The sequence below is a fragment of the Agrobacterium sp. genome (assembly GCF_059499945.1).
The window spans coordinates 172,603-403,288 of sequence record NZ_JCABZP010000011.1 but is presented as its reverse complement, the minus strand read 5'-3'; the positions used below and the strand labels follow the sequence as shown (position 1 = coordinate 403,288).

Annotated in this window: 201 protein-coding genes and 1 riboswitch (2 of these 202 running past the window's edge); of the genes, 119 read left to right on the top strand and 82 right to left on the bottom strand. The window is 60.1% G+C overall.

Going from position 1 to position 230,686, the window contains the following annotated elements; all coding sequences use genetic code 11:
* Together AC5I5B_RS10780 and rhaI are read left to right on the top strand one after the other, a co-directional pair.
* A protein-coding gene (locus AC5I5B_RS10780; RefSeq protein ID WP_111833884.1) for a bifunctional rhamnulose-1-phosphate aldolase/short-chain dehydrogenase crosses the window boundary here: on the top strand, positions 1 to 2,067 show its 3' portion. The gene continues 30 nt to the left of window position 1, outside the view; the window shows 2,067 of its 2,097 coding nt (coding positions 31–2,097); its start codon lies off the left edge, out of view; the stop codon is at positions 2,065 to 2,067.
* Positions 2,068 to 2,255: 188 nt separating this feature from the next.
* Entirely contained in the window at positions 2,256 to 3,548 is a 1,293-nt protein-coding gene (rhaI, locus tag AC5I5B_RS10775) for an L-rhamnose catabolism isomerase (protein WP_111833930.1), read from the top strand.
* Positions 3,549 to 3,706: 158 nt separating this feature from the next.
* On the opposite strand, the gene panB is transcribed toward rhaI, so the two are convergent.
* From panB to AC5I5B_RS10735, 8 genes are all read right to left on the bottom strand, one after another.
* Positions 3,707 to 4,546, bottom strand: coding sequence for a 3-methyl-2-oxobutanoate hydroxymethyltransferase (gene panB / locus AC5I5B_RS10770; protein ID WP_111833883.1), 840 nt, complete (start codon positions 4,544 to 4,546; stop codon positions 3,707 to 3,709).
* The gene (panC, locus tag AC5I5B_RS10765; protein WP_060724892.1) at positions 4,543 to 5,421 is read right to left on the bottom strand and encodes a pantoate--beta-alanine ligase; all 879 of its coding nucleotides are present in this window, start codon (positions 5,419 to 5,421) and stop codon (positions 4,543 to 4,545) included. The genes panB and panC overlap by 4 nt, the downstream gene beginning before the upstream one ends.
* 151 nt (positions 5,422 to 5,572) lie before the next feature.
* On the bottom strand, positions 5,573 to 6,343 hold the full coding sequence (locus tag AC5I5B_RS10760; protein ID WP_111833882.1) for an enoyl-CoA hydratase-related protein: 771 nt from the start codon (positions 6,341 to 6,343) through the stop codon (positions 5,573 to 5,575).
* A gap of 5 nt (positions 6,344 to 6,348) precedes the next feature.
* The gene (locus AC5I5B_RS10755) at positions 6,349 to 7,260 is read right to left on the bottom strand and encodes a hydroxymethylglutaryl-CoA lyase (RefSeq protein WP_111833881.1); all 912 of its coding nucleotides are present in this window, start codon (positions 7,258 to 7,260) and stop codon (positions 6,349 to 6,351) included.
* A 1-nt stretch (position 7,261) separates the two neighbouring features.
* Positions 7,262 to 9,253 (bottom strand): acetyl/propionyl/methylcrotonyl-CoA carboxylase subunit alpha, encoded by a 1,992-nt coding sequence (locus AC5I5B_RS10750; protein WP_111833880.1) that lies wholly within the window; start codon positions 9,251 to 9,253, stop codon positions 7,262 to 7,264.
* Positions 9,254 to 9,260: 7 nt separating this feature from the next.
* On the bottom strand, positions 9,261 to 10,862 hold the full coding sequence (locus AC5I5B_RS10745; RefSeq protein WP_111833879.1) for a carboxyl transferase domain-containing protein: 1,602 nt from the start codon (positions 10,860 to 10,862) through the stop codon (positions 9,261 to 9,263).
* A gap of 8 nt (positions 10,863 to 10,870) precedes the next feature.
* Positions 10,871 to 12,043, bottom strand: a complete 1,173-nt coding sequence (locus AC5I5B_RS10740) for an isovaleryl-CoA dehydrogenase (protein WP_111833878.1) — start codon at positions 12,041 to 12,043, stop codon at positions 10,871 to 10,873.
* A gap of 81 nt (positions 12,044 to 12,124) precedes the next feature.
* Complete coding sequence (locus AC5I5B_RS10735) at positions 12,125 to 12,598, bottom strand: Lrp/AsnC family transcriptional regulator (RefSeq protein ID WP_003500312.1); 474 nt, start codon at positions 12,596 to 12,598, stop codon at positions 12,125 to 12,127.
* Between the two features lie 182 nt (positions 12,599 to 12,780).
* Between AC5I5B_RS10735 and AC5I5B_RS10730 the strand changes: the two genes are divergently transcribed.
* From AC5I5B_RS10730 to gpmI, 6 genes are all read left to right on the top strand, one after another.
* Positions 12,781 to 13,944, top strand: coding sequence for an acetyl-CoA C-acyltransferase (locus AC5I5B_RS10730; RefSeq protein WP_031234247.1), 1,164 nt, complete (start codon positions 12,781 to 12,783; stop codon positions 13,942 to 13,944).
* A gap of 12 nt (positions 13,945 to 13,956) precedes the next feature.
* On the top strand, positions 13,957 to 15,084 hold the full coding sequence (locus AC5I5B_RS10725; protein WP_111833877.1) for an acyl-CoA dehydrogenase family protein: 1,128 nt from the start codon (positions 13,957 to 13,959) through the stop codon (positions 15,082 to 15,084).
* Between the two features lie 44 nt (positions 15,085 to 15,128).
* Positions 15,129 to 16,367 carry a 3-methyl-2-oxobutanoate dehydrogenase (2-methylpropanoyl-transferring) subunit alpha gene (locus AC5I5B_RS10720; protein ID WP_111833876.1) on the top strand — a complete coding sequence of 413 codons (1,239 nt, stop codon included), beginning with the start codon at positions 15,129 to 15,131 and terminating at the stop codon, positions 16,365 to 16,367.
* A gap of 3 nt (positions 16,368 to 16,370) precedes the next feature.
* Complete coding sequence (locus tag AC5I5B_RS10715) at positions 16,371 to 17,384, top strand: alpha-ketoacid dehydrogenase subunit beta (RefSeq protein WP_065695100.1); 1,014 nt, start codon at positions 16,371 to 16,373, stop codon at positions 17,382 to 17,384.
* A gap of 2 nt (positions 17,385 to 17,386) precedes the next feature.
* Positions 17,387 to 18,658 (top strand): dihydrolipoamide acetyltransferase family protein, encoded by a 1,272-nt coding sequence (locus AC5I5B_RS10710; RefSeq protein ID WP_111833875.1) that lies wholly within the window; start codon positions 17,387 to 17,389, stop codon positions 18,656 to 18,658.
* Between the two features lie 344 nt (positions 18,659 to 19,002).
* On the top strand, positions 19,003 to 20,520 hold the full coding sequence (gene gpmI / locus AC5I5B_RS10705) for a 2,3-bisphosphoglycerate-independent phosphoglycerate mutase (protein ID WP_087745790.1): 1,518 nt from the start codon (positions 19,003 to 19,005) through the stop codon (positions 20,518 to 20,520).
* Between the two features lie 73 nt (positions 20,521 to 20,593).
* On the opposite strand, the gene AC5I5B_RS10700 is transcribed toward gpmI, so the two are convergent.
* The 7 genes from AC5I5B_RS10700 to AC5I5B_RS10670 all read right to left on the bottom strand — a co-directional run bounded on the left by AC5I5B_RS10700 (position 20,594) and on the right by AC5I5B_RS10670 (position 25,488).
* A complete protein-coding gene (locus AC5I5B_RS10700; protein WP_060724882.1) occupies positions 20,594 to 21,031 on the bottom strand; it encodes a YeeE/YedE family protein in 438 nt (145 codons plus the stop codon).
* Positions 21,028 to 21,435, bottom strand: a complete 408-nt coding sequence (locus AC5I5B_RS10695) for a YeeE/YedE family protein (protein WP_060724881.1) — start codon at positions 21,433 to 21,435, stop codon at positions 21,028 to 21,030. Before AC5I5B_RS10695 ends, AC5I5B_RS10700 begins: the two co-directional genes overlap by 4 nt.
* Entirely contained in the window at positions 21,432 to 21,788 is a 357-nt protein-coding gene (gene bigR, locus AC5I5B_RS10690; RefSeq protein WP_003506973.1) for a sulfite-sensing transcriptional repressor BigR, read from the bottom strand. Before bigR ends, AC5I5B_RS10695 begins: the two co-directional genes overlap by 4 nt.
* A complete protein-coding gene (gene blh, locus AC5I5B_RS10685) occupies positions 21,782 to 23,077 on the bottom strand; it encodes a bifunctional sulfur transferase/dioxygenase Blh (protein ID WP_060724880.1) in 1,296 nt (431 codons plus the stop codon). The genes bigR and blh overlap by 7 nt, the downstream gene beginning before the upstream one ends.
* Before the next feature lie 265 nt (positions 23,078 to 23,342).
* Positions 23,343 to 23,828 carry a hypothetical protein gene (locus tag AC5I5B_RS10680; RefSeq protein WP_003506968.1) on the bottom strand — a complete coding sequence of 162 codons (486 nt, stop codon included), beginning with the start codon at positions 23,826 to 23,828 and terminating at the stop codon, positions 23,343 to 23,345.
* Positions 23,829 to 23,841: 13 nt separating this feature from the next.
* A complete protein-coding gene (locus AC5I5B_RS10675) occupies positions 23,842 to 24,633 on the bottom strand; it encodes an SDR family NAD(P)-dependent oxidoreductase (protein WP_080866904.1) in 792 nt (263 codons plus the stop codon).
* Between the two features lie 27 nt (positions 24,634 to 24,660).
* Positions 24,661 to 25,488 carry an alpha/beta fold hydrolase gene (locus AC5I5B_RS10670; protein WP_003506964.1) on the bottom strand — a complete coding sequence of 276 codons (828 nt, stop codon included), beginning with the start codon at positions 25,486 to 25,488 and terminating at the stop codon, positions 24,661 to 24,663.
* Positions 25,489 to 25,618: 130 nt separating this feature from the next.
* Between AC5I5B_RS10670 and AC5I5B_RS10665 the strand changes: the two genes are divergently transcribed.
* Together AC5I5B_RS10665 and AC5I5B_RS10660 are read left to right on the top strand one after the other, a co-directional pair.
* Positions 25,619 to 26,605 (top strand): GlxA family transcriptional regulator, encoded by a 987-nt coding sequence (locus tag AC5I5B_RS10665; RefSeq protein ID WP_111833874.1) that lies wholly within the window; start codon positions 25,619 to 25,621, stop codon positions 26,603 to 26,605.
* A gap of 95 nt (positions 26,606 to 26,700) precedes the next feature.
* Positions 26,701 to 27,432, top strand: a complete 732-nt coding sequence (locus tag AC5I5B_RS10660) for a FadR/GntR family transcriptional regulator (RefSeq protein WP_003506962.1) — start codon at positions 26,701 to 26,703, stop codon at positions 27,430 to 27,432.
* Positions 27,433 to 27,459: 27 nt separating this feature from the next.
* On the opposite strand, the gene AC5I5B_RS10655 is transcribed toward AC5I5B_RS10660, so the two are convergent.
* The gene (locus AC5I5B_RS10655) at positions 27,460 to 28,095 is read right to left on the bottom strand and encodes a LysE family translocator (protein WP_003506960.1); all 636 of its coding nucleotides are present in this window, start codon (positions 28,093 to 28,095) and stop codon (positions 27,460 to 27,462) included.
* A 312-nt stretch (positions 28,096 to 28,407) separates the two neighbouring features.
* Between AC5I5B_RS10655 and AC5I5B_RS10650 the strand changes: the two genes are divergently transcribed.
* Genes AC5I5B_RS10650 through AC5I5B_RS10635 form a run of 4 tightly spaced genes read left to right on the top strand, consistent with a single transcriptional unit; the run spans position 28,408 to position 31,915 of the window.
* Positions 28,408 to 29,430, top strand: a complete 1,023-nt coding sequence (locus tag AC5I5B_RS10650; protein ID WP_003506959.1) for an ABC transporter permease — start codon at positions 28,408 to 28,410, stop codon at positions 29,428 to 29,430.
* Entirely contained in the window at positions 29,430 to 30,317 is an 888-nt protein-coding gene (locus AC5I5B_RS10645) for an ABC transporter permease (protein ID WP_003506957.1), read from the top strand. The genes AC5I5B_RS10650 and AC5I5B_RS10645 overlap by 1 nt, the downstream gene beginning before the upstream one ends.
* Positions 30,318 to 30,320: 3 nt before the next feature.
* A complete protein-coding gene (locus tag AC5I5B_RS10640) occupies positions 30,321 to 31,157 on the top strand; it encodes an ABC transporter ATP-binding protein (protein WP_020813146.1) in 837 nt (278 codons plus the stop codon).
* On the top strand, positions 31,157 to 31,915 hold the full coding sequence (locus AC5I5B_RS10635; RefSeq protein ID WP_003506952.1) for an ABC transporter ATP-binding protein: 759 nt from the start codon (positions 31,157 to 31,159) through the stop codon (positions 31,913 to 31,915). The genes AC5I5B_RS10640 and AC5I5B_RS10635 overlap by 1 nt, the downstream gene beginning before the upstream one ends.
* A 383-nt stretch (positions 31,916 to 32,298) precedes the next feature.
* Here AC5I5B_RS10635 and AC5I5B_RS10630 read toward each other — a convergent pair whose 3' ends face one another.
* The 3 genes from AC5I5B_RS10630 to AC5I5B_RS10620 all read right to left on the bottom strand — a co-directional run bounded on the left by AC5I5B_RS10630 (position 32,299) and on the right by AC5I5B_RS10620 (position 35,763).
* Entirely contained in the window at positions 32,299 to 33,897 is a 1,599-nt protein-coding gene (locus AC5I5B_RS10630) for an ABC transporter substrate-binding protein (protein ID WP_111833872.1), read from the bottom strand.
* A gap of 81 nt (positions 33,898 to 33,978) precedes the next feature.
* Positions 33,979 to 34,608, bottom strand: a complete 630-nt coding sequence (locus tag AC5I5B_RS10625) for an SGNH/GDSL hydrolase family protein (RefSeq protein WP_111833871.1) — start codon at positions 34,606 to 34,608, stop codon at positions 33,979 to 33,981.
* Between the two features lie 6 nt (positions 34,609 to 34,614).
* Positions 34,615 to 35,763 carry a mandelate racemase family protein gene (locus AC5I5B_RS10620; protein ID WP_003506947.1) on the bottom strand — a complete coding sequence of 383 codons (1,149 nt, stop codon included), beginning with the start codon at positions 35,761 to 35,763 and terminating at the stop codon, positions 34,615 to 34,617.
* A 424-nt stretch (positions 35,764 to 36,187) separates the two neighbouring features.
* Between AC5I5B_RS10620 and AC5I5B_RS10615 the strand changes: the two genes are divergently transcribed.
* Entirely contained in the window at positions 36,188 to 37,216 is a 1,029-nt protein-coding gene (locus AC5I5B_RS10615) for an LLM class flavin-dependent oxidoreductase (protein ID WP_060724872.1), read from the top strand.
* Positions 37,217 to 37,299: 83 nt separating this feature from the next.
* Here the strand turns inward: AC5I5B_RS10615 and AC5I5B_RS10610 are convergent, their stop codons facing one another.
* Positions 37,300 to 38,607 (bottom strand): NtaA/DmoA family FMN-dependent monooxygenase, encoded by a 1,308-nt coding sequence (locus AC5I5B_RS10610; RefSeq protein WP_020813150.1) that lies wholly within the window; start codon positions 38,605 to 38,607, stop codon positions 37,300 to 37,302.
* Positions 38,608 to 38,963: 356 nt separating this feature from the next.
* Between AC5I5B_RS10610 and AC5I5B_RS10605 the strand changes: the two genes are divergently transcribed.
* The 8 genes from AC5I5B_RS10605 (at position 38,964) to AC5I5B_RS10570 (ending at position 48,830) form a co-directional block, all read left to right on the top strand.
* Positions 38,964 to 40,031 (top strand): ABC transporter substrate-binding protein, encoded by a 1,068-nt coding sequence (locus AC5I5B_RS10605; RefSeq protein ID WP_111833870.1) that lies wholly within the window; start codon positions 38,964 to 38,966, stop codon positions 40,029 to 40,031.
* A gap of 7 nt (positions 40,032 to 40,038) precedes the next feature.
* Positions 40,039 to 40,935, top strand: coding sequence for an NmrA family NAD(P)-binding protein (locus AC5I5B_RS10600; protein WP_111833869.1), 897 nt, complete (start codon positions 40,039 to 40,041; stop codon positions 40,933 to 40,935).
* Complete coding sequence (locus AC5I5B_RS10595; protein WP_111833868.1) at positions 40,926 to 42,110, top strand: LLM class flavin-dependent oxidoreductase; 1,185 nt, start codon at positions 40,926 to 40,928, stop codon at positions 42,108 to 42,110. Before AC5I5B_RS10600 ends, AC5I5B_RS10595 begins: the two co-directional genes overlap by 10 nt.
* 91 nt (positions 42,111 to 42,201) lie before the next feature.
* Positions 42,202 to 43,401 (top strand): M20 aminoacylase family protein, encoded by a 1,200-nt coding sequence (locus tag AC5I5B_RS10590; RefSeq protein WP_112293274.1) that lies wholly within the window; start codon positions 42,202 to 42,204, stop codon positions 43,399 to 43,401.
* A 35-nt stretch (positions 43,402 to 43,436) separates the two neighbouring features.
* Positions 43,437 to 45,026: an ABC transporter substrate-binding protein gene (locus AC5I5B_RS10585; protein ID WP_060724867.1), complete on the top strand. Its 1,590-nt coding sequence runs from the start codon at positions 43,437 to 43,439 to the stop codon at positions 45,024 to 45,026.
* 419 nt (positions 45,027 to 45,445) lie between these two features.
* Positions 45,446 to 45,796, top strand: coding sequence for a DUF3088 domain-containing protein (locus AC5I5B_RS10580; RefSeq protein ID WP_003506929.1), 351 nt, complete (start codon positions 45,446 to 45,448; stop codon positions 45,794 to 45,796).
* 40 nt (positions 45,797 to 45,836) lie between these two features.
* Positions 45,837 to 47,432: an ABC transporter substrate-binding protein gene (locus AC5I5B_RS10575; protein ID WP_003506927.1), complete on the top strand. Its 1,596-nt coding sequence runs from the start codon at positions 45,837 to 45,839 to the stop codon at positions 47,430 to 47,432.
* 45 nt (positions 47,433 to 47,477) lie between these two features.
* Positions 47,478 to 48,830 carry an LLM class flavin-dependent oxidoreductase gene (locus AC5I5B_RS10570; protein ID WP_020813158.1) on the top strand — a complete coding sequence of 451 codons (1,353 nt, stop codon included), beginning with the start codon at positions 47,478 to 47,480 and terminating at the stop codon, positions 48,828 to 48,830.
* Positions 48,831 to 48,846: 16 nt separating this feature from the next.
* Here the strand turns inward: AC5I5B_RS10570 and AC5I5B_RS10565 are convergent, their stop codons facing one another.
* From AC5I5B_RS10565 to AC5I5B_RS10535, 7 genes are all read right to left on the bottom strand, one after another.
* Complete coding sequence (locus tag AC5I5B_RS10565; protein ID WP_080864820.1) at positions 48,847 to 49,818, bottom strand: LysR substrate-binding domain-containing protein; 972 nt, start codon at positions 49,816 to 49,818, stop codon at positions 48,847 to 48,849.
* Positions 49,819 to 49,855: 37 nt separating this feature from the next.
* The gene (locus AC5I5B_RS10560) at positions 49,856 to 51,094 is read right to left on the bottom strand and encodes an acyl-CoA dehydrogenase family protein (RefSeq protein WP_129566199.1); all 1,239 of its coding nucleotides are present in this window, start codon (positions 51,092 to 51,094) and stop codon (positions 49,856 to 49,858) included.
* A 71-nt stretch (positions 51,095 to 51,165) separates the two neighbouring features.
* Positions 51,166 to 52,221, bottom strand: coding sequence for an aldo/keto reductase (locus AC5I5B_RS10555; RefSeq protein WP_060724862.1), 1,056 nt, complete (start codon positions 52,219 to 52,221; stop codon positions 51,166 to 51,168).
* Between the two features lie 18 nt (positions 52,222 to 52,239).
* Positions 52,240 to 53,175, bottom strand: coding sequence for an ABC transporter ATP-binding protein (locus AC5I5B_RS10550; RefSeq protein ID WP_003506918.1), 936 nt, complete (start codon positions 53,173 to 53,175; stop codon positions 52,240 to 52,242).
* Positions 53,153 to 54,151, bottom strand: a complete 999-nt coding sequence (locus AC5I5B_RS10545; RefSeq protein WP_111833862.1) for an ABC transporter ATP-binding protein — start codon at positions 54,149 to 54,151, stop codon at positions 53,153 to 53,155. Before AC5I5B_RS10545 ends, AC5I5B_RS10550 begins: the two co-directional genes overlap by 23 nt.
* Positions 54,148 to 55,143, bottom strand: a complete 996-nt coding sequence (locus AC5I5B_RS10540) for an ABC transporter permease (RefSeq protein ID WP_111791662.1) — start codon at positions 55,141 to 55,143, stop codon at positions 54,148 to 54,150. The genes AC5I5B_RS10545 and AC5I5B_RS10540 overlap by 4 nt, the downstream gene beginning before the upstream one ends.
* Positions 55,140 to 56,129, bottom strand: coding sequence for an ABC transporter permease (locus tag AC5I5B_RS10535; RefSeq protein WP_020808993.1), 990 nt, complete (start codon positions 56,127 to 56,129; stop codon positions 55,140 to 55,142). Before AC5I5B_RS10535 ends, AC5I5B_RS10540 begins: the two co-directional genes overlap by 4 nt.
* 271 nt (positions 56,130 to 56,400) lie before the next feature.
* Between AC5I5B_RS10535 and AC5I5B_RS10530 the strand changes: the two genes are divergently transcribed.
* The 3 genes from AC5I5B_RS10530 (at position 56,401) to AC5I5B_RS10520 (ending at position 60,325) form a co-directional block, all read left to right on the top strand.
* Positions 56,401 to 58,008: an ABC transporter substrate-binding protein gene (locus tag AC5I5B_RS10530; RefSeq protein ID WP_020808992.1), complete on the top strand. Its 1,608-nt coding sequence runs from the start codon at positions 56,401 to 56,403 to the stop codon at positions 58,006 to 58,008.
* A 110-nt stretch (positions 58,009 to 58,118) separates the two neighbouring features.
* Complete coding sequence (locus AC5I5B_RS10525; RefSeq protein WP_111833929.1) at positions 58,119 to 59,150, top strand: ABC transporter substrate-binding protein; 1,032 nt, start codon at positions 58,119 to 58,121, stop codon at positions 59,148 to 59,150.
* The gene (locus tag AC5I5B_RS10520) at positions 59,147 to 60,325 is read left to right on the top strand and encodes an acyl-CoA dehydrogenase family protein (RefSeq protein WP_111833861.1); all 1,179 of its coding nucleotides are present in this window, start codon (positions 59,147 to 59,149) and stop codon (positions 60,323 to 60,325) included. The genes AC5I5B_RS10525 and AC5I5B_RS10520 overlap by 4 nt, the downstream gene beginning before the upstream one ends.
* A 60-nt stretch (positions 60,326 to 60,385) precedes the next feature.
* On the opposite strand, the gene AC5I5B_RS10515 is transcribed toward AC5I5B_RS10520, so the two are convergent.
* Entirely contained in the window at positions 60,386 to 61,456 is a 1,071-nt protein-coding gene (locus AC5I5B_RS10515; RefSeq protein WP_111833860.1) for an LLM class flavin-dependent oxidoreductase, read from the bottom strand.
* A gap of 399 nt (positions 61,457 to 61,855) precedes the next feature.
* Here AC5I5B_RS10515 and AC5I5B_RS10510 point away from each other — a divergent pair, with 399 nt between their 5' ends.
* The 7 genes from AC5I5B_RS10510 to AC5I5B_RS10480 all read left to right on the top strand — a co-directional run bounded on the left by AC5I5B_RS10510 (position 61,856) and on the right by AC5I5B_RS10480 (position 68,383).
* Positions 61,856 to 62,458 carry an alpha/beta hydrolase gene (locus AC5I5B_RS10510; protein ID WP_020808989.1) on the top strand — a complete coding sequence of 201 codons (603 nt, stop codon included), beginning with the start codon at positions 61,856 to 61,858 and terminating at the stop codon, positions 62,456 to 62,458.
* A 263-nt stretch (positions 62,459 to 62,721) separates the two neighbouring features.
* Positions 62,722 to 63,651, top strand: a complete 930-nt coding sequence (locus tag AC5I5B_RS10505; RefSeq protein ID WP_107677290.1) for a sulfurtransferase — start codon at positions 62,722 to 62,724, stop codon at positions 63,649 to 63,651.
* A gap of 78 nt (positions 63,652 to 63,729) precedes the next feature.
* Positions 63,730 to 64,911 carry a YeeE/YedE family protein gene (locus AC5I5B_RS10500; RefSeq protein WP_111833859.1) on the top strand — a complete coding sequence of 394 codons (1,182 nt, stop codon included), beginning with the start codon at positions 63,730 to 63,732 and terminating at the stop codon, positions 64,909 to 64,911.
* A gap of 206 nt (positions 64,912 to 65,117) precedes the next feature.
* On the top strand, positions 65,118 to 65,315 hold the full coding sequence (locus AC5I5B_RS10495) for a hypothetical protein (RefSeq protein WP_003506893.1): 198 nt from the start codon (positions 65,118 to 65,120) through the stop codon (positions 65,313 to 65,315).
* 168 nt (positions 65,316 to 65,483) lie between these two features.
* Positions 65,484 to 66,653, top strand: coding sequence for an FMNH2-dependent alkanesulfonate monooxygenase (ssuD, locus tag AC5I5B_RS10490; RefSeq protein ID WP_003506891.1), 1,170 nt, complete (start codon positions 65,484 to 65,486; stop codon positions 66,651 to 66,653).
* Between the two features lie 189 nt (positions 66,654 to 66,842).
* A complete protein-coding gene (locus tag AC5I5B_RS10485) occupies positions 66,843 to 67,388 on the top strand; it encodes a flavin reductase family protein (RefSeq protein ID WP_003506889.1) in 546 nt (181 codons plus the stop codon).
* A 50-nt stretch (positions 67,389 to 67,438) separates the two neighbouring features.
* Complete coding sequence (locus AC5I5B_RS10480) at positions 67,439 to 68,383, top strand: acyl-CoA dehydrogenase family protein (protein ID WP_060724854.1); 945 nt, start codon at positions 67,439 to 67,441, stop codon at positions 68,381 to 68,383.
* Positions 68,384 to 68,427: 44 nt separating this feature from the next.
* On the opposite strand, the gene AC5I5B_RS10475 is transcribed toward AC5I5B_RS10480, so the two are convergent.
* Complete coding sequence (locus AC5I5B_RS10475; RefSeq protein WP_003506886.1) at positions 68,428 to 68,877, bottom strand: RrF2 family transcriptional regulator; 450 nt, start codon at positions 68,875 to 68,877, stop codon at positions 68,428 to 68,430.
* Positions 68,878 to 69,166: 289 nt separating this feature from the next.
* Between AC5I5B_RS10475 and AC5I5B_RS10470 the strand changes: the two genes are divergently transcribed.
* The 7 genes from AC5I5B_RS10470 (at position 69,167) to AC5I5B_RS10440 (ending at position 77,214) form a co-directional block, all read left to right on the top strand.
* A complete protein-coding gene (locus AC5I5B_RS10470) occupies positions 69,167 to 70,171 on the top strand; it encodes an LLM class flavin-dependent oxidoreductase (RefSeq protein ID WP_174054545.1) in 1,005 nt (334 codons plus the stop codon).
* A 21-nt stretch (positions 70,172 to 70,192) separates the two neighbouring features.
* Positions 70,193 to 71,533: an LLM class flavin-dependent oxidoreductase gene (locus tag AC5I5B_RS10465; protein ID WP_107677294.1), complete on the top strand. Its 1,341-nt coding sequence runs from the start codon at positions 70,193 to 70,195 to the stop codon at positions 71,531 to 71,533.
* An 83-nt stretch (positions 71,534 to 71,616) separates the two neighbouring features.
* Positions 71,617 to 72,804: a M20 aminoacylase family protein gene (locus AC5I5B_RS10460; RefSeq protein ID WP_111833857.1), complete on the top strand. Its 1,188-nt coding sequence runs from the start codon at positions 71,617 to 71,619 to the stop codon at positions 72,802 to 72,804.
* A gap of 21 nt (positions 72,805 to 72,825) precedes the next feature.
* Positions 72,826 to 73,380 carry a GNAT family N-acetyltransferase gene (locus AC5I5B_RS10455; RefSeq protein ID WP_111833856.1) on the top strand — a complete coding sequence of 185 codons (555 nt, stop codon included), beginning with the start codon at positions 72,826 to 72,828 and terminating at the stop codon, positions 73,378 to 73,380.
* A gap of 13 nt (positions 73,381 to 73,393) precedes the next feature.
* Complete coding sequence (locus tag AC5I5B_RS10450) at positions 73,394 to 75,199, top strand: amino acid ABC transporter permease/ATP-binding protein (RefSeq protein ID WP_080868597.1); 1,806 nt, start codon at positions 73,394 to 73,396, stop codon at positions 75,197 to 75,199.
* Positions 75,200 to 75,222: 23 nt separating this feature from the next.
* Entirely contained in the window at positions 75,223 to 76,161 is a 939-nt protein-coding gene (locus tag AC5I5B_RS10445; protein ID WP_495752623.1) for an ABC transporter substrate-binding protein, read from the top strand.
* A 117-nt stretch (positions 76,162 to 76,278) separates the two neighbouring features.
* Positions 76,279 to 77,214: an ABC transporter substrate-binding protein gene (locus AC5I5B_RS10440; RefSeq protein ID WP_111780399.1), complete on the top strand. Its 936-nt coding sequence runs from the start codon at positions 76,279 to 76,281 to the stop codon at positions 77,212 to 77,214.
* Positions 77,215 to 77,281: 67 nt separating this feature from the next.
* Here the strand turns inward: AC5I5B_RS10440 and AC5I5B_RS10435 are convergent, their stop codons facing one another.
* Positions 77,282 to 78,205, bottom strand: coding sequence for a LysR family transcriptional regulator (locus AC5I5B_RS10435; protein WP_003506866.1), 924 nt, complete (start codon positions 78,203 to 78,205; stop codon positions 77,282 to 77,284).
* Positions 78,206 to 78,318: 113 nt separating this feature from the next.
* Between AC5I5B_RS10435 and AC5I5B_RS10430 the strand changes: the two genes are divergently transcribed.
* From AC5I5B_RS10430 to AC5I5B_RS10420, 3 genes are read left to right on the top strand one after another with little or no spacing between them, the layout of a single operon-like run.
* Complete coding sequence (locus tag AC5I5B_RS10430; RefSeq protein WP_003506864.1) at positions 78,319 to 78,630, top strand: (2Fe-2S)-binding protein; 312 nt, start codon at positions 78,319 to 78,321, stop codon at positions 78,628 to 78,630.
* Positions 78,609 to 79,991 (top strand): FAD/NAD(P)-dependent oxidoreductase, encoded by a 1,383-nt coding sequence (locus AC5I5B_RS10425; protein ID WP_111817650.1) that lies wholly within the window; start codon positions 78,609 to 78,611, stop codon positions 79,989 to 79,991. The genes AC5I5B_RS10430 and AC5I5B_RS10425 overlap by 22 nt, the downstream gene beginning before the upstream one ends.
* Positions 79,984 to 81,135, top strand: coding sequence for an NAD(P)/FAD-dependent oxidoreductase (locus tag AC5I5B_RS10420; protein WP_111817682.1), 1,152 nt, complete (start codon positions 79,984 to 79,986; stop codon positions 81,133 to 81,135). The genes AC5I5B_RS10425 and AC5I5B_RS10420 overlap by 8 nt, the downstream gene beginning before the upstream one ends.
* 7 nt (positions 81,136 to 81,142) lie before the next feature.
* On the opposite strand, the gene AC5I5B_RS10415 is transcribed toward AC5I5B_RS10420, so the two are convergent.
* Complete coding sequence (locus AC5I5B_RS10415) at positions 81,143 to 82,468, bottom strand: NAD(P)/FAD-dependent oxidoreductase (protein ID WP_020812190.1); 1,326 nt, start codon at positions 82,466 to 82,468, stop codon at positions 81,143 to 81,145.
* Between the two features lie 230 nt (positions 82,469 to 82,698).
* Between AC5I5B_RS10415 and AC5I5B_RS10410 the strand changes: the two genes are divergently transcribed.
* A complete protein-coding gene (locus AC5I5B_RS10410) occupies positions 82,699 to 83,175 on the top strand; it encodes an Lrp/AsnC family transcriptional regulator (protein ID WP_003506856.1) in 477 nt (158 codons plus the stop codon).
* A gap of 42 nt (positions 83,176 to 83,217) precedes the next feature.
* On the opposite strand, the gene AC5I5B_RS10405 is transcribed toward AC5I5B_RS10410, so the two are convergent.
* The 7 genes from AC5I5B_RS10405 to AC5I5B_RS10375 all read right to left on the bottom strand — a co-directional run bounded on the left by AC5I5B_RS10405 (position 83,218) and on the right by AC5I5B_RS10375 (position 91,666).
* Positions 83,218 to 84,873, bottom strand: a complete 1,656-nt coding sequence (locus AC5I5B_RS10405) for an ABC transporter ATP-binding protein (RefSeq protein WP_111833854.1) — start codon at positions 84,871 to 84,873, stop codon at positions 83,218 to 83,220.
* Entirely contained in the window at positions 84,873 to 85,724 is an 852-nt protein-coding gene (locus AC5I5B_RS10400; protein WP_111833853.1) for an ABC transporter permease, read from the bottom strand. Before AC5I5B_RS10400 ends, AC5I5B_RS10405 begins: the two co-directional genes overlap by 1 nt.
* A complete protein-coding gene (locus tag AC5I5B_RS10395) occupies positions 85,724 to 86,674 on the bottom strand; it encodes an ABC transporter permease (protein WP_020812187.1) in 951 nt (316 codons plus the stop codon). The genes AC5I5B_RS10400 and AC5I5B_RS10395 overlap by 1 nt, the downstream gene beginning before the upstream one ends.
* Before the next feature lie 93 nt (positions 86,675 to 86,767).
* Complete coding sequence (locus AC5I5B_RS10390) at positions 86,768 to 88,378, bottom strand: ABC transporter substrate-binding protein (RefSeq protein ID WP_003506850.1); 1,611 nt, start codon at positions 88,376 to 88,378, stop codon at positions 86,768 to 86,770.
* Positions 88,379 to 88,471: 93 nt separating this feature from the next.
* Entirely contained in the window at positions 88,472 to 89,185 is a 714-nt protein-coding gene (locus AC5I5B_RS10385; protein ID WP_099087207.1) for an HAD-IA family hydrolase, read from the bottom strand.
* 256 nt (positions 89,186 to 89,441) lie between these two features.
* Positions 89,442 to 90,815, bottom strand: coding sequence for an aspartate aminotransferase family protein (locus AC5I5B_RS10380; protein ID WP_087745710.1), 1,374 nt, complete (start codon positions 90,813 to 90,815; stop codon positions 89,442 to 89,444).
* Positions 90,816 to 90,829: 14 nt separating this feature from the next.
* Complete coding sequence (locus AC5I5B_RS10375; protein WP_087745708.1) at positions 90,830 to 91,666, bottom strand: GNAT family N-acetyltransferase; 837 nt, start codon at positions 91,664 to 91,666, stop codon at positions 90,830 to 90,832.
* Between the two features lie 323 nt (positions 91,667 to 91,989).
* Here AC5I5B_RS10375 and AC5I5B_RS10370 point away from each other — a divergent pair, with 323 nt between their 5' ends.
* Both AC5I5B_RS10370 and AC5I5B_RS10365 read left to right on the top strand, forming a co-directional pair.
* Positions 91,990 to 92,658, top strand: coding sequence for a haloacid dehalogenase type II (locus AC5I5B_RS10370; RefSeq protein ID WP_003506842.1), 669 nt, complete (start codon positions 91,990 to 91,992; stop codon positions 92,656 to 92,658).
* Positions 92,659 to 92,673: 15 nt separating this feature from the next.
* Entirely contained in the window at positions 92,674 to 93,948 is a 1,275-nt protein-coding gene (locus tag AC5I5B_RS10365; protein ID WP_080864838.1) for an NAD(P)/FAD-dependent oxidoreductase, read from the top strand.
* A 208-nt stretch (positions 93,949 to 94,156) separates the two neighbouring features.
* Here the strand turns inward: AC5I5B_RS10365 and AC5I5B_RS10360 are convergent, their stop codons facing one another.
* The 9 genes from AC5I5B_RS10360 to argE all read right to left on the bottom strand — a co-directional run bounded on the left by AC5I5B_RS10360 (position 94,157) and on the right by argE (position 105,340).
* Positions 94,157 to 95,614, bottom strand: a complete 1,458-nt coding sequence (locus AC5I5B_RS10360) for an NAD-dependent succinate-semialdehyde dehydrogenase (RefSeq protein WP_111833928.1) — start codon at positions 95,612 to 95,614, stop codon at positions 94,157 to 94,159.
* Between the two features lie 15 nt (positions 95,615 to 95,629).
* Positions 95,630 to 96,673, bottom strand: a complete 1,044-nt coding sequence (locus AC5I5B_RS10355) for a tartrate dehydrogenase (protein WP_111797135.1) — start codon at positions 96,671 to 96,673, stop codon at positions 95,630 to 95,632.
* Positions 96,674 to 96,686: 13 nt separating this feature from the next.
* Entirely contained in the window at positions 96,687 to 98,150 is a 1,464-nt protein-coding gene (locus AC5I5B_RS10350; RefSeq protein WP_111833852.1) for an aldehyde dehydrogenase family protein, read from the bottom strand.
* 141 nt (positions 98,151 to 98,291) lie between these two features.
* Positions 98,292 to 100,259 (bottom strand): hydantoinase B/oxoprolinase family protein, encoded by a 1,968-nt coding sequence (locus AC5I5B_RS10345; RefSeq protein WP_111833851.1) that lies wholly within the window; start codon positions 100,257 to 100,259, stop codon positions 98,292 to 98,294.
* A 3-nt stretch (positions 100,260 to 100,262) separates the two neighbouring features.
* Positions 100,263 to 102,305: a hydantoinase/oxoprolinase family protein gene (locus AC5I5B_RS10340; RefSeq protein WP_111833850.1), complete on the bottom strand. Its 2,043-nt coding sequence runs from the start codon at positions 102,303 to 102,305 to the stop codon at positions 100,263 to 100,265.
* A 128-nt stretch (positions 102,306 to 102,433) separates the two neighbouring features.
* Entirely contained in the window at positions 102,434 to 102,889 is a 456-nt protein-coding gene (locus AC5I5B_RS10335; RefSeq protein ID WP_111833849.1) for a GNAT family N-acetyltransferase, read from the bottom strand.
* Positions 102,886 to 103,242, bottom strand: coding sequence for a cupin domain-containing protein (locus AC5I5B_RS10330; RefSeq protein WP_111833848.1), 357 nt, complete (start codon positions 103,240 to 103,242; stop codon positions 102,886 to 102,888). The genes AC5I5B_RS10335 and AC5I5B_RS10330 overlap by 4 nt, the downstream gene beginning before the upstream one ends.
* Before the next feature lie 26 nt (positions 103,243 to 103,268).
* Positions 103,269 to 104,192: a 2-hydroxyacid dehydrogenase gene (locus AC5I5B_RS10325; RefSeq protein ID WP_003506824.1), complete on the bottom strand. Its 924-nt coding sequence runs from the start codon at positions 104,190 to 104,192 to the stop codon at positions 103,269 to 103,271.
* Between the two features lie 23 nt (positions 104,193 to 104,215).
* The gene (gene argE, locus AC5I5B_RS10320) at positions 104,216 to 105,340 is read right to left on the bottom strand and encodes an acetylornithine deacetylase (RefSeq protein WP_003506822.1); all 1,125 of its coding nucleotides are present in this window, start codon (positions 105,338 to 105,340) and stop codon (positions 104,216 to 104,218) included.
* Positions 105,341 to 105,543: 203 nt separating this feature from the next.
* Between argE and AC5I5B_RS10315 the strand changes: the two genes are divergently transcribed.
* The 5 genes from AC5I5B_RS10315 to AC5I5B_RS10295 all read left to right on the top strand — a co-directional run bounded on the left by AC5I5B_RS10315 (position 105,544) and on the right by AC5I5B_RS10295 (position 110,184).
* Entirely contained in the window at positions 105,544 to 106,422 is an 879-nt protein-coding gene (locus AC5I5B_RS10315; RefSeq protein ID WP_111833847.1) for a GNAT family N-acetyltransferase, read from the top strand.
* Between the two features lie 39 nt (positions 106,423 to 106,461).
* Positions 106,462 to 106,696: riboswitch (cobalamin riboswitch) on the top strand.
* A 158-nt stretch (positions 106,697 to 106,854) separates the two neighbouring features.
* Positions 106,855 to 107,886 carry an ABC transporter substrate-binding protein gene (locus tag AC5I5B_RS10310; RefSeq protein ID WP_111793850.1) on the top strand — a complete coding sequence of 344 codons (1,032 nt, stop codon included), beginning with the start codon at positions 106,855 to 106,857 and terminating at the stop codon, positions 107,884 to 107,886.
* The gene (locus AC5I5B_RS10305) at positions 107,883 to 108,911 is read left to right on the top strand and encodes a FecCD family ABC transporter permease (RefSeq protein ID WP_111793851.1); all 1,029 of its coding nucleotides are present in this window, start codon (positions 107,883 to 107,885) and stop codon (positions 108,909 to 108,911) included. Before AC5I5B_RS10310 ends, AC5I5B_RS10305 begins: the two co-directional genes overlap by 4 nt.
* Positions 108,908 to 109,708: an ABC transporter ATP-binding protein gene (locus AC5I5B_RS10300; RefSeq protein ID WP_099087199.1), complete on the top strand. Its 801-nt coding sequence runs from the start codon at positions 108,908 to 108,910 to the stop codon at positions 109,706 to 109,708. Before AC5I5B_RS10305 ends, AC5I5B_RS10300 begins: the two co-directional genes overlap by 4 nt.
* Positions 109,705 to 110,184 carry a pseudoazurin gene (locus AC5I5B_RS10295; RefSeq protein ID WP_111833846.1) on the top strand — a complete coding sequence of 160 codons (480 nt, stop codon included), beginning with the start codon at positions 109,705 to 109,707 and terminating at the stop codon, positions 110,182 to 110,184. Before AC5I5B_RS10300 ends, AC5I5B_RS10295 begins: the two co-directional genes overlap by 4 nt.
* A gap of 39 nt (positions 110,185 to 110,223) precedes the next feature.
* Here AC5I5B_RS10295 and AC5I5B_RS10290 read toward each other — a convergent pair whose 3' ends face one another.
* The gene (locus AC5I5B_RS10290; RefSeq protein ID WP_060726925.1) at positions 110,224 to 111,048 is read right to left on the bottom strand and encodes a class I SAM-dependent methyltransferase; all 825 of its coding nucleotides are present in this window, start codon (positions 111,046 to 111,048) and stop codon (positions 110,224 to 110,226) included.
* A 113-nt stretch (positions 111,049 to 111,161) separates the two neighbouring features.
* On the opposite strand from AC5I5B_RS10290, the gene AC5I5B_RS10285 reads away from it, so the two are divergent.
* The 10 genes from AC5I5B_RS10285 (at position 111,162) to AC5I5B_RS10240 (ending at position 124,119) form a co-directional block, all read left to right on the top strand.
* Entirely contained in the window at positions 111,162 to 112,295 is a 1,134-nt protein-coding gene (locus AC5I5B_RS10285; RefSeq protein ID WP_003506807.1) for an ABC transporter substrate-binding protein, read from the top strand.
* A gap of 96 nt (positions 112,296 to 112,391) precedes the next feature.
* Complete coding sequence (locus AC5I5B_RS10280) at positions 112,392 to 113,531, top strand: ABC transporter substrate-binding protein (RefSeq protein WP_111817661.1); 1,140 nt, start codon at positions 112,392 to 112,394, stop codon at positions 113,529 to 113,531.
* Positions 113,528 to 114,595 (top strand): FecCD family ABC transporter permease, encoded by a 1,068-nt coding sequence (locus tag AC5I5B_RS10275; RefSeq protein WP_003506805.1) that lies wholly within the window; start codon positions 113,528 to 113,530, stop codon positions 114,593 to 114,595. The genes AC5I5B_RS10280 and AC5I5B_RS10275 overlap by 4 nt, the downstream gene beginning before the upstream one ends.
* Entirely contained in the window at positions 114,589 to 115,341 is a 753-nt protein-coding gene (locus AC5I5B_RS10270) for an ABC transporter ATP-binding protein (protein ID WP_003506804.1), read from the top strand. The genes AC5I5B_RS10275 and AC5I5B_RS10270 overlap by 7 nt, the downstream gene beginning before the upstream one ends.
* A gap of 206 nt (positions 115,342 to 115,547) precedes the next feature.
* Positions 115,548 to 116,048, top strand: coding sequence for an RNA polymerase sigma factor (locus AC5I5B_RS10265; RefSeq protein WP_003506803.1), 501 nt, complete (start codon positions 115,548 to 115,550; stop codon positions 116,046 to 116,048).
* A 111-nt stretch (positions 116,049 to 116,159) separates the two neighbouring features.
* Positions 116,160 to 117,155, top strand: a complete 996-nt coding sequence (locus AC5I5B_RS10260; RefSeq protein WP_111833845.1) for a FecR family protein — start codon at positions 116,160 to 116,162, stop codon at positions 117,153 to 117,155.
* Between the two features lie 149 nt (positions 117,156 to 117,304).
* Positions 117,305 to 120,097, top strand: a complete 2,793-nt coding sequence (locus AC5I5B_RS10255; RefSeq protein ID WP_112958583.1) for a TonB-dependent receptor — start codon at positions 117,305 to 117,307, stop codon at positions 120,095 to 120,097.
* A gap of 104 nt (positions 120,098 to 120,201) precedes the next feature.
* On the top strand, positions 120,202 to 120,957 hold the full coding sequence (locus AC5I5B_RS10250; protein ID WP_003506796.1) for a hypothetical protein: 756 nt from the start codon (positions 120,202 to 120,204) through the stop codon (positions 120,955 to 120,957).
* A 14-nt stretch (positions 120,958 to 120,971) separates the two neighbouring features.
* Positions 120,972 to 122,819, top strand: a complete 1,848-nt coding sequence (locus AC5I5B_RS10245) for a type I secretion system permease/ATPase (RefSeq protein ID WP_111797143.1) — start codon at positions 120,972 to 120,974, stop codon at positions 122,817 to 122,819.
* Entirely contained in the window at positions 122,806 to 124,119 is a 1,314-nt protein-coding gene (locus AC5I5B_RS10240; RefSeq protein ID WP_003506792.1) for an HlyD family type I secretion periplasmic adaptor subunit, read from the top strand. Before AC5I5B_RS10245 ends, AC5I5B_RS10240 begins: the two co-directional genes overlap by 14 nt.
* A 24-nt stretch (positions 124,120 to 124,143) precedes the next feature.
* On the opposite strand, the gene AC5I5B_RS10235 is transcribed toward AC5I5B_RS10240, so the two are convergent.
* Both AC5I5B_RS10235 and AC5I5B_RS10230 read right to left on the bottom strand, forming a co-directional pair.
* Positions 124,144 to 125,064: an SMP-30/gluconolactonase/LRE family protein gene (locus tag AC5I5B_RS10235; protein WP_162691101.1), complete on the bottom strand. Its 921-nt coding sequence runs from the start codon at positions 125,062 to 125,064 to the stop codon at positions 124,144 to 124,146.
* A gap of 33 nt (positions 125,065 to 125,097) precedes the next feature.
* Complete coding sequence (locus AC5I5B_RS10230; RefSeq protein ID WP_020808676.1) at positions 125,098 to 125,811, bottom strand: GntR family transcriptional regulator; 714 nt, start codon at positions 125,809 to 125,811, stop codon at positions 125,098 to 125,100.
* Positions 125,812 to 125,914: 103 nt separating this feature from the next.
* Between AC5I5B_RS10230 and AC5I5B_RS10225 the strand changes: the two genes are divergently transcribed.
* From AC5I5B_RS10225 to AC5I5B_RS10180, 10 genes are read left to right on the top strand one after another with little or no spacing between them, the layout of a single operon-like run.
* Positions 125,915 to 126,967 carry a Gfo/Idh/MocA family protein gene (locus AC5I5B_RS10225; protein WP_111791754.1) on the top strand — a complete coding sequence of 351 codons (1,053 nt, stop codon included), beginning with the start codon at positions 125,915 to 125,917 and terminating at the stop codon, positions 126,965 to 126,967.
* Positions 126,960 to 127,976, top strand: coding sequence for a Gfo/Idh/MocA family protein (locus tag AC5I5B_RS10220; RefSeq protein WP_020808678.1), 1,017 nt, complete (start codon positions 126,960 to 126,962; stop codon positions 127,974 to 127,976). Before AC5I5B_RS10225 ends, AC5I5B_RS10220 begins: the two co-directional genes overlap by 8 nt.
* Complete coding sequence (locus AC5I5B_RS10215; protein WP_003506782.1) at positions 127,973 to 129,046, top strand: Gfo/Idh/MocA family protein; 1,074 nt, start codon at positions 127,973 to 127,975, stop codon at positions 129,044 to 129,046. The genes AC5I5B_RS10220 and AC5I5B_RS10215 overlap by 4 nt, the downstream gene beginning before the upstream one ends.
* Before the next feature lie 22 nt (positions 129,047 to 129,068).
* The gene (locus AC5I5B_RS10210; RefSeq protein WP_495752622.1) at positions 129,069 to 130,340 is read left to right on the top strand and encodes an ABC transporter substrate-binding protein; all 1,272 of its coding nucleotides are present in this window, start codon (positions 129,069 to 129,071) and stop codon (positions 130,338 to 130,340) included.
* Positions 130,341 to 130,397: 57 nt separating this feature from the next.
* Positions 130,398 to 131,366: a carbohydrate ABC transporter permease gene (locus AC5I5B_RS10205; protein ID WP_003506778.1), complete on the top strand. Its 969-nt coding sequence runs from the start codon at positions 130,398 to 130,400 to the stop codon at positions 131,364 to 131,366.
* On the top strand, positions 131,359 to 132,402 hold the full coding sequence (locus AC5I5B_RS10200) for a carbohydrate ABC transporter permease (protein WP_060724823.1): 1,044 nt from the start codon (positions 131,359 to 131,361) through the stop codon (positions 132,400 to 132,402). Before AC5I5B_RS10205 ends, AC5I5B_RS10200 begins: the two co-directional genes overlap by 8 nt.
* A 22-nt stretch (positions 132,403 to 132,424) precedes the next feature.
* On the top strand, positions 132,425 to 133,504 hold the full coding sequence (locus tag AC5I5B_RS10195) for an ABC transporter ATP-binding protein (RefSeq protein ID WP_112952805.1): 1,080 nt from the start codon (positions 132,425 to 132,427) through the stop codon (positions 133,502 to 133,504).
* A 37-nt stretch (positions 133,505 to 133,541) separates the two neighbouring features.
* Positions 133,542 to 135,266, top strand: coding sequence for an L-arabinonate dehydratase (araD, locus tag AC5I5B_RS10190; protein WP_060724821.1), 1,725 nt, complete (start codon positions 133,542 to 133,544; stop codon positions 135,264 to 135,266).
* An 11-nt stretch (positions 135,267 to 135,277) separates the two neighbouring features.
* Entirely contained in the window at positions 135,278 to 136,075 is a 798-nt protein-coding gene (locus tag AC5I5B_RS10185) for an NAD-dependent epimerase/dehydratase family protein (RefSeq protein WP_111780369.1), read from the top strand.
* A gap of 34 nt (positions 136,076 to 136,109) precedes the next feature.
* Entirely contained in the window at positions 136,110 to 136,820 is a 711-nt protein-coding gene (locus AC5I5B_RS10180; RefSeq protein WP_003506768.1) for a ribonuclease activity regulator RraA, read from the top strand.
* A 3-nt stretch (positions 136,821 to 136,823) separates the two neighbouring features.
* On the opposite strand, the gene AC5I5B_RS10175 is transcribed toward AC5I5B_RS10180, so the two are convergent.
* Positions 136,824 to 139,175: a helix-turn-helix transcriptional regulator gene (locus tag AC5I5B_RS10175; protein WP_162724166.1), complete on the bottom strand. Its 2,352-nt coding sequence runs from the start codon at positions 139,173 to 139,175 to the stop codon at positions 136,824 to 136,826.
* A 136-nt stretch (positions 139,176 to 139,311) separates the two neighbouring features.
* Here AC5I5B_RS10175 and AC5I5B_RS10170 point away from each other — a divergent pair, with 136 nt between their 5' ends.
* The 16 genes from AC5I5B_RS10170 (at position 139,312) to AC5I5B_RS10095 (ending at position 159,524) form a co-directional block, all read left to right on the top strand.
* Entirely contained in the window at positions 139,312 to 140,340 is a 1,029-nt protein-coding gene (locus tag AC5I5B_RS10170; protein WP_111797146.1) for an ABC transporter permease, read from the top strand.
* Entirely contained in the window at positions 140,340 to 141,221 is an 882-nt protein-coding gene (locus tag AC5I5B_RS10165) for an ABC transporter permease (protein WP_019564714.1), read from the top strand. The genes AC5I5B_RS10170 and AC5I5B_RS10165 overlap by 1 nt, the downstream gene beginning before the upstream one ends.
* A gap of 4 nt (positions 141,222 to 141,225) precedes the next feature.
* The gene (locus AC5I5B_RS10160; RefSeq protein WP_112958584.1) at positions 141,226 to 142,872 is read left to right on the top strand and encodes an ATP-binding cassette domain-containing protein; all 1,647 of its coding nucleotides are present in this window, start codon (positions 141,226 to 141,228) and stop codon (positions 142,870 to 142,872) included.
* 17 nt (positions 142,873 to 142,889) lie between these two features.
* A complete protein-coding gene (locus AC5I5B_RS10155) occupies positions 142,890 to 144,446 on the top strand; it encodes a hydantoinase/oxoprolinase N-terminal domain-containing protein (RefSeq protein ID WP_112958585.1) in 1,557 nt (518 codons plus the stop codon).
* Positions 144,439 to 145,572 carry an S-methyl thiohydantoin desulfurase family protein gene (locus AC5I5B_RS10150; RefSeq protein WP_112346558.1) on the top strand — a complete coding sequence of 378 codons (1,134 nt, stop codon included), beginning with the start codon at positions 144,439 to 144,441 and terminating at the stop codon, positions 145,570 to 145,572. The genes AC5I5B_RS10155 and AC5I5B_RS10150 overlap by 8 nt, the downstream gene beginning before the upstream one ends.
* A 44-nt stretch (positions 145,573 to 145,616) precedes the next feature.
* Positions 145,617 to 147,212 carry an ABC transporter substrate-binding protein gene (locus tag AC5I5B_RS10145; RefSeq protein WP_112958586.1) on the top strand — a complete coding sequence of 532 codons (1,596 nt, stop codon included), beginning with the start codon at positions 145,617 to 145,619 and terminating at the stop codon, positions 147,210 to 147,212.
* Positions 147,213 to 147,327: 115 nt separating this feature from the next.
* Positions 147,328 to 148,404: an S-methyl thiohydantoin desulfurase domain-containing protein gene (locus AC5I5B_RS10140; protein WP_112958587.1), complete on the top strand. Its 1,077-nt coding sequence runs from the start codon at positions 147,328 to 147,330 to the stop codon at positions 148,402 to 148,404.
* Complete coding sequence (locus tag AC5I5B_RS10135; RefSeq protein ID WP_495752621.1) at positions 148,401 to 149,939, top strand: hydantoinase/oxoprolinase N-terminal domain-containing protein; 1,539 nt, start codon at positions 148,401 to 148,403, stop codon at positions 149,937 to 149,939. Before AC5I5B_RS10140 ends, AC5I5B_RS10135 begins: the two co-directional genes overlap by 4 nt.
* 45 nt (positions 149,940 to 149,984) lie before the next feature.
* Positions 149,985 to 150,929 carry an isoaspartyl peptidase/L-asparaginase family protein gene (locus AC5I5B_RS10130; RefSeq protein WP_112958589.1) on the top strand — a complete coding sequence of 315 codons (945 nt, stop codon included), beginning with the start codon at positions 149,985 to 149,987 and terminating at the stop codon, positions 150,927 to 150,929.
* A gap of 117 nt (positions 150,930 to 151,046) precedes the next feature.
* Positions 151,047 to 151,952: a LysR family transcriptional regulator gene (locus AC5I5B_RS10125; RefSeq protein ID WP_112958590.1), complete on the top strand. Its 906-nt coding sequence runs from the start codon at positions 151,047 to 151,049 to the stop codon at positions 151,950 to 151,952.
* Between the two features lie 180 nt (positions 151,953 to 152,132).
* Entirely contained in the window at positions 152,133 to 153,077 is a 945-nt protein-coding gene (locus tag AC5I5B_RS10120) for an ABC transporter permease (protein WP_112958591.1), read from the top strand.
* Entirely contained in the window at positions 153,074 to 153,892 is an 819-nt protein-coding gene (locus AC5I5B_RS10115; protein ID WP_112958592.1) for an ABC transporter permease, read from the top strand. Before AC5I5B_RS10120 ends, AC5I5B_RS10115 begins: the two co-directional genes overlap by 4 nt.
* Entirely contained in the window at positions 153,889 to 155,523 is a 1,635-nt protein-coding gene (locus AC5I5B_RS10110; RefSeq protein WP_112958593.1) for a dipeptide ABC transporter ATP-binding protein, read from the top strand. Before AC5I5B_RS10115 ends, AC5I5B_RS10110 begins: the two co-directional genes overlap by 4 nt.
* 13 nt (positions 155,524 to 155,536) lie before the next feature.
* On the top strand, positions 155,537 to 156,373 hold the full coding sequence (locus AC5I5B_RS10105; RefSeq protein WP_162724167.1) for a serine hydrolase: 837 nt from the start codon (positions 155,537 to 155,539) through the stop codon (positions 156,371 to 156,373).
* A gap of 36 nt (positions 156,374 to 156,409) precedes the next feature.
* A complete protein-coding gene (locus tag AC5I5B_RS10100; protein WP_495752620.1) occupies positions 156,410 to 157,954 on the top strand; it encodes an ABC transporter substrate-binding protein in 1,545 nt (514 codons plus the stop codon).
* A 127-nt stretch (positions 157,955 to 158,081) separates the two neighbouring features.
* Positions 158,082 to 159,524 (top strand): M20 family metallopeptidase, encoded by a 1,443-nt coding sequence (locus AC5I5B_RS10095; RefSeq protein ID WP_112958596.1) that lies wholly within the window; start codon positions 158,082 to 158,084, stop codon positions 159,522 to 159,524.
* Positions 159,525 to 159,747: 223 nt separating this feature from the next.
* Here AC5I5B_RS10095 and AC5I5B_RS10090 read toward each other — a convergent pair whose 3' ends face one another.
* The gene (locus AC5I5B_RS10090; protein ID WP_087745769.1) at positions 159,748 to 160,059 is read right to left on the bottom strand and encodes a hypothetical protein; all 312 of its coding nucleotides are present in this window, start codon (positions 160,057 to 160,059) and stop codon (positions 159,748 to 159,750) included.
* On the opposite strand from AC5I5B_RS10090, the gene AC5I5B_RS10085 reads away from it, so the two are divergent.
* The 3 genes from AC5I5B_RS10085 to AC5I5B_RS10075 all read left to right on the top strand — a co-directional run bounded on the left by AC5I5B_RS10085 (position 160,031) and on the right by AC5I5B_RS10075 (position 163,805).
* Positions 160,031 to 160,960 (top strand): sugar ABC transporter substrate-binding protein, encoded by a 930-nt coding sequence (locus AC5I5B_RS10085; protein WP_060726909.1) that lies wholly within the window; start codon positions 160,031 to 160,033, stop codon positions 160,958 to 160,960. The genes AC5I5B_RS10090 and AC5I5B_RS10085 overlap by 29 nt on opposite strands.
* Positions 160,961 to 161,199: 239 nt before the next feature.
* Positions 161,200 to 162,741 carry a sugar ABC transporter ATP-binding protein gene (locus tag AC5I5B_RS10080; protein ID WP_111817678.1) on the top strand — a complete coding sequence of 514 codons (1,542 nt, stop codon included), beginning with the start codon at positions 161,200 to 161,202 and terminating at the stop codon, positions 162,739 to 162,741.
* A gap of 32 nt (positions 162,742 to 162,773) precedes the next feature.
* Positions 162,774 to 163,805 (top strand): ABC transporter permease, encoded by a 1,032-nt coding sequence (locus AC5I5B_RS10075; protein WP_003510336.1) that lies wholly within the window; start codon positions 162,774 to 162,776, stop codon positions 163,803 to 163,805.
* An 80-nt stretch (positions 163,806 to 163,885) separates the two neighbouring features.
* On the opposite strand, the gene AC5I5B_RS10070 is transcribed toward AC5I5B_RS10075, so the two are convergent.
* Positions 163,886 to 164,641, bottom strand: a complete 756-nt coding sequence (locus AC5I5B_RS10070) for a gamma-glutamyl-gamma-aminobutyrate hydrolase family protein (protein WP_060724803.1) — start codon at positions 164,639 to 164,641, stop codon at positions 163,886 to 163,888.
* 304 nt (positions 164,642 to 164,945) lie between these two features.
* On the opposite strand from AC5I5B_RS10070, the gene AC5I5B_RS10065 reads away from it, so the two are divergent.
* Positions 164,946 to 166,043 carry a TRAP transporter substrate-binding protein gene (locus AC5I5B_RS10065; protein ID WP_003510333.1) on the top strand — a complete coding sequence of 366 codons (1,098 nt, stop codon included), beginning with the start codon at positions 164,946 to 164,948 and terminating at the stop codon, positions 166,041 to 166,043.
* A 386-nt stretch (positions 166,044 to 166,429) separates the two neighbouring features.
* On the opposite strand, the gene AC5I5B_RS10060 is transcribed toward AC5I5B_RS10065, so the two are convergent.
* Complete coding sequence (locus tag AC5I5B_RS10060; RefSeq protein ID WP_060724802.1) at positions 166,430 to 167,899, bottom strand: TRAP transporter large permease; 1,470 nt, start codon at positions 167,897 to 167,899, stop codon at positions 166,430 to 166,432.
* 32 nt (positions 167,900 to 167,931) lie between these two features.
* Positions 167,932 to 168,471, bottom strand: coding sequence for a TRAP transporter small permease subunit (locus AC5I5B_RS10055; RefSeq protein WP_087745654.1), 540 nt, complete (start codon positions 168,469 to 168,471; stop codon positions 167,932 to 167,934).
* A gap of 416 nt (positions 168,472 to 168,887) precedes the next feature.
* Here AC5I5B_RS10055 and AC5I5B_RS10050 point away from each other — a divergent pair, with 416 nt between their 5' ends.
* Together AC5I5B_RS10050 and AC5I5B_RS10045 are read left to right on the top strand one after the other, a co-directional pair.
* On the top strand, positions 168,888 to 169,112 hold the full coding sequence (locus tag AC5I5B_RS10050) for an aa3-type cytochrome c oxidase subunit IV (RefSeq protein ID WP_003510326.1): 225 nt from the start codon (positions 168,888 to 168,890) through the stop codon (positions 169,110 to 169,112).
* 69 nt (positions 169,113 to 169,181) lie between these two features.
* A complete protein-coding gene (locus AC5I5B_RS10045; protein WP_174054792.1) occupies positions 169,182 to 169,715 on the top strand; it encodes a type 2 periplasmic-binding domain-containing protein in 534 nt (177 codons plus the stop codon).
* A gap of 15 nt (positions 169,716 to 169,730) precedes the next feature.
* On the opposite strand, the gene AC5I5B_RS10040 is transcribed toward AC5I5B_RS10045, so the two are convergent.
* Positions 169,731 to 170,984: an NAD(P)/FAD-dependent oxidoreductase gene (locus tag AC5I5B_RS10040; RefSeq protein ID WP_112958598.1), complete on the bottom strand. Its 1,254-nt coding sequence runs from the start codon at positions 170,982 to 170,984 to the stop codon at positions 169,731 to 169,733.
* Between the two features lie 319 nt (positions 170,985 to 171,303).
* Between AC5I5B_RS10040 and AC5I5B_RS10035 the strand changes: the two genes are divergently transcribed.
* On the top strand, positions 171,304 to 173,037 hold the full coding sequence (locus tag AC5I5B_RS10035; protein ID WP_112958599.1) for a methyl-accepting chemotaxis protein: 1,734 nt from the start codon (positions 171,304 to 171,306) through the stop codon (positions 173,035 to 173,037).
* Between the two features lie 78 nt (positions 173,038 to 173,115).
* On the opposite strand, the gene AC5I5B_RS10030 is transcribed toward AC5I5B_RS10035, so the two are convergent.
* The 8 genes from AC5I5B_RS10030 to AC5I5B_RS09995 form a co-directional block, all read right to left on the bottom strand.
* The gene (locus AC5I5B_RS10030; RefSeq protein WP_060726904.1) at positions 173,116 to 174,435 is read right to left on the bottom strand and encodes an LLM class flavin-dependent oxidoreductase; all 1,320 of its coding nucleotides are present in this window, start codon (positions 174,433 to 174,435) and stop codon (positions 173,116 to 173,118) included.
* Positions 174,436 to 174,453: 18 nt separating this feature from the next.
* Positions 174,454 to 175,800: an MmgE/PrpD family protein gene (locus tag AC5I5B_RS10025; protein WP_112958600.1), complete on the bottom strand. Its 1,347-nt coding sequence runs from the start codon at positions 175,798 to 175,800 to the stop codon at positions 174,454 to 174,456.
* 4 nt (positions 175,801 to 175,804) lie between these two features.
* Entirely contained in the window at positions 175,805 to 176,605 is an 801-nt protein-coding gene (locus tag AC5I5B_RS10020; protein WP_003510314.1) for an amino acid ABC transporter ATP-binding protein, read from the bottom strand.
* A gap of 12 nt (positions 176,606 to 176,617) precedes the next feature.
* Positions 176,618 to 177,400 carry an amino acid ABC transporter permease gene (locus AC5I5B_RS10015; protein ID WP_020811963.1) on the bottom strand — a complete coding sequence of 261 codons (783 nt, stop codon included), beginning with the start codon at positions 177,398 to 177,400 and terminating at the stop codon, positions 176,618 to 176,620.
* Positions 177,397 to 178,140, bottom strand: coding sequence for an amino acid ABC transporter permease (locus tag AC5I5B_RS10010; RefSeq protein WP_003510310.1), 744 nt, complete (start codon positions 178,138 to 178,140; stop codon positions 177,397 to 177,399). The genes AC5I5B_RS10015 and AC5I5B_RS10010 overlap by 4 nt, the downstream gene beginning before the upstream one ends.
* A 279-nt stretch (positions 178,141 to 178,419) precedes the next feature.
* A complete protein-coding gene (locus AC5I5B_RS10005) occupies positions 178,420 to 179,259 on the bottom strand; it encodes a transporter substrate-binding domain-containing protein (RefSeq protein ID WP_003510308.1) in 840 nt (279 codons plus the stop codon).
* Positions 179,260 to 179,565: 306 nt separating this feature from the next.
* Positions 179,566 to 181,854: an NADP-dependent malic enzyme gene (locus tag AC5I5B_RS10000; protein ID WP_003510306.1), complete on the bottom strand. Its 2,289-nt coding sequence runs from the start codon at positions 181,852 to 181,854 to the stop codon at positions 179,566 to 179,568.
* 159 nt (positions 181,855 to 182,013) lie between these two features.
* Positions 182,014 to 182,988 (bottom strand): LysR family transcriptional regulator, encoded by a 975-nt coding sequence (locus AC5I5B_RS09995; RefSeq protein WP_162692728.1) that lies wholly within the window; start codon positions 182,986 to 182,988, stop codon positions 182,014 to 182,016.
* Between the two features lie 325 nt (positions 182,989 to 183,313).
* On the opposite strand from AC5I5B_RS09995, the gene AC5I5B_RS09990 reads away from it, so the two are divergent.
* Positions 183,314 to 185,743: a glucose/quinate/shikimate family membrane-bound PQQ-dependent dehydrogenase gene (locus tag AC5I5B_RS09990; RefSeq protein WP_112958601.1), complete on the top strand. Its 2,430-nt coding sequence runs from the start codon at positions 183,314 to 183,316 to the stop codon at positions 185,741 to 185,743.
* A 279-nt stretch (positions 185,744 to 186,022) separates the two neighbouring features.
* A complete protein-coding gene (locus tag AC5I5B_RS09985) occupies positions 186,023 to 187,453 on the top strand; it encodes a mannose-1-phosphate guanylyltransferase/mannose-6-phosphate isomerase (protein ID WP_112346565.1) in 1,431 nt (476 codons plus the stop codon).
* Positions 187,454 to 187,518: 65 nt separating this feature from the next.
* On the opposite strand, the gene AC5I5B_RS09980 is transcribed toward AC5I5B_RS09985, so the two are convergent.
* Positions 187,519 to 188,241 (bottom strand): CPBP family glutamic-type intramembrane protease, encoded by a 723-nt coding sequence (locus AC5I5B_RS09980; protein ID WP_112958602.1) that lies wholly within the window; start codon positions 188,239 to 188,241, stop codon positions 187,519 to 187,521.
* Between the two features lie 222 nt (positions 188,242 to 188,463).
* On the opposite strand from AC5I5B_RS09980, the gene AC5I5B_RS09975 reads away from it, so the two are divergent.
* From AC5I5B_RS09975 to AC5I5B_RS09950, 6 genes are all read left to right on the top strand, one after another.
* Positions 188,464 to 189,696, top strand: coding sequence for an ABC transporter substrate-binding protein (locus tag AC5I5B_RS09975; RefSeq protein WP_020811968.1), 1,233 nt, complete (start codon positions 188,464 to 188,466; stop codon positions 189,694 to 189,696).
* A 144-nt stretch (positions 189,697 to 189,840) separates the two neighbouring features.
* Positions 189,841 to 190,743, top strand: a complete 903-nt coding sequence (locus tag AC5I5B_RS09970) for a carbohydrate ABC transporter permease (protein WP_003506291.1) — start codon at positions 189,841 to 189,843, stop codon at positions 190,741 to 190,743.
* A complete protein-coding gene (locus tag AC5I5B_RS09965) occupies positions 190,736 to 191,677 on the top strand; it encodes an ABC transporter permease subunit (RefSeq protein ID WP_112958603.1) in 942 nt (313 codons plus the stop codon). The genes AC5I5B_RS09970 and AC5I5B_RS09965 overlap by 8 nt, the downstream gene beginning before the upstream one ends.
* A 5-nt stretch (positions 191,678 to 191,682) precedes the next feature.
* The gene (locus AC5I5B_RS09960; RefSeq protein ID WP_003506294.1) at positions 191,683 to 192,771 is read left to right on the top strand and encodes an ABC transporter ATP-binding protein; all 1,089 of its coding nucleotides are present in this window, start codon (positions 191,683 to 191,685) and stop codon (positions 192,769 to 192,771) included.
* 57 nt (positions 192,772 to 192,828) lie between these two features.
* A complete protein-coding gene (locus tag AC5I5B_RS09955; RefSeq protein WP_003506296.1) occupies positions 192,829 to 193,593 on the top strand; it encodes a sugar phosphate isomerase/epimerase family protein in 765 nt (254 codons plus the stop codon).
* 24 nt (positions 193,594 to 193,617) lie between these two features.
* Positions 193,618 to 194,751, top strand: a complete 1,134-nt coding sequence (locus AC5I5B_RS09950) for a Gfo/Idh/MocA family protein (protein ID WP_003506298.1) — start codon at positions 193,618 to 193,620, stop codon at positions 194,749 to 194,751.
* A 100-nt stretch (positions 194,752 to 194,851) separates the two neighbouring features.
* Here the strand turns inward: AC5I5B_RS09950 and AC5I5B_RS09945 are convergent, their stop codons facing one another.
* Positions 194,852 to 195,022 carry a hypothetical protein gene (locus AC5I5B_RS09945; RefSeq protein ID WP_003506300.1) on the bottom strand — a complete coding sequence of 57 codons (171 nt, stop codon included), beginning with the start codon at positions 195,020 to 195,022 and terminating at the stop codon, positions 194,852 to 194,854.
* Positions 195,023 to 195,375: 353 nt separating this feature from the next.
* On the opposite strand from AC5I5B_RS09945, the gene queC reads away from it, so the two are divergent.
* The 3 genes from queC to queE are packed head-to-tail and all read left to right on the top strand — an operon-like array spanning position 195,376 to position 197,194.
* Positions 195,376 to 196,086: a 7-cyano-7-deazaguanine synthase QueC gene (gene queC / locus AC5I5B_RS09940; RefSeq protein ID WP_003506302.1), complete on the top strand. Its 711-nt coding sequence runs from the start codon at positions 195,376 to 195,378 to the stop codon at positions 196,084 to 196,086.
* Positions 196,086 to 196,442: a 6-carboxytetrahydropterin synthase QueD gene (gene queD / locus AC5I5B_RS09935; protein ID WP_003506304.1), complete on the top strand. Its 357-nt coding sequence runs from the start codon at positions 196,086 to 196,088 to the stop codon at positions 196,440 to 196,442. Before queC ends, queD begins: the two co-directional genes overlap by 1 nt.
* Entirely contained in the window at positions 196,439 to 197,194 is a 756-nt protein-coding gene (gene queE / locus AC5I5B_RS09930; RefSeq protein ID WP_060724790.1) for a 7-carboxy-7-deazaguanine synthase QueE, read from the top strand. The genes queD and queE overlap by 4 nt, the downstream gene beginning before the upstream one ends.
* Before the next feature lie 180 nt (positions 197,195 to 197,374).
* On the opposite strand, the gene AC5I5B_RS09925 is transcribed toward queE, so the two are convergent.
* The 6 genes from AC5I5B_RS09925 to AC5I5B_RS09900 form a co-directional block, all read right to left on the bottom strand.
* Entirely contained in the window at positions 197,375 to 198,424 is a 1,050-nt protein-coding gene (locus AC5I5B_RS09925) for a Gfo/Idh/MocA family protein (protein ID WP_112958604.1), read from the bottom strand.
* Between the two features lie 6 nt (positions 198,425 to 198,430).
* Complete coding sequence (locus tag AC5I5B_RS09920) at positions 198,431 to 199,216, bottom strand: ThuA domain-containing protein (protein WP_003510932.1); 786 nt, start codon at positions 199,214 to 199,216, stop codon at positions 198,431 to 198,433.
* Between the two features lie 56 nt (positions 199,217 to 199,272).
* The gene (locus tag AC5I5B_RS09915; RefSeq protein ID WP_112958605.1) at positions 199,273 to 200,301 is read right to left on the bottom strand and encodes an ABC transporter ATP-binding protein; all 1,029 of its coding nucleotides are present in this window, start codon (positions 200,299 to 200,301) and stop codon (positions 199,273 to 199,275) included.
* 10 nt (positions 200,302 to 200,311) lie between these two features.
* Positions 200,312 to 201,145, bottom strand: a complete 834-nt coding sequence (locus AC5I5B_RS09910) for a carbohydrate ABC transporter permease (protein ID WP_112958606.1) — start codon at positions 201,143 to 201,145, stop codon at positions 200,312 to 200,314.
* The gene (locus tag AC5I5B_RS09905) at positions 201,142 to 202,116 is read right to left on the bottom strand and encodes an ABC transporter permease subunit (protein ID WP_112958607.1); all 975 of its coding nucleotides are present in this window, start codon (positions 202,114 to 202,116) and stop codon (positions 201,142 to 201,144) included. Before AC5I5B_RS09905 ends, AC5I5B_RS09910 begins: the two co-directional genes overlap by 4 nt.
* A 64-nt stretch (positions 202,117 to 202,180) precedes the next feature.
* Positions 202,181 to 203,446: an ABC transporter substrate-binding protein gene (locus AC5I5B_RS09900; protein WP_099087177.1), complete on the bottom strand. Its 1,266-nt coding sequence runs from the start codon at positions 203,444 to 203,446 to the stop codon at positions 202,181 to 202,183.
* Between the two features lie 268 nt (positions 203,447 to 203,714).
* Between AC5I5B_RS09900 and AC5I5B_RS09895 the strand changes: the two genes are divergently transcribed.
* Both AC5I5B_RS09895 and AC5I5B_RS09890 read left to right on the top strand, forming a co-directional pair.
* Positions 203,715 to 204,728: a substrate-binding domain-containing protein gene (locus AC5I5B_RS09895; protein ID WP_003506318.1), complete on the top strand. Its 1,014-nt coding sequence runs from the start codon at positions 203,715 to 203,717 to the stop codon at positions 204,726 to 204,728.
* A gap of 174 nt (positions 204,729 to 204,902) precedes the next feature.
* Positions 204,903 to 205,100: a hypothetical protein gene (locus AC5I5B_RS09890; protein ID WP_003506320.1), complete on the top strand. Its 198-nt coding sequence runs from the start codon at positions 204,903 to 204,905 to the stop codon at positions 205,098 to 205,100.
* A gap of 214 nt (positions 205,101 to 205,314) precedes the next feature.
* On the opposite strand, the gene AC5I5B_RS09885 is transcribed toward AC5I5B_RS09890, so the two are convergent.
* Entirely contained in the window at positions 205,315 to 205,494 is a 180-nt protein-coding gene (locus AC5I5B_RS09885; RefSeq protein WP_174054540.1) for a hypothetical protein, read from the bottom strand.
* Complete coding sequence (locus AC5I5B_RS09880) at positions 205,491 to 206,072, bottom strand: DNA-3-methyladenine glycosylase (protein ID WP_112958608.1); 582 nt, start codon at positions 206,070 to 206,072, stop codon at positions 205,491 to 205,493. Before AC5I5B_RS09880 ends, AC5I5B_RS09885 begins: the two co-directional genes overlap by 4 nt.
* Before the next feature lie 93 nt (positions 206,073 to 206,165).
* Here AC5I5B_RS09880 and AC5I5B_RS09875 point away from each other — a divergent pair, with 93 nt between their 5' ends.
* The 4 genes from AC5I5B_RS09875 (at position 206,166) to AC5I5B_RS09860 (ending at position 209,367) form a co-directional block, all read left to right on the top strand.
* A complete protein-coding gene (locus tag AC5I5B_RS09875; RefSeq protein ID WP_031234233.1) occupies positions 206,166 to 206,549 on the top strand; it encodes a hypothetical protein in 384 nt (127 codons plus the stop codon).
* A 2-nt stretch (positions 206,550 to 206,551) separates the two neighbouring features.
* Complete coding sequence (locus AC5I5B_RS09870) at positions 206,552 to 207,331, top strand: SDR family oxidoreductase (RefSeq protein WP_099087176.1); 780 nt, start codon at positions 206,552 to 206,554, stop codon at positions 207,329 to 207,331.
* Between the two features lie 175 nt (positions 207,332 to 207,506).
* Positions 207,507 to 208,562: a L,D-transpeptidase family protein gene (locus AC5I5B_RS09865; RefSeq protein WP_003506328.1), complete on the top strand. Its 1,056-nt coding sequence runs from the start codon at positions 207,507 to 207,509 to the stop codon at positions 208,560 to 208,562.
* 19 nt (positions 208,563 to 208,581) lie between these two features.
* Positions 208,582 to 209,367 (top strand): L,D-transpeptidase, encoded by a 786-nt coding sequence (locus AC5I5B_RS09860; protein WP_003506330.1) that lies wholly within the window; start codon positions 208,582 to 208,584, stop codon positions 209,365 to 209,367.
* A gap of 98 nt (positions 209,368 to 209,465) precedes the next feature.
* On the opposite strand, the gene AC5I5B_RS09855 is transcribed toward AC5I5B_RS09860, so the two are convergent.
* Positions 209,466 to 211,286, bottom strand: a complete 1,821-nt coding sequence (locus AC5I5B_RS09855) for a methyl-accepting chemotaxis protein (RefSeq protein ID WP_111792900.1) — start codon at positions 211,284 to 211,286, stop codon at positions 209,466 to 209,468.
* Positions 211,287 to 211,429: 143 nt separating this feature from the next.
* Positions 211,430 to 212,764, bottom strand: a complete 1,335-nt coding sequence (gene aptA / locus AC5I5B_RS09850; RefSeq protein WP_112958609.1) for an omega-aminotransferase AptA — start codon at positions 212,762 to 212,764, stop codon at positions 211,430 to 211,432.
* Between the two features lie 145 nt (positions 212,765 to 212,909).
* On the opposite strand from aptA, the gene AC5I5B_RS09845 reads away from it, so the two are divergent.
* The 4 genes from AC5I5B_RS09845 to AC5I5B_RS09830 all read left to right on the top strand — a co-directional run bounded on the left by AC5I5B_RS09845 (position 212,910) and on the right by AC5I5B_RS09830 (position 217,487).
* The gene (locus tag AC5I5B_RS09845) at positions 212,910 to 213,458 is read left to right on the top strand and encodes a cupin domain-containing protein (protein WP_003506334.1); all 549 of its coding nucleotides are present in this window, start codon (positions 212,910 to 212,912) and stop codon (positions 213,456 to 213,458) included.
* A gap of 618 nt (positions 213,459 to 214,076) precedes the next feature.
* On the top strand, positions 214,077 to 214,757 hold the full coding sequence (locus AC5I5B_RS09840) for a sugar transferase (protein ID WP_003506336.1): 681 nt from the start codon (positions 214,077 to 214,079) through the stop codon (positions 214,755 to 214,757).
* A 194-nt stretch (positions 214,758 to 214,951) separates the two neighbouring features.
* A complete protein-coding gene (locus AC5I5B_RS09835) occupies positions 214,952 to 216,211 on the top strand; it encodes a polysaccharide biosynthesis/export family protein (protein WP_087745626.1) in 1,260 nt (419 codons plus the stop codon).
* Between the two features lie 7 nt (positions 216,212 to 216,218).
* Positions 216,219 to 217,487 (top strand): O-antigen ligase family protein, encoded by a 1,269-nt coding sequence (locus AC5I5B_RS09830; RefSeq protein WP_495752619.1) that lies wholly within the window; start codon positions 216,219 to 216,221, stop codon positions 217,485 to 217,487.
* Here the strand turns inward: AC5I5B_RS09830 and AC5I5B_RS09825 are convergent.
* From AC5I5B_RS09825 to AC5I5B_RS09805, 5 genes are all read right to left on the bottom strand, one after another.
* Complete coding sequence (locus AC5I5B_RS09825) at positions 217,484 to 217,978, bottom strand: hypothetical protein (RefSeq protein WP_003506345.1); 495 nt, start codon at positions 217,976 to 217,978, stop codon at positions 217,484 to 217,486. The two genes, AC5I5B_RS09830 and AC5I5B_RS09825, sit on opposite strands and share 4 nt — an antisense overlap.
* An 84-nt stretch (positions 217,979 to 218,062) precedes the next feature.
* On the bottom strand, positions 218,063 to 219,421 hold the full coding sequence (locus tag AC5I5B_RS09820) for an HlyD family type I secretion periplasmic adaptor subunit (RefSeq protein WP_003506347.1): 1,359 nt from the start codon (positions 219,419 to 219,421) through the stop codon (positions 218,063 to 218,065).
* Between the two features lie 8 nt (positions 219,422 to 219,429).
* Positions 219,430 to 221,634 (bottom strand): type I secretion system permease/ATPase, encoded by a 2,205-nt coding sequence (locus AC5I5B_RS09815; RefSeq protein ID WP_112958610.1) that lies wholly within the window; start codon positions 221,632 to 221,634, stop codon positions 219,430 to 219,432.
* 81 nt (positions 221,635 to 221,715) lie between these two features.
* Entirely contained in the window at positions 221,716 to 223,734 is a 2,019-nt protein-coding gene (locus AC5I5B_RS09810; RefSeq protein WP_111780236.1) for a hypothetical protein, read from the bottom strand.
* Positions 223,735 to 223,885: 151 nt separating this feature from the next.
* Positions 223,886 to 224,842, bottom strand: coding sequence for a hypothetical protein (locus tag AC5I5B_RS09805; RefSeq protein WP_003506352.1), 957 nt, complete (start codon positions 224,840 to 224,842; stop codon positions 223,886 to 223,888).
* A gap of 912 nt (positions 224,843 to 225,754) precedes the next feature.
* On the opposite strand from AC5I5B_RS09805, the gene AC5I5B_RS09800 reads away from it, so the two are divergent.
* Entirely contained in the window at positions 225,755 to 226,528 is a 774-nt protein-coding gene (locus tag AC5I5B_RS09800) for a helix-turn-helix domain-containing protein (RefSeq protein WP_495752618.1), read from the top strand.
* 59 nt (positions 226,529 to 226,587) lie between these two features.
* Here the strand turns inward: AC5I5B_RS09800 and AC5I5B_RS09795 are convergent, their stop codons facing one another.
* Positions 226,588 to 226,938 (bottom strand): hypothetical protein, encoded by a 351-nt coding sequence (locus AC5I5B_RS09795; RefSeq protein ID WP_020011870.1) that lies wholly within the window; start codon positions 226,936 to 226,938, stop codon positions 226,588 to 226,590.
* A gap of 394 nt (positions 226,939 to 227,332) precedes the next feature.
* On the opposite strand from AC5I5B_RS09795, the gene AC5I5B_RS09790 reads away from it, so the two are divergent.
* The 3 genes in view from AC5I5B_RS09790 to AC5I5B_RS09780 are tightly spaced (at most 1 nt apart) and all read left to right on the top strand, a layout consistent with a single transcriptional unit that may run on beyond the window.
* Positions 227,333 to 228,355, top strand: a complete 1,023-nt coding sequence (locus AC5I5B_RS09790; RefSeq protein WP_003506358.1) for a UDP-glucuronic acid decarboxylase family protein — start codon at positions 227,333 to 227,335, stop codon at positions 228,353 to 228,355.
* Position 228,356: 1 nt separating this feature from the next.
* Positions 228,357 to 229,340 carry a UDP-glucose 4-epimerase GalE gene (gene galE, locus AC5I5B_RS09785; protein ID WP_003506360.1) on the top strand — a complete coding sequence of 328 codons (984 nt, stop codon included), beginning with the start codon at positions 228,357 to 228,359 and terminating at the stop codon, positions 229,338 to 229,340.
* Positions 229,337 to 230,686: the 5' portion of a glycosyltransferase family 2 protein gene (locus tag AC5I5B_RS09780; RefSeq protein WP_112958612.1), read on the top strand. Its footprint extends 588 nt past the window's final position; 1,350 of the gene's 1,938 nt are visible here — the first part of the coding sequence; its start codon is at positions 229,337 to 229,339; its stop codon lies off the right edge, out of view. The genes galE and AC5I5B_RS09780 overlap by 4 nt, the downstream gene beginning before the upstream one ends.

Below are 230,686 nucleotides of genomic sequence, written 5' to 3'. Positions count from 1 at the left end.
CGTTGGGACGATGCTTACGCCAAGACGCTCGATGAGCCGGGCAAGCTGCTTTATCGCTCCAATCTGCTGGGTGCGGACAAGCGCATCACCAATTACGGTGGCGGCAACACATCCGCAAAGGTGCTCGAAACCGATCCGCTGACGGGCGAGAAGGTCCGTGTCATGTGGGTGAAGGGTTCCGGCGGCGATGTCGGCACCATCAAGCTCGACGGTTTTGCGACGCTTTATCTCGATAAGCTGGAAGCGCTGAAGGGCATTTACAAGGGTGTGGAGGACGAGGATCGCATGGTCGGCTTCCTGCCGCATTGCACCTTCAACCTCAATCCGCGCGCGGCCTCCATCGATACGCCGCTGCACGGTTTCGTACCTTATGATCATGTCGACCACATGCACCCCGATGCGATCATCGCGATTGCCGCCTCCAAAAACTCGAAAGAGCTGACGCAGCAGATCTTCGGCGATGACATTGGCTGGCTTCCCTGGCGCCGTCCGGGCTTTCAGCTCGGCCTCGACCTTGAGGCTTTCGTAAAAGCCAATCCCCAGGCCAAGGGCGTCGTGCTGGAAAGCCATGGCCTGTTCACCTGGGATAATGACGCCAAGGCGTGTTACGAACTGACGCTCGCCATCATCAACAAGGCGATCGAATGGTTTACGGCGCAGACCGAAGGCAAGACGATTTTCGGCGGTGCTGTGGCGAAAAGTCTGCCCGTTGCCGAGCGCCGCGCCATCGCTGCCCGACTAATGCCGGAAATCCGTGGCCGCATCGGCCGCGAGGAGCGCAAGCTCGGCCATTTCGACGATCAGGATCCGGTTCTCGAATTCGTCAATTCCAAGGATTTGAAGCCGCTCGGCGCGCTCGGCACCTCCTGCCCTGACCATTTCCTGCGCACGAAAATCCGCCCGCTGATCCTCGATCTCGATACCGCACATCCTGATGTGGACGCGTTGATGGCGGGTCTCGACGAGGCGCTGGAGGCTTACCGCGCCGATTATACGCGCTACTACGAAGCCTGCCGCCACGACAATTCACCTGATATGCGCGACCCGAACCCGGTGATTTTCCTGATCCCCGGTGTCGGCATGCTGTCGTTCGCCAAGGACAAGGCGACGGCCCGTATCGCCGGCGAATTCTACGTCAACGCCATCAACGTCATGCGCGGTGCTTCCACCGTGTCCGACTATCAGGGCCTTCCCGAGCAGGAAGCCTTTGATATCGAATATTGGCTGTTGGAAGAGGCAAAGCTGCAGCGCATGCCGAAGCCGAAGAGCCTTGCCGGTCGCGTGGCTTTTGTCACCGGTGGCGCCGGCGGCATCGGCCGTGCAACCGCCGAACGCCTGGCGGGCGAGGGCGCCTGCGTGGTGCTCGCCGATATTGACGAAGCGGCGCTGGATGCGGCCAAGGGCGATTTCGCCAAGCGTTACAGCACTGACGCGGTGCGTACCGTCAAGCTTGACGTGACGAAGGAAGATGCCGTGATTTCCGCCTTCGCGGAAGCGAGCGTGGAATTCGGCGGCGTGGATATTCTCGTCTCCAATGCCGGCATTGCCTCTTCCGCTCCGGTGGAAGACACGACACTTGCCATGTGGAACAAGAATATCGACATTCTCGCCACGGGCTATTTCCTCGTTTCGCGGGAAGCATTCCGGCTGCTGCGGCGTCAGAACCTCGGAGGCAACGTCGTTTTCGTTGCGTCCAAGAACGGCCTTGCATCCTCGCCCAATGCTTCCGCTTATTGCACGGCGAAGGCTGCGGAAATTCATCTGGCCCGTTGCCTCGCGCTGGAAGGGGCGGAAGCGGGTATTCGCGTCAACACCGTCAATCCCGATGCCGTGCTGCGTGGCTCGAAAATCTGGAACGGAGAGTGGCGCGAGCAGCGCGCGGCCTCGTCCAAGATCGAGGTGACCGATCTGGAGGAGCATTACCGCAAGCGCTCGATGCTGAAGCTCAATGTGTTCCCGGAAGACATCGCCGAAGCGATCTACTTCCTGGCGTCCGATGCTTCCGCCAAGTCGACCGGCAACATCATCAATGTCGATGCCGGCAACGCGCAGAGCTTTACGCGGTAGGACGTTCGGCACGTTCTCACTTCCGTCATTCCGGCCCTGAGCCGGAATCCAGCCAGCCCAAGTCCTTGGGCTGAAAAGACTCTCTCCGCCGCACAGACGTGCGTCGGCTGGATTCCGGCTCAAGGCCGGAATGACGGAGGTGAGCGCGATGAACTAGCATGCACTGGACCGATTCCCGGGAGGAAGAGATGACCGAGACGAAAATCGCCGCCGACATCATCGCGGCCGAAAACGAAAAACGCGCTGGCGCGCTGAAGGACGATTATCAGGCGCTTGGCAACCAGCTGGCCCGTCGCAATATCGATATCGACGCAGTCACGGCCAAGGTCGCGGAGTTTTTCGTTGCCGTGCCGTCCTGGGGCGTTGGCACCGGCGGCACCCGCTTTGCCCGTTTTCCCGGCGCGGGCGAGCCGCGCGGTATTTTCGACAAGCTGGATGATTGCGCTGTCATCAACCAGTTGACACGGGCGACGCCGAACGTCTCCCTTCACATTCCGTGGGACAAACAGGACCCGAAGCGTTTGAAGGCCCATGCCGCTGCGCTGGGTCTCGGCTTCGATGCCATGAATTCCAACACGTTTTCGGACGCGCCGGGTCAGAGCCATTCCTACAAATATGGTTCGCTCAGCCACACGGATGCCGCGACGCGCCGGCAGGCCGTCGAGCACAACATCGAATGTATCGAGATCGGTAACGCCATCGGCTCGAAGGCGCTGACGGTTTGGGTGGGCGATGGCTCCAATTTCCCGGGCCAGAGCAACTTCACCAGAAGTTTCGAGCGTTATCTTGCGGCCATGGCCGATATCTACAAGGCGCTGCCGGATGACTGGCGTATCTTTTCCGAACACAAGATGTATGAGCCGGCTTTCTATTCCACTGTCGTGCAGGACTGGGGCACCAATTACCTGATCGCCAATACGCTCGGTGAAAAGGCCTTCTGCCTCGTTGATCTCGGCCACCATGCGCCGAACACCAATATCGAGATGATCGTCGCCCGGCTCATCCAGTTCGGCAAGCTCGGTGGTTTCCACTTCAACGATAGCAAATACGGCGATGACGATCTGGATGCCGGCTCAATCGAGCCATATCGCCTGTTCCTCGTTTTCAACGAACTGGTGGATGCCGAATATCGCGGCGTGAAGGGTTTCCATCCCGCCCATATGATCGACCAGTCGCACAATGTGACGGACCCGATAGAAAGCCTGATTTCCAGCGCCAACGAAATCCGCCGCGCTTACGCGCAGGCGCTGCTGGTGGATCGCGCGGCTCTCGATGGCTATCAGCAGGATAATGATGCGCTGATGGCATCAGATATGCTGAAAAGGGCTTACCGTACCGATGTGGAGCCGATCCTCGCCAAGGCCCGGCAGCTGGCGGGCGGCGCTATCGATCCGGTGGCGACCTATCGGGCGAGTGGTTATCGCAAGCAGGTTGCGGCGGAGCGCCCGGCTTCGGTTGGCGGTAGTGGCGGGATTGTGTAGTCGTTCGCTTTGCTGGATGCAAAGCCTGCGATCAGGCCGAATATACCGCTGAGAGCTGACAGCGTCGCCTCAACCTCTCCTCCGTCATCCTCGGGCTTCACCCGAGGATGACACCGAGTTTTAGTCAGGGCGTTGTCCAGCAAGTCAGTCCGGATCCTTCAATCGCGCGAAGGCGATTGCCTGCGAACCTGAAACGTATGCTCCGGCCCCGGAAACACGCCGGAGCGCACCTCATCTGCATAACTTGCCGCCGCTTCCGAAACGGTCGAACCTAGATCGGCGAAACGCTTGACGAATTTCGGTTTGAAGTCAGTGAAAAGGCCGAGCATGTCGTCGGAAACGAGCACCTGCCCGTCGCAGGCCGGAGATGCGCCGATGCCGACCGTCGGCGCGGCGAGTTTTTCGGTCAGTTCCCGGGCCAGCGGCTCGACGGTGCCTTCCACGACGATGGCGAAGGCGCCGGCCTGATCGACTGCAATCGCGTCACGCCAGATTTTCTGCGTTTCCGCGTCCGAATGTCCGAGCGAGCGGAAGCCGCCGGCGGTGTGCACCAGCTGTGGCATCAGCCCGACATGGCCGAAGACGGGAATGCCGCGCGCCACCAGAAAGGCGATGGTCTCCGCCATCTCCTCGCCGCCCTCCAGCTTAACGCCGTCGCAGCCGGTTTCCTGCATCAGCCGCACGGCGTTGCGGAACGCCTGTTCCTTTGATTCCTGATAGGTCCCGAAGGGGAGATCGACGATGACGCAGGCGTGTTCGACACCACGCATCACGGCGCGGCCGTGGGCGATCATCATATCCAGGGTGACGCCGACCGTCGTGTCCATGCCATAAAGTACCATGCCGACTGAATCGCCAACCAGCAGCAGGTCGCAATGCGGATCGAGCAGGCGGGCAATCGGCGTCGTATAGGCGGTCAGGCAGACGATGCGCGCCTCGCCTTTCATCTGCCGGATGGAGGCTGTTGTCAGCCGCTTGTGTTTTCCATGGGCGCTCATTGGGCAGCCTCCCGTTGATCGATCTTGACGCGCCCGATGACGCGGTTGTCGAGGAGCCGTGTACTTCCGACCCTGACGAACAGCGCCACCAGCACCGGCCCCGCCTGCAATGAAGCAATGGGGGCGAGCGTATCGGGATCGCGCACGGCGACGACTTCCGGTGAGGCCAGCGGCTCGGCTGCGATGAGTTTTTCTATGGCTGCCTCGAATGCGGCTGGGTCGTCGAAGCCTTCAGCATAAAGCCGTTCAGCTTCGTCCAGCGCGCGCGGCACGATCACGGCGGCGGCGCGTTCTGCGGGGTTTAGATAAACGTTACGCGAGGAGCAGGCGAGCCCATCCGCCTCGCGCACGGTGGCGACGGGCACGACCCTGACCGGCTGGGCGAGGTCCTCGACCATGCGGCGGATCAGTGTCACCTGCTGATAGTCCTTCTCACCGAAATAGGCGGCATCCGGCTGGACGAGGTTAAAAAGCTTGGTCACGACGGTCGTGACGCCGGCGAAATGCCCCGGCCGCACCGCGCCTTCCAGTTGGCTACCCAGTTCGGGCACATCCACGACGGTCTGCATCGGGCGCGGATACATCTCGGAGACTTCGGGCGCGAAAAGAATGTCGACATCAGCCTCTTCCAGCAATGCGCTGTCGCGGGCGAGATCGCGCGGGTAACGGGCCAGATCCTCATTCGCGCCGAATTGAAGCGGGTTGACGAAGATCGAAACCACTGTCACGCCGTTTTCCGCTTTGGCTTGGGCAACGAGCGTCAGATGACCGATATGGAGAAAGCCCATGGTCGGCACGAAGCCGATGGTTTTGCCCGCACGGCGAAAGGCAGCGGTGGCATCCCGCAATTCGGCGACGGTTTTTACAAGCTGCATGGGTCTCCTCCGGCTCCCCCAATCGCGGTCCGGCGAAAGGTGCTGGATAGAACGCGATTTGCCCAACGGGGTCAACGCACGCATCGGGATTATATCGATTGACCCCAGGACGACTTTCGAAAAAATCTGTCCTCGGGCAGCGCGGCGGCGATCACTCCACCCAGTGCGGCTTCCTTTTTTCGACAAAGGCCAATCGCCCCTCCCGCGCCTCGTTGCTGCCGCTGATCGTGGCAATGACGCTTTCGGCAAAGGCAAGCCGCTCGGCGGACGACATATCGCGCATCTCTAGCAATGCCGCCTTTCCGGCCGCGATCGCGCCCGGCGCATTCTGCCGCAGCCGGGCGAGAACATCCACAACCACGCCGTCGAGTTCGGCCGACGGGACGGCCCGAGTGACGAGGCCAAGACGCTCCGCGTCAGCAGCGCTGATCGCGACGCCGAGATAGGCCATTTCCTGAAGCTGGCCCAGTGGCATCTTCGCCAGAAGCTTCGCCGCCACCATGGCCGGAAAAAGCCCAACGCGCACTTCCGGCAAACCGAATTCGGCATGAGCGGCGGCATAGGCAAGATCACAGGCGGCGACGATGCCAAGCCCGCCGGCCAGAACTTGGCCATTGATGCGGGCCATGACGATCTTGTTGCAGCCCTCGATGGCGCGCATCACATCGGCAATGGGGTTCGTTCCATCAGGCGAGAGGAACATACCCCCGGCGCTTTCCTTGAGGTCTGCCCCGGAGCAGAAACTGCGGTCTCCCGCGGCCGTTATCACCACGGCGCGCAGGCCACTATCACTCGATGCCGCGCGGATGGCCTTCGCCAGGGCGTCCGTCATCGCAGCATTCAACGCGTTGTGTACCTCCGGCCGGTTGAGCGTCAGCCAGAGAATGTCCTTGCGCCTTTCGCTCAGCAGCTCATTCGCCATGCGCGTCACCCTTCCTGTCTTGCCGCAAGCAGCGCCTTGCCGGCGCGGGCCGCATTCGGTCTGCCGAGATGCAGGCTGATCCAGTCGCCGGTTTTCGCCACTGCCATCAGGTCGATACCAGTTTTAATGCCAAGCCCCTGCAGCAGATAAACGACGTCTTCGGTGGCGACGTTGCCGCTGGCGCCCGGCGCGAAGGGGCAGCCGCCCAGCCCGGCGACGGAACTGTCGAAGACGGAGATACCTTCATCCAGCGAGGCCAGCACATTGGCGACGCCCTGGCCATAGGTATCGTGAAAATGCATGGCGATTTTTTTGCGCGGAATGTTGGCCGACACCCGTTCGATGATTTTGCGAATATGCGCGGCCGTGCCGATGCCGATCGTATCGCCGAGCGAGATTTCGTAACAGCCAAGCGCGATAAGCGCCTCGGCCATTGCCGCCACCTCATCGGGCGCGACCGCGCCGTCATAGGGGCAGCCGGCAATGCAGGAAACGTAACCGCGTATGAGGATGTTTCGCCCGCCCGCCGCCTCCGCGACATCGCGCAGGCGCTCGAGGCTTTCGGCGCGCGAGCAGCCTATATTGTGCTGGCTAAAGCCTTCGGAGGCGGACACAAAAACGGCGATTTCCGTCACGCCGGCTTCAATGGCGGCCTCGAAACCTTTCATATTGGGAACGAGCACCGGATAGGCGGTGCCGGATCGTCGTTCGAGGCCCTGAAATACCTCCTTCGAGTCAGCCATTTGCGGCACTTTTTTGGGCGAGACGAAAGCGCCCGCTTCCACCGCAGTCAATCCGGCTGCGGCCAGCCGCTCGATCAGCTCGATCTTGATGGCGGTTGGAACCTCGGCGCTTTCGTTCTGCAGGCCGTCGCGCGCGCCCACTTCGACGATTTTTACCGTTTGGGGCCAGCTCATCTCACGCCCCCTCCGGTTCGAAATCCACCAGCACCGCACCGGCCGCGACCATATCGCCCTCGACGCAATTGATGGCCGTGACCGTGCCTTTCGCTGGTGCACGGATCGTGTGCTCCATTTTCATCGCCTCCATCACCACTAGCGCCTCGCCGGCTTCAACCGCAGCACCGTTCCGGCTCAGCAAAGCACGGATAACGCCGGGCATGGGTGCTTCCAGACCGCCGGTGTGGGTGGAGGAATCCTCGATATCGACGGGATCAGGCTGGGCGATGCGATAATGCTCGCCATTCAGGAAAAGCGCGTAACTGCTGCCTTCTGCAAAAAAATGGCCCTGCCTTTTCCTGTCTTCCATGGTTGCACGGAATTTGCCGTCGTCCGAGAGGCTGCCATGGGCGCTGATCGTCCGCCCGTCGATGGCAAGCGACAAACCGTCCGCCTCATGCGTGACGCCGACGTTAAGCGGCTGGTTCTCAAAGGTGAAATACAGCGTTTCCCGCGACGGCGCGTTGAGGCGGAAGGCGGCTGCCGTGTTCCACGGGCTATAGGGATCGGCCTCTGAACCTGACTTTCCGTTTTTCTGCCGCGAGAGCAGCAGGCCAAGCGCGGCCGTGGCTATCTCGTTCCCATCCTTCGGGGCCGGGGCAAAAAGCACGACATCGCTGCGGGCTATGAAGCCCGTATCGAGTTCGGCTTTTGCGAAGGCCTCCAGTCCCGCAAGCCGGGTCAGAAAGGCGGCATTGCTGGCGACGCCACAGATCGCCAGATTTTCCAGCGCCAACCGCAGACGCCGCACCGCCGATGGGCGGTCACGATCCCAGACGATCAGCTTGGCGATCATCGGATCGTAATGCACGGTAATGGCGTCGCCGGCGCGGATGCCGCTGTCTATCCTGACGTGAGGACCTTGATCGGGAAAAACGAGATGGCTGACCGTGCCGATCGACGGCAGGAAATCGTGCGCCGGGTCTTCGGCATAAATCCGGGCCTCGATGGCGTGGCCGTTTATGTTGAGATCCTCCCAGCCCTCCGGCAGTGCCTCACCATCCGCAACACGGAGCTGCCATTCGACCAGATCCAGGCCGGTAATATATTCCGTCACCGGATGTTCGACCTGAAGCCTTGTATTCATTTCCATGAAATAGAACTCGCCGGAAGGGTCGAGCAGGAATTCCACGGTTCCCGCGCCGCGATAGTCGATGGCGCGGGCGGCGGCGACCGCCGCTTCATACATGCGTTGCCTGAGCGCATCGGGCAAGCCGGGGGCGGGGGCTTCCTCTATGACCTTCTGGTGCCTGCGCTGGATCGAGCAATCGCGCTCGAAAAGTGAGAAACAATTACCGTGGCCATCGGCAAAGACCTGCACTTCCACATGTCGCGGCCGCTCCAGATATTTTTCGATCAGCATGCGGTCATTGCCGAAGGCGGCCAGCGCCTCGCGTTTTGCGCCGGCAAGTTCCGCCGCAAATTCGCGTTTCTTCCGCACGATGCGCATGCCCTTGCCGCCGCCGCCGGCCGAGGCCTTGAGCAGAACGGGATAACCTATGGCGTCCGCTTCACTGCGAAGCCGCTCTTCCGCCTGATCCTCACCGTGAAAGCCGGGAACGACGGGAACGCCCGCCTTCGCCATCAGCGCTTTCGCCTCGCTTTTCCCGCCCATGGCGCGGATCGCTGCCGCCGGCGGGCCAATGAAAACAAGACCGGCGGCGGCACAGGCTTCGGCGAAACCGGCATTTTCCGAGAGGAAACCATAACCCGGATGGACCGCTTCCGCGCCGGTCGCTTTTGCGGCGGCGATGATTTTTTCGCCGTCGAGATAGGAGGCACGTGCGGGCGCGGGGCCAATGGCGATTGCCTCGTCGGCCAGTGCCACATGCATGGCGTCACGGTCGGCATCCGAATAGACGGCAACGGTGCGTATGCCCATCTTGGCGGCGGTGCGGATGATGCGGCAGGCGATTTCGCCCCTGTTGGCGATCAGTATTTTCGAGAACATCGTCGCCTCACATCCTGAATATGCCGAAACGGGTGGGTTCTATCGGTGCGTTGAGCGCGGCGGAGAGACCGAGGCCAAGCACGAGGCGGGTATCCCTGGGATCGATGATGCCGTCATCCCACAGCCTCGCGCTGGCATAATAGGGATGTCCTTCCCGCTCGTATTTTTCCCGGATCGGTTGCTTGAACGCCTCTTCGCCTTCCTTCGACCAGTGGCGGCCATCGGCCTCGATACCATCGCGGCGGATTTGTGCCAGAACAGAGGCCGCCTGTTCGCCGCCCATGACCGAAATGCGGGCGTTGGGCCACATCCACAAAAAGCGGGGCGAATAGGCGCGACCGCACATGCCGTAATTGCCCGCACCGAAGGAGCCGCCGATGATGACGGTGAATTTCGGCACTTTTGCCGATGCGACGGCGGTGACAAGCTTTGCGCCATCCTTGGCGATGCCGCCGGCCTCATAGGCCTTGCCGACCATGAAGCCGGTGATGTTCTGCAGGAAGACCAGCGGAATACCGCGCTGGCAGCAGAGTTCGATGAAATGTGCGCCCTTCAGCGCCGATTCCGAGAAGAGAATGCCATTATTGGCGATGATGCCTACGGGATAGCCATGAATATGGGCGAAACCGCAGACCAGCGTGGTGCCGTAAAGCGCCTTGAATTCGTCGAATTCGGAACCATCCGCCAGACGTGCGATGATCTCGCGGACCTCGAAGGGTTTTCGCGTATCGGCGGGAACGATGCCGTAAAGTTCATCCGGCGGATAAAGCGGCTCCATCGGTTCGCGAATGTCCAGCTCCACCTGTTTGCGGCGGTTGAGCGTGGAGACGATCCGCCGGGTCAGTGAAAGCGCGTGGCGGTCGTCATGGGCGTAATGATCGGTGACGCCCGATTGCCGCGAATGCACATCCGCGCCGCCCAGTTCCTCCGCGCTCACCACTTCACCAGTTGCAGCCTTCACCAGCGGCGGGCCGCCGAGAAAGATCGTGCCCTGATTTTTGACGATCACGGACTGGTCGCTCATGGCGGGCACATAGGCCCCGCCAGCCGTGCAGCTGCCCATCACCACGGCGATCTGCGCGATGCCCTCCGCAGACATATTGGCCTGATTGTAAAAGATACGGCCGAAATGATCGCGGTCGGGAAATACCTCGTCCTGATTGGGCAGGTTCGCACCGCCGGAATCCACCAGATAAATACAGGGCAGGCGGTTTTCAGCGGCGATTTCCTGCGCGCGCAGATGTTTCTTGACCGTTAGCGGATAATAGGTGCCGCCCTTCACCGTCGCATCATTGGCGACGATGACGCATTCACGGCCCGACACCCGGCCAATGCCGGTGACGATCCCGGCGGCGGGAACGGGTTCGTCATAGACCTCGTAAGCGGCGAATTGCGAGAATTCGAGAAATGGGCTGCCGGGATCGAGAAGCGCTTCGATCCGGTCGCGCGCCAGCAATTTGCCACGGGACAGATGCCGTTCGCGGGCCTTGTCGCCGCCACCCCGCGTGATTTTTTCGACGTGCTGCCTCAGGTCGTCCACCAGACCAGACATGAACGCGGTATTGGCGGTGAAGGTGGGATCGCGGTTCAGACTGGATGTAAGCTTCATCGCGTTCCTCACCCGTTGCCTTTGACCAGTTCGCGGCCGATCAGCATCCGGCGGATTTCGCTGGTGCCCGCGCCGATTTCATAAAGCTTGGCGTCGCGCAGCAGCCGTCCGGCCGGGCTTTCATTGACGTAGCCGGAACCGCCGAGAAGCTGGATCGCATCCAGCGCCACCTGCGTCGCCCGCTCGGCAGCAAAAAGAATCGCGCCTGCCGCATCCTGCCGCGTGATGCGGCCATTGTCGCAGGCGCGTGCCACGGCATAGACATAGGCGCGGGAGGCGTTCATGGCCGAATAGATATCGGCGAGCTTTCCCTGCACCAGCTGGAATTCACCGATCGGCTTGCCGAATTGCTTGCGCTCACGGGCGTAAGGCAACACCAGATCGATTGCCGCCTGCATGATGCCAACAGGGCCGGCGGCCAGCACGGCGCGCTCGTAATCCAGCCCGCTCATCAGCACCGTCACGCCGTCATTGAGACGCCCGAGGATGTTTTCCTCGGGCACCTCGCAATCCTCGAAAACCAGTTCCGAGGTGGGTGAACCGCGCATGCCGAGCTTGTCGAGTTTCTGGGCGGGGCGAAAACCCTTGAAGCCCTTCTCGATCAGAAAGGCCGTGATGCCGCGTGGGCCGGCGGACATATCCGTCTTGGCGTAGACAACCAGCGTATCGGCCTCGTGGCCGTTGGTGATCCACATCTTCGCGCCGTTCAGGAGATAGCGGTCGCCCCTGCGTTCCGCCTTCAGCCGCATCGAGACGACATCCGACCCGGCTTCCGTCTCGCTCATCGCGAGCGAACCGACATGCTCGCCGGAAACCAGCTTTGGCAGATATCGGCGTTTTTGCTCTTCCGTTCCCCAGCGATGAATCTGGTTGATGCACAGGTTGGAATGCGCGCCATAGGAAAGGCCGATGGAAGCCGATGCCCGGCTTATCTCCTCCATTGCCACGCAATGGGCGAGATAGCCCATGTCAGCACCGCCGAATTCCTCCGAAACGGTGATGCCGTGCAGGCCCAGTTCGCCCATCTGCGGCCAGAGCTTTCTTGGAAATTGGTCGTCGCGATCGATCTCCGCCGCTAGCGGGGCGATTTCATCGTCGGCGAATGCTCTCACGCTGTCGCGCAGCGCTGCGATTTCCGGGCCGAGATCGGCGTCGAAAATGGCGGCGAGGTTCAAACTCATCGCGTCTCCTCCTCCGGACGGCCGTTTATCTCCGTCCCTCTCGTCAGCGGCCAGCACCTCCTCCGTGCTGGCAACTCTCATTTATGGCGCGTCACCTCCGGTGAAGGCGGCGGAACGGCGAACGAATGTCTTGATGGCGAAATTGGACTGGATGCGCGACACACCGGGAACCGTGGTCAGGAAATCCAGAAGCTGCTGATAATGCGGTAGATCCCGCACCATGGCATGAATGAGATAGTCGGAACTGCCGCTCGTCTGGTAGCCGCCCACCACTTCCGGAATGGAGGCGACATGGTGCTCGAACGTCGTCAGCGCTTCCTTGATCTGCCGTTCCAGCGTGACGGAAATGAAGACGCCCATATTGCCGAGCAGCCGGTTCTCATCGAACACGGCGGTATAACCGCGAATGATGCCTTCCTCTTCCAGCTTGCGGACACGGCGCAGCGTCGGCGTGAAGGAAAGGCCGATCCGGGCCGCCAGATCGCGCCAGCTCACCCGCCCGTCATCGCCGAGCACATGGAGAATCTTCTGGTCGAAACTGTCGAGCTCAATCATGGATCATTTGCTCTATGATATGACTAATTGTTGGATCAAAGATATCGTCAATCAAAAAACTGTCAATCAAAATAGCTTTGAAATGAATTCGAGATAGTGATAGCGTTCACATCAGTCGCGGTCTGGAGGAGATTGCGATGATGGTCGTTCTCTCTGTGGGAGGATGGCCCAGGGAGGTGAATTTGGCTGCGCATGACCCTGTCGTTATCGTCGGGGCCGCCCGTACTGCTATGGGTGGGTTCCAGGGCGAATTCAAATCGGTAGCGGCGCCCGATCTCGGGGCGGCGGCGATCCGCGCGGCCGTCGAACGGGCCGCAATTTCACCCGCTGATATCGACGATGTGCTGATGGGCTGCGTGCTCTCGGCCGGACAGGGGCAGGCTCCGGCCAGACAGGCGGCCATTGCCGCCGGCATTCCCAACTCGGTTGGCGCGACGACCATCAACAAGATGTGCGGCTCGGGCATGAAGGCGATCATGCTGGCGCATGACCAGCTTGCTGCGGGAAGCTCTTCCATCGTGCTTGCGGGCGGCATGGAAAGCATGAGCAGCGCGCCCTATCTGCTGGATCGCGCCCGCAATGGCTATCGTCTCGGCCACGGCAAGCTCACCGACCACATGTTTCTCGACGGCCTTGAAGACGCTTATGACAAGGGCCGGCTGATGGGCACTTTCGCGGAAGATTGCGCGCAAGATTATCAGTTCACGCGCGCCATGCAGGATGATTACGCGTTGGCATCATTGGAACGCGCCCGACGCGCTATCGCGGAAGGGGCTTTCGAGGCGGAAATCATTTCTGTCGGCGATGTTGCCGTAGACGAGCAGCCGGGGAAGGCCCGCCCGGAAAAAATCCCACAACTGAAGCCCGCCTTTCGCGATGGTGGAACGGTGACGGCGGCCAATTCCAGCTCCATTTCGGATGGCGCGGCCGCTCTTGTTCTCATGCGCAGATCGGAAGCGGAAAGGCGGTGTCTTTCACCTCTGGCAACGATCATCGGCCAGACCTCCCATGCGGATGCGCCTGCAAAATTTCCGACGGCTCCCATCGGCGCGATGAAAAAGCTGTTCGAAAAAACCGGATGGGCGGCGAAGGATGTCGATCTGTTCGAAATCAACGAGGCCTTTGCCGTAGTCGCGATGGCGGCGATGCGCGATCTCGATCTGCCGCATGAGAAGGTGAATGTGCATGGCGGCGCCTGTGCGCTCGGCCATCCCATCGGGGCTTCGGGTGCACGCATCGTCGTCACCTTGCTGTCCGCCTTGCAGCGTCACGGGCTGAAGCGCGGCGTGGCCGCCGTCTGCATCGGCGGCGGCGAAGCGACCGCGCTCGGTATCGAGCTACATTGAGGGGAGGCGGCGATGATCCTGAATGAAGCCCAGCAGCAGATCAGGGACATGGCCCGCGATTTCGCCCGCGAGCGGCTCGCCCCCGGTGCTAGCGCGCGCGACCGGGAAAGCCGGTTCCCGAAAGACGAGCTGAAAGAAATGGGCGGGCTCGGTTTCCTCGGCATGCTGGTCTCGGAGGACTATGGCGGGTCGGAAACCGGTGCCGTCGCCTATGCCCTGGCGCTGGAGGAGATCGCCGCCGGTGACGGCGCCTGTTCCACCATCATGAGCGTCCACAATTCGGTTGGGTGCGTACCGATCCTGAAATTCGGCACGGAAGATCAGAAGCAGCGTTTCCTGCCCAAGCTCGCCGCCGGCGAATGGATCGGCGGTTTTGCGCTCACTGAACCGCAGGCTGGTTCCGACGCCTCCAATCTGAAGACACGCGCCCGGCGCGATGGCGACCGATACATTCTGGATGGCGCGAAACAGTTCATCACATCAGGCAAGAATGGCGACGTCGTCATCGTTTTTGCCGTCACCGATCCGGCGGCGGGAAAGAAGGGCATCAGCGCCTTCATCGTGCCGACTGATACACCGGGTTACGAGGTAATCAGGGTTGAGGAAAAACTCGGCCTGCATTCGTCCGATACCTGCCAGATCGCCTTCACCGACATGGCAGTCCCAGTCGAATTGCGGCTCGGCGAAGAGGGGCAGGGATATCGCATTGCGCTCGCCAATCTGGAAGGCGGCCGCATCGGTATCGCCGCGCAGGCGGTCGGCATGGCGCAGGCCGCTTTTGAGGCGGCGCGGGATTATGCCCGCGAGCGCAAGGCCTTCGGGCAGGCAATCATCGAGCATCAGGCGGTGGCGTTTCGGCTTGCGGATATGGCGACGCGGATTACGGCGGCGCGGCAGCTGGTGCTGCATGCGGCGGCGCTGAAGGAGGCGGGCGAACCCTGCCTTTCGGAAGCCTCGATGGCCAAGCTCTTTGCTTCCGAAATGGCCGAGCGTGTCTGCTCGGACGCCATCCAGATTCACGGCGGTTACGGCTACATGGCGGATTATCCGGTGGAGCGGATCTATCGCGATGTGCGCATCTGCCAGATTTACGAGGGAACCAGCGATGTCCAGCGGATGGTCATCGCGCGCAACCTCTGAAAATTGTTTCGTCGTCTGGAGGAGATGGCGATGGGAGGAGTAGAATGGATATTACCGAAACCACGCATCTCAGCCTGCATGTGCCGGAGCCAGCGGTGCGGCCCGGTGACCAGCCGGATTTCTCCAATGTGAAAATACCCAAGGCCGGCTCCGTGCCACGCCCGGAGGTGGATGCCGCCCCTGAAAGCATGCGCGATCTCGCCTATTCCATCATCCGTGTCCTCAATCATCAGGGTGAGGCCGTCGGGCCGTGGGCCGGGCTGCTCTCGGACGAGGAATTGCTGGTGGGCCTCAAAAACATGATGCGGCTGCGGGCTTTCGATGCCCGCATGCTGATGGCGCAGCGGCAGGGCAAGACGTCCTTCTACATGCAGCATCTGGGCGAAGAGGCTGTCAGTTGCGCCTTCCGCAAGGCGCTTTCCAAAGGCGACATGAATTTCCCGACCTACCGGCAGGCGGGACTGCTCATTGCCGATGACTATCCGCTCGTCACCATGATGAACCAGATTTACTCCAACGAGCTCGACCCGCTGCACGGGCGGCAATTGCCGGTTCTCTATTCCTCGAAGGAACACGGCTTCTTCACCGTGTCAGGCAATCTCGCCACGCAATATGTGCAGGCCGTCGGCTGGGCGATGGCATCTGCCATCAAGGGCGATACGAAAATCGCGGCCGCCTGGATCGGCGACGGTTCGACGGCGGAGTCGGATTTTCACTCGGCAATGGTCTTTGCCTCCACCTATAAGGCGCCGGTCATCCTCAACATCGTCAATAACCAATGGGCGATTTCCACCTTTCAGGGCATTGCGCGCGGCGGTTCTGGCACCTTTGCGGCGCGCGGGCTGGGTTTCGGCATTCCCGCACTCCGGGTCGATGGCAATGATTATCTCGCCGTTTATGCCGTTGCGCGCTGGGCCGTGGAACGGGCGCGCCGCAACCTCGGTCCGACGCTGATCGAATATGTCACCTATCGTGTCGGCGCCCATTCCACCTCGGATGATCCGAGCGCTTATCGCCCCAAGACGGAGTCCGAGGCGTGGCCCCTGGGCGACCCGGTTCTGAGGCTCAAGAAACATCTCGTCCTGCGCGGCGTCTGGTCGGATGAACGGCACCGGCAGGCGGAGGCGGAAATCGCCGATGAGGTGCTGGAAGCCCAGCGCGAGGCGGAAAGCCACGGTACGCTGCATGAGGGTGGAAAACCGCCGAAAAAGGATATTTTCGAAGGCGTCTACGCCGAGATGCCGCCGCATCTCGTCCGCCAGCGCCAGAAGGCAGGGTGGTGAGACATGACAAGAATGACGATGATCGAAGCCGTCCGCAGCGCCATGGATGTCTCCATGGAGCGCAGCGACGATGTCGTGGTTTTCGGTGAGGATGTGGGCTATTTTGGCGGCGTGTTCCGCGCCACTCAGGGGCTGCAGGGAAAATACGGCAAGACCCGCTGTTTCGACGCGCCGATCAGCGAATCCGGCATTGTCGGCACGGCGATCGGCATGGCCGCTTATGGTCTGCGGCCTTGCGTCGAAATCCAGTTCGCCGATTATATGTATCCCGCCTATGACCAGATCACCCAGGAAGCGGCGCGTATCCGGTATCGCTCCAATGGCGATTTCACCTGCCCGATCGTTCTCCGCATGCCCACCGGCGGCGGGATTTTTGGCGGGCAGACACACAGCCAGAGCCCGGAAGCCCTCTTCACCCATGTCTGCGGGCTGAAGGTGGTGGTCCCTTCCAATCCTTATGATGCCAAGGGGCTGCTGATCGCATCCATCGAAGACCCCGACCCCGTGATGTTTCTGGAGCCGAAGCGGCTTTATAATGGCCCCTTCGACGGGCACCATGACCGGCCGGTAACGCCCTGGTCCAAACACGAGATGGGCGAGGTGCCGGAAGGTCACTACACCATTCCCATCGGCAAAGCCGAAATCCGCCGCCCCGGAAATGGTGTCACCGTCATCGCTTATGGCACCATGGTGCATGTGGCGCTGGCGGCGGCGGAAGAGACCGGCGTGGATGCCGAGATTATCGACCTTCGCAGCCTCTTGCCGCTCGATCTCGATACCATCGTGAAATCGGTTTCGAAGACCGGCCGCTGCGTCATGGTGCATGAGGCAACGCTGACCTCCGGCTTCGGGGCGGAAGTCGTATCGCTGGTGCAGGAACATTGTTTTTATCATCTCGAGGCCCCCGTCGTCCGCGTCGCCGGCTGGGATACGCCTTATCCCCATGCGCAGGAATGGGACTATTTTCCGGGACCTGCCCGCGTCGGGCGAGCCCTTGTCGAAGTCATGGAGGCCTGATTATGGCGGAATTTGTTCTCACTATGCCTGATGTCGGTGAAGGTGTGGCGGAAGCCGAACTGGTGGAATGGAACGTCAAACCGGGTGATCTCGTCCATGAGGACATGGTGCTGGCCGCGGTGATGACGGACAAGGCGACGGTGGAAATCCCCTCACCCGTGGCGGGCGTGGTCACCTGGCTCGCCGTGACGGTTGGAAACACCGTGCCGGTGAAGGCGCCGCTCCTGCGCATTGAAACCGATGTCGCTGCCGTCGCGCTCAATGGCAGCGTGCCGGAAACGGAAGCGCCCGCCCAGATAACGGAAGCGCCTGCCGACATGACGGACACGCCGCCACCCGTTGAAACCCAGCCGACGGTGCGCCAGACCGAGGAGGGGCCACCGGCGCCCGCAGCCGAACTGCACCACAAACCGCTGGCATCCCCCGCCGTCCGCCAGCGCGCCGACGATCTCGATATCGATCTCGCACAGGTCAAGGGAACGGGCCCGGATGGGCATATTACCCATGCCGATCTCGATGGGTTTTTAACCGTGCGGGGGCGGCCGGAACGCCCCGAGCCGATAGCGCCCCACGATAGCGCCGTCGAGGAGGTGAAACTGACAGGGCTGCGGCGCAAGATTGCCGAGAAGATGGTGCTTTCCGCCTCCCGCATTCCCCACATCACCTATGTCGAGGAAGTCGACGTGACCGATCTGGAGGATTTGCGGGCGACCATGAACGGCAACCGCCGTTCCGGGCAACCGAAGCTGACGATCCTGCCGTTTCTGATGCGCGCGCTGGTGAAAGCCGTTGCGGATCATCCCGGCATGAATGCCACCTTTGATGACGAAAAAGGGGTCGTCAGCCACTATGAAGCCGTTCATATCGGCATCGCCACGCAGACGCCGTCGGGCCTGACGGTCCCGGTCGTACGCCACACGGAAACGCTCGGCCTCTGGGAATGCGCAGAGGAAGTCGCACGCGTTGCAGAAGCCGCCCGCACCGGCACGGCCCATCGGGAAGAACTGATCGGCTCCACCATCACCATCAGTTCGCTAGGAGCATTGGGCGGCGTGGTCTCGACGCCCATCATCAACCATCCCGAGGTGGCGATCATCGGCGTCAACAAGATCATGACGCGGCCGGTCTGGGATGGGATTCGCTTTGTGCCTCGCAAGATGATGAACCTGTCTTCCAGCTTCGACCACCGGGTCGTCGATGGCTGGGATGCGGCGGTCTTCATCCAGGCCCTCAAGGCTCTCTTGGAAAAGCCGGCGCTGATTTTCATCGAGTGAAGGCGACCCGTGCTCCCTCATCCCTGTGCCTGTCACAGGGATCCAGCCAGCCCAAGTCATTGGGCTGAAAGGACTCTCCCCGCCGCGCAGACGCGCGTAGGCCGGATTCCTGTGACGAGCACAGGAATGAGGGCGCATGCGTGTCATGACGGCATTTTTGAGCTCGCGTTTTCAACCTTCACGGAACTGTTTCGGTGTCGGTATAGGCTTGCGTTCGTCATCTTCGGGTATAGAAGAGAAGAACGAGAAGCATGTTTTCTCATCATGATCATAGTGGCGGAAGAGGGCGCTCCGGTGCCCGGCGGTCCGCCCTCCGCCGGCAACCGAACGAAGAAGGTCCTCCCATGCAAACTCCCAGACCCGTTGTCCTGACTATTCTCGATGGCTGGGGGCTGAGTGAGGATACATCCAGCAATGCGCCTGTTCTGGCGAACACGCCGACCATGGACCGGCTTTTTGCCACCTGCCCGAATGCGACGCTGACCACCTTCGGCCCGAATGTCGGCCTGCCCACCGGGCAGATGGGCAATTCTGAAGTGGGCCACACCAATATCGGCGCGGGCCGCATCGTTGCCATGGATCTCGGCCAGATCGATCTGGCGATCGAGGATGGCAGCTTTTTCCGCAATGCGGCGATGCTTGATTTCGCAGCCAGGGTAAAAGCCGCGGGCGGTGTGGCGCATCTGATGTGCGTGGTTTCCGATGGCGGCGTCCATGGCCATATCCTTCACGGCCAGGCGGCGGTGAGGTTGATGATCAGCCACGGCCTGAAGGTCGTGGTGCATGCCATCACCGATGGCCGCGACGTCGCGCCGCAATCGGCTGAAGATTTTGTGGCGGCGCTGGTAGCGAGCCTGCCGCAAGGCGCCAGCATCGGCACGGTAATCGGCCGTTATTATGCGATGGATCGCGACAATCGCTGGGAGCGCGTCGAGAAAGCCTATGACGCCATGGTTCTGGCGAAAGGCGAACACGCGCGGGATGCGGTGAGCGCCGTTGCCCAGAGCTACAAAAACAATGTCACCGACGAATTCATCCTGCCGACTGTGATCGATGGTTATGAAGGTTTCAAGGCTGGCGACGGCCTGTTTTGCCTGAATTTCCGCGCCGACCGTGCGCGTGAAATCCTGCTTGCCATTGGTGCCAATGATTTCGACGGTTTTCCGCGCGAAAAGCCCGTGCTTTCGGCGCTGCTCGGTATGGTCGAATATTCCACCCGCCACAGCCATTTCATGACGACGGCCTACCCCAAGCGCGATATCGTCAATACGCTCGGCGCCTGGGTGGCAAAACAGGGGCTCACGCAGTTTCGCCTCGCCGAGACGGAAAAATATCCGCATGTCACCTTCTTCCTGAATGGCGGCAAGGAAGAGCCGGAAGTCGGCGAAGACCGCTTCATGCCGAAATCGCCGAAGGTTGCGACCTACGACCTGCAGCCTGAGATGAGCGCGCCCGATGTGACGGAGAAATTCGTCGAGGCGATCGGCAAGGGTTACGATCTTATCGTTACCAATTACGCCAACCCTGACATGGTCGGCCATACCGGCGATCTGCAGGCCGCAATCAAGGCCTGCGAAGCCGTGGATCGCGGACTTGGTGCGGTCGTTGCCGCGCTCGAAAAAGTGGGTGGCGCGATGCTTGTCATTGCCGACCACGGCAATTGCGAAACCATGGTCGACCCGGTGACCGGCGGCCCGCATACGGCCCACACCACCAATCCGGTGCCGGTGATCCTTTTTGGCGGGCCGGAAGGTGCAAAGCTGCATGCCGGTATTCTCGCCGATGTCGCGCCCACCTTGCTGCAATTGATGAATGTGCCGCTGCCGCCGGAAATGACGGGCAAGAGCCTGATCGACCTCTAATCAAACGAGTCGCGCGGGAGCGTTCCAGCCCCGCGCGACTGCCCGTTTCCCGCGTTCGGGACGAGCGTCTTTGCTATGGCTGTTTTGCGTAGAGACGGTCGTGGACCAGCATGCCGGCAATCATGGCGCAGACGAAAAGAACGACCGGCATCAGCCCGAGGGCGAGAGCCGATAGTGCCGGGCCGGGGCAGAAACCGGCAAGCCCCCAACCGATGCCGAAAATGGCCGAGCCTGTTATGAGCGGCCGGTCGATGCGGGTTTTTGCGGGCAGGTTGAAATCCTCAGTGAGGACGGGCCTGGCAAGACGTCGGCTGAGCAGCACACCCGGCGCGGCGACCATCACAGCACCGCCGAGAACGAATATCAGGCTCGGGTCCCAATGGCCGCTTGCCACGTCGAGAAAGCCGGAAACACGGGCGGGATCGACCATGCCTGACAGCGAGAGGCCGAAGCCGAACAGCGCTCCTGCGGCCAATGCCAGGGCAACACGGGCCACGGCCGGATTTTTCATGACAGGGCTCCTGCTATCGTAGCGGCACAGATGCCTGATATCAGGAAGGTTACGGTCGCGGCGATGGAGCGCCGGGAAAATCGCGCCAGTCCCATGATGCCGTGGCCGGACGTGCAGCCGGAGCCCATGCGTGTGCCAAAACCCACCAGCAGGCCGGCAATGAGGATGAGCGGCCATGGTGCAACGAGGGTGATGGCAGGCAGCCGGCCGAATGCCGCGGCATAGATATAAGGTCCGGCCAGCAAGCCGGTGACGAAGGTGAGATCGGCAAGACGCCGCTCCTTGCCGAGCATTTTGCCCATGATCCCGCTGATGCCGGCAATACGGCCGTTAAAAAGAAACAGCATAATACTGGCAAGACCGAGCAACATGCCGCCGAAAAGAGAGGGCCAGTAGGGGCTCACAGGGTCTCCTCCTCCGGCGCGCAGAATATGGTGTAAAGGGCCTCGATCAGTTGCGCTGCTTTCGCTTCGCTCAGTTGGTAGAAGATTTGCTTGGCGTCGCGCCGGGTTTCGACCACGCCGGCTTCCCGCAGCACGCCCAGCTGCTGGGAAAGCGTCGGCTGGCGGATATCCAGCTTGACCTCCAGTTCGCCGACGGAAAATTCCCCCTGCGCCAGCGTGCAGGCGAGCATCAACCGCGCCGGGTGGGCAAGTGTTTTCAGAAGCAGCGCGACCTCGACAGCCCTCTCCTCCATGGCGGGAAGGGGAATTTCAGCAATGTGCGGAGTCTTTTCCAGCGCGTTTTCCTTTACCATGTGCTGCCCTCCAGCACGTCGAGCGGGAATTTCAGATAACGTTTGCCATTCGCTTCCGGCTCCGGCAGGCGGCCGCCGCGAATATTGACCTGCAGGGCGTGCAGAATGAGCTTTGGCATCGGCAATGTGCGATCCCGTGTTTCCCTGAGGCGGATGAAGCCCTCCTCCGTCATGCCGGCCAGATGCGGATTGCTGCGCTTCTGTTCGCCGACCGTGCTTTCCCATTTCGGAGCGCGGCCACCGGGCTGATAGTCATGGCCGGTGAAAATCCGTGTTTCGTCGGGAAGGGCGAGAATATCCTGAATAGACGCCCAGAGTTCTCTGGCGCTGCCGCCCGGAAAATCGGCGCGCGCAGTGCCTGAATCGGGCATGAAAAGCGTATCGTGCACAAAGGCGGCATCTCCCACCACATAGGTCACGGAGGCCAGCGTATGCCCGGGTGAAAACAGCACGCGCGCTTCCAGGGAGCCGATATCGAACCTGTCGCCCGCCTCGAACAGCCGGTCCCATTGCGAGCCGTCGGTTTCGAGATCCGGCCAGTTATATTTCTCCTGCCAGAGCCTCTGTACGCCGGTAACTTTCGCGCCGATCGCCGTCTGCGCACCGGTCTTCTGCTTCAGGTAATGGGCGGCGGAAAAATGGTCGGCATGGGGATGGGTATCGAGAATCCATTCCACCGACAGGCCCTGGCTCGCCACATAATCCAGAATGGCGTCGGCATTCATGGTTCCGGTTGCACCGGACTTCTCATCGAAATCATAGACCGGGTCGATAATGGCGCAGCGCTTGGTCGCAGGATCGGAAACGACATATTGCACGCTCCATGTGCGCGGATCGAAGAAGGCCTTGACGTGTGGAACCGCCGCCGCGCGTCGCTCCAGCCAGCGGGTGGCGCCGGAAAGGTCAAAGCCATGCGCCTTGCCGAAAGCCGCGATGTCGGCCCACTCGATGCGCCCATCCAGCGCTTCGCCGAGAACATGAAGCGTGAGTGCGCGCGTGCCGCCCTTGCAATGGGCAAAAACGGGGCCGTCCGCTTCCGCCATTTTCTGCTGGAAGGCGCGGATATCGGCTTCGGTGATGGCAGGGCCGCTGACCGGGATGAAGCCATATTCCATGCCTGCCGCGCTGGCGGCGCTTTTTTCCTGCACATTGCCTGGCTGACCGGGCTCTTCACCATCAGGCCGGGCATTGATGATGCTTTTATAGCCCTGGGCGGAGAGCGATTGGAAATCGGCGATCATCGGCTGGCCCGCAACGGTCAGACGCTCGTTGATCTTCACGGCATTCATCGGCATCTCCTGTTGTAATAAATTAATATATATTATTATATAATGTATATTGTTTGTTTGCAAGAGGCGAAAAGCGTCTTCGTTCCGGATATCTCCCGCTGGATTTCAAGAGAGATTCGGGAGGAAACCCTAGAGACGGGATTTCTTCGTTTTGTGACGGATGAGCGGAGATTGCCTGTATTCGGCATGCAAAAACATGCCTAGTGCCTGAAAGCACTCAGGCACAAGGCATTTCCCCGGAAGCCGGTTCGAACTTCGGCTCGTTTCAGACGGCGAGCCTGCGGCGTGTCGCTTTCCAGCCGAGACAGATGGCTGCAACAAGCAGAACCGTCTGGGCGACTACAAAGGGCGGTTCATTGCCGTTCGGTGCCAGGTTGTTGAGTGTTTCGACCTTGAGAAAGGCCTGAACGATCAACACAAACATATTGAGATAAAGGCTGATCGTGGCGGTGATCGTATAAATAATGCGCGCCCTGCCATTCAGACCGTATCCGTAAAGCGCAACCAGTGCGATTGCCAGAACGAGGGTCGAGATGATGCCGACGCCGAGTGCCGGTGTGAAATTTCCGATTGGAAACAGAAAGCCAGTGAGTGTGGTGGCGAGCGTGGTGACGAGGAAAAGCGCCATCATGCGCGGCATCCACCGCCCCGCCGCATAAGCGGGCAGGGCGATCAGTCCGGTTACGATGCCAATGAGGCTCAGGGCAACGTGCAATGTCGTGAATTGGGGAATGGTCAGTCCGAGGATCATGATGCGTCTCCCTCTATTCGGTTTGAGTTGCACGATACCGGCTGGCGGCAAGTGCATGCGACAGATTGGGCCTCAATGCTGCGCGGGCTGCAAGGAAATTTTCGAAATCGGCCGCATCCGGCAGCGAAGGAATGGTCAGGGTCTCGCCAAGATCGAGACCGGCAAGGGCCGCATCCACCATCTCGTAAACATCCATGACCATGGCGGCCGGAATGGCCTCGAGCCGCTCCTCTTCCCAGATCGCCGTGCGGGTAATACCCGGCAGGACACCCTGAACCCGCACGCCGGACGGGGAAAGCTGCGCCTGCAGCGCTTCGGTGAAGGCGAGCACAAAGGCCTTGGTTGCCGGATAGACGGCGGTAAATGCCGCCGGCATCAGGGCCGTTACCGATGTGATGTTGATGATCGTGCCTTTGCCATCGGCGGCAAGCCGCGGCGCGATCGCCGCTGCAAGCCGGGTGACGGCAAGGATATTGAGGTTGATCATCGTCGTGACATAGGCCGGGTCCAGCGCCGTGATGGCGCCTTCACCGGCAATACCGGCATTGTTGACGAGGCCTGTGATCCGCCGGTCATCGCGCAGTCGTGCCTCGACCTTTTCGAGGTCTTCTGCTCTGGAAAGGTCGGCGGAGAGAACCTCGACCGCGATATGGTGATCCTTCTCCAGTTGGGTTGCCAGTGTCTTCAGCTTTTCGGCGCGCCGCGCCACGAGGATGAGATCATGGCCGCGTTTTGCCAGACGTTCGGCATAGACCGCGCCGATGCCGTCGGATGCGCCGGTGATGAGAAATGTATTCTGTGTCATGTCCCGTGTCTCCTGTGTCCGGTGGTTTCAGGCGTTGATGAAGGCGAGGAGGTCGGCGTTGAAGCGGTCCTGATGGGTCTGCGTCAGGCCATGGTCGGCGCCTTCGTAGATTTTGAGGACCGCGTGTTTGACGATCTTGACCGTGGAGAGTGCCGAAGCGCCGACCGGCACGATCTGGTCGTCATCACCGTGCAGAACCAGCGTGGGTTTGTCGAAGGCCTTCAGATCCTGGTGGAAATCGCTTTCCGAGAAAGCGCGAATGCTGTCGAGCTGACCCTTGAGCCCGCCCATCATGCCCTGACGCCAGAATTCGTCGCGGATGCCTTGCGAAATCACGGCGCCTTCGCGGTTGTAACCGTAGAAGGGAATGGTCAAATCCTTGAAGAACTGGCTGCGATTGTCGTAGGTGCCCTTGCGGATGCCGTCGAAAACATCGATCGGCAGGCCGATGACATTGCTTTCCGTCTTCAGCATCAGCGGCGGCACCGCGCCGATGAGGGCGATCTTGGCGACGCGGGCCGTACCATGGCGACCGATATAGCGTGTGACCTCGCCGCCGCCGGTGGAATGGCCGACCAGAATGATGTCGTGAAGATCGAGCTGTTCGATCAGTTCGGCCAGATCGTCGGCATATTGATCCATGTTATTGTTATGCCAGACCTGGTCGGAGCGGCCGTGGCTGCGGCGGTCGTGGGCGATGGTGCGGAAACCGTTGTTGGCGAAGAACACCATCTGCGCATCCCATGTATCGGCGCTGAGCGGCCAGCCGTGGGAGAAGATGATGGGCTGGCCGTCTTTCGGACCCCAGTCCTTGTAGAAGATGTGCGTTCCGTCTCTGGTGGTGATCGTTGTCATGGCTCTCTCTCCTGTTGCAGGGAGCTTGCTTGCGTCCCGTGGGAATAGAGATACTCTGGAGGCAGCCGGGGCTGGATTGGCGCTTCTGACAGAAAGCGAGCCGAAACCGACAAAACGGGGGTGTGGGCGCATGGCGGGTGTAACGGGAAGCGCGCTGGAAGTCGGTCTGGTCCTCTATCGGGACTGTCAGATGGCCATGGTACATGGCATCACCGATCTTTTTGCCATCGCATCGGTATTTTCACAGGATCGCGGCGGGCCGAAATTGCGGGTCAGCCACTGGAGCATGGGCGAGGGTGGTGAATTTTCCCGCTGTCACGACACTCATTCCGGGCAGTCAGGACATCCCGACATTTTCGTTGTACCCGGCCGGTTGACGGGGCCCGCTGAGATCGAGGAAGCCGAGCCTTACGCCCGCTGGCTGCTGGATCGGCATGCGCAGGGGGCGACGCTCGCAGCCAGTTGCGGCGGCTCCTTCATGATTGCGGCCACGGGCCTCCTGTCTGGTCGCCCGGCCACCACCCACTGGCTGTTTGCCGAGCGGTTCCGCGAGCGTTTTCCCGATATCCGGCTGGAGATAGACAAGATCGTCATAGAGGATGGCGATATCATCACGGCTGGCGGGCTGATGGCGTGGACCGATCTTGGCCTGCGCATCGTCGACCGGCTGCTTGGACCTTCGGTGATGATCGAGACCGGCAAATTCCTGCTGATCGATCCCTCGGGGCGTGAACAGCGCCATTATAGCAGCTTCGCCCCAAGGCTGACGCATGGCGACGAGCCGATCCTGAAGGTGCAGCACTGGCTGCAGGCCCGCGCCGGGCGGGCGACGAGCGTTGCCGACATGGCCGGCCATGCCCGGCTGGAGGAGCGAACCTTCCTGCGCCGCTTCAAGGCCGCCACCGGCATGAAGCCCATCGAATATGTCCAGCATCTGCGGGTCGGGAAGGCGCGGGAATTGCTGGAATTCACCCGCCGTTCGGTCGATCAGATCGCATGGTCAGTGGGTTATGAGGATGCCGCCGCCTTCCGCCGGGTGTTCCACCGCATTCTCGGCCTCTCACCGGGTGAATATAGAAGCCGCTTTTCCAGCAGTTCGGCCATGGCTGCGGCGTGAGGGCGGCAACAGTCGCGGTGGTGCAGAGGTCCGGCCCTTGCAATGTGGCGGGTGTTTGCTAACATGCCAGACAAGTTTAAAACAGGTGGGCCGGAATGGACGTTGAGAGCAGCACGAAGCAGGGGGTATCGCTCGCGGCGAAAATCAGTTCGGCATTGCGGCGGGATCTGGCGGAAGGCGTTTTCCGCCCCGGTGATCGTCTTCCGAGCGAAAGCGCCCTGACGCGGGAATATTCCGTCAGCCGCACGGTGGTGCGCGAAGCCATCGCCATTCTGCGCGCCGATGGTCTCGTTGAAGCCCGCAAGGGCGCGGGCGTTTTCGCCGTTGAAGTGAAACCGGCCAAGGAACTGCCTTTTAACGATCTGGCCGTGGGGCGAATTTCCTCGGTGATCGAATTGCTGGAATTGCGCACTGTCTTCGAGGTCGAATCCGCCGGGCTTGCGGCATCGCGCCGTTCCGCCGTGCAGGTGGAGGCGATTGTGGATGCGCACCGGCGCGTCGGCGACTGTCTTGCCGCCGGGCTGCCGACGCGGGATGCTGATTTCGAGTTCCATCTGGCAATTGCGCAGGCGACGCAAAACAGGCGGTTTCCCGAGTTTCTTCAGCTCATTCGCTCCGGCATCATTCCCCGCGGCGAATTGCAGGGGGCAGCGCCCGGGTCGCGTCCGAAGGACTACAACCTGCATCTCCAGGAGGAGCATGCGAGGATTGTCGATGCCATCATCGAAGGTGATGCCGATGCCGCCCGTCAACATATGGCGGCGCATCTGCGCGGCAGTCTTGAGCGCTACAAGGTGCTTCTGCGCTCACGCACTGCCGCTGAATGAGCCGGAAATGGCCTAGAGGTCAATGGGTTACGCAGTCGCCCGCCGATAGAAGGCCAGGGAGGCGGCAAGCGTCAGAAGCGCGCCGCCGCAAATCCGGTCGAGCCACAGGGCTCCGGTTTTCCGCAACAGCCGGACGGCCTGCGAGCCGAGCAGGGCATATCCGAACATCACGATGAAATCGATGCCGGCGAAGATCAGCGCAAGCGCCGCATATTGCTGGATCTGCGGCGCGGCGGGATCGATGAATTGCGGCAGGAAAGCCGAAAAGAACAGATATCCCTTGGGGTTGGTGACCGCCACGAGAAAGCTCTTGAGGAAAATCGAGCGGGCGGAAGCGACCCCGTTGGCCTCCGCGGATTGAAGAGCACCATCGAGCGTGCCTCTTGAGCGCAAAAGCATGATGCCGAGGAAGGCTAGATAACAGACGCCCACCCATTTGACGACGCTGAACCAGAATTCGGAGGCGGCGAGCAAGGCACCCAATCCTAGTGCTACTGCGCCGATCAGGACGAAATCCGAGAGGACAGCGCCAGCCATGCCAATCATGGCGCGGCGTACTCCGAATCTTGAACCATTTGCAAGCGCGAGCAAGACGGTAGGGCCGGGCGTGGCAATGCCGATAAAGGCGACCACCGCAAACGCCAGAAGTGTCACGTCAGCCATATTTTCCTCCCCCTGTCGGCACGGATGTCATCGGTGCCACCGCCCAGCTAGCCTCCGCGCATTCCGCGAAGTCGGAGAATACAGGCTTTTACGGGTGCCGCAACACAAGTGCTTTTTCCCAAAGCAACACGAAAGCCGGATGATTTCAGCATGAGATTCCTCCTCGAGGCACGCCTTTCAGAGCCCTGGGCGATGCGGATTTCACAGTCACGCGCTTGACAGCTCTCAACACCTGTGACAACTTGCGAATAGTTGTCAGACAGGATTGCGCCTTGGTCACTTGCGCAGTCGATCTCTGGCAAGGGAGGAATCATGTCAAAAAGACGCCTTTCGCTTTATGGCCTGTCCGGCCAGATCGGAAGTATTGCCGTTACGCTGCTTGGATTGCTGCTACTGACCTTTTTTATCGGTCGCCTGATGCCGGCCGATCCAGTGCGGGCCATCGTTGGCGAGGATGCGACGCGCGAAACCTATGAACAGGTCTATCATGCGCTCGGTTTCGACCGTCCGCTGTGGCAGCAGTTCATCTATTATCTCGGTGATGTCTTCAGCGGCGATTTTGGAACCTCGATCCGCACCGGTCGTCCGGTCATCGAGGATATCATCAGGGTCATGCCGGCGACGATGGAGCTTGCGACCTTTGCGATCCTGATCGGTGCCGGCCTTGGCATTCCCATGGGTGTTTATGCCGCGGTCAATAAAGACCGCTGGCAGGATCATCTGGTACGTGTGCTCAGCCTGTTCGGCCATTCCATGCCGATCTTCTGGACCGGCATGATCGCGCTGATCGTTTTTTACGCCTATCTCGGCCTTGTCGGCGGCGGTGGCCGCATGGACCAATTCTATATCGGACTGGTTGAGGAGCGGACGGGCTTTCTGCTGATAGACAGCCTGCTTGCGGGCGATATGGAGGTTTTCTGGTCGGCCATCAACCACCTGATCCTTCCCGCCGCTTTGCTCGGTTATTCCTCCTCGGCCTATATCACCCGCATGACGCGCAGCTTCATGCTGGACCAGCTGGGCCAGGAATATGTGACGACAGCGCGCGTCAAAGGTCTGTCGCAGCGGCAGACGGTGTGGCTGCATGCCTTTGGCAATATCCGGGTGCAGCTCGTCACCATCATCGCCCTTGCCTATGGTTCGCTGCTGGAAGGCGCGGTTCTCATTGAGACCGTCTTCGCCTGGCCGGGTTTCGGGCAATATCTCACCAGCAATCTTATCATCGGCGACATGAATGCCGTGATGACCTGCGTGCTTATCGTCGGCGTCATCTTCATCGGGCTCAACCTCCTGTCCGACATTCTCTACCGCTTTTTCGATCCGAGGACCCGCTGATGACGGCCCGTGCAGAAACTTCCTCTCGCCTTCCCGTGCCCTTGAACGCGCTGAAGAACATCGTTGTTTTCCTGCTGAAAAGCCCGACATCGGCTTTCGGTCTGGCCGTCCTGCTGCTTCTCGTCATCGCCGCTGTTTTCGCGCCCTGGCTTGCGACGCATGACCCCTACGCGCAGGATCTCGCCAATACGCTGCAGGCGCCCGGCAACGGCCATGTCTTCGGCACGGATGAGCTGGGGCGCGACATCTATAGCCGCCTTCTCTGGGGCGCGCGCATCACGCTCACCATCATCTCGCTGGTATCGATCATTGTTGGTCCCGTCGGCCTTCTGGTCGGCACGGCCTCCGGTTATCTCGGCGGCAAGTTCGACACGGTGATGATGCGCATCACGGATATCTTCCTGTCGTTCCCGAGCCTCATCCTGTCGCTCGCCTTCGTCGCAGCGCTCGGCCCCAGCCTCAACAACGCGATCATTGCCATCGCGCTCACCTCATGGCCGCCGATCGCGCGCCTTGCGCGCGCCGAAGCCATGACCTTCCGCAAGGCGGATTATATTGCCGCTGCGCGGCTTCAGGGCGCGTCGCCTCTGCGCATCATCGTTAAATCGATCATGCCCATGTGTCTGCCCTCGGTCCTCATCCGCCTGACGCTGAACATGGCGACCGTCATTCTCACCGCCGCCGGCCTCGGCTTTCTCGGTCTCGGCGCGCAGCCGCCGCTGCCGGAATGGGGGGCGATGATCGCCACCGGCCGCCGTTACATGCTGGATAGCTGGTGGCTGGTGACCTTCCCCGGCGTTGCGATCCTGTCCGTCAGCCTCGCCTTCAACCTTCTGGGAGACGGCCTGCGGGATGCGCTCGACCCGAAGCAGATGAACCGGAGATAGGTCATGGAAAAACCAATTCTTGACGTCGAAAATCTCCGCATCCGTTATGGCGGCTCACCCACCGAGGCGGTGCGGGGCATTTCCTTCACCCTTGGCCGGGAACGGCTTGGTATCGTCGGTGAAAGCGGCTCGGGCAAATCCACCGTCGGCCGCGCCTTGCTGCGCCTTTTGCCATCGGCGACGATCACCGCCGACAGGCTGGATTTCGATGGCCTCGATCTTCTCTCGCTCGATGAGAAAGAGATGCTGAAGGTTCGCGGCCGGCGCATGTCGATGATCCTTCAGGATCCGAAATTCTCTCTCAATCCCATCCGTAGGGTCGGCGATCAGGTAACGGAAACCTATCTGCGCCACTTCAAGGCTTCGAAACAGGAGGCCCGGGAAAAGGCGCTTGCCATGCTCGATGCAGTGAAAATCCGCGATGCCGCCCGCGTTTACGAGCAATATCCGCATGAAATCTCCGGCGGCATGGGCCAGCGCGTCATGATCGCCATGATGCTGCTTGCCGATCCCGATCTCGTCATTGCCGATGAGCCGACGTCGGCGCTTGACGTGACGGTGCGGCTGCAGGTGCTGAATATTCTCGACGGTCTCGTGCGTGATCGCGGCATCGGCCTGATCATGATCAGTCACGACCTCAATCTCGTGCGCAATTTCTGCGACCGGGTGCTCATCATGTATTCCGGCCGTGTGGTGGAAACGCTGGCCGCGCGCGATCTCGATCAGGCGCAGCATCCCTATACGCGCGGCCTGCTGGCGGCACAGCCGCGCATCGGTGGCACACGCGCGCCGCTTGCGGTGCTGGACCGTCGCCCCGAATGGCTGGAGGAGAACGTATAATGGCCGTTTCCGTCGAAACCCGCGATCTCTCCATCACTTTCGGCAGCGGCCACACGGCGCTGAAAGTGCTGCCTTCCGTATCCTTCCGCGTCGAGCCGGGCGAGTGCTTCGGGCTGGTCGGCGAAAGCGGTTCGGGCAAATCCACCGTGCTTCGCTGCGTCTCCATGCTCAACGATTTCTGGACCGGCGATATCCTTATCGACGGCAGATCGGTGCGCGACATGCCGCTGATCGAGCGGTGCCGCATGCTGCAGATGGTGTTTCAGGACCCCTATGGTTCCCTGCATCCCCGCCAGTCGGTGCGCACCGTGCTTTCGGAATCGCTTGCGATCCACAAGCTTGGCGACCGCGAAGAGCGCATGCGCAAGGTCATCACCGATGTCGGCCTGCCCGTATCGTTTCTGGATCGTTTCCCGCACCAGCTTTCCGGCGGCCAGCGGCAGCGCGTGGCGATTGCGCGGGCGCTGATTCTCGAGCCGTCGCTGTTACTGCTCGATGAGCCGACGTCTGCGCTCGATGTCTCGGTGCAGGCGGAAATCCTCAACCTGCTGCAGCGGCTGCGCGAAGAGCGCGGCTTTACCTATATCATGGTGACCCATGACCTCGCCGTCGTCGATCACATGTGCGACCGGTTCGCGGTGATGCTGCGCGGCGAAATCACCGAAATCCTGCCGCGCGAGGCCATCGCCGACAATCGCGCGACGCATCCCTATGCGCGTGAATTGATCGGCGCTTCGCTGGAATATGAAGGCGCGTGACGGCTCCAAGAACGTGACCGTCCTCCTCCGGGGCGTCACGGATAATAACATCCTCCTTCCTTGCCCGGCCTCCCCGCCGGGCATTTTTTTGGAGGTAGCTAGGCGGGATGGCGGGCCGCCAACTGCGCCTAGGCTGCTGACATAGTGCGAGACCGGCCTTTCCGTCATGCCGGACTTGATCCGGCCTCCAGCCACGGCGCGTCTGCGCCGTGAACAGACTCTTTCGCGATCAAGGACTTGATCGCACTAGACCACGGATCTAGTCCGGGGTGACGGAGTGCGGAGGCTTCGCTTGCGCCTAACACATTGGGTGAGTGGGGCTTTGTTACAGCAAAAAGGCGCGGGGTTAGCCGCGCCTTTTTATTCGCAGATAGGACGGCCGATTACCGCTCCTTGCTCACCTCTTCAAACCGCGAAAGCCAGGGGCTGACGATCATGCCCTTGATGTCGCTGCGGAAGGCGGCGGTGTCGATGACTTCGGAGAAGGGCTGGATCGACATGACAGTCTCGTCCATATAGCCCTGCAGGTCCTCATAAAGCTTCGTCTGTTTTGCCACATCGCGCTCGACCAGCGCTTCCTCGATCATCTTGTTCAGTTTCTCATCGAAGAAACTGGTGCGCCAGCTCTGGTAATTGGTGAGCTTGGCATCGTCGGCATTGTTGGGGTTATAGGCGATCGAGCGCAGGTTGTTGTCCGGATGCGGCTGCTGGCCGCCGCCGCCGCGCCCGAGCAGCAGTTCGAAATTCCGTTCGCGCATTGCACCGTAAATCTGGTCGCCCGAGCCGCTGATCAATTCAGCCTGAATGCCGGCCTGGGCAAGCGTGTTCTGGATCGCCGTTGCCGCCTTCATGAAGGGATCTTCCGAAAGAACGCGCAGCGTGGTCTTGAAACCATTGGGATAACCAGCCTCGGCCAGAAGCGCCTTGGCTTTTTCGACATCGAGCTTGTAGCCCTGATCGGGCAGCGCGCCCATGACACCGGTGCTGAGGGAGCGCTGATGCAGCTTGCCGTAATAGGGCATGACCGCCTTGTCGAGGCCGTCGTAATCGATCAGGTAACGCAGGGCCTCGCGCACCTTCTTGTTCGCGAATTTCTCATCCTTCATCGAAACGCTGAGGTAATAAAAACCGGAGCCGGGCGTGGATTCGATGGTGACGGCCTTGTCGGCCTCAAGCGATTTCAGGTCCGGGGCCTGCAGGGAGTAGGCAACGTCGATATCGCCCTTTTCCAACATCAGGCGCTGCGACTGCGATTCCGGCAGATGGCGCATGAGGATGCGTTTCATCTTGGCCTTCTCACCCCAATAATCGTCGTTGCGGGTGAGGATGATATATTCGTTGGACTTCCATTGGGTGAGCTTGAAGGGACCGGAACCGGCGGAATTCAGCGTCAGCCATGCGCCGCCGAGATCGCCGTCCTTTTCATTGGCAAGCGCCGTCTGGCTGTCGATGATCGAGCCCGGACCATTCTGTGCAAGAATCATCAGCAGCAGATTGGGATCATCGGGCTTTGGAATATTGAGCACGAAGGTCTGGTCGTTTTCGGCAACGAAGAGCTTGTCGGCCTCTTCCAGCTTGAAACCGCGCGTTTTGAGGAAAGACGATTGCGCCAGATTACGGGCGAGCAGCCGCTTCAGGCTCCACGCTACATCCTTTGCCGTCACGGCGTTGCCGGAGGCGAATTTCGCATCGCGGCGCAGATGGAAACGGATGGATTTGCGATCTTCGGCAATTTCCCAGCGTTCGGCAAGACGTGGCTGGACGCTGCGATCTCTCGGTGAAAGCACGACCAGCGTGTCATAAACGTTGTTCAGAACCTGCACGGTCTCGCGGCCGGTAATGGCGGCGGGATCGAGGGTCAGAATATTGCTCATGGTCGTGGCGACAATGAGCTGGTCCTTCGGCGTTTCGGCAAAGGTGCTGAGCGGCATCGCGCCGATCAGCAAGGCGCCAAGCGCTGCGGTTGCAAGAAAATGTTTCATTTTTCCTCCCAATACGGCCGGTTCATACGGCCTTTCCACGTTTTGATCCACGCGCCTGGTTCCTCCACAGGCTTCGCATGATCAGCCAAGAATCTCTCTGACCGGGGCTGCGAGCGCCCGGCCGATTGCGGCCGTTGCCGGCGCATCCAGATGCACGCCATCCACCGGTGAAGCGCTGGCGACCGATCCGGCATCGAAGAAGGCGTGCCCCAGTTCGGCGGCGAGTTTGCGGTAAAGCGGCGCAAGCCGCAGCGATTGCCCGATATCCCGCCCGCCCGCCGGCTCTTCGCCCGGACCTGCAACGCAGGGCGGCGGGGCGACGATCAGCAGTTTCGGCACTGCCTCGCGTGGTTTGTAGATGAAGGTCTCGACGATCTGCGCCAGTCGCCGCATGCCGGAAACCGCCGTTTCCGCCCGCCCGCCATGCACCGGCTTGATGTCGTTGGTGCCGAGCATGATGATGACGAGATCGAGCGGCATATGGCAGGAGAGCGCGACTTCAAGCGCCCGTGCGCCATTGCGGCAGGCGGGGCCGGTATGGTCGTCATAACAGGTGGTGCGCCCGCCAAGGCCCTCGGGGTGAACCTTCGCCTTTCCCGCGAGCTCTGCCTCCAGTACCTCCGGCCAGCGGTGTTCGGCCGGGTGCCGGAGGCCCGTTGCCGGGTCTGCGCCCCAGGTGAGGCTATCTCCGAAGGCGAGCACGGTTTTCATCGCCCGTTACCTCACCCGGTTGTTGTCGATGAAGGTAAAATCGATGTCCTCGCCAAGGCCCGGCCGATCAGGGACATGCACGAAGCCGTCGCGATCCATCGGGTCGGACAGCGACTTCAGATAGTCGTGGCCGTCATCATATTCGAGGAAGGGGTGCAGCAGGCCGCGCTCGTACCAGCGGCAATTCTTGGTGGCGGCGACAACGTGCAGGTTCATGGCCGTGTTGCCATGCACTTCGCATTCCATGCCGAAAGCCTCGGCCAGATGCATGGTCTTGAGCGCCGGGGTGATGCCGCCGACATCGTTGACGCCGGTGCGCAGAATATCGCAGGCACCGGCCTTGATCCATTCTGCCCGATGCCAATGCTTGCCGGCCGCACTTTCAGGGCCGACGACGGGGATATCGAGATTGTCGGAGAGCCACTTGTAGGAGGACAGCGACTGCTCATCCATCGGCTCTTCGATCCAGTCGAAGCCGAGTTTTTCGAGACCGCGCCCGAGAGCCAGCGCGTCGGTGCGGGAATACCAGTGGAAGGCGTCGATCATCAGCCGAATATCAGGGCCGACCGCCTCACGCACGGCGGCGCAGGCCTTGAGGTCCATCTTCACATCCGGCGCCCAGCTGACTGGCGGCATCCAGGTGTGCAGCTTGATGCCCTTGTAGCCGCGTTTCACCAGCGTTTCGGCAAAGCGGCCGTAATCTTCAGGCGTCGCCAGCCCGCCTTCCAGCTCATCGCCGCACATGATGGAGCCATAGGCCAGCACCTTGTCGCGATAACCGCCGATCAACTTGTATACAGGTTGCCCGAGCGAGCGGCCGGCAAGGTCCCACAGCGCGCAATCCACCACCGCCAGCGTGCGGTCAGTCAGCTGTGCGGCCGAACCGCGCTGCCAGTGGGCAAGGTCCTGCCACAGCCGTTCCCGGTCGCGATGATCCTCACCGATCAGGACTTTCTTGACGAATTTTTCAATGACATGCGGGCGAACGATCTCCGGCGCGGTGAAGGAATGACCTTCCTGACCGTCTTCGGTGCGGATGGTCAGCATGGCCTGTTCCACCTGATGCGCCGGACCCGGATGCGCGTGACCGGCACTGTCCGAGTGGCGACGGGTCGTCGTGCGGAAAACACGGACCTCGACGTCGGTGATGATCATAATTCCTCCCTCATGCAGGTATGGCAGCGTTTGCGGCTGCTGCAATGTCATACATGTGTGCGATATTTGTCAACATGTATGATAATCTGTATTACATGTTGCCGCGAAAAATCAAGGCCATTTACAGGCGGTGTTGCACAGATCTTCGGTGAAGAGGGCGGTTGGGGAGATTTTGCCGCTTCGCAGAAGAAAATCGGGTGGGCGCGGCCTATGCTATCCGAGATTAATCTATAATTTTAGTAGACTATTAAATCGCGCAATGATCTTTCAACAATGACCGGGACTATAAACGAACATGCCGTGCCAGCCGTGCCTGTCATCATGCATTCTGCGTGAGCATGCGCCGCATTGAACGGCTGTCCCGCAACAAGGATGGCTGCGTCTGCGCCGCTGAGCTTCAACACTCGTTTCCGGATGCACAACCATGCCCCTTTCCCATATCTCCCACTTTGCTTTTCTCGTGCCCGGCAATTATCAGGACGACGATCCGGCGCAGGGGCTGGAAGAAACCCTGCAGCTTTTTGAAGCCGGGGAGGCGCTGGGGTATCACAGCGCCTGGGTTCGCCAGCGCCACCTGGAACGGGGCGTTTCCTCGGCGGCCACTTTTCTTGCAGCGGCATCGCAGCGCACTAAGCGGATCGGATTAGGCACCGCCGTCATTCAGCTTGGTTACGAAAATCCCTTCAGGCTGGCGGAAGATCTGGCCACCGTGGATGTGCTGTCGCGTGGGCGGCTGAATGTCGGGGTTTCCGTGGGCGCACCGCCCTTCGCCCATCTGATTTCGGATTATGTCGATACGGTTCCCGATGCGGATTACAGCCATGCCCGCGCCGAAAAGCTGGCGAGGGCTCTGAGATCGGAACCGCTGTCCAGCGAGACGGAAGCGGGCAATGCGGCCGGTGCGCAGGTGCCGCGCCTGCGGCCCGTCGCCGAAGGGTTGTCGGATCGGTTATGGTATGGCGGCGGATCTCAGAATTCCGCCCGCTGGGCGGGCAAGGCAGGGTTCAATCTTCTGACGGGCAATATCGTCAGCGGTGAAAATACCGATGATTTTCTGATTGCGCAGGCTGCTCTCGTTGCCCGCTTCCGGCAGGAATGGGCGCATGAGCGTCAACCGCGTGTTGCTCTCGGGCGCGTGATCCTGCCGACGGATAGCGCCAGCCCCGCGACCCGCCGCCGTTACGAGGAATTCGCCGCCGAGCGCGACAAGCGTACGACCACGGCGCATGGCGCGCGCCGCACGCTTTTCCTGCCCGATATCGTTGGGACGACGGACGAAATTCTGGAGAAACTGTCGCGCGATCCCGTTCTGCCGCTCGTCTCGGAGTTCCGTCTTGAACTACCCTATGAGTTCCAGCCGGAAGATTATCGCCAGATCGTCACGGATTTCGCTTCCGTCCTGCCGCAGCTTTCCGGCGGGCGGCCCGTTTTGAAAGTGGTGACCGGCCAATAATATTTCCCGTTCCCGCCACTCCCGCTTCCAGCGGGAAGCGGCGATAGATGGACGTGTGGCGCTTTACCTGCGCCACATCCTATTCAGTCGGGATAGGGCAGGCCATAGCGGTCGCGTATTGTCGCGCCTTCGTATTCGCGCGGGTAAACACCGCGATCCTGCAGCACCGGCACGACCTTTTCGACAAATTCAGCAATATCGTCTGGCGCGCGCGGCGGCTGCAGGGTGTAGCCGTCCACCGTGCCATCCTGCCAGAGATCGATAATGCCATCCGCCACATCTTCTGGCGTGCCGAGTAGCAACCGGTGGTGTCCCTCCGAACGGCGTACGGCCTCGCGGGCTGTGAGCTTTTCGTGGGTCAAAAGGTCGGAAAGGCCAAGCCCCATGCCCACCGCCCACTGCCGGTTCTGGTCCGGGATGAAACGCTCTGCATCGAGCTTTGCATCGGGATCAAAATCGCGGGGATCAATGCCGTTTTCCCTGGCGAAACGCGCCAGCAGCCCGTCTTCCGAACCGGCTCCACTGTATAGCTCGTGTTTGCGCAACGCTTCCTCCCGGGTCTCGCCGAGAATGACAACGAGGCCGGGAACGATGCGGATGCCGGAGGGATCGCGGCCGAGGGAGGCAGCGCGGTCGCGGACCTTTTTGCCGAAGGCCTGGCCCGCCGGCCGGGACAATATGTTGCAATAGATGATCTCGCCATGGCGTGCGGCGAGATCGATGCCACCTTCGGAGGCGCCGGCCTGCGCGATGACGGGATGCCCCTGTGGTCCGCGCGGAACATTGAGCGGCCCTTTTACATGGAAATATTGCCCCTCGTGATCGATGGTTTCGGCCGTCGCCGCATCCCAGAAACGCTCTTCCGGCACCTCGCCTTCGCGGCGCGGATCCCAGCTCGACCAGAGTTTTTTTGCAACATCGAGAAATTCGGTGGCCTTGGCATATCTCTCGTTGCGCGGCGGCAGCGGGTCGTTGCCGAAATTGGCGGCGACATTGGGATTGAAGGAGGAGACGATGTTGACGATCAGCCGTCCGCCGGTGACGAGATCGATGGATTGGGTCCGTCTGGCAAAGTTATAGGGCGAGTTATAGGTGGAGGATATCGTTGCCACAAAGCCGATATCCGGCACCTGCGCGGCAAGCGATGTGGAGAGAATGAGCGGATCGATGGTGTGAAACGGCCGGCTTGCCGGGTCGGTCAGCAATGCGGGATGGTCGGAAAGGAAAACGGCGTCAAAACGGCCCTTGTGGGCCAGTTCCGTCAGCCGCCGGTAATATCCGATCTCGTTGATGTCGTGCCGATCTCCGCTCCGGTATTTCCAGGCGTTGGCGAGGTATCCGGTCGTGTTGATGCCGACATTGAGATTGAGCCGGCGTTTGGTCTTGCTCATGCTTTTACTTTTTCTTCTCGGTCTGCTGGGATTTCCGGCCACGGCCGGTGCAATTGCATGAAAGCGTAACAGCCGGGGTTCGGCCCGCGAGTTAAAAATCCTTGCTGCTCGGAGAAGAAAAACTTTCATCAGTACGGCAGCCAAGCTGCAGTGGACTTAAAGAGCGGATAGAGTCCGGGCGATGATCCGACCCGAAATCCGGCCACCATCGAAAGGATATTCCGTCATCCCGGTGAAGACGTGACAAGATGGAAACGAATTTCCTCAATCGCACCTGAAATAGTACACTTTATCTATAGAAAATATCTCACGACGTGTAGCGTGCCGTTCAGATCGCAATTTCGAGGACGAACGCCATGGCTGATGCCGCCCTTCGCCAGGTAACCCAACCCGTAACCGTGTGGTATACACGCTGCCCGGCGCCCACCCCGCTTTCCATCGCGGCGCAACTCGGCTGGATTGAGGACAGTTTCGCCACCCATGGCATCTCCGTTTCCTCCATTCGTGATGCGGCCGACCCGGCCATTCGCCAGAGCCATTTCGACCATCGTCTGGACTGGTCCTTCCGTCAGGGCGGCAATATCCCGCCGATCTGGGCGAAATCCGGTGGCCGGAAAACCCGGCTGGTGGGGCTGACGAGAACCGATGAGTTCCAGGCCGTCATTGCCTTGCCCGCAAGCGGGATAAGCAAGGGCAGCGACCTGAAGGGGCGGCGCATCGGTTTGCCGAAGCGCCCGAACGAAACCATCGATTTCCAGCGCGCCACATCGCTCAAGGGCATCGTGTCGGCGCTGACGGTCTCGGGTCTCTCCGTCGCGGAGGTCGAGCTTGTCGATCTCACGGCTAAAGAACCGGTGTTGCTCGGCCCAGCGGATGAGCGGTTTCACGGTCTGCGCCGGCGGCTTCCCTATGGCGAAGAAATTGCAGCGCTGCACCGGGGCCAGATCGACGCGTTTTTCGTCAAGGGAGCGGAAGGCGTCACCGTCGCCAATCTCATCGGCGCGCAGGTCGTGGTGTCGACGGGGTTTCACCCCGATCCGAAAATCCGCATCAACAACGGCACCCCGCGTCCCTTAACGGTGGACGCCACCTTTGCCGATGAGCGGCCCGATCTGGTGGCGGAACTGGTGGCTACGGTTCAGCGTGTCGCCCAATGGGCAAATGACAATCGGGCCGAAGCCGTGCGTTTCATCGCCCGCGAGATCGGCGTCAGCGAGGAGGCGGTTCTGGCTGCGAATGGGGCGGATGTGCATCGCAATCTGAGGCTTGATCTCGATCCGACCGAGCTGGATGCGCTCAGCCACTTCAAGGATTTCCTGCTGGAATGGAAATTCATCCCCGAAGATTTCGACGCGCAGGAATGGGCTGATCCACGCGCCCTTTCTTTACTGCAAGACGCCACGCAACACAGCGCCGGAAAGTGAGGGAGCCATGGCATCCACCATTCTTGTGACAGGTGCAACCGGCAAGCTCGGGCAACGGGTCGTCAGCCGTCTTTTGCAAAATCACGCAGAGGTTCGCGTGCTGACCCGCCGGCGAGAAGATGCGCTGAAGCTCTGGGGCGACAGGGTCGATATTTCGGAAGGCAATTTTTCCGATCCTGCCAGCCTGAAAGAAGCTGTGCGGGGAATAGACCGGTTGTTCCTGCTTTCCCCCATCGGAGAGACGCTGGCGGCGGACCAGAAGGCGGTCATCGATGCCGCTCTTTCCGCCGGTGTGTCGCGGATCGTGAAAATATCCGGTTCCGACTGGACCATTAAAAATGCCGCACGCTCCATTTCGGGGGCGGCCCATGCAGAGGTGGAACAGCATCTGGCCGCAAGCGGCATCGCGCATGCGGTGCTGCGGCCGAACGCCTGGATGCAGGTTGCGCTGGAGCCCGTTGTCGCCGCGCTGCGCAAGGGGGAGGATGTGCCCGCCCGCTTTGGCGATGCGGCCGTCTCCTTCATTGATGCCGATGATATTGCCGATGTCGCCGTTCACGCCCTGACATCAAGCGCGCCGGTTTCCGGTACTTTTGTGCTGACTGGCGGCGAAGCCCTGACGGCGCTGGAAATCGCCCGCATCGCGGCGCGTATCCTGCATCGCCCTGTCGGGATTTCCCATCATGCCGCCCCGGCCCTTCCGCCCCATCTCGGTGCGTTTGAACAGACGGCGATCGGTGAATTCGGAGAGCTCATCCGCGAAGGTCTCGCCGCATCGGTCACCGATACCATCCACCAGATTACGGACCGGCTGCCCCGCGGCGTCGAAGATTATCTGCGCGCCCGGCTGGCGGCGACCGCCCCGCAGGGCGGCAATTCCGAGGGAGAAAAGACATGGCGCTGACTGTTCCATTGCCCGAAGGTCCCGAGCTGAAAGGTCTTGAACTGAAAAGCCCGGCCGATTTCGACGACAGCCCGCTCAGCCGCGCGGCGAAGCAGCCGCTGATGCTGGGCCTGTTCCTCAATCTGCAGGACATCAATTTCTCCAGCCTGCCGACCAGCAACAGCTGGACCTTCGATTACAACGTCGAACTGGTGAAGCGTGCGGAAGAGCTTGGTTTCGAAATTGCTTTCAGCCGAACGCAATGGCTGCCCAAGGGTGGTTATGATGGCGAATCCTCGCTCGACAGCTTCATTGCGCTCGGCGCCATGGCGGCGGTCACGAAGAGCATTTTGCTGATCTCCACCATCCATGTGCTCTATGGGCCTCTGCATCCGCTGCATCTCGCCAAATATGGCGCGACGCTGGATCACATTGCCAAAGGACGATGGGGCATCAACATCGTCACCGGCCACCGCGCCGTTGAGCATGAAATGTTCGGCTGGCAGCGCATCGACCATGACAAGCGTTACGATATGGCCGGAGAATTGTTCGATGTGCTTCATCGCCTGTGGGGCGAAACAGAAAACTTCTCCTATGAAGGCAAGCTCAATCCCTGGGCGATCAACAATGGCTGGATCACGCCGAAGCCCGCCTTTGGCCGCCCGCCGCTGGTGACGGCGACCGGTTCGCCCGCTGGTATCGATTTCGCCGCCCGTCATTCCGATCTGGTTTTCGTCACCTCGCCAGGTGGTGCGCATATAGACAGTGCGCTCGAAACGCTTCCCGATCATGTCGCCACCGTCAAGAACCGCGCCAAAGCCTATGGCCGGCAGGTGAAGACGATCATCAATCCGATCATCGTCAGCCGCGACACGAAGAAGGAAGCGATAGCCTATGCCGATGCCATCGAGGCCGGAAAACCGCAGCCCGGCACCCGCGCCTTCGCCACCAATAATTATGACAGCGATGCCCATGCCTGGCGCGGACGCGGCGATGCGCGCCACAAGCAGGGGCGCAATCTCGGCGGTAATATCGAAATCATCGGTTCGCCCGAGCAGGTGGTCGAGCAGCTTGTCGGTCTGAAAAAGGCAGGGATCGATGGCGTTCAGCTCAATTTCTACGATTTCCGCGAAGACCTCGACTATTTCGCCGAGCGCATTCTGCCCTTGATGAAGGAGGCTGGCCTGAGGCTCTGACGTCTTTCCAGCCCTGATTTTCCATATCCGAAGCCAACCCTTCGCAATCGCCCGATTGCGAAAACGATATTTTTTGCCCTGAGGAGATACCGTGAATATCGCCGTCGATCCCATCAAAACGCCTGCTCCTAAAATCCTTGATCGGATCGGGACTTATGTTCCCGAACTTGTCTCCATCCGCCACGATCTGCACCAGCATCCCGAAATCGGTTTCGAGGAGGTGCGCACTTCCGGCATCGTCGCCGAAAAGCTCGCTTCCTGGGGCATCGAGGTCCATCGCGGTTATGGCAAGACCGGTGTGGTCGGTGTGTTGCGCGGCCGGCATGCAGGCAACCGCTCCATCGGGCTGCGGGCCGATATGGATGCCCTGCCGATGCCGGAGGAAACCGGTCTGCCCTATGCGTCCGTCTATCCCGGAAAGTTCCACGGCTGCGGGCATGATGTGCACACCACCATCCTGCTCGGCACCGCCCGCTATCTGGCGGAAACCCGGGATTTTGCCGGTACGGTGGTGTTCATTTTCCAGCCGGCCGAGGAAGGGCTGGGCGGCGCACGCGCCATGATTGCCGACGGGCTGTTCAAGGATTTTCCCGTTGACGAGATTTACGGGCTGCACAATTCCACCCATGCCGCGCCCAATCACCTGAAGGTTTCGCCGGGCACCATTCTGGCAGGAGCGGATTTCTTCGATATCCGGTTGAAGGGCAGGGGCGCTCACGCTGCGCATCCCGATGTCTCTCGCGACCCGGTTCCGGCGACGGGCGAACTGATCCAGGCGCTGCAGACCATTGTCAGCCGAAACGTGTCGCCGACCGATCCCGCCGTGTTGTCGATCACGCGTATCGAGGCGGGATCAGCCTATAATGTCATTCCCGAAACGGCGGCGATTGCCGGGACGGTGCGGGCCTTCTCCGACAGCGTGCGCGAAACCATAAGGCAGCGCATCCGCACCATCTCGGATCACGTTGCTGCCGCCCATGGCCTTACCGCCGAGGTGGAGATTCGCGACATATTCTCGGTCCTGACCAATGATGACGCATCGGTGGATATCGTCGCCGGCGTGGCGCGCGAGGTTTTGGGAGATGAGCGCGTTTCCACGGAACCCGGCCGCTTCATGGGCAGCGAGGATTTCGCCGATCTCCTGAAACACGCACCCGGCGCATTTTTCACCCTCGGTCATTCCGGCACCGTGCCCGCCCATAATCCTGGTTTTATCGTTGACGACGACATCCTGCCCGTCGGCGCCACCTTGTTTGCCCGGCTGGTGGAGACCCGGCTGAGGGCTGCCTGAAAATTTTAAAAACAAGTCTGCAAGAGGAAACATCCATGGATATTACAAGACGTAAGACATTGCTTCTGAGTGCTGCCCTTGCCGGGGCCATGCTCCTGCCGTCCTTGCCGGTGCTGGCGGCGGAAACGCCGAAGAAAGGCGGGATCGTTACCCTTGCAGGCCTTGGCGAGCCGACGACGCTGGTGCCGCTTTCCGATTCCAACACACGAACCCGCGCCATCTCCACGAAAATCCTCGAAGGATTGGTACGGTTCGACAGCGAGTTCAAACCGCATCCGGTTCTGGCCGAAAGCTGGGAAACATCAGCCGATGGGCTGCGCTACACTTTCAAGCTGCGCAAGGGCGTCAAATGGCATGATGGCAAGGATTTCACGTCGCAGGACGTCAAATTTTCCCTGCTGGCCTTCAAGAAGGTTGGCCCGCGCGGACGCATCACCTTTGCCAATGTTGCCGATATCGAAACGCCCGATCCACTGACGGCCGTGGTGGTGCTTTCCAAACCCGCACCCTATCTCTTGAGGGCGCTGACGGGCGGCGAAACGCCCATTCTGCCGGCTCATGCCTATACCTCGGAAAAATACAATGAGAGCCCGAACGGCAACGCGCCTGTCGGCACCGGCCCCTTCGTGTTTGAGGAATGGAAACGCGGCAGCTATGTGAAGCTGAAGAAGAACCCGAATTACTGGCAGGCCGATCTGCCCTATCTCGACGGTTTCGTGGCGCGCTTCGTCGCCGATGCGGCCTCCACCACCATTTCGGTCGAAACCGGTGAGGCGGATTACACCGCCGATGTCTCCTACAGCGATCTGGAGCGGTTGCGGCAGAATCCGAAACTTGCGGTGGAGGTCTATACCGACGCCTATCTCAACAACGCCGCCATATTCGAGTTCAATCTGGAGAACCCGATCCTCGCGAAGAAGGAAGTCCGGCAGGCACTGGCCCATGCCGTTGATCGCGATTTCATCAACGATGCCATCTTTTTCGGAACGGCCAAACCAGCCGGTTCAAACATCCCGGCGGTCTTCACTGCCTATAATGACGAAAAGCCCTTCACCTATCCCTTTGATCTCGCCAAAGCGAATGAGTTGCTGGACAAGGCCGGTTATCCGAAGGGCGCGGATGGCACCCGCTTTTCGCTGCGGCTTGCCTTCCTGCCGTCAGACGTCTTCCGCAAGACCTCCGAATATCTGCGTTCATCCTTCGGCAAACTGGGCGTGAAGGTGGATATCGTCGAAGGCGATCTCGCCACCTTCATTAAGCGCGTTTATACGGAGCGCGGTTTTGACCTGACGGTGAACGGCATCAGCCGGCTGTTCGATCCGACGGCGGGCGTGCAGCGCCTCTACTGGTCCGATGGCATCAAGAACCCCGCTCCCTATGTCAACGCCGCCCACTACAACAACCCCAAGGTGGATGATCTCTTCCGTGCTGCTGCCATCGAGGTCGATGAAACGAAGCGGGCCGGGCAGTTTCACGACATCCAGAAAATCACCGGGGACGATCTGCCGAATTTCTCGATCGTCGCCCTGCCGACAGTCATTTTACGCAACACCAGTCTGCAGTCCCTCGTGACGACCATCGACATTGCCTATGGGGATCTGGCGACGGCCTGGAAGAAGGAGTGAGCGTTTTCATCCAAACTCCGTCACCCCGGACTGGATCCGGGATCCAGCCCGCTCAAGTCCTTGATCGCGAGAGACTTTCTTCACGGCACAGATGCGCCGTGGCTGGAGGCCGGGTCAAGCCCGGCGTGACGGAAGAGGGGGTCTGCGATCATCAACATTAACCCGGCAATTCTGCCGGGTTTTTTATTGTCGAAATTCGCCCTCCATCCTTTTTGCGCCTTCGCGCGGCACGCCCGTTTTCGAGAAAAACTTTGCGCATGAAACATGTCGGCCGAAACGGCGATGTCACCAGTGGAAATTTCGAAAAAATAAGTTTCATCAATAATTTAGCGCAAAGGAATTCTTCGTCTCAAAGCAAGAATTGCTTTCTGGACCCACGCTTTGGCCGCCTGCACTGTGCGCTGGAAATCTCACCGCAAATGATGGACGCCATGGCCAAGGATACGCTTTTTTTGATTGCCCCCGGTTTTGAGGACCCAAAGCACCCCGGTGTCCGCTTCGTCTGCCCGCATTGTAACCAGATCGAAGGTCTGCTTGCCGCCTTTCCGGATCTTGCCGCCGGCATCGATATCCACCGAGTCGATTTTCAGCGCCCGCGCGAGGCGGTCATCGCCGCCGTGGGTGAGGAAAACCAGTCGCTGCCGCTGCTCATCTTTGCTGGGGATGCACCCGGTGACGCGACCGCAAGGGGCGACACGCACTTCATTCAGGACACCAAACGTATTTTGCAAATCCTCGCCGAGCGCCACGGGTTCCCGCAGCTGCATTAAGCTGCCGCACCTCGCATATCGGATTTTTTCGGAGACAGACATGACCTTTTCCCGACGCCAGTTTCATAAAATTGCACTTGCCGCCGGCGCATTCGTGGCGCTTCCGGGCGGTTCTTTTGCCGCCGCCGAAGAGCCGGTTTCGGGCGGCACACTCAAGATTGTTTATTTTCCCGAGCCGACCCAGCTTGTGGCCATCAATACGAGCGCGGGCGGCCCGCAATTCATCGGCTCGAAGATCTATGACGGGCTTCTGACCTATGACTACGAGCTTTCGCCCAAGCCGAGCCTTGCCAGGGAATGGAGCGTTTCGGCCGACGGGCTGGAATATGTCTTTCACCTGCAGCCAAAGGCGAAATTCCATGATGGCAAACCGGTGACATCGGCGGATGTGGCATTTTCCATCCTGCGGCTGAAGGAGGCCCATCCGCGTGGCCGGGCGACTTTCGCAAATGTCGAGAGCGTCGATACCTCCGATCCGCTTGTTGCGAAGGTGAAACTTTCCAAGCCGGCGCCGGGTCTGATCACGGCGCTCGCCTCCTCGGAATCGCCTGTTGTGCCGAAGCACATCTTCGAGACCTTCAAACCGACTGATAATCCGAAGCCGGCGCAGATCATCGGTAGCGGTCCCTTCGTGCTGAAGGAATGGGTGCCGGGCAGCCATATTCTGCTGGAGAAAAATGCCGATTACTGGGATGCACCGCGCCCTTATCTCGACCGCGTCATCATCCGCCTCATCAATGATGCGGGCGCACGCGCGGCGGCGCTGGAAACCGGGGAAGGCGACATTGGCCCCAACCCGGTGGCTCTTGCCGATCTGGAACGGCTGAAATCCATCCCGACGCTGAAAGTGGATGACCGCATCTATGCCTATGCCGGCCAGCAGAACCAGCTGGTGATCAATCTTGAGAACGAATATCTGAAGGAATTGAAGGTCAGGCAGGCGATTGCCCATGCCATTGATGTTCCGGCGCTCATCGATACCGTGCTTTACGGTTATGCCGTGCCGTCGCCGACGCCGATCAGCCCCGGCCTTGCGAAGTTCCACAATTCCGATATCGGTTTTGCCAAATTCGATATAGCGCTGGCGGAAAAATTGCTGGATGAGGCAGGCTTTCCGCGCAAGGACGGCGGCAAGCGCTTCAAGCTCAGGGTCACCACCAACCCGTTCAATCCGCAGACCTATTCGGATTTCATCGCGCAGGCGCTGTCGAAGATTGGCATCGAGGCGGATATCCAGAAGTTCGATTTCGGCACCTATGTGAAGGTCGTTTATACCGACCGCGCCTGGGATCTTTCGGTGGAATCCCTCTCCAATACCTTCGATCCGACGGCCGGCGTGCAGCGTGTCTACTGGAGCAAGAATTTCAAGATCGGCCTGCCGTTCTCGAATGCCAGCCATTACGCCAATCCGGAAGTCGACCGGCTGCTGGAAGCGGCGGCGGTGGAGCCTGACATCGAGAAGCGCGCCGCCTTCTTCAAGGAATTTCAGGCCGTTGTCGCCAAGGATCTTCCCGTCATCAATCTGGTCTCACCCATCCAGCCGGTCGTCGGCAGCGTTCGCATCAAGGATTATGCGACCGGGGCGGAGGGGCTGAGCGGCAATCTCGCCAAGGCCTGGGTGACGAAGGAGGCGTGAGCCTCCTCACCTTTCGGTTCGTAGAGCGAAGAAGAGGTCATTTCCATGAGCAGAAAATCCGAAAAGCTGGTTCTCAATGCGTTCATCTATCCGGGCGGACATCATGAGGCGGCCTGGCGGCATCCGGACTCGGAGCCCCACCGCGTCACCGACATAAAGCTCTATCAGGATATTGCCCGCAAGGCCGAGGCAGCAAAGCTGGACGCCATCTTCTTTGCCGATGCGCCGGTGCTGGACGCCAATATCCGCTATGCCGCCCGCCACCGGCTGGAGCCTATCACCATGCTTTCGGCTCTCGCCGCCGTCACGGAAAAAATCGGCTTCATCGCCACGGCGTCCACTACCTATTATGAGCCGTATAATCTCGCCCGGCTGTTCGCTTCGGTCGATCATATCAGCGGCGGCCGCGTGGGCTGGAACATCGTGACGACTTCGGCCGATGCTGCGGCCGGCAACTTTAACCTCCAGAAGCACCCGCCGCATGCCGATCGATACCGTCAGGCCATTGAATTTGTCGACGTGGTAACGAAGCTCTGGGATAGCTGGGAAGATGACGCCATCGTCGCAGACAAGGAGAGCGGTCTGTTTGCCGAGACCGACCGCATCCATCCCGCCAATCACGACGGCGAATTTTACCGGGTGCGCGGCGCGCTGAACGTGCCCCGTTCACCGCAGGGACGGCCGGTTTACGTGCAGGCCGGCTCTTCGGAGGAAGGGCGCGGCTTTGCCGCCCATTATGCCGAAGCGATCTTTACCGCGCATCAGACTCTGGAGAGTGCGCGGTCTTTTTACTCCGATATCAAGCGGCGGGTTGCAGCCACCGGGCGTAACCCCGCCCATGTGAAAATCCTGCCGGGCATCAGCCCCTTCATCGCCTCCACGGAAGAGGAGGCGCGCAAGCTGGAGGCTTCGTTCAACGATCTCATCCAGCCGGCCTTTTCGCTCAAGCAATTGCAGCGCATCACCGGCATCGATCTCTCATCCGCCGATCTCGACAAGCCTTTGCCGAAAGAGGCAGTCGAGTCGACGCGGGCGCAGGCGGATAGCAGCCGCCATCAACTGGTTCTCGACGTCATCGACAGGGAGAACCCGACGATCCGGCAATTGCTGCACCGGCTTGCCGGCGGACGCGGGCACAAGGTGATTTCCGGAACGCCGGAACAGGTGGCGGATTGGATAGAAACCTGGTTCCGTGAGGGCGCGGCCGACGGCTTCAACATCATGCCGCCCTGGCTGAACGGCGGGTTCGATATCTTCGTGGACGAGGTGGTTCCGATCCTGAAACGGCGTGGTCTGTTCCGCGAGGAATATGAGGGTGATACGCTGCGTGACCACTATGGCCTGCCCCGACCGGAGAACATTTACGCGGCCAGAGAGTTGCAAAGGGAACGCGCCTGAGGTGGGACGGGCGTGTTCAGGCGGCGGCCTCAAGAGAGTGCATATCCTCGCGCAACAAAGCGAGTAGAGATGCAACCTCCGGCAGCCGCCGCCTGTCAGGACTGGTCAACAGGTGATAACGGCTGGCGGTCGGCTGTGGCGCGCCGAAGGGGGCGATCAGGCGCCCGGTTTTCAGGCCTTCGGAAATCAGCGAGTGACGCACAAGACCGATGCCGTGGCCGGAGGAGATCGCTTCTATCAGTGCGGTCTGGCGTGAAAAACGCGGACCCGTCGCCGACAGCCGGAGTGGAATGCGGCAGGCGCGAAGCCAGTTTGCCCATTCGAATGCCGGGTCCAGACCATTGCCGCGCAGCATCGCAAAACCGAGATCCCGCAATCGCTCCGGTTCGCCTGCAAGCCCATGGCGGGCTGCGAAGTCCGGAGTACAGACGGCGCTGACCGTGTCGGTGAAAAGTGGCTCATGGATGAAACCCGGAATTTGCGCAGAAGTAGCGACGATCGCGCAATCGGCGTCGAAATGGGTGAGGTCGATGGTTTCACCATCAAGGGATTCGATGGAAAGCTCGACGTCTCCCAGCGCCGGAACGATATTTCCCAGCCGCGGTGCCAGCCAGCGGGCGGCAAAGCAGCCCTCGGCCAGAACCTTCAGCTGCGGTCGGGCGTTCGAAACCATCAGGTCGGAAAGGCTGCCGATCATGGTCTCGAAGGCATCCGCAAGGCCGGGATAAAGCGCGCTGCCGGCATCAGTCAGCAGCAACTCTCCGCGCTGGCGGCTGAAAAGCGGCTGGCCGAGATGGGTTTCGAGAATGCGGACCTGCTGGCCGATGGCAGCGGTTGATACATGCAGTTCCTCCGCCGCCCGCGAGAAGCTGGCGTGGCGGGCGGCCACGACAAAGGCGCGCAAGGCCGTCAGCGGCGGCAGCCGGGAAAGTGTCGGCAGGCGAAAAGCCGTCCGGCTCCCGGCGGGAGCGACAAACTCCGTTCTCATTGCTGTTTCTCCTTTGCCGCCTGGACCTCCGGCATGGTCAGAATACCCGGCCTTCCCTAAGGTGCGTCGTGGTGCCGTTGAGGTAATAATCACCGATGACACGCGCCTTGTGGGCAAGCGGGTTGTGGTTGTAGACGGTGCGGATGTTGCGCCAGTGGCGATCGAAATTCCGATCGCTTGACGTCGCCGAGCCGCCGCCAAGTTCGTAGAGATTGGTGGCGACCGTCAGCGAAAGCTGCGAGGCGATGATCTGGGTGCGGGCGGTGGCGAGCGAGCCTTCCAGCAGGGCTGCCTCTATGGCCTCTTCGTCGCCGGTGGCAAACGCGATGGCGCTGCGGTCGAGCGTTCTGGCCGCTTCACGTATCAGGGTCTTGACGGCGAAAGCGCCGGCGCTGATTTCCCCGAGCATCTTCTGCACGAAGGGATCCTGATTGGCTGTTTCCGCGCTGCTGTGGAGCGTGGTGCGCGCCTGCCGCAAGACATAATCGACGCCGTCCTTGAGCGCGCCCTGAACGGCGCCGGCGGCGGAGGCGGCAAGGTGCAGCTGCCGCATGGCCGAGCTGTGGCGGCCGATCTGGCTGCCGAGCTTGCGGGCCGTCAGCTCATGCGGCAGCACTTCGACATTTTCCAGCAGGACGCCGCCGCTTGCCGTCATGCGCTGGCCCATGCTGTCCCAGTCGTCGAGAATGGTGATGCCGGCGCGATCGAGCGGAATGAGCACGCCGATCGGCTGGCCGTCGTCACCGATGGCGCTGAAGGTGCCGAAATCGGCAAAGGCCGTGCCGGTCGCATACCATTTGCGGCCGTTAAGGCGATAACGCTCACCATCGGCGCTGAGACGCGTGGTGATTTCGCCGGGGCGCTTGGTGCCCTGTTCGGTGCTGGCGCCCGCGAAGAGCTTGCCGGCGAGGACATGTTCGAGATGCCGCCGGTCCTCCAGTTCGATGGGGGAGAGAGCGAGGTTCTCGGTGAAATTGAAATGGCTGCGAAGTGCGTGCGGAATATTGCTGTCGGCTTCGCCAAGGATCATCAGCACCTCGATGTAGTCCGAAATCGAGCCGCCCGGGCCGCCCTTGGCTTCGGGAACGCGCAGCGTGCCGATCTTCGCCTCCTTGATAAGGGCGAAGATGTCGAAGGGAAGTTCCCGCTGGCGTTCGCGACGGGCGGCATCCTTTGCCGCAATAGCCGCAATGTCCTTTGCCCGGGCCAGAATCTCGTCCCGGCTCGGCACGCCGGCATTGTCGGTGGTGGTTGTCTGCAGTTTCGGATTGGACATTGCGGTTTTCCCTGAGCGGATGTGAAGGCCTGCGGCGCGGTCGCGCCGCAGGCATTTGTACTTCTGGACGATCAGGCGACCGCGCGCGGCTTGAGCGCCGGGCGGTGTGCCGGTTCGAGATTGCGCGGCACGCGGCCTTCGACGGGGTGGCTCGGATCGTTGAAGCCCGGCGTCGAGGGATGGCCTGTCGTGACGAGGCTATCGATAAGCGCCTCATCTTCCGCATCGATCTTCACATCGAGCGCACGGACGTAACCGTCCCAATGCTCCTCGGTGCGCGGGCCGGTGATCGCGGCGGTGACGAACTTGTTGTTCAGCACCCAGGCGAGCGCAAAATCCGCCGCCGAAACGCCCTTCGATGCGGCATGGGCCGCGACCTTCTGGGCGATTTCGACCGATTCCGGACGCCATTCCGTTTCCAGAACACGCTTGTCGCCACGGCCGACGCGGGTATCGGCGCCCGGCTGTTCGCCCGGCTGATATTTGCCTGTCAGCACGCCGCGTGCGAGCGGTGAATAGGACACCACGCCAAGGCCATAATGGTTGGCGGCCGGCAGCTGTTCGGCTTCCGCCGTGCGGTTGACGATATTGTAGAGCGGCTGGCTGGCAACGGGCCGGTCGATGCCGAGCTGGTCGGCCAGATGCGAAATTTCAGCGATGCGCCAGCCGCGGAAATTCGACACGCCGAAGTAACGCAGCTTGCCTGCATGGATGAGATCGGCGATGGCGCGCACCGGCTCTTCCAGCGGCGCATCGAAGACGGCGCGGTGGAAATAGAGGATATCGATATAGTCGGTGTTGAGACGGCGCAGCGAATTCTCGACGGTCTCGATCACCCACTTCCGGGAATGCCCACCGAGGTTGGGGCCCTTGGTGTGGGAATTGACGAATTTCGTTGCCAGAACCCAGTGATCGCGATTGGCCTTGATGCCGCGGCCGACGACTTCTTCCGACTTGCCGTCGTGATAGACATCAGCTGTGTCGATGAAGTTGATGCCCTGCTCGCGCGCCTTGTCGATGATGCGGAAGGCCACGTCATCCGGCGTCGGGCCTCCGAACATCATCGTGCCGAGGCTCAGCGGTGACACTTTCAGCGCGCTGCGTCCGAGATAGCGATAGTCGACCATTATGGTTGCTCCTTCAGTTTATTGGGCATGGTGGCAGGCCACGGCGTGGTTCTTGCCGAAGAGGGTGTAATCCGGCGCTTTTTCGCGACAGAGATCGGTGGCGAGCGGGCAGCGGGTGTGAAACCGGCAGCCGGATGGCGGATCGTGCGGGCTCGGCAGATCGCCGGAAATGGGGGCTGCCTGCTTGCGGCGCGCGGGATCGGGAACGGCTGCGAGAAGCGCGCGGGTATAGGGGTGTTTGGGTGAGGCCCAGAGTTCCGATGTCGGTGCGCTTTCCACGATCTTGCCAAGATACATGACCAGCACGCGGTCGGAGAAATAACGCACCACGGACAGATCGTGGGAAACGAAGAGATAGGAGAGCGAAAGCCGCTTCTTCATCTCCACCAGAAGGTTGAGAATCTGCGCCTGTATCGACAGATCGAGCGCTGAAACCGGCTCGTCGCAGACCACCAGTTCCGGTTCCAGAACCAGCGCGCGGGCAATGCCGATGCGCTGGCGCTGGCCGCCGGAAAATTCATGCGGATACCGGTCGAGCGAATCCGCCGGCAGACCGACCTGCGTGACGATGGCTTCGACGATTTCCCGCTGGCGCGCCCGGTCTCCGATACCGTGCACCTTCAGCGGCCCGGTCAGAATGGTGCGCACGGTCTGGCGCGGGTTGAGCGAGGCGAAGGGGTCCTGAAAGATCATCTGGATGCGGCGGCGGATGCCGCGCAGTTCGGACGATGTCATTGCCGTGACGTCGGCGCCCTTGAAGGTGATCCGGCCGGAAGATGGCTCAACCAGACGCATCAGCGACTTGCCGAGCGAAGACTTGCCGCAGCCGGATTCGCCCACCAGCGCGACGGTTTCGCCAGCCTCGATATCGAGCGAGACGTCATCGACGGCGCGCACGGTGCCGCGCCCTCCCGAATAGTGGGTGGACAGGCTATGCACTGACAAGAGCGCCATCGGGCACCTCCTGGGATGTGGGAGCAACGAAGGGGCAGGCAGCGTAACGGCCTTCCGAAACCTGCCTCAGCGGCGGTACGAATTGCCCGCAAAAGCCGCGGGCGCTCGGACAGCGCGGTCGGAAGGCGCAGCCGCGTTCCCCCGTGGCGGAAACGATGGAGCCTGGAATTTCAATGAGCGGCCCATCGCGATAATGCTGGCCGTCTTCCGCGCGCGGCGAGGCGGCAAGCAGGCCGCGCGTATAGGGATGGTAGGGATTGGAGAAAACCGGTTCCGGCAATCCCTCTTCCACCTTGCGGCCGGCATACATGACCATCACCCGGTCCGCCCATTGCGCCACGATGCCGAGATCGTGGGTGATGAGAATGACGGCCATGTTGAGATCGCGGCGCAGATTGTCGAGCAGTTGCAGGATTTGCGCCTGTATCGTCACGTCGAGCGCCGTCGTTGCCTCGTCGGCGATCAGCAGTTTCGGATTGCAGGCGACGCCGATGGCGATCATGACACGCTGGCGCATGCCGCCGGAAAGCTGGTGCGGATAATCATCCACACGGCGGGGGGCATCGGGAATATTGACCAGTTCCAGAAGCTCGATGGCACGTTTGCGCGCCTGGTGCCGGTCGATCTTTTCGTGGATGCGCAGTACCTCGATGATCTGCTCGCCGACCGTCAAAACCGGGTTCAGTGAGGTCATCGGCTCCTGAAAGATCATGCCGATATCGCGGCCGCGAATGCCGCGCCATTGCCGCTCGGAAAGCGGTAGCAGCTCGCGGCCTTCGAGCAGAACCCGCCCGCCGGTCTTGGCGTGTGATGGCAGGAGGCCGATCAGGCCGAGCGCTGTCAGGGATTTACCGGAGCCGCTTTCGCCGACGATTGCCAGCATCTCGCCCGGGCTGACATCGAAACTGACGCCTTTGACAGGCTGGGCCGAGCCGAAGCTGACGGACAGATCATGGACTTCAATCAGTTTGCTCATCGGCGTTCCTCCGAAAAGCGGGGGTTGAGCGCATCGTTGAGACCGTCGCTGATGAGGTTCAGCGAAATGACGGTGAAGACGATGGCAAGGCCGGGAAGGGCGGTCAGGTACCAGGCGGTGCGGATGACATCGCGGCCGGACCCGATCATCGATCCCCAGGAGACGCGGTTGGGATCGCCAAGCCCCATGAAGGAAAGGGCTGCTTCCATGAGGATTGCACCCGCCACCATGACGGAGGAAGTGACGATAATAGGCGGCAGCGCGTTGGGCAGGATTTCCTGAAAGACGATCCGCGCATGGCCGTAACCGAGGCTGCGGGCGGCGAGCACATAGTCCTTTTCGCGGATGGCGCGGAATTCCGCGCGGGTAAGGCGTGCCACCAGCGGCCATGTGATGATGCCGATAGCCGATGTGACCGTGGTGACGGAGGGCTGGGCGATGGCGACGAGCACGACGAGCAGCACGAAGTTCGGCAGGGTCTGGAAGATTTCGATCAGCTTCACGAGAATATCGTCGATGACGCCACCGAAATAACCGGCGAAGGCGCCGACGGCGATGCCGATGGTGAGCCCGATCAACGTCGCCACGACGCCGACGGTGAGCGAGATACGCGCGCCATGCACGATGCCGGCCAGAACATCCCGGCCCATGGAATCGGTGCCGAGCGGATAGGCGGCATTCTGGCCGGGCCAGAGGAACGGGCGGGCCACCATTTCCAAGGGATCACCGGGATAGATCAAGGGGGCGATCAGTGCGGTGATGATGACGGTGGCGAGAAACAGCAGGCCGACGATGGCGTTGGGATTGGTGAGGAAAATCTTCAGTTCCCGCCGCAGGCCGCGCCGCGGCACGGAGACGGAGCGGGCCGAAAGCGCATCCGGTGCGTGGATATAGGGCCAGACCTTTTCTTCCGGCTTTTTCGGTTTGGGATTGGTCTCTCCAGTGCCGAGTTCGGCCGTGTCGAGAACCGCTGACGTATGGGAGGAATTCATCGGCTTTCTCCGATGCGGGGATCAAGCCATGCCTGCAACAGGTCCACGGCCGCATTGACGATGATGACGACGAGGGAAGAGAGGAGCAGAATGCCGAGCAGCACGCTGAAATCGCGCGCCATGACGGCTTCGAAAGCTAGACGGCCAAGGCCGGGCCAGCTGAAGACGGTTTCAACCACGACAGCGCCGCCGAGCAGGCCGCCAATGTGCATGCCGGCCATGGTGGTGATGGGGATGAGCGCGTTGCGCAGGATATGGCGTGTGGTGAGCCTGATCGGCGAAACGCCCTTGGCGCGGGCCGTGCGCACATAATCCTGCGATTTCACTTCCAGCATCGCCGCGCGGGTGAGGCGGGCATAGATCGCCAGAAAATAAAGCGCCAGCGAAAGGGCGGGAAGAACGATGTAACGTAACCGGTCCAGCAGGGCGGAAAAACCGGTGAGGCTGCTGCCGATGGTGCTGTCGCCGCCCGAGGGAAGCCAGCCGAGCTTCACCGAAAAGGTCAGGATCAGCATCAGGCCGATCCAGAAGCCCGGCACGGAATAAAAGATCAGCGAGCCGATGGAAATGATCCGGTCCGGCAGCTTGCCTGAGAAAAGCGCCATGATGGAGCCGAGGAACACGCCCACGAAAATTGCTATGCCAAGCGCTGCTCCCATCAGCGCAAGCGTACCGGGCAGTCGCTGGCCGATGAGATCAGCAACCGGCATACCGTAACGGGGCGAAAAGCCGAGGCTGAACTGCGCGAGATTGCCGAGATAATTCATCAGCTGGTGCAGAACCGGCAGGTCCAGTCCGAAACGATTGCGGATTTCCGCCATGGTCTCGACCGTCGCCGAACCCGCTTCCGCGGCCAGCACATCGGCGGCATCGCCCGGCGCCAGCTGCAGCAGGAAAAAGTTCAGGATGACGATACCGAGAACCGTCGGAATGGCCTGAATGGCCACCCGCCTCGCCTGCGATAAAATCCTTTTCGAATTCGACATCGGCTCCAGTCCGTAAGCGTGAAATCAGGAAATCGGCCCCGCTGGGGCGTTGGTATTAGTTGACTAATTTTATGGAATTTGTCAAAGAGTAATAGAATTATTTTCTGAAATTTACGAAAATAAGCGCAATAAAGAAAAGATAATTCCTATTTATGAGAACGACTGGTTCTTCATGCCAAGCTCGCTCTCGTCTGCGGAACAAACTTCTTCCTAAGCGCAACTGTTGAGATTTGTCGGTTTTTCGCCGGTTCAATCAAGGAGAGGGTATCGCATGACTGTTTTCAACCAGACGACGCGGCGTGGATTTCTGCTGGCGTCGGTGGCGCTTGGCGTGGTGTCATTGCCGGGGCTGAAGCTAGAGGCTGCAGAGCCGGCCCGTGGCGGCACGGCCACGCTGCTGATCTCGTCAGAGCCGCCGGTGCTGACGACGATCGCGCACACGGCTTATAATTCCGTCTATATATCGCCCAAGGTCACAGAAGGGCTGCTGACCTATGGTTTCGATCTCAATCCCAAACCGCTGCTGGCCAAATCATGGGACGTGAGCGCAGATGGTCTTCGTTATACCTTCAAGCTGAGGCCCGGCGTGAAATGGCATGACGGCAAGCCCTTCACTTCCGCCGATGTGGCATTCTCCATAAACACCATCAAGGAAGTGCATCCGCGCGGCCGCAATACATTCCTGAACCTCACTGCTGTCGAGACGCCGGACGAGCTGACGGCGGTTCTGGTTCTTTCCAAACCCGCGCCGTACCTCATAACGGCGCTCGCGGCGGCCGAAACGCCAATCGTGCCGAAACATCTTTATGAGGGTACGAAGGTTACCGAAAACCCGGTCAATCTCGCGCCTGTGGGCACCGGCCCGTTCAAGTTCAAGGAGTGGGTGCGCGGCAGCCATATCGTTTTCGAGCGCAATGCCGATTATTGGGATGCGCCGCGCCCCTATCTCGACAAGCTCATCGTCCGCTTCATTCCTGACGCTTCTGCCCGCGCGATTGCCATAGAAACCGGCGAGATCGATCTCGCCCCCAGCACGCCGGTCGCCTATAGCGATCTCGACCGTCTCAAAGAACTGCCGAGCCTCGGCTTTGAGACCAACGGCTATCAATATACCAACTCGATCAGCCGCGTGGAATTCAACCTCGAAAAGGACGTATTCAAGGACGTGCGCGTTCGCCGCGCCTTCGCGCATGTGATTGACCGCAACGTCATCTTCAACACGGTCAATTACGGTTATGGCGCGACGATCACCGGCCCGATCAATCCGAAGCTGACGAAATGGTTCGTGGATGATCTGAAGACCTATCCGATCGATCTGAAGGCGGCGGAAGCGCTGCTGGATGAGGCCGGATACAAGCGCGGCGCGGATGGCATCCGTTTCAAGCTCAATCTGGATTACGTGCCGAGCACCGAAGCCTATCCGCGTGGTGCGGACTATATTCGCCAGGCGCTGGCGAAGGTCGGCGTGGATGTGACGGTGCGGACGCAGGATTTCGCCACCTATACCAAGCGCATCTACACGGATCGCGATTTCGATTTTGCCTATGAGGGCATGAGTAATCTCTTCGATCCGACCGTCGGCGTGCAGCGGCTTTACTGGTCCAAGAACTTCAAGAAGGGCGTGCCTTTCTCCAATGGCGCGGCTTACAGCAATCCCAAGGTGGATGCGCTTCTCGAAGCCGCCGCCATCGAGATTGATCCGGACAAGCGCGTCGCGCAATGGAAGGAAATCCAGCAGATCCTGGTTGAAGACGTGCCGGCCATCGACATCGTCGCGGCACCTGAGATTACCATCTTCAACAAGCGCATTTCCGATCACACCATCGGCGCAGAAGGCGTGGCGGGAAGCCTCGCTTTCGCGCATATCGCCGCATCCTGATCGTCTCGCCAAACCCGGCTCGCCCTTTGGTGCGGGCCGGGATGTCCCTTCAGTCGACAGGCGCCGCAGCATCGCTTTCCGGTGCCATCGTTTTCATCGAGGCCAAAGCCATGAGCACGAAACTTTCTGAAATCTGGTACACACGCTGCCCGGTGCCCACCCCAGTAGGGCTGGCGGCACAGCTCGGTTATCTTTCGCAGACCTTCGAGGAGGTCGGCATAGCGCTGAAATCCATCATCGATTCGCCTGACCGTTCCGTTCGCCAGAGCCATTTCAACCACACGCTGGAATGGTCGTTCCGCCACGGCGGCAATGTACCTCCCATCCGCGCCCGCTCGGAAGGGCGCAATACGCGTCTCATCGGGGTTACCTGGACGGACGAGTTTCAGGCAATCATCACCCTGCCGGAAACCGGTATCCGTTCGCTTGCCGATCTCGTCGGCCGCCGTTTCGGTGTGCCGCGCCGGCCGGAGGGCATCGTTGATTTCATGCGCGCGACGGCGCTGAAGGGTATCGTCTCGGCGCTTTCGCTGGAAGGGCTGAAGGTCGAGGATGTCGAGCTCAAGGATATTGTCATCAAGGATTCGGTGCTAGCCTCGCAGGAAGGGCCGTCGCTGTTCGGCCTGAAGCGCCGGCAATCCTTCGGCGAGGAAATCATCGCGCTGCTGCGTGGCGAGGTCGATGCGATTTTCATCAAGGGAACGGCCGGCATTGCCGCCGCGAACCTGATCGGTGCGGTGCAGGTGGCGGAGTTCGGTTTTCATGCCGATCCGAAAATACGCATCAATTCCGGTTCGCCCCGGGTGCTGACGGTCGACGGACGGCTTGCCGATGAGCGCCCCGATCTGGTGGAGCGGCTGGTTGACGCCATCGCCAGGGCCTCTCTCTGGGCGGAGCAACATCCGGAAGAAACGCGCCGTTTCATCGCGCGCGAGGCCGGCGCGACGGAGGAACAGGTTCTGGCTGCCAACGGAGCTGAGGTTCACCGTCATCTTGGTCTCGGCCTCGATGCCGATCTTGTTGGCGCTGTCGGCCATTACAAAGACTTCCTGCACCAATGGGGCTTCCTTGAAAACGACTTCGATCTTGGCGACTGGATTGACGATCGTTTCGTCACGGCAAATGAAAGGGCGGTGGCATGAGCGTTGCACTTTCCGCCGTTGCGAACACGCCGGCGCAGCGGCCCGATCCCGTTGCCATCGCAACCGCGCTGGCCGGGGATTTCAGCCTGACGGCTGCGGACCACGACAAGAGCGGCGAATTCGCCGCCGGTAATTTCGAGGCGCTTTTCAAATCAGGCCTGCTTGGTCTCGTCACGGCTGAAAAGGATGGCGGCTGGGGCGAGGGTATGGAAACGGCCCATGCCGTCATTACGGCCATCGCCAAGGGCGATCCGTCGACCGCTCTCATTCTCGCCATGCACTACAGCGTTCATGCCGCGATCCGGCGTGGCAAGTGGCCGGCAGCACTTGCTGCAAAGGTACTGGCCGCCAATAGCACGGAGCCGGCGCTTTTGAACAATGCGCAGGCGGAGCCGGGTGTCGGTTCGCCGGCCCATGGCGGCCTGCCGGAAACGACGGCGCGGATCGAGGGCGATGTCTGGGTGGTCAATGGCCGCAAGAGCTTCGTCACCGGCCTGCCGGGTCTGAAATGGGCGATCGTGCTTGCCGTGACGATGGAAGAGACGCCGCGCCTCGTCCAGCTTCTGGTGCCGCTCGATGCGGCTGGTATCGCCGAGGAAAAAGCGTGGGAAGCGACCGGCATGTACGCCACCGCCAGCCATGATCTGGTGCTGGAAGAGGTGAAGGTGCCGCTTGCCGACGTCGTTGCCGAACAGCCGGCGGATGAGCCGCTGCGGCGCGATGAGGCAGATGGTTATAATTTCTTCGTGCTGCTGGCTTCCGTCTACCACGGTGTCGCGCTTTCGGCGCGGGACGATCTGTTGAGCCATCTGAACGGCCATGTTCCGGCAAGCCTTGGCGCACCCCTGTCCTCCATTCCTCGGATTCAGGAAGGTCTCGGCCAGATCGAGGTGCTGCTGGCGGCGAACCGGCGCCTCCTTCTCTCCGTCGCCCGCGACGTCGATGCGGGCGAGAGGGTGGGAACCGATGCGCTCGCCGTTCGCCATGTGGTGATCGACAATGCGGTGGCGGTGACGGATCTGGCGCTGGAGCTTGGCGGCAATCGCGGCCTGCGCCGGGACTACAACCTTGAACGCCATCACCGCGATGCCATCACGGCAAGGGCACATGCGCCGCAGAGCCATATGATCCGTACGATTCTTGGCCGTCAGAGCATCAAGGCGGCGGGTGGCTGATCAATGAAGCAACAGGGCGGCCTTGTCTGGGGCGGGCCGCCCATGTTCAAGCCACGCCAATCAATCCCGCAACAGCGGCAGCAAGCTGTCGCCCTGCCTTTCGATTTCCTTGAGATAGGGCGTGTCGGAAAGCACGAAATGGGTGATGCCCAGCGCGCGGTATTTACGCAGTGACGCGGCGACATCCTCCGCCGAACCGACAAGCCATGTGGTTCCCGCACCGCCACCGCCGAATTTGCCCGGCGCGGTATAAAGATTGTCGTCCAGCACGTCGCTTTGACGGTGCAAATCCAGCAGACGGCGCTGGCCGACAGCTACGGCCTGAAGGTGGTCGTTCCAGCGTACGCCACTGTTTGCGGCCATCTCGGCAACTTTCGCTTCCGCATCGCGCCAAGCCTCGGCCGTGGTTTCGCGTACCAGCGTGGTGATCCGCAGGCCGAATTGCAGCGGCGGCAGATCGCGGCCGAGCTTTTCACTGAAGTGCCTGAGCCGCTCGATCCGTTCGCGCACGCCGGCGAGCGGTTCTCCCCAGAAAAGCTGCACATCGGCCTCGGTTGCGGCAACCTGCTCGGCTGCTTCGGAAGCGCCGCCGAAATAGAGTTTGGGATGCGGTCGGCCTTCGCGTGCGGTGATACGTGGTGAGACGGTGGAGTTCGTCACCCGGAAATGGTCGCCATTAAACGTGACGTTTTCCTCGGTCCAGAGCCGCCGTACCAGCCGCATGAATTCTTTCGTGCGCGCATAACGCTGCGCCTGATCATCTTCTTCGTCGCCATAGGCGGCAAGCTCATCCCTGCCGGAAACGATGTTGATCCGCACCCGGCCGGCGGAAAGCTGATCGAGGGTGGCAGCGGCCGATGCGAGGTTGGCCGGCTTCCAGTAGCCGGGACGGATAGCGATCAGCGGCTCGAATGTGGTGGTGCGCGCCGCAAGCGCCGCCGCCACCGTAAATGTATCCGGACGTCCCCAGCCGGTGCCGATCAGCGCGCCTTTCCAGCCATGGGTTTCAAGCGCCCTGGCATGGCTCGTCAATGTATCGAGACTGTTGTGGTTTTCGCTGACGGCGTCGCCCCGGTGGCCGGGTTTGATGTCATTGGGGATGTACCAGAGAAATTCGCTCGTGCTGCTCACATTATCCGCCTGAATTTTCGTTTTATGTTGCGGTGGAATGGCCCTGCCGACGCTTTGCCTTCACCACTTGGGGCTCGCGGAGGCGCAAGCCTCCGCTGGTGCGAGAATGGCAAAGCGGCGGCGGCCCGGCGAAGCAGCGACGTTTCTTTTGTCATCCGACAGAGGAAAAGCTTTCCGTCTGGAAAGACTATATTGCACATATTTTCTATATAAAAAATTTGAGGAAATGATTCCCTGCGATCGACATTATCTCCGTCGGTGGGAAAGCATTTTCTGCGCTACCGAAATTGTCTGGATTGATTTTTCTCGTGCGTCCGAAAGGTGAGCAAGGCAATAGTCGACTGGAATCGCGAAATTCACCATGCTTGCCACACACCGCCCACAACTCACGGAGCCGGCATGTGTACCACCTTGATTGTCCCTGGCCTGAATGGTTCGGATGAAGGACATTGGCAACGGCACTGGTTGCTGGATGATCCCGAAGCGCAACTGGTCGATCAGGACAATTGGCAATGCCCGGTTCTCGAGGACTGGCTCGACCGTCTCGAGGCAGCGCTGGCGACAGTCGACAGCGCTTATATCGTGGCCCACAGCCTCGGTTGCCTGCTGGTGGCGAATATGGGGGCTCGACCCTCTGCCGCCAAAATCAAGGGCGCGCTTCTTGTCGCACCCGCCCATCTCGACCGCGTAGAGGCGATGCATCCCTGCATCGTCAGGTTCGGTGCCTTTCCGCAGCAACCGCTTGCTTTCCCCAGCCTCGTCGTGGGCAGCATGAACGATCCCTATATGGATTCCGAAGAGCTCTCGCGCAGTGCGAGCCTGTGGGGCAGTGGCCTCATCAATCTCGGTCCCGTCGGACATATCAATATTGCCAGCGGTTACGGACGATGGCCTGAGGGTTATGCTCTTTTCGAGCGGTTGAAGGCAGATGGCGCACCTTCAAAGGCGGTGGCGGGATCGAGACTGCGCAGACTGACTGCCCTGGGCGACGCGCATTTTTAGAGAAAGATCGGGTTTTTCCAGCCTTCCTTGCTAAACGGGATGGATAGCGGTCGGTTTATCGCTCTTTTCGGTTTTGACATCATTTACAACCTTTGGGGGTTTTATTGGTAATTTTTATTGATGGAATTTTGAATTTCGCCTGAAGATTGTTTTTGAGTGGCCGCATTTATTTTCTACAGAAAATATAGAAAAGCGTTTCTTCGCTCCGGACGGTTTTGTCGTCACCTTTCATTGGTCATCAAATCAGGGAAAGGGGTAAGGAAATGTCCAGAATCAAGCTTGTAACGTCGGCTCTCGGCGGATTGTTTTTGTCGGCGATATCGTTGGCCACGGCTGGAGCATCGGAAGCGCTTGTCACGGCCGACTGGCTGAAGGAGAATCTCGACAATCCGAAAGTGCGGGTCTTTGAAGTCAGCGTCGATACGGGCGTCTATGAGCGCGGGCATATTCCGGGCGCAGTGAACCTCAACTGGCATACGGATCTCGTTGACAAGGAAAAACGCGACATTGCCGCGCGTGAGAATTTCCAGTCCCTGCTGCAGAAAGCCGGCGTGGGTGACGATACGACGATCGTTTTATATGGCGACAACAACAACTGGTTTGCCGCCTGGGGTGCGTGGATTTTCGAAACCTACGGTCTTGGCGACCGCGTAAAGCTGCTGGATGGTGGCCGCAAGCTTTGGGAGGCGCAGGGCCTGCCTTTCGACACATCCGCACCGGCAACGGCCGAAACGAAACTGAAACTCGCCGAGCCCGACACCTCGGTCCGGGCGCGCTTTGTCGACGTCGTTGCGGTGGCCGAGGGCAAGCACAACATCAAGCTGGTGGATATCCGTTCGGCGGATGAATATTCCGGCAAGATTTTCGCGCCGGATGGCGTCAAGGAGCTGTCCGTCCGTGCTGGCCACATTCCCGGCGCCGTCAATGTTCCGTGGGGCACAATCGTCAACAAGGATGGAACCTTCAAATCGGCAGAAGAGATCAAGGCGATCTATGCCGAGAAGGGCATCGACGGCTCGGCGCCCATCATCACCTATTGCCGCATCGGCGAGCGCTCCAGCCACACCTGGTTCGCGCTGAAGAAGATACTCGGTTACGACGTCCGCAATTATGACGGTTCCTGGACCGAGTACGGAAATGCGGTCGGTGTTCCCATCAGCAATCCGACGGGAACGGTCTGGACGGGCAAATAAGCCTCCACTGCCTTCACCATAGGGCCGGTGCGTCGGATGGCGCACCGGCATTTATTCTTCCGACATCGCCGGTATTCCATGCATTCGACCCTTTCCCGCCTCGCGGCGCTTGCCATTTTATGCGCCCTGACGGTCGCTGTTTATCAATTGGGGCTGCTTGAGAATGGCAGGCCGCTTGCCTTTTCCCTTCTGGCCGGCGCCGCTTTCGGCATCGTGATGCAGCGCGGACGGTTCTGCTTTCTCTGCAACTTTCGCGATTTCATCGACGACAGGCGTTCGGACGGTGTTGTGGCCATTCTTGTGGCATTGCTGGCGGGCGTGGTGTTTTACCAGGTCGTCACCGCGGCGTGGATGCCGGTGCCGCAACCCGGCCGCCTGCCGCCCAATGCGCATATCGGCCCCGTCGGCTGGATTCTGGCGTTGGCTGCGAGCGTCTTCGGTTTGGGCGCAGCGCTTTCCGGCTCCTGCCTGTCCGGGCATTTTTACCGGCTGGGCGAGGGGGCTTTCGGTTCCGTGCTTGCCATAGCCGGAGCGGGGCTTGGTTTCCTGCTGGCATTTCTCAGCTGGAATTTTCTCTATACGGTCAGCATTTTTGACGATCTGCCCATCTGGTTGCCGCATCATCTTGGATACGGCCCGGCGCTGCTGATTGCCTGCACTGTGTTGGTCATTCTGATCCTACTCGTTCTGTTTTTCGATAAAACCGAGCCCGCTTCATCGACTGCCGCCACGGCAAGCCGGCTGCAGCAGGCGCTCCGAAGCATTTTCGTCGAACGCTGGCCGCCCGTCATAACCGGCGTTCTTGTCGCGGCCATCAGCGCCTTTTCCTATTTCCGTGTCGCACCGCTCGGAGTGACGGCCGAACTCGGCAGCATCGTCAGAACGACGGGGGCTGCGGCGGGCTGGGTGCCGGAAACGCTTGCGGGACTAGACACGGTGCGGGGATGCATCAGCGCCGTTAAAACAACGATCCTGTCGCCGAACGGTGTTTTCGTCCTGGGACTGATGTTTGCGAGTCTGGCGTCCGCGCTTTCAGCGGGGAAATTTCAGCCCGCATGGCCTTCCGCCGGTGGGTTGGCGACACGGTTTGCCGGTGGCGTGCTGATGGGCTGGGGTGGCATGACCGCGCTTGGCTGCACCATTGGCGTGCTTTTGTCAGGCATCCACGCGGGCGCGCTTTCCGGCTGGGTATTTCTCGTTTTTTGCGGTTTAGGTGCATTTGCCGGCCTTTTTCTCAAGCGCCGGTTTGCCTTGCCATGAGGCCGGACGCTTGAAATTTACCACCATCGTTAGATGAGGCGGCGATGGCCCATTCTCGGCGGCCGGAAACGGATTTTTTCCCGTCGCCGCAACCTTAGTCCACATTTGCCGGTGATCCTCCAATTATAGAATAGTAATTTTATGGAAAATATTGACGATTTCGGGCCGTCGCCCGAGGATAAGGGAATTGAGCAAAGGAGGCGCACATGCCGCAGGGACTTCATGCGTTTACTTTCGATCTGTTCGGTTTGACCCGGCGCCAGCCGCGTAGCGAGGAACAGGTTAGTCTTCATCCTCTGGATCATTCCGGACGCATCAGGCAGGAGAAAAGCGATCTCGAACTCGAAAGGGAAGAGATCTGCGAAATGAACTTTGCGATGCTCGGCCTTTATCCGGTCTTCTGACGACCATTAACGAAGGCTCCTTTTCCTTTCGGAGCGCGGTTTATCGGGGAGAGAAACTCTCTTCGCCGGGTGGAAATTGGAACAAAATTTCTTAAACGCGCCGGGGAATTGGCTACCCTTTTATCATCAAGCCGCATTGCCCGAGGGCAGATTGCAAAGGACCTGCCGATGAGCACACCCGATAAGCCACTCGATTTTCTGTGGTTCATACCCACCTCAGGCGATGGCAGCTATCTCGGCTCAGACGATCTTTCGCGTCCTGCCGATCCCGGCTATTTCCGGGAAATAGCCCAGGCCGCTGATCGGCTCGGTTATTCAGGCGTGCTCATTCCCACCGGCGTTGCCTGTGAGGAATCCTTCATCCTTGCGGCCAATCTTGCCGCCTATACCGAAAAGTTGAAATTCCTGGTCGCCATCCGTCCGGGCGTCGCATCGCCCGCTTATTATGCGCGGCTCGCCTCCACGCTGGATCGCGTTTCCCATGGCCGGCTGCTGCTCAACATCGTGGTCGGCGGCAGCGCCCAGGAACTTGCCGGCGATGGCATTTTTCTGCCCCATGACGAGCGTTACGATCACGCCGGGGAGTTCTTCCAGGTGTTCAATTCGCTGATTGAAACCGGCAAGGGAAACCTCGACGGCAAATATATCAAGGCGGTGGACGCAAAACTCGGCCTGCCGCCGGTGCAGGAACCGCGACCGCCTATTTATTTCGGCGGCTCCTCCGATGCCGGCATCGAATTTTCGGCCGGTATCACCGACAAATACCTGACCTGGGGTGAACCGCCGGCGCAGGTAGCTGAAAAAATCGCCAAGGTGCGCGCCGCCGCCGCCAAAAAAGGGCGAGAGGTTACCTTCGGTATCCGGCTGCATTTCATCGTTCGAGAAACAGACGAGGAAGCGTGGGCCGATGCCGACCGGCTGATCTCGAAGCTTTCCGACGAAACCATCGCATCCGCTCAGGAGGTCTTCTCCAAGGCTTCGGATTCCGTTGGGCAGGCGAGAATGCAGGCGCTGCACAATGGCCGGCGCGACCGGCTGGAAGTCTCCCCGAATTTGTGGGCGGGCATCGGTCTTGTCCGTTCGGGTGCAGGCACGGCGCTGGTCGGTTCGCCGAAGACGGTGGCGGCGCGGCTCAGGGAATATCAGGCGCTGGGCATCGATACCGTCATCGCCTCGGGTTATCCGCATCTGGAAGAAGCCTATCGGCTATCCGAACTGCTGTTTCCGGAAATCGGGCTCGGTGGGCCCCGTAACCAGATACGGTCCTCTTTCGGCGCGAAACAGGTTTTCGGCGGCGGCGGTCATGGCGGTAACGTCAAGCTGGTGTCCGGATCCTGATTCATCGGCGGGAGGCGGCTTATGCCTTCTTCCGTTTCGGCAGACATCCTTGCGGCGCAATGAAATCAGGCAACGGCATATAAGACATTATTTCTATAGAATATTATCAATATGGAAAACGATGTCTATTTCACCCCCCGCCATCGCTGCTAGCTATTGAACAATTCAGCTGTTTTCAGGAGCAACCCGATGACATTGCAATATGCGGCCAAGGATCAACACTTCATCAATCTCCGCGACCCGGTTGGCGGCAAGTCGGCGGATGCCGACAGCCTCAAGGCGGCGTTGAGAACGCTGGGCGGCGGTGTCAGCGTGATTACGGCGGGTGAGGGTGACGAGCGAACGGGAGCGACCGTGACTTCGGCCACCGCTTTGTCGGTCGATCCGCCGCGCATTCTGGTAGCGCTCAACCGTTCCTCGTCAACGTGGCCGGTGGTGCAGCGTTTCGGTCATCTTGCCGTCAACATCATCGGAGCGAACCATCAGTTCATTGCCAATCAGTTTGCCGGCATCGGTGGCCTGAAGGGCCCGGATCGGTATCGCGGCGCTGAATGGACACGGCTGTCGAGCGGCGCGCCCATCCTCGAAGACGCGGTTGCCGCGATCGATTGCACCATCGAAGAAACGATCGAACGGCACAGTCATGTCATCGTCATCGGCAAGGTGGAGGCGATCCGCATCGGCTCCGGTCATTCGCTGCTCTATCAAAACGGGCGTTATCATTCTCTGGACTGAGCGCCGGCCATTCGGCGCTTTCACTTTGTCATTCTTTGAGGGAGTTGAGCATGGGATCCGTCACGCCTCTCGGCGAAAGACTTCGTTTCGTTCCTCCACGCCTCGGCGCGGATATCGATGTGCTGACCGTTGCCCGGACGATCGCCGAAAACTGCGCCGTTGAAAGTCCCGGGCAAATTCATGCGCGGATCGCCCGTTCCGGTCTTCTTGCTCTTTCCGTTCCAACGGAACTCGGCGGGGCGGATATCACAAATGACGTTCTGTCACAGGCGTTAGCCATCATTTCCGCAGCCGATGCGGGGGCGGCGCATGATCTCGTTGAACATTTCACCGCCCTGGAATTCATCAGGAACGCGGGTAGCGAAGACCAGCGCAAGGCGCTCTTCGCCCGTCTTGATCTTGGCGAGACCTTCGCGCTGGCAATATCTGCCGCTGATCTGGATCAGGCGGTTGTGGTGACGGAAGACGACTACGCCCTGCGGCTGCCCGATGAAGTTGCGGGGTCGGTCAAGGTCGATGCGGACTGGATCGTTGTGCCGGCTGTCAACACGGCCGGACAGCCCCTGCTTGTCGTCCTGCGCAATCGCCCCAATACGTCATGGGAGGGTCTCTTGCGCGCCGATCAGGTGGTGTTCCTTGCCCAGGGCGTAGGAAACCTGGCCGCTTCCGTTTCCGCCCTTTTGAAAGCCGCGGTGGCGCTGGGGCAGAAGCAGCGTGAGCTTTCCGTTCTGCTGATCGACAGACTGGCGGACGAGGGCGCAGCGCGGCCCGTGATAGGTGAAATATTTCTCGCCATCGAACTCCTGAAGGCGCAGATAACAAGCCTTGCGGCCAATATCGATGCGGCGCAGGTGGGGGCGGAGAACGTCACCTTTCGTTCGGTCCGCAACAATGCCATCACGCTTGAAATCCTGATGGCGCGCCTCGGTCTTGTCGAAGGCGTCAGCGAAGCCGGGCTGATCGCGTCGCTGGACAGTGATCTGCGCAGGCAATAAGCGACGCTCTGTCGTGGAACCCGAACGAAGGGCCGTGCGAAATCCTATTCGCCGGCCGGAATAGAACGGGCATCCTGCCCGTCCTTTGCCACGAACTGCGCAAGCGTCATATTGTCCAGAATGGTTGCGATGGCGTCACGCACGTCCGTCATCGAAACCCTGACCTGACAGGTCTCGGGATCATCACAGTCGTCACAGGCTTCAAAGGCCGTGCGACTTGCGCAGCGGATGGGAGCCAAGGGTCCATCCAGCGTACGGATAACCTGCCCGATCATGATTTCGGATGGCATTTTCGACAGTGAATAACCGCCATTCGGGCCCTTCTTGGAGCGCAGAATGCCGCTATTGCGTAGTTCCAGAAGAATAGTGTCCAGGAATTTTTTCGGGATGTTGTTGCGGGTCGCAATCTCCGTCACGAAGGCGGTCTCGCCCTGGGGCAACCGCGCCAGATCGACAAGAGCCTTTAATCCGTATTTGCCTTTTTTGGTCAACATCGCACGATCCGAAAAGAGAGTCGGCACAGTTTACAGTGCCGGGCCGTATTATTCCTTACTTACTAAGTAGTTTTTAGCGAATTCCGGCGCAAGCCCGTTTCGTCCGGGTTTGGTGCTGAAAGCGGCCTGTTGCAGCCTTTTTGAGACCAGGTCCCCCGTTTTGCCGGCACGGGCTTTCGAAAACATCACTGAAAACAATATTTTCTCTGATCGTGCTGCAACGTGGAACGATCATCCTTTATTAGAATATAAAATCGGTAGACAAAGTATGCATCAAAGACGCGAGGTGATGATGTATACGCTCAGTTTGCTGGACAAGAGCCCGGTTTCAACGGGGGAGGACGCCGCGAGCGCGTTCCGCGACACGATCAATCTTGCCAAACGCGCCGAAGAGTTGGGTTATCGCCGTTTCTGGGTGGCCGAACATCACAATTCGCCGGAGCTTGCCGGTTCCGCGCCGGAGGCGCTGGTTGCATGGATACTGGCGAAGACTTCCCGCATCCGTGTTGGCTCGGGCGGCGTCATGCTGCAGCACTATAGCCCTTACAAGGTTGCCGAGGTTTTCAACGTCCTGTCGTCGCTTGCACCCGGCCGGGTCGATCTCGGCATCGGCAAGACACCGGGCGGGTTGCCGCTTGCGACGTCGGCCTTGCAGCAGGCCCATGATCTCGGCCGCAAGCCGGATTTCGAAGCGGCCTTCGGTGAACTCACCACATTTTTATCGGGCGCTGCGCCGCAGGATCATGCACAGGCAGGGCTACAGGCAACACCTGCGCCGCCGGTCGCGGCAGAGAGATTTCTGCTCGGCGCCAGCCCGGAAAGCGCAAGGCTTGCGGCTTCAAGGGGATGGAATTTCGTCTTTGCCGGCCACCTCAATGGTGATGCGGAGGTTCTTCGCCGTAGCCTCTCGGCTTTCCGGGAGGAAAGCGGTGGAGCTGCCCCGATCCTTGCACTGTCGGCTTTTGCAGCCAGCGATCCCGCCCATGCCGCGAGACAGGTCGAAGGTCAACGCATCTACCGGGTATTCCTCAGCGACGGCAGGGCGTTCAACCTCGGCCGCCGCGAACAGGCGGAGGAATTCGCCCGCCAGTCCGGCGATGCCGACTATCGCATCGAAGAGCGCAAGCCCAACGTCCTGCATGGCGGGCCGGAGGATATTCACAAGGCGCTTCGTGCGCTTTCCGAAGAGCACGGCATCGAGGAATTCATCATCGAACCGCCCCATGTCGGGGCCGATCAGCGGCTTGCCTCGGTCGAACTCTTGGCCCCACATCGCCTTTCCCGGGCGGCATAATTTTCTCTCAGGAGGAATGACATGACGAGAAAGAAAATCCGTTTCGGCATCATGCTTCAAGGTCCCGGCGGGCACATGAATGCCTGGCGGCACCCCAAAAGCCCTGTTGATGCCAGCGTCAATTTCGACTTTTTCAGAAAGAACGCGCTGAAGGCGGAAGCAGCCGGCATCGCCTTCGCCTTCGTGGCGGATGGGCTTTACATCAACGACAAGTCCATTCCGCATTTCCTCAACCGGTTCGAGCCGCTGACGATCCTTTCGGCGCTCGCCGCCGTCACCTCCAAGATCGGTTTGGCGGGAACCGTTTCGACCTCCTATAGCGACCCCTTCACCATTGCCCGCCAGTTTGCCTCGCTCGATCTTTTGAGCGGCGGCCGTGCCGGGTGGAATGCCGTGACGACACCGCTCGAAGGCACGGCGAAAAATTACAGCCGTAATCACCCCGAACATGCGCTGCGTTACGAGATCGCCGACGAATACCTCGAGGTTATCAAGGGCCTGTGGGACAGCTGGGACGATGACGCTTTCCTGCGTAACCGCGAGACGGGACAGTTTTTCGACCGCGCCAAACTCCACACGCTCGGCCACAAGGGCCGCTTCTTCCAGGTGGAAGGCCCGCTGAACATCCAGCGTTCTCCACAGGGTCAGCCGGTGGTGTTCCAGGCAGGCTCGTCCGATGCCGGCATCGGTCTTGCTGGCAAACACGCGGATGCGGTCTTCACCAATTCCGCTTCGCTGGAGGAAAACCAGACCTTCCTCAAGCGTGTGAAGCAGAGCGCCGTTGCGCAGGGCCGGTCCGCTGCCGATGTGAAGATTTTCCCCGGCATCGGCCCGATCGTTGGCGAAACGCAGGAGGAAGCGGAGGCGAAATACGACGTCATCCGCAACCTCATCACTATCGAGGATGCGCTCGCCTATCTCGGTCGCTTCTTCGATCATCATGATTTCAGCGCCTATCCGCTGGATGAGCCTTTCCCCGAACTCGGCGAGATCGGCAAGAACAGTTTCCGCTCGACGACCGACCGCATCAAGCGGCGGGCCAAGGAAAAGAACCAGACGCTGCGCGAGGCGGCGCTGGAGGCTGCGACCCCGCGTGAAGGCTTCATCGGCACACCGGACAAGGTGGCCGACGAGATCATACGCTGGGTGGAACACGATGCGGCCGATGGCTTCATTCTGGGCTTTCCGGTGATTGCCGAGGGACTGGATGATTTCATCCGCCTCGTCATTCCGGTGCTGCAGCGGCGCGGTTATTTCGATCCGCATCTGGAAGGCGCGACATTGCGTGATCATCTCGGTCTGCCTTTCCGGGAAAGCGTCTATGCCGGCGGCGAAAACGCGTCTGACAAGGCCATCGCCTGAGCTTGCAGCCGGGCGGCGTTAATCGCTGCCCGGCGCATATTTCAAGACGCGGCGCGCAAAGGCCCCGCGCAGGAGACAGAACCATGAATATCCGCATTGACGGCGCGCGTCCGCAGGACGACGCCGAACGGGGAATCCTTGCCTTCATCGAAGAGAGCATCGCCATCCGGCATGATCTCCACCGGCATCCAGAGCTTTCGCTCAAGGAGACGCGTACGGCGGCGCTCATTGCCCGTTATCTCCTGTCTTTCGGATACGAGGTGACGGAGGGTGTCGGTGGTCACGGTGTCGTCGCCACGTTGAAGCGCGGTCATGGTGAAAAACGTCTCGGAATCCGCGCCGATATCGACGCCCTGCCCATTATCGAGGAAACCGGCCTTGCCTATGCCAGCCAGACGTCGGGCGTCATGCATGCCTGCGGTCATGATGGCCATACCACCATCCTGCTTTCAGCCGCCCGTTATCTTGCCGAAACATCGAATTTTTCCGGCACGCTGACACTGATCTTCCAACCGGCCGAGGAGATCGGTGCGGGTGCAAGGGCGATGATAAAGGACGGGCTGTTCGAGCGGTTTCCGGTCGATGCGGTCTTCGGCCTGCACAATTGGCCGGGTGTCGAAACCGGGCAGTTCGGCTTCGTCGAAGGTCCTGCCATGGCCTCCGTCGACAAGGCGAAGGTGCAGATCATCGGCAGGGGCGGGCATGGGGCGGCGCCGCATGAGACGGTCGATCCGGTTCTCGCCTCGGCAAGCTTCATCACCGCCCTGCAAAGCATCGTTTCGCGCAATGTCGATCCGCGCGAGATGGCGGTGCTGACGGTCGGCTCCATCCATGGCGGAACCGCCTCCAACGTCATTCCCGAGAGCGTCGAGCTGCAGATCACCGCCCGGGCTTTTTCGCCCGCCGTGCGTGACAGGCTGGAGGAGCGGCTTCCGGCGCTGGCCAGAGCGCAGGCGGAAAGTTTCGGCGCAAGGGCCGATGTCTCCTATTCCCGTGGTTTCCCGCCGGTCATCAATCACGCCCCGCAGACGGTCTTCGCCCGTGAGGTTGCCAAAAAGCATTTCCCGTCCGCGCAGATTGCCGAAGCGTTCCAGCCGCGCACGGCGAGCGAGGATTTTGCCTTCATGCTGCAGGAGCGGCCCGGCTCCTATCTCTTCGTCGGCAATGGCGACAGCGCGCCGCTGCACAGCCCCCACTATGATTTCAACGACGCGATCATCGCACCGGCAGCGCGCTTCTGGGTGCGTCTGGCGGAAGCATACCTCTCCTGACGCGAAATTTAGGACAAGGACATGAGCGACAGTTTTCTCTACACATCGGTCAAGAATCCGCTCGCAACGCCGCTTCTGGAGGAGTTGCTGTTTGAATATGACAGCCGTTACGGCACATTTTTCAACGCGGAAGGGGCGAAGGCCGAGCTGAACAAATATCCGCCGGAGGCCTTCAGCCCGCCATCGGGCAATTTCCTGCTGCTTTTGCGTGACGGTAAGGCGATCGCCGGCGGCGCCTTCATGCGCTACGACCACGAGACGGCCGAATTCAAGCGCGTCTGGACCCACTCGGCCCACCGCCGGCAGGGGCTTGCGAAAATCGTGCTTCAGGAACTGGAGCAGCAGGCGATCCGGCAGGGTTACGCCCGCGTTTATCTGACCACGGGTTTCCGCCAGCCGGAAGCGGTCGGCCTTTATCTCACCAATGGCTATCGCGCCCTGTTCGACACGGCGGCCGATCCCGAGACGATCCGGTCGCTGCCCTTCGAAAAATGGCTTTCCGACACTGCCGCCTCCATCCCGGATGGCGCGCCAGTACAGGCCGCCCGGCCGCAACTCTCTCCGGTTCATCCGTGAAAGGCTTTCTCCGATGACAATAGCCTCCGATTTTCCGCATGTTGCGGTGAACGAACAGAAGGGTGAGCCGGTCAAGGACGGTTACGCGCATTTTCGCGTCGTTCCCGCCCGTTATCCGCTGCGCACGGCGGGCACCGTTCTCTCGGTCCTCATCATCGCGGCCATTTTGCACTCCGTATTCGGCAATCCCCGCTGGGGCTGGAACGTGTTTGCGGAATGGTTCTTTGCCGAACCGGTGCTTGTGGGGCTCGGCCGGACGCTGTTGCTGACGGTGCTCGGGGCTTTTCTCGGTTTCGTGCTCGGCACGGTTCTGGCGCTTGCGCGCGTTTCAGGTTCGCCTTTGCTTGTCGCGATCTCCTGGACCTATATCTGGATATTCCGTTCCATTCCGCTGATCGTGCTTTTGCTGATCCTCAACAATCTCGGTTATCTCTACGAGACCGTGACGATCGGCGTGCCCTATACCGGCATCAATTTCTTCAGCTGGAATACCACGCAGCTGATGACGCCCTTTGCGGCTGCGGTGCTGGGGCTGACATTACATGCCGCAGCCTTTTCATCGGAAATCGTGCGCGGCGGTATTCTTTCGGTGGAACAGGGCCAGCTTGAGGCTGCGGCCTCACTCGGCCTGCCGCGGCGCAGACAGTTTTCACGCATCGTGCTGCCGCAGGCGATGCGCACCATTCTGCCGAATGGTTTCAACGAGATCATTCTGCTCGCAAAGGGCACCTCGCAGGTCTATATCCTCGCCCTGCCGGAGCTTTTTTATACGATCCAGATCATCTATCGCCGCAATCTGGAAGTGATCCCGCTGCTGATGGTCGCCACCGTCTGGTATCTGGTGATCCTGACGGCGCTTTCCATCGTGCAGCACCATATCGAACGGCACTTCTCGCGCGGCGCGCTGCGCAATCCGCCGCCCTCGCTGTTCGCCACGCTCTACCGCACCTTCCTGCCGCGCAAGCCCTTGCCTGAAGCGGTGGAGACGGCGACGCCTGCGGTTGCCGTGTCCCAACGCCCCGCCACAGTCAGGACGGGAAGTTTCCAGCTCGGAAATCGCGGCGGTTCGGTCAATATTCACGGTGTCTCGAAATCCTTCGGAACGCTGAAGGTGCTGGACGACGTCAGCCTTTCCATCCCGGCAGGCAGCGTCACCACCATTCTTGGCCAGTCCGGCTCCGGCAAGTCCACATTGCTTCGTTCCATCAACCATCTGGAGCGTGTCGATGACGGCTTTATCGCCATAGACGGCGAGCTGGTCGGTTATCGTCAGAAGGGCGATACGCTTTACGAACTGAAGGAACGGGAAATCCTGAAACGCCGCGTCGAAGTGGGCATGGTGTTCCAGAGCTTCAACCTGTTCCCGCATCTGACCGCACTTGAAAACATCGCCGAAGCGCCGGTCGTGGTTCGCGGCATATCGAAAGAGCAGGCCGAGGCCGAAGCACGCGATCTTCTGGCCCGTGTCGGCCTTGCCGAAAAAGCCGGCGCCTATCCGCGCCAGCTTTCCGGTGGGCAGCAGCAGCGCGTGGCGATTGCCCGGGCGCTGGCCTTGCGGCCGAAGGTGCTGCTCTTCGACGAGCCGACATCCGCTCTCGATCCTGAACTCGTCAACGAGGTGCTTGACGTCATCAAGGAGCTTTCCCGCTCCGGCGTCACCCTCATCATCGTCACCCATGAAATCGGTTTTGCCCGCGAAGTCTCCGACAGGGTCGTCTTTATGGAGCAGGGCCGCATCCTGGAAACGGGCACGCCGGAAAAGGTGTTCAACAACCCGGACCACCCGCGCACGGCCGAATTCCTCGCAAAAGTTCTCTAATCAACAACAAAGGAAACACTCGCATGGTATTTTCATCGAAATTATTGTCCCTGCTCGCCGGCGGTCTTTTCACCGCCACCGCCGCACTCATTCCGGCTGCGCATGCGCAGGAAGTGGACCTGTCGCCCGAACAGAAAGGCCGGGTGCGCGCCGAAAAGGTGGAAGAGGCGATCAAGCTTCTGCCCGCCAGCCACAAGTTCATCGCCGACGGAAAGCTGACGGTCGCGACCGTGCCCTTCCGTCTGCCGCTGGTGGATTATGCGAGCGACACCAAAACGCCGATCGGCGTGGAGCCGGATATCGCCCAGCTGGTGGCCGACAGCCTTGGCCTTGAGCTGCAACTTGTTCCCATCGCCTGGGCCGACTGGCCGCTCGGTCTCACCTCCGGCAAATACGACGCCGTCACCTCCAACATCACGGTTACGGAAGCCCGCAAGGAAAAATTCGATTTTTCCAGCTATCGCAACGATCTGCTCGGCTTTTACGTGGGCAATAACAGCAAGGTCACGTCAATCGGCAAGCCCGAGGATGTCGCCGGGCTGAAGGTGATCGTCGGCGCGGCAACCAATCAGGAGCAGATCCTGCCGAAATGGATCAAGGACAACAAGGCCAAGGGTTTGGCCGATACCGAGGTGCAATATTACGACGATCAGGCCGTGCTTGACGTTGCCCTGCAATCCGGTCGCGCGGATGCCTATCTCGGCCCTAACGCGACCTCTGCCTTTCAGGCGGCAAGCCAGAAGAAGACGAAGCTCGTCGGCACCTTCTCCGGCGGCTGGCCAGAGGCGGCGGAAATCGCCGTCGCTTCGAAAAAGGACGCGGGCATCGCCGAGGCCATCACCGCCGCGCTGAACGCCCAGATCAAGAACGGCAATTACGGCAAGGTTCTCGCCCGCTGGAATCTTGGATCGGAAGCCATCACCGAATCCCGCACCAATCCGCCCGGCCTTCCGAAGAGCTGAGTTCTGGTTTGCTTGCCAAAAAGCTGAGTTGAAGGTGGGACATCACTCAGCCGGTAGCGCGGGCATCCTCCCGCCCGCGCTACCTCCGTCCCGCAATCATTCTATCGGGAAACCACAATGACTTTCACCTCTCGTCTCGCCACGGCCACGCTCGGTGCTTTTCTGTCCGTTGCCGGTTTCGCACCGGCTTTTGCAACGGATGTCTTCGATCTGTCGCCGGACCAGCCAGGCCGCGTCAGGGTTGAAAAAGACCCCGGTGCTATTGCCGCTATTCCCAAGGATTTCAAATTCGTCACACCGGGCAAACTCACCGTCGCGGTCGCACCCGGTGGGCCACCGCTTGCGACCTATGCGACGGATGCAAAAACTGTGGTCGGCGCAGACCCTGATTACGCGCTTGCGGTGGCCGACAGCCTCGGCCTCGATCTGGAATTGGTGGCGGTGGCCTGGGCGGACTGGCCGCTGGGGCTTGCTTCCGGCAAATACGATGCGGTGATCTCGAATGTCGGTGTGACCGAACAGCGCAAGGAAAAGTTCGATTTCTCCACCTATCGTCAGGGCCTGCACGGATTTTTCGTCAAGTCGGATAGCGGTATAACCGCCATCCGCGAGCCGAAGGACGCGGCCGGCCTGAGGATCATCGTCGGCGCTGGCACCAATCAGGAGCGCATTCTGCTGAAATGGAGCGACGAGAATGTTGCCGCCGGGTTGAAGCCGATCGAGTTGCAATATTACGATGATGAAGCCACACGGTTTGTGGCGCTTTCTGCGGGGAGGGCGGATGTGATCGTCCAGCCGCATGCGCAGCTGGTTTTCATCGCCGCACGCGACAAGACGATCAAGCGCGTCGGAACCCTCTCCGCCGGCTGGCCGGAACGGTCCGATGTCGCCATCACCACCCGCAAGGGCTCGGGACTGGCCGATGCACTGACGCTTGCCACCAACGACCTGATCAAGAGCGGCGCTTACGCGAAGATCCTGGATCGCTGGCAGCTATCGGAAGAAGCCCTGCCGGAATCGCGCACCAACCCACCCGGCCTGCCAAAAAGCTGACCGGTCGAATAAATGCGGCGGACGACAATACCCGCAGGCTCAGGCCTTGCGGGTATTGTTTTGTCCGTCAGCCCTGGGCGGGAAGGGCGCGAAAGAGTTGTCGCAATTCGCCAACAAAGGGTTTGAAGAAACGTGAGAGCGGCCGCGCCGTGTTGGTGGAAACGGCGACATTCATCGTCACTTCAGGCATGAACGGGCGCACCGTCACTCCCTCGAAACTGTTCCACCGCACCAGGCCGTCGACAAGGGCGATGCCGATGCCGCCACGCACCAGCGGCACAGCGCCGACCGATGAGGTGACCTGCACCGAGACATCACGCATAAGCCCGTCGCGTTCGAAGACCTCGTTCAGCTGCGGGCCGATCTCGTCCGCCTGGTTGCCGTAGGAAATCAGCGGTCTGCCGGCGAGGTCGCGCGGCGTCACCGTCATCATCTCGGCCAGGGCATCATCATGCCGCATCACCGCCACAACAGGCACGGAGGCAAGAATTTCACTGCGCACTGTTGGTGCCTGAATGGTGGACAGCGTTACCGCAAAATCGATGTCTCCCAGCAGCAGCTGCTCGGCAATTTCCTTTTTGGGCAGGGCGTTGAGGTGGATTTTGACGGTCGGATGCGTCTGCCGGAAAGCGAGCAATGCTTCAGGCAGCACGGAATAGGTGACCGGCAGGCTGGCCCCGATGCGCAGAAGGCCAAGCTTGCGCTCGCCGATGGTGCGCGTCAGTTTTTTCAGCACTTCCAGTTCACGGAAAACCCGGTCGGCATCCTCGTAGATCAGATGCGCTTCCATCGTCGGCACCAGCCGCCCGCCGATGCGCTCGAACAGCTTGTAACCCAGCTGGCTTTCCAGATGGTGCAACACCTTGCTGACGCCGGGCTGGGAAACGGCAAGCGAATTGGCAGCCGCTGTCACGGAGCCGTCGCGCATGATGGCGCGGAAAATTTCAAGCTGTCGGGCGTTCATGGAAACCTCCGGCGTCATCTCTTCCATAACCCAAGGTTCTGTTCAAGCGACCATTTGCGATTGGTGAGAAACCTTCTGCCGTGGAAATCTGTGACGGTGCAGGAGAGGTGCCTGCGAAGGTTTTGGGAAAGGAAACGCGGATGCTTGCCAGATTCAGGCGCATCGCCGAAGAGCGACGCGCGGTTTGCTCTGTCCTGATCGACGGCATGCCGGTCGAGGCGCTGGAGGGAGACACGGTGCTGACGGCGCTGATGCTGTCGCGCGGGTTTGCCCGCCTTTCGGAATTCGCCGATGGCAAGCGCGCGGGGTTCTGTCTGATGGGCGCCTGTCAGGATTGCTGGGTCTGGACCGGGGAAGGGGAGCGGCTGCGCGCCTGTTCCACCGCCGTTCGCCCGGGCATGGATATCAGAACCGAGGTTCCGGAGGGGTTATGGCAGATTTGCGCGTCGTGATCGTGGGCGCCGGCCCCGCCGGTACGCGTGCCGCCGAGACGCTGGTGCGGGCTGGGCTTCGCCCCGTCGTCATTGATGAGGGAGATCGCAGCGGCGGCCAGATCTATCGCCGTCAGCCGCAGAATTTCAAGCGCTCATATACCGCTCTTTACGGCACGGAAGCGGATAAGGCGAAGGCTCTGCACGACACATTCGACGGGCTTTCAGACCATATCGATTACCGCCCGCAGACCCTGGCGTGGGCAATTCGCGACAATCGCATTCATATTCAGCGCGCAGAGACATCCGAAGCTCTGGATTTCGATGCCCTCATCATCGCATCGGGTGCGACCGACCGCATCATGCCCTTGCCGGGCTGGACGAGGCCGGGTTGTTTTTCGCTTGGCGCGGCGCAGATATCCCTGAAGGCGCAGGCCTGCGCGATAGGGCGACGGGTGGTTTTTATGGGCACGGGGCCTCTGCTTTATCTTGTGGCATATCAATATATGAAGGCAGGGGCGGCGCCTGTGGCGGTGCTGGATACCACATCATTCTTCACGCAGATCAAGGGCCTGCCGGGGATGGTGGCACGACCAATGCAGCTCCTCAAGGGCATGCGGCTTGTCGCGGCGCTGCTTGCGGGCGGCGTGAGGATCGAACGGGGCATCATGCCGATAGAGATTATCGGCGACGCTGAGAGTGGCGTGACCGGCATTCGCTATCGGGATGCGTCCGGTGAGGAAACACGCCTCGCCTGCGATGCCATTGGCATGGGCTATCATCTGCGGGCGGAAAGCCAGCTTGCCGACCTTGCCGGTTGCCGCTTCTCCTTTGATCCGCTGATCCGGCAATGGCTTCCGGATGTGGACAATATGGGACGCAGTTCCGTGCCTGATGTCTATCTGGCAGGCGATGGCGTGCGTATTCTCGGTGCAGATGGTGCGGAAGCCTCCGGCCGGCTCGCCGCGCTCGCGCTTCTTGAGGATCAAGGTTTGAAGCCATCCCGTGCGGAGATCGGCCGCTGCCGGAAATCGCTGAAAGCCGCGAGCCGCTTTGCGCAGGGAATGGCCCGGGCCTTCCCTTGGCCGCACCTGTTGGTGCGGTCACTTGCCGACGAGACGATTATCTGCCGCTGCGAGGTGGTGACGGCGGGCGAGTTGCGCGCAAGCGTGACCGAAAAGGGTGCGACGGAGGTCAACCGCTCGAAAGCTTTCTCGCGGGCTGGCATGGGCCGGTGTCAGGGCCGGTTCTGCGGGCAGGCGGGTCAGGAGATTGTCGCCGCCGCCTCTGGTATATCGGTGGAATTGGCCGGACGGCTGCGCGGGCAGGCGCCGGTGAAACCGCTGCCGCTGGCGATTGTGAAGGGAGGCGATGATGCGTAACACGCTTGCAGAGGCCGATGTCATTATCGTCGGCGGCGGCATTGTTGGAACCGCGACGGCGTTTTTCCTGCGGCATCGGGGTGTCAGCGTCATTCTGCTGGAGCGTTTCCTCGTCGGCCAGCAGGCGAGCGGCACCAATTTCGGCAATGTCCGCCGTCAGGGCCGTTATCTCGGGCAGCTTCCGCTCGCCAACAGATCGCGGGATATCTGGAGCCGGATCCCGCAACTGACCGGTGCGGATGTGGAATTCATGCCCGTCGGCCATATCCGGTTTCTCTGGGCGGAAGAACAGATCGCCGTGGTCGAGAAATACCGCGACGATGCCACGCAATATGGTCTGGAATTGCAGATACTCTCGCGCGAGGCTGTCAGGCAGAAATTCCCCTTCATCGGACCGGAGGCGGTTGCGGGATCATGGTCGCCGCATGATGGTCACGCCAATCCGCGCCTTGTCGCGCCCGCCTTTGCCCGCGCGGCGCGGCGGGATGGTGCAACCATCGTGGAAAATTGCGAAGTTCTGGCCATCGAAAAGGCGGGCGAGGATTTTCAGGTGACGACGGAGGAAGGGGAATATCGCGCGCCCTCGGTGCTGGTTGCCAACGGTGCATGGGGCGGCGGGTTTGCCGGCGCCCTGGGAGAGGCGGTGCCGCTGGAAGTGGCCGGCCCGCAAATGGGCGTGACGGAACCTTTGCCATGGTTCATTCACCCCGTCGTCGGCGTCTCCACCAAAATTCCCGGCGAGGTCATTTATATGCGGCAAATCCCGCGCGGAAACGTCATTTTCGGCGGGGTGAAACGATGCGCCGCCGCGCTGGACGAACGCCGGGCGAAATATGATCCCGCCGGGCTTGATGCTCAGCTGCGCCAGTTGCTGCGGCTGGCTCCCGCTTTGCGCCATGCCCGGCTGATCCGCACCTGGTCCGGTGTGGAAGGCTATATGGCCGACGATCTGCCGGTCATGGGGGGAAGTGCTGCGACCTCCGGCCTTTATTATGCCTTCGGCTTCAGCGGCCACGGTTTCCAGATCGGGCCGGGTGTTGGCGACGTGATGGCGGAGCTGATAGCAACCGGGAAGACTACGACGCCGATTGCGGATTTTCACATCGGCCGGTTCCATCGCGGTGAGTCTGTCGCATCCCATTAAGGGAGGGTCAGAAATCCGCGACCTTGCCCCAGGACGAATCGAGGAAGCGGCTGGGGTGATAGGGGGCGGCATCGACGATCGGGTTCGAGCCCGTCACGATATCGGCGATCAGATGGCCGGCACCCGGTCCGATGCCGAAACCGTGGCCGCTGAAGCCGGCGGCGAGGATGAAGCCGGGCAATTCGCTGGTTTCGCCAATGGCAGGCACGCCATCAGGCGTGCTGTCGATGAAGCCCGCCCAGGCGGCGGAAATCCGGGTTTTGCCGAGGGCCGGCAGAAGCTTCAGTGCCCTTTCATGGGTCTCGCGGATGGCGGCGGCATTGGGTTTCGGATCGAGAATACGAACCCGTTCCATCGGCGTCGGCGCATCGAGCCGCCAGCGTTTCAGCGTCTCGTGGCCGCCGCGAAGACCTTCCAGCCCGCCTGGCCGCAGGCTTCGCCAGCGCTTGAGAAACATCGGAACAAATTCACGGGCAAACCGCATCTGCTGCGCCGTCGGGTCGATTCGGCCCAGCCCGCTGATGGCGAGAGTATAACCGCCGTCTTTTCGCTTCGTGGCCGAGACGGCGGCGGTGTGCAGCGCATCCGGCAGCCCCTCCGCACCGGGCGTGACGGATAGAATGGAGGAGCGGACGGAGGCCTGCGGGAAACGAATGCCGAGCTGGCGGCAAAAGGACGACGCCCAGGCCCCGCCGGACATGATGGCGGTTTTGGTGCGGATCGTGCCTTTTTCGGTGACAACGGCGCTGACACGGCCGCCTTCCGTCTCAAGGCCGCGCGCGGCGCAATTCTGATGCACCGTGCCGCCCAGTTTGATGATGGCGCGCGCCACGGCGGGTGCCGCCATGGAAGGATCGGCCGTACCGTCTGTCGGTGAAAACACACCGCCCTTCCAGCGTTTGCCCGTAGATCGGCCGCGTTCGCTCGCCTCATCGGCGCTCAGCATATGGGTCGTCACGCCTGCGGTAATGGCAAAATCGCGCCAGCGCGCCCAGCCGGCAAGCTCGGCTTCATTGTCGCTCAGATAAAACAGCCCGCAGCGCCGAAAGCCCGTGTCCTCGCCGCTCTCTGCACCAAACTCTTCCCATAATGCCAGGCTCTTGGTGGAAATCGGCAATTCGCGGGCGTCGCGGTTCTGCTGGCGGCACCAGCCCCAGTTACGGCTGGATTGCTCCGCCCCGATCAGGCCCTTTTCGACCAGCGCCACCTTCAGACCGCGCCGGGCGAGGTAATAGGCGGCGAAGACACCGACGATGCCGCCGCCGATAATGACGGCGTCCGCAGATGTCGGCAGTTCCGGCGATGTCGTGATCTGTTGCAGCGGGGCGGGCATGGTCGGACTCCTTATATTCGTCCTAATTTACCTCAGCTGGCGTGTAAACGCTGCCAGACTGGGCGTCTTGCCGGAATCTCATGCTGTTGGTGGCCACGTCTGCAACTCTTTATGCTGCACCAAAAAAACATCTCCACGTCGACAGGGCGCACCCATGTGGTAAGATTTCCGATACCGCGCCAGAATTTTATGCCGCGTGTTCAAAAAACAAAAAAGGGGTTCCGCACGTGATGAAACTTGACCGGATCGATATCAAGATCCTCTATGAACTGCAGAAAAACGGTCGCATCACCAATGTCGAGCTGGCGGAGCTTGTCAATCTGTCGCCCAGCCCTTGCCTGATGCGGGTAAAGAAACTGCAGGCGGAAGGTTATATCGAGGGTTATTCGGCGCAGATCAACATCAACAAGCTCGGCCAGACGCTGACTGTTTTCACCGAGATTACGCTGAAGAACCACCGCCAGATCGATTTCGCCCGCTTCCTCGGCGTTGTCGAAAAGATCGACCAGGTGGTGGAGTGCCACCTCGTTTCCGGGGGTTACGACTACCTGCTGAAATTCGTCACCTCTGGCATCGTCGAATACCAGTCGATCATGGAGCGACTGACCGATATGGATGTCGGCATCGATAAATATTTCAGCTTCGTGGTGCTGAAATCACCGATCATCAAGTCGCATATGCCGCTGACCAGCCTGTTTCCGCTTTGAGGTGTGGGAAACGGCCCTTTGCAGGGCCGTACTATCTCGTTCTCACCGCTTCGAAAACGCCCGCACCAGCTCCGCATCCTGCTGCAGATTGTCGAGCCATTTCGGGTCGAGTTTCGGCACCGAGGAGAACAGCAGTTTCGAATAGGGGTGGGTCGGCGACTTGAGCGCTTCCGTCTCCAGATGCTCTACCTTCTGCCCGCCATACATCACGACGATTTCGTCACAAATGGTCTCCACCACCGAAAGATCATGGCTGATGAAGATGTAGGAGAGGTTCAGCTCCCGCTGCAGTTCCCCGAGAAGATCGATGATCGCGGCCGCGACCACGGTATCGAGCGCCGAGGTGATTTCATCGCAGATGATGAGCGATGGTTCGGCCGCAAGCGCCCGGGCGAAATTGACACGCTGCTTCTGCCCCCCGGAAAGGCCGGAAGGATGGCGATGGCGAACCGAGCGCGGCAGCTTCACCATATCGAGAAGCTGGTCGATCCGAGCATCGCGCGCCTTGCCCTTCATACCGTGATAAAAGGTCAGCGGCCGGCCGAGGATGTCCTCGATGGGTTTGGACGGGTTGAGTGCCGTGTCCGCATATTGGAACACGATCTGCATGCGGCGAAGCTGATCGCCGGCCCGTCGGCGTGCATCGGCATCCAGTTCCTTGCCTTCGAAGATCACATGGCCGCTTGCCGCCGGCAGAATGCCGGCAATGGCGCGCGCAAGTGTCGATTTTCCGCAGCCGGATTCGCCGATAATGCCGAGATTGCGGCCGGGATAGACTGAAAGACTGACGGAATCCACCGCACGCACTAGCGGCATCTTGTCTCCGCCCTTCGTTCCATATCCGGCGATCAGCTCCTCTATATCCAGGAGGGGCGTGGCCTGCTCCTGTTTGACGGGTGTGACAACGCGTGCCTTGTCGTGAAAAGCCGTCAGCAATTCCCTAGTATAGGGATGCTGCGCATTTTCGAGGATATCCGCCGTGGTGCCGGTTTCCTGCACCTCGCCGCCTTTCAGCACCACGATCCGGTCGGCTATCTGGGCGACGACGGCAAGATCATGCGAGACATAAACGCCGCCGATACCGCCCTTGCGCATTGCCGATTTGAAGGCGCGCAGCACCTCGATCTGGGTCGTGACATCAAGCGCCGTGGTCGGCTCGTCGAAGATCACCAGCTTCGGGTTGCCGATCAGCGCCATGGCGGCGGACAGGCGCTGAAGCTGGCCGCCGGACACCTGATGCGGGTAGCGCTCGCCGATGGTCTCAGGGTTGGGCAGCGACAGGGCCTTGAAGAGTTCTACCGCCCGCACCCGCGCCTCCTGCGGCGGCATCAGATGGTGGATGCGGGTGACTTCGATCACCTGGTCGATGATCCTCTGCGCAGGGTTAAAGGCGGCGGCCGCACTTTGGGGCACATAGGTCACCTTCGTGCCGCGGATCGTTGCTCGCTCGGCTTCGGAAAGCTGCACCATGTCGCGGCCCGCCACCTTGACGCTGCCGCTGGAAATGCGGCAGCCCGGGCGGGCATAGCCCATCAGCGTCAGCGCAATGGTGGTCTTGCCGGAACCGCTTTCGCCGATCAGCGCAACGATCTCGCCATCGGCGATGTCGATGTCCACACCCTTGATGATGTCGATGCGGCGGCCGGAATCGGTGGTGGCCTCGACTTTCAGTCCGCGGATTTCAACGAGATTGCTCATTATTCACTCCTGTCGCGGATTTTCTGCGGCAGATTGTCGATCAGCAGGTTGACGCTGATCGTCAGGCTGGCAATCGCCAGGGACGGGAAGATGACGGCGGGTGCCGCGAACGGCAGGCCGCCGATGTTTTCGCGCACCAGCGCACCCCAGTCCGCATTCGGCGGCTGCAGGCCAAGGCCAAGGAAGGAGAGGCCCGACAGCAGCAGCACGATGAAGACGAAGCGCACGCCAAGATCGGCCAACACGGGACGGACGATGTTCGGCAGGATTTCGGAACCGATGAGATAAAGCAGGCTTTCGCCGCGCACGCGGGCGACGGTGACGAAATCCATGGTGTTGACATTGACGGCGAGCGCCCGGGCGAAACGATAGGCGCCGGGCGTATAGATGACCGAGAGCGTGATGATCAGCACCGGAATGGACGAGCCGACGGCGGCGACGACGACGAGGCCGAAAAGCTTGCTCGGAATGGAATTCACCGCATCGAGAAACCGGCTCAATGCCGCATCGAACCAGCCGCCGATGACGGCGGCGCACATGCCGAGCACGACGCCGGAGGTGCAGGCGATGGTGACGGCTGCGAGCGATATGCCGACCGTGAAACGCGCGCCCATGAGAATGCGGGAAAACACGTCACGGCCGAGATAATCGGAACCGAGCCAGAGATCTGATGTCATCGGCCCGAAATAGTCGAGATCGACGATTTCACCGACTGGATGCGGTATGAGATAGGGCGCCAAGATTGCGACCATGGCCCAGGAAAAAATGATGAGAAAGCCGAAAACGCCGACTGCGTTGATCTTGTAACCCAAACGCGAAGTCCCCGAAGTTGTTTTGATATTGTCGGCCATCAGCGCAGCCTCGGATTGGACATGATGGCGATAATGTCAGCCGTCGTGATGAGGAGGAGATAACCGACGCAGAAGATCATCGCGCAGCTCTGGATCAGCGGCAGGTCGCGCGTCGCGACGCCATCCACCATCAGCTTGGCGATGCCAGGATAATTGAAGATCGTCTCGACGATGATGACGCCGCCGACGAGATAGGAAAGCGACAGCGCCACCGCATTGACGATGGGGCCGAGCGCATTGGGAAGCGCATGGCGAAGCACGATGCGCATGCGCGGTGCGCCCTTCAAAAGCGCCATTTCGACATAGGGCGTATCCAGCGTTTCGATGACGGCGGCGCGGCTCATGCGGATCATCTGCGCTGAGACGACGAAGGTCAGCGTGATGACCGGCATGGCATAGACCCGCAGTACATCGAAAAGCGTGTGAACCTCGCTGACCAGCGAAAGCGCCGGCAGCCATTTCAGGTAAACGGCGAAAAGCAGCACGGCGAGTGTGGCGATCATGAATTCCGGCACCGAGATGACACCGATGGTCAGCACGGTGACGGCCCGGTCATAAAGCGTTCCGCGCAGCATGGCGGAGCTGATGCCGAGGGTGAGCGCCAGCGGCACGGCGATGATGGTGGTAATGCCGGCAAGCTTCATGGAGTTGACGAAGCGTGGACCGATAAGATCGGCAATCGCCATGTTGTTGGCATAGGACGTGCCGAGCTCGCCATGCAGCAGGCCGAAGAGCCATCGGACGAAACGCAGCAGGGCAGGATCATCGAGATGCATGGCGGTCCGCAGGCCCGCCACGGCCTCCGGCGTTGCCGCCTGGCCGAGAAGGATCGTCGCCGTGTCGCCGGGCAGCAGGCTGGTGGCGGAAAAGACGATAAACGACACGATCAGCAGCGTCGTCAGCATGACGACCAGCCGCCTGGCGATAAGGGACAATATCCGGCTGTTCATTCACATGCTCCTGCGACCTGCCTGATTGTGGAGGCTTCCCGCATCCTGCGGAAAACGTGCCGGGCGCATTTTCGCGCCCGGCCCCATGGTCTATCAGGCTTCAAGCCAGACGTATTCCGCGAAGGAATAACCCATCATGCCGCCGAGCGGATTGGCTTCCAGCCCCTTCAGCTTGGAGGTGATGGCGTCGACATTCGAAATATAGGCGGGGATGATGGTGCCGGCTTCGTCGGCGATCATCGTTTGCAGTTCGAAGTAGATCTGCTTGCGCTTCTCCATATCGAGCATGCCGCGTGCTTCCAGCATCAGCTTGTCGAATTTCGGCGACTTGTACTGGCTTTCGTTCCACGGGGCGTCTGAAGCATAGAGCAGCGAGAACAGGATGTCCGGCGTCGGGCGCGGGTTGATGTTGCCGAAATGGACCGGCGCCTTCAGCCAGTAATTGCTCCAGTAACCGTCGGAGGGAACACGCTGCACATCCAGCTTCACGCCGATTTCGGCGGCCGAAGCCTGGATGATCATCGCCATGTCGACCGAAGAGCTTGCTGCATCCGATGCGATGACCGGAATGGACTGGCCGATGAGGCCTGCCTTCTGGAAGTGGAATTTCGCCTTCTCCGGATCGAAGGCTTTCGGCTTGAGATCCGGATTGTGATAGGGGTTCATCGGCGGAACCGGCTGGTCGTTGCCGACTTCACCGAGGCCGCGCAGGGCCGCCTTGACGATCTGCTCGCGATTGACGATCGACTTCATACCGGCAATGAAATCGGCATTGTTGCCGGGCGCCTGGTCGAGACGCATGTTGAGGTTGGTGTAGTTCCCCGATGTCGTCTTGGACAGAACGACACCTTCCTGCTTGTCGAGCAGGCGAAGCGCACGTGGGTTGATGGAGGCCGCGAGCTGGATATCACCCGAGAGAAGGGCGTTGACGCGGGCATTGTCGTCCGAAATCGCCATGAATTCGAAACTGTCGATGTGCGGCCCGCCGGACTTCCAGTAATTGGTGTTCTTGGCCATGATCGAACGGACGCCTGGCTCGAATTTCTCGAGCTTGAAGGCGCCGGTGCCGTTGCCCTTGGAGAAATCCGTGGTGCCGTCGGCAACGATCATGAAATGGTGCAGAGCCAGAATGGATGGCAGGTCGGCATTCGCGTTCGCCAGCGTGATTTCGACCGTGCTCTTGTCGAGAGCCTTGAAGCCGGTCATCTGCGCGGCAATCTTGGCGACCTTGGAGCCGACGGCCGGATCGAGATGGCGCTTCAGCGAATAGACCACGTCGTCGGCGGTCAGGGCCTTGCCGTCATGGAAGGTGACGCCGGAACGCAGCTTCACCGTCCAGGTCTTGGCGTCCTTCGTTTCGATGGCTTCGGCCAGCTCCAGCTGCGGCGTGCCGGAAACATCGAGGAAGCTCAAACGGTTGTAGAGCGCGCAGCAACGAACATAATCCGTCGAAAGCGAGGCTTTCGCCGGATCGAGCGTATCGGCGGTGGAGGAGGACCAGCCGGCGGCCTTTAGCGTGCCGCCGGAGACCGGCGTTGCGGCCACGGCATTTGAGGCGCGACCGAGAATGGCCGAACCGGCGGAAAGGGCGACACCACCCGCCAGCAGCATGTGAAGCAGCTCGCGCCGCGTTGCGCCGCGTCGGATCGCCTGTTCAACGGCGGCATCGTCGGAGCGGGTCCAGTTTGTAATCCTGTCACTCATGGTCTTCCCCTTTTGTATGATTTGTTGAAATGCATCTGAAGAAATTTCAGGCATGCCGCATCCCAGTTCGCGGCACGCCACTGGCGGTGCGGCTTAACCGCCCGCTTGCCTCGCGGCGTCGGCAAGGCCGGCCATTGAGGTAAAGTGATAGTCCGGCTCGGTGAAGTTTTCCGGTTCGATGGTGCCGCCATATCCCTTCTGGGCGTGACGCCGCTCGATCCAGCAATTGGTCATGCCCAGTTTCCGGGAAATGCCGATATCGTGATACTGGCTTTGCGCGACATGGAGAATGTCATCCTTCGATGCGCCTTCGCTCTCCACAAAAGCGAAAACCTTTTCGAAGAAGGCAGGATCGGGTTTTTCCGTGCCGGTATCATCCGCCGTGAAGGCCGCATGAAAGGGATTGCCGAGCTCCTTCGAGAAATATTCGAAGGCCCAGCGCTGGGCATTGGTCATGGCGATGAGGCGATGCGTCTTGGCAAGCTCGGCCATGGCGGCGCGGCTGTCTTCAAAGCCTTTCCAGCTTTTTGCCGCGTCGCGCAGGCGCTCGCCGAAAGCGCGTTCCGCCGGCAGTCCAAGTTGCGGAGCGATGATCAGGTAGACGCGGACGAGATCGTCAGGAAACAGGTCGGTCGCATCGGAGTAACGGGCTGCGCGATAAAGGGCGAGCGCCTTTTCACCATCGACCTCCACGCCGTTTTCCGCGCCGATTGCGGCCAGGGTCGATTTCAGGCCACCTTCGAAATCGATGAGAGTTCCCACCACATCGAAGCTCATATATTTGAAGTCGCTCAGTTTTTTGGGCAATGTCGGTCTCCGCTTTGCCGCCTCGGCCTCTTGGGGAGGCTGCGGCAGATTATTCTGTTCCCGGACGGGATCCTTGCCCCGTTCCCATTTGTAATTACGCCCTTTTTTATGGCGTTTAGTGCCTTTTGCATTAATAGTTTGGCACTTTCGGCACGCCGGATACGCCGAAATGGATCGGCTCTTCGGCAGAATATTGCGAATATGCGGTGCGTTGCGACATTTCGAGAGGGTGCCGCAACGCTGCCCTTCTATCGGCTCAGGCCATGGCGGCCCTGACGGCCGGGTCTTCGAGTGTCTGGTCGAGCGTCTTCAGCGTCCGCTCGATAATGGCGTCGATCTCACTATCGGTGCAGCAGAGCGGCGGCGCGTAACCGAGAATGCCGTTTGCAAAGGCGCGCACGATCAGGCCGTTTTCCCAGGCGCGGTCGAAAACCTTGCGTGCAGGGGCCGCTGCAGCCGGCAGCGGCGTCTTTTTGTCCTTGTCGGTCACAAGTTCGATGGCGGCAAGCATGCCGCGGCCGCGCACATCGCCAACAAGCGGATGGTTTTTCAGGCCTTCCAGGCCGGCCATCAGCCTTTGACCGGCACGGCGGCCGTTTTCCAGCAGTCCACCCTCGTAAAGTTTCAGCACTTCGAGACCGACGGCGGCGCTGACAGGGTGGGCGGAGTAGGTGTATCCATGCCCCACGGCGGCATCGCCGGCAAAGTCAGCTATTGTATCATAGACGTGATCCGCCATGAAGACAGCGCCCATCGGCACATAACCTGACGTCAGACCCTTTGCGGCCGTGATGAAATCAGGCACGATGTCCTCGTCGGTGCAGGCAAAGAGCGGTCCGGTGCGGCCGAAGCCGGTGATGACCTCATCGGCGACGAAGAGAATGCCGTAGGAACGGCAGAGGTCGCGCATGGCCTTGATCCAGCCCGGCGGCGGCACCAGAACGCCGCCCGAGCCCTGAATGGGTTCCGCATAAAATGCGGCGACCCGGTCCGGGCCGATGGCCTCGATCTTGTCTTTGAGAATTTGCAGGGAGGAGGCAACGATCGCGGCCGGATCGCTGCCGGCCGGATTGCGGTAGGCGTAGTGCGACGGAATTTTGTGCTGCCAGTCATAAGGCACACCGAAACCCGCATGGAAAGCGGGTAGCGCCGTGAGACCCGACCCAGCGGTAGTGGAGCCGTGATAACCCTGTTCGATGGAGATGAACTGGTCGCGTTGCGGCTGGCCTTTCGCGTGCCAGTAATAGCGGATGAAGCGGATGGTGCTGTCCACCGCATCGGAACCGCCAAGCGTGAAATAGACATGGTTGAGATCACCCGGCGCGCGGTCGGCGAGTTCGGAAGCAAGCCGGATCGCCGGTTCACTGCCGATATCGAAATAGGCAGTGGCATAGGGCAGCTCACGCATCTGTTTGGCTGCCGCTTCGACGATGCTGTCATGCCCGTAACCGGCATTGACGCACCAGAGGCCGGCAAAACCGTCGATGAGCTGGTGACCGGTCATGTCGGTGACCGTGGCGCCGCTTGCCGATTTCAGCACCCGCACACCAAGCTTCTCATGGCCGCGGAAGGAGGAGACGGGGTGCACCAGATGGGCGCGGTCCAGTTCGATCAGTGAATTGCTTAACATGGGTCTCTCCAGATTCAGCCCAGTGCCTGGCTGGTCAATGCGAATGTTTTCAGTTTTTTGTCGGCAGAGGTTTCCGTCTTCGCCCGGCGCATGGCGATGCCGCCGCCGACATGGGCAAGGCCACGTTCGGCAAGCCAGGGGCCAAGACCGGTATCGGCGGTGGTATCCACGCGCAGGAATGCGCCGGGGCGCTCGGAAACTCCAAAGGCGATCAAATCCCTAGCGATTTCAGCATTTTCCGCCACGACCGGGCCGATGACCTCGCCGCGCCCGAAGGTGCGAAGGGCGGCAAAACCCTTGATGACGCCCTGTTTCTCAACGATCGCGAAACGTGCCCTGTCGGCAAGCGCTGCAAAGAGCGCCGTGCGATCCGCGCCGAAAGCCTCCGCATCGAGTGCCGCAAGCGCGGCCGGATCAATGGTTTCGACCCAGATGACACCGGTTGGCCTGTCGGTCGTCACCGGAATTCCCTGATGTTGACGCACCTCGCCGCAGGCGACGAAGCCCAGTTTTTCGTAGAGCGGCAGGCCGTCGGCCGTGGCGACCAGACGGCATTCGCGGTCTTCTGCTGCGTCCATTGCCGCCTGCATCAGTTGACGCCCGAGGCCGCGGCCGCGCATGCTCTCATCCACGATCACCATATTGACGGTGGCGCAGCTTTCTCCGAGAAGCGTCGCCATGGCGGTGCCGACGACGCGTCCGTTCTCAAGGGCGACAAAACCCTTGCTCAGGGAAAGGACCAGCGCCCAGTCTTCCTTCCGGTGCGGCCAGCCGGCCTGGCGGGAAAGTTCAACGGCCGCGTCGAGGTGGTCCGGTTGAAACATTTGGATATCGATCAGGCTCGCCTGCATGCCGGAACTCCGTTTTTTCTTACTCTTCATTGATAGACTGACGCCGGAAGAAGATTGTCCCGACAAATGGGAAGGTTCGATATGTTTCGCTGTTGCTTTTATCCGCCGCCGCATCTTATGCCGCATCTTGTCCGCACCCGGTCGTAAAACCAGGGCGGGCGGCGGCTTTCGGTTGGGCTCAACGCAACTCTCTGCCAAACTGGCGGCTGCATACGCAACAATCTGCTTCCGCTGATGGCAATTGCGGTGCGCCGACCGGGCAAAGGCTTTCTATGATCAATTCATTCCGGCACGGCCGATCCCCAAGCAAGGATGACGACGATATGACCATCTTCCGCCCGAAATACATCTCCTTTGATTGCTACGGCACGCTGATCAATTTCCAGATGGCAGAGGCCGCCCGTGATCTCTATGGCGATCGCCTGGATGAAGCGCAGATGCAGCAGTTCATCAAGAATTTTGCGGCCTACCGTCTTGATGAGATCATGGGCGACTGGAAGCCCTATGCTCAGGTGGTCCACAATTCGCTTTCGCGCAGCTGCAAGCGCAATGGTGTCGCTTTCAAGGATGAAGATGCCACCTTCGTTTACGAGCGCGTTCCGACCTGGGGGCCGCATGCCGATGTTCCGGCCGGCCTCGCGAAGGTTGCGAAGGAAATTCCCCTCGTCATCCTGTCCAACGCCATGAATTCGCAGATCATGTCGAATGTCGAAAAGCTCGGCGCACCCTTCCATGCGGTCTATACCGCCGAGCAGGCACAGGCTTACAAGCCGCGTTTCAAGGCCTTCGAATATATGTTTGACATGCTCGGCTGCGGTCCGGAAGATATGCTGCATGTTTCCTCCTCGTTCCGTTACGATCTGATGTCGGCCCACGATCTCGGCATCAAGAACAAGGTCTGGGTCAATCGCGGCCACGAGCCCGCCAATCCCTATTATGGTTATGTCGAGATATCAGATATTTCCGGCCTGGCAGGCGTGGTTGGATTGTAAGGAAAGGTCGGGACCATGAAGTTCGTCTCCTATTGGCACGATACCGCGCCGCAATTTTCAGGTGCCGCGCAAGGTCCCGTCGAAGGTCATTATGATGTCGCCGTCATCGGCGGCGGCTTCACCGGTCTCGGGGCCGCGCGCCAGCTGGCCAAGGCGGGCGCGCGGGTGGTCGTTCTCGAAGGGGAGCGGGTCGGTTGGGGCGCCTCTGGCCGCAATGGCGGGCACCTCAACAATGGCCTTGCCCATTCCTATCTCTCCGCCAAGGCGGAACTGGGCAAGGAACGCGCGATCGCCCTCTACAAGGCGCTGGACGATTCAGTCGACACGCTGGAAGCACTGATCGCGGAGGAGGGGATTGATTGCAATTTCCGCCGTTCCGGCAAGCTGAAGCTCGCTTCCAAGCCGCAGCATTTCGAAGGTCTGGCAAGGAATTTCGAGGCGTTGCATGCCGAGGTTGATCCCGATACGGCTCTCTTGTCGGCTGCTGATCTCGAGGCGGAAATCGGCTCGCCCTTTTATGGCGCCATGCTCTCGAAGAAGAGCGCGATGATGCATATGGGCCGCTATGTGGCCGGCCTTGCCGAAGCCGCCAGCCGCCATGGCGCGGTGATCTTCGAAAAAGCGGCGGTGACGAAACACATCCAGAACGGCAAGCTCCATGAGCTGGAGACCGTCCGCGGTAAGGTCACGGCCAACAATGTGCTTGTTGCTACCGGGGCTTACACACCCTCCGGCTTCGGTTATTTCCGCCGCCGCATCATCGCGGTCGGCAGTTTCATCATCGCCACGCGGCCGCTGACGGATGCCGAAATCAAGGCTTCGGTTCCCGGCAACCGCACCTATGTCAACTCCATGAATATTGGCAATTATTTCCGGCTCTCGCCTGACAACCGGCTGATCTTTGGTGGCCGCGCCCGTTTTTCCGCAACTTCGGATCAGCGTTCGGACTCCAAAAGCGGTGCGATCCTGACGGAAAGCCTGCATCGCATTTTCCCGCAGCTTGCCCATGTGCCGATCGATTATTGCTGGGGCGGACTGGTTGACATGACCAAGGATCGTTATCCGCGCGCAGGTTTCCATGACGGCGTCTGGTACGCCATGGGCTATTCCGGCCACGGTGCGCAGCTTTCCACCCATCTCGGCATGATCATGGCCGACGCCATTCTCGGGCGGCCGGACAACAATCCGCTGAAGGGGCTGGACTGGCCGGCGGTGCCGGGTCATTTCGGCAAGCCCTGGTTCCTGCCGCTGGTGGGATTCTATTATAAGATGCTGGATAAGATTCAGTAGAAGGGCTGTTAGTTCTTCCGTCATGCCGGACTTGATCCGGCATCCAGCCACAACGCGGTGAAAGAATTTCTTGCGATCAATGACTTGATCGCACTGAATCCGGACTGTGTCCGGGGTGACGGCGTGTAAATGCTGCCGCTTTTTCAATCCCACGCTTCAAAAAAGAAGGGCCGCAGAGCGGCCCTTTAGGCGGGGATGAGAAAAAGGCTCAAGCGAGCCCACCGATATGGAAGGTCTTGATCTCCAGATATTCCTCGATACCGACCTGCGCGCCCTCGCGGCCGAGGCCGGATTGCTTGACGCCGCCGAAGGGGGCGACTTCGGTGGAGATGAGGCCGGTATTGAGGCCGACCATGCCGAATTCCAGCGCTTCGCCCACACGCCAGGCGCGCTTGAGGCTCTCGGTATAGAAATAGGCGGCGAGGCCGAAGGGCGTGCCATTGGCGATGGCGAGTGCTTCTTCTTCCGTCTCGAAGCGGAAGAGCGGTGCGACGGGCCCGAAGGTCTCTTCGCTTGCCAGAAGCATGCCGGTCGTGGCGTCCGTCAGCACCACCGGTGCCGTATATTGCGGACCTTCCGGCAGATTGCGCGGCTTGGTGATGATCGTCGCGCCCTTGGAAACGGCGTCGTCGATATGGGCGCGGATCTTGGCGATGGCCGGCTCGTTGATCATCGGGCCGATGGAGACCCCCGCTTCCGTGCCGGGGCCGACCCGCATGGCATCGACGCGATCCGCCAGTTTTTTCGCGAAGGCGTCGTAAACACCAGACTGGACGAGAATGCGGTTGGCGCAGACGCAGGTCTGGCCGCCATTGCGGAATTTCGAAATGAGGGCGCCTTCAATGGCGAGATCGAGATCGGCATCGTCGAAAACGATGAAGGGCGCATTGCCGCCCAGTTCCAGCGACAGTCGTTTTATGCTGTCGGCGGCGCCACGCATCAAAAGCGAACCGACGCGGGTGGAGCCGGTGAAGGAAATCTTGCGAACCGTCTCGTTGGCCATGATTTCGTTGCCGATTTCCGTCGGCATGCCGGTGACGATGTTGATGACACCTGCGGGAATGCCGGCCCGTTCGGCGAGCACGCCGAGCGCCAGAGCCGAATAGGGTGTGAATTCCGATGGCTTGATGACCACGGTACAGCCGGCTGCGAGTGCGGGCGCGACCTTGCGGGTGATCATGGCGTTCGGGAAGTTCCATGGCGTGATGATGCCGCAGACGCCGACAGCCTCCTTCAGCACCACGATGCGCCGGTCCGGCGTCGGCGAAGGAATGGTGCCGCCGCCGATGCGCCGCGCCTCTTCCGCAAACCATTTGACGAAGGATGCGCCATAGCGGATTTCGCCCTTTGCCTCATCGAGCGGCTTGCCCTGTTCCGTGGTCAGGATCAGGCCGAGATCGTCTATATGCTCGATCATCAGCGCGAACCATTTTTCGAGAAGTGCCGCACGCTCCGCATGGGTCTTCTTCTTCCACGGGCCGAAGGCGGCGTTGGCGGCCTCGATGGCCGCGCGCGTTTCCGCGCTCCCCATATCGGGAACGGTACCGATCACGGCCTGCGTCGCGGGGTCGATGACATCGACCGCCTTGCCCGACGCTGCCGTCTTCCATGCGCCGCCGATCAAGCCCGTCTGGCGAAAGAGTTCTTTGTCCTTCAAGCCCTGCATCATAATTCTCCGAAATCAGTCGAGTGCCGCAAGAATCGCGGCGGTGATGGCGTCTGTCTTGTCCTTACCCGGCACCGTGCCGATACCCCGGCCGGTCGCCTTTTCCAGCGCCGTCATGATGCGCACTGCTGCATCTTTTTCGCCGAGATGCTCGAGCATCATCGCGCCGGACCAGATGGCGGCAATGGGGTTGGCTATGCCGAGATGGGCGATATCGGGGGCCGAACCATGCACCGGCTCGAACATGGAAGGCGCGCTGCGGTCAGGGTTGATATTGGCGGAAGCGGCAAAACCAAGACCGCCCTGAATGGCCGCGCCGAGATCGGTCAAAATGTCGCCGAAGAGGTTGGAGGCGACCACGACATCAAGGCTTTCCGGGGCCATCACCATGCGTGCCGCCATGGCGTCGATGTGATAGCTGGAAACTTCGACATCGGGATATTCGGCAGCGAGCTTGTGTGTCACCTCATCCCAGAAGACCATCGAATATTTCTGGGCATTGGACTTGGTAATGGAAGCGAGCTTGCCGCGACGCTTCTGCGCCTGCTCGAAGCCGAAACGCAGGATACGTTCCACGCCCTTGCGGGTGAAGATCGAGGTTTCGACCGCAACTTCATCATCGGTGCCCTGATGCACGCGGCCGCCCGCGCCGGAATATTCGCCTTCCGTGTTTTCGCGGATGCAGAGAATGTCGAATCCATCGGCCTTCAAAGGTCCCTGCACGCCGGGCAGAAGCCGGTGAGGGCGGATATTGGCATATTGCACGAAGGCCTTGCGGATCGGCAGCAGCAGGCCGTGCAGCGAGACTGAGTCCGGCACTTCCGCCGGCCAGCCGACTGCGCCGAGCAGAATGGCGTCGAAGCCGCGCAGGGTTTCGATACCGTCCTTCGGCATCATCGCGCCGGTTTCCTTGTAGAAGGCGCAGGACCAGGGGAATTCCGTGCCTTCAAGTGCAAAACCGGAGGTTTGGGCGGCGGCGTTGAGCACTTGCCAGGCGGCATCAGTTACGCTTTTGCCGATGCCGTCTCCGGGAATGAGTGCGATGCGATGCGTTTTCAAGAGAATTCCCCTGTTACAGTCCAATCAGGACGCTTTTGCTCTTGCGGTTGGCGAGATAGGCCTCCCGTCCGAGATCCTTGCCGATGCCGGAGCGTTTGTAACCGCCTGTCGGCAATATGTGGTCGCGGGAGCGGCCGTAACGGTTGACCCAGATCGTTCCGGCCTGAATGGCGCGTGACAGGCGCATCACACGCGAGATATCACGGCTGAAAAGACCCGCCGCCAGACCGTAAGTCGGATGATCGGAAAGCGCCAGAGCCTCTTCTTCCGTCCGGAAGGACTGCAGCGTCAGCACCGGGCCGAAGATTTCCTCGGTGACGGCAGGAGAGGTCTGGTCGACATTGGCGATCAGCGTCGGCTGATAGAAATAGCCGGGGCCATCCATGATCGCGCCGCCCGTCAGGCATTCGCCGCCATGGGCGACGGCGGCCTGAACGATGCCGTCGATGCGCTTTCGCTGCACTTCGGAGATAATAGGCGAATATTGCGTCGTCTCGTCCCATGTCGGGCCGGGCTTCACCGCCTTCATGCGGGCGATGATCGCGGCGGAAAGGGCATCTGCCGCACTTTCTTCAACGATGATGCGGGAACCGGCCACGCAGGCCTGCCCGGCATTGGAGAGAATATTGCCGGCAATGGCCGCCGCCGCTTTTTCGATATCGGCATCGGCAAAGACCAGTTGCGGGCTCTTGCCGCCGAGCTCCAGCGTCATGGGCTTGATGCCGGTGCGGGCGATATTGGCCATGATGGCGGCGCCCGCGGCTGTGGAGCCGGTGAAGCTGACCTTGGAGATATCAGGGTGCCCGGTGATGGCATTGCCCGTCACAGGCCCGTCACCCAGTACGATATTTATGAGACCGGCGGGGAGCCCGGCCTTGATCGCCAGCTGTGCCATGAAAATGCTGGAGAAGGGCGTCATTTCCGAGGGTTTCAGCACCACGGCATTACCGGCGGCAAGCGCCGGGCCGAGCTTCCAGCCCGCCATGGAGACGGGGAAATTCCATGGCGTGATGGCGCCGACGACACCATAGGGTTCGGTCATGATCATGCCGAGGCTCGCATCGTCGGTCGGCACCAGATCGCCGCCTTCTTTGTCGGCGAATTCGGCAAAGAAACGGATTTGCTCGGCGGTGACGGCGATATCGCCGGCGATCAGCTGGCCCACGGGCCGCGTCGAGGAGAGCGCCTCGATTTTTGCCAGCGTCTCGGCTTCCTGTTCGATCAGGTCGGCCCAGCGCTGCAAGACCTTTGTACGCTCACGCGGGCGCACGCCGCCCCAGTTGCTGCTCTTCAACGCAGCCTTGGCAGTCTGCACCGCTTCATCGACCAGCGCTGCATCCGCCTTGGGACAACCGGCATATCCAACGCCATCGGATGGGCGGTGCATGTCGATGCCGTTTGCCGCCGTAATCAGCCGGTCGCCGATGAAGTGGCCGATCGGCAGGGACAAGCTGTCTGGATCGAAGCTGAGCGTCATGTGGAATCCTTTCTGGATATGCCCCAACGCTAATCCCTGACGGCAAGCAGCATCGACCGACTGCGGCGTGGGCGGTGAATGAAAATCCTGTTTTGCCACCGGCAGACAGCGCAATCTTCGGCGGCGAAGGCAGGCCGCCGGTCAAACGCCGTAGCGTGCACTTATCCGGTCGAAAATCCCGGCCATCCGCTCGCAAAGAGGCCGGGGATCGTCGCCTTCGTTTTCGACTGCTTCAAACACCCGGTGTTTCAGGAAGAAACGCCATCCCACGGGCGATTTTTGCAGAAATTGAGTCAACAGGTCATAACGTTCCCGGGTCCAGACCGCCTCGAAGGCGAGCCGCTCCGGTCCATAACTGATGATATCGTACGTCTTTCGGCGCGGTGTGGAGCGCAGGGCGGCCGTCGCTTCTTCATCGATCTCATCGCCGATGAGCGCGACCCCGTAGTGTCTTGCAGCATTTTCTGCCGAGACCGCACCACGCCGCACATCGCGAAGCACGGCCTGTTGCGGGCGGGTGAAGGGGTCGCCGTAACCGCCCGCTCCCGGTCCGATGACACGAATGACATCACCCGGGCCGCAATGGACGATATCGGTATTGCCGAGTGAGATTTCGCCCTCCGTATCGGGATTGCGGAGAAAGCGGGAAATCAGCCCCGGGCCCGCACCATTGACGCCCCAGCTTGCCATCAGCGAGCGATTGCGGTTGCGTGCCGTGACCACCGTTTCCGGCGAGGATATTTCAAACTCCATGATGGCCGAAAGCCCGCCGCGAAAATGGCCTGCCCCGCCGGTATCGCGTTGCAACCCATAACGACGGAAGAGGATCGGCACCTCCGCTTCGCTGATTTCGATCGGCGTGTTGCGCAGAAAGCCGGTGGCGCCGCCGGCGCCGTCGCTGCCGTCGCAGAAGGGCGTACCGCCGCCACCGCCGCCAACCGGGCCGATGGAGGCCATGACCGGGCGGCCGCTCCGGTCGCTGGTCTTGATGTTCATGATGGCGTTTCCGCCGGGGGAGGCAGCGGGAATAAGCTCGGGCAGGGCCTTTGCGAAAGCGCCGATGGTGACGATCTGGGTCATGGCGCAGGTGAGTGAGCGCATGCCGACAGCGGCCGGGCGTTGACAATTGACGATCGTGCCTTCCGGCAGCACGGCCCGTACCGGGCGCAGGGTCCCGGCGTTCAGAAGCAGGCTGTTATCGAGCGTATAAAGCACATAGGTCAGGCCGACCATGACGAGTGAATGTCGCTCGCGACCGCCGGTCGGCATATTCAGCGACGAGCCGAGCTGCGGATCGCTGCCGGTATAGTCGAGAACCGCCTCGCCGCCGCGGATTTTCAGCGTCAGCGCCACGCGGCATGGCCGGCCGCCAACGGAATCCTCGTCGGCATAGTCGGCAAAGAAGTAATCGCCATCGGGAACCCTGGTGAGGATTTGCCGGGTCTGCTCTTCCGCATAGTCGAAAATCTGGCGCACACCGTCCAGAAAATCGTCAAAGCCGAAACGGGCGACGATCTCCTGCATCTTGCGTTCGCCGATGTTGACGGAGGCGATCTGGGCGTGGAGGTCGCCGATATTCTGTTCCGGCATGCGAACATTGGCCTTCATCATGTCGATGATGAAGGGATCGAGCCTGCCTTTGCGAACGAGCTTGACTGGCGGGATGCGCAGGCCTTCCTGCTCGATTTCGGAAAGCGAGCGGGACAATGAGGCGGGAACCGCGCCGCCGACGTCGGTATTGTGAATGTGCCCGACCGCGAAACAGGCGATTTTGCCCTCGTGGAAGACCGGTTTCCAGATGTGGATATCCGGCGAGTGGGTGGCGACGAAACCGCTATAGGGATCGTTGGTGATGCAGATATCGCCGTCTTCATACTCCTCGAACATGGAAATCAGCGGCGCGTAATCGATGCCGCTATACCAGGGCGCGCCGAATTGCCGGGGATTGGCGAAGGCAAGCCCCTCGCGCGTCACCACCTGGCAGGAAAAATCCTCGGTTTCCTTGACGAAGGCGGAATGGGCGGTGCGCATCAGCGTGAAGGCCATGGCGTCGGCGGCGGCAGAGCAGAAATTGGCAAGGACCTTGAGGTTGCGGCGATCGATGGCCATGGATCAAAACTCCCTCTTGGTAATGACGAGATTGCCGAAATGGTCCACATGGACGGAGAAGTCGGGCGGCACCACGGTGGTGGTGTCGTCCTGAAGGATGATGGCGGGACCATCGAAATCGTGTCCGGCCGCCAGATCGGCACGATGATAGATAGCCATGTCGTGTTCCATGCCGCCAAACCAGCCTTTCGCGTGGAAGCGCGGTTTAGCGGGACCGGTGGCCATGCCTGTCTCCCGAAGAGGGGGCTTCGGTGTTCGGCCGGAAACGACGAGCCTGAGGTTGACCATCTGTACGGCCGCCCGTTCATCGGAATGGCCATAAAGACGGGCATGTTCTTCGTGGAAAGCCTTGTTGATGGCGCCGGCGTCACCTCTGCCCAGCCATTCCGGCTGCAGCGTGGTTTCGATTTCGTAGGACTGGCCGCGATAGCGCATGTCGGCGGAAAGCCGCATGTCGCAATCACCGTTAAAACCCTGTTCCTTCAGCCAGTTGCGGCCGGTCTCCTGCATTTCGGTGAGAAGGGGGGCGAGATCAGAGGCCGCCCTGTCGTCCACCTCGCAATAGGTGGTGCGGATGAAATCATTCTTGAGATCGGCAATCAGGCCGCCGAGCGCGGAAACGACACCGGGGGTGGGCGGCACCACCACACCTTTCATATCCAGTTCGCGGGCAAGGAAACAGGCGAGCATCGCGCCCGCGCCGCCGAAAGCGAAGAGGTGAAATTCGCGCGGGTCGATGGCGAAGCGGGAGGTCAGGGCGTTCACCTCCGCATACATGCCCGAGACGGCGATATCGACGATGTTGCCGGCGAGCGCCTCGACGGAAAGGCCGAGTTTTTCGGCAAGCGGCAAGAGGGCGGCGCGCGCTGCGGCGTGATCGACGGTCACTGCGCCATAACCGAGCGGCATGTGGCCGATGAGATTGGCGGCCGCCATGGCGTCCGTGATTGTCGGGCGGTCGCCGCCGCGTCCGTAACAGGCAGGCCCCGGCGTCGAACCGGCACTTTCCGGTCCGACCTGCAACAGGCCGAGACTATCCACCCACGCGACCGAGCCGCCGCCCTGGCCAACGGAACTGACGGAAACGGAGGGAACATGAATCTGGAAATCGCCGATCAGCTCACCGACCCCATATTGGGCCTCGCCATCAAGGATAACGGCCACATCGGCGCTGGTGCCGCCAATGTCCAGGCTCATCACCCGCTCAAAGCCGCTGGCCTTCGCCAGATAACCCGCGCCGATGACGCCGGAGGCGGTGCCCGACAGGATCATCTGCACACATTCGCGCCGCGCCTGATCGATGCCCATGACGCCGCCATTGGTCTTGGTGATGAGCAGCGGGCAGGCAATGCCTTGCCTGCGCAGCACCGTTTCAAAACGATCGAGGTAATGTGCGACGCGCGGCTGGACATAACCACTGATGACGGCGGTGACTGTGCGCTCATATTCGCGGATGATCGGCCATGTCTCGGCAGAGGAGACCACTGGCAATTGCGGTGCGATGCGCTCGATCATCGCCTTCACGGCCCGTTCGTTTTCGGGGTTACGGTAGGAATGCAGGAAGGCGAGAACGATGCCGTCGCAACCGGCTGCAATTGCTCCGGCGACAGCCTTCGCCACATTCTCTTCGTTCGGCGTGAGCTTTATCTCGCCGGTCGCCAGCATGCGTTCGGCTATGCCGAAAACCCGTTCACGCGGGATGAGCGGTTCCGGCCGCACGGAATAGAGATTGTGGATCTGCGGGATTTTCAGGCGTGCAACATCAAGCACGTCCTCGAAATTTTCCGTGGTGAACAGGGCGACGTTCTGGCCGTTGCGCTGGATCACCGTGTTGACACCGACGGTGGTTCCATGGGTGAAATAGGAAACGTCCTTCGCTTCGATGCCGTCGCGCTTTTTCAGCGTATCGAGCGCGAGAAGGATTTCTTCTCCCGGCGCATCGGGGCGGGAAAACACCTTCAGGGTGGAAAGCGAGCCGGTCCCATCGTCAAACACGGCAAAATCCGTAAATGACCCGCCCACATCAACGCCAATGCGATATCCCATCTCTTCCGTCTCCTTTTCCAGTCCTGATGATGCTGTCATCGGGACCGGAAAAGGGCCAAGCATTTATGGGGCAAGGGTCATAGCTCCAGGTTATGATGATGGCCGACATGACGTGCAAGTCAGGCTGATCAGCCTTCGCCGGGTTTTGGCACCGTCATGTAATATTCGGGATGCGGTGCGGCGCGATAGCCGGCCTTTTCATAGACGCCATGGGCGTCGCGGGTCGCGAGCATCCAGCTTGATACCGTTGAGAGCTCCGGATGCCTGCGTATCTCGGTGGCGATCCAGGAAGCAAGGCCGCGACCGCGATGATCCTCCACCGTGAAGACATCGCGCAGATAGCCGAAAACGGCATAGTCCGTCACCAGACGGGCGAAGGCGGCCATGGAACCATCGGGGGCGTAGACGCCAACCGGCAGCGAATGCGAAAGCGCCCGCTTCAGCCGGTCGGCGGTCATTCCCTGCGCCCAGTAGGAATCGCGGGCGAGAAAACCATGGACCAGATCGAAATCGACACGCGTCGGATCGGTGCTCATCACGTAGCCGTCGCGGGTAATTTCGAAAATGGTCGGTTCCCAGCTCATCCGTTCACCGTAACATAGATCTTGCGGACGGTTTCAATGGTTTTCCATACGCCGACGAAGCCCGGCTTCATGACGAAACTGTCGCCCGCCGTATAACGCAGCGGTGCGCCGCCTTCCGGCGTGATTTCGATGACGCCTTCGAGGATATGGCAGAATTCGAAGGTTTCGCCCTTGATCGAATGGCTTTCGCCCGGCGTCGCTTCCCAGATGCCGGTGTGGACGGTGCCGTTGCGGGCTTCGTCCAGCGGCCAGGTTTTGAAGGACGGATCGCCGGAGATGAGGCGTTCCGGCAGGGCCTTGGAAGCTTTCGGTTCGAAGGCGGGATGGGTGTCGATGGTCTTGAGAAGCGGCATGGGTGTCCTTTCCTGGAACGGTATGATCAATATCCGCGGTTGCGGTCGACGAGGCCGAGCGGCTCGAGGCCGGACTGGTATCGTTTGATGTTTTCGACAACGGTGCGTGCTGCCGAATGCGGCTGGGTGACGCTGGCGATATGCGGCGTCAGAAGAATTTTCGGATGGGTCCAGAAACGATGCTCTTCCGGCAGCGGTTCGGGTTCGGTGACGTCGATCACCGCGCCCGAGAGCCCGCCATTATCCAGCGCATCGACGAGGGCGTCGTGGTCGAGTTGTTTGCCGCGCCCGGCGTGAACGAGGCCAGCGCCTTCCGGAAGCATTGCCAGACGTTCGCCGTTCAGAAGCCCCACGGTCTCTTCGGTCAGCGGCAGCAGGCAGACGAGAATATCGCTTGTCGAGAGGATGGCGGCCAATCCGGCTTCGCCGTGATGGCAGGTGACGCCGTCGATCGCGCGCGGGGAACGGCTCCAGCCGGAAAGTGGAAAACCGAAGGGTTTCAGCCGCTCCAGCGCCGCAACACCCAGCATGCCGAGGCCGAGAACGCCCACGCGGCACTCTTCCGCCTGACGTTGCGGCAAAGCCTTCCAGAGTTGCTGGCGCTGCTGTTTTAAATAGACCGGCAGGTTGCGGTGAAGCGCCAGCACGCCAAGGCTTACATATTCCTGCATCATGCGGATGATGCCTTCATCCACCATGCGCACGACCTTCACATGCGCAGGGACCGCATCGATGTGGAACTGATCGACACCCGCACCGATGGAAAACAGGATTTCGAGATTGCGGTAGCGGCCGATATCATCAGGCACGGTCCAGGTGATGAGATATCGAACCGTATCGGCATCAACGCTGGCGGCATCCATCGAGAAGGGCAGCTCCGGCAGGTCGCGGGCCAGGGCCTGCCGGAAAATCTCGCCGCGCTTCGCGTCGGAATTGAAGAAAAACGTCATCTGATATCCGTGGTTCCGAAGGTTTAAACCGTGCAGCGGTTCGCCAGTGTTTCCAGCATTGACTGGCAGGCCGAAAGTTCGCCGGCCGTTATGAATTCGTCCGGCTTGTGGGCGCGGCCGATATCGCCCGGGCCGCAGATGATGGCGTCGATGCCGGCAGCCTGAAAGAGCCCGGCCTCCGTGCCGTAGCTGACGGCGGCGATGCAGGGCGCGCCGGTCAATTCTTCCAGAAGCTTCACGAGCGGCGCATCGGCGGCGAGGGACAGCGCCGGATAATCGCTCATCGGCGCCCATTCTATGTCGATGCCCTCAGCGGCGAGCGCTTCGACGCCGTCACGCACCGGCTGGAGCAGGGCGAGCGGCGACACACCGGCAATCGCTCGTGCTTCCAGTTCGATGGCGCAGAGATCGGGAATGATGTTGATCGCCTGTCCGCCTTTCACCGTGCCGATCTGTAGGGAAGAATAGGGGGGCTCGAATGTCGCCTCGAAGGGGCCCTGCGTGAGGGCCTGTGCGGTCTCGACAGCCTTCGCCATGATGCCGGTGATCAAATGGATGGCGTTCACGCCCTGATCCGGCCGCGAGGAATGGCCGGAGCGGCCGCGAATGGTGATGCGTGCAGCGGCCTTGCCCTTGTGGGCGCGCACGGCACGCAGATTGCTCGGTTCGCCGATGATCGCGCCCGCCGGTTTTGCGCATAGTTCCGGCAATCGGGCAATGAGGTGCGGGACGCCGCGGCAGCCCGCCTCCTCGTCATAGGAAAAGGCAATATGAATGGGGCGATTCAGCGCCATGCGCGAAAATGCCGGTGCCGCGGCGAGAACCGTGGCCAGAAATCCCTTCATGTCGGTGGTTCCGCGTCCGTAAAGACGCTCGCCTTCCGCTCTCAGGGTGAAGGGATCGGAGGACCATTCCGGCTCACCGGCAGGCACCACATCCATATGGCCGGACAGGATGTATCCGCTGGTATCTGTCGGCCCGAAGCTGGCGAAGAGATTGGCGCGGTCGCCCTCGGGACCGGCAAGCAGCGATACTTTCGCGCCGTGACTATCCAGATAATCGGCGATCCACCCGGCGATATCGCCATTGGCGGTTCCGACGACCGATGGGAAGCCGACAAGACGCTCCAGAATTTCGATTGCGTTCATGGCTGTCTCCGCCGCTTCAACGTCGAAAAGCTTAGAGCGGCCGGCGGCGTTTATCTGCTGAAATAGGGGTGTTTTCGGTAGATTGTTGTGTCTTTCCAGCGCTTTCGGAAAATTCCTGCCGGCAAGGCTGGTTATCTTCGGATGTCGTGGGCTGGGCTGCCGGGATCAAGGTTCCGCGCCGGAGGGAATGAGAGCCGTTTGTCATGGAGCTGCTCAAGGTCGATAGTTTCGAGTTGCGAACCGTGGATATCGCCGATGTGGAGGCCGATCATCTGCATGCCCTCTCCATGGCTGTCGGATGGCGATACCACGCGAATGAATGGTGTTTCCTGCGTCAATGTGGCATCGGCCTTGCTGCGCTTGACGAAATTGATCGCGTTGTCGCAACCGCCATGCTGTTTCCTTATGATGAAGGTTTCGCGACGGTCGGTATGGTCATCGTTTCCCCGCGTTTGCAGGGGCAGGGCGTTGCACCGTGGCTGGTGGGGCAACTCATGGCAGATTACCCTGACGCTGCACTGCGGCTGAACGCCACGGAAGCGTCGCGGCGGCTTTTTGCCCGGCTGGGTTTTGCCGGAGATGCGGAAAAAGTACATCTCCTTCGCGGCAAGGCGCGCTGCCCTGCCGAGATGCCGACGCTCGGAAGAAAACAGAGGATCGAGCCGCTTTCGGAGGACCATTTGTCCGCTGTTGCGGATCTGGATCAGGCGGCTTTCGGTGTCTCGCGCCAGCGCGTCCTGCAGCGTCTCCTGCGGGAAAATAAGGGTTATGGCCTGTTCGAGGCGGATCGTCTCGTGGCCTTTGCATTGCGGCGCGCAGCGGGACGGGGCCATATTGTCGGCCCGGTCGTTGCGGGTGAGGAAACGCAGGCCATTGCGCTGGTCAGGCGGCATTTTTCCGATCTGGACGATCAGCTCGTCCGTCTCGATGCCGTGCGTGACAGTGGTCTTCTGACCGACTTTCTGACGCAATCCGGCCTGGTGGTGATCGAAACGCTGACCACCATGTCGAAAAACGTGCCGCAACCGGCCGGCTCTGGTCCCGCAATGATTTTCGCCCTGGCTGGCCCGTCTTTGTGCTGAGGTGCGGCACTATCGCAATTGACGCCCCGCCCGTTGCCCCTTATGTGAGAAAGCGACGGTTCCTGCAGCCGAAAGGCGAAGGGATTAATAGGGAACATGGTGCGGGCGATCTTTTTCGCCCAATGCCGTGGCTGCCCCCGCAACTGTAAGCGGATTGTCGTTCATCCCAGTGACGCTTCAAGGCGTCATGCCACTGTATTCTCTGGAATGCGGGAAGGCAGATGAGTGACGCAAATCCGTGAGCCAGGAGACCTGCCGTCAAAATATGAACCATCGTTACGGGCGGGGAAGCCCGGAGGAGGAGATTGTAATGTTATTTCATAACATTTGGTTTGCGTCCCGTCGTCGTTCTCCGTACAAGACGTCCCGCTGTTGCTGCGCGTTCTGACGCCTGCTGCTCTGGAATAAGTTTTACTTTCGACTGGAGAACACATGTTTCGTTCTAGACGCCTGCCGGTCCATGCCGGCTTTCTGGCCGCCGCGTTTGCGGTTTTGCCTCTTGCCAACGCTAACGCTGCCGAAACCACTTACCCCCTGACGATCAACAGCTGCGGTCAGGAGATCACCTTCAAGCAGGCTCCCGCCCGCACCGTATCCGTCGGCCAGAGCACGACCGAGGTTCTTTATCTGCTCGGGGTTGCTGACAAGGTGGTCGGCACGGCGCTGTGGATCGGCCCGGTTCTGAAGGGCTACGAGGAGGCCAATGCCAAGGTCGAGCGACTGGCCGATAATGATCCGAGCTTTGAGGCGGTTGTCGGCAAGAGGCCTGACCTCGTGACGACGCAGTTCCAGTGGCAGATCGGCCCTGAAGGCGTCGTCGGAACGCCGGTGCAATTCGCCGAACTCGGCATTCCCGTCTATACCTCGCCTGCCGATTGCATCGGCAAGGATAATTCCGGCGGTGGCGACGGCGTGCGCAACACCGGCTTCACCATGGATCTGATCTATCAGGAAATCCGCGATCTCGCCAAAATCTTCAACGTGCAGGATCGCGGCGAGGAAGTCGTTGCCGATCTGAAGAAGCGTGAGGAAGCCGCCCGCACCAAGATCGCCTCGGCAAATGGCAAGCTTTCCGCCGTCTTCTGGTTCTCCAGCGCCGAGCTGGATATCGACCCCTATGTGGCCGGCCGCAACGGCGCGCCCGGTTACATCATGTCCGCACTGGGCTTAAAGAATGTCATCGAAAGCGATGAGGAATGGCCGACCGTCGGCTGGGAAACCATCGCCAAGGCAAATCCGTCCGTCATCGTCGCCGGCAAGATGGACCGCCGTCGCTTCCCGGCTGACGATGTCGCCGTCAAGCTGAAGTTCCTCGCCAGCGATCCCGTGGCCAGCATCATGCCCGCCGTCAAGCAAGGTCATGTGTTCGAAATGGATGCGCAGGCGATGAACCCGACCATTCGCACCATTGAAGGCATCGAAACGCTGGCTGAAGCGATTTCGGCTGCCGGCCTCGCCAAGTGAACAGTCTTTCCGTCCATTTCGGCAGGGTGGGACTGGCTTTCGCCGCGCTCGCCCTGCTGCTCGTCGCGCTGATGGCCGGAGCGGCCATCGGCGAGACCGCCATTCCCTTTGACGTCGTGGCGAAAACTATCGCCAACCGTGTTTTCCATGCGGGTTATCCGTTGGAGCCGCTGGATGAGGGCATTGTCTGGAGTTATCGCCTCAGCCGCGCCGTTGTCGCCGCCTGCTGCGGGGCTTCGCTGGCGCTCGCCGGGGCGGTGCTGCAATCGCTTCTGCGCAACCCGCTTGCCGATCCCTATATTCTCGGCATTTCCGCCGGCGCCTCCACCGGTGCCGTCGCTGTCGCGCTTCTGGGTTTTGGCGCGGGTTTCCTGACGATGCCGGCCGGCGCGCTCATCGGTGCTTTTGTGGCCTTTTCTCTGGTCAGCCTTCTCGCGGTGCGGGCGGGACATGGCAACAGCGCCATCATTCTGGCGGGGGTGGCCGGGTCGCAGCTGTTCAACGCCATGACCTCTTTCATCGTCACCAAATCCGCCAATGCGGAACAGGCGCGCGGCATTATGTTCTGGCTGCTCGGCAACCTCTCGGGCGTGCGCTGGCCGGATGTCTGGCTGGCGCTGCCGGTCAGCCTTGCGGGTCTTGCTGTGTGTCTCTGGTATGCCCGGGCGCTGGATGCCTTTGCCTTCGGCGGTCAAGCCGCCGCTTCACTCGGTATCCCGGTGCGGTGGGTCTATGCGGTGCTGATCTCGGTTTCGGCAATCATGACGGCCGCGATGGTGTCGCTGGTCGGCTCCATCGGTTTCGTCGGGCTCGTCATTCCCCATGCCGCGCGCATCTTCGTCGGCGTTCGCCATGGCATCTTGCTGCCGGTGACGGCACTGACCGGTGCGGTTTTCATGATAGTCGCGGATATTCTCTCGCGCATCGTCATTCCGGGGCAGGTGCTGCCCATCGGCGTCATCACCGCGCTGGTCGGCGCGCCCGCCTTCGCCTTCATCCTGGGGCAAAAGAGGGCGCGGTCATGAAGTTATCCGCCCACGGCCTGCATTTCCATGCCGGCAATATCGATATCGTGCGCGGCGTTTCGCTCAATGTCGGTTCCGGGGAGTTTCTGGGCATCATCGGCCCGAATGGTTCCGGCAAGAGCACGCTGCTTTCCATGCTGGCGGGAATTCGCAAACCACGCCGGGGGCACGTTACGCTTGGCGAGGAGCCGCTTGCCTCGCTGGGACGCCGCGATCTTGCCCGCCGGCTTGCCTTCGTGGAGCAACAGGCTGAAACCACCGAGCGCATCACCGCACGGCAGGCCGTGGAGCTTGGACGCACGCCCTATCTCGGGCCGCTTTCCGCTTGGTCACAGAATGACGACGCCATTGTTGATGCGGCACTTGCCAATGTCGACATGGCCGACAAGGCGGAGCGCAACTGGCATCATCTTTCCGGCGGCGAACGCCAGCGCCTGCACATTGCCCGCGCATTGACGCAGGAGCCGCATATCCTGCTGCTGGACGAACCGACCAATCACCTTGACATAGGCCACCAGATCGGCCTGCTCGATCTGGTGCGCCGGCAGGGTCTGACCGTCGTTGCGGCGCTGCACGATCTCAATCACGCCGCCATGTTCTGCGACCGCGTCGCCATCATGCATCGGGGTGAGATGATCGCGGTCGGCCCGCCGCGGGACGTTCTGACACCGGCGACAATAGCCGAGGTTTTCGGAGTCGAATGTGTCGTCACCACGGACGAGGGCGGCTTTTCCCATATTCGTTTTCTGCCGGCCCATGGGCGGGCCGAGCACCCAAGGAAAGTATTGGCACGATGATGATGTTGACGATGCTCGCAAACGCCGCTGCAAAGACCAGACTCTTTTACGCCGCTGCCGCAATTGCCGTGACGGTCACGGGCTTTCCGCTTCAGGCTTCAGCCGAGACCTTCGAGGTGAAAATGCTGAACCGGGGCGAAAAGGGCCCGATGGTATTCGAGCCCGATTTTCTCGAAATCGCGCCCGGCGACCGCGTACGCTTTGTGCCCACTCACAAGAGCCACAATGCCGCGACCATCGATGGCATGGTTCCGGAAGGTGTCGAAGGGTTCAAAAGCCGGATCAATGACGAGTTCGAGACCGGGTTCGAAAAGCCGGGCTTTTACGGCATAAAATGCTCGCCGCATTACGGCATGGGCATGGTCATGCTGATCAAGGTGGGCGATGCGACCCTGCCGCAGAGCTACAGGACGGTGGACGTGCCGGGTCGCGCCAAACCACGGTTCGACGATCTTTTCGAGCAGGCGGAAAAATAAAGCGATGTCGGAGGCCCAGCTGCGGCGGTTGATGCCGCCTCAGCTTTTGCCAGTAACATCCGGCTTCACCGCACATACCGCATAACGATGCTGCAGCCCGCGCAGGACGCCTTTTAGAAGGCTGAAGTTTTTCGCCTGGGCGCGGTGAATGGCCTGAAGTTCCTGATCGATCGCGACAGGTTCGAAACCGGTCGTGCGCAACAGCGCCGCGACATCGCCGGCCCTTGCGCCCTTCGAAAAATAGACCCGCGAGAGGATGCTGTTGAAGGTATTTTCCGGGTCCGCCGGCTTGTGCGGCTGGTCCGGTTTAATGAGGCCGATGTTTTCGAGGCTGGCCGCCAGTTTCTTCACCAGCTTTTCGCGCCAGCCGGTATTCACGAAATCGCCGTCAACGATCAGAAGCCGCCCGCCGGGTTTCAAGACACGGAACCATTCGGCAAAACTCGCCTGTGGGTCCACCAGCGTCCAGACCAGATGACGGGTGATGATGACGTCGGCGCTTTCATCCGGCTCCATGGTGTTTTCGGCATCGCCGACGAAAAAGCGGATGTTGCGTCCACGTTTTTTCGCTTTTTCCCGGGCAAGGGCCAGCATCGTTTCCGACCAGTCCATGCCGGTAACCTGAAAACCGAGATCGTCCATCAGGTGTGAGATGACGCCGGTGCCGCTGGCGAGATCAAGCGCCTTGCGGCCCTCTCCGCGGCCCAGATGTTTCAGGATAAGCGCGTGCCAGGCTGCACGCTCGTCTTCGGAGAAAATTTCATGCCCGGGCGAAAGGTCGAAAGTCGCGGCGCGGCCGGACCAATAGGATTTGATTTCGTCTCTCAGACTGTCGTTTTTGCCGTATTGGATGGTATCGATCATCGGTGTTCAACTCATGTACCGGTCAGTTAAGAATGGCTCTAAAACATAAATGTTGACTAGTACAGTCAGAAAATAATACAGCCGCGCCAGTCAACACTGGAGAGCAATATCCGATGCGCATCTCAGCCAAATCTGCGGCACTTGCCCTTGGCCTTCTCGTATCCGCCGCATGGCCGGCATTCGCCGAAAAGGTCACCGTCAAGGATGTGACGGGCCGCGATGTCGAGGTCAATGTGCCCGTATCGCACGTCATCCTCGGCGAAGGTCGCCAGATTTATTTCCTGGCTGCGCTCGACAAGGAAAACCCTTTCCAGCACGTCGTTGGCTGGCGCGACGATCTGGCGAAAGCTGATCCGGAAACCTATGCCGCCTATCTCGCCAAATATCCCGAGGTTGCCAAGCTGCCCACTTTCGGCGGCATGAAGGACGGCACCTTCGACATCGAGCAGGCCGTTTCGCTGAAGCCTGACGTGATCCTGATGAATATCGACGCCAAGACGGCGACCGAAGAAGCAGGCTATATCGAAAAGCTCGCCAAGGTCGGCATTCCGCTGGTTTACGTCGATTTCCGCGAAAAGCCGATGGAAAATACCGAGCCGAGCATGCGCCTCATGGGCCAGCTGACCGGCAAGGAAAAGATCGCCGAGGACTTCATCAAGTTCCGCGCCGACTCCATCGCCAAGGTCACCGATACGCTTGAAAAAGCCAATCCGAAGAAGCCTGTCGTGTTCATGGAGCGCGCCGGCGGTTACTCCGACGATTGCTGCATGTCTTTCGGCAACGAGAATTTCGGCAAGATGGTGGAGCTTGCCGGCGGCATCAACATGGCCAAGGACATCATTCCCGGCACCTTCGGCAACGTCAATCCGGAACAGATCATCGCCTCCAACCCGGAGCAGGTCATCATCACCGGCGGCAACTGGAACGGTTATGTGCCGGGCGGCAACTGGGTCGGCGTCGGTTATGGCGCGGATCTGAAGGAAGCGCATCGCAAGCTTGAAAACCTGACCAAGCGCCCGGCTTTCACCGGTGTGCAGGCGGTGAAGGACGGCAATGTCCACGCCATCTGGCATCAGTTCTACAACAATCCCTACCAGTTCGTGGCCATTCAGGAAATCGCCAAGTGGCTGCATCCCGACCTCTTTAAGGATCTGGACCCCGAGGCGACCTTCAAGGAGCTGCATGCCCGCTTCCTGCCGCTCGACTACAAGCCCGGCTACTTCGTTTCGCTGAAGGACGCCAAGTAATACAGGGACGGTGAAGGGGAGCGCCGTCCGACCGATGGATAAAGCCGCAGCCATGCGGCTTTATCGCTTTGTTTTGGAACTCAATGAGGACTTCTCATGCGGCTCAACGCTCTCAGGCATCTTGCGGTGCTGGCCTTCTCCCTTCTCGCCGTGACGGCTCGTGCCGGGGAAATCACCGATGTCACCGGGCGCAAGGTTGAGCTGGACCTGCCAGCCAAGCGCGTTATCGTTGGTGAAGCCCGTCAGGTGCACGTCATCGCGGCGCTCAAGGGCGAGCAGACCTTTGATACCATCGTCGGCTGGCGTGACGACCTTCTCAAGAAGGATCCCGACAGTTATGCCGCCTATGTCGAGCGTTTTCCGCAGATCGAGAAACTGCTGCGTTTCGGTTATGTGCCGCAGGGCGATTTCAGCCTGGAAACCGCCATCACCCTTTCGCCGGATGTGATCACCCTCAATCTGGAAGCGGAGAAGTCCGCGAAGGAAAGTGGTTTCGAAGAAAAGGCCGCCGCCGCCGGTATCAAGATCATCTATCTCGATTTCCGCATCGATCCTGAAAAGAACAGCGAAGCCTCGGTCGAGATTCTCGGCAAGCTGTTTGGCGCCGAAGAGCGCGCGAGGGAATTCATTGCCTACCGCCGTGCTGAAATCGCCCGCGTGACCGATCGGCTAGCAAGCGTCAAGGACCTGAAGCGCCCGAACGTCTTCATCGAACGTGCGCCCGGCATTTCCGGCGAAAACAATTGCTGCCGCACTTTCGGGCCAGTCAATTTCGGTGCGATGGTCGATCTTGCCGGCGGCCACAATATTGCCGACGGCATCATCAATACGACGTTCGGCGATCTCAATCCAGAGCAGCTCGTCGTTGCCGATCCGGACCATGTCATCGTCACAGGCTCCAACTGGGCGGCCGAATCCGACATCAACCAGTTCGTTCCTGTCGGCCGCGGCGCGGATATGACCCTTTCCCGCGATAGGCTCGCCAACCTGATGAAGCGCACGCCGTTTCCTGAACTGAAGGCCGTGAAGGAAGGCAATGTCCACGCCGTCTGGCATCAGTTCTATGGCGCGCCTTACGAGTTCTTCCCGATCCAGCAATTCGCCAAGTGGTTCCATCCCGATCTCTTCGCCGATCTCGATCCCGAAAAGAATTTTGAGGAGTTTCACCGCAAATTCCTTCCCGTCACCTACAAGCCGGGCTATTTCGCCTCGCTGGAAAAAGGTTTGAACCAATGAGTTCGCTGAATGAAAGCGCGGTTGGCATCAGTGGGCGCGATCAATATCGCGCCCTTGCCGCGCGCAGGATCATCATCCTCTTCGGGCTTTTTATCGCCCTGTGTTTCAGCATGGCCGCCGACATGGCGCTCGGCCCGGCGCGCTACACGCTCTCCGAGGTTCTGGCGACCATTGCCGATCCGGCTGCCGTCGGAAACCAGCTCCGGGTGGTGATCTGGGATATCCGCATGCCGATCGCACTGATGGCAGTCACTGTCGGCGCGTCGCTTTCGGTTGCGGGCGCACAGATGCAGACCATCCTGTCTAACCCGCTTGCCAGCCCCTTCACGCTCGGCATTTCCGCCGCGGCAAGTTTTGGTGCGGCGCTGGCGCTGGTTGGCGGCGTGGCGATCTTTCCGGGCGCGGTGCATTACATGGTGCCTATCAATGCTTTCATCATGGCCATGGTCGCGGCCCTCTTCATCCATTTCGCCTCGACGCTTCGCGGGGTGACGGTTGAAACCATCGTGCTGCTCGGCATCGCGCTGGTGTTCACTTTCAATGCGGCGCTGTCGCTGCTTGAATATCTGGCGTCTGAACAGGCGCTTGCCGCCGTGGTTTTCTGGACCATGGGCAGCCTGACCAAGGCGACCTGGGACAAGGTCTATATCACGGCCGCCATCCTCCTCGTCACCGTGCCGATGTTCATGCGCAATGCCTGGGCGCTGACGGCGCTGAGGCTGGGTGACGACAAGGCGGCCAGCATGGGCATCAATGTCCGGCGGCTGCGGTTGACGACCATGCTGACGGTCAGCCTTCTGGCGGCCATTCCGGTTTCTTTTGTCGGCACCATCGGTTTCGTCGGGCTGGTCGGTCCGCACATCGCCCGCATGGTTGTTGGCGAAGACCAGCGTTTCTTCCTGCCCGGCTCGGTGATCTGCGGCGCGCTGCTTCTGTCGGCAACCTCGGTCATCAGCAAGATCCTCATTCCCGGTGCCATCCTGCCGATCGGTGTCATCACCGCGCTTGTCGGCGTACCCTTCTTCTTCGCGCTTATTTTCGGCAACAGGAGACGCGCATGGTAGCGCTCGCACTGAGAGATGTCGGCGCCGCCTATGGGCGCATCACTGTACTCTCCAAGGTCGGCATCGATACGCTGGAAAGCGGTAGTGTTACGGCCGTAATCGGCCCGAATGCCGCCGGCAAGTCCACGCTTTTCAAACGCATCGCCAGCCTGATTTCTGGTCCCGGTCTGGTCGAGCTCTCGGACACGGCGCGTGGCAACCGCGCCATCTGCTATATGCCGCAGGATACCGGTGCGAACGCCGTGCTGACTGTCTATGAATCCGTGCTTCTTTCCGCCAAGCAGGGCGGCGGCTGGCGGGTTCACGATGACGAGCTGTTCGAGATCGACGCCATTCTCAAGGCGCTGAAAATCCACGATCTGGCTTTCCGCGGCCTCGGCGAGCTATCCGGTGGCCAGCGGCAGCTTGTTTCGCTGGCGCAGGCGCTGGCCCGCAAGCCGGAGGTGCTGTTGATGGATGAGCCTACCTCCGCGCTCGATCTCCATCGGCAGATTGAAGTTCTGGGCTTCGTTACCGATCTGGCGCAGAAGACCGGCATGATCGTGCTGATCGCCCTGCATGACCTCAACCATGCGCTTCGTTATTGCGAAAATACGATGGTGATCGCGCGCGGTGAAATGGTGGTGAGCGGCAGTACCGAAGCGGTGATAACCCCTGAAATGCTGCGCGATATCTATCGCATCGATGCCCGTATCGAGCCCTGCTCGCAGGGCAGACCCATGGTCATCGTCGACGGGGCCATCTGACAGGTCAAGACCCGGCCGCATCCGTTGCCGGGTCCGCTTGCCGACGGGGGCTTGGATTCGCAGCCTGCACAAATTCTTGATGATAAAAGTCATGAAATATCTGTTCGAGCCGCGGTTTGGATGCTAGAGCTTTGAACGGCAAAACTGCGCGGCCATTCGGGGGACGGCGGGTTTGGTCGATCCCTCAAATTTCTCTCGGTTGAGACATGGGCATACGGGAAGATGACAAGCGTTATAACGCTTACGTCGCGCATAGGGTCGACCTGATCAAATATGCCACCCTCATTCTGGGGTCGCGGGCGGATGCGGAGGACGTGGTTCAGGAAGCATTCCTGAAATTCGTTCCCGAGGCCTCCGGCAATCCTTCCAATCTCAAATCCTATCTTTTCCGCATCGTTCGCAATCTTGCACTCGACAATATCAGGCGCAGCCGCCAGGACCTGAGGGAACGGCCGGACGATACGCCGTTCTGGGGCATGCCGCAGGACAGTGGTACGCCGGAGGAGCACGCGCTTTTCTGCGACGAAGTCCGGCAGATGCGGACTATTTTGGCCGGCCTGCCGGTTCAGGCAAGGGTGGCATTGGAAATGCACAGATTCGGTGGTTACAATATGGAGGAGATTGCGCGTCACCTCGGCGTGTCCGTGGCCAGCGCGCACCGTCTGATCAAGGGCAGCATTGCCGCGATTACCAAAGAAATGAAGTAAATTGTCCTGATTGTCCCGCCCTGTGAAAAAAAACTCTTCGTCAAACGTCTTTATAGCAATGAAGAAGACGACGCTTCTCCTCCGCCCCCCAAAAGGAACTGGCCCGGTTCAATGACCATTGATCCAGAGAAAAAAATTGAACTGCCGGCCGGGAAGGCGGAAGAGGCGGCTGACTGGCTGCTGCGTTTGCAGTCGGGCTCAGCCGAACCGCGGCTGAAGGCGGAATTTGAAAAATGGCTGGCGGCTGCGCCCGCAAACCGTCTCGCCTGGGAACGAACATGCAAGACGTGGCGGAACCTCGGTCTGGTAGAGCCGGAATTCAAGAGCCTCTGGGAAGACGCGCCACATCTGCCGGGTGAGGCCGCGACAAAGCCGCAGCGGCGGCGCTGGTCCGTGCGGCATTATGCCGGCGCGGCCGCAGCGGCAGCATCGCTCTGTCTTGCGATGCTGTTCGTTCCAGCATTTTTCGTTCGCCTGGAGGCTGATTATCAGACCACCACCGCTGAAAACCGCACGATAACGCTGGAAGACGGCAGCAAGGTGCAGCTTGCGGCGGCGAGCGCGCTTTCAACGGATTTCACGGATGGCCGTCGCAATGTGACGGTGCTGAAGGGTGAAGCTTTTTTCGATGTCGTGCCGGACAAAACCCGTCCCTTTGTCGTGAAGGCAAAAAGCCTGACCGTTCAGGTGCTGGGCACGGCTTTTGACGTCGACCTGACGGATGGAGTGACGCAAGTGGCGCTGGCGCATGGTTCCGTGGAAGCGTCCTTCCGCAATGCGCCGTCAACGCGGCTCGTGCCGGGCGAGATGCTGATCATCGATGCTTCCGGCGCGATCCGCAAAGAGACTGTTTCCGTCGAGGATATTGGCGGCTGGCGCAACGGTGAACTCTACGTGGTCGATGCGACGATAGGCTCGGTCGTGGAGCAGATCCAGCGCTACCATCCGGCATGGCTGACGATGGCCGACAAGCGGCTTGCCGAACAGAGGGTGACGGGTTTTTACGATCTGCGCGACCCGGATCGCGCGCTGGAGGCGCTCGTGGAACCCTACAAGGGCAAGGTGCATGCGATCGGCGGCAGCGCCCGCATCATCACCCGTTTCTGAAACACTTCGAAACAAAAAATCATATTTATTTTCAGTAATTTATAAAATTTCTCCCGAAAGTCTGAAAAAAATCGACGAGGCAATCGTCTTTTTGTTGAGTAATCCGGTCAAGATATATCCGGAGCGAAAGACAGGAAGACGAAAGCAATATGCGCCTCCAGACATGCAAGACCGGTTCAGAGGAAAAAGCGGCAAAGCAGGCGCGCAGGGGCGTGCTGCTGGCGACAACGGCGATCGCCGTTTCATTCGCCGCGCCTATTTTTGCTCAGACCGGGACTGACACCGCAAATTCTCAGCGCCCCGGTGGTGAGCAGGGGGCAACGCGGCCATTCAATATTCCCGCCCAGTCACTATCCTCCGTCGTGGGCGCTTTCGGGCGTCAATCCGGCCTTCAGGTCACGCTTGCCACCCCGTCTGCCGGCAATGTGCGCACCAATGCCGTCACTGGCAGTTTCACGGTACGGGATGCGCTGTCGCGGTTGCTGGCGGGAACGGGGGTCAATTTCCGCATCACCGGAAACGGCAGAACCGTCATCATCGGCACGGGGCAATCGACCGTCGATCTCTCGGGGACGGAGGGGACGACGGTTCTCGAAACCATTACCGTGACCGGCAAAACCGGGCGTAATTCCATTGCCGGCTCCGGTTATCAGGGCACGCCCGACTGGGTTTATGAAACGCCTGCCAGCGTCAGCGTGGTTGGCCGTGAGGCGATCCAGTCGGCCGGCGTGCGCAACACGCGCGATGTTTTCAACCGGGTTTCGGGCGTTTATGCCGGCGAAGGCAATGGTAGTTTCCCAACCGTTTCGCCCAATGTGCGCGGTTTGCAGGAAAGCGGCCGCGTGGTCGTCTCCATTGATGGTGCGCGGCAGAATGCGCAGCGTGGTGCGGCTTTCGGCGGCGCGACGAGCTACACCGCAAGCGCCGGGCAGGGTTATGTCGATGTTGCTTTCATCCGTGCCGTCGAAATCGAGAAAATAACCAATGCGCGCTCAGGCAATGCCGGCTCTCTGGGTGGCAAGGTCGAGTTCCGCACCGTCAGCGCCGATGATCTGATTGCCGCAGGTGAGAACAAGGGTGGGGAAGTGAATGTTTCCCGCGGCACCAATGGCTATGATTTTCAGGGCTCGGTTCTCGGCGCCGTCCGCTCGCCGGATGGTCCTCTTTCCTTCGTCGCCGGCTACAGCCGCACGATCATGGATGAATACAAGATCGGAACAAAGGGTGAGGCCCGAAGCACCGCGCTGACGATGAAAGACCTGCTCGGCCGCGATGGCTGGTCCACCTTTTTCAAGGGTGAAGGCGACTTCGGCGACGTGAAGGCCTCGCTTTCCTGGATGCATCAGGAGAATGATTTCGTTCAGGGCGCGTCCACGGTGATCGACCGGGAAAGCGTGCGAAACGACAGCGTTGTTGCGAAGCTGGACTGGGACCCGGAGAGCGAGCTCATCGACTTCAAATCGTCGCTGTGGCTGAACGATAATATGACGCATGAACTTCGTGCGGCGCGCAATAAACTCGATGGAAGCGCTGGCTATGCTTCTGAAACCAATCTCGACATGGGCCTGCGCAGCTTCGGCGGTAGTCTGGAAAATACCAGTCGTTTCGACACGGTGGCGGGTGCACTCAGCCTGAATTATGGAGCGGAAGCCTTCCGGGACATCGCTACCTCCGTGGCCACGAGTGCCACAATCGTGCAAAATCCCGCTTATGCCAGCAGTTACACGGCTTTCAGTCCCGCTGGAAGGCGCGATGTCGCAAGTCTGTTTTTAAACGGGGAATTGGAGCCGGCGGATTGGATCACGCTCAGCGGCGGTGTGCGTTATGATTGGTCGCGCCTGAAAGGGTCAGCGACTTATTACAGCACCCGCAGCTATCTCATCGACACGTCTGTTGCTTGCGATCCCGTTCGTAACCACTATACGGCTCTAGACTATTTCAATCGGGTCTTTCTTCCGGCAAATCCGAGCTGGGCGACACGTTATGCGCTTTATCTCGCGCGTGCCTGGCCCAACGCCTCGGCGGGCTGCATGCCGGGAACCGGTACAACCACGCCGCCGATACCCGTCACCGAATACCCTGAGCACAATGTCGATATCGATCGCACCTACAGCGACTGGCTCCCCTCGGCCACCATCGAACTGAAATCCGTCGACTGGTTCCGCCCCTATGTGAGCTATTCCCAGAGCCTGCGTCCGCCGACAATTCTCGAGGCATTTTTCGCCGGTGCGCGTCCGGGCGATAGCGCCGGATACGAATACGCTCCGAACCAGGCCCTGCGCGCCGAAAAAGCGACGACCTATGAAATCGGTGCGAATATCAGCTTCGATGGCGTGCTGCTGGACGACGATTCCATCCGCATCAAAATGGCCGCCTTTCGCCGGGAGGTGAAGGACTACATCGCTCTCGGTTATCTCGTCACGGATCAGGTCCTCGACCGCACCTATACCAGCTTCATCAATCTTGATGGCACGACCTATATGCGCGGGCTTGAATTTGAGGGCAATTACGATGCCCGCAGTTTCTGGATCGGCGGCTCGGCGACGTTTCTGAAGACGGAATGGCCTGAAAAGACACAGGTTTTCTCCAACAGCACTACCACGACAACGGGTGAGATCGTCGCCTGGCCCGGCGATGTCGCGCCCAAGGTGAAGCTGACGCTCGATGGCGGCATGCGTTTCTTCGATGAGAAATTCTCGCTGGGCGCAAGGCTCAACCACGTCACGCCAACGCAGTCGCGCACGCTCGATACGGAGGGCAATCTGCGTGAGGTGACCGATCCCTACACGACGGTGGATCTCTACGGTTCCTATGCCTTCAACGACAAGGCCACGCTTCGCTTCGCCGTCAACAACCTGACGGACCGCAAATATATCCCGGCAGCCAGCGCCTACACGGCGCCGGGCCGTATCTTTATCGCGACGATGAACGTGAAGTTCTGAAGCGTGGAAGAAATTCTCCGGGCTGGGTTGCAGCCCGTCCCGGAGATGAAACGCCTTCGCTACAGGACGAAGGTACCTCTATTGGCCAGCAAAGGAGTACACCTATGGCTACCACAATTCAACTGACGCAGTCTTCCTCCGACCTGATCGGTTACCTCAACGGTTGGACGAGCGGTTTCGGTTCGACCTATGGTGCGTTCTACGACGCTCAGACCAGCTCTCTCGCCACCACCACCATCGATCCGAACACGACCTATGAGGCGTGGGGCGATGGCAGCTCCGGCGGCAAGGGCATCGTCATGAGCGGCGCTCTGCAGTACTCCCAGGGCAACCTGACGGGTTCGGTCGACAGCATCGTTCTCGGCACCGGCTACAGCCAGTCCACCAGCGGCATCGCCGTCAGCCAGCAGGAACTGCTGATCGATCCCGACAGCGCCTACTCGCTCGCCGGCGCGCGCGATCTTCTCGATCTCGCGGTTTACCAGCTTGCCCGCTTCGGTTCGCTGGCCGGCTTCTATGATTATTTTGCGGCCACCGGCACGGTGATCGAGGACACGGCTGCCTCCAACACCCTGACCGGCTTTGCCGGCGCGGATACCTTCGTATTCTCCGGCGGTAATGATGTCGTGCAGGCCGGCCCAACCGGAACCTACGGCTATCAGGATGGCACGGATACGCTCGATGTTTCCGCCTGGGGCGCAACTTCGGTGGACGATTTGTTGTGGTATAATGATAACGGAAATGCCGTTATCCTTTCTGCAGCAGACACTTCCGTCTCCATCACGCTGAATGGCGTTGATGCAAATGTGCTCGATGCATCGGACTTCATTTTTGCCAACGCATCGGCGCTTGCCGCGTAAAGGAAAAACAGGCTGTGGGCTTTCAAAACCACCAGCAGACGCCGCCGCAGTCCCTCACTGCGGCGGTTGTTTCGCCCCTTAAAAGCACGTTTCTCGGCGTCGCGCTCGTCAGTGGCGTGGTCAACATACTCGCGCTGACGTCGCCGCTCTTCATGCTGCAGGTCTATGACAGGGTGCTGGCAAGCGGTAGCCTGCCGACACTGGTCGGGCTCGCTCTTCTCGCACTTGGCCTTTATGGCTTTCAATGCCTGCTCGATATCATCCGCGCGCGTGTCCTGATCCGTATCGGCGAAGACTTTGATATGCGCCACTCCGGCAGGGTGCATGATGCGGTGGTGCGCCTGCCGCTCGTCAATCGCATGCCGGGCGATGGTCTGCAGCCGTTGCGCGATCTCGACAATGTGCGTGGTTTTCTGTCCGGCACGGGGCCGACGGCGTTTTTTGATCTGCCGTGGATGCCGCTTTATCTCGGCATATGTTTTCTGTTTCATTTCTGGATCGGCGTTACGGCCCTTGCCGGCGCGATACTGCTCGTCTCCCTTACGATCCTTACCAATATTTTCTCCCAGAAGCCGATCCGCGACACCATGGTGGAAAACATGGCCCGCAACCGGCAGCTGGAGGCCTCGCGCCGTAACGCCGAAGTAGTGCAGGCCATGGGGCTGGGTGGTCGGCTTGGCAAACGTTGGCAGAATTCCAACGAGGCCTATCTCGCCGCCAATCGCAAGGCGGGTGATGTGGCCGGCGGTCTAGGCAATATTGCAAAATCCCTTCGGGTGGTGCTTCAATCGGCCATTCTTGCTGTTGGGGCATGGCTTGTCATCAACCAGGAAGCCTCCGGCGGCGTGATGATCGCCAGTTCGATCATGATGGGTCGGGCCTTGGCGCCCGTTGATCTTGCCATCTCCAACTGGAAGTCCTTCGTGGCCGCCCGCCAGAGCTGGGCGCGGCTGAGGGAGCTTTTCGCGCAGATGCCGGCCAATGCCGCCGCCATGGCGCTGCCGAAGCCTGAAAAGGAATTGCGGGTCGAAAACGTCACCATCGTTCCGCCGGGAGAGAGAAAGCCGACGGTCACCGGGCTCGGTTTTGTCGTGAGCGCTGGAAACGCGCTCGGCGTTATCGGCCCCTCCGGCTCGGGTAAATCCACGCTTTCGCGCATTCTCGCCGGCGCGTGGATGCCGGCTGCCGGCAAGGTACGACTGGACGGCGCAAGTTTCGATCAGTGGGACCGGGAAACGCTCGGCCGCCATATAGGTTATCTGCCGCAGGGCGTTGAACTGTTCGACGGCACGATCGGTGAAAATATCTCCCGTTTCGAGGATAATCCCGATCCCGAGGCCATCATCGCGGCGGCCAGGGCTGCCGGCGCGCATGAGCTGATCCTGCGTTTCGAAAAGGGTTATGACAGCGATATCGGCGAGGCGGGTTCGGCGCTTTCCGCCGGGCAGCGCCAGCGCATCGGTCTTGCCCGGGCTCTTTATGGTGATCCCTTCATCGTCGTGCTGGACGAGCCGAACGCCAATCTCGATGCGGAAGGCGAAGCCGCCGTGGTGAAGTCGATTTCTTCGGTCAAGGCGCGGGGCGGTATCGCCGTCGTCGTCGCCCACCGGCCGAGCGCCATCGGTGCCGTCGATTTCATTCTGATGATGGAAGAGGGACGGATGAAGGCCTTCGGCCCGCGCGACGAGGTGTTGTCGAAGGTGCTGCGCGCTCCGCAGGCGCAGACAGCCAAGGGATTTACCGCATCCGCCCAGACGGTCTCGCCGCTGCGCGTCGTCGCCAATACCCAGCCTCAGGTTGCTGTGTTGGAAGAGGTCCGTGAAGAAAGCAGCCAGGAAGGAGATGCGGATGTCAAACATTGATCAGCGCAGCCATGTGTCCCACTCCATCCGCAAACATCTTCTTGCCGGTCTTGCCACTGGCGTTGTGCTGCTGGGTGGTGTCGGCGGGTGGGCCGCGACGACCAATCTTGCCGGCGCGGTGGTTGCCTCCGGCCATCTGGTGGTGGATTCCTACAGCAAGAAGGTGCAGCACCCGAGCGGCGGTGTCGTCGGTGAAATTCTGGTGAACGAGGGCGACAGGGTGAAGGCCGGCGATGTGGTCATGCGCCTCGACGCTACCCAGACCCGCGCCAATCTCGCCATCGTCACCAAACGTCTGGATGAGTTGAATGCGAGGATGGCAAGGCTGGAGGCCGAGCGTGACGATCTGCCGGAACTCGTCTTTCCGCAGACTCTCATCGTGCGAAAGGACGATCCCGATGTCGCCTCCGCCATGCGCAGTGAAACCAAGTTGTTCGAATTCCGCAAATCTTACCGCGAAGGGCGGAAAGCGCAGCTTTCGGAACGCATCACCCAATTCGAACATGAGATCGAAGGGCTAAAGGCGCAGGAAGTCGCCTATGATAACGGCCTTGCCGTGCTGGAGGCTGAAATCACCTCGCAGAAATCCCTGCGCGAACAGGGTGTCGTGTCCGTGCAGCGGCTGAACAGCCTGCAGACACAGGCCGCGACATTCGGCGGTGAGCGCGGCGAAAAAATCGCCTATCAGGCGCAGACGGCGGGGCGCATCACCGAAACCAGGCTGCAAATCCTGCAGATCGATCAGGAATTACGAACCGAGGTCGGTCGGGAACTGCGCGAGATACAGGCCCAGATGGGGGAATTCGTCGAGCGCAAGGTCGCCGCCGAAGATCAGCTGAAGCGCATCGATATCGTCGCGCCGCAATCCGGCATGGTGCATGAAATGGCCGTGCATACCGTGGGCGGCGTGGTGACCCCGGCCGATCCGATCATGCTCATCGTCCCTGACGGTGACGAGCTGGCGCTGGAGGTGCAGATCGTTCCGAAGGATATTGATCAGCTGCAGGTGGGGCAAAAGGCGATGTTGCGCATGACTGCCTTCAACCAGCGGGTCACGCCGGAACTGGAAGGCCATGTCAGCCGCATTGCGGCTGACATCACCACCGATCAGCGTAGCGGCCTCTCCTATTATCTGGCACGAATTTCCGTACCGGTCTCCGAGCGGCAGAAGCTGAACAATGCGCCGCTGGTGCCGGGCATGCCGGCCGAGGCCTTCATTCAGACCAGCGAAAGGACGGCGCTGTCCTATATCGCCAAGCCGCTGACGGACCAGATCAGCCGCGCCTTCCGGGAGGAATAGGAATTCGAACCCGGCTTCCGGGCGTTATCCATCGTCGCCAAAACGGAAGCCGGCGAACCCTTTTGTCTGTGTCGGGATCGCCCAGACGCCGCCCGAAAATGGTGCTTTGTTCAGCCGGTCCTCGGACATGTTGTGGCGGTGTGATGTCAGGAACAGGATATTGAAATCGGGCCCTCCGAAGCAAGGCATGGTGGGGTGCGGGACAGGGGCCGCGATGACCTCCGCCTGCTTGCCGTCGGGCGTGAAAACGTTCAGCAGACCGGCGGAAACGCCTGCGCTGTAATAAGTGCCGTTGTTATCGAGACAGCCGCCATCGGGTCTTCCTGTCTCTTCCGTCATCTGGGCCACCAGCACGCCTTCATCGAACCTGCCGTTACTGCTGTCGAATTTTCGCCGTCGTATCCATTTCTGGACGGAATCGCTCTGCCACATGATCGATCCGTCCTGGGAGAAGGCCAGCCCATTGGGGCATGTCAGCCCGGTCTGCATGCGTTCGGCGCTCTTTTCGGTGATCCGCCAAAGTTCGCCATATGGCTGCATGTCCGGGAGCGGCACATTGTGCATGGTTCCCACCCAGAAAGCGCCGTCGGGGCCGACCCGTCCGTCGTTCAGCCGGCAGGGGATGCCTTCCGGTGCCGGAATGGAATGGAGAAGGCGCGTTTTGCCGCTATCCGGATCGAGGATGATAATATCCATGCCGCAGGCGACGATAAGATCGCCGTTCTGACAAAGCCCGAGGCTCGATACCGTGTGCGGGAACGACCATTCGCGATAGAAGCCCGGCTCAAGCGCTGCAGACCGCACCGTTCTGCCGAGGATGTCACACCAGAAAAGCACCTGTCGCCGTTCGTCCCAAACAGGAGATTCCGCAAGTGTGCTCATCGTGTCGCAAAGAAGTTTCGCCTGTGACATGGCAAGCGTTTGTCCGGGATTTGCCGTATTCATGATGCTCGAACCGTTGAAAAAGATGCCGCAGAATTATTCGAAATAGTCCTGATGGTTCTCGAAAACCTGCGAAAGAATGCCGAGGACGCGCCTTAAGTGCTTGCGCAAATCGTCGGCCGCACGGGCTTCGTCCCCGGCCTTGATCGCGTCGTAAACCGCCTCGTGTTCGGAGAGCAGGCGTGCCATATGCGCCTCGTCGGTGATGGCGAGTGCACGCAGGCGATCCAGCCCCGCCTTTTCGCGGATCAGCAGCGTTTCCAGTCTCTCAAGACCCGTCGCAGCGGCAAGCGCGCTGTGGAACTGGTCATCATGCACGCGGAAAGCCTTTCTGTCTCCGCGGCGCATGGCTGCACGCTGGCCATTCAGGGCGTGTTCGATCTCCAGCTCGGCTTCCGCCGTCAGGCCGATCTGGCAAAGCCTGCTAACCGCTGCAACCTCCAAGGCCTCGCGGATGAATTGCGCGCTGCGAATGTTCTTTTCCGATAATCTCGAAACATAGGTCCCGCGGCTTGGCAGGGTGACGATCAGGCCGTCATCCCGCAGGCGGCTCAGCGCTTCGCGCACCGGCGTTCGGCTGGAACTGAAGGATTGCCCGATTTCGTTTTCCGAAACCGCCTGGCCGGGAAAAAGCTCCCGCGAAAGGATGGCCGATTTCAGCGCGGAATAGATCTGGTCAACGACCGGACGGTGAAGGTCCAGTCGTTCCATCGTCGGCACGGTGCCACCTGTTACGGGAATTTTCGGCATATACCCTCCAGCGTTTTCATAACCGGTATACCGGAACACAAGTGTGTTGACAACCGGCATACCGGTATGCAAATGATTGCGCATTGGGAAGGAGGCTCCCGAAATGCAAAATATCAAGACCTGCGTCATCGTCGGTGCCGGAATGGTAGCGAAGACGCATGTGCTTGCCTGTGCGGCAAGCCCTGAGAAAATTCGCCTGAAGGGAATCGTTGATGGTGGTTCCGGCCGCGCCAGGGCGCTGGCCGCGGAAGCGTCGAAACACGCCGGATACGATGTCGTCGTTTATTCCTCTGTCGAGGAAGCGGCGCGCGATGCGGATGTCGATTTCGCCATCATCGCGACGCCGCCCAATGCCCGCATCGATATCGTCGGACAGCTCGCGAAAGCGGGCAAACACATCCTGATGGAAAAGCCCGTCGCCCGGAATACGCAGGAAGCCAATGGTCTTGTGGCTCTCTGTCGTGACGCCGGCGTCACACTCGGCATCATCTTCCAGCACCGCATGCGGGCTGCATCGCAGAAAGCCCGTGAGCTTGTCGATGGCGGCACGCTCGGAGCGCTGGGGCTCTGCGAAATTTCCGTGCCGTGGTGGCGTGCGCAATCCTATTATGATGAACCGGGCCGCGGCACCCTGGAGCGCGATGGCGGCGGCGTTCTGATCTCCCAGGCAATTCATACGATCGATCTGGCATTGAGCCTCACGGGGCCGGTCGCCCGTGTTCAGGCCATGGCGGCGACGACGCGTTTCCATCGCATGGAAACCGAAGATTACGTTTCTGCCGGTCTGCGCTTCAAGAACGGCGCTGTCGGTTCGCTCGTCGCAAGCACCGCAAGTTTCCCCGGTGCTGCGGAATCGATCCTCCTGCATTTCGACAATGCCAGTATGCGGCTCGCCTCCGGCCTGTTGCATGTCGACTGGCGTGATGGCCGGCACGAGACTTTCGGCGGCGCGGCCGCCGGCACGGGCGGCGGCGCCGATCCCATGGCTTTCACGCATGAATGGCATCAGGGCGTCTTCGAGGATTTCGCAGACGCCATCTCTTCAGGACGCCCGCCGGTCGTCACCGGTGACGCGGCTCTTTTGTCTCACAGATTGATCGACGCGATCATCAACTCGGCCGACACCGGCAAGGAAGTGGAACTGCAGGATGACTAAAGCAATCAAGTTCGTCGCTCTTGGCATAGAGCACCGGCATATTTTCGGCATGGCCCAGAATCTGCTGGACGCTGGCGCGGAATTTGCCGGCTGGTGGACCGAAGGCGAACCCGATGTCGTGGAAGGTTTCGTCAAACGCTTCCCGAATGTGCCGCGTGCGGCATCGAAGGAAGCCCTGCTTGCGGATGGCACCATCGACCTCGTGGTGATTGCCGATATCCCCTCCAAGCGTGCCGACCTCGCCATCGCCGCCATGGAAGCCGGCAAGGATGTCATGTCCGACAAGCCAGGCTGCACCACCTTCGAACAGCTCGATCGCCTTCGCCAGACCGTGGCCAAGACCAAACGCATCTGGACCGTCGATTTCTCCGAGCGTTTTGAAGTTCCGAGCGTGACCAAGGCGGCTGAACTCGTCGCGCAGGGCGCCATCGGCCGCGTCATTCAGACTGTCGGCCTCGGCCCGCATCGTCTGAACCGCCAGATCCGTCCGAAGTGGTTCTTCGAGCGTGAAGCTTACGGCGGCATCATCACCGATATCGCCAGCCATCAGATCGACCAGTTCATGTTCTTCACCGGCTCGACCGAAGTGGAGATCGTGGCTGCCACCGTTGCCAATTATGCCAACCCTGATGATCCGGGCCTGCAGGATTTCGGCGAAGTCGTGCTGCGCGGTGACAAGGGCCACGGTTATATCCGCGTCGACTGGTACACGCCCGATGCGCTGCCGACCTGGGGTGACGGCCGCCTGACGATCCTCGGCACCGAGGGTTACATCGAGCTGCGCAAATATGTCGATGTCGGCAATACGGAAGGCACCGACCGCCTCGTTCTCGTGAATGGCGACCGCTGCGAGTATATTGATGCTTCCGATGCTGGTTTGCCCTATTTCGCCCGTATCTGCGACGATATCCGCAACCGCACGGAAACGGCAATGACGCAGGAACACGTCTTCAAGGTCTGCGACCTCTCGCTTCAGGCACAGGCCAAGGCTGAGGGAGTCTCGAAATGATCGGTGTTGCCATCATTGGCGCCGGCATCGGCGCCCAGCATCTGAGCGGCTATCGCGCACTGCCCAAACGCTTTGTCGTCAAGGCGATCTGCGATCTCGATCTGGAGCGCGCCCGCTCCGTCGCCGGCGATGATACCTCCATTCGTCTGACCACCGATCTCGATGAGGTTCTGGCCGACGAGAGCATCCAGCTCATCGACGTCTGCCTGCCGCCGCACCTGCATTTCCCTGTCACGCTGAAGGCGCATGCTGCGGGCAAGGATGTGGTCTGCGAAAAGCCGCTGGTCCGCTCGCTGGAAGAGGCCAACGCGCTGATCGACTCCGTCAAGAAGACCGGTCGCGGTGTGTTTCCGGTCTTCCAGTACCGTTTCGGACACGCCATGCGGCAGCTGCGCGCGCTGATCGATGCCGGTCTTGCGGGCAAGGCCTTTGTCGCAAGCTCGGAAGTCCATTGGAACCGGGGCGCCAGCTATTACGACATTCCGTGGCGCGGTACGTGGAAGGGCGAGTGCGGCGGCGCGATCCTCGGCCACGCCATTCACGCCCATGATCTTCTCTGCCACGTTCTCGGCCCGGTCGACGAAGTTTTCGCCATGGCCGACACGCGCGTCAACAAGATCGAAACCGAAGATTGCGCGGCGCTCAGCTTCCGCATGAAAAGCGGTGCGCTGGCGACGAGCTCGGTCACGCTCGGTGCGGCCGAAGATACCTCGCGTCTGCGCTTCTGCTTTGAAGGGTTCACTGCCGAGAGCGGCACGCTGCCCTACCGCCCGGCTGAAGACACATGGCGTTTCATCGCCCGTGCACCGACGACGCAGGATCAGATCGACGCCGTTCTGGCAACGGTGGCCGATGGCGAAAACGGCTTTGCCGGTTTTGTCGAAGCCATTGCCGACGCGATGGAAGGACGCGGCGGCAAGGAAGTGACGGTTCATGACGGCTTGCAGTCCATCGAACTCGTCACCGCCATCTATCGCTCGGTCAGGGAAGGAAAGCCGGTTCGCCTGTCCGACGCCGCTGAAGGCGAGTGGATCAAGGGCTGGGCACCGCGCGCATCCGCCAACGCATAATCATCTAAAGGGAGGAAACCAGATGACCAGAAAATACAGCATGGCACTGGCGCTCGCCATTGGCGCAGCGTCCTTTGCTGGCGCCGCCCAGGCGGCGCAGGAAGTGCGCTTCACCTGCGCTTATGACGGAAACGGCTGTGAGATCCTCAAGGACATTCTCGCCCGTTACGAAAAGCAGCATACGGACGTCAAGATCGTCACTGACGTCGTGCCTTACAAGGCGCTTCTGGAAGGCCTGCCCGTGCAACTCGCCGGTGGCAGCGGCCCGGATTTCGCAACCGTAACCGACCTTGGCGGTCTCAACCGCTATTATCTCGATCTCACGCCCTATGTGGACGCGAAATATTGGGAAGACAATTTCTCGAACGTGCTGAAATGGTACCGCAGCGGCCCTGACGACAAGGGCATCTACGGCATGCACACCCAGCTCACCATCACCGGCGCTTTCATCAACAGCACCCTGTTCGATCAGGCCAATGTGGCCGTACCCGGCAAGGATGCAACGCTGGACGATTGGGCGAAGGCTGCTAGTGCCGTCGCCAAGGCAACCGGTACGCCCTATCCGATGGCCATCGACCGTTCCGGCCACCGCATTGCCGGTCCGGCCATTTCCTATGGCGCAAAGATTTTCGACGCCGATGGTAAGCCCATTCTCGTCGATGAAGGCTTCACGACCTTCGTGAAGAAATTCGTCGAATGGAACAAGGACGGCACCATGGCGCGCGACGTCTGGGCCGGACAGGGCGGCAATACCTATCGTGACGCCGCACAGGAATTCATCAACGGCCAGCTGGTCTATTATTATTCCGGCAGCTGGCAGACCGCGCGTTTCGACAGCCAGGTCGGCGATGCGTTTGACTGGGAAGTCGTGCCGCAGCCCTGTGGTGGCGCTGCCTGCACCGGCATGCCTGGTGGTACCGGCGTTGTCGGCTTCAAGCAGACCAAGAACCCGAAAATCGTTGCCGACATCCTGAACTTCCTCGCTCAGGACGAGAATTATCTCGACTTCACCGTTCGCACCCGCAACGTTCCGGCCCACAAGGCCGTGGCCGACAAGGGCGTGACCTATACCGGTGCGACGCCTGCGACGCAGAAGGCCATGAACGCCTGGCTGGACCAGATCCCCGGCCTCAGCCCGATTGCCTACACCTATCAGGGTTACAAGAACAATCGCGCCATGTTCAACATCTCCGTCCAGCGCATCACGCAGGCCATCGTCGGTGAAAGCACCGTTGATGAGGCCATGGCCCGCGCGAAGACGGACCTCGAGGAAGCGTTGAAACAGGCAAAGTGATCCATCGCCTTCCGGCGCGGTGCATGCCGCGCCGCGCCGGATCGAAGGAGGACCCTCATGTATAAATTTCTTGCGCCCGTCATGGGCATCGTCGAACTGCCCTTTGCCTTCCTGCAGAAGGTTCTCGGCCATCGGCGGATCGCGTGGGTATTTCTCACACCAAACCTGATCCTGTTCGCGGTCTTCGCCTTTCTGCCGATCGTGCTGAACATGGCCTATTCCGTGACCGGCAGCGAACACATATTGCTTTCCGAACGCCCTGCCGTGGGCGGCGAAAATTTCTCGGTCCTTCTTTCCTGTCAGAACTACCTCGACCCCAATTCCTGTGAGCGTGACCTGTTCTGGCGCTCCGTCTGGAACACGGTTTTCTTCGTGGTGCTGCAGGTGGGTTTTATGGTCGGCTTTTCGCTGATCACGGCCATCGTGCTCAACCGCGATATCCGGGCGCGGGGGTTCTTCCGTGCCGTCTTCTTCTTCCCCGTGCTGTTGTCGCCCGTCGTTGTGGCCTTGATCTGGAAGTGGATTCTCCAGCGTTTCGGCGTTCTCAACGCCGCGATGGAGGGCCTCGGTCTCGGTTCGGTCGACTGGTTGCTCGAAGCCAATCTTGCCTTCGGCTGGTCGGTCTTCCTCTCAGTCTGGGCGCATATGGGCTTCTACACGCTCATTCTTCTGGCCGGCCTGCAGGCGATCCCGCGCGATGTCTATGAGGCGGCGCAGCTCGACAAGGCAAGCCCTTGGCGCATCTTCCGGCGCATTACGCTGCCGCTGCTTGCACCCACCATGCTCGTCGTTCTCGTCCTGTCGCTCATCAAGGGCGTGCAGACCTTCGATGAAGTCTTTGCCTTCACGGGTGGCGGCCCGGGTTCGGCGACCACCTTCATCATTCAGTTTATCTATCAGACCGGCTTTGCCGGGACGCCCCGCAATTTCGGCCTTGCGGCTGCCGCTTCGCTGCTGCTCGCCGTGGTGCTCGTGGTGCTGACCGCCCTGCAATTCCGGGCAAACAGGAGCAAGGTCGATGGCTAGGATTGGCGCATTTCTGACCCGTACCCGCGGCCGCAACGGCAAGCTGCACTGGACCGACTGGCTGTCCTACGCCTATCTCGGCGTGGCCGTGCTGATGATGTTCGGCCCCGTCGTCTGGCTGGTGCTCTCCTCGTTCAAGACGGAAGCCGATCTGCAGCGTTTCCCGCCGCGCCTCCTGCCCTATACGCAGGAAACCGTGGTGGTGGACGGGCAGGCAGCGCCGCTGCCGGCCTATGTCGACAAGGATGGCCGCAAGTTCGGCATGATCAGGCGCATCGGCCTCGTTGCCCAGGTGGTTGACCCGGCAAAGCCCACTGAAGTCCTGAAGATGCAGTTCAACGAGCTGAAGCCTGCTGAAAAGGTGGCGCTCGCCACGGAAAACTACACCGAGCTTTTCCAGCGCTTCAATTTTCCGCTTTATTTCTGGAACTCGACCTTCATCACGGTGACGTCAACCCTCATCATGCTAATCGTCAATTCCATGGCGGCCTTTGCGCTCTCGAAATACCAGTTCAAGGGCAGGGGCGTGGTGCTGGCGCTGGTTGTCGGCACGCTGATGATCCCGCAGACCGTCGTGCTGGTGCCGCTGTTTCTCATCACCAGCCAGCTGGGCATGATCAACAGTCTCTGGGGCGTCATCATTCCCGGTGCCGCCACCCCGACCGGTGTCTTTCTGCTGCGGCAATATATGCTGACGATCCCGGATGAAATCCTCGATGCCGCCCGCATGGACAAGGCGAGCGAATGGAAGATCTACTGGCGCATCATCCTGCCGCTCTCGGCGCCGGCGCTTGCCGTTCTGGCGATCCTTGCGATCATGTGGCGCTGGAACGATTTCCTCTGGCCGCTGATCGTGCTGACCCGCAATGACAACTTCACCCTGCAGCTGGCGCTCAACTCCTTCCAGGGGGAGATGACGACGGAATGGAGCAATCTTCTGGCCATGACGGTGCTGACGCTTGCGCCGATCGCGCTGGTCTTCATGTTCCTGCAAAAATACATCGCCACCGGCATTGCATCGACGGGCGGCAAATAATCCTCAGGGAGGAAATACGACAATGGCAAGTATTCAGCTTCGTCAGGTCAAAAAGACATATGGTGCCCTCGATGTGATCAAGGGTGTCGATCTCGATATCAAGCACGGCGAATTCTGTGTTTTCGTTGGCCCTTCCGGCTGCGGCAAGTCGACCCTGCTGCGCATGATCTCGGGCCTTGAGGAATTGAGCGGCGGCGATATCGTCATCGGCGGCGATGTGGTCAACGCGGTGCCGGCCGCAGATCGCGGCCTTGCCATGGTGTTCCAGTCCTACGCCCTTTATCCGCATATGACGGTTCGCGAAAACCTGTCCTTCGGGCTTGAGAATATCGGCACACCCAAGAAGGACATCGTTGAAAAGGTCAACCAGGTGGCCAAGATGCTGCAGATCGACCAGCTTCTGGAGCGTCGTCCGAAGGATCTGTCCGGCGGTCAGCGCCAGCGCGTCGCCATTGGCCGCGCCGTCGTGCGCGAGCCGCGCGTGTTCCTTTTCGATGAGCCGCTTTCCAACCTCGATGCGGAACTGCGCGTCGACATGCGCGGCGAGATTTCCAGCCTGCACCGGCGTCTCGGCAATACCATGATCTATGTGACGCATGATCAGGTGGAAGCCATGACCATGGCCGACAAGATCGCCGTTCTGCGCGCCGGCAAGCTCGAACAGTTCGGCGTGCCGCTCGATCTCTATAACCGCCCGGCCAATCTCTTCGTGGCGGGCTTCATCGGCTCGCCGAAGATGAACTTCTTCGCCGGCGAAGTGACTTCGGATGCAACCCCGTCCCTGAAGATCGCCACCGGCGAACTGATCCCCCTGCCGCAGACCGGTTTTGCCTACAAGCCCGGTCAGAAAGTGACGCTCGGTGTCCGTCCGAACCATGTGCAGGCGGGTGGCGAAGGCGCACTGACCATGTCTGTGCGCACCGCCGAACAGCTGGGCGGAGAGTCCTATCTTTACGGCACTCTCGGTGATGGCACCCGGGTGACGCTGCATCTTTCCGGCCAGACCTCGACATCGGCTGACGAAGTCATCCGTCTGTCGGCGCCGCTGGAATACATCCATCTTTTCGATACGACGAGCGGGCTGACGCTCCGGCAGGACTGACAGCTCCAGGCGCAACCCGCAACGCAGGACCATTGACATGACCGATAAAAAACTCCGTTCCGACCGCTGGTTCGCGCCCGACGACCTGCGCAGCTTCGGCCACCGCTCGCGCATGATGCAGCTTGGTTATGCGGAGGAGGATTTCGTCGGCAAACCCGTCATCGGCATCCTGAATACATGGTCGGAGCTCAACACCTGTCATTCGCATTTCCCAGAGCGGGTGAAGGATGTGAAGCGTGGTGTCCTGCAAGCGGGCGGCTTCCCCGTCGAAATGCCATCGCTCTCCGTCGATGAGAGCTTCACCAAGCCGACATCCATGCTCTACCGCAACATGCTGGCGATGGAGACGGAAGAAATGATCCGCTCGCATCCGCTTGACGGCGTGGTGCTGATGGGCGGTTGCGACAAGACGACACCCGGCCTCGTCATGGGCGCGATTTCGGCCGGCGTGCCGATGATCTATCTGCCTGCAGGCCCGATGTTGCGTGGCAATTATGCCGGCAAGGTGCTCGGTTCCGGTTCGGACGCCTGGAAATATTGGGACGAGCGGCGTGCCGGCAATGTTACGGATGAGGAATGGCGGGGCGTGCAGGGTGGCATCGCCCGCTCCGCCGGTGTCTGCATGACCATGGGCACCGCTTCGACCATGACCGCCATCACCGATGCGCTTGGCCTCACCCTGCCGGGAGCTTCCTCCATTCCGGCGGTAGATGCCGAACACCAGCGCATGTCGGCAGGTTGCGGCCGGCGTATCGTGGAGATGGTGGGCGAGGAGCTGACGCCGGACCGTATTCTGACCGCGACGGCGTTTCGCAATGCCGCCATCGTCGCCATGGCGACCGGTTGCTCCACCAATGCCGTCGTGCATCTGATCGCCATGGCGCGCCGCGCCGGCGTGCCGATGACGCTGGACGAGCTGGACGAACTTGGCCGGGTCACGCCGCTCATCGCCAATGTCCGCCCCTCCGGCAAAGACTATCTGATGGAGGATTTTTATTATGCCGGCGGTCTGCGCGCGCTGATGAAGCAGCTGGAAAGCCGCCTCGACTGTTCGGCGCTGACCGTAACCGGCCGCAGCATGGGTGAAAATCTCGAAGGCGCGAAGGTCTACAACGACGACGTCATTCGCTCGCTCGACAATCCGGTTTATGCGGAAGGCTCGCTTGCGGTGTTGCGCGGCAATCTTTGCCCTGACGGCGCCGTCATCAAGCCCGCTGCCTGCGATCCGAAATATCATGTGCACGAAGGCCCGGCGCTGGTCTTCGACAGCTATCCGGAGATGAAGAAGGCGATCGACGACGAGAACCTTGATGTCACGCCGGATCATGTTCTGGTGCTGCGCAATGCCGGTCCGCTCGGCGGTCCCGGCTTTCCCGAATGGGGTATGCTGCCCATCCCGAAGGCGTTGATCAAGAAGGGCCACCGCGACATGGTGCGCATTTCCGATGCGCGCATGTCCGGCACGTCCTATGGCGCCTGCGTTCTCCATGTCGCGCCGGAAAGCTTCGTCGGCGGCCCGCTCGCGCTCCTGAAAACAGGCGATATCGTGCGCCTCGACCTGCCGCAGCGACGCCTCGACATGCTGGTCAGCGAAGAGGAAATCGCCAGCCGCCGTGCCGCCTGGCAGGCACCTGCGCCGCGTTATGAGCGCGGTTATGGTTATCTCTTCTCCAAGCATGTCACGCAGGCCGATCAAGGTTGCGATTTCGACTTCCTGCAGACGGATTTCGGCCGCACCGCCGGCGAGCCCGATATTTTCTAAGGGGCACCATCATGTTGAAGCGATTGCTCATCACCGGTGCCGGCGGCAAGCTGGGCAGCATGCTGCGCGGGCGGCTTGGCCATGTCGCCGAAATCATTCGTCTTTCTGACGTCGTTGATCTCGGTTCGCCAGCACCTCACGAAGAGCTCGTTCGTTGCGCGCTTGAGGACGAGCAGGCGGTCCATGATCTCGTGAGGGGCTGCGACGGCATCGTTCATCTCGGCGGAGTTTCCGTCGAGAGGGCCTTCGACCCGATTGAGTCTGCCAATTTGCGCGGGGTCTACAATCTCTACGAGGCGGCACGGCTGAACGGCCTGCCGCGCATTCTTTTCGCCTCCAGCAATCACACGATCGGTTATTACCCGCAGGGCAAACAGCTTGCCCCCGATTCTCCCTTTCTGCCTGATGGTCTCTACGGCGTCTCGAAGATTTTCGGCGAGGCGATGGCGAGCCTCTACCATTCCAAATTCGGCCAGGAGACTGCTATCGTCCGGATTGGCTCTTGCGAAGAAAAGCCCTCCAACTGGCGGATGCTGTCGACCTGGCTGAGCTACGGCGACTTCGTTTCGCTGATCGAGGCCACCTTCTGCGTGCCGAAGCTTGGATGCCCGGTCATCTGGGGCGTATCCGCCAATGATGACAGCTGGTGGGATAATTCCCATGTCGATTTTCTCGGCTGGCAGCGGCGCGATAATGCCGCGCGCTACCGCGCGGAAATCGAACGCGATGTGCCGCGCCCCGATCCCGAGGCTGCGATCGCAAAATATCAGGGCGGCGTCTTCATAGACGAGCCCATTCACAGAACTTGAAACACATCCATCCGCCCATTGCGAGGAGACAGACATGAACAATGAAACGCGCGAAAAACTGATGACGATTTCCGTCGCCACCCTGGCGACGGCGCTTTACAAGCGCGGCCTGCGCAACCAGGTCATCCAGGGCGTGCGCCCGCTGGGCTACAAGGGCAAGAACATGGTCGGCCCGGCCTTCACCCTGCGCTACATGCCGGCCCGCGAAGACCGTAACCAGCTCGTCGAATTCCGCAATCCCGCCCATCCGCAGCGCGTCGCCATCGAAACCTGCCCGCCGGGCCACGTGCTTGTCATGGACAGCCGCAAGGATGCCAGCGCCGCCTCGGCCGGCGATATTCTGGTGACCCGCCTGATGGTTCGCGGCGGTGCGGGCATCGTTTCCGATGGCGGTTTCCGTGATGCGGCCACCATAGCCGAGCTGGATATTCCGGCTTACCACACCCGTCCTTCCAGCCCCACCAACCTGACCAAACACGAGGCGATCGAAATCAACGGCCCGATCGGCTGCGGCGATGCGCCGGTCTTTCCCGGCGACATCATCGTTGGTGACGCGGATTGCGTCATCGTCATCCCCGCGGGCATTGCCGACGAAGTTGCGACCGAGGCGGTGGAAATGACGGCTTACGAAGATTTCGTGGTGGAGCAGGTCAAGGCCGGCCAGACGATCATCGGGCTTTACCCCTGCACCAAGGAAGAACACCAGACGGCTTTTGCCGAATGGCGCAAGAAGAACAACCGCTGAACCTTATAGCCAGCCCAGTGCTTTCGCCGCGCGGATCGCCTCCGCGCGGCGTTTGCAATCCAGCTTGCGGAACAGGTTGCCGAGGTGAAACTTCACCGTCACTTCGGAAATGTTAAGCGTCTGGGCGATCTTCTTGTTCGACATGCCGCTGGCCAGAAGTTGCAGCATCTGCGCTTCCCGCTGCGAAAGCCCGCCATGCAGGGCGCGCGCTTGCGGTGAATTCACCGAGGTGGCGAAAATCGACAGCGCGGTGCGGACATCGGAAGAGGTTTCGATGAAACTGCGGATGCGGCGATTGTTGAGAAGCGGCGACAGGAAGACGCGCTCTTCCGACAGAACCCCGCTGCAGCCAAGGCGGGTTGCCGATTCAAGCGCGGTCAGAATATGGGCACGGGCGGCGGCATTGTCGCGACGCTGGTGCGCGGCATAGCTCTGCCATATTCTGAGCGCGACTTTCTCGCGGTTGGTGACCTTGGGGTTGGCGATCATCGCGTCGATCTGGCGGGAGAGATAGGCGCGCGGCGTGAAAAGATGCACCGCATCGCGCAGCCAGGCCATGACATAGGCGATTTCATCGCGCCGCGTCAGCCGGGAAAGGTCCTCATGCGCACTTTCCACCCAGTTGCGGCCCATCGGCATGCGGATCGCGGAAAGGGTTGCAGCGGCATCCGCCCAGCGGTTGGCGTTCTGATAGGCGATGGCCGTCCTGATTTCCATCATCGCATGGAATTGCAGCCCTTCCGACAGATGAATCCACAGACCGTCTAGAAAACCCGGGCGAACGGTCATCGGAAAATGGTCGATCAGTACCTGCGAAGCATAGTGCAGTGCGAACTGCATGAGGCTCGGCCATATCTCGGCCGCAGCAAAATGATCGAATTCATGTTCGACGAAATGCAGGAGATCGCGGGGCTTTCCGGCCTCATAGGCAAGGCAGGCTTCCGCCAGCCGCAGCATCCGGAACTCCTGCACCGCATCATGCGGCACCTGTTCCAGCCGCGCGCGGGCCTCCTGTGCTGCGTGACGCGCCAGAAGCACATCACCGCTCATCAGCCGCAACACGATCTGGTGCAGGTGGATGAAGAATTCGAGCAAGGGCTGCCCGCCCATCTTGCGCAGATAGATCAGCGCACGGGCGGCAGCCGCCTCCGCCTCGCGGAAATTGCGGCGGCGAATTTCGAACTCCAGCAGCGCATTGTAATAGGCCGCCCACTTGCCGTGGTCGTCCATGGGATAATCGGCCATGAACTCGGCGAGACGCGTTATCACCGCGTCATTGGGCGTCAGATCCTCGGCAATCATCAGGTTCAGCCGGAAGGTGCGGGCGGCGAAGGAAAAACGTGAACTCCGGGCAAGCACCTTCAGCGGATCGAGATAATCCGATCCGAGGCTTTTGCCGAGCAGGTGGCGCACGCGCTGCAATTCACCCTGTTTCAGCAATGCGCGGGTAACGGCAAAGAGCACGGTTTCATTCGTTGCGATCATATCCTGCGAAAACCGCATGATGATCTCGCGAAACCTGTCGACGCTGCTTCGGTAGATCAGTTCGCGGCCATGGGCGCGTTCAAGAATTTGCGCGGCATGGGTCTCATAACCGCGGTCGAGCAGCATCGCCATGGCCGCGAGCGCATGTCCAGCCTTTTCAAAAGCCGATGCGACCTCCACCACGGCGCTGCCGGCCTGCAAGCTGGCGAGACGTTCTCGCGCAGCCAGGGTGAGAAGCCGTATCAGGGTGGGGTGATTTTCGGGGGTTCCAGTCAGGAAGGGCGGCAGCAGTTCTGTCCATTCCGCCTCGGGTTCTGCGGAGGGGTTTTCGAGCCAGAATGAAAGCTCAACCGTCTGGGCGGGTGAAAGATGCGGCAGGTAGTTTTCCCGAAGATAGTCGGCACACAGCTTTTCATCCGGATGCCGGGCAAGCGACAGAAAGGCCGGCCATCCTGCATAATCCTGCAGTACCAGACGCCGCTGTTGAGGGGGGAGGCTTTCGGTCTCATCTTGCCCTAGCGCCAGTTCATCCGGTCCGATGGTAAGCGAACCGCGATGCAGGATCTGCCGGGCCAGTCCGCTTATCCGTTGATCCGGGCGGCAGGCAATGACCATAAAACGCACCGTTTCCAGAATGGCGGCGGGCATGCGCACTGCCCGTGCGAAAACCGGCACGTCCCATAGAAGGCAGTCATTTGCTGCATCATCGCTTCGCGGCTGGTGCGTGCGGCATATCTGCGTTCCCAACTCCTTTGCCAGCATTTCCAGCAGCACGCTTTTTCCCGCGCCCGCCGGGGCGCGCAGAAAGATTATGCCGGCGGTTTCGCTGGCGATTCGGCGGCAGAGGCGGGTGCGGGGCAGGAGTGTCATTCACAAAGGGATAGGGCGTTTAAGCATAAAAACCTATACTCATCTTTCAAAAAACTATACCTTTCAGAGATTGTTCAAAAGGGATGGTGGTGAAAACTTGTGCTCAGGCAACTGATGCACAAGGAACGTTCCACCGATGCAGCAACATCCGCTGGTCGCGATTTTGAACAGGCTCGGCGCTTTCGTGCTGGTCATGATCGCCCTGTCCATCATGATTTTCGTTCTCGCCCGCGTGGTGCCGGGTGATCCCGCCCGCATGGCGCTCGGCCCCGCGGCAACACAGGAACAGGTGGACGCGCTGCGCGGCGAGATGGGTCTCGATAAACCGCTCGCCGCCCAATATCTCGACTATATCGGCAATGCCCTGCACGGCGATCTCGGTTTCTCGCTGGTTTCCCAGCGCCCCGTCACCACCGATCTCGCGCAGACTGTTCCTGCGACCGTCGAACTGGTTCTGGTCTCGGTCATCTTCATGTTTGCCGTCGCCATCCCGCTCGGCGTCATCACGGCGCATTACCGCGACCGTCCGCTCGACCATATCGGCCGTATCCTCTCGCTCACCGGCGTGACGATCCCGAGCTTTTTGTTTGCCATCACGCTGCAATTGCTGGCCGCTCGCTTTCTCTCCGGCTGGCCGATCATCGGTAGGATCGATCACTCACTTGGCTGGCAGGGTGGCCCGACGGGCTTCATCCTGATCGACGGTACGCTTGCCGGACGGTTCGATGTAGTGCTGGATGCGCTGAAGCACCTTGCGCTGCCGGCCTTTGCGCTCTCCATGGCCGGTATCGGCCAGATCACCCGCATCACGCGTTCCTCGATGATCGAGAACCAGCGCAAGGATCACGTGCTCACCCTGCAAAGCTTCGGCGTGCCGGAGCGGGTCATCATCTTCCGTTATCTGCTGAAGCTTTCCTCCATCGCGCCGCTGACGATCATGGGGCTCGAATTCGCCTCGCTGATCGGCAATGCCTTCGTGATCGAAATGGTCTTCGCCTGGGGCGGATTCGCATCCTACGGGCTGAACGCCATCCTTCAGAAAGACCTCAATGCCGTGACTGCCGTGGTGCTCGTGGCCGGCCTGTTCTTCATCGTTGCGAACCTGATCGTTGATGTCCTGATCTCGATCATCGACCCGCGCCTGCGCCGCAAGGAGGCTCGCTGATGGCTGACATGAAAATGCTCGAACCCACCGATCGGGGCTTAAGCGCCGGTTACATGATGTGGTACCGCTTCAGCCGCAATCCGGCAGCGGTCATCGGTTCGCTGATCCTGTTGTCGGTGCTGGTTCTGGCGATCTTTGCGCCCTGGCTTACACCCTATCCCAAACATATCGGCGCGGTCGTCGATTTCCGTGCCCGCCACATGCCGCCGGATCTGGAGCACTGGTTCGGAACCGACAAGGCCGGACGCGACATCTTTTCCCGCACTGTCTTCGGGCTCAGGGTCTCGCTTCTTCTCGTTATCGGCGTGCTCGGCATCTCGGTCCCGGTCGGCACTGTGCTTGGCCTGGTCGCCGGTTATTTCGGCGGCTGGACCGAGAAAATCATCAGTGGCCTGACGAATGTGATGCTGGCCATGCCGCCCCTCGTCATGGCGCTGGCGGTCTCCAACCTGCTGGAACCCACCTTGATGAACGCCATGATCGCGATCACGCTTCTATGGTGGACCTGGCATGCGCGGCTGATCTATTCGGTGTCGAAATCCATCGCATCCGAGGACTATATCGAAGCGGCACGTCTTGCAGGTGCGGGTCCGCTGCACATTCTCTTTCGCGAAATTCTGCCCAATTGCGTCTCGGTCATATCAGTCAAGACGACGCTGGATGCGGCATTCGTCATCCTCTTTGGCGCGACGCTGAGTTTCCTCGGTTTCGGCGTCAAGCCGCCAACTCCCGATCTCGGCTCGATGGTTGCCGATGGGCGCCAGTTCATGCCGGATTTCTGGTGGGAAGTCCTCTGCCCCGGCGCGGCCGTGCTTTACGTGACGCTGGGTTTCAATCTGCTGGGCGACGGCCTGCGTGACATGTTCGACGTGGAAAGCTAAAGCCATGACTGAACCGCTTCTCAAAGTCGAAAACCTCAACGTCACCTTCACCAACTACGGTCGCACGCGCCAGGTGCTGCGCGATGTCGCCTTCACAGTCTCAGCCGGCGAGCGGGTGGCGCTGATCGGCGAAACCGGATCGGGTAAATCGGTCACCGCCAAGGCGATCATCGGCACTTTGCCGAAGAATGCCACTATTGCCTCCGGCGCCATTGTCATCGACGGGCGGGATGTGCTCGCCATGCCGCGAAGGGAACGCGAGGCGCTTAAGGGAACGGCGTTTTCGCTGATCATGCAGGACCCGCTGTCTTCCTTCAATCCGGTCTTCAAGATCGGCACGCATCTCGATGATGTCATGCGCTTTGCCGACAAGCGCAACGGCATCAACTCGTCCAAGGCAGAGCGCCGCACCCGTATCGCAGCGGTTCTGCGCCGCGTGCAGCTTGGCGATACCGAGCGGGTCATGAATGCCTATCCGTCCGAGCTTTCGGGCGGCATGCGCCAGCGCGTGTTGATCGGGCTTGCGTTGCTGCATCAGCCGAAGCTCCTCATCGCGGATGAGCCCGGCACCGCGCTCGACGTCACCACGCAGGATGAAATTCTCAATCTCATCAACCAGCTGGTTGCCGAAGAAAATATGGCGCTGCTGATGATCACCCATAATCTCGGTGTCGTACGTAAGGTGGCGGATCGGGTCGTGGTTATGCACCATGGCGACATCGTCGAGACCGGTCCCTGCACGCAAATCCTGCACGCTCCCGCTGCGGACTACACGCATTCGCTGCTGGATGCGGTGCCGCCGCTCTACGGTCCCCGTGTCGCCGATCTGGCGCAGAGCACACGCTCGCCGATCGTTACCATCGAGGGCCTGAACAAGATTTATGGCAGACGCAACGGTTACCACGCCGTGCGCGATGTGAACCTGACGCTGAAGGACGGCGAAATTTTCGGTCTTGCGGGCGAGTCCGGTTCTGGAAAAACCTCGGTCGCCCGGATGATCATGGGACTTTCTCGCCCGACCTCCGGCAATCTTGTCATCGACGCCCCGTCTCCCGGCCGTGGCAAGCGGCTGACGCAGATCGTCTATCAAAATCCGGGCACTTCCCTAAATCCGAAGCGCACGGTCAGGCAGACGCTTACCCTACCGTTGAAATCCATCGGTATGGACGGTGAGGCGCGCGAACGCCGGATGCAGGAACTGATGGGGCTGGTGCGATTGCCGCAATCCTATCTCGGTAAATATCCGCATGAACTTTCCGGCGGACAGAAGCAGCGTGTCGCCATTGCCCGTGCACTCGCGGCTGAACCGAAGATCCTCATCCTCGACGAGCCGACGGCGGCGCTTGATGTCTCCGTGCAGAAGACCGTTATCGACCTTCTGCTGCAGCTGCGGGAAGAGCTTGGCCTGACCTATCTGATGATCTCGCACGACCTGTCGCTGATGCGCAATTTCTGTTCGCGCATCGCCATCATGCTGCGTGGCGAGATCGTCGAGGAAGGGGTGACGTCTGCGGTTTTCGCCGAGCCGAAGCATCCCTACACCCGCGCCCTTATCGCGGCGATCCCCGTCGTCACCGACGAGGAAGAGCGCCTGAAACCCACCGTGACAGAGGAAGAGCGTATGCGCTTCCTCGTAAAAACGACCGATTGATAAAAGAGGAGCCTGACGTGTATCGCGTTGGAATTGACGTCGGCGGCACAAATACCGATGCCGTTGTGTTACAGGATAAAACCGTTCTGGCGGGGGTGAAAGCCTCCACCACCGAGGATGTGACATCAGGTGTCATCGAAGCCCTTGAAAAGGTAATCGAGGCGTCGGGCATCGACAGGGCACACATCGGTGCCGTGATGATCGGCACCACGCATTTCACCAATGCGGTGATCGAGCGGCGGCATATGGACGAGGTCGCCGCCATCCGGCTCGGCCTGCCTTCCGGCGCCGGCCTGCCGCCGATGGTCGACTGGCCGGATGACCTCCGGGAAATCGTTGGTAACCACGGTTATCAGGTCCGCGGCGGATATGAATTCGACGGTCGCGAAATCTCAGCCCTCGATGAGGACGAAATCGTCCGCATCGCCGCCGATATCCGCGCAAAGGGCCTGAAGGCCGCGGCCGTCACCTGCGTCTTCAGCGGCATCAATGATGCGATGGAAGTGCGGGCGAAGGATATCCTGCAGGAGCGCTGCCCCGGCCTGCCGGTGGTTATGTCCAAGGATATCGGACGGCATGGTCTGCTCGCCCGCGAAAGTGCTGCGATCATGAATGCCAGCCTTCTTTCGCTTGCGGACCGCACCGTTGCCGCTTTCGGCGAGGCGCTGAAGGCAGCGGGCATAACCTGCCCGTTCTACATCACCCAGAACGACGGCACGCTGATGGCGGCGGATGTGGTGCGCGGCTTCCCTGTGCTCACCTTCGCCTCCGGCCCGACGAATTCCATGCGTGGTGCGGCCTTCCTCACCGGCCTCAAGGATGCCGTTGTGGTCGATGTCGGCGGCACCACCTCCGATGTCGGTTCGCTGTCGCACGGCTTTCCACGACAGGCTTCCACGACGGTGGATATTGGCGGCGTGCGCACCAATTTCCGCATGCCGGATGTGTTTTCCATCGGTCTCGGCGGCGGCTCGCTGGTGGTCAATGGCGACCATGGCCTGACCGTCGGCCCGAAATCAGTCGGTTACCGGGTCCGCCGTGAGGCGCTCTGCTTCGGTGGCACGACCCTGACCGCGACGGATATCGCGGTCGCGTCCGGCAAGGCGGATGTGGGCGAAAAGGCGCTGGTTTCCACTCTCGACAAGCGGCTTGTGGATGCTGCGGTCGAAAAGATCAACGCCATGCTCGAGTCCTGTGTGGAACGCAGCCGCATCTCGTCCTCGCCGGTGCCTGTCATCGCGGTTGGCGGCGGCTCCATTCTCATGCCGGACCGTATCGGTGAACTGGAAGTCATCCGCCCCGAAAATTTCGCGGTGGCGAATGCCGTCGGTGCGGCAATCGCGCAGATCAGCGGCGAGACGGACCGCGTCTTCTCGCTGATCGAGGGGCGCACGCGTGAAAGCGCGCTTGCCGAAGCCGAGGCCGAGGCGCGCGAGAAGGCGATTGCGGCAGGCGCGCTTGCCGAAACGCTGGAAGTGATCGAGCGCGAGGACATGCCGCTTGCCTATCTGCCCGGCAATGCCACCCGCATTCATGTGAAAGTCGTTGGAGAAATGGGAGCCAATCATGGCTGAGACGCGCAAGCTGAAATATGACGAGGCGGCATTGCGTACGCTGACGCGGGAAGATCTCGACGCGCTGGAAATCGGTGCGGGCATTCTCGGCACGGGCGGCGGCGGCAATCCCTATCTGGGCAAGCTTCTGGCGCTGGAGGCCATGAAGGCCGGTTACGAGATGAAGATCCTTGCGACTGACGCCATTGAGCCGGACGCGCTTTGCATGTCCATCGGCGGCATCGGCGCACCGGTGGTTGGTGTCGAGCGCATCCGCGAAGGCCGTGAAGGCCTGCGCTGCCTGCGCGCCATGGAAGAGCTGATCCGCACGCCAGTAGACGCGATCGTCTGCGAGGAAATCGGCGGTTCCAACTCCATGAACCCGCTGGTGACGGCTGCGCTCGGCGGCCTGCCGATCCTCGATTGCGACGGCATGGGCCGGGCCTTCCCTGAGATGCAGATGACGACCTTCTCCATCTACGGTCACAGTTCCACGCCATCGGTGATGTGCGACCTTCACGGCAATGCCGTGATCTTCAGCCACGCCGTTTCCGAGGTCTGGCACGAGCGTATGGCGCGTGCCTGCGTCGTTTCGCAGGGCGGCGGCGCGATGCTGGCGACCGCGCCGATGCAGGCGCATTACGTGCATCAATACGGCATTCCGAAAACCTATACCAAGGCGATTGCCATCGGGGAGGCGGTTATCCGCGCCCGCAAGCAGCAGGAAGACCCGATTGCGGCTGTCTGCGCGCTCGAAGGCGGACGGCGCATCTTCAACGGCAAGATCACCGATCTGAAGCGCCATCTGCGCGGCGGTTTCGCGGTCGGCGATCTCACGCTGTCCGGCTTTGATGATTGCGCGGGCCAGACGGCGGGCGTCGCCATCCAGAACGAGTTCCTGCTGTTTACCCGTGACGGCAAGGTGGAAGTGACGGTCCCCGACCTGATCGTCCTGCTCGATGTCGACACCGGTTATCCGATCACCACTGAAGTGCTGCGCTACGGCCAGCGCGTGGCCGTCATCGCCATCCCCTGCCACGATCTGTTGCGCAGCGCACGCGCGCTTGAGGTCGTCGGGCCGGCGGCCTTCGGTTACCCCGACATTCCCTTCTCACCGCTGCCCGTCCCGGTCAGCAAGGCTGCCTAACCATAAGCGGGGCAAATGACCCGCAATAAAGAGGAGAACGAAAAATGAAAATGCCAGGACTTTCTTCCCGCCGTGCCGTGCTTGCGCTCGGCACGGCAATCGCGTTGCCGCTTGGTCCTTCTGCTGCCTTTGCGGAAGACAAGGTGTCGGTCGCGGTCAATACCATGCAGATATTCAGCTCGCTCGACCCGGCGAAAGTGACTGATTATACCGGCTACATGGCCATCGTGAACATGTATGACGGCCTGACGACGGTGAACGCCAAGGGCGAAATCGTGCCGCATCTGGCGAAGTCCTGGGATATTTCGGAAGACGGCCTGACCTACACCTTCCACCTGCGCGACGATGCGAAGTTTCAGGACGGCACGGCGGTAAAGGCTGCCGATCTCGTCTGGTCGATCCAGCGCCTGCTCGGCATCAACAAGGGCCCGTCGAACCTCATCGTCGGCGTCCTGAAGCCCGAAAACGTCACCGCGCCTGACGATGCGACGCTCGTCATGAAGATCGAGCGTCAGTTTTCGCCCTTCATGGCCTCCACGCCGCTGATGATGGCGTTGAACAAGACGTTGATCGAAGCCAATGCCAAGCCCGAAGACAAGTGGGGCGAGGCCTATGTGGGCGAACATTCCGCCGGTTCCGGCCCATACAAGCTCGTCAGCTACAACCGTTCTGCCGATATGGTCATTGCCCGCAATGCGGACTATTTCCTTGGCTGGACCAAGGGCAAGCCGATCGACGAAGTACGCTTCGTCCAGACGAGCGACGACGCTACCGTCAAGGCGCTGGCTGAAAAGGGCGAACTTGGCCTTTCCTCGCACGGCCTTGGCAACGACACCTATGAATCCATCGGCCGGATGAAGGATTACAAGCTCATCCAGACCCGCACCGCCGGCGGTTTCGTCATCAAGCTCAACACCAAGGTTTACCCGACAGACGACGTTCACGTTCGTCGCGCCATTGCCTATGCGACGGATTACAAGACGATCCAGGAAGTGATCTATCCCGGTTTCGACATGCAGGGGCCGCTATCCGACGCTTTCAAGGACGCGCATAACGGCGATATTCCGCCCGGCGTCTACGATCTGGAAAAGGCGAAGGAAGAACTGGCGAAGTCGAAATATGCCGGCCAGAAGATCACGCTGGTCAACAGCTATGTCGCTTCGCTGGCCTTCGAGGCGGAAGTGGCACTGCTTTTGCAATCCAGCCTCGAGCAAATCGGTATTACGCTCGATATCAAGCCAGAGCCGTGGAACCGTATCGTCGAGCTTTCCTCCAAGCCTGAAACGACGCCTGCGTCGACGCAGGTGAATATCTCGCCGACCTATCCGTCTCCGGATGCGATGTTCTACAACCAGTATCACTCCAAGGCATCAGGCACATGGATGTCGATGGAATGGCTGCAGAACGCGGAAATCGACGGGTTGATCGACAAGGTCCGTGCCACGACCGATACCAGCGAACAGAACGCAACCTACAAGGAACTGCAGACCAAGATCGCCGATCTTCAACCGGATGTCTGGGCGGTTGCGCCGAACCGCCGTTATGCGGCGAACAAGTGCCTTCAGGGTTACGAGTTCATTCCCATGCAGAGCTGGGACCTGAACTTCTCCAACTTCCATTGGGACTGCAAGGCGGAGTGATCTCCGTCCCATGAAAAGCGGTCCCGCCGCAGGGCGGGGCCGATGAGACTTGGAACGATAAAGGGAAGGAGCATCGCTTGCGCCGGAAAGGCTGCGGCATGCCCGAGGATGACGCATGATCCAGGAATTTTCCGAAGACGATATCGAACCTCTTGCCACCGGCGCCTGGATTCTGGGAACGGGCGGTGGAGGCAATCCCTATATCTCGACGCTCAATCTGCGCCGTCTTTATGCCGAAGGCAGACGGGTGAAGGTCATGGACCCCATGGCGCTTGCTGATGAAGACATGGTTGCGGTCGTCTCCAAGATGGGTGCACCGCTTGTTGGTCAGGAACGGCTGGGAGACCCCGTTCATCTTGCCCGCGCGGTCGAGGTCATGGAGGATTATCTCGGCAAGCCTTTCCGGGCGATCATGAGCGTGGAAATCGGCGGCTCGAATGCGCTGTCTTCTTTTCTCGCCGCCGCCATGCTCGACCGGCCCGTCGTCAATGCCGATGCCATGGGACGTGCTTATCCCGAAGCGCAGATGACCTCATTCGCCATTGGCAATCTGCCGATGTTTCCGCTGTCGCTGGTCGATGTGCGAGACAATGAGGTGATCGTGACGCGCGCTGCATCGTGGAAATGGATGGAGCGCATCTCGCGCAAGGTCTGCACCGAAGTCGGCTCTACCGCCGCCACCTGCAAGGCGCCGCGCACCGGCAAGGAAGTGAAGGAATGGGGCATTCATTACACCGTCACAAAGGCGACCGAACTCGGGCGCGCGGTGATGGAGGCGCGTGCACGCCATGATGACCCGGTTCAGGCGGTTCTCAACCATGAGGGTGGCAAGCAGCTGTTCCGCGGCAAGGTGGTGGATGTGGCCCGCGAGACCACCGGCGGCTTCCTGCGCGGCAGCACCACCATTGAAGGTATCGACGCCGACAGGGGCTCGCGTCTGGAACTCGCCTTCCAGAATGAATGGGCGGTCGCCTTCCGCGATGGCCAGCCGGTTGCCATGACGCCGGACCTGCTTTGCCTTCTCGACACCGTTTCGGGCAGTGCCATCGGCACGGAATCGGTGCGTTATGGCCAGCGTGTAACGGTTGTCGCCCTGCCGGCGCCGGAACTCTTGACGACGCCTGCCGGCATCGCCGCCGTCGGCCCGCGTGCCTTCGGTTATGACATTGACTTTAAATCGGTATTCCCATGAAACGCATCGGTATTGACGTTGGCGGCACCAATACGGATGCCGTTCTCATAGATGGCGACACGATTGTCGCCTCCATCAAGGTTCCGACCACGCAGGATGTCCTTTCCGGCGTGAAGGCGGCGCTTGCCCATGTGGCGGGTCATGTCGGCGCGGCGGATCGCCCGATCGACGCGGTGATGATCGGCACGACCCATTTCACCAATGCGGTTGTGGAGCGCGCCCGGTTGGAGCGGGTTGCCGCCATCCGCATCGCGCTACCAACAGGTTCTTCGTTGCCGCCCATGTGCGACTGGCCGAAAGACCTCCACGAGGCCGTCGATCCGCTGATCTTCATGGTCCACGGCGGTCATGAATATGACGGCAGCCCGCTGGTGCCGATGATCCCGGATGAAATCCGTGAAGCGGCGATGAAAATCCGCGATGCGGGCATCACCTCCATCGCCATTTCCGCAACCTTCTCGCCGCTGACCACGGAGTGCGAGGTGAGGGCGGCGGAGATCGTCCGTTCGGTGATCCCCGATGCGCGCATCACGCTCTCCCACACGCTCGGACGTATCGGGCTCCTGGAGCGCGAGAACGTCGCACTTCTGAATGCCGCCCTTCAGACATTGGGCAAGACCACGGTACAGGCATTTTCCGATGCGCTATGGGAGGCTGGCGTGAAAGCGCCGTTCTATCTGACCCAGAACGATGGCACCGTGGCGCTGGCGGATGTGGCCGCCGCAAACCCCGTGCACAGCTTCGCTTCCGGCCCGACCAATTCGATGCGTGGTGCCGCCTTCCTCACCGGGCTTTCCGATGCCATGGTGGTGGATGTTGGCGGCACTACCTCCGATATCGGTTGCCTTGTCGGCGGTTTTCCGCGTGAGGCGAACAACATTGTCCATATTGGTGGGGTCCGCACCCTGTTCCGCATGCCCGATCTTCTACCGATCGCACTTGGCGGCGGGACGATTGTCGACCCGCAGACAGGCAAGATCGGCCCGCGCTCGGTGGGGTATCGCATCCTGACCGAAGCCCGCGTTTTCGGCGGCGAGACACTGACGACATCGGATATCGCCGTTGCCGCAGGCCTGATCGAGATGGGCGACAGGGACCGTGTAAAAGACCTCGATCCGGCATTCGTGCAGGCGACACTTCAACGCATTCGCGACATGGTGGCCGACAGTTTCGACCAGATGAAGACTTCTGCGGAAGACGTGCCGCTGGTCGCGGTCGGCGGTGGGGCGTTCCTGATACCTGAACGGGTTCCGGGCGCTTCCGAGGTGCTGCGTGTGGAAAATGCAGGGGTTGCCAATGCGCTCGGTGCGGCAATGGCGCAGGTTTCCGGCGAGGTGGATCAGGTCTTTTCCGGGTTGAGCCGCGACGAGGCGCTTGCGAAAGCCGAGACCGAAGCGCAGAACGCGGCGGTTGCTTCGGGAGCGGAGCGCGCGAGCCTCAAGACGCTTGAGGTGGAGGATATTCCCATCGCCTATCTGCCCGGCGGCGCGCGGCGGGTACGGGTGCGTGTTATCGGCGATATCGCCTTTCATTGATGGTAAGAGGCCCTGCCGGCGGCGGGGCGACAGTGGAGTGAGGACATGACGAAGATCGCATTGGCCATTCACGGTGGTTGCGGGGTGATGCCGGAAGACAGCATGACGCCGGAGGAATGGGAGGCGGCTCGCCACGATCTGGCGGCGGCACTGCGCGCGGGTTATGGCGTGCTGAAGGCTGGCGGCACTGCGCTGGAAGCGGTTGAGGCGGCGGTCGTCGTCATGGAGGACAGCCCGCATTTCAACGCAGGTCATGGGGCGGCGCTCAACGAGAATGGCATCCACGAACTCGACGCCTCGATCATGGATGGTGAAACGCTGGCAGCGGGTGCGATCAGCGCATCCCGCGCCATCCGCAATCCGGTCAAGGCGGCCCGCGCGCTGATGGCGGATGAGCGTGCCGTCTATCTGACGGGGGAGGCGGCCGATCGCTTTGCCAGGGAAAAGGGGCTTGTTACCGAACCTCAATCCTATTTCACCACGCAAAAGCGCCTTGAGGCGCTGGCGGCCATGAAGGTCCATGCCGCCGCCGGTACGGAAGCGACGGAAAACGAAAAACACGGAACCGTCGGCGCGGTGGCGCTCGATGCGGCGGGGCATCTCGCAGCCGCGACATCCACCGGCGGCTACACCAACAAGCCTGACGGCCGGGTGGGTGACAGCCCGGTGATCGGGGCGGGCACCTATGCACGCGACGGCGCCTGCGCCGTTTCCGGCACCGGCAAGGGTGAATTTTTCATCCGTTACGTCGTCGGCCATGAGATCGCGTCCCGTGTCGCCTATCTCGGGCAGGATCTGGAAACCGCCGCCGGCAACCTCGTCCACAAGGATCTGGCGCCCTACGATATCGGTGCGGGTCTTGTCGCCATCGATGCCGAAGGCGGCATTGCCGCACCCTATAATACGCCCGGCATGTTCCGGGGGTGGGTGACCCCATCAGGAGAGGCCCGTGTTGCCACCCACGACAGGGTCTACGACGTGGAATTGTAACCGGCGACCGAGCGGACCGCATGACAAAGCGAAAAAAACCGGTGACATGAAGGCCTATCGGCGGCAAAAGGTCTGAACCGAAACCGGCTCGTCATTTCATCCCATGGTGCTGGCCTCATGAATATCAAGCAGCTCGAAGTCCTTCGCACGCTTCTTTCCACCGGCTCGACCATCGCCACCGCCAAGGCCATGGGGCTAAGCCAGTCCGGTATCAGCCGGCTTCTGGCTCAGCTCGAGGCGGACCTGTCGCTGACGCTGTTTGCCCGCGACAAGGGGCGGCTGATCCCGACACCGGAGGCGGTGCTTCTTGCGCGGGATGCGGAGAATGTGCTGCTTGCGGTCGATCGCATGTCCGGCCACGCCGAGGATCTGCGCAATGGTGCGGCTGGCCCGGAAATCGTCCGCATCGGCCTGCCAAGCAGCATGTGGGAAAATTTCGCGCCCGCCATGCTGATCGATTATGTCAGGGATTTTCCCGGCGTCCGTATCGAGACCTTTTTCGAAACGACGACCGCCATCAACAAGCTCGTTGGCGAGCGGGTGATCGATCTTGGTTTCCTGCGGATGGAGGGCGAGATTGGCCCGGGCATCGATGTCGAGCGTGTCGCGACCGGCAAAAGCGTCTGCGTGGTCCGTGAGGATCATCCGCTGGCCAAGCTTGACGAAATCACAGTCAAGGACCTGCGCAATGTTCCACTCATTCTGATCGGCCGCCAGCGGCCGAACCGCATGGCGCTCGATCAGGTTTTCAAAAAGGCCGGCGTCAAGCCGATGGTGAAGATCGAGACCCACACCAACAGTTCCGCCTGCGCCTATGTGGCGCATGGGTTGGGAGTAACGATCATCAGCAGTTTTTATGCTAACCTCTACCGGCATCTTCCCGTTGTTGCCCGACCATTCGTTCCCCAGGCGGCGCAGGAGTTCGGTCTTGCCCGCGCTTCCGGCGCACCTTTGTCCATCGCTGCGCAGGCGCTGAGTGATGCCTTGAAGCGGGAAATCCAGCTTTCGCAAAAAATCGACTGAAAACGGGATTTTGGGCGGAAAATCTCATTGTCCTCATCAGGATCAAACGCGCCGTCATTCTGCATAGATATATGACATTTATGCATAATATTGCGCCTTATTTATCAATCCGTCATAGTCGCCAGCAACGAAACCGATAGAGGCGGGATACCATTCCCCGCCATCAATCGTGGGGAACCGATGATAAGATTCATACTGAGCCGTCTTTTGATGGCGCTGCCGACGATCGCATTCGTGTCGATCACGGTCTTCGCGCTCATCCGCTTTATTCCGGGTGATCCGGCTGCCCTGATGCTGGGTGACATGGCGCAACCGGAACAGATCGAAGCGATGAGGACCGAACTCGGCTTCGACAAGTCCATGCCGCAACAGTTCCTCATCTGGGCCGGCAATGTGGTGCAGGGCGATTTTGGCCGCTCCATCGTCAATGACGAGGCGGTGCTGCCATTGGTCGTCTCGCGCTTTCTCGTCAGCGCCGAGATCGTCGTGGTCGCCGTGCTGCTCGCCAGCCTGATTGCGGTTCCGGCAGGCGTGATCGCCGCCTGGAAACAGAACAGCCTGACCGATCTTGCGCTGGTGGGAACGGCAACCCTGCTGCTGTCCATTCCGACATTCTGGCTGGGTCTTCTGCTTCTTCTGTTTTTCGGCCTCAAGCTCGGCTGGCTGCCGGTGCTGGGATATGTGTCGATCGGCGACAATCTGGTCGGCGGCATGGTTTATCTGGTCCTGCCTGTCATGACGCTGGTGATCCATGAAATGGGTGTTCTGATCCGCATGGCGCGCGCCTCGACGCTGGAAGTGCTGCGGCTGGATTACATCACCCATGCCCGCGCCAAGGGGCTTTCGGAAAGTGCGGTTCTCTGGCGGCACGCGTTCAAGAACGCCTTCGGCCCGACCTGGACGATGATCGGCCTCATTCTCGGCAATCTTCTTGGCGGCATCGCCGTCATCGAGACGGTGTTCACCATTCCCGGCCTCGGACGGCTGATGGTCGACAGTATTTTTGCCCGCGACTATCCGGTCATACAGGGCTGCCTGTTGTTCGTCTCGCTGTCCTATGTGCTGGTCAACCTGTTCGTCGACCTTCTTTATCCCCTCTTCGATCCGCGTGTGGTTGCCGAATGAAAAAGTTCACACTTAACGGGCTTATCGGCGGCTTTCTCATCGCCCTCCTGCTCATCACTGCCGTGACCGGCCTGTTCTGGACGCCCTATGACCCGATGAAGCTCGGCTTCGCTTCGCGTCTGGCTGCACCCGGTCCGAGCCATCTTCTCGGCACCGACGAATTCGGGCGCGATGTTCTCAGCCGTCTGATGGTCGGCGCGCGCGCCAGTGTCTGGATCGGCTTTCTGACGGTCAGCTTCGCAACGATCTGCGGCACCCTGATCGGCCTTGTCAGCGGTTATGCACGCGGCTGGGTGGATGGCGTTATCATGGCCATCAACAATGCGCTCCTGGCCTTTCCGGGTATTCTACTCGCACTCGGGCTGCTCGCGGTTTTCGGCGCTAATCAGTATGGCATCATCTTCGCACTCGGCATCGCCTACACGCCATCCATGGCCCGCGTGGTGCGCGGTGCCGTGCTTTCTCTGCGTGAGCGGGAATTCATCGAGGCGTCGCTGGTAATGGGCAATGGCGAGATTTACACCATGTTCTGCCACATCCTGCCCAATTGCATTGCGCCGATCACGGTTCTTGCCACCTCCATGTTCGGCTGGGCCATCCTGTCGGAAAGCGCGCTGTCCTTCCTCGGTCTTGGTGTGCCGCCGCCGGCTCCGACCTGGGGCAACATGCTGGCCGCCGGCCGGCCCTTCATCCAGCAGGCCGTGTGGCTCGGGCTTTTCCCCGGTCTCTGCATCGCGCTGACGCTGCTTGGCATCAATCTTCTGGGCGACGCCCTTCGCGACAGGCTTGACCCGCGCATGAGAGGTCTCAAATGACTGATAGTACGCTTCTCACCGTTCGCGGCCTTTCGCTGGAGGTCGCCAGAACCGGCCACCCAGTCGTCAAGGATGTCTCATTCGATATTGCCGCGGGCGAAATCTTCGGCATCGTCGGCGAAAGCGGCTCGGGAAAGACGCTCGCAACCCGCGCGCTTATCTCGCTTTTGCCGCCGGCCATCGCCGTCACCGGCGGGTCGATCATCTACAAGGGGCAGGATGTCATGTCCTTGCCGGTGAAGGAGCTTCGGCGTCTCCGCGGCGCGGAGATCGGCGTGGTTTTTCAGGAGCCGATGACCTCCCTCAACCCATCGATGACGATTGGCCGGCAGCTGGAGGAGGGGCTGATCCTTCACACGAAGTTGTCGCCCGAAGAGCGTCGCGAGAAAATTCTCGACATGCTGCGACGGGTGGGCATCCGCGACCCCGAAGGTGCGCTGGCGGCCTATCCGCACGAGTTTTCCGGCGGCATGCGCCAGCGCATCATGCTGGCCTCGGTCATGCTGTTGAAACCCGCTTTGCTGATCGCCGATGAACCGACGACGGCGCTTGATGCGGTCATCCAGCGCGATGTCATGGAACTGATGGTCGAGCTGACGCGGGCGGAAGGCACTGCCGTTCTCCTCATCAGCCACGACCTGCCCATGGTGGCGCGTTATACCAGCCGCATCGTGGTGATGGAAAAAGGCGCGATCGTCGAGCAGGGCCGCACCGAGGACCTGCTGGATGCGCCGCAGCACCCCTATACGAAAAAGCTGCTTTCCTCCCTGCCATTTCGTGGCGAGCCGCGCAACATCGACACCTCCAAGGCGCCGATGGTTTCGGCTCGCGATATCGTCGTCGATTATGCCGGTCGCAAGTCGCTGCTCAAGAAAGCCAAATCGAAGCGGGCGCTGCATGGCGTCAGCATCGATATTCACGAAGGCGAGGTCGTGGCGCTGGTCGGTGGCTCCGGTTCTGGCAAGACCACGCTTGGCCGCACCATCGCCGGTCTCGTCAAGGAAAGCGAAGGGCAAATCCGCTTTCAGGGCCGGGAGCGCAACGAGGACTGGAAAGACTACCGTCTGAATTGCCAGATGGTGTTTCAAGATCCCTATTCCTCTCTCGATCCGCGCATGACCATTCAGGCGCTCGTGGAGGAGGCTCTGCGCCTCGTGCCCGGTCTCGACCAGGCCGCCAAGCGCAAACGCGCGCTGGAAACGCTGGAAGAGGTGGGACTTGGCGCTGATTATGCCACCCGTTACCCGCACGAGCTTTCCGGCGGCCAGCGCCAGCGTGTGGCGATTGCACGCGCCATTGCCCGCCGTCCGCGTTTCCTGATCGCTGACGAACCTGTCTCCGCGCTCGACGTGACGGTGAGGGCGCAGGTGCTCGATCTCTTTTCCGATCTGCAGAAACGTTACGGTTTTTCCTGCCTGTTCATCAGCCACGATCTCGGTGTGGTCGAGCAGGTGGCCGACCGTGTCGTCGTCATGCAGGACGGCCGCATCATCGAAGAGGGCGACCGCGACACGATTTTCGACAGTCCGAGAGAAGCCTATACGCGCCGGCTGCTCTCGGCCATTCCCGCCCTCGACCAGAATGAAAAGGGCGGTGTGACACTCAAATGGCGTCTGGAAGATGAAGTTTAACAGGAACATGACAATGACTGTGGCTGCCCAACTGAATGCTATCTGCGATGCACAGCCTTTCGTGACGCGCTTCATGGTGCGCAATCTCCTGACCGGCGAAGAGATCGGGCGGGGAGAAAACGAGGAAACGCCATCGGGCAGCACCCGCAAGACGTCGATCATGATGGCCGTGCTCAAGGCCGCCAGCGAAGGGCGGATCGATCTCGACCAGCCCGTCACCTATGAAAAGAGGCTGGCGGAAGAAGTGGCGAGCGGCATGTTCCGCTATCTGACGCCGGGCATTGTCATTTCCCTGCGCGATGCGCTCGCCGGCATGATGGTGCTGAGCGACAATGTCTGCACCAAGATGGTGCTGGAGAGGCTGACGCTGGAAGAGGTGGATGGTTATTGCAAATCACTCGGCATGGCCAATACCCATCATCGTTTCCTCATTCCGCCGCTGGCGCTGGCGGCCGATCATCCGCTGAAGACCGTCACCACCACCTCGGCGGCGGATCAGGTGCTGCTGCTTCAGACTATTCTCGATGCGCAATCCTCGCCGGAGGCACAGGCAAAACTCGGTTGCAGCCCGCAATTGTGCGAGTGGGCCATGCAGACGCTGAAGAACCAGATTTTGCGTTATGGAATCCGCTCCCGTCTGCCTTTCGAGGCCACGGTGGCGAGTAAGAGCGGACGCGGCAAGCGCGGCCGCATGGATGCCGGCATCGTCTACAGGAACGGCGCGCCGTCTTTCATCATCACCGCCTATACCGATGAAGTGCCGCACACCCTGCCGGACGGCACGCCGGGATACACCATCGCGCTCGAAACGATCGGCCGGCTGGCACAGGCCTGCTGGGACGGGTTTTAATCACTCACAATCAATGACAACAAAGAGGGTAGAACAGTGAAAAAACTTCTTCTTGCAGGCGTTGCCCTGCTCGTGACCGCCAATATCGCCGCAGCACGCGATATCACCATCGCGCAAAGCTCCGATCTGCGCAGCAACAATCCGGGCGTGAACCGCGACGGCAATACGGACGGGGTTATCCTGCACATCGTCGAAGGCCTCGTCGGTTATAACAATGCCGGCGAGGTGAAGCCGCTTCTCGCCGAAACCGTCGATGTCTCTTCTGACGGCCTGATCTATACTTTCAAGCTTCGCAAGGACGTGAAATTCCACAATGGCAAGCCGCTCACCGCAGAGGATGTCGTCTGGAACTGGACACGTTATCTGAAGCCGGAAACCAAATGGACCTGCCTCAACGATTTCGCGGAAGGCGGCGCAGCACACGTCACCGGCGTCAAGGCCACGGATGCATCCACGGTCGAGATCACGCTTGAAAAGCCGTCAGGCGTCTTCCTCGGCCTCATGTCGCGGCCGGAATGCGGTTATACCGGCATGATCTCGCCGGAATCGGTTGCTGCCGATGGCAGCTTCGCCAAGCCGATCGGCACCGGGCCGTTCCAGTGGGATGAGTGGAAGAAGGGCGAATATATCCGTCTTGCCAAATTTGCCGATTATGTTTCGCCGGCAAATGACGGTAAGCCGGATGGCATGTTTGGCTCCAAGCGGCCGCTCGCCGATGGCATCAAGTTCATGGTCATTCCCGATGCCTCGACCGTGAAGGCCGGGCTTGAATCCGGCGTGCTCGATACGGCCGAGATTTCTCCCGATCTCATTCCGGAGTTCAAGACCAATGAGAAGATGCAGCTCATCGTCTCCCGCAACAACGGCAAGAACCTGTTCTACATCCAGACCCGCGACAAGGTGCTGAGCAATCCCGGTGTGCGCCGCGCCATGGCGATGGCGCTCGATCTCGACGAACTGGTCGCGGCTGCATCGAACGGTACGGGTGAAGCCAACGGTTCGATGGTCTCGCAGGATTCGGTCTATTACGACGAGGCCCAGAAGAAGCGTCCGGCCTATGACATCGAAGCGGCCAAGAAGGAGCTGGCCGCCGCCGGTTACAAGGGCGAGCCGATCTCGATCATCGCCAACAAGCGCGGCAACGTGCCGAGTTTCCCGGCCGCCGTCATGGCGCAGGCGATGATGCAGCAGGCGGGTCTCAACGTGCAGATCGAGGTGCTGGATTATGCGACGCAGGTGGATCGCCGCCGTTCCGGCAATTATCAGGTGATCTCGCAGTCGGTCGCTCCGCGTCTCGACCCGGCACTGATGTACGCCTTCTATGTCGGCAACAAGGATAAGAACGCATCGCTGATGTGGGATGATCCGAAGGCGATCGAACTGATGAAGGCGGCCTATGTCGAGGCCGATCAGACCAAGCGCCAGAAGATTTTCGACGAGTTTCACGAATTGATGCTGAAGGAAATGCCGGGCATCTTCCTTTACGACATGGTCGATGTCTGGGGCGCGACGAAAAAGCTGAAGGGCCAGCCGGTCTGGCAGTCGAACGCCCGTCTTTGGGAAGTCTCGGTCGACAACTGATCCACTATCGCCCGCGCCGGAGGCGGACCCCGGCGCGGGCTTTCCATCATAGAGCGTAAGGATTTGGCGGAGTTTCCACCGAAGCGCTTGCGCGTGCCCGCAAAGGGCGGAAATGCGAGGACAAGCCATGAACCGTGATGCCGTGATGTCGATTGCCGCTGCAGTCGAGGCAATGAAGCCCGATTTCACTACCCTAAGTGACAATATCTGGGATTTTGCCGAGCTGAAATTCGAAGAACGGCAATCTGCCGGTGTCCTGGCTGCCGCGCTCGAGGAAAATGGCTTTGATGTTCACCGCGGCGTTGCAGGCATGGAAACGGCCTTTATCGGCGAATTCGGCAGCGGCAAGCCAGTTATCGCCTTCCTCGGTGAATTCGATGCGCTGGCCGGCATGAGTCAGTTGGCCGATGTGGCGCAGGTGCAGCCGCGCGAGGCAGGCGCCACCGGCCATGGCTGCGGCCATAACCTGCTTGGCGTCGGCTCATTGATGGCCGCTATTGCGCTCGCCCGGCATCTGAAAGCCAATAATCTTCCCGGCACCGTGCGTTATTACGGTTGCCCGGGCGAAGAGGGCGGTTCCGGCAAGACCTTCATGGTGCGCGCCGGCCTGTTCGATGATGTCGATGCGGCGCTGACCTGGCACCCGGCACCCTTCAATGGCGTACGTTCCACCAATAATCTTGCCGTGCTGGAATATTTCTACCGTTTCAAGGGTGTTGCAGCCCACGCCTCCAACGCCGCCCATCTAGGGCGTTCGGCGCTCGATGCCGTCGAACTCATGAATGTCGGTGTCAACTTCCTGCGCGAACATATGCCGCAGGATTGCCGGGTGCATTATGCGATCACCGATACCGGCGGCAAGGCGGCGAATGTGGTGCAGGCGAAGGCCGAAGTACTTTACCTGATCCGCGCCCCGGAAATGCGCCAGGCGCTCGATCTTGCCGCACGGGTGGACAAGGTGGCGCGCGGCGCGGCGATGATGACCGAAACGGAAGTGGAGATCGTCTTCGATACCGCTTCCACCAACCTTCTGCCCAACATCACGCTGGAAACGGCGATGCATGAAAACATGGTTGCGCTTGGCCCTGTCGCCTTCGACGAGGCGGATATCGATTTCGCCAAACGCATTCAGGATACTTTCACCGACGAGGCGATCAAAAGCAGCATCCGGCTCTACCAGATAAAGGGCGATGTTTTTTCCAACCGGAAGATCGACGGTTCGACGCCGCTGCATCTCGGCCTGCGGGATTTTGAGGGCCAGTCGCATTTCCGGGCGGGTTCCACCGATGTCGGTGACGTTAGCTGGGTCACGCCAACGGCGCAGTGCTGGACGCCGGCCTGGGCGATTGGGACCAATCCGCATACCTGGCAGGTGGTGGCGCAGGGCAAAAGCCCTGCCGCCCACAAAGCCATGGCGCATGCCGCCAAGGCAATGGCGTCGACAGGCCTTGCGCTGATGACCTCGCCGGAACTGCTCGCCAATGCCAGGAAGGAGTGGCAGGAAAAGACCGAAGGCAGCAACTATGTCTGCCCGATTCCCGCCGATGTCATGCCTGGCTCCCACCCGTAAGGCGCTACGCACTTCCATTTGCCGCCGTCCGTCTGCCGCCAGATTTCCACAGGCGGCATGGTGAATCGCATGAACGTTCCAAGGTGAATAAATCCGATGCTCCGCCGGCCTTCTGAAGAGAGGGCCGGCGGATTCCGGTTTGGAATAAATCTTCCATCTCAGCCGAGTTCATCCTGGCTCCGAACCGGGAGCCGTAATTTCAACGGCTTATGGCTTCCCTGCCTCAAGGGCAGGACGAGGCAAACGGAGCTTCAGCACCTTCATCGGCAATCCCGTCTGGAACGCTCGTCCGCTTGAATGTCCAATCATCACGGCCTTGTGCGCCGCTCCACAGCTGGGCTGCGAAGAAAGCATTGACGTTCGAACCAAAAATGGAATAAATATATCGAACAGGCAGAAAATCGGTTTCATTATTCCGTTTTCTGAATGTGAGGAGGTTGCGGCGGGCTTTCGGGTTCGCCTCCGGCTGGGAGAGGCGGCGCCGGACGCCATGGAGGAGAAAAACAATGAGGAAATTTATCATCGGCGCAGCCATGTCTGCGCTTCTCGGCACAGCGGCACATGCGGAGACAGTCGGTGTCTCGATGGCGTTGTTCGACGACAACTTCCTGACAGTGCTGCGCAACGGCATGCAGGATTATTCCAAGGAACTGAAGGGCGTCACCCTGCAGGTCGAGGACGCGCAGAACGACGTCGCCAAGCAGCAGAGCCAGATTCAGAATTTCATCGCGTCCAAGGTCGATGCGATCATCGTCAACCCGGTTGACACGGATGCGACGGCGGCCATGTCGAAGCTTGCCGCCGATGCCAAAATTCCGCTTGTTTACGTCAACCGCCAGCCGGTGAACGTCGACAGCCTGCCTGATGGCCAGGCATTCGTCGCCTCCGACGAAACGGTTGCCGGCACGCTTGAGGCCAAAGAGGTTTGCCGCCTTCTCGGTGGCAAGGGCAATGCGGTCATCATGATGGGCGAGCTTTCCAACCAGGCTGCGCGCATGCGCACACAGTCTGCGAAAGATGTTTTGAAGACCGACGAGTGCAAGGGCATTTCCGTGGTTGAAGAGCAGACCGCGAACTGGCAGCGTACGCAGGGTTCCGACCTCGTGACCAACTGGCTCTCCAGCGGCATCGAGTTCAACGCCGTCATCGCCAACAACGATGAAATGGCGATTGGTGCTCTCCAGGCGCTGAAGGCCGCGGGCAAGGATATGAAAGGCTATGTCGTCGCCGGTGTTGACGCCACGCAGGATGCGCTCGCGGCCATGCAGGCGGGCGATCTCGACGTCACGGTCTTTCAGGATGCGGCGGGGCAGGGCAAGGGTGCTCTCGATGCTGCGCTGAAGCTCGTCAAGGGCGACAAGGTCGAGAAGAAGGTCTACATTCCTTTCCAGCTCGTCACGCCTGAAAACGTCAAGGACTACGTGGCCAAGAACTAACGGCCCCTTCCGGCATCTGCGTCTGTTTCAGGTGATCCCGGAGGCAGATGCCGGTTCCCGTCAGCACTGGGGAGCAAGCTTCGGTGTGTGAGCGGATTGCGATTGGATTTCAGTGAATTCAAAGTGTTACAGCGCCCTTGTGTCGTGATCGGCACGGCGCTGTAAGCCTCCCCGGAGGCAAGGTGCGCCCTCTGGCAAAACCCTATCTCCGGTCATTTTTGTCTATTGTGGAGGGTGAGATGGTCGTCAGTCCATCGACAATGGCCGCCGTGCGCGCCAGCGGAGCCGTGCCGAATGCGGAGTTTCTTCTCGCAGCGGATGGCGTACGCAAGGAATTTCCCGGCGTCGTGGCGCTCGATGATGTGCAGTTCCACCTCAAGCGCGGCACCGTGCATGCGCTGATGGGCGAGAATGGCGCCGGCAAATCGACGCTGATGAAGATTCTCGCCGGCATCTACCAGCCGGACAAAGGCGAAATCCGCCTGAAAGGCGCGCCGATCCGTCTCGATTCCCCGCTCGATGCGCTGGAGAACGGCATCGCCATGATCCATCAGGAACTGAACCTGATGGCTTACATGACGGTTGCGGAAAACATCTGGATCCGCCGCGAGCCGAAAAACCGGCTGGGCTTCATTGATCATGGCGAAATGTATCGCCGCACCCAGACCCTGCTTGAGAGGCTGGGTATTGATCTCGATCCGGAAACCCGTGTTGGTGAGCTTTCGGTGGCAAGCCGTCAGATGGTCGAGATCGCCAAGGCGGTTTCCTACGATTCTGACGTTCTCATCATGGACGAGCCGACATCTGCGCTGACGGAGCGCGAGGTCGAGCATCTCTTCCGCATCATTCGTGATCTCAGGGAGCGCGGCATCGGCATCGTCTACATCACCCATAAGATGAACGAGCTGTTCGAGATCGCCGACGAGTTCTCGGTTTTCCGCGACGGCAAATATATCGGCACTCACGCTTCCACCGATGTGACGCGTGATGACATCATCCGCATGATGGTGGGCCGGGAAATCACCCAGATGTTCCCCAAGGAAGAGGTTCCGATCGGCGACGTCGTTCTGTCGGTCAAGAACCTGAACCTTGATGGCGTGTTCCATGACGTCTCCTTTGATGTCCGCGCCGGTGAAATTCTCGGCGTTGCAGGTCTTGTCGGCTCGGGCCGCTCCAATGTGGCGGAAACCGTGTTCGGTGTGACACCCGCTTCCTCAGGAACGATAACGATCAACGGCAAGCCGGTTTCGATCGACAGCCCGACGAAGGCTATCAGTCACCGCATGGCGTTTCTGACGGAGGACCGCAAGGATACGGGGTGCCTGCTGATCCTCAATATTCTTGAGAACATGCAGATCGCCGTCCTGCAGGACAAATATGTCGCCAATGGTTTCGTGCAGGAAAACGCGCTTTCGGAAGCCTGCGAGGAGATGTGCCGCAAGCTCCGGGTCAAGACGCCGCATCTTTACGAACGTATCGAAAACCTGTCCGGCGGCAACCAGCAAAAGGTTCTGATCGGTCGCTGGATGCTGACCCAACCGCGCATTCTCATTCTGGATGAGCCGACGCGCGGCATCGATGTCGGGGCGAAGGCCGAAATTCACAAGCTGGTTTGCGAGATGGCGCGCCAGGGCGTCGCCGTCATCATGATTTCCTCCGAAATGCCGGAGGTTCTGGGTATGAGCGACCGTGTCATGGTCATGCATGAAGGTCGGGTGACGGGCTTCCTTGATAGAAGTGAAGCCACGCAGGTGAAAGTGATGGATCTCGCATCGCGGTGAGGCGCGCCGGGATTTCTCGAGGAGGAACGATTATGAATACGAACGCCGCCGCCAACACGGAGTTGGATGCAAAATCCGGACGCAAGCCGCACCGGCGCATCCCGCCCGAGGCCAATATATTTTTCGTGCTGATCGGCATCGCGCTGGTTTATGAAATTCTCGGCTGGATTTTCATCGGCCAGAGCTTCCTCATGAACCAGCAGCGCCTGACGATCATGATCCTGCAGGTTTCTGTCATCGGCATCATCGCGGTTGGCGTGACCCAGGTCATCATCACCGGCGGTATCGATCTCTCCTCCGGCTCCGTCGTAGGCCTGACGGCGATGTTGTCCGCCAGCGTGGCGCAATCCTCCACATGGCCGCGAGCTCTCTATCCGGGGCTGACCGATCTGCCTTTCTTCATACCGCTCGCGGTCGGCATATTGGCCGGTACCCTGGCGGGTTTCATCAACGGACAGCTCATCGCGCGTACCAAAATTCCGCCCTTCATCGCAACACTCGGCATGATGGTGACGGCGCGCGGTCTTTCCAAATGGTATACGAAGGGCCAGCCGATCTCGGGGCTCACCGACGGTTTCAACTTCATCGGCACGGGTATCTGGCCGGTCGTGGTTTTCCTCGTCGTCGCCGTCATTTTCCATGTGGCGCTGCGTTATACGCGTTACGGCAAGTTCACCTATGCCATCGGCGCCAACCAGCAGGCGGCCCGCGTTTCCGGTATCAATATCGAGGCGCATCTGATCAAGGTCTATGCGATTGCCGGCATGCTGGCCGGTCTCGCCGGCGTCGTCACCGCTGCCCGCGCGCAGACGGCGCAGGCCGGCATGGGCGTGATGTATGAACTGGACGCCATCGCCGCGGCCGTTATCGGCGGCACGTCGCTCGCCGGCGGTGCCGGGCGCATCACCGGAACGGTGATCGGCACCATCATTCTCGGTGTCATGACGTCGGGCTTCACCTTCCTCAGGGTGGATGCCTATTACCAGGAAATCGTCAAAGGCCTCATCATCGTGGCCGCGGTCGTTGCTGACGTCTACCGGCAGAAGAAACGCGCAAAGCGCTAAATCCTCCTCCCAGACTTGGGGCAGGCCTTCAGGCTTGCCCCTTTTTTGTGTTCTTGTGGGCCGAGGGGATCAGCGGCGGTTCAGACCTTGCTGTTTCGATAGTCGTGGACGGCCTTGCCGAAGGCCTCGAACAATGCCCGTGAGGGTGCGTCTGTCTCGGCCCAATATTCCGGATGCCACTGCACACCAACGGCGAAGCCCTTGGCGTCGATGACGGAAACGGCCTCGATCGTGCCGTCCGCCGCCGTTGCTTCCACCTGCAGGCGTGGTGCGGTCTCGGCAATCGCCTGCCGGTGCAGCGAATTGATCTGGATTTCGCCTGATATGCCAAGATGCTGCGCAATGCAGGAGCCTTCGCGCACATGTACCGGCTGGCGGATGGCGAAGGCCACGTCGCGGTCGTCATGTTCCGGCTTGCGGTGGTCCCATATGCCGGGCTGCTCCTGAATTTCCGAAGCAAGCGTACCGCCCAGTGCGACGTTCAGTTCCTGAATGCCGCGGCAGATGGCCAGCATCGGAATACCGCGCTCGATGGCGCGGCGGATGAGCGGCAGGCTGGTGGCGTCGCGAGCCTGATCGAACGGGCCGTCGCTCTCCTGCGCTTCTTTTCCGTAAAGGGAAGGGTGCACATTGGTGGCGGAGCCGGACACGAGCAGGCCGTCCACCCGGTCGAGAATGGCGTCAACCTCGTTTCCGTCCTCGAAGGCCGGGATGATGAAGGACATGACACCAGCCACTTTCAATGCGGCGGAAACATACTGGTTCTGCGCGGCGTGCCAGTCGGCCCCGGTGAAATGCCTTATGTCGGCGGGTACGGCGATAATTGGTTTTGGCATGGTGGCTCCGGGACGAATCTTCGAAATTTGTGCGACTGCCGGCTGGCCAAGTCAAGCACGCGTTTTGCGTTCTGACGATCCTGTATGCGCCTAAAGTATAAGGCGGTGCCGGGATATTTCAGTTGCAAATAAAATGCGAAGCAGAGTTTCGGAAAATTCCCGGAAAGGCCGGTTTTTCCGTGATTAATTCTTGGCGCGGGTGCTTGTCAGCCGGGCGGTAACCGTGCTTACTTTGCTGTGATGCCTGAACAGCAACGAGGGGAATTCAAAGCTGCGGGCAGCGTTCATATCTGGGAGGATATAGATGGATCGCCGTTCCTTTATGAAAAAAGGTGCGCTTGCGGGAGCTGCCACTGCAGCTCTGGCTGCGCCCGCCATTGCACAGCAGAATACCAAGATCAACTGGCGCCTGACGTCGTCGTTTCCGAAATCGCTCGACACGATCTATGGCGGCGCCGAGGATATCGCCAAACACGTCGCCGCTGCCACCGACGGCAATTTCACCATTCAGCCCTTTGCTGCGGGCGAGATCGTGCCCGGCCTGCAGGCGGCCGATGCCGTGTCATCAGGCACGGTGGAAATGTGCCACACCTGCTCCTATTATTACGTCGGCAAGGATCCGACCTTCGCCATCGGCACGGCGATACCCTTCGGCCTCAACGCCCGTCTGACGAACTCATGGTTCTATGAAGGCAACGGCAACAAGCTACTCAATGAGTTTTACGCCAAACACAATCTCTACGGCATGATTTCGGGCAATACCGGCGCGCAGATGGGCGGCTGGTTCCGCAAGGAAATCAATACCGTCGACGATTTCAAGGGCGTGAAGATGCGCATTGCCGGTCTCGCCGGCAAGGTAGTGGAAAAGCTCGGCGTTGTACCGCAGCAGATCGCCGGCGGCGACATCTATCCGGCGCTGGAAAAAGGCACCATCGACGCGGCGGAGTGGGTCGGTCCTTACGACGACCACAAGCTCGGCTTCCAGAAGGTGGCCAAATATTACTATTATCCCGCTTTCTGGGAAGGTGGCCCGGTCATCCATTCCTTCGTCAATCTGGACAAGTGGAACAGCCTGCCGAAAAACTACCAGACGGCGCTGCAGGATGCCTGCGCTTTCGCCAACACCAGTATGATGGCGAAATACGACGCGAAAAACCCGATCGCCATCAAGCAGTTGGTGTCGGAAGGTGCGGTACTGCGGCCGTTCAGCCAGGAAATCCTCGAGGCCTGCTACAAGGCCGCACTGGAAGTGTATGCCAATATTTCGGCGTCCAATCCGGACTTCAAGAAGATCTACGAGGACCAGGTTGCCTTCAAGCGCGAAGGTTATTTGTGGATGCAGCTTGCGGAATACACTTTCGATACTTTCATGATGATCCAGCAGCGTAACGGCAAGCTCTGATTATTCGGTGACGGCGGACCGAGCAAAGGCCCTGGGGATTTCGATCTCCGGGGTTTTTGTTGTGCGCGCATGCCTTCACGTGTCCGACAACAAAGGATGATTTACGATCAAATCCGTTGTGAGCAAAAGCAGCAGGCTCCGCGACCAGCCGGAGTGTCGGCGGGGATTTGCCACGCCGACCTCGGCAAAGACCCTGCTCTCAACTGTGGAGGTGATGCGATGTGGAAACCACTGAGCATTGCGTTTGTCGTTAGAAAAAACCGGACAGGCTGGTCACTGACTGTCCGGCTTCATTTCAAACGATAAGCAAAACGGAAGGCAGGGCTGCAACCCTGTCTTCCACTCCGCAATCATAAGCGTTTCGCCAGGTCCTTACAAGACAGCTCTTACGGTCCGATCTTCGGTGGTTCGCCGAGATTAGGCATGCCTGGCAATCCACCCGGCTGACCGAAATTAGGCATGGTGTTGCCGCCCTGATTGCCAAATGAGGGTATCTCGATCTTGATGGAATTCAGATCGACTTCGGGTGCCTTGTCCAGCCAGTAGGTAACGGATTCCGGCCAGAAGATCACGATGGCGACGAGGATGAGCTGCATGCCGAGCCATGGAATGGCACCCATGTAGATATCCGACGTCTTGACCGTGCGCGGTGCGATGGAGCGCAGGTAGAACAGCGCAAATCCGAAGGGTGGATGCATGAAGCTCGTCTGCATGTTGATGCAGATCAGCACGCCGAACCAGATCAGGTCGATACCGAGCGCCTGTGCGATCGGGGCCAGCATCGGGATGACGATGAAGGCGATCTCGAAGAAATCGAGGAAGAAGGCGAGGAAGAAGATGAAGATGTTGACGAAGATCAGGAAGCCGATGGGGCCGCCCGGAATGCCCGACAGCATATGTTCGATCCACAGCGAGCCGTCCATGCCCTGGAAAACGAGCGAAAAGCAGGTGGCGCCGACCAGAATGAACACCACCATGGAGGTGATATGCATGGTGGAATGCATGCCCTGCTTGACGAGATCCCAGCTGAGGCGGCGGTGCGCGGCTGCCAAGGCCATTGCACCGACGACGCCGAGCGCACCGGCTTCGGTGGGCGTTGCGAGGCCGAGGAAGATGGTGCCGAGCACGAGGAAGATCAGCACGATGGAAGGGACCATGCCCGCCAGCACGCGGAACACCAGCTTGCGGTCGAGTTCGCCGCGCGCTTCCGGCGGCAGCGCCGGCAGGTCCTTCGGCCGTACGATCGACATGAACAGGATGAAGAGCATGAAGATGGCGACTTGCAGGATCGACGGGCCGATGGCGCCGAGATACATGTCGCCCACGGACTTGCCGAGCTGGTCGGCAAGAACGATCAGAACCAGCGAAGGCGGGATGACCTGCGTGATTGTTCCCGATGCGGCGATGACGCCGGTGGCAAGCCGCGGATTGTAGCCGTATTTCAGCATGATCGGCAGGGAGATGACGCCCATGGTGATGACCGAGGCGGCAACCGTGCCGGTAATCGCGCCGAGAATTGCGCCGACGATGATGACGGCATAGGCGAGACCGCCGGGAATGGCGCCGAACAGTTTGCCGGTCCCTTCAAGCAGATCTTCCGCAAGCCCACATCGCTCGAGGATCGCGCCCATGAAGGTGAAGAAGGGGATGGCCAGCAGAAGGTCGTTCGAGACGATGCCGAAGATGCGCAGCGGCAGCGCCTGAAGAAAAGCCGGTGAAAAATGCTCGGTGAAGATGCCGATGATGCCGAAAACGAGACCGACGGTGGCGAGCGAGAAAGCAACCGGAAATCCGTAAAGCATGAAGATGATCATGCCGAGGAACATCAGTGGCGGAAGAATACCATATTCGAACATGGGAAATATCCTGAAGGTTCAGATCGGTGTGATCATTGCAGGGGTTTTTCGTACTTCGTATCGAGCGCATAAAGCCCGTTAAGGGCCCCTATGCGCTTGATGAGTTCGGAAAAACCCTGAAGAACCAGAAGAGCGAAACCGGCGAAAATGATGAATTTCACCGGCCAGCGGATAAGACCGCCGGCATTGGAGGACATTTCGTTCTGATGCCAGGACAGGGCGAACATGGGCCAGGAAAGCCAGGCGAGGTAAAAGCAGCCGGGCAACAGGAACAGCACGATGCCGATAATATCCACCCAGATGCGGCTGCGCGGCGAAATCGCGCCATAAATGATGTCCACTCGCACATGTTCGTTCATGCGCAGCGTATAGGATGCGCCGATCAGCACGATGAAGGCGAACATGTACCACTGGATTTCCAGCCAGCCGTTTGAACTGTAGTTCAGGGCGTAGCGGACCATGGCGTTGCCGGCGCTGACGAGGCAGCAGATGAGCACGAGATAACCGGCGACCTTGCCCAGCGCTTCGCTTGCAAGGTCTATCAGCGCACTTAATTTTAAAAGCGACTTCATATAACTTTCCCCTCTTCCCTTTTCGGGCCCTTTGCGGGTTTATGGCGGAGAGCAAAGCCCGGTATCCCTGCTGCAGCCACGCCTCCACGTGCTTCCGCTGCCACAGGCTCCAGAGTTCCTCCCCACAGAATCCCGTGTATGGTCAGGCGGTTCGAAAAGCAACCAAAACCGCCATGAAACAGCTCGACCGAGTGCCCTTTTCAACCGTTTGCGAAAGAATGTTGCCCTATGGCATGTTTCGCCCGGTTGAGCGGTCGTGCTGCATGCCGTTGCCGCTCTTTCACGCAGAACGCATTGCGCTTTTCGGCGACTTCATGTTACCTCTGGCTACGGAGAATCCGGCATGGGTCCGTGATCGTCCGCGGGCAGATTTCCCCGTACGACGGGCATGACGGATGGAGCAAAGGGGAAGCGGAATGAGCGAACACCACACGGGTCCGGTCGAAGTTGGCGCCGAGATGAATTACGCCGAGCACGAAAAGACCTATAACGGTTTTCTGGCCCTGACGAAGTATGGCACCATGTTGCTGTGCGTGCTGATGCTGGCCATGGTCGCGGGTTTCTTCACCGCCGCCGGCTTCCTTGGCGGTGTGGTCGTCTTTGCGGTGCTGTCGGCCGCGGGTTTCTTTCTGCTGCGCTGAACAATCCCGTTCATGAGCGGTTTCCGTCCCGGAAACCGGGCGATGCCGGATAACCGGAGAGGCCAAGCCATGAAGCGTCTGTTTTATTGTCTGTTTCTGCTGGTGGCGATTGCGCATCCCGCATTGTCGCGCGATCTTTCGCCTGCCGAGCAGGATAGCCTGCGCACACGGATTGAGCGGTTCAGCACGGCTTTGAATGCACAGGATTTCGAGCTTGTCGGCAGGACCGTGCCGCCGAAAATCTTTGAATTCATCGCACGCGACGCGGGTGTTAGCGTGGAACAATTGCGCGGCGCCTTGACCACGCAGATGCAGATGGCGCTTGCGGCGGTCAAGATAACCGAATTCACCATGGATACGCAGGCAATCACTCTTGCGCAGACGCCTGATGGAACGCCCTATGCGCTCGTTCGGACGAAGACGGTGATGGAAACCGGCGGCCAGACGATCGAGGCGAAATCCCACACGCTGGCGCTGATGGATGGTGCGGACTGGTACCTGTTGAGGGTCAGCGACCAGCAGCAGGTGACTATCCTGCGCAAGGTCTACCCGTCCTTTGCCGAGGTGGAATTTCCTGATGATTCCATGCAGCCGGTAAAATAGACCGGCCTCTTTCGTTCAGGAGAAGCGTCCCGGACGGAATGGGTCGACCGAAATTGCCGTTTCCTCGCCGCTGGCCAGCTGCGTCACCAGACGGGCGGTGGCTGCGGATTGTGTCAGCCCCAGATGGCCATGGCCGAAAGCATAGATGACGGAGGGCGTGGCACGGGCCGTGCCGATGACGGGAAGACAGTCCGGCATCGACGGGCGGAAACCCATCCATTGTTTTCCATCCTCCAGCTTCAGTCCGGGCAGGAAACGCCCAGCCTTCTTCAGCATCGCCTCTGCACGGCGGAAATTCGGCTTCAGTTCCAGCCCGCCAAGTTCGACCGCGCCGCCGACACGGATGCCCGTCGCGAGCGGGGTGACGACAAAGCCATGATCGTTGAAGTAAAGCTGCCGCGTCAGGTTGAAAGCGCTGGCGGGAAGGGTGGTGTTGTAGCCACGTTCGGTTTCCAGCGGCACGATGTTGCCGAGCGTCGCGGCAAGCTTTTTCGACCAGGCGCCGCAGGCAATCACCACCTTGTCGGCATCGATCTTGTCGCCGTTTTCGAGCGTCAAGATCGTGCTTTCGCCAACGGCATCGATGCGTTCGGCTTCACCCTTGCGCAGGCTCGCGCCACGGGCAATCACCAGATCGAAAATAGCGCGGGTGAAATCATAGGGGTCGGAGACCTGCAGGCCATCGGTAGAGAATATGGCGTGGCGGAACTGCGGCGCGAGACCCGGTTGCAGCTCTTCGATTTCGTTGCGGCCGACGCGCTCAAAGGTGAAGCCCGCGTTTTCCTTTTCGTCCCAGGCCTTGCGGGCGGCGTTGAGGCTTGCCTCACTGTCGTAAAGATCGAGCGTCCCGGTTTTTGAAACGAGGTGCGATAGTTCCGGCATGGCGGCGATATGGGCCATTTCCATGGCCGCCAGTCGGTTGATTTCCGTCAGCGATTTCAGCCCGTGGCGGAAGTTGCGCTCGGCGCTGGCGCGCCAGAAACGCCACAGCCAGGGTGCGATCTTCGCCGCATAGGCAGGCGGCACGCTGAGCGGGCCGAGCGGATCGAACAACCAGCGCGGTGCTTTTTTTATGATGCCGGGAGCGGGAATGGGTATGATTTCGGGGAAAGCCAGAATGCCGGCATTGCCGGAACTCGCCCCCCGGGCAACCTCGCCGCGCTCCAGAAGCACGACCTCGCGTCCGGCATTCTGCAGATAAAGCGCCGCCATGGAACCGATAATGCCGGTGCCGATCACCAGCACATCGCATTTCAGGGTTTTGGTCATCGGCGCTCCTGCAACACAAATCTTTCAACCCCGCCATAACAATGAATGCCGCCCGGATGAAAGGCCGCATCGTGTCGCTGGCGCAGAAATATCAGCACTGTGGCAAATAAGCGGTCCCAAATAGACAAGGAGAATATAGTCGCCGTGAAGCATATCGGCAGTCGATTCAGGCTCCGGATCGATAGTTATGGAACATCATTAATCGCTATTTAACGGTGTCCGGCTAGTTTCGCGTGCAGGCGGACCGACCGTTTTTCATCTTTATATCTCGGGGATGGAGGAGGTCTGCACATGGATTACTGTTGGGGGTTCAAAAAAGATGTCTCACCTTTCTAAACTCGGTCTGGACGCTTATGCGGTGCTTGATGCGCTCAGCCGCTCGCAGGCCATCATCGAGTTCGATCTGACCGGCAAGATTTTGAAAGCGAACGATAATTTCTGCAAGGCTGTGGGTTATCAGCAGTCTGAAATCGTTGGGCGCTCCCACAGCATGTTCCTTTCTTCCGAGGATGCGGCCTCGCCTGAATACAAGGCCTTCTGGGCAAAGTTGTCGCGCGGCGAATACGATCAGGGCCAGTACCGGCGTCAGGCCAAGAATGGCGACGAAATCTGGATTGAGGCCTCTTACAATCCGGTGTTTCGTTTCGGTAAGCCTTACAAGGTGGTCAAGATTGCAACGGACATCACCGCGATCAAGCGCAAGAGCGCCGAGGATGACGGCAAGCTGGCAGCGCTTTCCCGCGCGCAGGCCATGATCGAATTTACGCCCGACGGGAAAATCCTCAGCGCCAACGAGAATTTCCTCGCGACGCTCGGTTACACGGCGGAAGAGTTGATCGGTAAGCATCATCAGATGTTCTGCGAGCCGGCCTATGCCCAGTCTCAGGACTATCGGGATTTCTGGAAGGAACTCGGAAAGGGCCACTTCTCGACCGGGCAGTTCATGCGCCTTGGCAAGGATGGCAAACGCGTTTTCATTCAGGCTTCCTATAATCCGATCATTGATGATCGGGGCCGCGTCTTCAAGGTGGTGAAATTTGCTTTCGATGTGACGGACCGGATGCGCGCAGTCGAAGAACTTGGTGCTGCGCTTGAGCGGCTTTCTCAATGCAATATCCGTATTACGCTGGACAAACCTTTTGTCGGCGAGTTCGAAAGGCTGCGTTGCGATTTCAATAAATCCATTGCGGAATTCCAGAAGACGCTGGAAAATGTTCTCGGCCAGACCGGAGACCTGACCCGCAGCAGCCAGGAGGTCAGTGAAGCCTCCGTCAATCTTGCCGAACGCTCGCGCGAGCAGGCGGTGGCGCTTGAGGAAACGTCGGCAGCGCTCGAAGAAATCACCGCGACGGTCCGATCTTCGACTGAGAATATGAAAGAGACGCGCAAGCTTGTTCAGAGCGCGCGGGCATCCACCGTGGCCTCCACCGAGGTCGTGGAGCGGACAGTCGATGCGATGCAGCGTATCGAGACGGCATCGCGTGAAATCAGCCAGATCATCGGCGTGATTGACGAAATCGCCTTCCAGACCAACCTGCTGGCACTGAATGCCGGCGTGGAAGCTGCGCGTGCGGGCGACGCGGGCAAAGGTTTTGCCGTGGTGGCGCAGGAAGTGCGCGAACTGGCGCAACGTTCCGCCAATGCCGCAAAGGAAATCAAGGCGCTGATCAACAATTCCGGCACCGAGGTTCTTGAAGGCGTCCGGTTGGTGGGCGAGACTGGCACGGCGCTGAAGCAGATCGACGCGCTGGTCAGGCACATTGACGGCAACGTCGACATGATCGCCAAGGCGGCGGACGAACAGGCTGTCGGCATCAGTGAGATTAACAAGGCGGTCAATCGGCTGGATCGGATGACGCAGGAGAATGCGGCGATGAGCGCCCGCACCACCGTGATCAGCACCACGCTGGCGCAGGGTGCCGATGCGCTGGCGCAGCTTGTCAGCCTGTTCAAGTTGAACCGCCGCACGACGCAGCGCGAAGACGGATCTTCCGTCCGGTCGGAGTCTCCGAATACCGCCCGGCGGGATCGGACGTCGGCGCGGGCGGCATAAAGATCGGGCCCAGGTCCTCTTAGGGGCACTAACCAGATTTGGTGGATGCGGATGCCTTTGATCGGGCATCCGCAAAGGTTATCCCCGCAGAACCGGTCGTGTGATACCGAGATGGTCGCGCAGGGTCAAGCCTTCGTAGTCCTTGCGGAACAGGCCGCGTTCCTGCAGGAGCGGCACGACCTCGCGGTTGAATTCCTCCAGCCCGCCGGGGAAGAAGGGCGGCATGACGTTGAAACCGTCGGCGGCGCCGTTTTCGAACCATTGCTGCATGCGGTCGGCCACGTCTTTCGCCGTGCCCATGACGATGTGGTGGCCGCGGCCGGCGGCGACACGCAGCGCCAGTTCCCGGATCGTCAGCTTTTCGCGGCGCGCCAGTTCCGTCAGAAGTTCGGCGCGGCTGCGCAGCTGGTCGGAAATCGGAAGATCCGGCAGCGGGCCATCGAGATCGTAATCGGCAAGGCTGTGGCCGATGCGTTCTTCAAGCAGCGGCATGGCGCTTTTGATATCCGTCCACCGGTTCAGTTCCTTCAGCTTTTCACCGGCCTCTTCAAAGCTTCTGCCGATGATCGGCATGAAGCCGGGCATCACGGCGACGCTGGCCGGATCGCGGCCGAATTTTTCCACGCGCGCCTTGAGGCTGGTGTAGAAGGCCTGCGCTTCGGAAATAGCCTGCTGGGCGGTGAAGACGATGTCGGCGGTGCGGGCGGCGAGGTCCTGTCCCGGGCCGGAGGAGCCGGCCTGAATGAGAACCGGGTGGCCTTGCGGCGAACGCGGAATATTGAGCGGCCCTTTGACCGTGAAATATTTGCCTTCGTGGTTGAGGATATGGACCTTTTCCGGATCGACGTAACGGCCTGCCTGCTTGTCCTTGACGAAAGCATCGTCATCCCAGCTGTCCCAGAGGCCGCGCACCACATTCACATATTCTTCCGCCACGGCATAACGCTCGTCATGCTCAGGATGGTCCTTGGAAAAATTCGCCGCCGTGCGGGCGTATGAGGTGGTGACGATGTTCCACGCCGCGCGGCCGTGGCTCAGATGGTCGATGGAAGCGAAGGCGCGGGCGGTGTGGTACGGCTCGCCATAGGTGGTGGAGGCTGTGGCGGCCAGCCCGATCTTGTCGGTGACCATGGCAAGCGCGGCAAGCAGGGTCAGCGGCTCGAAACGCGCGATCATTGACGGATGGGCGTCGACGCCGCTGGTGAGGCCGTCGGCGAGGAATACCATGTCGAATTTCGCCGCCTCGGCCATTTTCGTAACACGGGTGAGCAGATCGAAATTCTCGCTGCCGGCCTCCGCGTCGGGGTGACGCCAGCCGGAAACGTGGTGCCCGGCGCCCTGCAGGAAAAGGCCGAGATGCATCTGTCTTTTGCGTGTCGTGGTGGTCATGGGGATCATGCCTTCATGTCAGTCGAGTTATATTTGCGATACCAGAAGCGTTTCAAGCTTTCTGAGGTCGGCTGCGGTTTTCATGGACCGCACCAGTGCCGGAATGCTGGCGAATTTTTCATTGCCGCCGGTCGCGTCGGCAAATTTTTCGGTCGGGTCATCAATGCCGGGGAGGCCGTCGACACGGCGCGAGAGCACCGTGCCGTCCTTCTTCGTTACGTCGACGACCACGAAACGGGTGGTGGGATCGGGCGAGAGGCGGCGGGCGGTCTCATCATGCCGGCGTGAGATCTTGGCGGAAAGGGCAAGCAGGTCGGCGCGTGTCGGGTGCTCGTCGAAATGGCCGATCCCGAGTGCTCCATCCGTCAGTGCTGCGGCAAAGACATATTCGGCGCTGAAGCGCGCATCGATGCCGGTGGTGGGCGTGGCCGGTCCAACGAGCGCGGCATCACCGCCGGGCGGGAAGGTGATGGTGACCGCCTCGACCTCATCCGGTGTCAGACCATTGCTGTTGCGGAGCGCCAGCGCACCGACGGCAACGGGATGGCTCGCGGTGCAGCAGGGAAAGGCCTTGAGGGTGAGGCCGGGCGAGACGATCTGCCAGGGTGCGCCCCAGCCGGAGAGAACGCGTTTCGGCTGTTCTGCACCGAAGGCGAAAGCGGAATAAAAGCCGATGGGATTTTCCAGAAAATCCGGCGCGCCCTGAAAACCGGATCGCGCCAGCCGCGCGGCGGTGAGGCCGGCGCGCGTGGCAAGCCCGGCATGCAGCGGCTTGGCGTCATAACCGAATTGCAGGCGAAGTCCGGCCGATTGCGTGGCGGCAAGGCCGAGCGCCACGGCCGTGGTCTGAGGATCGAATTTCAGGATATGCGCAATTGCTGCCGCAGCGCCGATGGGGCCGAGTGTGGCGGTGGCGTGGAAGCCGTTTTCGTAGTGTTTGGTCCCGAGCGACAGGCCGAGACGCGCCATGGTTTCCAGCCCGACGATATAGGCCGCGATGAAGGCATCCGCCGTTGATCCTTCCTCGACCGCGATAGCCAGCAAAGCGGGAATGATGGCGACGGTCGGGTGGCCGCGCACGCTGCCATGGACGTCGTCATAGTCAAGCACATGCCCGGCGTGGCCGTTGATGAGGGCTGCGGTAAAGGCATCCGTGCGCAGATCATGGCCGATAATGCCCGACGTGCCTGACGCGCCCGGTGTAAAGCTGTCGATCAGGATTTTCGTGCTTCTATCCGCAGCTCCGCCCAGCACGCAGGCGAAAAAGTCGATCAGCGCCGCGCGGGCGATGGCAACCGCCTCGTCGTCGCGCAACGGATCGGAGGCAGCGATGGCCTCGGCCAGATGAAGCGTGAGTTTCTCGTCGGCGGTCATGACATCAGATCCCTTCGCCGTCAGCGACCCGCGCTACCTGTCCTCCGAGACCCTTGACGAAGGCGTTGATGCGGGGATTGGTCGACCTGTAGAAGATGTGCTCCGGCGTGCCCTGATCGACGATCAGGCCGTTTTCGGTGAAGACGATATTATCACTGATTTCTTCGGCAAAACGCATTTCGTGGGTGACGAGAATGCTGGTCATACCGTCATTGACGAGATCACGGATGACGGCGAGCACCTCGCCCACGGTTTCCGGGTCGAGCGCGGAGGTGACCTCATCGAAGAGCACCAGTTCCGGCCGCATGGCCAGCGCCCGGGCAATCGCCACGCGCTGCTGCTGGCCGCCGGAAAGCTGGCCGGGATAGGCATCGACTTTTTGGGAGAGGCGCACTTTCTCCAGCAATTCGCGGGCATGGCGCTCGGCTTCAGCCTTCGGCGTGCCGAGAATCTTGATTGGTGCGATGGTGATGTTTTCCATGACAGTCAGATGCGGGAAGAGATTGAACTGCTGGAAAACGATGCCGATACGCTTGCGCAGTGCGATGCGTTCAGCCTCGGTCTTCAGCTGGTCGACACGGGTGCCGCCGACGGTGATCTTGCCCGATTGCGGAATGAGCAGGCCGTTGATGCAGCGCAGGATGGTGGACTTGCCGGAACCGGAAGGGCCGATGATGGAGACGGCGTCGCCTTTGTTGACCGTGAGGTCGATGCCCTTCAGGACCTGATTGTCACCGAAGGACAGGTGTATGCCTTCCAGTTCGACCAGAGCTTTTGCGGCGGTTTGTGGTGCGGGTGCGGACATGGCTTGTTCCAATCAGCGGGAGGCGAAGCGCCGCTCGAGGCGCTGCGTGAAACGGGAGACGGGATAGCAGAACAGGAAGAACGCCATCAGGACAGTGAGATAGACCACGACGGTAAAATCGTTGCGCTGCACGGCGGTGCTGGCGTCTGTCGCGGCATGCAGAAGCTCATGCACGCCGACCAGCGAGGCGAGCGCCGTACCCATGGTGATCGACGCATAGAGGTTCATCCATGGCGGCAGCGAGCGCTTCACGCATTGCGGCAGGATGATCCAGCGCAGTGTCTGGTTACGCGAGAAGCCGAGCCCCTGCGCCGCTTCCCATTGTGCGGTCGGAATGGACTGGATGGCGCCGCGGGTGATTTCGGCGATATGGGCGCTGGCCGGAATGGCAAGGCCGACCACGGCCTTGATCCAGTCCGGAAACGGGATGTAATTGCCGAAAGCGACGATCTCGAAGGGGAAGATGTAGGTCGCGGCAAAGATCAGCACCAGATGCGGGGCGTTGCGGAAGATCTGAACATAGGTCAGCGCCGGCGCGCGCACGAGACGGTAGGGCGCAAGCTCCATGATGCCGAGCAGGACGCCGATGAAGGTGCCGATGGCGATCGCCAGGATGCTGATCAGCACGTTCATGGCAAAACCCTTGGCCAGATAGGGCAGCCATTGCAGCAGCACCTGGCCGAGCGAGGGATCGAGGATCAGCCACAGGATGACTGATATCGCCACGCCGAGCAGCAGAATGGTGCCGAAGGGCGGCTTCTTTACCGCCTGTGTTGGAGAAACCACCGCACTCATTGACCGAACCCCGGAACCGCAAGACGCCGTTCAAGCCACAGACCGGCCCTTGCGACGATAAAATTGATGACGCTGAAGAAGATGAGGATGACGATCATCAGCTCGACCACATTGTCGCGCTGCGTCCAGATCAGGATCGAGGCATAGGTGATTTCACCCACTGCAATTGCCGAGCCGACAGTGGTGAGCTTCACCAGATTGACGAGGTTATTGATGATGGAGGGCAGCGCTGTACGGATCGCCAGCGGAAACTCCACATAGCGTAAAATCTCGAAGGAGCTGAAACCAATCGCGCGGGCCGCCTCGATGGTAGTGGCCGGCACCGCCTCGATACCGCCGCGCAAGGCTTCCGCGTGGAAAGCGGCAATGTGCAGGCCGGTAATGGCAACGACCCAGAAGAAGGGTGTCAGCGGATTGTTCTGTGCGCCGCCGAGTACGTTGGAAATCAGCATGTTAAGCACGAGAAAGCCGCACATCAGCTGCACCAGCGTCGGCGTGTTGCGCGTCAGTTCCACATAGGCGCGGACGGGGCCGGCAAGCCAGGTTTTGCCTGATGTCAGCATGGCTGCGAAAATGAAACCGAAGACGAGGCTGAGCGGCAAGGTGACGGCGACGAGGATCAACGTCATCTTCATGCCGTCGAGCCAGATCTGAACCTCGTAACCGCTGTTCAGAAAGTCATAGTTAAGGCCGAGATGCGCGGCCAGTTCTATGAAGCGCGCTGTAAATGAATCCTGCATCGGAAATCCATGCTGTTATTGCGGGTGCCGTCCGGCGGGCGGCGCCAGAATGGCCTGCCTTGTTATAAAGCAGAAAAGAACGGCAGGCGAAACCGGCCGTTCTTGATGGTTGGGGGAAATCGCGATGATAGCCGCCGCCCTTTCCGTCATGCCGGTCCCCGGAACAAGCCCGGGGATGATCCGGCATCCAGCCGCGGCACGTCCGCGCCGCGAAGGAGACTCTCGTGGTCAAGGACTAGATCGCGCTGGACCCAGACCCGAGCGGGGTTGCCCCGGTCCTTATTGCGCGGCGGAGAGCTTCTTCTTCTGCTCTTCCATATAACCGATGCTGGGCAGGCGGTTGGCCTTGGCGAATTCGATCATCTTGCCGGAAGCGTGCAGTTCCTTGACAATCTTGTCGAGAGCGGCCTGCGTGTCGGCCTCGCCCTTGCGCAGCCAGATGACGGAATCCGACGGGATGAGGTCGGTCGGGATCAGGATGCCGTAATCTTTCCACTCGTCGGCGCGGTCCTGAAGCATCAGGCTCAGCGTACCGTTGACGTGTACGGAAACATCGCAATTGCCGCCCTTCAGCGCCAGAAGCGATTCTGGCTGGCTCGGCAGCGCCTTTACCTGTGCGCCATATTGTTCGATCAGCGGCTGCGTGTAGTTGGAACCTTGCGAAACGCAGGCGATCTTGCCCTTCAGGTCCGGCCAGTCCTTGATGCCACTGTCCTTGCGGCCGATTGCGGCGCCGCCCTGGCGGTCATAGGGGGTGGGCACATAATCGAGCGTTTTGGCGCGCTCTTCGGTGTACTGCATGTTGGCGATCAGAATATCGACCTTGCCCTGCTGCAGGAACTGCACGCGGTTGGGCGGCGTCACGGTCTCAGTCACCAGTTCGACGCCGAGACCGGCGGCCAGCGCCTTGGCGACGTCGATGTTGAGACCCTTCTGCTCCTGCGTCTTCGGATCGATAAAGCCGAAAGGCGCGCCGGAGAGGATGACGCCGACGGTGAGCTTGCCGCGACCCTTGATCCGGTCGAGCGTTGCATCCGCGTGAGCGGCGGTTGCCATCGAAGCGATGACGACGGTTCCGGCGATGAGTTTTGCGGCAAATCTGGAGAAAGAAAGGGCCATGGGTATTTCCTTTTGATTGTAGGTGGAAACTACATGAGGCACCCGCCAAGAGCGAGAATTGGCATTGCGCAAAAAATACTATGAATAGAAACCGGTTCCAAGAAAGTCTTTCAGCGGAAAAAATATCCTAATAACCGGAAATCGTAGAATCCTGTTCTTTGTCCCGCCGCTTCGTGTCCTGCCATGGGGCGGGAGAGTAATCCAGATGTTGCTGAGGACCGGATGGCCATATGCGGAGCGAGCGCATCCGGCTTGTTTCTTCTCCCCGCCGGGGAGAAGAAACGTGCTGCAACGTCCCAGCCTGTCTCAACGACCGGCGTTATAGGCCGCGATTGCCGCCATGTTGACGATATCGCTGTCCTTCGCGCCCATCGAGGTGATCTGCACCGACTTGTCGAGGCCGACAAGAAGCGGGCCGATGACGGTCGCGCCGCCCAGTTCCTGCAGCATCTTGGTGGAGATGGAGGCGGAATGGATGGCGGGCATGACCAGCACATTGGCCGGGCCGGAAAGGCGCGCGAAAGGATACTGGCTCTGCATGCGGTGATGGTTGAGCGCCACATCGGCCGACATCTCGCCATCGACCTCGAAATTGACATTGCGCTTGTCGAGGATTTTCACGGCCTCACGCACCTTGTCTGAGCGTTCGCCGGTCGGCTGGCCGAAAGTGGAATAGGCAAGCATGGCAACGCGCGGCTCGTAGCCGAAACGCCGCGCAAGGTGGGCTGCTTCTTCGGCAATGTCGGCAAGGTCCTCCGCATTCGGCATGTCATGCACGGCGGTATCGGCCACGAAGACGGTGCGGTTGCGCGAAACGACCAGCGAAACGCCGATGACGCGGTGGCCGGGCTTGGTGTTGATGCAGCGGCGGATATCCTCGAGCGCCGTCGAATAGTTGCGGGTAACGCCCGTCACTACCGCGTCCGCATCACCCATCGCCACCATGCAGGCCGCGAAATGGTTGCGGTCGTTGTGGACCAGGCGCTGCACGTCACGCAGCAGGAAACCGCCGCGCTGCAGACGCGCATAGAGATAATCGACATAGGCATCGACGCGGCTGGAGAGGCGGGCGTTGGTGATCTCGATATTGGCGCGGTCGAGATCGATGCCGGCGCGCTCCGCATTGGCCTTGATGATATCGTCACGGCCGAGCAGGATGGCGGTGCCGAGGCCCTGCGCAGTGAAGGAAATCGCCGCGCGCATGACCTGTTCTTCTTCGGCTTCCGCAAAAACGACCCGTTTCGGAGAGCGGCGCACGCGCTCGTAAAGGCGCTGCGTGGTCGATGCCATCGGGTCGCGGCGGGCGGAAAGCTCGCGGGCATAGGCGTCGAGATCGGGCAGTTCCCGGCGGGCGACGCCGGTTTCAATGGCAGCCTTGGCGACAGCCACCGGAATGGCCGAGATCAGACGCGGATCGAAGGGAACCGGAATGATGTATTGCGATCCGAAGCGCGGGCGGTTGCCCTGATAGGCGGCGGCCACATCGTCAGGCACATCTTCGCGGGCGAGGTCCGCCAGCGCCTGTGCGGCAGCGATCTTCATCGCGTCGTTGATCTGGCTGGCGCGAACATCGAGCGCACCGCGGAAGATATAGGGGAAGCCGAGGACATTGTTGACCTGGTTCGGGTAATCCGAACGGCCCGTCGCCATGATGGCGTCGTCGCGAATGCGTGAGACTTCCTCGGGGGTGATTTCGGGATCCGGATTGGCCATGGCGAAAATGATCGGTTTCGGCGCCATGGAGCGGATCATCTCTTCGCTGAAAGCGCCCTTCTGCGACAGGCCGAACACCACATCCGCACCCTTCATGGCTTCGGCCAGCGTGCGGTTGCTGGTTTTCACCGCGTGGGCGGATTTCCACTGGTTCATGCCTTCGGTGCGGCCCTGGTAGATCACGCCCTTGGTGTCGCAGAGCGTGATGTTTTCAGGGTTGAAACCCATGGCCTTGATGAGGTCCATGCAGGCGATTGCCGCAGCACCCGCGCCGTTGCAGACGAGCTTCGTGGTTTTGAAGTCACGCCCGGTCAGTTCGATGGCGTTGATGAGGCCGGCGGCGGCGATGATGGCGGTGCCGTGCTGGTCGTCATGGAAAACGGGAATATCCATCAGTTCGCGCAGGCGGCTTTCGATGATGAAACATTCCGGCGCCTTGATGTCTTCCAGATTAATGCCGCCGAAGGAGGGGCCGAGGTAACGCACGCAATTGATGAACTCATCGGCGTCTTCGGTGTCGACCTCGAGATCGATGGAATCGACATCGGCGAAGCGCTTGAACAGCACCGACTTGCCTTCCATGACCGGCTTGGAGGCGAGCGCGCCGAGATTGCCGAGACCGAGGATGGCCGTGCCGTTGGAGATGACCGCCACCATGTTGCCGCGCGTGGTGTAGTCGTAAGCGGTCGCCGGATTTTCGGCGATGGCTTTCACCGGCACGGCCACGCCAGGCGAATAGGCAAGCGACAGATCCCGCTGCGTCGCCATCGGTTTGGTCGGGGTGATTTCCAGTTTCCCCGGTCTGCCTTCCGCGTGGAAATCCAGGGCTTCCTGATCCGTAACCGATGTTCTTGTGCTGGCGGGTTTCGTCGTGTCGGACATGGGCTGAGCGTGCTTTCCTGTCGATAATAGTGTAAAAATATCCGCCGTTGTTATTGTATTTTTCGCGCGCCTGCCAAGCCTTGAATGTTGTTCAGTGCAGCAAATTTAAGCGTGATGAAATTTGTGGCCGATTCAATCGATTAATTCCTGTCTTTCGTGTCAGAGGCTCGGCCGATAGGCATGACGGGCCATGTTCACGAAGGCTTCGACATGCAGGGCGAGGGCGCCGCGCCTGACGACCAGCACACAATCGGACCACGCATCCGCGCTCTCCAGTGGCACGCCGGCAATGCCCCTTGCGGAACGCACGGTGGTTTCCGGCAGGATGGAAATGCCCGCACCCGCCTCCACGAGTGCTAGGATCGTATTGACGTTGGCGATACGCATGCCGATTTCCGGCGTGCAGCCGGCATCCTCGAAAAGCGAAAGCGCGCTGCTGCTGAGGCCAAGGCCAATCTCGTCAACCGGCAACAGCAGTTTTTCGCGCACGATATCGCCGACCGAAATCCGCGAGCGGTGGGCGAGTGCGTGCCGTTCCGGCAAGGCGACGCAAAGTTTCGAGCGATCAAAGGGCATGGCGCGCAAGGTCTGCGGCAGCGAGGGAAGAGGGGCGCGAATGAAGGCAACGTCGGTCTTGCGGGTCGCCACCTGCTCGATCAGTTGTTCCATCGTCATGCCGGGCAACAGTTCAAGCGTCACATCAGGGTGTTCGTCGCCATAGCGGGTAATCAGCGCTGGCAGTTTGCGCTCCGCCATGACACTGGTGCCGTAACCGATGCGCAACGTTCCGAGCTGGCCGCGCCTGATCTGCTGCGCCTTTTCCAGCGCGCCTTTGGTGCGGGCGAGGATTTCCTCCGCCTCGATGAGCATGGATTGGCCGGCAGGCGTGAGTTCCACACCGCGATTGATGCGGTGAAAAAGCTTGAAGCCCAGATTTTCCTCCAGCTGGCGGATGCGCTGGGTCACGGCAGGCTGGGCGATGCCGAGCTGCAGGGCGGCGGCGCGAAAGTTTCTGGCTCTTGCGGCTTCCACGAATATTGTGAGTTGGCGAATATCCATCGGCGGACAGGTCTTTGTGTTGTCGGGTTTGGTGTGATATAAGTGTAGCTTATCAAAATTGCCCGCCATGCGCATTGTCATCTTGTCACAGGCGACGTTATACCGCAGCCAGTGTTTCGGTCGTCTTTGCCGCTTATGCGGGCATTGGCGATGCGAACCGGGGAGGATTTGTTCAAGCACCTTGTCCGCCGTCCATGGGGTCGGCGGTTACCTGCAGTGAATGGGTCAAAATGACAGTCACGACGGAAGTCTTCCCCACCATTGTTCCCCGTTCAGCCGCGCCGCCTCCGGCGCATCTTCGCCTGGCCGCAATGGCCGCGAACTGTCCCGGCTTTGCCGGACACTGAACGATCATCGGGCTTCAGCCTTTTTGGCGGCTCTTCTAACCGGACATTCTTTCATGGGTAATCCAGCAACTTCACTATCGCTCCCAGCCAGATTATGGCTGTTGGTGCTCGGCGCGGTCATCATTGCCGCAGGCCTGTTCTTCGCCATTGGCGGCGGCCAGCTCGCGGCCCTCGGCGGCAGCCTTTACTTCATTGCGGCGGGCATCGCGTTGATCGTCTCCGGCCTGCTCATCCTGTTGCGCAAGCCTGCCGGCGCGCTTCTCTTCGGCCTTGTCGTCGTCCTCACCGGCGCCTGGGCGGTGTGGGAAGCCGGATTGCACTTCTGGCCGCTCATTTCCCGCCTTCTGGCGATAGGTGTCGGCGCCACGGTCGTTGCGCTCTCCTATCCGCTTTTGCGCCGTGCGGCAGGCAAGGCCCCGGCATATGGCACTTCCTTTGCCATTGCCGCCATTCTCGCCATCGCTTCCGGTGCAGGTTTTGCCGGCATGTTCGTGCCGCATCCGACCGTCGCCTTCAATGGTGAGGCGGCCGCGCTGACGCCGGTAACCCCGGAAACCGAGCAGAAGAACTGGGAGCATTACGGCAATACATCCGGCGGCAGCCGCTTTGTCGCGCTCGACGAAATCACCCGTGACAACGTCAAGAACCTCGAAGTCGCATGGACTTACCATACCGGCGACACCCCGATCAGCCCCGGCGCGAATGGTGCGGAAGATCAGGAAACGCCGCTGCAGGTTGGCGACACCGTGTTCCTTTGCACGCCGCACAATAATGTCATCGCTCTCGATGCCGATACCGGCGCTGAGAAATGGAAGACGGAAATCAACGCGAAATCCTCCGTCTGGATGCGCTGCCGCGGTCTTGCCTATTTCGACGCCAAGGCGCCGCTGAAGCAACCGACCGCACCAGGTTCCACGCCGGTTACCCCGGCAATCGTGGCTGAAGGCGCGCTTTGCCAGCGCCGTATTCTGATGAACACCATCAATGCGGAACTGATTGCGCTTGATGCCGACACCGGCGCGTTCTGCCCTGACTTCGGCACCAATGGCCGTGTCGATCTGAAGATCGGTCTCGGTAATGCGCCGGACCCGCAATATGTGCTGACCTCGGCCCCTACACTGGCGGGAACGACCGTCGTGGTCGGCGGCCGTATCGCCGACAACGTACAGGTGGATATGCCCGGCGGTGTTATGCGCGGTTTCGATGTGGTGACGGGCGCGCTTCGCTGGGCCTTCGACCCCGGTAATCCTGATATCACCGGACTGCCGCCCGAAGGGCAGACCTACACGCGTTCCACGCCCAACGTCTGGGCGTCCATGTCCTACGATCCGGAGCTGAACACCGTCTTCATGCCGGTCGGCAGCCCTTCGGTGGACTTGTATGGCGCGACGCGCACGCCGCTCGACCATAAATATGGTGCTTCGATGCTGGCGCTCGATGCCACTACCGGCCGGGAAAAATGGGTCTACCAGACGGTTCATAACGACCTCTGGGACTTCGACGTGCCGATGCAGCCAAGCTTCATCGATTTCCCGAAAGCGGATGGAACGACTGTTCCGGCACTGGTCTTCGGCACCAAGGCGGCGCAGATCTATGTTCTCGACCGGGCGACCGGCCAGCCGCTGACGAAGGTTGAAGAAGTTCCGGTCAAACCCGCCAATATTCCGAACGAGCCCTATGCGCCGACACAGCCGCGCTCGGTCGGCATGCCCGAGATCGGGGCGCAGACCCTGACGGAAGCGGATATGTGGGGTGCAACCCCGTTCGACCAGCTTCTTTGCCGTATTGCCTTCAAGGGAATGCGCTACGAGGGGCTCTATACAGCGCCGGGTACGGACCTCTCCCTGTCATTCCCGGGTTCGCTCGGCGGCATGAACTGGGGCGGTCTTTCGACTGACCCGACGACGAACACCATTTTCGTCAATGACATGCGCCTCGGCCTCTGGATTCAGATGAAGGAAGCCGCACCCAGCAAGGCAACGGCAAGCGGCGGCGAAAGCGTCAATACCGGCATGGGCCTCGTGCCTATGAAGGGTACGCCCTATGCCGTCGACAAGAACCGTTTCCTTTCGGTTCTCGGCATTCCTTGCCAGGCTCCGCCCTATGGCACGATGACCGCGATCGACATGAAGACCCAGAAGATCAAGTGGCAGGTGCCTGTTGGTACCGTCGAGGATACCGGGCCTCTCGGCATCAAGATGGGCCTGCCGATCCCGATCGGCATGCCGACGCTCGGCGGCACGCTCGCCACGCAGGGCGGTCTCGTCTTCATCGCCGGCACGCAGGATTATTATCTGCGCGCCTTCGATACGGCGACCGGCAAGGAAGTCTGGAAGGCCCGCCTTCCGGTCGGCAGCCAGGGAGGTCCGATGAGCTACAAGTCTCCGAAGACCGGCAAGCAATATGTGGTTATCTCGGCCGGCGGCGCACGCCAGTCGCCTGATCGTGGCGACTATGTAATCGCCTATGCATTGCCGGATTGATTTTGGTTTGATCATTCTGAAAAAAGGAACCCCGGGACGTTATCCCGGGGTTTTTCTTTGTCGTGAGCCGGCGTGAGCGGCCATTCCGTGCGGAACCTCACTCTCCCTCCTGTGTTAGGAAAACGGGGCCTGCCGGCAAATCGCCGCCATTCACCAAGCTTTCACAAGGCGAATTTATGAGCTTGCGCTTATCCGCCCGTGAACCGATGATGGCGGTATTTCGAAATATGTATATTGTCCGGCGCGCCGGGAAATTTTTAGAGTTGGAAAGGTTTTGTTGTGAAGGAACAATCTCGAAAGATCACGCCGGTTCTTCTTGCCGGCGGTGCTGGTTCCCGGCTTTGGCCGGTATCGCGCGATCAGTTGCCCAAGCAGTTCCAGCCGCTGGTCGGCAATCTTTCGACCTATCAGCAGACGCTGCAGCGGGTGGGCGACAAGAGCCTTTATGCCGAACCGCTGGTGATCACCAACGAGGATTTCCGTTTCTTCGCTCGCCGCCAGGCGGAAGAGATCGATCTGCCGGCAACGGTGGTGCTTGAGCCCGCCCGCCGCGACAGCGCCGCCGCGATGGCCGCTGCCGCCGTGCTTGCCGAGCGCCGCGAGCCCGGATGCCTGGTGCTGGCGCTTGCCGCCGACCATGTGGTGCTCGATGCCCAAAAGTTTTCCGATGCCGTGAAGCTCGGCGCAAAAGCCGCCGATCAGGGCAATATCGTCGTCTTCGGCCTCGTGCCGACCGAGCCGCGTACCTCCTACGGTTATATCAAACCGGGCGAGGCGATCGACGGCGAGGAAGACCTCAGCACCGTCGATGCTTTTGTCGAGAAGCCGGATGTGAAGACGGCGATCTCCTACTTGGAAAAAGGTTATCTCTGGAACTCCGGTAACTTCCTGTTCCGTTCCGATGTGATGATTGCCGAGCTGAAGGCCTTCGCGCCGGAGATCCTTGCCGCGGTGACGCAGGCGGTCGAGCAATATGAAAGCGACCTCGGCTTCGTGCGCCTGCATCAGGCAAGCTTCGAGGCCTCGCCGAAAAATTCGATCGACTACGCGGTGATCGAGAAGACCAAGCGCATGGCGGTGGTGCACGGCCATTTCCGCTGGTCAGATATCGGCAGCTGGGATGCGATCTGGGAGATTGCCGACAAGCGTGGCAACGACAACGCACTGGAAGGTAACGGCGTCTTCATCGATTCCGAAGGCTGCCTCATCCATTCCACGCAATTGTTGACGACGGTGGTGGGCGCGAAGGACATGGTGGTGGTGGCCACCAAGGATGCGGTTCTGGTGGTGCCGAAAAACCGGGTGCAGGATGTGAAGGGTCTGGTGGAAAAGCTGAAGGACAGCGAACACGCGCCACAGACGCAGACCCACAAGCGCGTCTATCGCCCCTGGGGTTATATCGAACACATGTATGTGGACGAGCGTTACCGGGTGGGCCACATCACGGTCGATCCCGGCCACCGCATTTCGTTCCAGAAACACTATCACCGCTCGGAACACTGGATCGTCGTGAAGGGAACCGCGACTGTCACGATCGGCGAGGAAACCCGGCTGCTGACGGAAAACCAGTCGGTTTATATCCCGATCGGCCAGCCGCACCGGCTGGCAAATGAGGGGCAGATTCCGCTCGAACTGGTCGAAATCCAGACCGGGGCCTATATCGGCGAGGACGATGTCATCCGCATCGAGGATGACTACAAGAGGCAATAGGGGCGCTGCCTATGCAAAGGGAACATAAGGCGAGGCGGACATAAGTCCGCTTCGCCTTTTTTGGTTCAGGCGGCTAGCGCGTTCAGGCAATGGGCAAAGCCATGGGACAGTATCGCCGCTTCTAGTCCCCGACGCCAGAATAGCCACCCGAAGATGAGGCCGGGAATAAAGTTGCCGAGCAGCACCGCAAGGACGAGCGCCGGTTGCGGCTGAGCGGCGATCGTGAACAGAAACGGCAGATGGCCGGCGGCGAAGAGAGCTGCGGCGATTATGATGGCAGCCCATACGAGAGATGATCGGATTTCCCCGCTTCCTGTCATGCGCCAGAGGGCCCATGCGAAAAACGACATCAGGCCCCACCGGGTCAGCAGCTCTTCCGTGATGCCGCCATATAAAATCCGGGTCGCCAGCGGGACGTCAAATCTGGTCATTTTTGCCAGGGTTGCCGCATCCGTGACCAGGGGCAGGATCACCGACGAGTAGATGATCATCAACACGGCGACGGCAATGCCCGCCGCAAGCGCAGGCGGCAACTGTCTTCGCAGCACTGCGCGCGTATTGTCACCCCGCAACCAGCTATCGATCAACGGGGCGCTAAGCCCGAGTTTCGCGGCAAGAGCCTGACCGGTTGCCACCGCTGTAACGGTCAGGATTGCCGGCTGGACGAGGATCAGCAGGCGCATAGCCAATGAAGCTTGCTGCCCCGGTATAAGCTGCTCAAACGTTGCCAGTAAAAGCGATGCGACACCGGTCAGTCCGATGATCAAAAGAATATGCCAGCGTTTCATGGTCTCTTTCGCCTGTTTTCCTCACCATGAGGTCTGTAAATGACCGGCATTGCGTTTGGATTACGCGGTCCAATCCCCTGCGTCGCTTGGCTGTTCGGCATATTTACTGCCCGTTCGAAATGCCTCCTGACGGTGGTGGCGAGATTCGTATTTTAGGCGGTTGCCTAATCAAAAATCTTCGCATACGTTCCAACTGCAACGTTTCAGTGAGGGAGGAGACTCATGCGAATGCGTGTTATTTCTGCGGCTTTTCTGGCCAGCGTCATGATTCCGGCGGGTATTGCCGGGGCCACCGATCTTGAGGTGACCCATTGGTGGACATCAGGCGGCGAAGCCGCTGCCGTCGCCGAACTGGCCAAGGCTTTCGACGCGACCGGCAATAAATGGGTGGACGGCGCGATTGCCGGTTCGGGCGGCACGGCCCGGCCGATCATGATCAGCCGCATCACCGGTGGCGACCCGATGGGTGCCACCCAGTTCAACCACGGTCGGCAGGCGGAAGAGCTTGTCCAGGCAGGCCTGATGCGCGATCTTTCCGATGTTGCCGCAAAGGGTAACTGGAAAGATGTGATCAAGCCGGCAAGCCTGCTCGACAGCTGCACCATCGACGGCAAGATCTATTGCGCGCCGGTCAATATCCATTCCTGGCAATGGCTGTGGCTTTCCAATGCGGCCTTCAAAAAGGCGGGCGTAGAGGTTCCGAAGAACTGGACGGAATTCGTCGCAGCCGCACCGGCGCTGAAAAAGGCGGGCATCCAGCCGCTCGCGCTTGGCGGCCAGGCATGGCAGGCGAACGGCCTGTTCGACACGCTGACGCTTTCGATTGGCGGCAAGGACCTTTATCAGAAGGTCTATGGCGACAAGGATGCCGAAGCGGCAGCCGGTCCTGATATGGCGAAGATTTTCGCAGCTGCCGTCGAGGCCCGCGACATGGCCAAGGGCACCAATGTTCAGGACTGGAATCAGGCCACGAATATGGTGATAACGGGCAAGGCCGGCGGCCAGATCATGGGCGACTGGGCACAGGGCGAATTCCAGCTTGCCAATCAGAAAGCCGGCACGGACTATTCCTGCCTTCCCGGTCTGGGTCTCAGTGAATACCTCACCACGGGTGGCGACGCCTTTTATTTCCCTGTTTTGAAAGACGAGGCGAAAACCAAGGCGCAGGACGTTCTTGCCGCAACCATTGTTGATCCGAAAACGCAGGTTGCCTTTAACCTGAAAAAAGGCTCGCTGCCGATCCGCGGCGACGTCGACCTCAATGCAGCCAATGACTGCATGAAAAAGGGTCTGGCAATTCTGGCCAAGGGCAATGCGCTGACCAGCACCGACCAGCTGATTTCTGCCGATACGCAGAAACAGAAGGAAGACCTGATGGCGGAGTTCTTCGCGGGCTCGATGTCGGCAGAAGACGGGCAGAAGCGCTTCGCGGACATTATCGGTTCGGCTGACTGATTGTGATCTCTCCGGATCGGGGAGCGGTTCGCTGCTCCCCTTTCCAACGTCCGGCTTGCGCCAGAACAGTTGGCACTGGTCGGGGTTTCACGCGGCGGGGCTTTTTGCTCGGTCGTTGACTGTAACGTTACAGGAGGAGGTAACATGGCAGGTCAAACGCGCTCAGGGCGTCCCAACCAGCTTTTCCGCAATCTCAATTCCAAGATTGCCTCCATTCCCATGATCCTAACCGCCATGGTGATTTTCCTTGGCGGAACGATCTGGACGGTGATTTATTCCTTCACCAATTCCAAGCTTCTGCCGCGGGCAAGCTTCATCGGTTTTGACCAATATGAGCGGCTGTGGGCCGCGCCGCGCTGGATCGTGTCCATCCAGAATCTCGCGATATACGGCGTGCTGTCGCTGATCTTCAGCCTCGTCATCGGCTTCGTGCTGGCGGCGCTGATGGACCAGAAAATCCGGTTTGAAAACACCTTCCGCACGATATTTCTTTATCCCTTCGCCTTGTCCTTCATCGTTACCGGCCTCGTCTGGCAATGGCTGTTGAACCCGGAATTCGGCATCCAGTCCGTGGTCCGCTCGATGGGTTGGGAAAGCTTCACCTTCGATCCGCTCTATAATTCTCAGATCGTCATTTACGGCATCTTGATTGCAGCGCTCTGGCAGGGCACGGGGCTCGTCATGTGCCTGATGCTCGCCGGTCTTCGCGGTATCGATGAGGATATCTGGAAAGCTGCACGCGTCGACGGCATTCCGATGTGGAAGACCTATATTCTCATCATCATTCCCATGATGCGGCCCGTCTTCATCACCACGCTCGTCATCATCGCCAGCGGCATCGTCAAGGTTTACGATCTGGTGGTGGCGCAGACCAGCGGTGGGCCGGGCATCGCCTCCGAAGTGCCGGCGAAATATGTCTATGACTACATGTTTCAGGCGCAGAACCTGGGGCAGGGCTTCGCCGCCTCGACCATGATGCTTCTGACCGTCGCCATCATCGTCATCCCATGGGCCTACCTCGAATTCGGAGGCAAGAAGCGTGGCTAATATCAGCACACTGAACACGGTCGCCGCCGCAACCGATGCGGTTGCCCGGGACCTTTCCGGCCCGCGCGGCAAGAAGCCAAGGAAAACCTTTTCCCGCCGCAACATCATTCTTTACGGCACGCTGTTCGTTGCCGCCGCCTATTACCTGCTGCCGCTATACGTGATGGTTGTCACCTCGCTGAAGGGCATGCCGGAAATCCGGCTGGGCAACATCTTTGCGCCGCCGGTGGAAATCACCTTTGAGCCCTGGGTGAAGGCCTGGGCCAATGCCTGCACGGGATTGAACTGTGACGGGCTTTCGCGCGGATTCTGGAACTCGGTGCGCATCCTCGTGCCGTCGGTCGTCATCTCGATCATCGTCGCTTCCGTCAGCGGTTACGCCATGGCGAACTGGAAATTTAAGGGTTCGGAGCTGTTCTTCTCCATCCTCATCATCGGCGCCTTCATCCCCTATCAGGTGATGATCTATCCGATCGTCATCGTGCTGCGCGAAATGGGCGTTTATGGCACGCTGACCGGCCTCGTCATCGTGCATACCATCTTTGGCATGCCGATCCTGACGCTGCTGTTCCGCAATTATTTTGCGTCGCTGCCGGAGGAACTGTTCAAGGCGGCTCGTATTGATGGCGCCAATTTCTGGCAGATTTATTTCCGCATCATGCTGCCCATGTCACTGCCGATCTTCGTCGTGGCGATGATCCTGCAGGTGACCGGCATCTGGAACGACTTTCTGTTCGGCGTGGTGTTCACGCGGCCGGAATATTACCCGATGACCGTACAGCTCAATAACATCGTCAACTCCGTGCAGGGCGTGAAGGAATACAACGTCAACATGGCCGCAACCCTACTGACCGGGGCTGTGCCGCTGATCGTCTATTTCGTCTCCGGCAGGCTTTTCGTCCGCGGCATTGCTGCAGGCGCAGTAAAAGGTTGAGTTATATGAACAAAAGCGTTTCCATTCGCGATCTTTCCCTGTCCTTCGGCGCCGTTACCGTGCTGAAAGACCTCAATCTCGATATTTACGACGGCGAATTCCTCGTGTTGCTCGGCTCTTCCGGCTGCGGCAAGTCGACCCTTCTCAACTGCATTGCCGGGCTTCTGGAGCCGACCGACGGGCAAATCTTCATCAAGGACCGCAACGTCACCTGGGAGGAGCCGAAGGATCGCGGCATCGGCATGGTGTTCCAGTCCTATGCGCTTTATCCGCAGATGACGGTGGAGAAAAACCTGTCCTTCGGCCTTCAGGTCGCCAAGGTGCCGAAGGAGGAGATCGACCGGCGCGTGAAACGGGCGGCGGGCATCTTGCAGATCGAGCCGCTTTTGAAACGCAAGCCTGCCGAGCTTTCCGGCGGCCAGCGCCAGCGTGTGGCGATTGGCCGGGCGCTGGTGCGGGATGTGGATGTGTTCCTGTTCGATGAGCCGCTCTCCAACCTCGACGCCAAGCTGCGCTCGGAACTGCGCGTCGAAATCAAGCGGCTGCACCAGTCGCTGAAGAACACCATGATCTATGTGACGCACGACCAGATCGAGGCGCTGACGCTGGCGGATCGCATCGCCATCATGAAAAGCGGTGTCATCCAGCAGCTGGCCGATCCCGTCACCATCTACAACAAGCCGCGGAACCTCTTCGTCGCCGGCTTCATCGGCTCGCCCTCGATGAATTTCCTGCGTGGCGAATTGATTGAAAAAGACGGCAAGGTGGTCTTCACCACCAATGGCGTGACTTTCGCGCTGGACGGTTATCATCCGGAGACGCCGCTTGCCGCCGGCCGTGCCGTGGTTCTGGGTGTCCGCCCGGAACATGTGCGCGTCGATGCCGATATTGTTGGCGGTGAGGTGCACGAGGCGATCGTCGATATCGAGGAGCCGATGGGCGCCGACAATCTGATCTGGCTGAAACATGCCGGGCATACCATGTCCGTGCGTGTCGGCGGCCACAGACGGTTTTCACCGGGCACCAAGGTGCGCCTCGGCCTCGACATGACGATGGCCTCGCTTTTCGACGCGCAAAGCGAGGAACGGCTCTAGAACAGCTTCGATTTTCCCCCACACAGTCCAAAGACCCAGATCTCTATGGAGGAGACAATGACAGAACTCGGTTTCCAGCTTTACAGCGCCCGCAATTTTCAGCCTTTTTCCGATATTCTGAAAAAGCTTTCGGCGGCGGGTTATAAACATGTCGAAGGCTACGGCGCGATGTATGCGTCGCTGGATGAAGCTGGTCTGAAAGGTCTGCGCGCCGAACTCGATGCCAACGGCCTGACCATGCCAACTGGCCATTTCGGTCTCGATCTTCTTGAGGGCGATCCAAAAAAGGCGCTGAACATCGCGAGAGTTCTGGGCGTGGAGGCGATCTATTGCCCTTACCTGATGCCTGACCAGCGCCCGACAGATGCTGCAGGCTGGTTCGCCTTCGGCAAGCGCCTGCAGGAAGCCGGAAAGCCCTTCGTGGATGCCGGGCTGATCTTCGGCTGGCATAACCACGATTTCGAGTTCAAGACGCTTGACGATGGCTCGACGCCGCAGGAGCAGATTTTTGCCGGCGGCCCGGACCTGAAATGGGAAGCGGATATAGCCTGGATTATCAGAGGCAATGCCGATCCGCTCGCATGGATCGAAAGCTACGGCAAGCGCATCACCGCCGTGCATGTCAAGGATATCGCGCCTGCGGGAGAGAATGCGGATGAGGATGGCTGGGCCGATGTCGGCCATGGTACAGTGGACTGGAAGGGCCTCGTTGCTGCGTTGAAGGCGAAATCCGCCACGAAACATTTCGTGGTCGAGCACGACAACCCGAAAGACATCGACCGGCTCATCACCCGCTCGATCGCATCGTTCAAAACCTATTGAGTTTCAATTTTTCGGAGTTTCATCATGGCCAGAGATCTTGGCGTCGGCATCATCGGATGCGGCAATATCTCGTCTGCTTATTTCTCGCTGGCGCCGCTCTTCAAGGGCATCAAGGTGCTTGCCTGCGCCGACCTCAACCGCAATGCGGCGGAGCTGAGGGCGGAAGAATTCGGCGTTGTCGCGCAGTCCATCGAGGACCTGCTCGCCAATAAGGATATCGATGTGGTGGTGAACCTCACCATTCCCGCAGCGCATTTTCCGGTGTCGAAAGCCGCACTTGAGGCGGGCAAGCACGTCTATTCGGAAAAGCCGCTGGTGCTTTCGCTGGAAGAGGGTGAAGAACTGCGGCGTATCGCCCGGGAGAAGAACCTCTCCGTTGGTTGCGCGCCGGACACCTTCCTCGGCGGCGCACATCAGCTTGCCCGGCAATATATCGATGAGGGCAAGGTCGGGCGTATCACGTCAGGCACCTGCCATGTGATGAGCCCCGGCATGGAGATGTGGCACCCCAATCCGGGCTTCTTCTTCCTGAAGGGCGGCGGGCCGATCCTCGATCTCGGCCCCTACTACGTCGCCAATCTCATCAACCTCATCGGCCCGGTCAAGCGTGTCGGCGCATTGACGTCAATGGCGAACCCCACCCGCACAGTGACCAGCCAGCCGCTGAACGGTGAGATCATCCCGGTCGAAACGCCGACCAACATCCATGCACTGCTGGAATTCGTGAACGGAGCAACGATCACGCTTTCGGCCAGCTGGGATGTCTGGTCGCATCGCCACGCCAATATGGAACTCTATGGCACGGAAGGCTCGATCTACGTGCCGGACCCGAACTTCTTCGGCGGCGTGGTGGAAGCAAGCGGACGGGACAAAAATATCCAGCCGCTGGAAGACTGGGCGCATCCCTTCGGCATCGCCAATCAGGAAAGCCCGAACGGCCCGCGCGCTAATTACCGCACTGCCGGCCTTGCTGATATGGCGATTGCCATTCTGGAAGGCCGCGATGCCCGCTGCTCGCTGGATCGTTCCCTGCACGGCATCGACGTGATGACCTCAATCCTCAAATCCGGGGAAGAAGGGCGCTTCATCGAGATGAGAACCACCTGCACCCAGCCGGCAGCACTCGGCATCGAGGAGGCGCAGGCGCTGCTGCGCTGAGCGTATAGTCAAAGAAAAAAGGCCCGGCGCACTGCCAGTTCGCCGGGCCTTTTCCGCTCAGCCTTTTGAATGACGAGCGTCGCGTGTTCATAGCCGATTTTTAAAGGCCGATAAAAAGACCGAGCCAGCGTGTAACCGTCCTGACCATCCAGATCAGAAAGACGAACGGGGCGATGCCGATTGCGGCGACGAGCGCTGCCGATGCGACGACGAGGCCAGTCGCGAGATAGCGTCTGAGCCGGTGACGTTTCGGCTTAAGAGCCTCATCCATGTCGTAGAGCGGCGATCAGCCCGCGAACGGTGAGTGTGACATAAAACATACCCGCAACAACTATTAGGATACCGGTGCCAAGCGAGCTGAGATTGTTCAGCGAAAACAGAAACGTATCAGCCGCCATCATTGGCACGACCCTTCAAGAACAGTGAATTCGTCATCGTTCTAGATCGCGCCGGTTTCCGGCATATGTCCCGATTGTTTCGTCTTGTTTCTGCGGCGGGGCGATTTCGTGATGGAGCGGATTTCCCGCGAATTCGGTAAAGCCCTTCACAAGACGGCCCGTTTGGTTTAAAGCCGCGCCGTAATCCGGTCGCAGCCCACCCGGTCAAAACAAGGGATCCCAACTTATGAAAACCATCGTCATCTGCTCCGGCGGATTGGACTCCGTTTCGCTTGCGCATAAAATCGCGGCGGAACATGAACTTCTCGCTCTCGTCTCCTTCGATTACGGCCAGCGCCACAAGAAGGAACTGGATTTCGCCGCCGATTGCGCAAGGCGTCTCGGCGTGCCGCATCATGTCATCGACATCAGAGCCATCGGTGCGCATCTCACCGGCTCGGCGCTGACGGACGACATTGCGGTGCCGGACGGACATTATGCGGAGGAGACCATGCGCTCCACCGTGGTGCCGAACCGCAACGCCATCATGCTCACCATCGCCTTCGGCCTTGCCGCCGCCCAGCAGGCGGATGCGGTGGCAATCGCCGTGCATGGCGGCGACCATTTCATCTATCCCGATTGCCGGCCGGGCTTCATCGACAGTTTCAACGCCATGCAGGCGCATGCGCTGGAAGGTTACGCCGACGTCAAGCTCTTTGCGCCTTACGTCACGGTCTCCAAGGCGGCGATCGTTACCGATGGCGTGAAATACGGCACGCCCTTCGGCGAAACATGGTCCTGCTACAAGGGGGGGCTACGCCATTGCGGCCGCTGCGGCACCTGCGTGGAACGGCGCGAGGCCTTTCATCTGGCGGGCGTCACCGACCCGACCGACTATGAGGACCCCGATTTCTGGGTGGCGGCGACTCATGCCTATGCGGCGCAGGAGGTGCGCTGATGTTCCGCATCACCAAGGAGTTTCATTTCTCCGCCTCGCACCAGCTGAAAAGCCTGCCGTCTGATCACCAGTGCGCCCGTCTGCATGGGCACAATTACATCGTCGAGGTCGAGCTTACTGGTGAAGAGCTGAACGAGCACGGTTTCGTGCGCGACTATCATGAGCTTGCGCCACTGAAGCACTATATCGACAGCCATTTCGATCATCGCCACCTGAACGACGTTCTCGGCCATGACCGGGTGACGGCGGAATGTCTGGCGAAGCATTTTTATGACTGGTGCAAGATAAGCCTGCCGGAAACCAGCGCCGTGCGGGTGAGCGAAACCGCCAAGACCTGGGCGGAATACCGGCCATGACGGCGGCTGCACGGAAGGTTGCAGCGAAGGAAACGGCGATCCGCATCAGCGAAATCTTCGGCCCGACCATTCAGGGCGAGGGGCCGCTGATTGGCCTGCCGACCGTATTCGTGCGCACCGGCGGCTGCGATTACCGCTGTTCCTGGTGCGATACGCTGCATGCCGTCGACAGCGAGTACCGCGACACATGGAAACCGATGCCTGTCGAGGCGATCTGGCAGGAGGTGCGTCGGCTTTCCGGCGGCGTACCGCTGACGGTCTCACTGTCAGGCGGCAATCCCGCCATCCAGCCCCTCGGGGCCTTGATCGCGAAGGGGCAGGGCGAGGGCTATCGTTTCGCGCTGGAAACGCAGGGCAGCATCGCGAAAGACTGGTTCGCCGATCTCGATCATCTGGTGCTGAGCCCGAAACCGCCATCGAGTGGTATGGAAACGGACTGGCAGGCATTCGAAAACTGTCTTACCGCCGCCGGCGACGGACCGCAGGTGGCGCTGAAGATCGTGGTTTTCGACGATGCGGATTATGCCTATGCCAAAGCGGCATCCGCGCGTTTCCCACGTCTGCCGGTCTACCTCCAGCCCGGAAACCACACCCCGCCGCCGCCCGATGATGACGACGCGCGCGTGGATATCGAGGGGGTCATGGACCGGATGTTGTGGCTGGTGGACAAGGTGAGCGAAGACCGCTGGTTTTCCGCTCGTGTTCTGCCGCAGCTGCATGTTCTGTTGTGGGGAAATAAGCGGGGCGTTTGAAGGGATGCGGATTGGCACATGCCTTTCCCCATCATCCTCGCCTTTGAGGTGAGAATCCACGCGCCGTTGAAGGATATGCATCCTCGGGTCAAAGCCCGAGGATGACGTCGATTGGGAGGAGCGATGTGGAGGAACATCACTCCTCCCTACCAGCGACTTGCGCCGCCGCTCTTCTGCAAATCAGGCCGAAACGGCCAGCTCGCGCCGTTCACGGTCGGCGATGATCGAGAGATCAAGCACCTTCTGCAGATTGGCGGCATGGCGGAAATCGGGGTCGGCAACGCCGCCTTCCATCACCGCCTTGGCGAATTTTTCGTAGTTCGTCGGCACCGGCTCCACATCAATCGTCTTCCAGATTGCCTTCTCCACATCCTCGCCAATGCAGACCCGCAGGCTGGAATAGTCAGGCGTGTGGATGACTTCGAGCGCGCCCTTGTCGCCATGGATGCGCAGACGAAGTTCATTCAGATGCCCCGTTGCCCAGCGGCTGGCATGGATGACGCCCATGGCGCCGTTTTCCAACTCGGCGGTCATGGTGAAGCTGTCATTGGCGTCGAGATCGTAGACGCCGATCTTGTTGCCCTCATATTTGTCGAAGGTCTTCAGCCGCGTGAAGATGCGTTCCACATCACTGCCCGCGCCATAGGAGGCGAAGTCGAGAATGTGGATGCCGACATCGCCGAGAACCCCGTTCGAGCCGTGTTTGGTGGAGAGCCGCCACAGCCACTTGCTCTCCGTCATCCAGTCGCCCCAGGCCTTGGAAACGAGCCAGCTCTGGAGATAGGAGGCTTCCAGATGGCGCACCTTGCCGATCTTGCCGGCCAGCACCATTTCGCGTGCCGCCTGCAAGGGGGCGACATTGCGATAGGTGAGGTTGACCATGGCAACAAGGCCCGCTTTTTCCGCGGCATCGGCCATTTCGGCGGCCTTGGCGTAGTTTTCCGCCAGCGGCTTTTCGCAGAAGACGTGCTTGCCGGCCGCCAGCAGCTTTAGGCTGGTGGGGTGGTGGATGGCGTCAGGCGTGACATTCGCCGCCGCGTCGAACTCGCCCCAGGCAATCGCGTCATCCAGCGAGGTAAAGGAGAGTGGAATGTTGTGGCGAAGCGCAAAGCCCCGCACAACCACATCATCCACATCCACCGCAGCCACCAGTTCGACGCCGGGGATTTGCGAGAAATATGTGGCATGGTTGTTGGCCATGCCGCCGGTTCCGAGAATGAGAAGTCTCATGGCTGTTTACCTGTAACCTGCTTCGCCTGCCTTGTGCAGCTTGGGGCCGCGTTCTTCGATAGGCTCCAGCGCCTTGTCGACGGGAACGTTGGGGGCGTCATGAATGCTTTTCAGTGCGCCGACCGGATTATAGGCCCATTTCACCGAATTGCTGATGACCTTCTGTACATTGGCGTCGTGATAGGTCGGATAAGTCTCGTGACCGGGGCGGAAATAGAAGATGTTGCCTGCGCCACGGCGCCAGGTGAGGCCAGAACGGAAGACTTCGCCGCCCTGGAACCAGGAGATGAAGACGGTTTCCAGCGGCTCCGGCACGGAGAACTGCTCGCCATACATCTCTTCGTTTTCCAGCTCGAAATGCTCGGGCAGGCCGGCTGCAATCGGGTGGCGCGGATTGATCGTCCACAGGCGTTCGCGTTCGCCCGCCTCACGCCATTTAAGCGCGCAGGGCGTGCCCATCAGTCGCTTGAAAGGCTTGGAGAAGTGGCCGGAATGCAGGACGATGAGGCCCATGCCTTCCCAGACACGCTTGGCAACGCGCTCGACGATTTCATCCTGAACCGCACCGTGGTCCTTGTGGCCCCACCAGACCAGAACGTCGGTCTTGTCCAGACGCTCCTGCGAAAGGCCGTGTTCCGGTTCCTGAAGCGTGGCGGTGGTGGCGCTGATCTCAGGGTTGGTATTCAGCGCATCGGCAATGGTGTTGTGCATACCATCGGGGTAGATCGAACGCACCGTCTCGTTGATGTGTTCGTGGATATTTTCGCCCCATACAACGGTGTTGATGGTCATTTTCTTGCTCCTTGGTGAAGGCCGGAAGCTTGGGTGATCCGGCGAAAGTTAACTGTTCAGGCGGCGCCGCGCACGGGATTGCGGGCAAGGGCCTGGCCCTGCGCGTCGAAGCGGTGGATCTGCGCCGCATCCGGCACGAGAACGATTTTTTCTCCCGGCTTGCGGTCGGTCACGCCTTCCTCACGAACGACGATGGGTTCGCCAGCACCAATCTCGACATAGATGTAGCTGTCCGATCCCAGCATTTCCGAATGGATGATTTCGCCGTTCCAGCCGGTCTCACCGGCACCGATCGCAAGGTGTTCGGGGCGGATGCCGATGGTCGCGGCACCTTCGACTTCCGCATATTTGCCGGCAAGGAAGTTCATCTTCGGCGAGCCGATGAAGCCGGCAACGAAGGTGTTGACCGGGCTTTCGTAAAGCTCGAGCGGCGTGCCGATCTGTTCGACGCGGCCATCGCGCAGAACGCAGATGCGGTCGGCAAGCGTCATGGCTTCCACCTGGTCGTGGGTGACGTAGATCATCGTCGTGTCATGCATCTCCCGGTGCAGCTTGGCGATTTCGAGACGGGTTGCGACGCGCAGCGCCGCATCGAGGTTGGAGAGCGGTTCATCGAACAGGAACACCTTCGGATCACGCACGATGGCACGGCCGATGGCGACACGCTGGCGCTGGCCGCCGGAAAGCTGCTTCGGCAGACGTTCCAGATAGGGCGTGAGTTGCAGCATTTCGGCTGCCGCCTCCACGCGCTTGCGGCGCTGTTCCTTGTCCGCGCCTGATAGTTTCATGCCGAAGGCCATGTTCTCGAACACGGTCATATGCGGATAAAGCGCATAGGACTGGAAGACCATGGCGACGCCGCGCTTGGCGGGCGGCAGGCGGTTGACCGTCTCACCGCCGAAGGAAAGCGTGCCGCCGGTGATTTCCTCCAGCCCGCATATGAGGCGTAAAAGCGTGGACTTGCCGCAGCCGGAAGGGCCGACGAAAACCATGAATTCGCCAGAGCGGATATCCATGTCGATGCCCTTGATGACATCGAAGGCACCGAAGGATTTGCGAAGATTGCGCAGTTGAATGGTGGTCATGAGATTTCTCCTAGCCTTTGACGCCGCCGGCGGTGAGGCCGGAGATGATGCGTCGCTGGAAGATCAGAACGAGGACGACGAGCGGGGCGGTGACGATGACGGACGCAGCCATGATCGTTCCCCAGGGGATTTCGAATTGCGAGCCGCCCGACAGAAGCGCGATGGCGACCGGCACCGTGCGTTGTTCGTTCGATGAGGTGAAGGTGAGCGCGAAAAGGAACTCGTTCCATGCCGCGATGAAGGCGAGAAGCCCTGTCGTGACGAGCGCCGGCCACATCAGTGGCATGAAGACCTGGGTGATGATGACCCACGGTGTCGCACCGTCGACGATCGCCGCTTCCTCGATTTCAATCGGCAGGTCACGCATGAAGGTTGTCAGCACCCAAACCGTGAAGGGCAGGGTGAAGATCATGTAGGAAAAGATCAGCGCGAGCGGTGTGTTAAAGATTCCCGCCCAGCGGATAAGTTCGAACAGGCCGGCGAGAACGGCGATCTGCGGGAACATCGAAACCGAGAGGATGGTGAGCAACAGCAGCGAGCGGCCACGGAAGCGCACGCGAGCCAAGGCATATGACGCCGTTACCGCAAGGAACAGCGACAGTACAACGACTGAAGATGCAACGAACAGCGAATTGCCGAGATTGCGCAGGAACGTGCCGTTGCCGATGACGAAGCTGTAATTGGTCAGCGAGAATTCGCGCGGCCAGTAATTCACCTGGAACAGCGCTGAGCCGGATTTCAGGCTGGTCAGTATCGCGTAATAGAACGGGAATACCGAAATCACCATGATGACGGCGACCAGCGCATAAAAGGCGGTGGTCTTGACGATATCGGTGAGGGTCATCGCGCAGCTCCATCGGTGTTGACGCGCCCGAGCCACATATAAATTACGGTGATCGAGGCGATGATGAGGAACAGCATGGTGGAAGCGGCTGCGCCATAGGCGAACTTGTCGAAATCGAACAGGTTCTCACGCGCCAGCACCGACATCGTGCGGGTCTGGGCGTTATTCGGCGTCAGAATGTAGATGAGGTCAAAGACGCGCATCGCATCCAGCATGCGAAAGATGACGGCGACCATGAGCGCTGGCCGGATCATGGGCAGGGTGACGCGGAAGAACACCTTGACGGGGTGGATACCATCCACCTTCGCCGCCTCATACATGTCCTTCGGCACCATTTGCAGGCCGGCGAGAATGAGCAGCGCCATGAACGGCGTCGTCTTCCAGATATCGACGATCAGCACGGCGACCATCGCGGTGTCCGGATTGGCCGTCCAGGCGATCTTTTGGGAGATCAGGCCGAGACTGAGGAAGAGGTCGTTCAATATGCCGAACTGGTCGTTCAACATCCACGCCCACATCTGCGCCGAGACGATGGTGGGAATGGCCCATGGCACGAGGATGGCGGCGCGCACGAGGCCGCGTCCCTTGAATTCGGCATTCAGCACCAGCGCGACGATGAGGCCGAGCACGGTTTCGAAGCTGACCGAGAGGATGGTGAATTTCAGCGTGTTGAGAACCGCACCCCACCAAGCGGGATCGGCCAGCAGGCCACGATAGATAGTGCGGCCGCTGCCGAGTGTGATCCAGGTGAGGTAGTTCTTGAGGCCGACGAACTGCGCACCCTCGAGATTGGTCAGCGACGCGTCGGTGAGGCTGAACCAGACGGTGCGCACCAGCGGCCAGCCGGCCACCAGCGCCAGCACCAGAAATGTGGGGGCAAGAAACAGCCAGGCGGATTTCAGCCGTTCCGATTGAAGATCGGAACCGGTGCCGGATGCCGCGACCGGTCTTTGAAGGGTGGTGTCATTCATGGGGACATCTCGCGGTTGGGGCGCGGGAAACGGCCAGGCGAGGCCGCCTCCCGCGCGGGCCGGGTTACCAGCCGTTGCCTTTGAGATCGGTCAGTTCCACCTCGAGCAGTTCGAGATTTTCAGCCGCCGTGCCGTTGCCGGAGAGCGTGTTGTGAACCGCGCCCCAGAACTTGGCCGAAACCTCGTTATATTTCACTTTGGCCGAGGCGGAAGGACGGGGAACGGCGGTCTGGAAGATCGGCTTCCATGTCGGCATGAACGGCTGTGCGGCCGCGACATCATTGTCGTCATAAAGCGAGGCGATCGTCGGCATGTTGGAGAGCTGGATCGCGCGCATCTTCTGGGTGTCTTTCGATGCCAGGAATTTCACGAGCTGGATGGCCGCGTCCTTGTCATCTGAATATTTCGAAACGGCGAGGTTCCAGCCGCCGAGTGTCGAGGCAGGCGCTTCGCCTTCTGCGCCTGCCGGCAGCGGGGTGACGCCGAACTTGCCCTTGATGGCGCTGTCGGCGCCATTTCCAAGTGCATAGGCATAGGGCCAGTTGCGCATGAAGACGGAATTACCAGTCTGCCACACGCCACGCGCTTCCTCTTCCTTGTAAGCGAGCACGCCCTGCGGCGCGATTGTGCCGACCCAGCCCTTGGCGGCTTCGATCGCGGCTGCGGCTTTCTCGTTATTGATGGAGATGTCGCCGTTGGTCTCGACGATATGGCCGCCCCCGGCGGATGCGATCCATTCGAGCGCGTTGCAGGTTAGGCCTTCATAGGCGCTGCCCTGGAAAACGAAGCCCCAGAGGTCCTTCTGCCCGCCTTCGCGTTCCTTGTCCTGAATTTCCTTGGCGGTCTCGCCCAGTTCCTTCCAGGTTTTCGGCGGCTGCTTGCCGTATTTTTCCAGAAGGTCCTTGCGGTAGAACAGAGCGGGTGCGTCGGTGAACATCGGCATGGCGACAAGCTTGCCGTCCACGGTCTGCGACGCAACGATGGAGGGGAAATGATCGCCGATGACGTCCTTGGTCGCTTCGGTCAAATCCACGAACTGGTCGGAGAGCTGCGGCGCCCAGATCACGTCGGTCTGATAGACGTCGACATCCTTGTTGCCGGCGGCGAGCCACAGCCGGTACTGGCTGAATTGTTCGCTTGATGAAGAAGGCATGGTGACGAGATTGACCTTGTGGCCGGTCTCTTTCTCGAAGGCGGCGATCCGCTCCTTGAAAAATGCGATGTTCTTGCCGGTGGAATTGGCGGCGATGGAAAGTTCGGCCGCCTGCGCCGAAACTGCTGCGGAAAGTACGCTGCCGCACAGGAACAAAGTCTTCATGGAAATATTCATTGTCAAACTCCTCCGTTGACGCTTCCGATTGTCCTCAAAATTGAAAGCGCTTTTGACTGGCGTGAGGCTCTCAAAAGCGGATCAATCTGTCAATACTCTTTCTAATTGTGTGAAAACCCGGCATTTCCGACGATGGTTTTGCGGTGTTTGCTTTTCGAAATGACCGACTGTAAGGTTTCAGATGGATAAAAATTGAAATCGTTTTCAATTATTGTCCGCTTGAAAAATCTGCGGCGGCAACGCATGCAGAGGCAAATTGGCGAAAAACATGAAACTCAAGGAATTCGCAGAAAAGGTTGGGCTATCGCCCACCACCGTCAGCCGTGCGCTTGGCGGCTATCCCGAGGTGCGCGAGGAAACGCGGCAACGGGTGATGGAGGCTGCGCTGAAATACGGCTACCGGCCGAATGCCAACGCCGTCAGGCTGGCAACGGGCAGGGCGGGCGCCATCGGCGTCGTCATGGGCCGTTCGGGCGGCGGGCATTTCTTTTCGGAGTTCATGGGCGGCATGGCGACCCGTCTGGAACAGGAAGAAACCGACATTCTCGTCAGCGTCACCGTCGACAATAATCTCGATGAGGAGCTGGCGATTTTCAGCCGGCTGGCGGCGAGCGGCCGGGTGGATGGCATCATCGTGCATTCGCCGCGCCCCGAGGATGAGCGCATCGCGCTGCTTCACCGGCTGGGCGTGCCCTTCATCGTGCATGGCCGCTCCAAGACGCCGTTCGAACATGCCTGGCTTGATATCGACAACCACGATGTAACCTATCGACCAACGATCCATTTTCTGGAGCGCGGCCATCGCCGCATCGCCCTAATCAACGGTCCCGTCGGCCGCACCTTCGTTCAGGACCGCGAGCAGGGGTTCAGGGATGCGCTGGCCACCCATGGCATCACGCCCGATCCGCGTTTCATGATGAACGCGCATTTCAGCGAAGATACCGCCTTCCGCTTTGCCCGCTCGCTGCTGGAACAGACGCCGCGCCCGACGGCCTTCGTCGCGGGCGCGATGATGACGGCGCAGGGTGTCTATCGCGCCGCCACGCAGATGGGGCTGGTGATCGGCAAGGACGTTTCCGTCATCGCCCATGACGACGTGTTTCCCTATCTGACGCCGGAAAGCATGATGCCGCCGCTTTCCACCACCCGCTCGCCCATGCGCATGGCGGGCATTCGGGTGACGGATCTGTTGTTGCAGATCATCGGCGGTCGTCCCGTGCGCGAGGTTCAGGAATTGTGGCCGGTCGAACTGATCCTGCGGGAATCGGTCGGCCCTGCCTGAGCTTCTCGTCATAGCTCACTGATTCCACTCCGTTTTGTGAACGTCAGTTGATAACGTTCGTCTTTCGTCATCTATACGTCCGCGCCGTCTCATGTATAATCCGAACAGTTACGGGTGTTATGGAACAGGACCCGGGCCGGCGCGTTGAGGGGACGTGTCGAAGGAGGTGGACGGATGTTTGAATTTTTAAAACCGCAACAGCAGACTGTGATCGATGACGTCGAGGCAACCGGCACCTATGCCGATGCGCTGCTCAACGTTCCGAGCCCGGAACTTTCCCGTTCGACCGCGCGCGAGCATGGTCACGAGGCTCATTCCCGCGATTATTGCGAAAACCGCGATATTTCCCGCAGCGCGCTCGGTTTCGCCTGAGCGTCGCAAAAACTTCCTTAAAAAACGGAACGGACAGGCCGTGCCCGCGTTTCCCTGTACGACCCGCTGGGCGGCGCAACCGGACCGAAGGGACCTGACCGGCATTTGACCGATGGGCGAATTGGGTGTCGCGCCGCCCGATTGGCGACGGCGCGAAGGCGTTGTCCCGAGAGATAAAAACGCAGCTTGTGTCCATTGCGGCAAAGCGTGTTTATCAGGAGGCCGCGATGCCAGCCGTTCCCGTCGAACCGTATCCCGAACCGCCGATGCCCGTGCCGCCGCAGCCGGACATACCGCCGGTGGAAGAGCCGGAACCCGATAGGTTGCCGGACGAGGTGCCGGTACCCAACCCCGACGAAAATGACGGGCCGCCGAGGGTGCTCTCGTCTTTCACGGGTCTCCATTTTCGAATTTCTTGCTAACGAAAGTCGAGTCCTTAAGTCCGAAGCGCCACGGGTATTCTGTGGCGCGGCTGATGCCGATTCGCCTGCCGCTGGTGATGGCGGCGGCTTCTTTCGGCAACCGCAGGAAAAACGGCGGTGCGTTCAACGGCGCGCCATCCATCTCTCCCGTAATCGCGAGCGCCTGGCAAAGTCGGCCCGGGCCTGAACATAGAAGTTTCGGCTTGTCGGTTCCCCGGCGCAGTTTCATCATGTCTATACCGGTGATCGGTTCGATGGCGCGCAGAAGCACGGCGGAGCCCGGAGCGCAGACAAAGTTGGCGCACCAGTGAATGCCGTAGGACCGGTAGACATAAAGACGGCCGGCCGGGCCGAACATCGCCCTGTTGCGCGGGGTCTGCCCGTTGAAACTGTGGGATGCCGGGTCGTCCGGATGATAGGCTTCGGTTTCCACGATGATGCCGCCGGTATTGCCGATGCGGAACTCCGCGCCGATGAGGGCGCGGGCCACACCCACCGCATCGCGCAGGAAGAAACTCTCCTGCATTTCCGGGCCAAAGGCCTCATCCATCCGGAACCCCTTCCGCTCTGTGTCGTTCTGAAGTCAGCTTATTCGTTTCCCCGCACCGGTTTTGCCGGTGCTTTCCAAGCCGGAGGGCATGTCATGCAACTTTCGACGACCTATGTAAAACGCAATAACGGGGTTATCTCCGTCGAGTTCGTCGGCAGCGACGGTGACCAGGTCTCTGTTCGCCTTGCCGATGGTCTTGAAGGGATCGACGATGCGGAGGCCATCAAGCGGGCAAGTGCGGTGATGGTGCAGCTCACCGCCTTCGGAACACGCCATGGCGCGGATGCGCCTTCGCAATTTTCCGCTCTCGGCACGGCGCAGGATGAAGCTCCGCACGGTCAGGCGAGCGCCCGCACATCGAAGGATCGCGACGTTCTGGAGGAGGAGTTGGAAGAGGGGCTGGAGGAAAGCTTTCCAGCCAGCGATCCCGTCTCGGCGATCGGCACCTCCATAGCCTCCAGAAAGGGAGGCCTGTAACATTGGCTGACGGCAAAGTCGCTCTCGTCACCGGTGCCGGCTCCGGCATCGGCCGCGCTGCCGCCCTTCATCTGTCTGCGGAGGGGTTCTCGCTCGGCCTGCTTGGCCGCACCGAATCAGAATTGAACGATGTCGCGCGGGAAATAGGCGCCGCATCCGGTTCGTCGAAGGTCCTTGTGGCCGATGTGGCGAATGAGGAGGCTATGCGTCATGCGGTCGCAGCACTGGTTGGGGCTTTCGGGCGGCTTGATGTCGTGGTGGCGAATGCTGGCGTCAACGGCGTCTGGGCACCCATCGATGAATTGAAACCGTCCGAATGGGACGATACGATCCGCATCAACCTGCGCGGCACCTATCTCACCGTTCATGTAAGCGTGCCGCATCTGAAGGCGGCCGGCGGCGGATCCATCGTCATCATCTCGTCGATCAATGGTACGCGCACCTTCACGTCGCCCGGCGCTACCGCCTATTCCGTGACGAAAGCCGGACAACTTGCCATGGCGCAGCAACTGGCGCTGGAACTGGGGCGTCACCGTATCCGCGTCAATGCGGTGTGTCCGGGCGAAATCGAAACGGCAATCGATGAAAATACCGATATACGCGGGCGGGAAAAAACGGAGGTTCCTGTCCGTTTTCCCGCCGGGGACATTCCTGTGACCGGCGGCGTGGCCGGAACGAGCGACGACGTCGCCGCGCTGATCGGTTTCCTGGCGTCGGATGCATCCCGTCACATTACCGGCACGCCGGTATGGATCGATGGCGGCCAGGGGCTGCTCCGATAATTACGGCATCCAAGCTCAGCGCCAACGGCATCACGGGCTTGTGTCCCTATGATTAACGAATGGGTAACGTCTGTTCACGAGACTTTGTACATGGGCGAGGTTGCCGTGTTGTGGCCACCTTCGATAGTTAAGCGTCTGCCGGAAAGGCGGGCAAATCAGGCGGGCAGAACAATCCATGGGCATGCAGGCATTGCTGGATTTCGCGGTTGCGGGGTTGCGGCATAAGGTAAAGGCAGGGGCAAGAATGGCTGCGGTCGTCGCGATCGGCGGCGGCCTTGCGGCGTGCACCTCCATGGGCCTCGACAGTGTCAAGAAAGACCCGCCGAAACTGTCGTCCAAGATGATGGCGCAGATGTCGGCCAAGAGCATGCGCCCGGAAAGCCCGGTCCTCGTTCGTATTTTCAAGCAGGAGAGCGAACTCGAGGTCTGGAAGGTCGACAAGACAGGAAATTACGCGCTCCTCAAGTCCTATCCCATGTGCCGCTGGTCGGGAAAGCTCGGCCCCAAGATGAAGACTGGTGACCGGCAGGCGCCGGAAGGTTTTTATCATGTCTCGGCCGGCATGCTGAACCCGAACTCACAATATTACGTTTCCTTCAATCTCGGTTATCCCAACCGGCTGGAATCGGCGCTCGGTTACACCGGCGAGGCGCTGATGGTGCACGGCGCCTGCTCCTCTTCCGGCTGCTACGCCATGACCGACGCTCAGGTGGGTGAGATTTACGCTATCGTCGCGCGTGCATTGCAGGGCGGACAGGACCGCTTTCAGGTGCAGGCCTATCCCTTCCGCATGAGCGCCCGGAACATGGTGGCGCATCGGGATGATCCTAACATGCCGTTCTGGAAGACGCTGAAGGAAGGTTACGACTATTTCGAGGTGACGCGCCGGCAGCCCAAGGTTTCCGTCTGCGGCCGCCGTTATGTCTTCAACAGTGAATTTGCTGGCGGCGAGCCTGCCGATCCGCTGGCGGCGTGCCCGCCGGCCGTCAACCAGCAGGATCCGCTGGTGGCGTCAAAACTCGGTGAAGAGCAACAAAAACTTGCCGCCGCGATGAGCGAGGGAACTTCTGCCTCCCTCAGCGCGTATGTGGACGGCGGCATGCATCCAAGCTTCCGGGCCATTCTGAAATCCAGCGGCGCCAAGGCCATGGCATCGCAGGTTTCCGGCACGAAGTACCCTATCAGCCGCCCAGAGGCGGCGCTGGCAGATCCCTTTGCCAGCGTGAGATGACGTAAATGAGGTTTTTCAATTGAACGAGACGACAACGACCCGGCGGGGTTTCCTGCTTGGAGCAGGTGGACTGGCGCTTGCCGGCCTTGCGGGCTGCAACACAACGGCGCGTGAGGCCGCCCGGCCCGCGGCACCTGCCGAAGACCCGATGTATGCCGCCATGTACGGTCCGAGGCCTGACGAGCAGTTCCCGCTGCCGGAAATCCCCTATAAGCGGATTCCGCGCCAGTTCCTGCGGCAGATGGTGGCGAACCCGACCGGTGAACGCCCCGGCATCATCGTGGTCGATACGGCCAATCATTTCCTCTATCTCACCTATGAGAATGGTCAGGCCATGCGCTATGGCGTCGGTCTCGGCCGTGCAGGCTTCGAATGGTCCGGCCGCGGCGTCATTCAGTACAAGCGGCAATGGCCGCGCTGGACGCCGCCCGATGAAATGGTCGCCCGCCAGCCGGAACTGGAACCCTATAGCAGCCGTAACGGCGGTATGGAGCCGGGCCTCAAGAACCCGCTCGGCGCGCGTGCGCTCTATATCTTCAAGGATGGCAAGGATACGATCTACCGCCTGCACGGCTCGCCTGAATGGTGGACCATCGGCAAGTCGGTCTCATCAGGCTGCGTGCGCCTGCTGAATCAGGATATCATCGATCTTTATAACCGCGTGCCTGACGGTACGCCGATCGTCGTGACGGCACTCGGCCCTGCGCAGCAGGGCGTGCCGATCGGCCAGGAAGGTGTGCCCGTGGCGCAATACGGCAATGGCGTGATCGGCGACGGCCTGTCGCAGCCGACACAGGCTTATTGATCAAGAAACGTTCACCTCACGGCGCAGGCGCGCCGTGAGGTGGCCCGCCTCAAGGACTGTATGATGCGAGGCGATGTTCTCGCGTTTCACCATTGCTCTCACGCAACTCGGCGTGTCTCTTCCCGGCTGCCAGTAATTTCCATCTCAAGACGGAAACGCGATACCAGCGCGCGCAGCTTTGCCGTTTCGGCGGCAAGTGTTGCGGAAGCGGCGGTGGATTGTTCCACCATGGCCGCATTCTGCTGGGTGGCGTGATCCATCGAGTTTACGGCCGCGTTGATCTCCGCAAGGCCGGTCGATTGTTCGGCGGCCGATGTGGCTATCGCATTCATATGGCGGTCGATGCCGGCAATGCGTTCGCCGATATCCTTCAGCGCCGTGCCGGTATCGAGAACCAGCTTCACACCGCTTTCCACCTCGACGGATGACTGGCGGATATGATCGCGGATTTCACTTGCGGCCTTTGCCGCGCGCTGGGCGAGATCGCGCACCTCCTGCGCCACCACGGCAAAGCCCTTGCCGGCCTCGCCGGCGCGGGCGGCTTCAACGCCAGCATTCAGCGCCAGAAGATTGGTCTGGAAGGCGATCTCGTCTATGACGCCGATGATGCCGGTGATCTGCCGCGACGAGGTTTCGATGCGGCGCATCGCCTCTTCGGCATGGCCGACCACTTCGACCGATTTCAGCGCGCTTTCGTTTGCGTCTGTGGCGGCGAGCCTTGCTTCCGCGGCGCGCTTGTTGGCGTTCGACACGTTGACCGTGATTTCATCGAGCGCCGCGGCAGTCTGTTCAAGTGAGGCGGCCTGATTTTCCGTGCGGCGGGAAAGATCGCCGGCGCCGGCGGCGATCTCGCGGCTGCTACCGTCGATGGTGCCGATGCCATCGGAAATGGCGAAGAGCGTTTCGGCCAGTTGCCGCACCGAGCTGTTGAAATCGTGGCGCAGGGCTTCAAATTGCGGGGCAAAGGCATCGTCGAGCTGGAAGGCCAGATCACCCGATGCGAGCCGCTTCAGGCCGGCCGCGAGGCCGGAGGTGGCGATGCGCAGCCGCTCGGAAGCATCTTCCTCCGCCTGCCGCCGCGTTTCCTCCTGGTCGGCTTCCGCCTGCCGGCGGGCGGAAGCTGCCTGCTCTTCGAGCGCCCGGTTGGCGATGGCTGCCTGCCGGAATATCTCGACCGCGCCGGACATGGAGCCGATCTCGTCCCTGCGGTCGGTGCCGGAGGGCGGTTGCGACGTATCGCCGGCCGCCAGGATTTCCATATTCTTCGACAATTGCAGAACGGGGAGGATGATTGACTTGCGGGTGAGGAGGAAAAGTCCGGCGGAGAAAAGCACGGCTAGAACCAGCAGCCCCTTCAAAACGAGGTTGATGGTCGCCTTGGTCTTTTCGCTTTCGGCCGAGGCGGCGTCGGAAAGGGCTTCGATCTGGTCGCCGGCTGTTTCCATCGCTTTTTCAAGCGCCGAAAATTGCCGCGTGAATTCGGGCATCAGTTTGAGAGCCTCTTCCTGACGGGCGCCGGCAAGGCCGACAACCGCATTTGCGGCATCGATATAAGCAAGAAGCGGTTTTTCGGCGCCGTCGATGACGGCCCTGACGTTCGTACCGGCTGACAGAGACCTGTTTTCCTCGATCATTTGCCGGAAGGTGGATTCATGTTCCGCGAGATCGGCTTTTACCGCATTCAGCTCCAGGCCCATCCCTTCATCGGAAGAAAGGATGGCGGCGAGCACGTCGGAACGCAGCGCGTCGTGCATCATGTCCGCTTGCATGTGGTTGCGAAGTACATGGGCCGAAAGCGCCACATATTCGCTATTACGGTTGAGCGTTTCCGTTGCCCACATGCCGACACCTGTGGCGCTGCCGGCGATGAAAAAGATGGCGACGCTTGCCAATATTGTCTTCTGCTGTATCGACGCCATGGAACGCTCCCGCGCTGTTGGTTATGCTGTGAAAAAATAATAGAATATGCTTAATAAATGATCTATTTCGCTCTGCTCTTGATAAAAGCAAAAAAAAGGCTGCAATTTTTATTGCAGCCTTTGCTTTATTAGAAGTTTATACTTTAATTTGCGCGTTTCAGTGCATCGCCGAGGATTGAGACAATATCGTCGAAATGGGATTTTTCGGCGATCAGCGGCGGTGAAAGGGCGATGATATCGCCGGTGACGCGAATAAGCAGGCCGCGCTCGAAGCAATCCGTAAAGACATCATAGGCGCGTGCGCCGGCAGCACCTTCGCGTGACTGCAGCTCGATACCGGCGATGAAACCGATGGTGCGGATGTCGATGACGTTGGGCAGGCCCTTCAGGGAGTGGATGGCGTCGTGCCAGACATTCTGCAACTCCGCCGCGCGGGTGAAGAGGCCCTCATCGCGGTAGATGTCGAGCGTCGCGATGCCGGCGGCGCAGGCGACCGGGTGGCCGGAATAGGTATAGCCATGGAACAGCTCGATCTGGTTTTCCGGTCCATGCATCAGCGCATCATGCACCTTGCGACTGGTGAAGACCGCGCCCATGGGGATCGCCCCGTTGGTCAGGCCCTTGGCCGTGGTGACGATATCTGGCGTAACGCCGAAATAGTTACTGGCGAAGGTGGAGCCCATGCGGCCGAAACCGGTGATGACCTCATCGAAAATCAGCAGAATGCCGTGCTTGTCGCAGATGGTGCGCAGGCGTTCCAGATAACCTTTCGGCGGCACCAGCACGCCGGTGGAGCCGGCCACGGGTTCGACGATGCAGGCGGCGATGGTTTCCGCGCCATGCAGGGCGACCAGGCGTTCCAGATCGTCCGCAAGCTCTGCGCCATGCTCGGGCTGACCCTTGACGAAGCTGTTCTTTGCCGGATCATGCGTGTGGCGCAGATGGTCTGCGGGGATCTGCGGGAAAACGCGGCGGTTGTTGACAAGGCCGCCCACGGAGATGCCGCCGAAACCGACGCCATGATAACCGCGTTCACGGCCAATCAGCCGGCTGCGGGTGCCCTGTCCGATGGCACGCTGATAGGCGATGGCGATCTTCAGCGCCGTATCGACCGATTCCGATCCGGAGCCCGTGTAGAAGACGCGATCAAGCTTCGCTCCTTCCGGGCCGGGCGCGATTTCGGCCAGCCGCTCGGCAAATTCAAAGGCAACCGGGTGTCCTATCTGGAAGGAGGGTGCGTAATCCATGGTCGAAAGCTGGTGCTTTACGGCGGAGGCGATCTGGTGGCGGCCGTGGCCGGCATTGACGCACCACAGACCAGCCGTGCCGTCGAGAACCTGGCGGCCGTCATTGCTGGTGTAGTACATGCCTTCGGCGCTCGTCAGCAGGCGGGGATTGGCCTTGAACTGCCGGTTGGCGGTAAACGGCATCCAGTAGCTGTCGAGTGAGGTGGAATTGGATCGGCTCGGATTGTCCATGGTGGTCTCCTGTTCGTTGCCGGTGATTGAAAGCTATTTTTGCGACTGAACAAGCCCTTTTCTCTCTGTGGCCAAGTCATTGAAAATGCTATAGGCCTCAACATGGATTTTCGATATTTCGAACAAGGGCAACGGGGGCTCGGGCATGTCGGTGGATATAGGCGGACGTTTGCGGCATTTGCGGCTGCGCCATAATATTTCCCAGCGGGAACTGGCAAGACGTGCCGGTGTCACCAATTCGACGATTTCGCTGATCGAATCCAACACCTCCAACCCATCCGTCGGTGCGCTGAAGCGCATTCTTGACGGTATACCGATCGGCCTTGCCGAGTTTTTCGCTTTCGAGCCGGAGACAAGCCGGAAGGCCTTTTACCGGGCGGATGAACTGGTCGAAATCGGCAAGGGGCCGATCTCCTTCCGGCAGGTAGGGGAAAATGTTTTCGGCCGCAGCCTGCAAATCCTGAAGGAATGTTACCAGCCGGGCGCCGATACCGGCAAGGTGCCGCTGGTTCACGATGGGGAAGAGGGGGGCATCATTCTCTCCGGGCGTCTGGAAGTGACGGTCGATGATGAGAGGCGGGTGCTCGGGCCGGGGGATGCCTATTATTTCGAAAGCCGCAGGCCGCACCGATTCCGTTGTGTGGGTCCCGTGCCGTGCGAGGTCATCAGCGCTTGCACTCCGCCAACCTTCTGATTCCAGCGGATTTGGCGCTTAGCGCCGCTCGTGAAACGGCTGAGAGGGTGAGGTGGAGAGAATTCGATTGTCAGCTCTTGCATTTTTGCGTAGCTGCCATGATCAGAACGCACTGTCGCGCCACTATTTTGCCGTCTTTGCGCCCTTCTTGCGATTTTTCCATCGTTTTTTATTGGCGCAGTGGCAATGTCGGGCAAAAAAATCCCAGCCAATATGTCAAATTTTATATGCATTGCCACAATCTTGCTGCGCTGCAACAAACTTTAATAGTCTTTTACGGGCATGTCTGTTCTTGGCGTTCCTGTCTCATCTGCGCAAGTCATAAGAAACACATAAGAAAAGACTGTAGACGGCACAAAACCCAATACATGCCGGCGCGACACCCATGCTCTCAACACATGGCCGCCCGCCCATTTGTTGCTTTTTTATGCAACCGTTAATATTGCCCGGACGTTAATCGGCCGCTCGCGCAAGAAATCGCATAGACGGTTATGGGCAATGTGCCTTACAAAAAATCCATTAGCATCAAATTCCGAACACAGACTTGTTATCTCTTTTAGACGGAAAGACGCGCCTCCGGGCACCGACCAATCGCAAAACATAAATGGAGTTCTCTCTATGAAGTCCGCGACCCAATCGGCTGAACAGACACTCAGCAGCTCCGAAGATTTCGATGTCAGTTTCCCTATCGGGGGCATCGCAAAACGCAGCTTCGATATGACATCGGCTGCACTTGCGCTGCTCATCTTCAGCCCGATATTCCTGTTGATCGCCGCGCTGGTGAAATTGTCTGATCCCGGCCCGATCTTTTATGGCCACCGGCGTGTGGGACATAATGGCCGCTATTTCCATTGCCTGAAATTCAGGACGATGGCGATGAACGGCGATGAGATTCTGCGGCAATATCTTGCCGCCAATCCGGAAGCCGCCGAAGAATGGCGCGCAACCCGCAAGCTCAAGAACGATCCGCGTGTTACGGCCGTCGGCGCCGTGCTGCGCAAGCTCTCGCTTGACGAACTGCCGCAGCTCCTCAACATCATCCGCGGCGAAATGAGCGTGGTTGGCCCACGCCCGGTCGTCGATGAGGAACTGAGCTATTATGAAAGTGCTGCCGCTTATTATCTCAGCACCCGTCCAGGCCTGACCGGCCTGTGGCAGATCAGCGGCCGTAACGACGTCTCCTACAAGACCCGCGTCGCTTTCGACACGCAATATGTCCAGAACTGGTCGATGCGGCAGGATGTCTTCATCATCGTCAAGACCATTCCCGCCGTGTGCCTTTCACGCGGAAGCTACTGAAAACCGATATTGAGTTCGGCTTTATCGATCTTCGTTTCGACACGCACCCCGACCGGGATCCCAAGTCCGGTCTTTGGGTGCGTCATTGGTGCTAATCATACCGGCCGCTTTTTGCGGCGCTGCGCAGCCGGCCTTGCCCGGTTGCGCGACGGCCGGACCGCCTGCATGGCGATCCGCTAACAGGGAGTTTCCCGATGAACGGCCTTATTGCTGCCGCCCACCGCCCGTTTGTGGCCCTCGTTCTTGCCGCTTCCGTCGCCCTTGCCGCGCCGCTCTCCGCACTGGCTGCGGATGGCGCTCAATATAAGCTCGGTACCGCCGACAAGCTGCGCATCCGCGTTGCCGAGTGGCAGCCTGCCGATGGCAGCATCCGCAACTGGGACGTCATCAACGGCGATTATTCCGTCGGCCCGTCTGGTGCGTTGTCTCTTCCTTTCATCGGGCAGCTGGATGTCGCGGGCAAGACGCCCTCGGAGGTCAGCGAACAGATCGGCGCGCAGCTTCAGAGCAAGTTCGCCCTTCGCAACCTGCCTTCGGCTTCCGTCGAAATCGCCCAGTTCCGGCCGATCTTTCTGAGTGGTGATGTGCAGACGCCGGGTGAATATCCCTATGCCGCCAATCTTACCGTGCTGAAGGCCGTCAGCCTTGCCGGCGGCCTGCGACGCTCCGACGCCGGGCAACGTTTTGCCCGTGACTTCATCAATGCCCGTGGCGATGCCGCGGTTTACGACAACCAGCGGGCAAGGCTGCTCGCGCGTCAGGCGCGGCTGATCGCCGAGGTCAAGGGTGACACGACCATCGCCAAGACGCCTGAAATGGAAAAGATCAGCGAGATCGACGTGCTGCTGGCCAGCGAGAGCGCGCTGATGAAATCGCGAACCGACCGTTACACCCTGCAGCTCAAGGCGCTGACCGACCTGCATGCGCTTTTGCAGAGCGAAGTTGAATCCCTGAAGAAGAAATCAGAGACACAGAACCGCCAGCTGCAGCTTGCCAATGAGGACCGCGACCGCGTCAACCGGCTGAACGAGCAGGGGCTTGCGTTGTCGCAGCGGCGTATTTCCGCGGAAGAACGCGCGGCGGAGGTGGAATCCACCCTGCTTGATATCGATACGCAGTCGCTGCGCGCCAAGCAGGACATCAACAAGGCAACCCAGGACGAAATCAACCTGCGCAACGACTGGGTGGCGCAGCGCTCCAAGGAATTGCAGGACACCGAAGCGGAACTCGACAAGCTCAATCTGCAGCTGACCACCAGCCGCGAATTGATGTCGGAAGCACTGGCGCAATCGGCCGAAGCGATCCGTTTCGATCCGTCGGGCAAGTCCGCGACGATCAGCTATGTCGTGGTGCGTGAGGAAAACGGCAAGCCGAAGGAAGTGAAGGTGGATGAAAACGCACTTCTCCAGCCCGGCGACGTCATCAAGGTCTCGTCCGAAATCCTGATGCAGTGAGGTTTTCATGCGGATCGCCAAATCGGCGCTGATCGATCCCGAACGCAATGAAATCTACGGAATGACGGCGGTTGCGCTGTCATTCTTCGTTTTCGCCTATTCGTCGCGTTTCGGGCAAATCTCGGTTCTGGCCTATTATGGCATGTGGCTGCCGCTGGTGGTGGTCGATTACCGGCGCGTGCTCGGCAACTATCCGCGTTATCTGTGGATTTTCGCCTTCGGCATTTTGACGGTTCTGTCCAGCTTCTGGTCGGAAGCTGCGTCGGTGACCATGCGCGCCTCCATCCAGTATATGACGCATATCGTCTGCGCGCTGATCGCGATGCGGGTGATCTCGATCCGGACGCTGACGCGTGGCGCGCTTATCGGCATCGCCGTCGTTCTGCTCTATTCGCTGCTATTCGGCGTCTACCTCTTTGATGCGCTTGACGGCACCTATAGTTTCGTCGGCGCTTTCTCCTCCAAGAACCAGCTCGGCTTTTATGCCTCGCTCGGCGTCATCTTTGCCGCCGCGTCGGTGCTGGTGCTCAAGCAAAGGGGCATCTGGCTGCCGATTGCCGGCGTCACCGGGCTCCTGTCGGCCTATAGCCTCCTTGCGTCGCAATCGGCCACATCCACCATTACCACGGCGGCGGTGGTCGCCCTCATCATCGGCTTCATTCCCATCGGCATGCTTTCGCCGGCGAACAGAAAGATGACGTTTTTCGCGCTCGGTGGACTCGGCGCATTGCTGGTGGTCGCTTCCCTGCAATTCGGCCTGCTCGACGCCATTCTCGGCATTTTCGGCAAGGATTCGACGCTGACCGGCCGAACCTATCTCTGGCAGCAGGGCATCGAGGCGGCGAAACAGACGCCAATCCTCGGCGTTGGTTATCAGGGGTTCTGGGTCGCGGGTTTTCCCGATGCCGAACGCCTGTGGAACGATTTCTTCATTACCGGCCGCACCGGCTTCCACTTCCATAATACCTATATCGAAACCGTGGTGGAAAACGGGTTCGTTGGCATGCTCCTGCTTGGCATGGTGCTTTACGGAACTTTGCTCGGGCATCTGCGCTCGGTGCTGATGCGCAAGAGCGACCCGCAGGGCGTCATCCTGTTTGCAATCTGCGCCCTGTTTGTCGTGCGTTCCTTCGTGGAGATCGACATCATCTTCCCCTACCAGATAGGCTCATTCCTGCTTTATTTTGCAGCCGGGAAACTGTGCCTCCCGGCAAGGGCCGCAGAGGGTAGCGAGCCTCACCCGGCGATCGGCATGCGGTTACAGACGAGAGCCTAGAGATAATCCGCCGAGACATGCGGACTGGCGTGGATGAAACTCCACATGTCCTTGCTGACCTCCACGATGTCGGCGATTGATTTTTCCAGCTGGCCGATTTCCTTCTCGTCCATGCGCTCGACCTTGCCGTAACGCACCTGGCTGTCATCCTCCACCAGCCGCATCAGCTGTGTGCTGGCGATTTCGCCCTTCTCGTCGAAGGAATAGATGCAGTGATTGTATTTGTTGCGCGTCTTCGCTTCCTTCTTCAGCCGCGCCATGATGGAGAGGATGGTCTTGCGATCCTTCGCATCGGTGGAGGGAAGCTTCGCCAGGCGCTCGATGAGATCCATACGCGCCCGCGTGGTGTTGAGGGTCAGGAATACGACGATGGCCGCTTCCTTCTCCACTTTCAGGAGATGGACGATCAGATAGATCATCAGGCTTTCGGTGTTGGTCCACACGTAATTCAGCCTGCCGACCAGCAGCAATACGTCCGACATCACCGCCATGCCCGCTTCTCCCACCCCAAAGAATTATACGGGCATTATATGCCGACAGGGGCAGGATTGACAGTGTAAATCCCTGTTATCTCTTCATCTTTCCTTGAAGGCGCGGGACATGCTGTCGGAGATCGGTTTGGTCAGATATTCGAAGAAGGTACGCTCCGAGGTCTGGATCAGCACGTCGGCGGGCATGCCGGGCACGGGATGGAAATTATGGACCTTGGCGATCTCTTCGTCAGGTATCTGGACGCGCACGATATAGACGTCCTTGACCTGCAGACCGGCATTTTCCTCGATGCTATCGGCTGAAACGTAGAAAACCTTCCCATTCAGAACCGGCGTGGTGCGGCGGTCGAGTGCCGAGAGGCGGATCGCGGCGGTCTGCCCCTCATGCAGCTGGTCGATGGAGGTCCTGAGCACCTGTGCCTCGAGGATGAGGGGAACATGGGCGGGCAGGATTTCCATGATCGGCTTGCCTGTCGTGATGACGCCCCCAGGCGTGTGATAATAGGCGCGCACCACGGTGCCGTTGACGGGAGAGCGGATGATGGTGCGTTCCAGCACTTCGGCTGCGCCGCGCACCTGTTCGCGTACGCTGTCTAGATCGGATTCAGCAATTTCCAGCGCGTCGAGCGCCGCCTGCTTGTTGGCGTTGACGGCGATGATCGCTTCCTGCCTGAACTTGGCGATCTCCGCCTCACTCTGGTTCATTTCGCCGCTCAGCCGGGCGATGTCACCCATCACATCGGCAATGGCGCGCTCCAGCGCCAGCATGTCGGTCTTGCGGATGACGCCATCCTTCGCGAGCCTCTCCTTGGAATCGCGCTCCTGCGTCAAAAGTGCCAGTTGCCGGTCGAAGGACTGTTTTTGTCCGTCATAACCCGCATAGCGGAACTCCAGCGACCGGATGTTCTTGTCGATCAGGTTGAGCTGTTCCTCCAGCTTGACGAGCTTGCTGTGGAACACGATGTTCTGGCTCTGGATGATGGCGTTGATGTCAGGATCGCCGGCTTCCTTCATGACGATATCAGGCACCTTGAAGCCCTTTTCCCCCTGCGCTTCGGCGCGCAGGCGCGTGACGATGGTTTCGAGGCGAAGCCGTCTCATCTGCAACATGCGTTCATTGGCAAGCGCCGTCGTCTTGTCCAGCGTCAGAAGAACGTCGCCTTCCTTGACTGTTTCACCTTCGCTGATCATCATTTCCTTGATGATACCGCCTTCGAGATGCTGGACGACCTTGTTGTTACCGGTGGCGACGAAACTACCCTGGGCGATGATGGCAGAGGAGAGCGGTGCCGTGCCGGCCCAAAATCCGAAACCACCGAAGGAAGCGAGCAGCACGGCAAGACCGATCGAACTATGCAGGCGGATCGAGCGCGGCACTTCGCTATACCATTCGAGCTGGCCCTGGGGTTTGATTTCGGCAACGGCGTTTTTCTTCTTGAACATGACGGTCCTCAACCCTCGATCTGCGGGGACTGGCTGGCCGGGCGGCCATTGCCGGAAAGCGCCTTCAGCACATCCATCCTTTCGCCGAACATGGCGACCGATCCGTCCTTCAGCACCATGATCTTGTCGACGCATTGAAGAAGCGCCGGGCGCTGGGTGATGGTGACGGTGGTGATGCCCTGTCTTTTGGCGTGCAGCAGGGCTTTGGCCAGCGCCTGTTCGCCCTGCGTATCAAGGTTGGAGTTCGGCTCGTCCAGCACCACGAATTTGGGGTCGCCGAAGAAGGCGCGGGCAAGCGCGATGCGCTGTTTCTGGCCGCCGGAAAGCGGCGCGCCGTCGGCGGCGACCACGGTCTCATAGCCCTGCGGAAAACCGGCGATCAGCTCATGCACATCCGCAAGCACAGCTGCCTCATAGATCTGCCGGTCCTCGATATCGTCGCGCATGCGGCAGATATTGGCCTTGATGGTGCCCGGAAAAAGCTGCACGTCCTGCGGCAGATAGCCGATGCTTTCACCGAACTGCCGCTGGTCCCAGTTGCGCAGATCCATGAGGTCGAGGCGCACATTGCCTGAAGTAGGCAGGATCGAGCCGACCAGCATCTTGCCGAGCGTCGTCTTGCCGGAGCCGGAATTGCCGATGATGGCAAGCGATTCCCCCTTTTTCAGCGAAAAGGAGATGCCGTTCAGGATCACCTTCTTCTGCGGCGGCGGCACGAAGAGGATGCGCTCCACGTCGAGACGCCCTTCCGGATTGGGCAGGCGCAGGCGCGGGAAATTCAGCGGCGAATTGACGAGAAGCTGCTTGATGCGGCCATAGGCGGCGGCCGATTTGTTGAATTGGTGCCAGCCCTCGATTGCCCCTTCGATGGGCGCCAGCGCACGGCCGGAAATGATGGAGGCCGCAATCACCATGCCGCCGGTCAGTTCACCTGATAGCGACAGATGCGCGCCCCAGCCAAGCAGCGCTACCTGGGTGATCATGCGCGCCGCCTTGGAAACGCCCGAGAACATAATGTTGCGATCCTGCGCCGCGACATGAGATTTCAGGGACCCTGCGGTTTCGCGCCCCCACATCTTCACCGCTTCCGGTATCATCGCCAGCGCATTGATGATCTGCGAATTGCGCGACATGGAGTCGAGGTGGAAATTGGCGCGGCTGAGATAACCGGACGCCTCGGAAAACTGTCTCGCGGTGAAGCGCTGATTCAGCCAGGCGATAATGAACAGCACGGCGCAGCAGACCATGATGATGATGCCGAGATGCGGATGGACGAGATAGACCACCACGATAAAAAGCGGCATCAGCGGTGCGTCGAGAAAGGCGATCAGGGTGCCGGAGGTGATGAACGAACGCAATTGCTGCAAGTCCTGCAATGTCTGGTAGTCCTTGCCGCTGCCATGCAGGGAGGCGCGGGCGGCGGCCGAAAGGATCGGCGCGCCAAGCTGTACCTCAAGTTCGACGGCGGTTCGCATCAGGATGAAGCGGCGGATGGCGTCCATGAAGGCTTGCAACAGAACCGCGCCGAGCACGGCAACCGTCAGCATGACAAGCGTATCCATCGAGCGGCTGGTCAATACTCGGTCGGAAATCTGGAACAGATAAAGGGGGATGGCGAGCAGCAGGACGTTGATGGCGACGGTGAACAGCATCACCACCACCATGTTGCGTCGCACGGCGGCGATGCCCTTGGCGAGACTTGCGGCGAAGTTGATCGGCTCGCTGCGCTTATGGAAACCGCTCTTGCTTCCGCCACCACCACCGCCGCCGCCACCACCGCCATTGTCCGTCGGTTCCTTGCCGCCACCACCCGTTACCGGCCGGCGCTCGTTTTCACGGATCGGCCCTTCATTGTTATCGATGGTCTTGACGAAAGGCAGGTCGGTATTGTCGATCTTGGCATGTGGTTCCGGCGGAGAGACGGGTTGCCGGTCCTGCTGAGGCGCCGGCTTTTCCGTGGGAACGTCGCGTAGCTGTTCCGCCTGTTCTATTTTTGCATGAGGTTGGGGAAGAGATTGTGGGGGAATGATCTGCGTTGGTGATGAAATGGTTTTTGCGGCCTGTTCCGCGCCGGATAATTGGCGCAGGTTTTCGACAGCTTCATTGATGGCTGAAATACAGGCGTCCGTCAGTTTGCTGTCTTCCGCCTCCTGATCCAGCGGCAAGTCCAGCGAGCGTCCGTCGGCAATGGTTTTTCTTGAAATATGATCCATTTTTTATCGGTCCCCTCGGTGATCTCACGGTGTTTGCGGTTCGGCCGTGACGGGACGCGATTGTCGCCCCGCCAGCCAAATCTACGCGGTCACCGCCTGCATGACGTCGGCCGAATGTCCGTTCGACCATGACAGGTCGTGACCGGCATTGATGACGCCATCGGATTCGTTTTCGATGGTGGCGGGATCGTCGTGAAGAAAGGCGATGACCTCGTTTGCCAGCTGACCCTGCTGGGGTTGCGACGTGTCGTTTTCGATGATGCCGCCCTGAATAAGGATGGCATCGGAATAAACGCCGCCGGCGACATAGGTGGTGGAGCCAAAGCTGTCGTAATCGACGATCTGCGCCAGATTGACGACGGCGTTGCTGCCGGTATCGATGTGGACGGTGGCGTCCTCGTTGTTTTCGAGAACCTTGGCGGCTGCCTGCGTCACGTCGTCGGAATCGCCCAGCACGCTCACCTGCTTGATGATGCTGACATCATAAAGATTGCCGGTGATATAGAGGACGTTCAGCCCCTCATAGCCGGCGAAATTGACGTCATGAGCCAGCGCATCCGGCATGTTGGGGTCGCGCGCGTTGATCGCGTTGACCGTCTGCGTCATGTAATCAGGCATGGTTTCAAAACGGTCGTTGCTGCCAACATTGTGAATGGCGGCATCGTTCCACAGAAGGTTGTTGCCGGACTGGATGGTGGCGCCATCGGGCGCATCGGGATTGGCGCGCGCCCAGTCATTGTCGTAAAGCACGGCGATCTGGCTGATCAGGTTCATGTCCAGCACATTGCCGCCGACGATGATCAGGTCGTATTGCATGCCGATGCCGAGGAAATTCGCAATGTTGAGCGCGGCGTTGCCGCCCGTCAGCAGACTGACGGTAGCGCCCGAGGTGGTTATCGTCATCGTGTCGTTGTCGCTGACGAACTGGTATTGCTCGATCCAGTGCACGAAGGAAACGTCGCCTTCCAGCACGCTGACACGCCAGGCGGTGGGGAATATTGGGGGCGCGCCCGTTTCCTGGCTGTCCGCTGCTGCGTTTTCCGCGCCGGGATAGATGGTGCGCTCGAAGCTGGCGATGTTGAAGGCAACCGTCGCCGCCTGATCTTCCGAGTGTGTGAACACGGAGTCGATCTCGTCCCGGTCGCTATAGATATAGGCCTGGGTGATGGCGTCGATCTGATGATAATCGCCCATGACGGCGGTCACCGAAGTCATGACGCCTGTATTGACCAGAGTAGCGATGTTGGCGACGACGTTGGCGCCTGCGGCGACATCAAGGCTGTTGCCGGCCGGGCTATCCTCATGCAGCGAAACATCGCTCTTTTCCGGCTCTTCCGGCGGCTTGGCGATACCGCGATCGGGCATGTAGTCATCAAGCATCGGCTTTTCGCTGGCTATCGAGCCATTGACGTAAATACCGTCGATATCGTTGCCGGCCAGAACGAAATCCTGGTCCGCACCGGTGCCAAGCGAGGTGACATCGTTTTCGCGGGCATGGTCGATATAGTCGTGCGCGGATTTGGCGAGCGCCTGCAGCGCATCGTAACTGTCGGTGCGCTGGAAAACGGAAAAAGGCGTAAAGATAGCTGCTTCATTGTAGAACTCGACGGTACGCTCTGTCACGAAGCTGGTGTCGCGCCACACATAGGGGCCATCAGTCATGTTCAGATAGTCGTCGTCCTGAAGAATATTGACCTGCGCTACATGCGCGATGACCGAGCCGGGGCCGGGGTGAACCACCAGTTCATATTCTTCCTCAAAGGAAAGGCGGCCCGGGAAGCGGAAATGAGCGGCGGAAATATCGACCGGAATGGCATTTGCAAGCTGCTGCATGTCGTATTCGACAGCGCGGGCGAAATGCGGTCGGATATAGTCAAAATCATAATAGCCGGCGCTGTATTTGACGCCGGGGTCGTAGTCCTGCAGCGGCACGTCGTAGTTCTTGTCGAGCAGCTTTGCCGCTTCATCGTCCGGCAGGCGGTCCGGATCAGAACGTGCCGGGCCCTCGCTATAGTTGGTTCTCAGACGCGCATCCTCGATCACCGTGTCGAACAGGCCGATGAAATGCGCAATCATGTCCGAAATCTTGTCGATATGCATTGGAGGTCCCTCCCTGATCATCGCGGCAGAGCCTGGGGCTGCGCATGGCACACGTCTCAGAGGCGGTGCTTCGTTTTACGCAAACCCGGTCCTTCAACCGCGAACTGCACCGGCGGGTGCCGGTGCAGCTCTTTTCGTCAAGAGGTGGGTATCAGGAGTGATCCTCACCGACGTCAGAAACATGCGAGTTACCGCCTGTGATCGTGGCGTCAACTGCGTTGGAGAGCATGTTGGCACCCTGCACCAGTTCCAGATGGAAGCCGGAATTTGCAAGGATTGCCGATGCATCTGCAGTGCTGGTACCTGCGGCGTCGTCGCCGGCCTTGAGGTCCCATCCCTTGCCGTCGATGCCTTCGGCGCCGAAGGCGTCACCGGCATTGGCGCTCAGATGGTTTTCCGCACCGCCATTCTGCATCTTGATGTCATAGGCCTCATCCTGATCTGCCAGGTGGTTGGCCTGCACCATGCTGAAGCCGGTGTCGTTACCGTCGCCATTGAGCGAGCCGTTGAGGATGTTGTCAACGTCCAGCGTGAAGGAGAAGTCGTCACCGAGGTTGAAGGTGAGGTCTCCGCCGGCGATGCCGAGATTGCCGACATCCTTGACGCCCGTGATGTTGCCGAAGTCGTCATCCGACTTGTAGAAACTGTCAGCGGAGTTGAAGCTGTCGGAGGTCGTTGTGGTCTTGGTGGAGGTGTCGTTGTCGGAATAGTTGGACGTCTTCGTGTCCGTATCCGTAATGGTCTTCACATTGGTGTCGTTGTCGCTGTACGACTTGCTTTCATAGCTCCAGTCGTAGTCGACCTTGATATCGGTGTTGGTTTCGGTGCTCGTCTTGGTGCTCGTGTCGTTGTCGCTATAGGACTTGCTGTCATAGCTCCAGTCATAGTCGTTGTCGCGATTGTCACCGTTATTGGCGGAAACATCGACCTTGGCGTCAACATCCACATTGGTGCTGTTGTCGCTGTTGTCGTTGTTGCGGTTTTCACCGTTTGCGGTGCCGACGTTGCTGTCTTCCACCTTGGCGTCGTTGGTCGCCGTGTTGGCAAAACCATCGGAAAGCGCGCCGATCTTGGTGATATCGTCGCCGGACTTTGGATTATAACCCATTTCGATTTCCTCCGAAAAGCTCGGAGCAGCTTTCGAAATCCCTCTCATCTCAAACGGGATTTTTTCGCGCTTGCTCCTGATAGCATTAAGATTGATGTTTGCAGATGCACTCGGTACGCATCATCTGCGGTTCGGTATTGACCCGTGACCGGGCTCTTTTCGTTCAGCCCTTGTGCGCTACTCGGTAAAACGGCGCACAAATCCGTTCCTCGCTCCGATGGGGAGCGCGGTGGCTTTCGTCTTTTTCGCTTTGCATATTTCTTGAAAAGGGACCGGCGTTTTCAAACACACGTCAAGGCCGGAGGTGTCTTTCCATCGGCCGCCGTTCAGCGACGGTCAGACTGTGCCGCAGAAAAATTGCGCTTCCTAGATATCAATTCGGGCTAAACACATCGGCGCCCATCCCGAATATATATGTCGCGAGCGGTGGTCCGGCGGTCCGTTTCGCTGGTTTGGCCGTAGAAAAATGCCGCTGTGCCGGGAGAAACGCGGCTTTTCGAAAAACATGGTTTATTTCGGTGGGAAAAGGCCATTATCCCGAAACGGAACAGCTCCGGGGGTCTTTCGCCGGCGAGCTATGTAAAGGGATATCAACTAAAAGTTATATTTTCCAGGATTGCAAAACCACAGCGAAAGCTTTTCCGATGTGTTTGTTTTTGCAGCGGGTTGCCGGATGAATGATTCTATCTCGGCGTAACCTATTTTGTATGTCAATTGTAAAAAATAACCCGTTTGGGCCATTTATTTACACAGCTTTTCGTATTAGCGTGTGTTAATTAACGGGTGATTAATAATAGTTGACATGGCCTGAGGCGGGGAGAGGCCCCTAAAGATCCAGGGGAAAGATACTCGACGGACAACAGACTGCACAACCAAAAGAACGTAATGCGTAAGCGCTTTAGGGAGGCGTCAATGTTCATGGGAACTTCAGATTATGCGGCAAAACAAAAAAACGCCGTTGCTCCTATAAATGGAACTTTATTGGTCATCGCGGATCCGGACCTGTTTTCCGAGTGCCTCATGGAGGCGCTGGGCAAAAAGTTCCCTACATTCGCGGTGGTGAGTATAACCTCGTCAGGGGGGATCGAGGACGATTACGGTAACAATGTGCGGTTGGTTTTGCCTTACCGGATGTCCGGTGAGCGCCTTCATGCCGTTCTTTCGGAGGTTCGGGAAAAGCATCCCGACGCGCCGATCGCGCTCGTCGTCGAAACCATCGACAAATTCGAAGAGCCGCTGAAAAGGCTGGTGGGAATGCGCGTCATTGATGGCGTGCTGCCGCTCAATCTCAGGCTCGATGTCTTTATGGCGGCCGTCGATCTGCTTATGAAGGGCGGGGAACATTTTCCCGCAGCTCTTCTGGGCAAGCTCACGCCCTATTCGCCTTCCATCAATGGTAAGAGCGTTCAAAGCAATGCCGTGATCGCCAATCGTGCCGATGCCCTTGCTGCGAGCAGGGGTGACGTGGCCGCGCTGACGACGCGCAAGGTGCAAATCCTCGACCTGCTTTGCAAGGGAACGCAAAACAAGATCATCGCTGATCGGCTGCATCTGTCCGAGAACACTGTCAAGGTTCACGTTCGCAATATCTATAAGAAAATGAACGTGCGCAACCGCACGGAGGCGGCGTCGCGCTTCTTCAACAAAGACGAAGACACGACCTTCTCCGGCGGCTGGAAGAACTGAGCGTCGGGGCGGCTAGAGCCGTCCGGACGCCAGTTCCCTCCGGTTTCTCTCCAGGAGGCTCAGGGCCTCAGGAAGCAGCGGGATTTCTGCCCGAATCCGCTCGGTGAGCAGATATAGGGAGAAGAACCCGAATAGGACTGCCGCGATGCCGCGGGTGTGCCCGAGGCATCGGCAACAAGCGTAACGGCTGCGTTGCCGGTTTTTTGATAACCGTAGGACGCCTTCGCCGGAGCAACCCGGCTGTTGATCGTGGCGGTATTGGCCGACGCGGTCTTGATGAGAACGGCGTCTTCGACCACTGAGCATGAAGCCGTCGCGAAAGTGAAAGTTACAAGTGCTGCGGCAACAAGCGCAAAACGACAATGGCGGGCTGCTTTGCCGCCATGGGAATAAGGCATTTCATTCATCATGTGTGTCCCCTGAAATCGACTGTCTGTCGCATCTCGCCGGGCGGTTTTGTTCCCGGTGGACCGAGCCTTACAAAACCAGGATAGCCCCGACTGGTTGAGCGAAGCTTGCGCTAATGCTCAATAAGAAAGGCATAATGGAGGCGTAGTTAAAAAGTATTAAATCAAGAGGATATTTTGAGTAATTTTGGGTAATCAATTGTAATATTTTGATGAAATTAAGTTGACCAGTTTTCTGCCACGCCTATCATGAAAGTTGAAATTTATCGAATCGAAATATTAAAACCTCCAGAAGAAGTAAAAACCGGAGGGTGATATTCAAGATATCGTACAATCGGGAGTTTGATCCAGTTTAGTTGAATCAGCTGCGCTGATTCATCATGGGGAGGAGTGTGTAATGCGTAATTTCGTTCCCAACGAACATGACAACGGCGTCACCATCTACTCCGAGTGGAGGCCTGGCCAACGTGTTCTCGTCAATGGCGGCGCCGGTTTTCTCGGTTCCCATCTTTGCGAACGCCTGCTGAGTTGCGGTCACGAGGTGATCTGTCTCGACGATCTCTCGACCGGGCGCACTGCGAATGTGGCGCATTTGCGGGACAATAAGCGTTTTTTGCTAGTCGAGCACGATGTGCGCAAACCCTATGACATCGATGTCTCGCTGATCTTCAACTTCGCCTCACCGGCCTCACCGCCAGATTATCAGCGCGATCCCGTCGGCACGCTGCTCACCAATGTGCTTGGCGCCGTCAACGTGCTCGAGGTAGCGCGCAGATGCGGTGCAACCGTAGTGCAGTCGTCGACCTCGGAAGTCTACGGCGATCCGCACGTCAATCCGCAGCCGGAAACCTATTTCGGCAATGTAAATACAATCGGGCCGCGAGCTTGTTACGATGAAGGGAAACGCAGCGCCGAAACGCTGTTTTTCGATTATCACCGTAGCTTCGGTGTCGATATCAAGGTGGGACGCATCTTCAACACCTATGGGCCGCGTATGCGCCCGGATGACGGACGTGTGGTTTCGAACTTCATCGTCCAGGCGTTGAAGGGCGCTGACATCACCATTTACGGCGATGGCAGCCAGACCCGTTCCTTCTGCTATGTCGATGACCTGATCGACGGTTTCCTGCGCTTCTCGGCCAAGCCGAAGGATTGCACCGGGCCGATCAATCTCGGCAACCCGACGGAAATTCCGGTGCGGCAGCTCGCCGATATCGTCATCCGCATGACGGGTTCCCGGTCGCGCATCGTGCATCTGCCCGCCGCGATCGATGATCCGCAGCAGCGTCGCCCCGATATTTCGCGGGCAAAGGAACTGTTGAGATGGCAGCCGCGCGTGCCGCTCGAAATCGGCCTGGAAAAAACTATCGTCTATTTCGATGCACTGCTGGCAGGCAAGACTGTAGCGGAGGCCGTATGAGATGCCCCGCACAATCCTCGTCACGGGCGGGGCCGGATTCATAGGCAGCCACATCTGCAAGGCGCTGGCCCAATCCGGCTTCAAGCCCATCGCTTATGACAATCTCTCGACGGGTCACGCGGATTCTGTCCGCTGGGGTCCCTTCATCGAGGGGGATATTCTGGATCGTGGTCTCCTGAAGGCCACGCTCAGGGAATTCTCGCCGGCCTTCGTCATTCATTGCGCCGCCAATGCCTATGTCGGCGAATCCGTCGAAGATCCGCGCAAATATTACCGCAACAATGTCGGCGGCAGCCTGGCGCTCCTGGATGCCTGTCTCGACCAGAATATCGGCGGGCTGGTGTTTTCTTCCAGCTGCGCCACCTATGGCGTTCCGCCGCAATTGCCGATCCGCGAGGAAACGGCACAAATGCCGGTCAACCCTTACGGGCGCACCAAGCTGATATTCGAAATGGCGCTTGATGATTATGCTGCGGCCTATGGTCTGCGGTTCGTTGCCCTGCGTTACTTCAATGCCGCCGGTGCCGATCCGGACGGTGAGCTTTACGAACGGCATGAGCCTGAAACCCATCTGATCCCGCGGGCGCTGATGGCGGCTGCCGCACGGCTGCCGCAACTGGATGTCTTCGGGGCGGATTACGACACCAGCGACGGCACCTGCATTCGCGATTATATCCATGTTAGCGACCTGGCCGATGCCCATGTCGCCGCCGTCAACTATCTTGCCGAGGGTGGCGAGACGTTGCGCGTCAATCTCGGCTCCGGTCACGGCACATCCGTCGGTGACATCATCCGGGCGATCCACCGCGTGACGGGGCAGGAAGTGCCGGTTCATTTCGGTGCGAGGCGTGCCGGCGATCCGCCAGCCCTGTTTGCGGATATAAAGCGTGCGGAAGAGATGCTCGGCTTTATCCCGAAGCGTTCGGATATCGATACCATCATCCGGACGGCCGGTCCCGGTTTCGGACTGGAGGTGCGGTCATGAAAGCCCGTTCAACCCCTTCCGTTCCCTCGGCCCGCGCCGTCGCAGTCACCAGCGATCTGCGGATGCTGCCGGTCTTTGCCGGCTGGAACCGCATGACCTATCTTCTCGGCATCGGCGGATGGATGGTGACGCTCGCCTATTTCTGGATCTGGTGGCTTGATCGCGATCGCGTCATCGACTGGCCCTATTATACCGTCGTCACGATCACGCTCGCGTGGATCACGCTTCTGCCGTCCTATTTCATCTTCATCTTTCTCAACGCAAGGGTCGTCGACCGGCGCTCCCCTCTGCCACGGGGCAGGGTGGCGATGGTCGTCACCAAGGCGCCGTCGGAACCTTTCGCCGTGGTGCAGAAGACGCTGCTCGCGATGCTGGAGCAGAAGGGCCTGGAGTTCGACGTGTGGCTTGCCGACGAGGCTCCGGATGCGGAAACGCTGAAATGGTGTGGCGCGCACGGCGTTTTCGTTTCCACCCGACAGGGTGTCGCCGAGTATCATCGCAAGAGCTGGCCTCGGCGCACGCGCTGCAAGGAAGGCAATCTCGCCTATTTCTACGACCATTACGGGTATCGGCGTTATGATTTCGTCGCGCAGTTCGATGCGGACCATGTGCCGGAACCGGATTATCTGAGCGAGATCATCCGTCCCTTTGCTGATCCGAAGGTGGGATATGTTTCGGCCCCGAGCATTTGCGATGCCAATGCAGGTGAAAGCTGGGCGGCGCGCGGCAGGCTATATGCCGAGGCGAGCCTGCATGGCGCGCTGCAGCTGGGTTACAATAATGGCTGGGCGCCGCTCTGCATCGGCTCGCACTACGCCGTGCGCACGAAGGCCCTGCATGAAGTGGGCGGCCTGGGGCCGGAGCTTGCCGAGGATCATTCCACCACGCTTCTGATGAACGCCGGCGGCTGGCGCGGTGTTCACGCCGTCAACGCCATCGCCCATGGCGACGGACCGGTGACGTTTGCCGATCTCATCGTGCAGGAGTTTCAGTGGTCGCGTAGCCTTATGACCATTCTGCTGCAATATTCGCGGCACTATGTGCCGAAGCTGTCGCCGCGGCTGAAGTTCCAGTTCCTGTTTTCGCAGCTCTGGTATCCCCTGTTTTCCGGCTTCATGGCGCTGATGTTCGTGCTTCCCGCCGTTGCGCTGATGCGCGGTGATGTGCTGGTCAACGCGTCCTATCCGGCGTTCCTGGCGCATTTCCTGCCGGTTTCGCTGATCATGATCGTCTTTGCGTTCTTCTGGCGTGCCACGGGCGCATTCCGCCCGCATGATGCGAAGCTCTTCAGCTGGGAAGCCATAGTGTTTCTGTTCCTGCGCTGGCCCTGGTCGCTGATGGGTGTG

Coding starts and splice junctions, on each gene's coding strand:
- blh (WP_060724880.1), bottom strand. CDS start 23,077: ATGAATGCCGTGAAGATCAACGAGCGTCTGACCGTTGCGGGCCAGCCG.
- AC5I5B_RS10365 (WP_080864838.1), top strand. CDS start 92,674: ATGAAGTTCGTCTCCTATTGGCACGATACCGCGCCGCAATTTTCAGGT.
- AC5I5B_RS10445 (WP_495752623.1), top strand. CDS start 75,223: ATGGTATTTTCATCGAAATTATTGTCCCTGCTCGCCGGCGGTCTTTTC.
- AC5I5B_RS10150 (WP_112346558.1), top strand. CDS start 144,439: ATGGCTGAGACGCGCAAGCTGAAATATGACGAGGCGGCATTGCGTACG.
- AC5I5B_RS10605 (WP_111833870.1), top strand. CDS start 38,964: ATGGCTGATGCCGCCCTTCGCCAGGTAACCCAACCCGTAACCGTGTGG.
- AC5I5B_RS10635 (WP_003506952.1), top strand. CDS start 31,157: ATGGCCGTTTCCGTCGAAACCCGCGATCTCTCCATCACTTTCGGCAGC.
- AC5I5B_RS10010 (WP_003510310.1), bottom strand. CDS start 178,140: ATGCAGGATTCATTTACAGCGCGCTTCATAGAACTGGCCGCGCATCTC.
- AC5I5B_RS10680 (WP_003506968.1), bottom strand. CDS start 23,828: ATGATCCTCGGACTGACCATTCCCCAATTCACGACATTGCACGTTGCC.
- AC5I5B_RS09895 (WP_003506318.1), top strand. CDS start 203,715: ATGAAACTCAAGGAATTCGCAGAAAAGGTTGGGCTATCGCCCACCACC.
- AC5I5B_RS10665 (WP_111833874.1), top strand. CDS start 25,619: ATGGCGGGTGTAACGGGAAGCGCGCTGGAAGTCGGTCTGGTCCTCTAT.
- AC5I5B_RS10750 (WP_111833880.1), bottom strand. CDS start 9,253: ATGTTCTCGAAAATACTGATCGCCAACAGGGGCGAAATCGCCTGCCGC.
- AC5I5B_RS10395 (WP_020812187.1), bottom strand. CDS start 86,674: ATGAACAGCCGGATATTGTCCCTTATCGCCAGGCGGCTGGTCGTCATG.
- AC5I5B_RS10230 (WP_020808676.1), bottom strand. CDS start 125,811: ATGCCGAAAATTCCCGTAACAGGTGGCACCGTGCCGACGATGGAACGA.
- AC5I5B_RS10455 (WP_111833856.1), top strand. CDS start 72,826: ATGAGCGACAGTTTTCTCTACACATCGGTCAAGAATCCGCTCGCAACG.
- AC5I5B_RS10725 (WP_111833877.1), top strand. CDS start 13,957: ATGATCCTGAATGAAGCCCAGCAGCAGATCAGGGACATGGCCCGCGAT.
- ssuD (WP_003506891.1), top strand. CDS start 65,484: ATGAGCACACCCGATAAGCCACTCGATTTTCTGTGGTTCATACCCACC.
- AC5I5B_RS10345 (WP_111833851.1), bottom strand. CDS start 100,259: ATGGCCATCGATCGCCGCAACCTCAAGGTCCTTGCCAATTTCTGCTCT.
- AC5I5B_RS10485 (WP_003506889.1), top strand. CDS start 66,843: ATGACATTGCAATATGCGGCCAAGGATCAACACTTCATCAATCTCCGC.
- bigR (WP_003506973.1), bottom strand. CDS start 21,788: ATGGTAAAGGAAAACGCGCTGGAAAAGACTCCGCACATTGCTGAAATT.
- AC5I5B_RS10065 (WP_003510333.1), top strand. CDS start 164,946: ATGGATCGCCGTTCCTTTATGAAAAAAGGTGCGCTTGCGGGAGCTGCC.
- AC5I5B_RS09845 (WP_003506334.1), top strand. CDS start 212,910: ATGTCGGTGGATATAGGCGGACGTTTGCGGCATTTGCGGCTGCGCCAT.
- AC5I5B_RS10050 (WP_003510326.1), top strand. CDS start 168,888: ATGAGCGAACACCACACGGGTCCGGTCGAAGTTGGCGCCGAGATGAAT.
- AC5I5B_RS10525 (WP_111833929.1), top strand. CDS start 58,119: ATGAGCACGAAACTTTCTGAAATCTGGTACACACGCTGCCCGGTGCCC.
- AC5I5B_RS10625 (WP_111833871.1), bottom strand. CDS start 34,608: ATGAAAACCGTGCTCGCCTTCGGAGATAGCCTCACCTGGGGCGCAGAC.
- AC5I5B_RS10545 (WP_111833862.1), bottom strand. CDS start 54,151: ATGAGCAAACTGATTGAAGTCCATGATCTGTCCGTCAGCTTCGGCTCG.
- AC5I5B_RS09900 (WP_099087177.1), bottom strand. CDS start 203,446: ATGAATATTTCCATGAAGACTTTGTTCCTGTGCGGCAGCGTACTTTCC.
- argE (WP_003506822.1), bottom strand. CDS start 105,340: ATGAACGCAATCGAAATTCTGGAGCGTCTTGTCGGCTTCCCATCGGTC.
- gpmI (WP_087745790.1), top strand. CDS start 19,003: ATGCAAACTCCCAGACCCGTTGTCCTGACTATTCTCGATGGCTGGGGG.
- AC5I5B_RS09980 (WP_112958602.1), bottom strand. CDS start 188,241: ATGAAACGCTGGCATATTCTTTTGATCATCGGACTGACCGGTGTCGCA.
- AC5I5B_RS10200 (WP_060724823.1), top strand. CDS start 131,359: ATGGCTAGGATTGGCGCATTTCTGACCCGTACCCGCGGCCGCAACGGC.
- AC5I5B_RS10185 (WP_111780369.1), top strand. CDS start 135,278: ATGTTGAAGCGATTGCTCATCACCGGTGCCGGCGGCAAGCTGGGCAGC.
- AC5I5B_RS10165 (WP_019564714.1), top strand. CDS start 140,340: ATGGCTGACATGAAAATGCTCGAACCCACCGATCGGGGCTTAAGCGCC.
- AC5I5B_RS10255 (WP_112958583.1), top strand. CDS start 117,305: ATGCGCCTCCAGACATGCAAGACCGGTTCAGAGGAAAAAGCGGCAAAG.
- AC5I5B_RS10655 (WP_003506960.1), bottom strand. CDS start 28,095: ATGGCTGACGTGACACTTCTGGCGTTTGCGGTGGTCGCCTTTATCGGC.
- AC5I5B_RS10745 (WP_111833879.1), bottom strand. CDS start 10,862: ATGAAGCTTACATCCAGTCTGAACCGCGATCCCACCTTCACCGCCAAT.
- AC5I5B_RS10495 (WP_003506893.1), top strand. CDS start 65,118: ATGCCGCAGGGACTTCATGCGTTTACTTTCGATCTGTTCGGTTTGACC.
- AC5I5B_RS10450 (WP_080868597.1), top strand. CDS start 73,394: ATGACAATAGCCTCCGATTTTCCGCATGTTGCGGTGAACGAACAGAAG.
- AC5I5B_RS09825 (WP_003506345.1), bottom strand. CDS start 217,978: ATGGCGGTGATGTCGGACGTATTGCTGCTGGTCGGCAGGCTGAATTAC.
- AC5I5B_RS10325 (WP_003506824.1), bottom strand. CDS start 104,192: ATGACGTTTTTCTTCAATTCCGACGCGAAGCGCGGCGAGATTTTCCGG.
- AC5I5B_RS10285 (WP_003506807.1), top strand. CDS start 111,162: ATGCGCATCTCAGCCAAATCTGCGGCACTTGCCCTTGGCCTTCTCGTA.
- AC5I5B_RS10015 (WP_020811963.1), bottom strand. CDS start 177,400: ATGAGTGCGGTGGTTTCTCCAACACAGGCGGTAAAGAAGCCGCCCTTC.
- queC (WP_003506302.1), top strand. CDS start 195,376: ATGAAAACCATCGTCATCTGCTCCGGCGGATTGGACTCCGTTTCGCTT.
- queE (WP_060724790.1), top strand. CDS start 196,439: ATGACGGCGGCTGCACGGAAGGTTGCAGCGAAGGAAACGGCGATCCGC.
- AC5I5B_RS10440 (WP_111780399.1), top strand. CDS start 76,279: ATGACTTTCACCTCTCGTCTCGCCACGGCCACGCTCGGTGCTTTTCTG.
- AC5I5B_RS10535 (WP_020808993.1), bottom strand. CDS start 56,129: ATGTCGAATTCGAAAAGGATTTTATCGCAGGCGAGGCGGGTGGCCATT.
- AC5I5B_RS10660 (WP_003506962.1), top strand. CDS start 26,701: ATGGACGTTGAGAGCAGCACGAAGCAGGGGGTATCGCTCGCGGCGAAA.
- AC5I5B_RS10350 (WP_111833852.1), bottom strand. CDS start 98,150: ATGACGCTCAGCTTCGATCCAGACAGCTTGTCCCTGCCGATCGGCCAC.
- AC5I5B_RS09915 (WP_112958605.1), bottom strand. CDS start 200,301: ATGACCACCATTCAACTGCGCAATCTTCGCAAATCCTTCGGTGCCTTC.
- rhaI (WP_111833930.1), top strand. CDS start 2,256: ATGACCGAGACGAAAATCGCCGCCGACATCATCGCGGCCGAAAACGAA.
- AC5I5B_RS10205 (WP_003506778.1), top strand. CDS start 130,398: ATGTATAAATTTCTTGCGCCCGTCATGGGCATCGTCGAACTGCCCTTT.
- AC5I5B_RS10410 (WP_003506856.1), top strand. CDS start 82,699: ATGAAACTTGACCGGATCGATATCAAGATCCTCTATGAACTGCAGAAA.
- AC5I5B_RS09945 (WP_003506300.1), bottom strand. CDS start 195,022: ATGGATGAGGCTCTTAAGCCGAAACGTCACCGGCTCAGACGCTATCTC.
- AC5I5B_RS10560 (WP_129566199.1), bottom strand. CDS start 51,094: ATGTCCAATCCGAAACTGCAGACAACCACCACCGACAATGCCGGCGTG.
- AC5I5B_RS10045 (WP_174054792.1), top strand. CDS start 169,182: ATGAAGCGTCTGTTTTATTGTCTGTTTCTGCTGGTGGCGATTGCGCAT.
- AC5I5B_RS10430 (WP_003506864.1), top strand. CDS start 78,319: ATGCTTGCCAGATTCAGGCGCATCGCCGAAGAGCGACGCGCGGTTTGC.
- AC5I5B_RS09865 (WP_003506328.1), top strand. CDS start 207,507: ATGGGCATGCAGGCATTGCTGGATTTCGCGGTTGCGGGGTTGCGGCAT.
- AC5I5B_RS10055 (WP_087745654.1), bottom strand. CDS start 168,471: ATGAAGTCGCTTTTAAAATTAAGTGCGCTGATAGACCTTGCAAGCGAA.
- AC5I5B_RS09830 (WP_495752619.1), top strand. CDS start 216,219: ATGCGGATCGCCAAATCGGCGCTGATCGATCCCGAACGCAATGAAATC.
- AC5I5B_RS10720 (WP_111833876.1), top strand. CDS start 15,129: ATGGATATTACCGAAACCACGCATCTCAGCCTGCATGTGCCGGAGCCA.
- AC5I5B_RS10585 (WP_060724867.1), top strand. CDS start 43,437: ATGGATATTACAAGACGTAAGACATTGCTTCTGAGTGCTGCCCTTGCC.
- AC5I5B_RS10170 (WP_111797146.1), top strand. CDS start 139,312: ATGCAGCAACATCCGCTGGTCGCGATTTTGAACAGGCTCGGCGCTTTC.
- AC5I5B_RS09855 (WP_111792900.1), bottom strand. CDS start 211,286: ATGGCGTCGATACAGCAGAAGACAATATTGGCAAGCGTCGCCATCTTT.
- galE (WP_003506360.1), top strand. CDS start 228,357: ATGCCCCGCACAATCCTCGTCACGGGCGGGGCCGGATTCATAGGCAGC.
- aptA (WP_112958609.1), bottom strand. CDS start 212,764: ATGGACAATCCGAGCCGATCCAATTCCACCTCACTCGACAGCTACTGG.
- AC5I5B_RS09975 (WP_020811968.1), top strand. CDS start 188,464: ATGCGAATGCGTGTTATTTCTGCGGCTTTTCTGGCCAGCGTCATGATT.
- AC5I5B_RS10250 (WP_003506796.1), top strand. CDS start 120,202: ATGGCTACCACAATTCAACTGACGCAGTCTTCCTCCGACCTGATCGGT.
- AC5I5B_RS10240 (WP_003506792.1), top strand. CDS start 122,806: ATGTCAAACATTGATCAGCGCAGCCATGTGTCCCACTCCATCCGCAAA.
- AC5I5B_RS10595 (WP_111833868.1), top strand. CDS start 40,926: ATGGCGCTGACTGTTCCATTGCCCGAAGGTCCCGAGCTGAAAGGTCTT.
- AC5I5B_RS10135 (WP_495752621.1), top strand. CDS start 148,401: ATGAAACGCATCGGTATTGACGTTGGCGGCACCAATACGGATGCCGTT.
- AC5I5B_RS10330 (WP_111833848.1), bottom strand. CDS start 103,242: ATGCCGCTTCTCAAGACCATCGACACCCATCCCGCCTTCGAACCGAAA.
- AC5I5B_RS09835 (WP_087745626.1), top strand. CDS start 214,952: ATGAACGGCCTTATTGCTGCCGCCCACCGCCCGTTTGTGGCCCTCGTT.
- AC5I5B_RS10080 (WP_111817678.1), top strand. CDS start 161,200: ATGGTCGTCAGTCCATCGACAATGGCCGCCGTGCGCGCCAGCGGAGCC.
- AC5I5B_RS10640 (WP_020813146.1), top strand. CDS start 30,321: ATGGAAAAACCAATTCTTGACGTCGAAAATCTCCGCATCCGTTATGGC.
- AC5I5B_RS10550 (WP_003506918.1), bottom strand. CDS start 53,175: ATGGCGCTCTTGTCAGTGCATAGCCTGTCCACCCACTATTCGGGAGGG.
- AC5I5B_RS09810 (WP_111780236.1), bottom strand. CDS start 223,734: ATGCATATCGACAAGATTTCGGACATGATTGCGCATTTCATCGGCCTG.
- AC5I5B_RS10620 (WP_003506947.1), bottom strand. CDS start 35,763: ATGATCATCACCGACGTCGAGGTCCGTGTTTTCCGCACGACGACCCGT.
- AC5I5B_RS09955 (WP_003506296.1), top strand. CDS start 192,829: ATGACAGAACTCGGTTTCCAGCTTTACAGCGCCCGCAATTTTCAGCCT.
- AC5I5B_RS10420 (WP_111817682.1), top strand. CDS start 79,984: ATGCGTAACACGCTTGCAGAGGCCGATGTCATTATCGTCGGCGGCGGC.
- AC5I5B_RS10125 (WP_112958590.1), top strand. CDS start 151,047: ATGAATATCAAGCAGCTCGAAGTCCTTCGCACGCTTCTTTCCACCGGC.
- AC5I5B_RS10060 (WP_060724802.1), bottom strand. CDS start 167,899: ATGTTCGAATATGGTATTCTTCCGCCACTGATGTTCCTCGGCATGATC.
- AC5I5B_RS10020 (WP_003510314.1), bottom strand. CDS start 176,605: ATGTCCGCACCCGCACCACAAACCGCCGCAAAAGCTCTGGTCGAACTG.
- AC5I5B_RS09890 (WP_003506320.1), top strand. CDS start 204,903: ATGTTTGAATTTTTAAAACCGCAACAGCAGACTGTGATCGATGACGTC.
- AC5I5B_RS10760 (WP_111833882.1), bottom strand. CDS start 6,343: ATGGCGAATGAGCTGCTGAGCGAAAGGCGCAAGGACATTCTCTGGCTG.
- queD (WP_003506304.1), top strand. CDS start 196,086: ATGTTCCGCATCACCAAGGAGTTTCATTTCTCCGCCTCGCACCAGCTG.
- AC5I5B_RS10085 (WP_060726909.1), top strand. CDS start 160,031: ATGAGGAAATTTATCATCGGCGCAGCCATGTCTGCGCTTCTCGGCACA.
- AC5I5B_RS10740 (WP_111833878.1), bottom strand. CDS start 12,043: ATGAGTTTGAACCTCGCCGCCATTTTCGACGCCGATCTCGGCCCGGAA.
- AC5I5B_RS10260 (WP_111833845.1), top strand. CDS start 116,160: ATGACCATTGATCCAGAGAAAAAAATTGAACTGCCGGCCGGGAAGGCG.
- AC5I5B_RS09795 (WP_020011870.1), bottom strand. CDS start 226,938: ATGATGAATGAAATGCCTTATTCCCATGGCGGCAAAGCAGCCCGCCAT.
- AC5I5B_RS10555 (WP_060724862.1), bottom strand. CDS start 52,221: ATGGTCGACTATCGCTATCTCGGACGCAGCGCGCTGAAAGTGTCACCG.
- AC5I5B_RS10295 (WP_111833846.1), top strand. CDS start 109,705: ATGATGATGTTGACGATGCTCGCAAACGCCGCTGCAAAGACCAGACTC.
- AC5I5B_RS10105 (WP_162724167.1), top strand. CDS start 155,537: ATGACTGTGGCTGCCCAACTGAATGCTATCTGCGATGCACAGCCTTTC.
- AC5I5B_RS09925 (WP_112958604.1), bottom strand. CDS start 198,424: ATGAGACTTCTCATTCTCGGAACCGGCGGCATGGCCAACAACCATGCC.
- AC5I5B_RS10300 (WP_099087199.1), top strand. CDS start 108,908: ATGAAGTTATCCGCCCACGGCCTGCATTTCCATGCCGGCAATATCGAT.
- AC5I5B_RS10110 (WP_112958593.1), top strand. CDS start 153,889: ATGACTGATAGTACGCTTCTCACCGTTCGCGGCCTTTCGCTGGAGGTC.
- AC5I5B_RS10715 (WP_065695100.1), top strand. CDS start 16,371: ATGACAAGAATGACGATGATCGAAGCCGTCCGCAGCGCCATGGATGTC.
- AC5I5B_RS10480 (WP_060724854.1), top strand. CDS start 67,439: ATGGGATCCGTCACGCCTCTCGGCGAAAGACTTCGTTTCGTTCCTCCA.
- AC5I5B_RS10425 (WP_111817650.1), top strand. CDS start 78,609: ATGGCAGATTTGCGCGTCGTGATCGTGGGCGCCGGCCCCGCCGGTACG.
- AC5I5B_RS10095 (WP_112958596.1), top strand. CDS start 158,082: ATGAACCGTGATGCCGTGATGTCGATTGCCGCTGCAGTCGAGGCAATG.
- AC5I5B_RS10215 (WP_003506782.1), top strand. CDS start 127,973: ATGATCGGTGTTGCCATCATTGGCGCCGGCATCGGCGCCCAGCATCTG.
- AC5I5B_RS10520 (WP_111833861.1), top strand. CDS start 59,147: ATGAGCGTTGCACTTTCCGCCGTTGCGAACACGCCGGCGCAGCGGCCC.
- AC5I5B_RS10000 (WP_003510306.1), bottom strand. CDS start 181,854: ATGTCCGACACGACGAAACCCGCCAGCACAAGAACATCGGTTACGGAT.
- AC5I5B_RS10270 (WP_003506804.1), top strand. CDS start 114,589: ATGGTAGCGCTCGCACTGAGAGATGTCGGCGCCGCCTATGGGCGCATC.
- AC5I5B_RS10710 (WP_111833875.1), top strand. CDS start 17,387: ATGGCGGAATTTGTTCTCACTATGCCTGATGTCGGTGAAGGTGTGGCG.
- AC5I5B_RS10400 (WP_111833853.1), bottom strand. CDS start 85,724: ATGGCCGACAATATCAAAACAACTTCGGGGACTTCGCGTTTGGGTTAC.
- AC5I5B_RS10630 (WP_111833872.1), bottom strand. CDS start 33,897: ATGAAACATTTTCTTGCAACCGCAGCGCTTGGCGCCTTGCTGATCGGC.
- AC5I5B_RS10460 (WP_111833857.1), top strand. CDS start 71,617: ATGAATATCCGCATTGACGGCGCGCGTCCGCAGGACGACGCCGAACGG.
- AC5I5B_RS09790 (WP_003506358.1), top strand. CDS start 227,333: ATGCGTAATTTCGTTCCCAACGAACATGACAACGGCGTCACCATCTAC.
- AC5I5B_RS10290 (WP_060726925.1), bottom strand. CDS start 111,048: ATGATCGATACCATCCAATACGGCAAAAACGACAGTCTGAGAGACGAA.
- AC5I5B_RS10370 (WP_003506842.1), top strand. CDS start 91,990: ATGACCATCTTCCGCCCGAAATACATCTCCTTTGATTGCTACGGCACG.
- AC5I5B_RS09905 (WP_112958607.1), bottom strand. CDS start 202,116: ATGAATGACACCACCCTTCAAAGACCGGTCGCGGCATCCGGCACCGGT.
- AC5I5B_RS09995 (WP_162692728.1), bottom strand. CDS start 182,988: ATGCGCATGGCGGGCAATTTTGATAAGCTACACTTATATCACACCAAA.
- AC5I5B_RS09875 (WP_031234233.1), top strand. CDS start 206,166: ATGCAACTTTCGACGACCTATGTAAAACGCAATAACGGGGTTATCTCC.
- AC5I5B_RS10390 (WP_003506850.1), bottom strand. CDS start 88,378: ATGAGTGACAGGATTACAAACTGGACCCGCTCCGACGATGCCGCCGTT.
- AC5I5B_RS10025 (WP_112958600.1), bottom strand. CDS start 175,800: ATGACCGCCGACGAGAAACTCACGCTTCATCTGGCCGAGGCCATCGCT.
- AC5I5B_RS10145 (WP_112958586.1), top strand. CDS start 145,617: ATGAAAATGCCAGGACTTTCTTCCCGCCGTGCCGTGCTTGCGCTCGGC.
- AC5I5B_RS10275 (WP_003506805.1), top strand. CDS start 113,528: ATGAGTTCGCTGAATGAAAGCGCGGTTGGCATCAGTGGGCGCGATCAA.
- AC5I5B_RS10405 (WP_111833854.1), bottom strand. CDS start 84,873: ATGAGCAATCTCGTTGAAATCCGCGGACTGAAAGTCGAGGCCACCACC.
- AC5I5B_RS10280 (WP_111817661.1), top strand. CDS start 112,392: ATGCGGCTCAACGCTCTCAGGCATCTTGCGGTGCTGGCCTTCTCCCTT.
- AC5I5B_RS10415 (WP_020812190.1), bottom strand. CDS start 82,468: ATGCCCGCCCCGCTGCAACAGATCACGACATCGCCGGAACTGCCGACA.
- AC5I5B_RS10700 (WP_060724882.1), bottom strand. CDS start 21,031: ATGAAAAATCCGGCCGTGGCCCGTGTTGCCCTGGCATTGGCCGCAGGA.
- AC5I5B_RS10465 (WP_107677294.1), top strand. CDS start 70,193: ATGACGAGAAAGAAAATCCGTTTCGGCATCATGCTTCAAGGTCCCGGC.
- AC5I5B_RS10140 (WP_112958587.1), top strand. CDS start 147,328: ATGATCCAGGAATTTTCCGAAGACGATATCGAACCTCTTGCCACCGGC.
- AC5I5B_RS10735 (WP_003500312.1), bottom strand. CDS start 12,598: ATGATTGAGCTCGACAGTTTCGACCAGAAGATTCTCCATGTGCTCGGC.
- AC5I5B_RS10130 (WP_112958589.1), top strand. CDS start 149,985: ATGACGAAGATCGCATTGGCCATTCACGGTGGTTGCGGGGTGATGCCG.
- AC5I5B_RS10040 (WP_112958598.1), bottom strand. CDS start 170,984: ATGACCAAAACCCTGAAATGCGATGTGCTGGTGATCGGCACCGGCATT.
- AC5I5B_RS10615 (WP_060724872.1), top strand. CDS start 36,188: ATGCCCCTTTCCCATATCTCCCACTTTGCTTTTCTCGTGCCCGGCAAT.
- AC5I5B_RS10565 (WP_080864820.1), bottom strand. CDS start 49,818: ATGAGAACGGAGTTTGTCGCTCCCGCCGGGAGCCGGACGGCTTTTCGC.
- AC5I5B_RS10035 (WP_112958599.1), top strand. CDS start 171,304: ATGTCTCACCTTTCTAAACTCGGTCTGGACGCTTATGCGGTGCTTGAT.
- AC5I5B_RS10090 (WP_087745769.1), bottom strand. CDS start 160,059: ATGGCTGCGCCGATGATAAATTTCCTCATTGTTTTTCTCCTCCATGGC.
- AC5I5B_RS10650 (WP_003506959.1), top strand. CDS start 28,408: ATGTCAAAAAGACGCCTTTCGCTTTATGGCCTGTCCGGCCAGATCGGA.
- AC5I5B_RS10570 (WP_020813158.1), top strand. CDS start 47,478: ATGAGCAGAAAATCCGAAAAGCTGGTTCTCAATGCGTTCATCTATCCG.
- AC5I5B_RS09950 (WP_003506298.1), top strand. CDS start 193,618: ATGGCCAGAGATCTTGGCGTCGGCATCATCGGATGCGGCAATATCTCG.
- AC5I5B_RS10530 (WP_020808992.1), top strand. CDS start 56,401: ATGACTGTTTTCAACCAGACGACGCGGCGTGGATTTCTGCTGGCGTCG.
- AC5I5B_RS09820 (WP_003506347.1), bottom strand. CDS start 219,421: ATGTTCAAGAAGAAAAACGCCGTTGCCGAAATCAAACCCCAGGGCCAG.
- panC (WP_060724892.1), bottom strand. CDS start 5,421: ATGCAGCTTGTAAAAACCGTCGCCGAATTGCGGGATGCCACCGCTGCC.
- AC5I5B_RS10610 (WP_020813150.1), bottom strand. CDS start 38,607: ATGAGCAAGACCAAACGCCGGCTCAATCTCAATGTCGGCATCAACACG.
- AC5I5B_RS10340 (WP_111833850.1), bottom strand. CDS start 102,305: ATGGGATATCGCATTGGCGTTGATGTGGGCGGGTCATTTACGGATTTT.
- AC5I5B_RS10510 (WP_020808989.1), top strand. CDS start 61,856: ATGTGTACCACCTTGATTGTCCCTGGCCTGAATGGTTCGGATGAAGGA.
- AC5I5B_RS10600 (WP_111833869.1), top strand. CDS start 40,039: ATGGCATCCACCATTCTTGTGACAGGTGCAACCGGCAAGCTCGGGCAA.
- AC5I5B_RS10005 (WP_003510308.1), bottom strand. CDS start 179,259: ATGGCCCTTTCTTTCTCCAGATTTGCCGCAAAACTCATCGCCGGAACC.
- AC5I5B_RS10435 (WP_003506866.1), bottom strand. CDS start 78,205: ATGGAAGAGATGACGCCGGAGGTTTCCATGAACGCCCGACAGCTTGAA.
- AC5I5B_RS10645 (WP_003506957.1), top strand. CDS start 29,430: ATGACGGCCCGTGCAGAAACTTCCTCTCGCCTTCCCGTGCCCTTGAAC.
- AC5I5B_RS10500 (WP_111833859.1), top strand. CDS start 63,730: ATGCATTCGACCCTTTCCCGCCTCGCGGCGCTTGCCATTTTATGCGCC.
- AC5I5B_RS10755 (WP_111833881.1), bottom strand. CDS start 7,260: ATGAGCTGGCCCCAAACGGTAAAAATCGTCGAAGTGGGCGCGCGCGAC.
- AC5I5B_RS09920 (WP_003510932.1), bottom strand. CDS start 199,216: ATGACCATCAACACCGTTGTATGGGGCGAAAATATCCACGAACACATC.
- AC5I5B_RS10380 (WP_087745710.1), bottom strand. CDS start 90,815: ATGTTAAGCAATTCACTGATCGAACTGGACCGCGCCCATCTGGTGCAC.
- AC5I5B_RS09805 (WP_003506352.1), bottom strand. CDS start 224,842: ATGGGTTATAATCCAAAGTCCGGCGACGATATCACCAAGATCGGCGCG.
- AC5I5B_RS10575 (WP_003506927.1), top strand. CDS start 45,837: ATGACCTTTTCCCGACGCCAGTTTCATAAAATTGCACTTGCCGCCGGC.
- AC5I5B_RS10360 (WP_111833928.1), bottom strand. CDS start 95,614: ATGCAGGGCTTGAAGGACAAAGAACTCTTTCGCCAGACGGGCTTGATC.
- AC5I5B_RS09880 (WP_112958608.1), bottom strand. CDS start 206,072: ATGGATGAGGCCTTTGGCCCGGAAATGCAGGAGAGTTTCTTCCTGCGC.
- AC5I5B_RS09960 (WP_003506294.1), top strand. CDS start 191,683: ATGAACAAAAGCGTTTCCATTCGCGATCTTTCCCTGTCCTTCGGCGCC.
- AC5I5B_RS10220 (WP_020808678.1), top strand. CDS start 126,960: ATGACTAAAGCAATCAAGTTCGTCGCTCTTGGCATAGAGCACCGGCAT.
- AC5I5B_RS09970 (WP_003506291.1), top strand. CDS start 189,841: ATGGCAGGTCAAACGCGCTCAGGGCGTCCCAACCAGCTTTTCCGCAAT.
- AC5I5B_RS10475 (WP_003506886.1), bottom strand. CDS start 68,877: ATGTTGACCAAAAAAGGCAAATACGGATTAAAGGCTCTTGTCGATCTG.
- AC5I5B_RS10070 (WP_060724803.1), bottom strand. CDS start 164,641: ATGCCAAAACCAATTATCGCCGTACCCGCCGACATAAGGCATTTCACC.
- araD (WP_060724821.1), top strand. CDS start 133,542: ATGACCGATAAAAAACTCCGTTCCGACCGCTGGTTCGCGCCCGACGAC.
- AC5I5B_RS10540 (WP_111791662.1), bottom strand. CDS start 55,143: ATGAATTCCTCCCATACGTCAGCGGTTCTCGACACGGCCGAACTCGGC.
- AC5I5B_RS10160 (WP_112958584.1), top strand. CDS start 141,226: ATGACTGAACCGCTTCTCAAAGTCGAAAACCTCAACGTCACCTTCACC.
- AC5I5B_RS10315 (WP_111833847.1), top strand. CDS start 105,544: ATGGAGCTGCTCAAGGTCGATAGTTTCGAGTTGCGAACCGTGGATATC.
- AC5I5B_RS10180 (WP_003506768.1), top strand. CDS start 136,110: ATGAACAATGAAACGCGCGAAAAACTGATGACGATTTCCGTCGCCACC.
- AC5I5B_RS09910 (WP_112958606.1), bottom strand. CDS start 201,145: ATGACCCTCACCGATATCGTCAAGACCACCGCCTTTTATGCGCTGGTC.
- AC5I5B_RS10310 (WP_111793850.1), top strand. CDS start 106,855: ATGTTTCGTTCTAGACGCCTGCCGGTCCATGCCGGCTTTCTGGCCGCC.
- AC5I5B_RS10195 (WP_112952805.1), top strand. CDS start 132,425: ATGGCAAGTATTCAGCTTCGTCAGGTCAAAAAGACATATGGTGCCCTC.
- AC5I5B_RS10675 (WP_080866904.1), bottom strand. CDS start 24,633: ATGACACAGAATACATTTCTCATCACCGGCGCATCCGACGGCATCGGC.
- AC5I5B_RS09800 (WP_495752618.1), top strand. CDS start 225,755: ATGTTCATGGGAACTTCAGATTATGCGGCAAAACAAAAAAACGCCGTT.
- AC5I5B_RS10335 (WP_111833849.1), bottom strand. CDS start 102,889: ATGAGCTGGGAACCGACCATTTTCGAAATTACCCGCGACGGCTACGTG.
- AC5I5B_RS10030 (WP_060726904.1), bottom strand. CDS start 174,435: ATGATCCCCATGACCACCACGACACGCAAAAGACAGATGCATCTCGGC.
- AC5I5B_RS10210 (WP_495752622.1), top strand. CDS start 129,069: ATGACCAGAAAATACAGCATGGCACTGGCGCTCGCCATTGGCGCAGCG.
- panB (WP_111833883.1), bottom strand. CDS start 4,546: ATGAGCGCCCATGGAAAACACAAGCGGCTGACAACAGCCTCCATCCGG.
- AC5I5B_RS10265 (WP_003506803.1), top strand. CDS start 115,548: ATGGGCATACGGGAAGATGACAAGCGTTATAACGCTTACGTCGCGCAT.
- AC5I5B_RS10115 (WP_112958592.1), top strand. CDS start 153,074: ATGAAAAAGTTCACACTTAACGGGCTTATCGGCGGCTTTCTCATCGCC.
- AC5I5B_RS09840 (WP_003506336.1), top strand. CDS start 214,077: ATGAAGTCCGCGACCCAATCGGCTGAACAGACACTCAGCAGCTCCGAA.
- AC5I5B_RS10120 (WP_112958591.1), top strand. CDS start 152,133: ATGATAAGATTCATACTGAGCCGTCTTTTGATGGCGCTGCCGACGATC.
- AC5I5B_RS10470 (WP_174054545.1), top strand. CDS start 69,167: ATGATGTATACGCTCAGTTTGCTGGACAAGAGCCCGGTTTCAACGGGG.
- AC5I5B_RS10075 (WP_003510336.1), top strand. CDS start 162,774: ATGAATACGAACGCCGCCGCCAACACGGAGTTGGATGCAAAATCCGGA.
- AC5I5B_RS10670 (WP_003506964.1), bottom strand. CDS start 25,488: ATGACAACGATCACCACCAGAGACGGAACGCACATCTTCTACAAGGAC.
- AC5I5B_RS10505 (WP_107677290.1), top strand. CDS start 62,722: ATGTCCAGAATCAAGCTTGTAACGTCGGCTCTCGGCGGATTGTTTTTG.
- AC5I5B_RS09815 (WP_112958610.1), bottom strand. CDS start 221,634: ATGGATCATATTTCAAGAAAAACCATTGCCGACGGACGCTCGCTGGAC.
- AC5I5B_RS10375 (WP_087745708.1), bottom strand. CDS start 91,666: ATGCAGGCGAGCCTGATCGATATCCAAATGTTTCAACCGGACCACCTC.
- AC5I5B_RS10175 (WP_162724166.1), bottom strand. CDS start 139,175: ATGACACTCCTGCCCCGCACCCGCCTCTGCCGCCGAATCGCCAGCGAA.
- AC5I5B_RS10225 (WP_111791754.1), top strand. CDS start 125,915: ATGCAAAATATCAAGACCTGCGTCATCGTCGGTGCCGGAATGGTAGCG.
- AC5I5B_RS10235 (WP_162691101.1), bottom strand. CDS start 125,064: ATGAATACGGCAAATCCCGGACAAACGCTTGCCATGTCACAGGCGAAA.
- AC5I5B_RS09990 (WP_112958601.1), top strand. CDS start 183,314: ATGGGTAATCCAGCAACTTCACTATCGCTCCCAGCCAGATTATGGCTG.
- AC5I5B_RS10580 (WP_003506929.1), top strand. CDS start 45,446: ATGATGGACGCCATGGCCAAGGATACGCTTTTTTTGATTGCCCCCGGT.